Raw genomic sequence first — 230,686 nt, 5'->3', positions numbered from 1 at the left:
CGACGCTTCCACCAGGCTCCAGGAGGTGCGTCGGAACCGGGCAATCACGTTGTTAAACACCACCACCACGCAGAAGGTGGCGTGTCCAACCACGATGGTGAAAAACCCCGGCTCAAGATTGATCGTTTTGAAGGCCGTCAGCAGCGCCAGGCCGGTGATGATCCCCGGTAACGCAATCGGTAACAGCAGCAGCAAAGAGATCGCATTCTTGCCAAAAAACTCGCTTCGCCACAGCGCCGCTGCAGCAAGCGTGCCAAGCACTATGGCAATGGCGGTGGAGAACGCGGCAATTTGAAGTGACAACGTCACGGATTCAATGATATCGCCGCGCCCCGCCGCCACGCTAAACCACTTCAGCGTTAGCCCCTGAGGCGGGAAGCTGAAGGCGGCGTCTTCGGTGTTGAAGGCATAGGTCGCGATAATCAGCAGCGGGAAGTGCAGAAAGATAACGCCTCCCCACGCTGCCACTTTCAGGAACAGCGGTGCGCGTTCAGAGTGCATCGAATGCTCCCAGACGTTTCACGAACGCCAGATAAAGTGAAATCAGCACGATGGGTACCAGCGTGAACGCGGCAGCCATCGGCATATTGCCGATAGCGCCCTGCTGGGAGTAGACCATGTTACCGATGAAATAGCCCGGCGGGCCGACCAGCTGAGGAACGATGAAGTCCCCCAGCGTCAGGGAAAACGTGAAAATGGACCCCGCCGCGATGCCCGGAATGGCCAGCGGCAGAACGACATAGCGGAACGTCTGACGGGGGCGCGCGCCGAGGTCGGCTGAGGCCTGAAGCAGCGAGGCCGGCAGGCGCTCCAGCGCCGCCTGGACGGGCAGGATCATAAACGGCAGCCAGATGTAGACGAACACCAGAAACCGTCCCAGCCCGGAGGTGGACAAGGTGTTGCCGCCGATCGCCGGGAGCGTAAGGAGTGAAGTCAGAATCGGCTCCAGCCCCATATGGCTGAGAAACCACTGCGCCACGCCGTCCTTCGCCAGCAGCAGCGTCCAGGCGTAGGCCTTGACGATGTAGCTCGCCCACATTGGCAGCATCACGGCGATATAGAAAAACGCTTTCCACTTGCCGCTGGTGTATCGCGCCATGTACCAGGCCATCGGAAATGCGAGGACGGCGCTGGCAATGGTCACCGCAATCGCCATCGTTAGCGTGCGCAGGATGATGTCGTAGTTTGCCGGGTTGAAGAGCGCCTGAATATTCGCCAGAGTCAGATCCGGCGTGACGGCCATGGTGAAATCGTCAAAGGTGTAAAACCCCTGCCACAGCAGCGTCAGCAGCGATCCTAAATAGACGATGCCAAACCACATCAGGGGCGCAAGCAGAAGCAGGAACAGGCCAAGCGACGGTTTTCGCCAGAACAGTGCGGTCATGCGGCTTAAGCGGCCGCGCGGGGCGGGAGGATGCGCGACACTCATATCCATTTCACCTCTCCTCATGCAGGCGGATCATCGCGTCGCGTGACCATGACGCCATGACCGCCTGCCCTGGCGCAATGCCGCTCAGCGGCGAGACGTCACTGAAGTTAGCCTGACTCACCAGCAGTTTGGCGCCATCGGCGAGCCTCAGCTCCAGACGCGTGGCGGCCCCCTGATACTGAACGGCCTGCACGACGCCCTGAACCTGAACGTCACCGTGTTCATTGAGGCGAATATGTTCCGGGCGCAGGGAAAAGGTGCCCTCCATCCCGCAAAGCGTCTGCGCAAGACCCGCGTCAAAAACGTTAGAGGTGCCAACAAAGCCGGCGACAAACGGCGTGCGCGGACGCATGTAGAGATCGCGCGGGGTATCAACCTGCTCGATGCGCCCGTTATTGAACACCGCCACCCGGTCTGACATAGAAAGGGCCTCGCCCTGATCGTGGGTGACAAAAATAAAGGTGATGCCGAGTTCCTGCTGAAGCTTCTTCAGCTCGAACTGCATCTGTTCCCGCAGCTTGAGATCGAGCGCCCCTAAAGGCTCGTCCAGCAGCAGGACGCGCGGTTCATTCACCAGCGCGCGGGCAATGGCGACACGCTGACGCTGGCCGCCGGAAAGTTGCGAAGGTTTGCGGGCGATGGCAAAGCTCAGGCCCACTTTTTCCAGGGCATCGCGGGCCTGCGCATGGCGTTTTTTCTTGTCGACGCCTTTGACCATCAGCCCGTAGGCAACGTTGTCGAGGATCGACATATGCGGGAACAGCGCGTAGTCCTGAAACACGGTGTTCACATCCCGCTCCCAGGGGGGCAGTTCGCTCGCCTCTTTACCGAAGATAGAGATCGTCCCGCCTGACAGCTGTTCAAAACCGGCGATCAGCCGCAGGCAGGTGGTTTTGCCGGAGCCCGAAGGCCCCAGCATGGAGAAAAACTCTCCGTCACGAATTGCAATGGTGACCCCATCCACCGCCCGGACGTCGCCGTACAGGCGGGAAACATTGTTAAACTCGACTGCGTACGTCATGTTCTGCTCCCGGGCAATTAACGACCGCCCATAATGGCGATGTAATCCTGCGTCCAGCGGCTGTAAGGGACAAATTTGCCGCCTTCGGCGATGGGGGTTTTCCAGAACATGATTTTGTCGAACTCGTTATAACCGTTTGTTTCGCAGCCTTTATCGCCCAATAGCGTGCTGGCTTTACACCCCTCCGGAACCACGGGCAGGGAGCCAAACCATGCAGCCAGATCGCCCTGCACTTTCGGCGTCAGCGACCAGTTCATCCATTTGTAGGCACACATGGGGTGTTTAGCCTGCGCGTGCAGCATGGTGGTGTCCGCCCAGCCGGTCACCCCCTCTTTCGGGAAGACGGTGGCAACGGGCTGGTTCTCAGCCTTCAGGGCATTCGCCTGATACGGCCAGGCGCTGGAGGCCACGACGCCTTCGTTTTTGAAGTCGCTCATCTGGACGGTGGTGTCGTGCCAATAGCGGTGGATCAGGGCATGCTGGTCGCGAAGCACCTTAAGCACGGCGGCATACTGTGCTTCGGTGAGCTGGTACGGGTCTTTAATACCCAGCTGCGGCTGCGTGGCTTTGACGAACAGCGCGGCATCGGCGATGTAAATCGGGCCGTCATACGCCTGCACGCGTCCCTGATTGGTTTTACCGTCCGGCAGATCCTGTTTAGTAAAGACCACGCTCCAGCTGTCCGGCGGCGTCGGGAAGGTTTTGGTGTTGTACATCAGCAGGTTCGGACCCCACTGGTACGGCGTGCCGTAGACCTTGCCTCCAACGTTAAACCATTCCCCTTTCACTATCCGTTCGTCGAGGGTTTTCCAGTTGGGGATGAGGTCGGGGTTAATCGGCTGGACGCGTTTGCCCATGATCAGCCGCAGGGAGGCATCACCCGAGGCGGTAACCAGGTCATATCCCCCTTTCGCCATCAGGCTGACCATTTCATCCGACGTGGCTGCCGTTTTGACGTTGACCGCACACCCGGTCTCTTTTTCAAACTGGGTGACCCAGTCGTAGTTTTTATCCGTCTGCCCCCTCTCGATGTAACCCGGCCAGGCGATAATATCCAGTCGACCTTCCCCGTCGCCAATGGCCTTTGGTGGTTCTGCGGCTTGCGCTGTCATGATAGTCATGCCGAGCGCGCACAGGCTGCTGCGGGCAAAATTTTTGCTCATAAGAGTTACTCCTGTCGCAATGAAATTTAGCGGCAGCCGTGCCGTAAAAATATCTCCCTTATTAAACGTAGACCGCGCAAATGCGCCGCACCGTACGGCTTCAGGAAATTTCATCAAGGTGTGACCGAGGGCGCATTCCCCGTTAACTGGATTATAGACAAGGAGTTAGGCGCGAGAGACGGTATGCAGATTTCCTATGACAGGGCACCGCGAAATATTCGCAGTGCCGTCATCAGGATAAGAATTGATTATTTAAATAACGGAGAAAAGTTTATTCCAGCATCGTGCTAATTAATTTTCCTAACTGAATGACCGCCTGCTCTTCCCGCTCTCCCCAGGCCCAGGAAGTATTAAACCGGAAGAACGGTGTCCATGCGTCGGAGGTGGAAAACATCTTTCCGGGAGCAATGCTGATGTGGTGCGTTAAGGCTTTTTCGCTGAGCAGCCCCGCGTCCAGCTGCGCCGGAAGCTCCAGCCATAAAAAGTAGCCGCTGTCGTTATGGTGGATTTTGACGCCGGCAGGCATATGGCGCAAAAGTGACTGCCAGGCCTGCTGCTTTCGCTCGGCGAGCGTACGCCGCAGGCGGCGCAGGTGGGCGTCGTAGCGTTTAGTCGCCAGGTAATCCACCAGCGCCAGCTGCACAGGAGAGCTGGTGGAGAGTGTGCTCATCAGCTGCAGCTGCTGAATGCGCCGCGCGTGTTTCCCTGCCGCGACCCAGCCGATGCGAAAACCGGCCACCAGACATTTTGAAAAGGACGAGCAGTGCAGCGTCATGTCCTGACGATCCCACGCTTTCACCGGGAGCGGCTTTTCGCGGCCAAAATAGAGCTCGCTGTAGACATCATCTTCAATCAGCGGGACGTTGTGCTGCGTTAACAGCGCGACTAGCTGCGCTTTTTTCTCCGCGCTCAGCGTGAAGCCGAGCGGGTTTTGGCTGTTGGTCATGATCCAGCAGGCTTTAACCGGGTACTCATTCAGCGCCTGTTCAAGGGCGTTGAGATCGATCCCCTCGCGGACGTCCGTCGCAATCGACAACGCTTTAAGTTTCAGGCGCTCCAGCGCCTGAAGCGCGCCGTAGAAACAGGGGTTTTCGACAATCACCCAGTCACCCGGCTCGGTCACCGCCTGAAGGCTGAGATTGAGCGCTTCGAGCGCGCCTGCGGTGATTACGATCTCTTCCGGAGAGATGTTCATCCCCTGCTGCGCGTAGCGGCGGGCAATGGCGTGGCGGAGATCGACGTTTCCCGGCGGCAGGTTCTCAATCACGCTCATCGCCGTCGCGGTTTTGCTGACGTTCGCCAGCGAACGGTTGAGCTGCTGAAGCGGGAAAAGCCGGGGGTCGGGAAACGCGGAAGCAAAGGGAACAACGGAGGGGTCGCGGCTGGCCTGTAAGACATCGAAGATATAGGTATTGATATCCACCGCTTCGTCACGCATCACCTGAGCGGGTGGCGCAGGCTGTTGTGCGGTCGGGCGCGAGGCAACGTAATAGCCCGACTGCGGTCTGGCGACAATGCGCCCCTGACTTTCCAGCATCTGATACGCGTGGCCAACGGTCATAAAGCTCATGCCGCTGCTTGCCACCTGCTCTCGCAGGGAAGGCAGCTTATCGCCCGGCAGCCATACGCCAAGCTCAATCTGCGAGATAATTTGTTGCGCCAGACGCTGGTATTTTTTCATCAAATTCTCCTTGTGACCGACAGTGTATATCAGCAGGAGAAAAAGAGAAGATTTAGCTAACTGTTATGGTTCGGGAAATGAATTACTTACGGTATTCGGTAACGTGGCTTTGCGCCTGACGCGCAGCGGCCAGGTGATCGAGCGTAATCATCGACGATTTGCAAAAGATGCATTTCGCGCCAAACGGGTTTTTCTCAGACACGTCAAAGGCTGAGGTACGGTACTGCGAACCATGGCAGCATGGGCAGCGAAAATGGATATAAGAAGTCATAGGATTCTCCTGAAACGTTAAAACGTAAATTACTAATGGGCCGATTGGGCATAATGGTTTTAAACAAAACGAATCGGAAAGTAGATAAAGACCCAAGAGAGGCTGCGGAGAGGCACAACGTGATGAGAACTGCTTTATAAAACTACGTCAGATATTTATTTGGACTCAAAACCAGAGGACCATTAACGCACGGCGCTGACGACAAGGCAAGCAGTTTTATGCACAAAATTCATAAAAATAGTGTTTTTATTCCTCATTGCGAGGTATATCAGATCGCTAAAGCATAAATTTTATGCCAACTGTTATGGTTAAAAATCACTTTTCTGCGTCTGATAGTCCGAACGTTGCCCCTATACCATAACAGCACACCGTTTGACATTGAGGCTGTGCATGTTTGGTTTAGATGCTTTTCACCTTGCACGGATACAGTTTGCCTTTACCGTATCCTTTCACATTATTTTCCCGGCCATCACCATTGGTCTCGCAAGCTACCTTGCCGTGCTCGAAGGGCTGTGGCTGAAAACAAAAAATCCGGTCTGGCGCTCGCTGTACCACTTCTGGTCGAAGATTTTTGCCGTTAACTTTGGCATGGGCGTGGTATCCGGGCTGGTGATGGCCTACCAGTTTGGCACCAACTGGAGCGGCTTTTCGCAGTTTGCGGGCAGTATTACCGGCCCGCTGCTGACCTATGAAGTGCTTACCGCCTTCTTCCTCGAAGCCGGGTTCCTCGGCGTGATGCTGTTCGGCTGGAACAAAGTCGGGCCTGGGCTGCACTTCTTCGCTACCTGCATGGTGGCGCTGGGCACCATTATCTCCACCTTCTGGATCCTCTCTTCAAACAGCTGGATGCAGACCCCGCAGGGTTATGAGATCGTCAACGGTCAGGTGGTACCGGTGGACTGGTTCGCGGTGGTGTTTAACCCCTCCTTCCCTTACCGCCTGCTGCATATGTCGATAGCCGCGTTCCTGAGCAGCGCCCTGTTTGTGGGCGCATCCGCGGCATGGCACCTGCTGCGCGGGAATAATACCCCCGCCATTCGGGCGATGTTTTCGATGGCGCTGTGGATGACGCTAATTGTCGCCCCCATCCAGGCCATGGTTGGCGATATGCACGGGTTAAACACTTTAAAGCACCAGCCCGCTAAGATTGCCGCCATTGAAGGCCACTGGGAGAACCCGCCGGGTGAGCCTACCCCGCTGCTGCTGTTTGGCTGGCCGGATATGGAACAAGAGCGCACCCGCTTTGGGCTGGAGATCCCGGCGCTGGGGAGTCTTATCCTGACGCACAGCCTGGATAAACAGGTTCCGGCGCTGAAAGAGTTTCCAAAGGAAGACCGTCCGAACTCCACCATCGTCTTCTGGTCGTTCCGAATTATGGCGGGCCTGGGCATGCTGATGCTGCTGCTTGGGGTGACGGCACTCTGGCTGCGCTACAAAAAACGCGTTTATTCGTCGCGCCCTTTCCTGTGGTTTGCGCTGCTGATGGGGCCAACCGGGCTGATTGCCATTCTGGCCGGGTGGATCACCACCGAAGTGGGCCGCCAGCCGTGGGTGGTCTATGGGCTCCAGCGAACGAAGGATGCGGTTTCTGCCCATGGCGATTTACATATGAGCGTAAGCCTGCTGGCCTTCTTCGTCGTCTATACCTCGGTATTCGGCGTGGGTTACAGCTATATGGTGCGCCTGATCCGAAAAGGTCCGCAGCCGCATGAGTCTTTCGCCACCGAGTCCGACGGACGTCCGGCGCGCCCGCTTTCTGCCGTCACAACTGAACATAAGGAGCAGCCATAATGGGGATCGATCTTTCCATTATCTGGTTTGTCATAATCGTCTTTGCCACGCTGATGTATATCGTGATGGACGGTTTTGATCTGGGAATCGGTATTCTTTTCCCGGCCACGCAGAACGCCGACGATCGCGACGTGATGGTCAACAGCGTCGCGCCGGTCTGGGACGGGAATGAAACCTGGCTGGTGCTGGGCGGTGCCGCCCTGTTTGGCGCATTCCCGCTGGCGTATGCGGTGATCGTTGATGCTCTCACCATTCCGCTGACGTTAATGCTGATCGGACTTATTTTCCGCGGGGTAGCATTTGAGTTTCGCTTTAAGGCCACTCCGGCCCACCGCCCCTTCTGGGATAAGGCGTTTATAGGCGGTTCCATTCTGGCGACGTTTACCCAGGGCGTGACGGTGGGCGCCGTCATTAACGGATTTACCGTCACCGGTCGGGCCTATACCGGCGGCCCCTTTGACTGGTTTACCGCGTTTAACCTGTTTTGCGGCGCGGGGCTGGTGGTGGCTTATGCGCTGTTAGGCTCGACCTGGCTGGTGATGAAAAGCGAAAACGCGCTGCAGCAGCGGATGCGTGAGGTGTCGAAAACGCTGTTAATCGTGCTGCTGGCGTTTATTGTCGCCATTAGCCTCTGGACGCCGCTGGCGCAACCGGCCATCGCCGCGCGCTGGTTTACGCTGCCGAACCTGTTTTATCTGCTGCCGGTTCCTGCTCTGGTGGTGATGTTTAGCCTGTACCAGTGGCGCTGCCTGAATAATCCAGCCAGCCATAGCCGTCCGTTTATCCTGACGCTGGGGCTGATCTTCCTCGGCTTTAGCGGGCTTGGGATCAGCATCTGGCCGCATATTATTCCACCGTCGATCACCTTGTGGCAGGCGGCCGCACCGACGCAAAGCCAGGGCTTTATGCTGGTGGGCGCGCTGTTGATCATTCCCGTTATTCTGGTCTACACCTTCTGGAGCTACTACGTGTTTCGCGGCAAAGTTCAGCATGGGGAGGGTTATCACTGATGCAACAACCGGTCTGGAAAAGAATACTGTGGCTGGTCATTATCTGGGGCGGCAGCGTACTGGCGCTGGCTGCGGTCAGTATGCTCTTCCGTATGCTAATGACAGCGGCAGGATTTAAATCGCATTAACTTCATCCCGGGCAACGGCAGCGTTGCCCGGGACCTCTCCCCGCACTTTCAGATAAACCCCATTAACGCACGGCAGAGTATCGTTACACTGGAAAAAGATTCACAGTGTTTATAGTTTGAGAAGAAAAATGAAAAAGCTCATTGCGTTAAGTGTTATCAGTCTTGTCCTTTCCGGGTGTGTTAATCCGGGTAAAGCCTCCGTACAGCCGGAGCAGCTTAAAAGCCACCGCTTTGTGCTTGAAAATGTGAACGGTAAGGCCGTTAAGACCGCGACTACGCAACCTGAGATCAGTTTTAGTACCCTGCCTGATATCAGCCTGGTGAATAACATCAGCGTTTCTGGCCAGATGTGTAACCGCTTCAACGGACAGGGGAAATTGTCCGAAGGCGAGCTTAAGGTGAAAACGCTGGCCATGACGCGCAAGCTTTGTACTGAACCGCAGCTGAATGAGCTGGATCGGGCCATCGGCGACATGCTGCGCACAGGGGCGCAGGTCGACCTGACTGAGGACCAGTTAACGCTGGCGACAGCCGATAAAACGCTGATGTTTAAGCGTGCAGAATAATCAGTAGTTACCGCAGCTTCCGACGGCAAGCGACTGTTCACTACAGCGTTTGCCGTTTGGCAAGGCGCACATCCCAATAGCAGAACCATCAAGCTGGCGGGCGACAGACAGCGAACCGCCAATCATGGCGCAGTTGGCCTGACCAGAGCTGGACATCGCCGCCTTCATTCCCGGCGCCACGTGGGCTGCCGTTGCCTGCTGGACTGGCTCACTGCTACATGCCGACAACAATAATGCGGCACACCCTACCCAAAATGCTGAGCGCATGCTCTCTCCCCCATGAATAATGCGAAACCTATGCATAATAGGCATCACATCCCGTGTCGTCGAGAGTGAAAGTGCGTATTTATGCGCTCCAGAAACAATTTCTCGCAATTTTTTTGCCAAAAGTTTGATCTACTCATTGATGGCGAGAATACCGAGGACACAAAAGCGAAAATCGTAAAATCCCCCATTTGCTAGAATACACAGATAATATTCAGGGTTTGTTGCCGTAATACAGACCCCTATTTTTTGCGCAATGTAAGGGTGTTGTCCTATGCAAACTATTGACGGTAATGGTGCGGTTGCCTCAGTCGCGTTTCGCACCAGTGAAGTTATCGCCATCTATCCGATTACGCCAAGTTCTACCATGGCTGAGCAGGCGGACGCCTGGGCGGGTAACGGTTTAAAAAACGTCTGGGGCGATGTCCCGAGAGTGGTTGAAATGCAGTCCGAAGCCGGTGCGATTGCCACGGTGCACGGCGCGCTTCAGACCGGCGCGCTTTCCACGTCGTTTACCTCTTCTCAGGGATTGTTGTTAATGATCCCGACGCTGTACAAACTCGCCGGTCAGCTGACCCCCTTCGTTCTGCACGTTGCGGCGCGTACCGTTGCCACCCACGCGCTCTCTATCTTTGGCGATCACTCAGACGTGATGGCCGTGCGCCAGACCGGCTGCGCGATGCTGTGCGCCAGCAGCGTTCAGGAAGCTCAGGACTTTGCCTTAATTTCTCATATCGCCACGCTCAAAAGCCGGGTGCCGTTTATTCATTTCTTTGATGGTTTCCGCACCTCTCACGAAATTAACAAAATCGTCCCGCTGGCTGACGATACCATCCTGAATCTGCTCCCGCAGGCGGATATTGACGCGCACCGAGCCCGCGCCCTTAACCCGGAACATCCGGTTATTCGCGGGACATCGGCGAACCCGGATACCTATTTCCAGTCCCGCGAGGCTACTAACCCTTGGTACAACGCGGTTTACGACCATGTTGAACAGGCGATGAATGACTTTGCCGCCGCGACCGGTCGTGAATACAAACCCTTTGAGTATTACGGCCATCCGCAGGCGGAACGGGTCATTGTGTTGATGGGCTCTGCCATTGGCACCTGCGAGGAAGTTGTTGACGAGCTACTGACGCGCGGCGAAAAAGTTGGCGTGCTTAAAGTGCGTCTCTATCGCCCGTTCTCGGCGAAACATCTGCTCTCTGCGCTGCCGGAGAGCGCGCGTACCGTTGCGGTGCTTGATCGCACCAAAGAGCCGGGCGCGCAGGCGGAACCGCTCTATCTGGATGTGATGACAGCCCTGGCAGAAGCCTTTAATCAGGGCGAACGTGAAACGCTGCCGCGCGTGATCGGGGGTCGCTATGGTTTGTCCTCCAAGGAGTTTGGGCCGGACTGCGTGCTGGCGGTATTCAATGAGTTAAGCGAGGCGAAACCTAAGCCACGCTTTACCGTCGGCATTTATGATGATGTGACGAATCTATCCCTGTCGCTGCCGGAAAATACCCTGACCTCTACCGCCAAACTTGAGGCGCTATTCTATGGTCTGGGCAGCGACGGCAGCGTCTCTGCGACCAAAAACAACATCAAAATTATCGGCAACTCAACGCCGTGGTATGCCCAGGGATACTTCGTCTACGACTCTAAAAAAGCAGGCGGTCTGACCGTTTCCCACCTGCGCGTGAGCGAACAGCCCATCCGCTCTGCGTATCTTATTTCTCAGGCTGATTTTGTTGGCTGTCACCAGCTGCAGTTTATCGATAAATACCAGATGGCCGAGCGCCTGAAGCCTGGCGGTATTTTCCTCCTCAATACGCCATACAGCGCAGATGAGGTCTGGTCGCGGCTACCGCAGGAAGTACAGGCGGTGCTGAACCAGAAAAAAGCCCGTTTCTTTGTGGTGAATGCGGCGAAAATTGCCCGCGAATGTGGCCTCGCCGCGCGTATCAATACCGTTATGCAGATGGCCTTCTTCCATCTGACGAATATCCTGCCGGGCGACAGCGCGCTGGCGGAACTGCAGGGTGCGATTGCCAGAAGCTATAGCAGCAAGGGCCAGGAGCTGGTCGAACGTAACTGGCAGGCGCTGGCGCTGGCACGCGAATCTCTGTTTGAGGTACCGCTGCAGCCGGTGAACGCGACAAGCCCGAACCGCCCTCCTGTAGTGTCCGATGCGGCGCCTGATTTCGTTAAGACCGTGACGGCGGCGATGCTGGCCGGGCTGGGCGATGCCCTGCCCGTTTCTGCGCTGCCGCCGGATGGCACCTGGCCGATGGGAACCACCCGCTGGGAAAAACGTAATATCGCCGAAGCGATCCCCATCTGGAAGGAAGAGCTTTGTACCCAGTGCAACCACTGCGTGGCGGCCTGTCCGCACTCTGCCATTCGCGCCAAAGTAGTGTCACCGGAAGATATGGAGGCCGCGCCGGCCAGCCTTCACTCTCTGGATGTGAAATCCCGCGATATGCGCGGACAGAAATACGTTCTGCAGGTCGCACCGGAAGATTGCACCGGCTGTAACCTGTGCGTCGAGGTGTGTCCGGCGAAAGACAGGCAGAACCCGGAGATCAAAGCCATCAATATGATGTCGCGCCTGGAGCATGTTGAAGAGGAGAAGGTCAATTATGACTTCTTCCTGAATCTGCCGGAAATCGATCGCAGCAAACTGGAACGCATTGATATTCGCACTTCACAGCTGATCACGCCGCTGTTTGAATACTCCGGCGCCTGCTCAGGCTGCGGTGAAACGCCGTACATCAAGCTGCTTACCCAGCTGTACGGTGACCGGATGCTGATTGCCAACGCAACCGGCTGTTCATCCATCTACGGGGGCAATTTGCCTTCTACGCCGTACACCACCGACGCGAACGGGCGCGGCCCGGCGTGGGCAAACTCGTTATTCGAGGACAACGCCGAATTCGGCCTGGGCTTCCGCCTCACCGTTGACCAGCACCGCGCGCGCGTGATGCGCCTGCTGGAGCAGTTTGCCGGGCAGATCCCTGCTGAACTCAATGACGCGCTTCATGCGGACGCATCGCCAGAAGAACGTCGTGAGCAGGTTGCTGAGCTGCGCCAGGCGCTTCAGGGCGTGGCGGGCGCTGAACAGCTGTTGACCGACGCTGACGCCCTGGTTGAAAAATCGATCTGGCTGATTGGCGGGGACGGCTGGGCTTACGATATCGGCTTTGGCGGACTGGATCACGTGTTGAGCCTGACCGAAAACGTCAACATCCTGGTTCTGGATACGCAGTGTTATTCCAACACCGGTGGCCAGGCGTCGAAAGCCACACCGTTAGGCGCCGTGACGAAATTCGGGGAACACGGTAAACGCAAGGCGCGCAAAGATCTCGGTGTGAGCATGATGATGTACGGTCACGTTTACGTCGCGCAAATCTCGCTGGGTGCCCAGCTTAACCAGACGGTAAAAGCCATCCAGGAGGCGGAAGCGTATCCTGGCCCGTCGCTGATCATTGCCTACAGCCCTTGCGAAGAGCACGGCTACGATCTGGCACTCAGCCACGACCAGATGCGTCAGCTGACAGCTACCGGCTTCTGGCCGCTGTACCGGTTCGACCCGCGTCGTGCTGACGAGGGTAAATTACCGCTGGCGCTGGATTCGCGTCCACCGTCAGATGCCCTGGCCGAGACGTTGATGCAGGAACAACGCTTCCGTCGCCTTAACGCGCAACAGCCGGAAGTGGCCGAACAGCTCTGGAAAGATGCCGCGGCCGATCTGCAAAAACGTTATGACTTCCTGGCGCAGCTGGCGGGTAAAGCCGAAAAATCGACCAGCGACTAGTTTCTCAGCCCGGCGTGTCCGGGCTTTTTTTTGGCATAAAAAAACCCGGCGTATTCACACCGGGCGAATCCAGATAACCAATGAATATCTATTAAATTATCTTAATAGCATTCATGTTAATTATGGATGAATCATCTTAAAGGCATATAACACCCGCAAGATTACATCAATTAATGCCAGATTAATAATTGCAATTTAATATGCTTACTTTTAAATCATTCATCAAACCAATGACTATTACCATTGATTTATTCGGTTTAGATTTTACTTAGTTCGTAACAATTATAATTTATTACTCTTACACAGGAGTGATTTAGCATGAGACAACTTTCTTATTCTGAAAGTTCAACAGGTAATTAAATAAAAACAACTGCAAAGGAATATCACAATGCAAAGAAAAGTACTGGCCCTGATGATTCCGGCTCTTTTAATGTCTGGCGCAACTCATGCAGCAGAGATTTATAATAAAGACGGCAACAAATTAGATCTGTACGGAAAAGTAGATGGTCTGCACTATTTCTCCGACGATAAAGGCGCTGACGGGGATCAAACCTATATGCGTCTGGGCTTCAAAGGCGAAACCCAGATCAACAACATGATGACCGGCTACGCACAGTGGGAATACAACATTCAGGCCAATAACACAGAAGGGTCTGATAATCAGTCCTGGACGCGTCTGGCCTTCGCCGGTGTGAAGGTGGGCGACTACGGTTCCTTTGATTACGGCCGTAACTATGGCGTGCTGTACGATGTGGAAGGCTGGACCGATATGCTGCCTGAGTTCGGCGGCGACTCCTACACCAAAGCCGACAACTTCATGACCGGCCGTGCCAACGGTGTGGCCACCTACCGTAATACCGACTTCTATGGTCTGGTGCAGGGTCTGAATTTTGCGCTGCAGTATCAGGGTAAAAATGAAGATGCCAGCAACAATCAGGAAGGCACCAACAACGGTCGCGACACGCGTCACGAGAACGGCGACGGCTTCGGTATCTCTACCACTTATGACTTCGGCATGGGCATTACTGCGGGTGCAGCCTACACCTCTTCTGACCGTACCAACGAGCAGGTGATGAATACCACAGCGGGCGGCGACAAAGCGGATGCATGGACTGCGGGTCTGAAATATGACGCCAATAACATCTATCTGGCGGCAATGTATTCTGAAACCCGCAATATGACCCCGTATGGTGATAACACCGACGCCGTGGCGAACAAAACCCAGAACTTCGAAGTGACCGCACAGTACCAGTTCGACTTCGGCCTGCGTCCGACCCTTTCCTACCTCCAGTCTAAAGGTAAGGACCTGGGCAACGGTCAGGGCGATCAGGATCTGGTTAAATACGCTGACATCGGCGCGACCTACTACTTCAATAAAAACATGTCCACCTACGTTGATTACAAGATCAACCTGCTGGATGAAGATGACAGCTTCTACAAAAACAACGGCATCGGCACCGATGATGTCGTAGCGTTAGGTCTGGTTTACCAGTTCTGATTGTCAGAGCCCGCATTATGATGCGGGCTCGTTTTTTTTGAACTCCGTCACAAAAGACAGTTTCAGAAAGGAGTTGGTTGAGGGTAAGTTGAAAGAAAGCTGGTTAAACTCAGGGGATAGCCCTTTCGTCACTAAGGATAACAGCGTTGTTTGGTCGTGTATCCCTTGCCGTACTTACCCTTTTAGCCGTGCTGTGGATGGCGTTAATTTTTGATTTTGGAGATATTGTCGGGCATCTCGGCGCGCTGTTAAACCATCTGGATGGCAATTAACCGCGTTCCCTGTAAACAAAAAGCCACCAGCAGTGCCGGTGGCGGGTAAACGCAAAGGTCGCGTTATTTTTTCACAGGCTGAGGCTTTTTATCCCCTGACTCAGGGGCCTCACGCGGATCGTCTTTTTCAACACAGAGCATAGTTTCTCCTGTTTCAGATAACCATTCTCCACTATAGCCAGGCTGATTAAAGAGTGGCCAGGCGGCAATCAAGCCTGCTCTTCCCCTTTCTCGCGAAAAGTGAGATAGCCAAATACTCCACTTTCCCCATCTGCGGGATGGTTGACACCGTCCATCACGGATACCTGAGGGAAATCAAACGGAGAAACACTTTCAAAACAGGCGACGTTCACGCCGTATTCATTAGGATTAGAACGCCTCTGATGGAACGTGTAAATTCCGCACACCGAGCAAAAGAAATGCCGTGCCGTACCCGTATTAAAGCGGTACTCGGTGAGCTTATCCTCACCTTTGGTTACCGTAATCCCCGACAGCGGCGCAGAAACGACGACCGCGCCTCGCATCCGACAAAAAGAACAGCTGCAGCGCCGCGCGGTGTTCAGGCCATCGGTAAGCTCAACGGTGAATGCCACCGCGCCGCAATGGCACTTCGCATTACGTCTTTCAGCCATGGGCTATACCCCTTTTCTCACCAGCTCGGCGGCTTTCACGAAAACCTCATCTTCTACACCGTCGCCTTTTTGCCTGCCAAGCCTGACCAGCTCATCGACAATACTGTTGCGATGGATCGGTTTTTGCGCTGAAACCAGCCCAATAACGGCGGCCCCAATCGCCAGCCCCACTAATCCGGTTTGTTCATCTTTGTTTTTCATATTCATGCTCCTGGTACAACAAACAAGGGTAGCAGGAATACGGTAAAACGGAATGCCGGACACATGCTCTGTGAATATTATTTAAACAGTTCAGACAGGTACGACTTCCAGAATCGACAGATACGAACGGGTGTCTATTATTTTGTTCAGCTTCAGATTGGTCTGTTCAAACAAGGCCTGATACTCAGACTCTGTTCGAGCCCGTCCTCCATCAAAGCTTGTTAACAGAAGAAGGTCAATTTCAAATCGTCCCTGTTCATTATTTTCTTTTTTAATAAGCGGCTCAAAAATTAATAGTCGGGAGTTTTCTTTCATTGCATTTCTGCAGCATTGAAGTATCTGAACGGCCTTCTCATCAGGCCAGTCCATCAAAATATACTTAAGCAGGTAAATGTCCGCTACAGGACAGGCTTCAAAAAAGCTCCCATTAACGGTCTCCCATCGACGATTATCATTTAACAGGTGCAGTCGATTTCGCTCAAGCACATCTTTTTGATCGAAAAGGATCCCCGTCAGGGACGGATTTCGACGTAAAACAGCCAGCAATAAGTTACCCAGCCCACCGGCGATATCGGCAACCACGGCGTTTTGCGGGAACGAATAGCTATCTGCGATGACTTCATTTTCCACGGATGACATAGAGGCCATACCCGCATGAAAGATGTTGCTGTCAGTCATCGTGTCGTCATGCTGCCAGTAGTCGTAAAAAGGCTTGCCAAACAAATCATTAAAAACAGGTTTTCCTTGCAATACCTCATCCATTTTAGCCGCTGGCTGCCAGAATGTTGGGTCTGTTAGCATGAGCACCGCCGCACGCAAGGAAAATTCATGATCAGAACAGAGGAATTGTGCTGAATGGCTAAGACTGTATTCAGCTTCAGATAATTCGTTGAAAACTCCACGAGAGGACAATAAGCGCATGATCCGATGAAGATAGTCGCCATCGACATTAAGCTCCTCCGCCAGTTGCGTAACAGATTTTTTTCCTTCAACCAGACGATCTGCGACCCCTAATACCGCGACCGCCCGAAGTGCTGCCTGCCAGACAAAACCCATGCTTTGCTCTAACAGACACATTCCTTCTTTACGGCTTAGTAAATCCAGACTATTACGTTGCGACATTTTCTGCTCCTTACCAGTAAAGATGTGCTGAACAACTAAAACGCCGCTAGCAAGCGTAAGTCTGGTAGTGAGCTTTATCCATAATTTCAGAAAGGATTATTTGTGCGGTTTTGTACCGTTTAGCATACAGTCCATTTAAATACGTAAAAAAACAGGGCCACTTACTTTTTATTTTGATTAATAACCCCACGACACTATTATTTCATAAATGATTGCCATAATAGAAAAAATGCCTGTCGTGAGACAGACATTTCATGGTTAGAATCTCGGTGCCAGTCCGTATTTGGGGGTTTTGATATTTGCCGCCCAAATTTTAATATCGTTTTGCAGCAGAATAGTGAAGTCAGATTTCAAATGCGTCACCATACCATTGACGCTGTCCGCATCTACCACTGAAAAATGTTCAATTCTGTTCCGCCCTATCTGGAAACAATCATATTTAGCGGGCAGCACTTTACCATTCACATTAAGCGGCAGGTTATTCTCACCACAGCGGCCTTCAGTAATATAGGACACCAGTAAGTTAGCGGATTTTCTCCCTGGCTGGGAGACACTCACCATGACAGGGAAACCTTCCGAGGTTTGTGTCATATCGTAAAGAACCGCATTTTTTATATACCAGGTATTATATTCCCGCTCCTGAAAAGCAGACCAGGAAGGCGCAGAAAAGAGCGCCAGCGCTGCCAGTAGAATAGATTTTATTTTCATGGATGTTGTCGTCCGTGTTGTTGCACGTATTATTCAGATTGTGCAAAAAACAGCAACCCCTTAAGAATAGTCCTACTACTATTGGCAGTGATGGATCGTTATTTAACGACGTGCGATGCGCCCTACTTCTTCGTTCCGGACGGTTACCTGCGCTATTTATCCCGATTCATCGTTCGAATCGCTTCCAGGCCTACGCGCTGCCCGAATGACAGCTCTAACGTATTTCCATCGGGATCGGCGAAAAAGACATAGTAGCCGACGGGATCGCCTAAATTCTCAGGCGCCTTCCTTAGCACACCTTCAGCGGTGGCCATCGCTGTTTTTCTGTCGATTTCGTCACGGGTCGCGCAGGCAATTCCCAGATGGCCAAAGCTACCCAGCGGCGTATCAGTCACGGTATCGGCCTGCACCAGGACCAGTGCAAAAGGACGAGTATGGTCGCTAAGCCATGCCACTTTTCTTGCATCAGGCATATCGGGTTCACGCGAATGAATGACCTCCATACCGGCATAGCGACGATAGAAGGCAATACTCTTTTCCAGGTCTCTGACCATAAACGCGACATGAGTGAAACCTACATCAATCTCTTTCATTTTAAGATGTTACTCCCTTTTCAACGTGGTGCAGGCATCTTAAAAGCTCAAGTTAACTTGATGTCAATACGTTCATAAAGAAGAAACAGGAGAGAAATGGTAAACCGCCGCCATCATGGCGATGCTGACCACGACGCTTAAGAAAAAGTAGGTTTTGAAGGGCTGCTTTTGGGTTTTATGGCGAAATAGCTGCTGGCCCGCAATGGCGCCAGGCCAACCTCCCGTCACGCCAAATACCAGCAACGTAGCTTCCGGTACCCGGCGCATCCCTTTACGCGCCGCCATTTTATCAGCGCCATACAGAGCCATCGTCAGCACATTGATTAGCAGAAACCACATCACCACAGGATTCGAGGCCAGAACGCTACCGATCGCAGCAAAGATCAGGAGTAAGTAACAAAAACGATTGAGGGTCATAGCACAAAGCCACTGGGTTGTTGGGCGGTTTTGGAAAAGGGATTATACGCTATCTTAGAAATGTTTCAGGGTGAAATGCGGATAGCGGGTTAAACCTCATTCCACCCTCACCTTAACTTTTGGCTTCGACAAGAGAACTTTGAGAAGCTCCTTGAAAGGAAGAGGTTTATAGAAGTAAAAACCCTGTAAAAAACGAATATGATTGCGCGTGAGGTAATCAAGCTGCTCTTCTGTTTCAACACCTTCCGCAACGATGCTAATTGAAAGTTTTTTTGCCAACTCCAGCACCGAATCCAGGATCAACGTTGAATCCTCATTTGCGTTAACCCTGGCAACAAAGCTTTGGTCGATTTTAATGTAATCAATATGCAGCGCTTGCAGATAGGATAGACCTGAGTACCCCGTACCAAAGTCATCCAGGGCAATAGCAAATCCGTTCTTATGCAGCTCATTCAGCGTCTTGACGAGATGTTCATCGATATGGAGCGGTTCGCGCTCGGTCACCTCAACGACAAGATTAAGATCCCGTTGAATAAAACTGTGTTTGTAGTGGAGACACTCCTCAACAAAGGTGGGCGCAACGATATGAGAAGCGCTGAAGTTAATCCCTACGTGGAACCCTTCTGGCAGCAATGTCGAAATAGAATTCATCTGCTTTGCAACCTGTCTCATTAAACTTTGAGTTAATGGAATAATTAACCCTGATTTTTCAGCGAGAGGAATGAAGGACGCGGGAGAAATAAACCCTGATTGCGGATGCTTCCATCTGGCCAGCACTTCTACACCTCGCAAGGTGCCCTCTTTGCCGCTCACGACGGGTTGGTAATAGGGAATAATTTCATTTCTGTAGATGGCGGTACGCAGCGATTCCTCAGGCGAAATATCCTTAGAGAGATATCGCTGCAAAAGATAAGCTGGAAGAAAGGAAATAAGCAACAGAAATAACAATACCCCACCGGCCTGGTCGAATAATCTCGTCAGGCTAAAAAGAGGCGGAGCGTTAAACTGAATCGCGAAGGGATAATCAGCGTCTTTTACCGTCAGTACATCTTTGTTCGAATGGGCTGCCGTCACCACATCGCCTGTTTGGCCCAGGATACGATCGCCGACGTTCAGTGAATATCCCACGCCACGTAATGGCATATTCAGTGCATCCCGGATATGGCTGTCGCTGATGCTCACCATGATTCGGCTTCCGGCATGATTTGTCTGGTATAAGAGAACCGGCAGGCCGTTGACCGTACTTTTCGCTGGAACGAGCAGTAATGATGCTTCGGGCAGCGCTGAGCCGTTAACCAACAACACGCGGTTTCCCGGTAAAGAGGAGCACCAGACTGCATCATTTTTCAGAATAACGATCGTTCTCAGGTGGGGCTGTAATGCCGCCTCGGTACCCAGCCGATATTGCCCTTCAGCATCACACTCATTCTCAGCAAGTTGCATTGCCAGTTGAGTTGCATGACGGGCTTCCTTAAGAATGACGTTCATGTTCCGCAAGACGTAGTGCGCCCCTGCAAGACTGTCCGCCCGTGCAGAATACCAAACCTGTAAATTGATGATAAAAACGCCCAGCAAAAACATTGTCGTGGCTGCAGCTACGGGGATAGATGCATGGCGCATTTAGGGTTCTCGTTTTAAGTGAAGTTGCCGCTTCAACGATGCTGAAGTGTTTGAATTGTCTTCATCTTAAGCATGGTTGATAACGTAATAATTACCATATCAGCCGTCAGAAATGTTCTCGCAAACCAAATTGAGGAAAAACAAAAGGCCGCCGAACGGCAGCCCCTGGTGGGTAAGTGTGTATTAATACCGCTTTATTGAATTTATCGGGGTTCTTTCTGACCAGTCAGGTCTTTCGCCAGCCATGATTGCACGCTGCTGTGATGGCGTCACAGACTGAGTTATTTCTGGCATAGCCTTGTATTCGGGTTGCTGAGGTGGATTGAGAACCAGATCTGAACTACAACCCGACAGCAGGAAAATGGCCAGTAGAGATGAATTAAGCTTGAACACGTAAAACCCTTCCAATGGGATAAAATTTTAAGAAAAAGCGTGGTGCTGCACGTACATAGCCTAATCAAAGTATATTCACAAGGTCAATGCGCGCAACCCTTTTTCATGCCCTGGATTCGCAAAGGAGAACACAAAGCAGACGACTTTTTATTTACATAACACAGACTAAAACCCAACTCTTCTTTTCATTAAAATTTTGCTCCTTGCAGGAACAAATGCAAAAGAAATGAGTCGAATGAAGACTCTTACCAGGAAAGATTATTTCATGACATCTTATATTATAGTAACCACTGTTGCCGTTGTGATGGGGTTGATTACGTTGAGTCTAATTAAAGTTTGGATCAGCACGTCGAACAACCCTGACAATCTGTGACCACATCGCAAGCCGCTCAACGTGAGGCCACTTCCGCTTCTGGTAAATCAATGATAACCAGTGTGCCAAAACTGCCTGTTTCTACAGTATGGGGAGTGCCAGCTTTGGCTACATAAAGCTGTCCAGGCGTGACAGAGATTTTTTTACCCTTCACGCTCAGCTCCAGACGTCCATCAATGACCAGTAATCCCTCGTCATACTCATGCACCTCTTCAATCACTGAACGTTCATCCATTCGTAAAACTTTGAGATTCGCAGTTCCAACGCGGCCCAATATATGAGAGTGCCAGGCCTCCGGTAATGCAAGTGCTTCGGTTTTGAGGTCATAAAGCGACATAACGTCATTCCTTTTGAAGTTCGTTTAACGCTCTTATGCCATATAAGCACCCTGCCGTCATATAACAAATATGGAAAACCAGGACGAGTAAGATGCTATAGGAGGTTTTGAAATCTCACCGCGTGCTGACGGCGTTACAACGCCAGATATGACCCCGCTGCAAAACGTGCTGGTATTCGCCGCCGGAATCCGTACCATACGCGGCATACAATTTTTGCCCCTGCTGGCTCCGAAGGTAGTACTCAATGCAAGAGAATCAAGAGATTAACAAAAAAGAGCAATACAACCTGAACAAACTGCAAAAGCGACTGCGCCGTAACGTGGGCGAAGCAATTGCGGACTTCAACATGATTGAAGAAGGCGACCGCATCATGGTCTGCCTGTCAGGGGGTAAAGACAGCTATACCATGCTGGAGATCCTGCGTAATCTTCAGCAAAGCGCACCGGTGAAATTTTCGCTGGTGGCGGTCAACCTTGACCAGAAACAGCCAGGTTTCCCGGAGCACATTCTGCCGGAATACCTCGAAAAGCTGGGCGTTGAATACAAAATCGTCGAAGAAAATACCTACGGTATTGTGAAAGAGAAGATCCCGGAAGGGAAGACCACCTGCTCTCTGTGCTCTCGTCTGCGCCGCGGCATTCTGTATCGTACCGCGACGGAGCTGGGCGCGACCAAAATTGCGCTGGGCCATCACCGCGACGATATCCTGCAAACGCTGTTCCTTAACATGTTCTACGGCGGCAAGATGAAAGGCATGCCGCCTAAACTGATGAGCGATGATGGTAAACACATTGTGATCCGCCCTCTTGCCTACTGTCGTGAAAAAGACATTGAGCGTTTTTCTCAGGCTAAAGGATTCCCGATCATTCCATGTAACCTTTGCGGCTCTCAGCCGAACCTGCAGCGTCAGGTGATTGGCGACATGCTGCGCGACTGGGATAAGCGTTATCCGGGTCGTATCGAAACCATGTTCAGCGCGATGCAGAACGTTGTTCCTTCCCATCTCGCGGATGTGGAACTGTTCGACTTTAAAGGCATCAACCATGACTCAGACGTGGTGAATGGCGGTGATCTGGCATTTGACCGGGAAGATATTCCGATGCAGCCAGCAGGCTGGCAGCCGGAAGAAGATGACAATCAGTTTGAAGAGTTGCGTCTCAACGTGCTTGAAGTGAAGTAAGCGATTAGCGTCTCAGAAAGCCCTTCTGAGACGCTTGATTCATTATTTCAGCAGACGTACGCGACAGGTTTTACCCTTAATTTTCCCGTTTTGCAGCTGCTTCCATGCCTTATGGGCCACCGCCTGGCGAACCGCGACATAGACATGCGCCGGATGAACCGCAATCTTACCGATATCTGCCCCGTCCAGCCCCACATCCCCGGTCAGCGCGCCTAATACGTCACCTGGACGCATCTTGGCTTTTTTACCGCCATCGATACACAGCGTCGCCATTTCGGCTTCCAGCGGCACCAGGCTGACGCCAGCAGGGGCATTCATCCAGTTCAGCTTAATCTGCAACATCTCAGACAGAATATTAGCGCGCTGCGCCTCTTCCGGAGCGCAGAAGCTGATGGCCAGACCGCTGTTTCCTGCGCGGGCGGTACGACCAATACGATGCACGTGTACTTCAGGATCCCACGCCAGCTCAAAGTTCACCACCAGCTCGAGAGATTTAATATCCAGACCGCGCGCAGCGACGTCAGTTGCAACAAGAACGCGGGCGCTGCCGTTTGCGAAACGGACCAGCGTCTGATCGCGATCGCGCTGTTCCAGATCGCCATGCAGCGACAGTGCGCTCTGGCCGGCGGCATTCAGGGCATCACAAACCGACTGACAGTCTTTTTTAGTGTTGCAGAACACCACGCAGGAGGCAGGCTGATGCTGGCTCAGCAGTTTCTGCAGTAGCGAGATTTTCCCCTGCTGCGAGGTTTCAAAGAACTGCTGTTCAATGGCGGGCAGAGCATCTACGCTGTCAATTTCAATAGTCAGTGGATTTTTCTGCACGCGTCCGCTGATGGCGGCGATGGCCTCCGGCCAGGTCGCGGAAAACAGCAGCGTCTGGCGATCGGCCGGGGCGAAACGGATCACCTCGTCAATGGCATCGCTGAAACCCATGTCCAGCATGCGATCGGCCTCATCCATCACCAGCGTTTGTAGCGCATCCAGCGAGACGGTGCCCTTCTGCAGATGATCGAGCAGACGGCCAGGCGTCGCGACAATAATGTGCGGGGCATGCTGGAGTGAATCACGCTGGGCACCGAACGGCTGTCCGCCGCAGAGGGTTAAAATCTTGGTATTGGGCAGAAAACGCGCCAGGCGACGCAGTTCACCCGCTACCTGGTCTGCCAGTTCGCGGGTCGGACACAGCACCAGAGACTGGGTCTGAAATAGCGCCGCATCAATGTGCTGCAACAGACCAAGGCCGAATGCCGCCGTTTTCCCGCTGCCCGTTTTCGCCTGTACGCGCACGTCACGGCCCTCGAGGATGGCGGGCAACGCGGCCGCCTGAACAGGCGTCATCGTGAGGTATCCCAACTCGTTGAGGTTATCGAGTTGGGCGGCGGGCAGAACATTCAGGGTAGAAAAAGCGGTCACTGTAGTCTCTCGTGGTCATCTTTGCAGTCAGATGGCGCGTATCCTCGCAGATCTCGCGGTTCGATGCGACAATTTAATCGGTTCTTCATCGGGCGGCGGGTCAGGCATCGGCTGCGGACGCGGGATGGGATCGGGCATTGGCACCGGATCGGTCGGGATAGGATCGGATTGACGCGATTGTGGCAGTAGCAGAGCGTTAAGGATGCTCATCATTCCCTCCAGAATTTGCTGTCGTCTCTTTTAGGGTAGACGCTGAGAATCAGGAGGCAAAAAAAAGCCGACTATGAAGTCGGCGTCGTACGAATCAATTGTGCTATGCAGTAATTCAAAAAAGGAAGTAAGACAATATGGAGCGCAACGCCCATCGCTTGACGTTGCATTCACCTGCGGGAGTAATATTGCACCTTACGGGGTAGATGTTTATTGACTTCGCTCAATTAAAAGAGCGTTTTAATCCCGGAAAAATATGATAAAAGCTTAAATTTACAGCCATTTACTACGATGCAACCACCATGCAACACCCCCAATCAAAACAACTAACATCACGCAAAAGGCCGTAAAGCCGTAGCGATAAGCGCCCCCCGGAATTCCGCCCAGGTTGACGCCAAACAGCCCGGTAAGAAACGTGCTGGGTAAAAACACCATCGCCATCAGGGACATCGTATAGGTTCTTCTCGCCAGCGACTCCTGCATTACCTGCGCGATTTCGTCCGCCATTACCGCCGTTCTGGCAATACAGGAATCAATCTCGTCCAGCCCGCGGCCCAGCCTGTCGGCAATATCCTGCATTCTGCGTCGATGGTCGTCATTCATCCAGGTAAGCCTTTCGCTGGCAAGGCGCGCATAAACGTCGCGCTGCGGCGTCATGTAGCGGCGCATCACAATCAACTGCTTACGCAATAAGGCCAAGAACCCGCGCGGCGGGATCTGCTGATCGAGAAGGTTATCTTCCAGGTCGATGATTTTGTCGTGCAGCTCTTCGATAAACTCGCTCGCGTGATCGGTAAGCGCGTCGCAGACGTCCACTAGCCAGCTGCCGCAGTCGACCGGCCCGGTGCCCTCTTTCAGATCGTTGACGATGTCATCCAGCGCGAGGACTTTTCGCTGCCGGGTCGACACAATGAGCCCATCGTCCATGTAGACACGCATCGCAACCAGCTGATCGGGGCGTTCATCCGTGCTGCCGTTAATGCAGCGCAGGGTGATCAGCGTCCCGTCACCCATTCGGCTCACGCGGGGCCTCAGGCTTTCACCCGCCAGCGCATCGCGCACGTTATTGGGCAAAAGCGGAGTCGAGGCCAGCCAGTCAGCGCTGTCCGGGTGGGTATAGTTCAGATGTAGCCAGCAGGGATGCGCACTATCGATCACATCATTGTCTTCCAGCGGTCGCGCACCGCCGCGACCGTCCAGCACCCACGCAAAAACTGCGTCAGGAACGTTAAGTTCAGATCCTTTAATGCTTTCCACAGCGCCTCCGCCTTTTTAGCTCTTTCGGTGTCAGTCTAGCTTTCATCAGGGGTTAAGCAACAACTATGTATCCCATCGCGCTGAAATCGCTCAGGAATTGTACACAGCGGCCAGAGGCGTAAAAAAAGCCTGGCATGCCAGGCTTTGAGGTAATGTCAAAGAGAGTGCTCGGGCCGCTGAAGGAAGGATGGTGAGCCGCCAGGTAATGAGGAAGAAGAGCCCTGGTCAAGTCTGAAATTACGCGTTCGGGCCTGCAGCTCAATCACCTGATTGCGCAGTACATCAGAGGAACCGTTGAGCTCTTCTGCCATCGCCACGTTACTTTGCGTGACCCGCTCCAGCTCCGATAGCGCGAGGGTAATCTGAGAAATGCCTTTCTCCTGCTCTGACGTAGACGAGGAAATTTCGTCCATCAAGCGGCTGACATTCCCCGAACCCGTCACGATTTCATGCATGTTTTTCTCAGCCTGTGACACAACGCCAACGCCCTGCGTGACGTTACTGCTGGTGACTTCAATCAGCGCTTTGATATTTTTCGCGGCCTCTGCGCTGCGGTGTGCCAGGTTTCTGACCTCTTCCGCGACTACAGAAAACCCCTTTCCATGATCGCCCGCCCTCGCCGCCTCTACGGCCGCGTTGAGCGCGAGAATATTCGTCTGGAACGCAATGCCGTCAATCAACGAAATAATCTCCGTCATCTGCTGGGCGCATTCGGTAATGGACTGCATATTGCTGGCGACCTGCCCCATGAGCTCACCGCCTTTGCGCGCCTGCAGCGTCGCCACATTTGCCTGCTCGCTCGCCAGGCGGGTGTTATCGGCATTGTTCTTGGTGCTCGCAGCCATTTGCTCCATGCTGGCTGCGGTTTGTACTAAAGACGCAGACTGCTGTTCGGTTTTCACCGAGAGCTGAGCGCTACGGGTCGAGAGCTGATCTGATAAGGTCATGGCGGTTTGCGACGACGCCCGGATCTCACGCACCAGCGTCGCAATGTTGCCGGACAGGCTATTGATCCCGGGAATAAGTCGACCCGCGCAGTTATTGCCAAACTCAGGGATAGAGACCCCAAGATTGCCAGCTGTCACCTCTTCAATACTTCTCTTTACCGTATTGATCGGCGTCACAAGATAGCGGGTCATGTAGACCCAAAGCAAAAATAGCGCAACGAAATTGATAACGTTTATGGAAATAAAGAGAGAGGACTTGCTGGAAATTAGAACAACGACACCTGCGTTTACCAAAAATAGCGATAAAAGGAACCCGACAATAAAGGTCCTGACACTAATATTTCTTAGCATGATGATACCCACGTTTTATATTTTGGTCGGCATCTAGACTTATAGCATTGGCCTGGCCGTTTTTCCTCGCAAACTTCACGGGTTTGTTTTTTCGCCGTTAGCAACCTGGGATTTGGCTTAAGTCAGATAAAAAGAGCGTATTAGTGAAAATGTTCTTCGCGGCATGCTGTGATACTGGTCTGCCGCCACGTTAAGCGATACCATCCGCTGCGGCGCATCGATACAATCGCCGTTATATTTAAGGAGCTTTGCTACTTTTATTCGATCTTGTTTAGCAATGCTTAATATATTAACAAGAGAATATATTTTATATTCTTAATGAGTTTTAGAGTATTAATATGACCGGTCATTTTTCACGATAAATAACTAATATGGTTTGAATGCGCATGTTCGTTGCCCGATAAAGATGTACCCGGCAGGCGAAATCGGTAACCCTCTCAGGCGTGGGATTGCATAATGCTCAATATATCGTGGGACCCTGTGTTAATCGCTATCTCTTATCTGGTGGCGTTTATCGCCTCCTTTGTGGCGCTGGACAGCGCCGGAAAGATCCCCCTTTCCAGCCGAAAGGCTGCCCTGTTCTGGCGTATGGCCGGAGGCATCTCGCTCGGCATCGGCATCTGGTCGATGCACTTTATCGGCATGCTTTCGATGCAAATGCCCATGATGATGAGCTACGACCTCTGGTTAACCCTTGCATCCCTCGGCGTCGCGGTGGTTGCTTCGGCCACGGCCCTTAATATTGCCGTCGCGGGAAAAAAACGCTCTCTCTTTCGACCGATCGTTGCCACCGCGATCCTGAGCGCGGGCGTGGTGTCCATGCACTATACCGGTATGGCTGCCCTGATGCTGGATGGAAGCATCATCTGGGATCGCCGTATTGTGGGGTTGTCCGTCGTCATTGCCGTGGTGGCTTCCGGCACTGCGCTGTGGCTGGCTTTCCGCCTGCGAGACAAAGGGGTTTTTATCGAGCGCCTTCTCGCGGCCCTGGTCATGGCCGCCGCCATTTGTGCGATGCACTATACCGGCATGAGTGCCGCGCATTACCCGGAAATGTCGCATACCCTCCCCGGCGGGATCGGCGAGCTCGGTTTATCCATCTGGGTTTCGGTCACCACGCTCTGCCTGCTTGGCGTGATGTTGATTATTTCCCTTGTTGATTCTCACCGGCGCACCGGCCGGCTGACCGACAATCTGCGGCAGCTCAACCGGCAGCTTGAGCTCCAGGCGCGCTTTGATGCGCTCACCGGACTCGCGAATCGCCATCAGATGGATATCCGCATGCAGGACTGCCTGCGCAGCGCGTTGCTGAGTAACAGGCAATTTGCCGTCATTTTCCTGAACGTCGATCATTTCAAACGCGTCAACGATACCTGGGGTCACAGCGTCGGCGATGAGTTATTGATAACCGTTGCGCAGCGCATCACGGCCCGACTCACGCGTGAGATGACCCTGGCAAGGCTGGGAGGAGACGCCTTTATCCTGCTGGTGCCGGAATGTGATGATGAAAAGCTCAACGCCCTGCTCACTTCACTGCTCGGGGATGTACGACGCCCCCTGTCTATTTGCGGACATACGTTGAGCACGACGATCAGCGCGGGCGTCAGCCTCTATCCTCAGGATGGCGAAACGCTGCACGAGCTCAAACTTAAGGCGGATGCAGCCTTACATCACGTCAAAGATGATGGGCGCAACGGCTGGGCGATTTACCGGGCCGAGATGTCAACAGCGATCCCGGCGAAACCCGGATTCCTGCAGGAGCTCTCTCAGGCGCTTGAACGCGATCAGTTTGAGCTGTGGTACCAGCCCACCTGGCATGCGGGAGAGAAAACCATTCACGGTTTTGAAGCCCTTCTGCGCTGGCGGTATCCTGAGCAAGGCGTTGTGCTGCCGGGTCTGTTTATCTCCTCGCTGGAACAAACCGGCTTAATTATTCCGGTGGGAAACTGGGCCATTGAAGCTGCATGCCGTCAGCTGCATTTCTGGACAGAGCAAGGGTTCAGCCAGTGGACGCTATCGCTCAACCTATCCCCCGTCCAGTTCGAGCAGCCGGACATTTTCCAGATCATCTCGACGATGCTGGAGAAATATAGCCTGTCTCCGTCGCGGCTGATCCTTGAGGTAACCGAGAGCACCGCGCTTAAAAATCTCGACCGCAGCATTGAGTTACTCAACGCGTTTAACCATGCGGGGATCACCGTCTCGATTGATGATTTTGGTACGGGCTACTCGAACCTGCTGATGCTGAGCGTGCTGCCGGCAAAAGAGCTCAAGATCGACAGAAGCTTTGTAACGTCGATGCTGGAAAATGAAAAAAGCTACAAGCTGGTTGAAACCATTATCAGTATCGCCAGAACCATGGAGATGAACGTTGTGGCAGAAGGGATTGAGACGGAAGCACAACAGGAGGTTCTCACCCGTCTCGGCTGCGACTACCTGCAGGGTTACCTTTTCTCCCGCCCCTTACCTGCCGAACAGGTGCCGTGGCTACTGCTGCAGATAAACTCTGACAAACAGATTATACCCATTAATAAAATTCAAACGGACCCCGCATTTATTTCTCAAAAAAATCATGCCTGACGGGGTTAAGTGGAGTATGTTTCAAGGGAGTGCACGCGAGTCAATTCTGTCATGATTGTCAGGCACATGTTGTCGATGACCAGGAAACGCCTATGTCGCAACCTTGTTTTGATGCGTTGAATGTAATTAAAACACCCGTGTGGCTCGTTTCACCCGTGTCGGAAAAGATCATTTTTGCGAATGTGGCCGCAACGCAGATCATGGGGGATAAAACGCTCGATGACCTGCGCAAAGGGATCTACTCTGCCAGGGCGCAAACCCTCCTGACGATGTATGTACCTGAACTGAAAATAGAGCAGGAGATCGTCGAAATCTGGACAACGAGCCGTGATGGACAGGATACACCGTTAAGCTGTCGCCTCTCGCTTGCCCACTACGCTCCCTGGGGAGAGGTCATTATCTTCGAGGGCATCTCCCAACAAATACTCTCGGGATTGAAGGCGAGCCGTTCCGCCACCTATCGGCGGAAAAAACAGGGTTTCTATGCGCGCTTTTTTCTGACCAACAGCGCCCCGATGCTGTTAATCGATCCGGCCCGCGACGGGCAAATCGTCGATGCGAATCTGGCCGCGCTCAATTTTTATGGTTATTCACACGATGACATGTGCAATAAGCATACCTGGGAAATCAATACGCTGGGGCGAGATGTGATGCCCATTATGACTGCGATTGCCGCGCTGCCCGGCGGACATAAGCCGCTCAATTTTATTCACCGCCTTGCCGATGGCTCAACCCGCCACGTTCAGACATATGCCGGGCCCATTGAAATCTACGGTGACAAGCTGATGCTGTGCATCATCCACGATATCACCGAGCAAAAAAGGCTGGAGCAGGAGCTGGAACATGCGGCGTTACGTGACTCCATGACGGGGTTACTCAACCGGCGCCAGTTCTACGCGATTACCGATCAAAGCAGCCAGAATAACCTTCCTTCCCGGCAGCAATTTAGCCTGCTGCTGGTGGATACCGATCATTTCAAAAACATTAATGACCTTTTCGGCCATCTGAAAGGCGATGAGGTACTTATCGCCCTTTCCCGGACTCTGGAAGCCTGTAGCCGGGAGGGCGATATGGTGTTCCGCTGGGGTGGCGAAGAGTTTGTTATCCTGCTGCCGCTTACCTCTCTCGATACCGCGATGCAGATTGCCGAGTCAGTCCGCGCGGCCGTTGCCCGCATTACGATCCCGGGCTTGCCGCGATTTACCGTCAGTATTGGCGTGGCGCGGCACAATCAGGGAGAGAGTATTGATGAGCTGTTCAAGCGTGTAGACGATGCGCTGTATCGCGCTAAAAATGACGGACGCAATAAAGTCCTTGCTGCATGAAACTGGAGTATCCGGGAAAGCCCCGCTACAATGCCCACCTCGAATCAATTAGCTTCAGGTGGGTAAAAGCCGCAATGGGAAAAACTGAAATAATACTCACCTTAATTATTTTACTCCTTATTATATTTGGCTTCTGGTTTATTTTTAGCGGTGAAATCTGGTATCTCGTCGAGTTTCTTGAAAATAGCCTTTACCCAACCTTCGACGCACCGTAACGCACGTTTAATCGCGTGTTTCGCCTACCGAATATGTCAGGTATCTGCCTCTCTTGCAGCCGCGTAAAATACGCAGCGTTATCCTCCAACAACGTTGATAACGAATCACTTATTCATTTGCTTATGTTGCCCGTGCTCTGACGGGCTTTTTTATTTCCGGCAATTCAGCCACGCCAGGCTATATCTTAATCATCTTTATTGATAAAGGTGAGGAACGATGAGCAAGAAGATCCTGATGCTGGTTGGCGATTACGCCGAAGATTATGAAACCATGGTGCCTTTTCAGGCTTTGCAGATGATTGGCCATCAGGTGGATGCGGTCTGTCCCGACAAACCGAAGGGCGACTACATCATGACGGCAATCCATGACTTTGACGGCGCCCAAACCTATAGCGAAAAACCCGGGCACAGGTTTACCCTCAACGCCGATTTTTCCACCGTCAAGGAGCAGGATTACGACGCGCTGCTCATCCCCGGCGGGAGAGCGCCCGAGTATCTGCGGCTAAATGAGGACGTGTTAAAGCTGGTGCAGGCTTTTGACGCCGCGCGTAAGCCGATTGCAGCGGTGTGCCACGGCCCACAGCTGCTCGCTGCCGCAGGAATCCTGAAAGGACGAACCTGTAGCGCCTACCCGGCCTGTGCGCCTGAGGTACGCCTCGCCGGTGGACACTACGCCACTATCGGCATCGATCAGGCCCATGTCGACGGCAACCTGGTGACGGCTCCCGCCTGGCCCGCCCATCCGCAGTGGCTGGCGAAGTTTAGTGCGTTATTAGCACAATAGCGCGCCGGTATCAGCCCGGGCGGAGCGGTGCCATGTTTTGCAGAACTGGCGCGAGAAAGCGTCAGTTCTCGTTCTGATCGTTGGCAACATCCCGCCTTCCCCACCGAAAAGCACTGTGATATCAGCCCGTCAACACCTGCATGGCATCCTGCCGATTGGCCTTGATAGAAAAAATACGATCCATTCTGGTCAGCTTAAAGAGATCGTGTGTATTGCTATTAAGCGAACACAGCACCAGCTCACCCTTGCCGTTTAAACTCTTGAGTATGGATACCAGCGCGCCGAGACAGCTGCTGTCAATAAAATCTACGTGGCTGAAATCCAGCAATATCTTTTTATTACTTCTTTCAATCACCTCCAGCACCTGCTGCTTAAAGGTCTGTTCGACAGAGGCATCCAGTCTGCGCACCAGCGGAACGACAATCTGTACGTCATTTTCACTCTGTATTTCAAAGTTCATAATCACCCCCGGCATTGGCTGAAGTAAGCTAGCTTTTCGAATCACCGACATCGCTTCTGAAAGAAGCCTGAAAACATAACCATCAGCAGTTTATGCCCCAAATATCCTTTGCATAGCCCTGAATGGTTCTGTCACTCGAAAACTCCCCCATTCGGCTAATATTTAGCAACGCTTTTCGATGCCACTGGCGGGGGTGTTCAAAATCCGCCATTGCCTGACGTTGGGTTTGGCTGTAGCTGTCAAAATCCAGAAGATGGCAATAATGATCGGCTGCTGTCAACATATGGTGTAGCGGTGCAAAGAGCTCGCGATCGGCGGTAAATACGCCGGAAATAAGCGTATTCACTATATGCATCATGCGAGGATCGCTCTGGTGAGTGAAACGATTATTATCGCCATTGGAACGGATTTCATTAATTTCTTCAGCCGTCGCGCCGAAAAGATAGAAATTTTCTGCTCCAATAGCATTAAGAATTTCAATGTTGGCACCATCGTACGTACCCATTGTTAACGCACCATTCAACGCGAACTTCATATTACTGGTTCCAGATGCCTCCGTACCTGCTGTGGATATTTGTTCAGACAGGTCTGTTGCCGGTATTATGCTTTCGGCCAACGAGACTTTGTAATCCTCAAGAAAAACGACTTTCAACTGTCCGGCAATACGCGCATCGCTGTTGACTTTATTCGCAACAGCATTGATTAACTGAATAATAAGCTTTGCCATTCGATAGCCGGGTGCCGCTTTACCAGCAAAAAGATGTACCTTAGGTGCTATGGTTCTCCCATTCTCTTTAATATCAATATAGAGAGAAATGACGTGCAGAATATTCAGGAGCTGGCGCTTATATTCGTGAATGCGTTTTACCTGGCAATCAAACATTGCCATCGGATCCAGCATAATCCCGTAACGTTGTGAAACAATCTGGCTCAGCGCGGATTTATTTTTGAATTTAATGTCGCGGATGCGATCGATTACCCCCGTATCATCCGCATGCTTCTCCAGCTGTCGAAGCATATGCAAATCCGTCGGCCATCGGGTACCCAGTTGCTGATTCAGAAACGCAGCAAGATTTGGGTTAGCCTGCTGCAACCATCTGCGCGGCGTAATGCCGTTGGTCTGATTTATGAATTTATCTGGCGTAATAAAGTAAAAATCGGGAACCAGGTGCGTTTTGATAAGCTCGGAATGGAGCATCGCCACCCCATTGACACAGTGACTCCCGACGATGGCCAAATTTGCCATCCTGATACTTTTCTCGTTGTCCCCCGAAAACAGAGACAAGGAGGTCAACAAGTGCGGTTTGTCTGGCCATCGGGAGGCGACATCCGCAAGAAAACGGTGGTTAATCTCAAAAATAATCTGCAAGTGTCGCGGCAACAGTTTTTCGAACAACGCCACTGGCCAGGTTTCCAGAGCCTCGGGCATCAACGTATGGTTCGTGTATGCACAGGTTCTTTGGGTGATATCCCAGGCCTGGTGCCAGGGAAGGCTGTATTCATCGACAAGTATTCGCATCAACTCAACAACAGCCAGCGCGGGATGCGTATCATTTAGCTGGATGGCGACATGCCGCGGCAGTAACGAAATGTCTGTTTCAATCTCAGCGTATTCGCGGAAAATATCGCGCAAGGTACATGCTACAAGAAAATACTCCTGAGTAAGTCTGAGCTCCTTACCTGAAAGAATTTCATCAGAGGGATAGAGTATTTTTGAAATATTTTCAGAAGCTATTTTTTCACTGACTGCTTTTATATAATCGCCATGATTAAAAATATGAATATTAAAAGAGTTAGAAGCTACGGCACTGTATAAACGAAGTTTATTCGTGGTGCTGCCTCTGTAACCCGAAACGAAATAATCATTAGGAATGCCGACGATGGTATTCCACCCCATCCACATTGGATTATAATTCCCGTCAGCATCATCTGCATGTTCAATAAAACCACCAATAGGGATCAGCATTGCCTGACTATGATGTTCAACCAGCCATGGGGAGTGCATGGAATGCCAGTCATCCGGATGTTCGACTTGCTGACCATTCTCAAACGTCTGCCTGAATAAACCATATTCGTATTTTATACCATGCCCTGATGCAGCAATATCTAACGTAGCCATAGAATCGATGAAACAGGCGGCCAGGCGCCCTAGCCCACCATTCCCAAGTGCCGCATCGGGTTCTTCATCAAAAATATTATCGAAATCGAATCCAAGCTCATTGACAACCTGACGCATATCATCTAGCAAATTCATATTCGTCAGGTTATTACGCAATGACTGTCCGAGTAAAAACTCCATTGAGAGATAATAAACGCGCTTTTTCTTTTCCGCACGCTGCCGGGTCTGACTATCGAGATAGCGATCTTGCTGAAAATACCGCACTGCCAGCGCCACAGCATTGAATATATCGCCGTTGGTAGCCTTGTCCAGGCTAACGCATAACGTATATTTTAATTGTGTTTCGACAAGTTCACGCAACTCTCTGTTAGTGAAAGACATGTTGACCTCACTGGAGTTACTGCATGTTTTTAATATGCAGAACACAAGATATTATTTTGTTCAAGTGTAGACGGCGATATTCAACTCATGCAATTTTTACCCACAATTGCATATTGCGTTGTTTTTGAATCGTCTGAGAAATATCAGCAGTGTGTATCGTCAGGAAAATCCCGCTTTCTGCGGTGGCGAGAGAGGATCAGAGGAGCAACTGGCGCTGAACTCAGCGCCAGTTCTGGATTGGTCGTTTTAATCCCTACACATCAGTGCTTCTCAATATACATTGTCCGGCTATACGCCACGTCTTCCGGGTTATTGATGGGATAACCTTTCACCCATGGCTTAATCAGGCGACCATTGGTGTACTGGTAAATTGGCGCGATGGGCGCTTTCTCCATGAGGATTTTCTCCGCCATGTTGTAGTCCGTATTACGCGCTTTGGCCGTGGTCTCGAGCGTAGCCTGGTGGATAATTTTATCGTAAGCCGGTTCGTTGAAACGCGAGATATTGCCGCTGTGGGTTGAGGTCAGCAGGGACAGGAAGGTCGATGGCTCGTTGTAATCCCCCACCCATGACGCGCGGATCACGTCAAAATTGCCGGTATTGCGGCTGTCGATATAGGTTTTCCACTCCTGATTTTGAAGTTTGACATCCACACCGAGATTTTTCTTCCACATGGACGCCACCGCAATGGCGATTTTCTGGTGGTTTTCCGAGGTATTGTACAGCAGGGTCAGCTTCAGCGGACGCTGGGGGCCGTAGCCTGCGGCCTGGAGCAAGGTTTTGGCCTGAGCGTTCAGCTCCTGCTGGGACATCTGCTCGAACGGCGAAGGTTCAGGCGTGAAGCCCGCCGTCACGTCAGGGGTGAAATGCCAGGCCGGTTTCTCGCCGGTGCCCAGTACCTTTTCCGCCATAATGCGGCGATCGATAGTCATGCTCAGGGCAAGACGAACCCGGGCATCGGCCGTCGGGCCCTTTTGCGTGTTAAACGCGTAGTAGTAGGTCCCGAGCTGTGGCGGCGTATATACCTGTCCTGGAATGTCCTTCAGCAGCTTCTGATACATGTTTTTCGGGAACGATTCGGTAATATCAATATCCCCTGCCAGATAGCGTTTGGTGGCGGACGATTCCTGATTAATCGGAATGAAGGTCACTTTTTGCAGGACAGTTTTCGCATTGTCCCAATAGTGGGTATTCGGCACGACAACCAGTTTTTCATTCACCACGCGCGCGTTCAGGACGTACGCGCCATTGCCCACCAGAGCGCCCGGACGAGTCCACTCTTTCCCGCTTTCAACGTTCGCTTTTTGCACCGGATAGAAGGCGAAGTTTGCCGTCAGGTTGCTAAACCACGGTAGCGGTTTGTCCAGCTGGACGCGTAATGTTCTGGCATCCACCGCCGTCACGCCCAGGGTATCTGGTGCCGCTTTGCCATCGATAATAGCCTGGGCGTTGTTGATACCCGCCAGCGCCGCAAACCAGGCAAACGGAGAGGTTGTTTTTGGGTCAACCAGACGCTGCCAGCTGTAGACAAAATCCTGCGCGGTGACCGGCGTACCGTCAGACCATTTTGCGTTATCGCGCAGGGTGAACGTCCAGGTACGGTTATCGTTACTCTGCCAGCGCGTCGCCACGCCCGGGGTCAGTTCCCCTTTCTCATTCTGATTCACCAGCCCTTCAAAAAGATCGCGAATCACCTGAATCTCTGGCAACCCCACCGCTTTTGCCGGATCGAGCGAAGCCGGTTCGTCTTTAATATGTCTGACCAACTCCTGTTTTTGCGCCAGTACCGTGCCCTTCGGCACATCAGCGGCGAACGAGAGTGTAGAGAGCCCGCACAGGCACAGTGCGGTGAAAAGACGCGAAACAGGATGCTTCATAAGATCCCCTTTGATGAATTCAGGTAACAAGCAGATGCGTAATTATTTGTTTCGACAATAAGAAATGCAAATAACTTACGCCTGAATAGTGATTTAAGGCAATTCTCAGCCGTTACGGAAACTATTTGATTAACAGCGGCTTTTGCACAACACTGCCAGTAGAGACTTCTTTATCAGGATTTCGTATGGCAACCACCCGACCACGCGCGGAGCGCGGCGCCTTTCCTCCGGGCGCTGAACAATATGGCCGCTCATTTTTAGGCGCATCGCTGATCTGGTTCCCGGCGCCCGATGCCGATCGCGACAGCGGTTTGATTATTGCCGGCACGCACGGTGATGAAAACTCGTCTGTCGTCACGCTCTCTTGCGCGCTGCGGACATTGACCCCTTCATTACGACGTCATCACGTGATTCTTGCCGTCAATCCGGATGGCTGTCAGCTGGGATTGCGGGCGAATGCGCGGGGAGTCGACCTGAACCGTAATTTCCCGGCGGCAAACTGGCGCGCCGGCGAAACGGTTTATCGCTGGAACAGCTCCGCCGAGGAGCGGGACGTGGTGTTGCTAACGGGAGACAACCCTGGCTCAGAGCCGGAAACGCAGGCGCTGTGCCAGCTTATCCATAAGATCCACCCCGCCTGGGTTGTCTCCTTCCACGACCCGCTGGCCTGCATTGAAGATCCGCGCCACTCTGAACTGGGCGCATGGCTGGCCCGGGCGTTCGACCTGCCGCTCGTCACCAGCGTGGGTTATGAAACACCCGGATCATTCGGAAGCTGGTGCGCCGACTTAAGCCTGCCCTGCATCACCGCTGAGTTCCCGGCGATTTCCTCCGACGAAGCCAGCGAAAAATACTTAAAAGCCATGATGGAGCTTCTGCGCTGGCAGCCTCAGAGATGAAGCACGCCGCTGGTAAATTTAAGGGCCGGTGAAACGTCAACCGCCAGCCACGTCGGGCCATCCAGATCGGCGAAACGCACCTGATTGACCAGCGGCAGCGCCGCGCCGATCGCCCGGGAGGTGCATAGCATGCATCCCAGCATCAGGGCGAAGCCCTGCGCCCGGGCGTCCGCCGCCAGGGCCAGGGCTTCTGTCAGTCCACCTGCCTTATCGAGCTTGATATTGACCATGTCATAGCGGCCCTTAAGCTCGCTTAAATTCTCGCGGGTGTGGCAGCTTTCATCCGCGCACACGGGCAACGGATGGATAAAATTCTTCAGCGCCGCATCATCTTTTACCGGCAGAGGCTGCTCCAGCATCGCCACGCCCAGATCGGCCAGCAGCTGGCATCGCGCGGCGAGCCCTTCGGGGTGCCACGACTCGTTGGCGTCCACAATCAGCGTGGCTGAGGGGACCGCCGAGCGAATAGCGACCATCCGCTCGCTGATCAGACGATCGTCTAGCTTCACTTTTAACAGCGTGGCTCCGGCGTCGTAGAGCGCTTTCGCACTGGCGGCCATCTGCTCCGGCTCACCAATCACGACGGTTTGCGCGGTCACGATCGATTCCGGCATGACCACGCCCAGCAATGACGTCAGCGATTTTTGCTGCTGAGCGCCTTCAAGGCTCCAGAGCGCACAGTCGATGGCGTTGCGCGCCGCCCCGGCGGGTAACCGCTGCTGTAATGCCTCGCGCGTGAGCCCTTTTTGCAGGTCTGGCACCAGGGTTATGATCTGCGCCATTACAGATGCAAGGCTTTCCCCATAGCGAGGATAAGGCGTACATTCCCCGACGCCTTTCACACCCTCTTCTTCGATTTCAACCACGACCACGCTGGCTTCACTTCGGCTGCCGCGAGATATCACAAACGGGGTATGCAATGGCCAGGCTTCTTCATAGACCTTAACGCTTCTCATCACTGACTCCTTGCGGCCCGGTAAGGCGAAAAATTTGGTTTGCCGTGTTATCCGCTGATGGCATACACTAGCCACGACGTTAACTATATGTAAACAGGAAGATATCTATGTCACAACTCGTTCATTTCCAGGGCAACCCGGTTGCTGTAGCAGGTTCCATTCCGCAGGCTGGCAGCAAAGCGCAGGCTTTTACTCTGGTGGCTAAAGATCTGTCTGACGTCACACTGGCTCAGTTTGCGGGCAAACGCAAAGTACTGAACATTTTCCCAAGCATTGATACCGGCGTTTGTGCCGCATCCGTGCGTAAATTCAACCAGCTGGCGACTGAAATGGACAACACCGTTGTGCTGTGCATTTCCGCTGACCTGCCGTTTGCCCAGTCCCGTTTCTGCGGTGCCGAAGGCCTGAGCAACGTTATCACCCTCTCCACCCTGCGCAGCGCAGATTTCCTCGAGAAATACGGCGTTAGCATTGCGGAAGGCCCACTGAAAGGTCTGGCAGCACGTGCTGTACTGGTTCTGGATGAAAACGACACCGTTGTCTTCAGCGAACTGGTTAACGAAATCACCACCGAGCCGGACTACACTGCCGCGCTGGACGTGCTGAAAGCATAATAAGTCCTTAGCATTCTATACAACTTATTCTCAACCTCGCTACGGCGGGGTTTTTTATTACTTCCAGGCTGAATCGTTAAAGCACAAATGCGCACAAGTCACATTAATCATGCAATAACTAAGGCAATATGTAACATGAGCGTGATCAATTACGCATAATAATCGTTAAAATCCCCTATTTTCACCCCGAGTGAAGCCCATCACATTTCCCTTTTTGTCTAAACATTAGATTTGCTTACGAAAGAAAATAATCGTTTCAGCAAAAAGGATAATATATGAAGATTAAATTCGCTTTTACGCTCCTTGCGGTCATGATTTCTGGCCATGCCGCAGCTAAAACCTGGGTGCTGACAAGCGCTGAAAGCAGCGTAGAGAAAGGAAACTGGAAGATTTCCAGTGACGAGCTGAAAGTTAAGGATCAAACGTTCAGCATTGAGCAAAAAGTCTTACACGGCGGTAAGCAGGAAGGCAGCAAAGTCATCATTATTAGCAGCAAAGATGGCCTCTCCATCACCCTGAGCCCGACCCGCGGGATGAACCTTCTGCATGTAGAAGGTTTTGGCACCCGGCTGGGATGGAATTCACCCGTCAAAGAGGTCGTTAATCCGGCTTATATCAACCTTGAAAGCCGAAACGGTCTCGGCTGGCTGGATGGTTTCAACGAGATGATGGTGCGCTGTGGCTACGAGTGGACAGGTCATCCGGTCACCGCGGATGGGCAAATTTATACCCTTCATGGCAGGGCCGGTAATACCCCTGTATCGCAGGTAGAGGTCGAGGTTGCGGATGCCGCCCCGCATGAGATCCGCGTTCGGGGTTTGATCAAAGAGAGCACGTTCAAAAAAGCGGATCTGCAGACCATGACCGAACTGCGCTACGTGCCAGGGACCAACCAGTTCAGCCTGCATGACGTTCTGACCAACCATGCCGATTACCCTCATGATTACCAAATCATCTATCACAGCAACTTCGGGACGCCGATCCTCGAAGAAGGCGCCCGTTTCCTTGCGCCGGCGGCAAGCGTAAGCCCATTCAATGACTACGCCAAAGCGGGCGTTAACGACTGGCAAACCTACGCCGGGCCGACAAAAGGCTTTGATGAGATGGTCTTTAACATTCAGCCACTCGCAGACAATAACCACGAAACGCTCGCGGCAGTGGTCAATAAAGCCGGAGATAAAGGCGCATCAATCCAGTTTGATACGCGCCAGCTACCCGTGCTGACCTTATGGAAAAACACCGACACGCTGAAGCAGGGCTACGTCACGGGCATTGAACCGGGCACCAGCTACGCCTACCCCGTCACGATTGAACGCGAACAGAAGCGGGTTAAGCAGCTGGAGCCCGGCGCCAGCGCGCAGTTTGATCTGACCTATACCCTGCTGCACAGCCCGCAGCAGGTGAAAGACGTCGAAAGCAGGATTGCGTCGATTCAGGGCGAGACAAAAACAGAAATCGTTAACACGCCGATGGCGAAGGAATAAACCTGAAATAAAAAGCCTCTTTGCAGAGGCTTTTTTGTTATTCGTCACCTTTCTTATGATTCAAACCATATTCACGAAGCTTATTTGCGATTGCGGTGTGCGACACGCCCAGGCGTTTTGCCAGCTTGCGGGTGCTGGGATAGCTGCGGTACAGCTGCGTCAGCACAGAGCGCTCGAAACGGCTGGTGATATCATCCAGCGACCCTTCCATCGCCTCTTCGCCTACCGATACCGTTCCGGCGTCGTAATCCGGCAACAGGATGTCCTGCGGGCGCAGCTCATACCCTTCAAGCTGGGTCAGCGCGCGATAAACGGCGTTTTTAAGCTGGCGAATGTTGCCCGGCCAGCCGTAGCGCATCAGCACCGTGCCAAGATCGGCAGACAGCTTCGGACGCGGCACTCCCTGCTCGTCGGCAAAGCGGGCGACGAACAGCTCCGTGAGCGGCATGATGTCCTGCGGACAGTCGCGCAGCGGTGGAATGTTCAGCGTCAGGACGTTAAGGCGGTAATAGAGATCCTCGCGGAAGATCCCCTTTTGCACCAGTTCAACCAGGTTTTTCTGGGTGGCGCAAATAACGCGCACGTCCACATGCACTTCGTGATCCTCACCGACGCGGCGGAACGTGCCGTCGTTCAGGAAACGCAGCAGCTTAGCCTGCATACGCGGCGACATTTCGCCGATTTCGTCCAGCAGCACCGAGCCGCCGTTAGCCTGCTCGAAGAACCCTTTCTTGCCCTCCGGCGCGTGACCAAACAGCTCGCTTTCAACGGCATCTTCCGGAATAGATGCGCAGTTGAGTGCCAGATAAGGCTTAGCCGCACGCGGACTCGCCAGATGCACGGCGTGAGCCAGCAGGTCTTTCCCAGTGCCGGTATCCCCGGTAATCAGCAGCGGCGCGGTCAGGCTTGCGAGCTTGCGCGCCTGATCAACCACATGACGCATTTTCGGGCTGACGGCAATAATCTGGCTGAATGCGCCAACGTCCTGACTGGAGAGGTTTTGCAGCTGGCGCCCCATGCGTAGCGTCGAGCGCAGCATGATCACCGCCCCGGTCAACACGCGGGTATTCCCTTCCCCTTTCAGATAGACCGGCGTGATCTCCATCAGGAAATTCTGCCCGTTAATCACCACATGCTCGCTAAGCGTGTTCTGCGGATTGCTGTCCAGCCAGCGCTGGAAGTTAAAGCCGGGGATCAGCTGCGCGGCGTTATGATTGCTGAGCTTCTCCTGACTCTGCGCGAAAAGCTGGCAGCTCGCGTGGTTAACGCGCTCAACTTTGCTTTTCAAATCAAGGGAGAGGAACGGCTCAGGCATGGCTTCCAGCAGCGCGCTCAGCGCCAGGTGCTCGCGCTCAGAGGGCATCCAGGGAATGGTGCGTACATCCGTAACGCCAGCGATACGGCGGATTTCCGCCATCAGGCTGCTGAAGGTGTTAAATTCAATTTCGGCAAAATTGAGGTAAATTCGCCCGACAGGATCGATCTCAATGCCACGTAAATCAATGCTACGTAAAACAAGAAGATCGAGTAATTCGCGGGTCAGACCGAGACGGTCTTCACAGAAGACTTCAAGACGCATGGGAAATTCACCGTTCTAAGCCAATAACACTAAAATGATATGTCAGAACACGGTGATCCGGAAGATGGCTGTCAACAAATATTGACAGCCAGCACGATTAGTGAACAAAACCTCACGGAGTCGGTTTTTTATTGAGCGTCTCTTTGAGCTGACCGATCAGTTCACGCCTGAAATCCCCCAGACGGGGCTTATCGCCATCGATCCACGGCAGCGGACGGCAGACTTCCATCGCTTTAATCCCCAAGCGCGCGGTTAATAATCCCGCACCGATACCCTGAGCCGCGCGGGCAGAGAGACGCGCCGCCAGATCCTGCGACATCCAGTCCATTCCCACTTCGCGCACCAGCTCACTCGCCCCGGCAAACGCGATATTGAGCAGGACCAGCTTAAACAGCCTGAGTCGACTGTAGTAACCCAGCTCTATGCCGTAAAGGTTCGCGATACGGTTGATCAGGCGCAGGTTACGCCAGGCGATAAAGGCCATATCGACCAGCGCCAGCGGGCTGACGGCAATCATAAGGGTGGATTCCGCCGCAGAACGGCTTATCTCGCGCCGTGCCTGGGCATCCAGTACCGGCTGAACCATATGGGAGTAGAGCGTCACCACTTCCCGGTCATTCTGGGTTTCATGGATGGCGGCATACCAGCGCTGAAGCGCCGGATGCGACTGATCGATTCCGGCCTGGCTGGCCAGCTTTTCACAGAATGCGCGCCCTTTCCCGGTGCCGTGGCTGTGGAGCAGATCCCGCGCTTCATCACGCTCGTGCGCGCGCTGGCGCAGACGCCAGAGCCGACGCCACTCGGTGGCAACCGACCCGATGCCCGCCCCCACAATCAGCGCGCCCGCGGCGCATCCGCCCAGCGCGACCCAGTCCTGAGTATGCCAGGCATTCATCGTCCACTGCACGCCCTGACCCACCACGCTTACGCCAAACAGCGCCAGACCGGCGGTAACCATCCTGCGCCACAGGCTGCGTTTTGGACGCAGAGCGGCTTCCACAACCGCCTCCGCCGGACCTTCCTCGACGCCCGGCTCCTCAGTCAGGGCCGGGGCAAAGTTATCAGCCTGCGTGCCGCTGAACGTCTGTGCGGTTTTGAACGCCTCCTGAGGGTCCTGCTCAAGCGTTCCGGTAAAGTCTATGCGCGGTTTTAACGGTTCCGTCATCGCAATTTATCTCCAATCAAAAACTCCAGCGCCGCATCCAGACGGATGTGCGGTAATGGCCTGTCGACGCTCATTGCCTGCGGGCGGAAGGCTTCAAACTGGAAGCCCTGGTTCTGCCAGAAGGCCTGCCCCGGCAGCCGAGCAGGCACTTCGCCGGGATAGACGGTAAGGGGTTCACCGTCGCTGAGCCGGTTCCCGCGTAATGCCGGTATTTTCTCGCCGTTAAGGTCAATCAGCCCGCTTTGCGTTGCCTGCACCGACGCGAGCCCAAGGCAATCCATGCCGATCCCTTCGAAGGCGGCGTTTTGCCAGGCGTCCTGAACCAGCTGCTGCAGCAGCGATACCATATTGGCATGCTGGTCGACCGTGACGTGATCGGCCTTCGTGGCCGCAAAGAGCAGTTTGTCGATCACCGGCGAAAACAGACGGCGGAACAGCGTCCGCTGCCCGTAGTGAAAACTTTGCATCAGCTGCGTCAGCGCAAGGCGCATATCGTTGAAGGCCTGTGGCCCGCTGTTGAGCGGCTGCAGACAATCCACCAGCACAATCTGACGGTCAAATCGCAAAAAGTGGTTTTTATAGAATCCCTTGACCACTTTTTCACAGTAGTAATTGTAACGCTCGCGCAGCATCCCGGCGTTAGTGTGCCTGTCGGCCTGCGCCAGCTTTGACTCGCCCACCCCATCAACATCCGGCCAGGGGAAGAACTGAAGCGCAGGGGCGCCCGCTAAATCACCCGGCAGGACAAAACGACCCGGCTGAATGAAGTGCAACCCTTCCTGCTTGCACTGATGCAGATACGCCGTCCAGGCGTCGGCAATGACCGCCAGACGATTTTCATCGGCCGGGGCAAGCGGGTCTAAGCCTTCGCACAGCTGCCGCCATTTTGCCGACCACCCGGCGCGCTGCCCCTGCAGCAATCCCGTCATCTGACGGGACCAGCTGAGGTAGTCCTGCGCCAGCATCGGCAGGTCCAGCAACCATTCACCGGGGTAATCGACGATTTCCAGGTACAGCGTGGAGGTATCCTTGAAGTGGCGCATCAGGGATTCATTCGAGCGAAAGCGCAGCGCGAGGCGGATTTCACTGACTCCTCGCGTCGGCGTCGGCCACGTGGGCGGATCGCCGTAGAGCTGTGCCAGCCCTTCGTCATAGGTAAAGCGTGGAATACCAAAATCACGCTGAGGGACGCGCTTCACGCCCAGCAGGCGTTCTTCACGCACCGCGCTAAGCAACGGCAGACGCGCCCCGGCGTGCAGGTTCAGGAGCTGGTTTACCATCGCGGTGATAAATGCCGTCTTACCGCTGCGGCTCAGCCCCGTCACGGCCAGACGCAGGTGACGGTCAACGCCACGGTTCACCAGTGAATTGATTTCGTTTTTAAGTCGCTTCATCGCCGTCCTTCGTTGCCTGGAAGCCTTGAATGCATGGCTTCAGAATACAATAAATGGGGGCAGATCGTTGATTATCAATTCTTATTTATTGCTATTGCCGTTTTCTCTCCAGTAAGATGAACGACATTGCTGTCAGTCCGGAGTGAGTAAGGTGTATGTCACCCACCATCTATGATATCGCACGGGTTGCGGGCGTATCGAAATCAACCGTTTCCCGCGTTTTGAATAAACAAACGAATATTTCTCCCGAAGCGCGGGACAAAGTGCTGAAGGCGATTGACGAATTAAATTATCAGCCCAACAAACTGGCTCGCGCCCTGACCTCTTCAGGCTTCGATGCCATTATGGTTATTTCGACCCGATCAACCAAAACCACCGCCGGCAATCCTTTTTTCTCCGATGTCCTTCATGCCATTACGGCAAAAGCGGAAGAAGAAGGCTTTGATGTTATTTTACAAACGTCAAAAAGCAGCGAAGACGATCTGCTGAAATGCGTGAGTAAAATAAAACAGAAAATGATCAAAGGGATCATTATGCTGAGTTCACCGGCAAATGAATCCTTTTTCACCACGCTGGATGCGTATGGCGTACCGGTAGTGGTTATCGGTAAAGTGGAAGGTGTGTATCAGAATATTTATTCCGTCGACACGGATAATTTCCATGACAGCGCCACGCTGACGGAAACCTTTATTAAAAACAGCCGCCGAAAAATTGCCTGCCTGCATGCGCCGCTTGATTATCATGTTTCGATCGATCGCCTGGCGGGCTATAAAGCCAGCCTGGAAAAGCACCACATTGCCATTAATCCGGACTGGATCAGGGATGGCGGTTATACCCATGAGAGCGCGCTCGCGGCGGCTCTGGAATTGCTCTCTTCACCCACGCCGCCTGATGCGGTATTTGCGACCGACAGCATGAAGTTGCTCAGCCTCTATCGTGCGGCGGATGAACTGAACCTGATGATCCCGGAGCAGGTGGTGATAGCCGGATACAGTGACCCGATGCTGTCTCTCATTTTAACGCCCGCTCCTGGCGGCTTTGATATCCCCACCCGAAAACTGGGGGAAGAGAGCTGCGATCTTCTTTTCAGGCGTATTGCGGGTCAGCCCGCCCCGCAAAAAGTGCTGGTTGATACCCACTTTTTGCTGGCCGCTTCCCTTCGCTAAAACCAGGGGCATACTGCCCCTGGCATGCCATCGGTCAGAACGCGTAGTTAACCCCAACGCCCGCATAGTGGAAGCGGTCGTTTTCACCCTCGTCATGGTTTTCCCATTCATAGGCGTATTCAAGCGTCATGGATAAACCGTTGGTGAAGTCATAGGCGTACTGCGTACCCAGTCGGTTGAAATTATGCCCTTCACGCTCAGGATCGTCCTGCCAGTCCCAGTTCGTCCAGCGATCGAGCCCCAGTCGGGTGTAAGGCGTTAAGGTCGTCTGGCCCAATGAAATAGGCAGATAGGCGCGGATTTCCTGGGTAGAAAACTCGCCGTTATTACGGGAACTATCCATATTGAAACCGCGCTCTAAATAGTAATTCACTTTAGCCGCAAAGGTTTCGTTAATGGTCCAGGTAAAGCCCGTTTCGGTTTCGACGCGGCTGTCAGCATAACCGGTTTTTTCCAGATCGTTGGCAAACTGATACATGGCAAACCATCCGCCAAAACGCCAGTCATCGGTTAATTTAATATTCCAGTCAGGCTGAACTTTATAGCGTTGCATATTAGCGCTGCCGTCTCTGGCGCCGTGTTCATCCTTAAAATGATAGCTATAATTACGGAAACCGCCGGTCAGACCGAACGTAAAATCATCGGTTCCGATAAAGCGATAGCGTAATTCAAATTCAGGCCGATCAAAATAGGTTCCACGGGTCATGCTGCTGTAATCAACCGGCCCCTCCTGATACATCGCCAGCGAAATAGTCCACGCATCCCAGGTAGCATTAAACCACACGGAGGGTTCATATAATCCATCTTTATCCTCCGCCTGGCCTTCGACGTTTTCTATTTCATACATCGCGCCAATATTAAACTCCCACTTTTTAGCCGTTTCTGTTGCATGTGCACAGCTAATCCCTGCGCACAGCACGAGCGCAGCACTTTTTAGTAGAGTACTCATCAAATATTCCCTTTATAAGTAACAAACAAAAAAACCGGAAATTTGCATTTCCGGCGAACACCTTTCTTATCTAATAGCCGCTTCGGTTTCAGCGTCGAAGAAATGGCACTTATTCATATCGAACTGGATATCAATATTATCCCCAGCGGCATAATCATTCGCGGCGCCAGCGCGAACAACCAGTTCATGGCCCCCAACGGTGGCGTAGAGCATGAACTCCGCGCCAGTCAGTTCGGCTACGCTGACTTTCGCCGCGATATTTTCACCTCGGCTCTGCAGCGTGAAAATATCTTCCGGGCGGATCCCAAAGACCACGGCTTTGCGCTGATACCCTCTGGCATTCAGTGACGCGAGCTTGTCTTCCGGGATCTCAAGACGCAGCGTTTCCGTGACGAAGTAGCGGTCGTCGATAGCGCCGCGAATGAAATTCATGGCAGGCGATCCAATAAACCCCGCGACAAACATGTTTGCCGGCTCGTTGTATACCTGCTTCGGTGCACCAACCTGCTGAATAATGCCGTCTTTTAAGATCACGATGCGGGTCGCCATCGTCATGGCTTCCGTCTGATCGTGGGTCACATAAATCATCGTGGTGTTGAGCTTCTGGTGCAGCTTGCTGATTTCAGCCCTCATCTGCACGCGAAGCTTGGCATCGAGGTTGGAGAGCGGTTCATCCATCAGGAAGACGCCCGCTTCGCGCACGATCGCCCTGCCCAACGCCACGCGCTGACGCTGGCCGCCGGACAGCGCGCCGGGTTTACGCTTGAGGTACTCCCGTAAGCCGAGGATCTGTGCCGCCCAGTTAACGCGCTCTTCGATAACCGCCGGGGCGATTTTCTGCATCTTCAGGCCAAAGGCCATGTTGTCGTAGACCGTCATATGCGGGTAAAGCGCATAGTTCTGGAACACCATAGCGATGTCGCGCGACTTGGCGGGCACGTCGTTCATGCAAACGCCGTCGATGACCAACTCGCCGGCGGAGATCTCCTCCAGCCCGGCAATCATGCGCAGCGTTGTCGATTTACCGCAGCCAGACGGGCCAACAAAAACGATAAACTCCTTGTCCTCGATTTCGAGATTAAAATCCTTCACCACGTGGACCTGGTTATCGTAAATTTTCTGAATATGTTTCAGTGACAGTTGTGCCATTTTTAATTCCTTATCAATACGCCCGGGAGGCCCAGAAATCGGTCAGGCATTTCCAGGTCAGTTCCTGCGTTGAATGAAGCTGTAATCCCGCATGGGTCAGGCCAGCGCCAATCCCGACCGACAGCATGCCCGCCGCGTTGATCGCCGCCACGCCTGCGGGTGCATCTTCAACTCCGATGGTCGTATCGGGACGGACGTTCAGGCCAGCACACGCGGCGAGAAAGATCTCCGGATCCGGTTTGGAACAAACAATGCGGGAGGCGTCGGCGCAAAAATCAAAGGCGCGATGAATACCCAGGGCATGCAGTATTCCAGGTGCATTGAGGGAAACGGAGGCGAGCCCAATTTTGACCTCTGCCGCCCGAATGTCCGCAAGCACCTCCCGGATGCCCGGCAGCAGCGACGCCTCGGTCAATGACGACAGCGATGCGACGTAGAGCGCATTTTTCTTCCCCGCCAGCGCCAGGCACTGTTTGTCGTCAAACGCCCCCTCTTTCCCACCGTGTCGCAGGATCCGCTGCAGGGATTCCATGCGGCTAATCCCCTTAAGCTCCTCGTTAAACACCTCATCGATAGTGATGCCGATCTCCTGCGCGACCGAACGCCAGGCGAGAAAATGCAGATGCGCGGTATCGGTGATAACCCCATCAAGATCGAATACAACGGCTTCAGGCTTCATGGCTGGCCTCCGTGGTAGCGGTCCCATTAAAAGATGAAAGAAATTCCCTACGAGACAGTGCCTGCCGCTCCGATACGCAAACCGTTTTTCCCCACAGGGTTAACGTGACGGGTGCGGAGGTATCGATGGTTAAAACGTCATTTTCAAACGTGAAGCGCAGGCGTGCGTTCTGCCAGCGAAGCGGGAAGGTAAGTTTTCGCCAGCGGGCGGGTAGCTTCGGCGCAAGATGCAGCTCGCCCTCAACAATCTGCATGCCGGCAAACCCCTGAATGACGCCGGACCAGATGGCGCCCGTGGCCGCGGCATGAATGCCGTCGTCGCTGCTGTGCGGATCGTCGCCAAGATCGATAGCCACGCCAGCGCGCCAGAAGGCGTAGGCCCCTTCCGTATCGCCACAGCGGGCGGCCACAATGCCGTGAATAGCCTTGCTCAGCGAAGAGTCATGGATCGTCCGCGGCTCGTAAAACGCCAGGTTGGCCGCACACTGGGCTGGGGTAAATTTCTCCGGCAACAGGTAGTTAAGCATCACCACGTCGGCCTGCTTGAGGATTTGCATCTCGTTAACTTCCGCGCGAGAGTAATCCAGCAGGATGGTCTGCTTGCCCGCTTTGGCTTTATAGCGGCTTAAATCGATCGCGGGTTTCGCCATGAATGAATCGTCCTGCGGGATCACTCCCCCGTCGTCGGCTTCCGGCAGCCACAAGCGGGCCAGGAAGGTGGTCGCCTTCTCCATGAAGCAGGCCTCTTCAAGCTCAAACATCGACATGAAACGGCATGCGCTAGCCACGTTGTGCCAGGCCAGATAGTTGGTGTAGGCGTTGTTATTCACATGCTCGGTGTATTCGTCCGGCCCAATCACATCATGAATTTCCAGGCGCCCGTTGACCTCCGTGGCGCGGCCCATCCAGAACGTTGCCGTCTCCACCAGCAGGGTCAGTCCTTCATTACGCATAAACGCGTCATCGCGCGTGGCCTGCCAGTAGGCCACAACGGCCCAGGCAATGTCCGCCACGATGTGGTGTTCGGCCAGGGCGGAGGCCACTTTCTGCCGCATGCCTGTACGGATGTTGATAGCCGCAAACTCCGGCGTTTCCTCTTTGCCGCTCGCGGCGCTCTCCCATGGGAACAGTGCGCCCGGCCAGCCGTTGCGGCGCGCTTTTTCCCGGGCCCCGGCCAGGTTCAGCCAGCGATAGCGCAGCAGACTGCGGGCCACCTGCGGCCGAGTGAAAAGATGGAAAGGCAGCAGGAATATTTCAGTATCCCAGAAGACGTGACCTTTATATCCTTCACCGGTCAAGCCCTTAGCGGCAATGCTGCTCCGCTCATCATGGGCTGGCGTCATGGTGGTCAGATGCCAGACGGCATAGTCCAGCGCCATCTGATCGTCAGGAGCTGCAGAAGCCACTTCCACCCGGGCGTCACGCCATACGTCTTCCCATGCGCAGGCTGAACTTTCCAGCAGCGAGGCATAACCCCTTGCCGCACAAACCTTGAGATCCGCCAGGGTTCTGCGCGCGAACGACTCCTGCGACAGGGCTTTATCATTGCGATGGGCCACCCAGACAAACTTATCCAGCGTGACAGTGTCACCCTGCGGTATCGTCAGGGAATAGTGGGCAGAGACACGACGATTTTTAGCGGTAAAGCAGCTTTCGCTGTCGGCTGATAGCTGACAAAAGGCTGAGATAACTACATCAGCGGCCCGGTCCTGCGTTTCATACACACCCTGCATATAGTGCTGGTCAAACACCCTGACGGAAATTTCATCCAGATGCTGCCGGCCCGTATTGGTTTGGGTCGCATCAATGCCGGTTTTCATCACTACCTGCGAGGCATCATCAAGCGGGGTGATCGCAAGCTGCATGGCCACGAGCGGCAGCTGATCCAGAGAGACAAAACGACGACTCTCCAGGCGATAGCGCTTTCCGTTGGGCGAACGCCAGACGACGCGGCGATGCAGTTCGCCGTTGGCAAACGCCAGCTCGCGCTGCCATTCGAGAATGTCCCCGGCCAGAAGAGTAAAATTCACCCCATCCAGCTCAACCTCGATACCGGTGATATCGGGCAAATTGATCAGCTCAGTGGTCTCGTTACGCCCCGCCTGATGATAGAGGCCCGCAAGATACATCCCTCGGGTTTGGTGGGTGTAATCTTCTTCGTGCGCAGCGCGAATGCCCATGTAGCCGTTACCGCATGCCATTATGGATGCGTACTTATTCAGACTGTGCGGACAAAAGCCCGGATCGGTTAATACAGACACGCTCAGCATAATGTTACGCTTTCCCCTGTTTCTGCCGATTGATAAAGCGCCGCGACAAGCTGCTGAATCACCAGCCCCTGTTCAGCATCTGCAATCATTACGGGCTCTCCCTGCACGTGACGGACAAAGGCCTCCATGCTGCGTAAATGTCGCTGGTCGTCAGCCTCTTCACGCTGAACCAGGGTTTGTAACGCCCCGGCGTCATCCTGATAAACGTGGGCCGGGAAAAGCGTCGCCCCCGCCTTTTCTCCGCAAAAGGCGACATTCATGATCGACTGCTCGCGAATATTCAGCGCGAACGAGGTATCCAGACGCAAAATGCCGCCGTTGCAGAATTCGATGGTGCCAAACAGGGCATCTTCCACCGTAAACTGTGCGGGATCCCACGCGCCGAACTGGCCGCTGCTTTTTTGGGTTCCCAGCCTCTGGAAGCCGTGCGCGTTGACCCTTTTGACCGCCGGGAAACCCAGCACGTACATCGCGGCATCCAGCATGTGAATGCCAATGTCAATCAGCGGCCCACCGCCCTGCAGCGCTTTGTTGGTGAAGACGCCCCAGCCCGGCACGCCGCAGCGCCGTAACGCCTGCGCCGAGGTGAAGTAGATTTCGCCCAGCGTTCCGTTCATCACGGCCTCGCGCAGCAGCTGCGTGTCGAGCGCGAAGCGGTGATGAAAATCATATGCCAGCACTTTCCCCGCCTTGCGGGCAGCCATCCGCATCTCATCGGCCTCTTGCGGCGTCATGGCGGGCGGTTTTTCGCACATCACGTGACAACCAGCCTCCAGCGCCGCCATCACATGCTCAAAATGAAATCGGTTTGGCGAACAAACGCTCACCACGTCCGGCGTAACCGCCTCCAGCATGGCGCACGCGTCCTGCCACGCCGACGGTATGGCATGCCGCTCCGCAAAAGCCTGTGCCTGTTCGAGGCGGCTGTCCATGACAGCCACCATCTGAACATCACTGCGCGTGGCGTAATACGAGGCATGCACTTTGTCCGCAACCTGCCCGGCGCCAATGATGGCGACGCGCAGTGGCGACGTTGTTGAAGCACTCATCACGCTCGTCATCCTTAGCATTCGCGTAAATAAGTGAGTGAGTCCCGATAAGCCTGAGCGGGATCTTCAGCACGTACGCGGCACTCGTAAACCACATAGCCCTGGTAATTATCCTCACGCAGCTGATCGAACAGGCTGGCAAAATCGAGGCTACCGCTTCCCGGCTGGTAACGGTGGTTATCAGCGATGTGCACATGGCCCAGCAGATCGCGATGCTGATGCAGCGCCTCCGTTAGCGAATCTTCTTCAATGTTCATATGATAGAAATCACCGATGATCTGCACGTGCTTGAGGCCGTTCTCTTCGATATAGCGTCGTGCGTCAGCCAGGGTGTTGATCATGTGATCCTGATAGCGGTTCAGCGGCTCCAGGTAGACGGTGGTTCCGGTGCGCGCTGCCACCTCATCCAGCCAGCGCAGCGAAGCACTCACCGCTTTACGGTCGCCTTCGAGGCTGCGTGGTGAGGTCATTGGCGGTAAACGGAAGGTGAACATTCCCCAGGCTGCAGGCACGATAATGCCCTTGCCGCCCACTTCGGCCAGCGCTTCCAGAATGCGTTCAATCTGCGCTAAGCCGTTCAGACGACGCTCTTCGATAAAGTCACCAATCCAGCCATCGTATCCGCCGCAGGCGGTCGTGACCGGCAGGCCGGTGGCCTTAATCGCCGCTTTCACCTCAGCGAGGTTTTCTACCAGCAGCTTGCCATCAATTTCATAGCCATCAAAACCCATCGCTTTGATGTACTTGAATTTCTCCAGGATATTGCCCGGGAAAAAGGCCTGATTTTGTGTTGCGATTTTCATGAGTTGCTTTCCTTAGCTTAAAAAGTGACGCCCATTTTGATGCTCAGTTCCGGATGCTGATCCACATATTTCATGTAGCTTTCAGCGCTGGTGGTGAAGGTCACAACCGGGTCGATCAGATCTTCACAATTCAGATAACCGTTCATCAGCAGTTCCCAGCAGGTCTCTTCAATACGCTTGCGGCTCCAGCGCGGGTAGTCCGGGTTTGGCTCACTGCAGGCGCGGGAGAGGACAATCTTCGCGTTGTTGAAGTGGGCTTCACGCCCCAGATTGAAGCCTGCAGCGAACGGTTTAGCGAACGCAACGTAGGAAATGGTGCCGCCGTAGGCGAGGCCGCGCAGCGCGGACTGCAGAGCATCTGCAAAGCCGCTGGTCTCAATAATCACGTCTGCGCCCTGCTTCCCGGTCAGCTTTTTAATTTCCAGACCGACATCTGTGCCGATTGGGTTCAGGCAGTAGTCCGCGCCATGACGGCGGGCAATGTCGCAACGGTGTTCGATAGGATCCACGCCGATGACGACTGACGCGCCGGCTTTTTTCGCCAGTTGGATAGCAATCTGCCCAATCGCGCCGAGGCCTACCACCACGACAAAATCCCCGACCCGCACGTTGGCATCACGCACGCCGCTCATGGCAAACTGTGCCGGATCGTAGCAAACGGCGTTCTTCCAGGAGGCCCCCTGCGGCATTTTACGCAGCTTGTAGTTGTTGACGGCATTCACGATGACCGTCTCCTGGAGCGGCCCGTAACAGCAGACGCGATCGCCACTCCGGTATTCCGTGACGTCAGCGCCGCATTCGATAATGTCGCCAACAATCATATTGCCCAGCTGGAACTTACCGAATTCGATCCCGCGGGCCGCCCCCTCTTCACGCGGGGTAAACATCTGCCACTCCGCATTGAACTCTTCATCGATAAATGGACTGGCCGCGCGAAAATCCACCACTTCCGTACCGTGTTTCGGTGCGCCAAAGCAGGCACGAATTTTCACTTCATGTCCAGCAACCGGGCGATCTTCATACTCTACGAGCGCCGCCACGCGTGGCGCTGTCGCAACTAATTTTTTCATGATTGACTCCTTGTTAAAATTGGCCGCCTCAGCCCTTCACGCCACCGGCGGTCAAACCACTTTTAATAAAACGTTCAGACAGGGCATACATGATGACCACCGGAAGTGCCGTCACCAGCGATGCCGCCATCATGCGACCCCAGATATAATCGGGTGTGCTAAAGAGTGTGTTCAGCCCGACCGGCAAGGTGAAGTTGCTGGCGCTGGACAGGAAAATGGACGCAAACAGATAGTCGTTCCACGCCACCATGAAGCAGTAGACAAACACCGATACGAGCCCGGATATCGCTAGCGGCACGGTAATACGGAAGATGATTTGCAGGCGGTTAAGGCCGTCCATCATTGCGGCTTCTTCAATTTCGTCCGGGATGGTGTCGAAGTAGCTGCGAAGCATGAACACCGCCGTCGGTAATGTCTGCGTCACCATGGTGATAATCAGCGCCAGCTCGGTGTCGTAGATCCCAAGGGCAGTGATGATTTTGAACAGCGGAACCACCAGCAAGATGCCGGAGAACATGTAGACGGTGTAAAAACTCGCATTGATCGTCGTGCGGCCCTTAAAACGCAGTTTGGACAAGGCGTAAGCGCCCAGCGTACCGAGAAACACGGCAATCACCGAGGAGGTCAGCGACACCACCATGCTGTTTCTGAAGTAATCCACAAACGGGAAGATCAGCGGGTTAAAGATGTCGATGTAATGCTGCAGCGTCCACGCCTGCGGCAGAATGGTCGGATGGAGCGAGATCACCTCTTTGGCACTCTTGAATGACGTCATCAGCATCACGAAGAACGGGAAAAGCGTGATGATCAGAAATACCGCCAGCCCGAGATAAAAACCAATACGGCTCAGTACGCGTTTATTTGTTGCCATTGAGGTTCACCCTTTTTCTGGTCAGCAGAATCACCGCGAAGATGATCACGAACAGCACCACAGAGATCGCCGCTGCTTTACCTAAATCGTTGAAAGCGAATGCGGTTTTGTAGAGATAGACGCCCAAAATATCGACCTTCGTGGTCAGCAGGTAGACGTCAGCAAACATGTAGAACATCCAGATGGTGCGAAGCGTGACCACCGTGGCCAGCACCGGCATAATCGCGGGCAGCGTGACGATACGAAAACGCTGCCAGGCATTTGCGCCGTCCATTTCCGCCGCTTCATACAGGGATTTATCAATGGTCTGTAAAATCGCCAGGAATGAGATAAACGCGTACGGGAAGTAACGCCAGATAGCGAACAGCACCACCAGCACGAAGCTGCTGCCCGGGTTGTCAAACCACAGCGGAGCCTGGTCATACAGGTGCAACAGGTCTACGCCCAGATAGTTCACGATGCCGTAGCCGTTGTTGAACATGTATTTCCAGGCAAACACCAGCGAAATAGACGGCGTGACGTAGGATAAAATCACCAGTGAACGTGCCGTTTTGCGCAGGCGAAATTCGCGATTAAAGAAGAGGGCGACGGCAAGACCCAGCACCGTGCTGCCAATCACTACCAGCGCCGTGTACCAGAATGTCATCCACAGCGAGTGCCAGAAAGCGGCATCGCTGAGAATGCGAATGTAATTGTCCAGTCCGACAAACACGGCGCTAATGCGCGGATTGAGCGGCAAGCGTAAAAAACTGATTTCAATATTGGAAATCATTGGCCAGGCCACCAGGCCCCCCAGCAGAATCAGGCTGGGGGCCAACAGCAGCATGGCGAAAGGCATATCTGAACGACCAGAAAACAACGTCTTCATAATTTCCTTCCGCAGAGCGCTCCTATCGTTGTGTAATGAGATCAGTCAGTCGCTTCTGGCTGCTGCTTAACGTTGTGTTAAGGTCCTTCTGCCCCACCGTAACGTTATGCACCATGGAACTGATGATGCCGGAGCCCGTCACGTCGCCCATGCGTGTGAAGTTTTTATCCCCCACAGCGCCAAACACCTGCACGTTCGGGAACTGCGCAATCAGCTCATAAGGCAACTGCCCAAACGCTTTGATCACGTCGTTGTTTTTCCAGGTATCCGTGCCCACCACCAGTTTATTCACCGGCAGCGCCGCGCCCGGCGACATCATGACCCAGTCCGTCGCGTTTTGAGCCTGTTCCATCCAGGTAACAAACTTCTCGGCCGCTTTGGTCTCCTCTTCGGTTTGCCCGGTGGTGATAGTCAGAGAGGTGATCATGCCGTACACCGCCGATGACGTTTCAGTCGGGACAACGAAGCCCAGATTAGAAGGCTTTCCGTCCTTGTAGACGGCAGGCAGGATGTAGGTTGAGTAAACCGCCATCGGCGCAGAACCGTTCATGAAGGCGTCTTTGATCTCCATGACATCGTTCGAACCCGGCATGGTGGTCGCAGCCAGCGCTTTATAAAACGCCAGCGCTTTTGCCATTTCCGGGGTATCAATATCGACATTGCCTTTTGCATCAAACACGTTCGCGCCACCGGAAAGGGCAAACTGGGAGAATGACTGCTCGGTCATCACGCTTTCCGCCGTCGGCAGCGCGATGCCGTAATGCTTTTTAGCCGGGTCGTTCAGGCGCTGGGTGGCTTGCAGAAGCTGTTCCCAGTTATGCGGCTCCTCAATGCCCGCCGCGGCCAGCACATCTTTGTGATACCAGACGCCGGAAAGCCAGGCGCTGACCGGCACGCCCGTCCAGGCTGCGCCATCTTCCGTTCGGACTACGCGTAAGATTCCGTCATAGAAGGTGTTTTCCCCCACCGCTTTAACGGCTTCAGCAATAGCGTCACGATCCAGAAGCTGTTCTTTATCCATTACTTTTGCGTAGTCATGGCTGACCTCAATCACTTCAGGCAGCGCGCCGGTTCTCGCCAGCGTAATCACCTTGGTGTTGTAGGCATCCTCTTCCACCGGTACCTGTTTTACCGTGATGCCAGGGTTCTCTTTCTCGAATTTTTCGATCAGTTTCGTAATAACGGCCTGACGCTCCTGCTCTACCGACGAGTGCATAAACTCAATGGTGACAGAGGACGCTTTGTCATCCTTACAGCCTGATAACAGGGCGCACGAAACCAGTGCTGATATCAGCACAATTCTGGGTGTTTTCATGTTTAAGGTCCTTTTTAGTTTTCTTTAATCCACAAAACCTGCCATGGATTTAGGGTCAGAGTCGTGTCGGTAATATCTTCTCCGCTAATCAATTCCCGTCCGGAGTGAATATCAGATTCAACCGTTTGAGGAGAATCACTGAAATTAAATAGCCCTGTTATTTTTTCACCACAATCCGCCACGCGAACAATTTTTAAAACATGCTTCCCTGACATGCTGAAATAAGTCTCGCCGTCAGGATGGAATGCTTTTTCCGCCCGGCGCAATACGATTAACTGACTTAACGCACTGTAAACCTGATAACGAAGGCTATTTTTATCTTCAAGCGCACAATCAATTTGACCCGCGGCATATTTCTCACGATTTATCGCACGGTTATACCCCAGGCGCTCTACGCCATCATAATCATTGCGGGATCCGAGAATACTCTGGATATAAATCGCAGGAACACCGGGGAAGCTTAAAAGGACGGCATGAGCCAGAATAAATCGGGCAATGCGATCGCTATCATGACTTTCTCGCGTACTTAATGCATCCAGATAGGTCACATTAATTTCATAAGGGCTTCTTGTGCCATCCGGGTTATTTTTCCAGTTAACCAACGCGCCTTCGGACTGAAGCTTCTCTACAAGCGAGATGATCTCCGACTCAGGTAATATTCCGCGTAATGGGTTAAGACCGATGCCATCATGCGAGGCCAGGAAGTTGAACCAGGTCGTTTTTGTGGAAGGCAACGTAAGCGACGCAGCCCACTGGCTTAGCATGCGCACATCCTGACAATGCACCGCATGCAGTACAAGCGGGGGTAAAGAGAACTGATAAACCATCTGCGCTTCATTTTCGCCGTCACCGAAGTAAGAGACGTTATCTTTATGCGGAACGTTCGTCTCGGTGATAATCACCGTGCCGGGTGCAACCGCCTCGGTAATGGCGCGGAAAAGCTGGATGAGCTGGTGGGTTTGCTCAAGGTGAATGCAGCTCGTTCCAGGTATTTTCCACATGAACCCAACGGCATCCAGTCGAATATATCGCGCCCCTTCAATAAGGTAACGCAGCAGCACGTCGACCATCGCAATCAGCACCTGCGGAGAGGCGAAGTTGAGATCAACCTGATCCTCACTGAAGGTGGTCCACAGGTATCGTACGCTGCCATCATGAAGTGTGAAAGGCGTAAGAAGCGGTAAGGCACGCGGACGCGTCACCGCGGATAAATCTGTTTCAGGATCGACAGAAATAAAGAAATCATCATACCCTGGCATTTGCTTCAGGTAATTAGCAAACCAGGCACTTTTGGCCGACATATGATTGCAGACGAAATCAAACATCAAGCTGGCTGACTGTTTTAATTCAGCAACATCTCGCCACGTTCCCGTTTCAGGCGCAACTTCATGATAATCAATGACAGAAAATCCGTCATCCGAAGACCACGGATAAAAAGGCAAAAGATGGACATGAGAAAAAGAATGCGACCCATTTGTTATAAAAACGTGTAAAAACCGGGAGTGCTCCTCCCCCTTTCGCTGAAATCTGGTCGGCATAGGTTATCAAAACGACATCTTTTTCATCCCAGCCCATTTTACGCCTTTCCGTAATAACAGAGGCGGCCTTTCCAATATTTTCCAGCAACACATGAAGATGTGCTTCAGAAAACGTTTTCCCATAAATAAGATTAATGAGTGCTTTAATTTTTTCGTTCACTTGATTTTCCATGGTAGCGGTCCCACGAAGTGGCAATCTACTCCCATGAAAAATATCTGTCAACGGACCGGGCAGGAGAAAACACGATTGCAAAGCAGCTCAGAACAATATTGTGAGCTGCCGCAAAGAAAGCAGGGGAAACGAGGAAGTGCGGTTAATCGTCGCCAGCCCCTCTCCCGGAAGAGTAAGGGCTAACGCGTGCGGGAATTACTGGGATAAGTAGCGGCGCGACAGGCGTTTTGCCACTTTTTGCAACAGCGGTTCGAGCGCCACGGCCAGTACCATTCTGACCGGCTTGCGGGCAACGGATTTTATCGCCCAACCCGCCACGCCTGCCGGGCCGAAACGTAACGCGGTCAGCAGGACCAGTTTACCTGCGATTTTGAGGCCGGGTTTAACCTTCTGACCGGCCTGTTGCCAGTGTTGTTTCATCTCTTCTCTCTCTTAAAGCTGACGAAAACGACTTCTCAGCGTAAAGGTATCCGACGTGACATAGCGTTCCATTTCCCGTAACCGCTTCTCCCCGGAAGCGAGTTGTTCATCAACCGCATTAAGGAGATCGCTGCTGGTGGGGGCGCCTTCCGCTGCCAGTTCTCCTTCCGGCATCGGGTCAAGAACAAACGACAGCACGATGTACGCAACCAGGGTAATAAATGCCAGACCAAAGAAGATCGACAGCACCGTCACCACGCGCACCAGCTTAACCGGGACGTCAAGATAATGAGCCAGCCCGGCACAGACGCCGCGCACCATGCCCTGCTGTGGAATTCGCCACAGCTTTTTGTTCAGATTCAGTCCAGACATTAACGGTCCCTCCAGTTTGGATGTTCAGCATCCAGGATGGCTTCCAGCGCCTGAATGCGTTCGCGCATTTTGTTCGCTTCATCGGAGAGCTGAACCAGACGCTGTTGTTCACTCTGGGAAAGTTCGCCCCGTGAAGAACGGTTGCTGTAGTGCAGCCATAGCCAAATCGGCAAAACAAACAGCACGAAAATTGTCAGGGGAATGGCCAGAAAAAGCGCGCTCATGTGTACTCCTTGTCTTACGATGCGGCACGCTCAGGTGCCGCAGGAATTATTATTGGTTGTCTTGCTTCATTTTGGCTTTCAGTGCCGCGAGCTGTTCGCTGATTTCATCATCAGCCTTCAGATCGGCGAACTGTTGATCCAGCGACTTTTGCTTGCCGATGCCGTGGCTTTCGGCTTCCGCTTCCATGTGGTCGATACGACGTTCAAACGATTCAAAACGCGCCATCGCTTCATCAAGCTTACCGCTGTCCAGCTGACGACGCACGTCGCGGGAGGAGCTTGCCGCCTGGTGACGCAGGGTCAGCGCCTGCTGACGCGCGCGGGTTTCGTTCAGTTTGTTTTCAAGCTCACCAATTTCTTTCTTCATACGGGTGAGCGTGTCATCCACCAGCGTTACTTCATGCTCGAGCGTAGCGACCATATCAGCCAGCTTCTGTTTTTCGATCAGCGCCGCACGGGCCAGATCCTCTTTGTCTTTGCGCAGCGCAAGTTCAGCTTTTTCCTGCCATTCGTTCAGCTGAGCGGTAGCTTGTTCAATACGACGCGTAAGCTGTTTTTTCTCCGCCAGCGCGCGGGCGGAGGTAGAGCGCACTTCAACCAGCGTGTCTTCCATCTCCTGAATCATCAGACGCACCAGCTTCTGCGGATCTTCCGCTTTCTCCAGCAGTGAGTTGATGTTGGCGTTCACGATGTCGGCAAAACGAGAAAAAATACCCATAATCTAATCCTCATAGTTCTGTTATCGGGCTATGCCCTGCTGTACAGATAATACAAACATCATGCCAACTTTTTATCTTATTGATTTAAAAAGCCATGGTTGATTTTCATGCAGTGAAGAACTATTCTTCCCTGGTGAATATCGCTAAGGAGTGGTTAATTTCATCATGCCTGGATACAAAGACAATTTACTCGGCGAAGCAAACAGTTTTCTGGAAGTGCTGGAACAGGTTTCTCGCCTGGCGCCGCTCAACAAACCGGTGCTAATCATCGGCGAGCGCGGTACGGGTAAGGAACTTATCGCCAATCGTCTGCACTATTTATCCGGGCGCTGGGACGGCCCCTTTATCTCCCTTAACTGCGCGGCGCTGAATGAAAACCTGCTTGATACCGAGCTCTTCGGCCATGAAGCGGGCGCTTTTACCGGCGCCCAGAAACGCCATCCCGGACGCTTTGAGCGCGCCGACGGCGGTACGCTGTTTCTTGATGAGCTAGCCACCGCGCCCATGCTGGTGCAGGAGAAACTGCTGCGTGTGATCGAATACGGCGAGCTGGAGCGCGTCGGCGGTAGCCAGCCGCTGCAGGTCAATGTGCGCCTGGTGTGCGCCACTAACGCCAACCTGCCGGAGATGGTGGCACAGGAGAAATTCCGTGCCGACCTGCTCGACCGCCTGGCCTTCGACGTCGTTCAGCTTCCTCCCCTGCGCGAGCGCAGAAGCGACATCATGCTGCTTGCAGACCAGTTTGCGATTCAGATGTGCCGCGAGCTTGGTCTGCCGCTGTTCCCCGGCTTCAGCGATTATGCGCAGGAGACGCTGCTTGCTTACCACTGGCCGGGAAATATCCGCGAACTGAAAAACGTCGTGGAACGTTCCGTCTATCGCCACGGCAGCAGCGAGACCGAGCTGGACAACATCATTATCGATCCTTTTCAGCGCAGCGCGCCGCCGCTGTCCGCGCTAACGTCTTCTGGCGATGTCCCTGCTCTCCCCCTTGATTTACGCCAGTTCCAGCACGACCAGGAGAAACGGCTGCTTGAGCAAAGCCTTCAGACGGCGAAATATAACCAGAAACGGGCGGCTGAACTGCTGGGTCTGACCTACCATCAATTAAGGGCATTGCTCAAAAAGCATCAAATGCGCTGACAATATCAGCACTTACCTGCAGACATTTTTACGAAGCAGGCGTAAGTGCGATACACTTTGCAGATCGAACCTAAAAACCTTAAAAATTATGCGTCTGGTTTTATCGTCCTTTTTTGCACTCGGTCTGTTTAGCAGCCTGGCCTTTGCCGCGCCCGGGCAAACGCCGCAGCCTGACATTCGTGACAGCGGCTTCGTCTATTGCGTAAGCGGCCAGGTGGATACCTTCAACCCGCAAAAAGCGGGCAGCGGCCTGATTGTGGATACCCTTGCCGCGCAGCTTTATGACCGTCTCCTTGACGTTGACCCGTACACCTACCGTCTTGTGCCCGAGCTTGCGGAAAGCTGGGAAGTGCTGGATAACGGCGCAACCTACCGTTTTCACCTGCGCGATGACGTCGCATTTCAGCGCACACCGTGGTTTACCCCCACGCGCAAGCTGAATGCAGATGACGTGGTCTTCACCTTCCAGCGCATTTTTAACCGCAACCATCCGTGGCATAACGTTAACGGCGGTAACTTCCCCTATTTTGACAGCCTGCAGTTTGCCGACACCGTCAAAAGCGTGCGCAAGCTGGATAACCGCACGGTCGAATTTACGCTGACGCGCCCGGATGCCTCCTTCCTCTGGCACCTGGCGACCCACTATGCGTCGGTCATGTCCGCTGAATACGCGGCGAACCTGACGAAAAAAGATCGTCAGGAGCTGCTCGATCGTCAGCCGGTCGGCACCGGTCCGTTCCAGCTGGCCGAATACCGTGCCGGGCAGTACATTCGTCTGCAGCGCCACGAGCATTTCTGGCGCGGCACGCCGCTGATGCCGCAGGTGGTGGTCGATCTCGGTTCTGGCGGGACCGGACGTCTGTCGAAATTGCTCACCGGGGAATGTGACGTCCTTGCCTGGCCCGCGGCCAGCCAGCTCACCATATTGCGCGACGATCCGCGCCTGCGCCTGACGTTACGCCCCGGCATGAATATCGCTTATCTGGCCTTTAACACGGATAAGCCGCCGCTGAATAACCCTGCCGTGCGTCACGCTCTGGCGCTGGCGATTAACAACCAGCGCCTGATGCAGTCGATCTACTATGGCACGGCGGAAACCGCTGCCTCAATTTTACCGCGCGCCTCGTGGGCCTATGACGGTGAAGCTAAAATTACGGAATACAATCCGGCAAAAGCGCGTGAACAGCTGAAGGCGCTGGGGGCGGAAAACCTCACGCTGCAGCTTTGGGTGCCCACCAGCTCCCAGGCGTGGAACCCGAGCCCGCTCAAGACCGCCGAACTGCTGCAGGCGGATATGGCGCAGGTGGGCGTGAAAGTGATCATCGTACCGGTTGAGGGCCGTTTCCAGGAGGCGCGCCTGATGGACATGAATCATGATTTAACCCTGACCGGCTGGGCGACCGACAGTAACGATCCGGACAGCTTCTTCCGGCCGCTTCTGAGCTGCGCGGCGATAAACTCGCAGACCAACTATGCCCACTGGTGCAACCGGGAGTTTGACGCCGTGCTGCAAAAAGCGCTGGCTTCCCAGCAGCTGGCCTCACGCATCGATGCCTATGATGAAGCGCAGAAGATCCTTGCCCAGGAACTGCCGGTGCTGCCGCTGGCCTCTTCCCTGCGTCTTCAGGCCTATCGTTATGATATTAAAGGTCTGGTGCTGAGTCCGTTCGGCAACGCCTCGTTCGCCGGCGTGTCGCGTGAAAAAGAACAAGAGGTGAAAAAACCATGATTATTTTTACCTTACGTCGGCTCCTTTTACTGCTGGTGACGCTCTTTTTCCTGAACTTTGTTGGCTTCAGCCTGAGCTATTTTACGCCCCACGCCCCGCTCCAGGGGTCGTCGCTGTGGGATGCCTGGCTGTTCTGGTTTAACGGGCTGCTGCACTGGGATTTCGGCGTATCCAGCATTAACGGGCAGCTTATTTCCGATCAGTTGAAAGAGGTTTTCCCGGCCACAATGGAACTGTGCATTCTGGCCTTCGGCTTTGCCCTGATGGTTGGCATTCCCGTAGGCATGCTGGCCGGGATCTATCGCAATAAATGGCAGGATAAGTTTATCAGCGCCCTCGCCCTGCTCGGCTTCTCCATTCCGGTATTCTGGCTGGCGCTGCTGCTGACGCTTTTCTTCTCGCTGACGATGGGCTGGCTGCCGGTTTCGGGTCGTTTCGACCTGCTCTATAAGGTTAAAACGGTGACCGGTTTTGCCATCATTGACGCGTGGCTGTCCGATTCGGTGTGGCGCCACGAGATGATCGTCAGCGCCCTGCGCCATATGGTATTGCCGGTGCTGACGCTGGCGGTTGCGCCAACAACCGAAGTGATTCGCCTGATGCGCCTGAGCACCATCGAGGTGTTTGACCAGAACTATGTCAAAGCCGCCGCCACGCGCGGACTGTCGCGCCTGACCATCCTGCGCCGCAACGTGCTGCACAACGCGCTGCCGCCGGTTATTCCGCGTCTGGGATTACAGTTTTCCACCATGCTCACGCTGGCCATGATCACCGAGATGGTCTTTAGCTGGCCAGGCCTTGGGCGATGGCTGATTAACGCTATCCGCCAGCAGGACTACGCCGCTATTTCCGCAGGCGTGATGGTGATTGGTTCGCTGGTAATTATTGTTAACGTGTTGTCCGATATTCTGGGTGCCATGGCTAACCCATTGAAGCATAAGGAATGGTATGCCTTACGATAGCGTATACAGTGAAAAGCGCACTCCCGGCGTGCTGCGTACCGTGTGGCGTAAATTCTATGGTGACACCACGGCAATGATCGGCCTTTATGGCTGCGCAGGCCTGGTGTTGCTGTGCGTCTTTGGCTCGTGGTTTGCGCCGTATGGCATCGATCAGCAGTTCCTAGGCTATCAGCTGCTGCCGCCGTCCTGGTCGCGCTACGGTGAAGTCTCCTTCTTCCTGGGAACGGACGACCTCGGACGTGACGTGTTGAGCCGCCTGCTGAGCGGTGCAGCCCCGACGGTGGGCGGCGCATTCGTGGTGACGCTCGCGGCCACGATCTGTGGACTGGCGCTGGGTATTTTTGCGGGATCCACGCATGGCCTGCGCTCGGCGGTGCTTAACCACATTCTGGATACGCTGCTGTCGATTCCGTCCCTGCTGCTGGCAATCATTGTGGTTGCCTTTGCCGGTCCGCACCTGTCGCATGCCATGTTCGCCGTCTGGCTCGCTATCCTGCCCCGCATCGTACGCTCGGTTTACAGCATGGTGCATGATGAGCTGGAAAAAGAGTATGTCGTCGCCGCGCGTCTGGACGGCGCGACGACCTTCAACATTCTGTGGTTTGCCGTGCTGCCTAACATCGCCTCCGGGCTGGTCACCGAGATCACCCGCGCCCTGTCGATGGCGATTCTGGACATCGCGGCGCTCGGCTTCCTTGACCTCGGCGCGCAGCTACCGTCGCCCGAATGGGGCGCGATGCTCGGTGACGCGCTGGAGTTAATTTACGTGGCGCCGTGGACGGTTATGCTGCCGGGTGCGGCCATTATGGTGAGCGTGCTGCTGATCAACCTGCTGGGCGACGGTATTCGCCGTGCAATTAACGCGGGGGTGCAATAATGCCGCTTCTTGATATTCGCAACCTCACCATTGAATTCAAAACCGGTGAAGGCTGGGTTAAAGCCGTCGATCGCATCAGCATCACCCTCGCGGAGGGTGAAATTCGCGGTCTGGTGGGGGAATCCGGCTCAGGCAAAAGCCTGATCGCCAAAGCCATCTGCGGCGTGGCGAAAGATAACTGGCGCGTGACCGCAGACCGTATGCGGTTTGATGATATCGACCTGCTGCGCCTCTCTCCCCGCGAGCGGCGTAAGCTTGTCGGACATAACGTCTCAATGATTTTCCAGGAGCCGCAGTCCTGTCTCGACCCGTCCGAACGCGTGGGCAAACAGCTGATGCAGAACATCCCCGGCTGGACCTATAAAGGCCGCTGGTGGCAGCGCGTTGGCTGGCGCAAGCGTCGCGCCATTGAGCTTTTACACCGCGTCGGGATTAAAGATCACAAAGATGCGATGCGCAGCTTCCCTTATGAGCTAACCGACGGCGAATGTCAGAAAGTGATGATTGCCATCGCGCTGGCCAATCAGCCGCGCCTGTTGATTGCGGATGAACCGACAAACGCGATGGAACCCACCACGCAGGCGCAAATCTTCCGCCTGCTGTCGCGTCTTAACCAGAACAATAACACCACCATTTTGCTGATCAGCCATGACCTGCAAATGCTCAGCAAATGGGCGGATAAAATTGACGTCATGTACTGCGGACAAACGGTCGAAACCGCGCCGAGTGAAGACCTGATCACCGCGCCGCATCACCCGTATACGCAGGCGCTAATCCGCGCTATTCCCGATTTTGGCAGCGCCATGCCGCATAAGAGCCGCCTGAACACCCTGCCGGGGGCGATTCCGCTGCTGGAATCGTTGCCGATCGGCTGTCGTCTGGGTCCGCGGTGCCCCTATGCTCAGCGTAAATGTATCGAGACGCCACGCCTGACCGGTGCCAAAAATCATCTTTACGCCTGTCATTTCCCGCTGAACATGGAGAGAGAGTGAAATGGTCGAAACCTTACTGGAAGTCCGTAACCTGAGTAAGACCTTTCGCTACCGCACGGGGCTGTTTCATCGCCAAACTGTCGACGCGGTGAAGCCGCTGAGCTTTACGCTGCGTGAAAAACAGACTCTGGCGATCATCGGCGAGAACGGTTCCGGGAAATCCACCCTGGCAAAAATGCTTGCCGGCATGGTTGAACCGACGGCAGGCGAAGTGTTGATTGACGATCATCCTCTGACGTTCGGGGATTACTCTTTCCGCAGCCAGCGCATCCGTATGATCTTCCAGGATCCGTCTACCTCGCTTAATCCGCGCCAGCGCATTTCGCAGATCCTAGATTTCCCGCTGCGTCTGAACACCGACCTGGAGCCAGAGGCGCGCCGTAAGCGCGTGTTTGAAACCCTGCGTATGGTTGGGCTGTTACCGGATCACGAAAGCTACTACCCGCATATGTTGGCCCCCGGCCAGAAACAGCGTCTGGGTCTGGCGCGCGCGTTGATTTTGCGCCCGAAAGTGATCATTGCTGATGAAGCGCTTGCCTCGCTGGATATGTCGATGCGTTCGCAGCTGATTAACCTGATGCTGGAATTGCAGGAAAAGCAGGGGATCTCGTATATCTACGTCACCCAGCATCTGGGAATGATGAAACACATCAGCGATCAGGTGATGGTTATGCACCAGGGGGAAGTGGTCGAGCGCGGCAGCACGGCGGACGTGATGGCCTCTCCGCTTCACGAGCTGACAAAACGGCTGATTGCCGGTCATTTCGGTGAAGCACTGACAGCTGATGCGTGGCGCAAAGACCGGTAAACAAACGTTGCACCGCTTAATAAGGATTAAATAGCCTTTACACGCTGTTTAATCCTTAACTTTTTCATCTCCATTGCGGCTCCATATTCTAAGCAAAATACATCAACAGTTCTTCTCCAGAATATCCGGACATTACGGAGGAGAAGAAATGAACAACGCCACTTACGTTCTCAAATATACCGAGTATCTCATCAGAAAATGCCGTTCATTTTTAATGACGGACCTGCACTTTCATACTATGAGGCTTAAGAAAACAACCGGAAAAAAACCTGACATTAACTCGCCCACGACGTTGACTGAAAAAATATGTCATCGCCTGGTCTATGACCATAATAACTTCTATACGATGCTTGCCGATAAACTCGCCGTTCGGGCATACGTTTCATCCAGAACAGCGCGCGTGAAAACGGTGCCATTAATTGGTGTTTATACCAGAGCGTCGCAGATTGATTTTTCAGTACTCCCTGAAAAATTCGTCCTTAAGTGCAACCATGACAGCGGCAGCACAATAATATGTACAAACAAAGCGCAATTTAACGTCAGGGAAGCGTGTAAAAAACTCAGTCTCGCGTTAAAGAAAAATCTGTACTACACCACGCGCGAATGGCAGTACAAAAACATTACGCCCAGTATACTCTGCGAGCCGTTTGTCGATCTCTTCGATGATGCCGACAGAAACACAACGCCGGAAATGCTGAGGATCCACTGTTTTCATGGCGTTGCCCACTATGTTGAAGCAGATTTTACGGATGATAACGGCAAAGGGTTTATCAACGTTTACGACAGGCACTGGAGCTTACAACCCTTCCGGATGGAATATCCGAATACTCCCGTAGAACCAGGCGAACCGCTCTTGTTCCGACAGGCATTGTTGGCATCCCAGGAGCTGGCGCATGGAATTGACTACTGCCGCGTTGACCTCATGCTAAAAAAAGATGAAATCTATTTCAGCGAAATAACCTTAAGCCCGAGACGCGGCAAACTGACGATTACCCCGCAGGAATGGGATGCTAAGCTAGGAAAAATATGGCATTTATCGCCGGCAGGCACATTTGACCTGCCGCTGAAGCTCACGAGTCGGGCCAGGTGAGTTTAAACATCGAGTGGTTTTGCGTAGATAAGGTATAGGTAACATCGCCACCATGCGCGAGCATGATGGCTTTTACCACCGACAAGCCCAAACCACAGCCTTCCGGGTTCAACTGCCTGGCGCCATTATCGCGCTGAAAGGGCTGAAACAGGAAGTCATGAAACTCCCTGGGGATACCCGGTCCCCCATCCTGAATAAGGATATAATTGCCTTTATCCGAAACACCATTTTTTACCGTGAGCTTCCGCGAGGTTGAATAGTGTAAGGCATTGTCAAATAAAACGGTCAGACACTGATTAATGCGTAAGGGATCGAATACGCACTGCTGCTTCCTTAATTCAGTATTGACGGTAAATGCCTTACGGTTGAACTCGGGCATGAAAGTATCGAGCGCGTCCTGGATTGTCCCTTTTAGATCCGTTCTGGCCCGGTATAACGTGTATCCTGCCCCGCCATCCGAACTGATAACCCGCAGATCTTCAATCAGACGGGTTAATCCTTCCGTCTGTTTGAGGAGGTTATTAAACAGCACCGGATCCGGCGTAAACACACCGTCAACCAGTCCCTGAAGCCGTCCGCGTAAAATGGTGACCGGGGTTCTGAGTTCATGCGCAATCGCGGCATTCCAGGATTTCCGCTGGATATCCAGCGTTTGCAGCTTTTCTGCCATTTCATTGAAATCCGTAACCAGGTGATTGATCTCTCCCAGCCGGGAACTGGCGCAGAATGCCCTGGCGTCCAGATCGCCCTGAGAAATCTTTTTCAGGCTGGACGCGACCGCGTTTAGCGGGGTGAGTATTCGCGATGACAATTTGACCGTGAAAAAGAGTGCAATAATCAGGCTGATCGTAGTTGCGGTCCCAATCCATGCCCAGTCCCACATCGTCATCTGCTCATCATCGCCCGCAGCAGTGCCGCCCGGGAGGTGATCCAGAATAAAGGAGTAAAAAAACCAGGAGCCCAGGATGGCGATGGCAATTATCGTAAACGTCAGCAACAGCATATACGTTAAGATCTGACGACTCAGGACAGACTCTTTATTCATTTCTTTTCCCCAAGCCGGTAGCCCATGCCCCTGATGCTCTCGGGAACGCCGTAAAGACCGGCAAGCTCCAGTTTTTTACGCAGCTTGCTCATATGGCTGTCGACGGTTCTGTCAAGCGTATCGCCTTCCGGCAAACACGCGTTGAGCAACTCTTCGCGGGAGCAGACCTTTCGCGGATATCTCACCAGCCAGGTGAGCAATTTAAACTCGGTCGTCGTTAATACCGGGGAGACAACCTCTGCGCCCACGGTGACTTCCACGTAGAAGTCATCCGGATAGACCGTAATAAATGGCGTTCTGAGCGGCAGGGAACCCGCCTGCTGAAGCGCGGGTTTTGTCCTGCGCAGCACCGCCTCAACTCTTGCGACAACTTCAGCCGGGTTAAAGGGTTTGATTACGTAATCATCCGCGCCGAGCCTCAGGCCCATAAGTTTATCGACGTCCTGATCGAGAGCGGAAACCATAATGACGGGGACTGCACTTTCATGGCGAAGCGTGGTAAGCACGCTCCAGCCGTCACATACGGGCAGGTGAATGTCCAGCAAGATGAGATCCGGTTTATGGAGGCGATTGAGCGTTATCGCCTGCTCGCCCTGCCTGGCCCTCAGCGTTTTCATTCCCGAACGCTCTAAGTAGCTCATCAGTATATCGGCGATTTCGTCTTCATCTTCAACAACAAGGATCAGCGTATTTTTGTTCATATTATCTCCGCGGGTGAAATCCCTTTAAGCACGCTATCAGATATCTTTAGCACAATAAGACACAGCCTCCGGGAAAAAGTGCCGTAATCACGAAAATTTCCCGGTTAATTTAAATGCCCGGTTATTTCTCCACACAGCCTACACATTCAGTCAATAAAGACTCGACAATGTCCGTTCAAAATCGTTATTGAGGCATAACCCGTTGTGCATTGCGCGCTGCAAATTACCACTGTTTCTTAAAGATTTTATGAAGTTGGCTGAAATAATGAACATGGAACTTTCAAAATATTTCTCTCCTAAAAAACTGGGCATATATTCCCTGTTTCTCCTGCTGTCGTGGGGATTACTTTATACCTGGCTGGTGCTGGTACACAGAGTGGATGAAAAAGTCGCCTCGACGCTGCTCTCTTCCCCTATTATCTATGGCTGCATCGCGTTGTCGGTGGTCTCACTGATCATCCAAAATAAAGCTGGTGCGCTAACTGAGCTATTTGTCGTCGCCTTCTGGCTGATGGTGATTTTTGTTTATCTCATTATTACGTTCACCGTGCTGTTAAACGCGATGCCCGATATCGAGGATCTGGTCTTTTATTACGAATGTTATTTGATCATTTTTTTTGGCGGATCACCGCTGTACCTCATTATGAGAATGATTTGAGCCCTTGATCCACATGGCCTCCATAAACCGCCCACTTCCGCTAAACAGATGCGCGGTAGAGTCTCTACCTCACTCTTTTGCACAAAAATAACTCAATGCCTCATTTTTTTATCGAACGTCCCATTTTCGCCTGGGTAGTAGCGCTGTTTATCGTCCTGACGGGTCTCCTGTCTATTCCCCGTTTGCCGGTTGCGCAGTATCCGGCGGTGGCACCGCCAGGAATCATTATTTCCGTCAGTTACCCGGGGGCCAGCCCCGATATCATGAATACGTCGGTGGTGTCGTTAATCGAGCGAGAAATCTCTGGAGTCGATAACCTGCTCTATTTCGAATCATCCAGTGACACAACCGGTTCGGCATCAATTACCGTCACGTTTAAACCCGGCACGGACATCAAGCTGGCGCAGGTGGACCTGCAGAATCAGATTAAGATCGTCGAGCCTCGTCTTCCTCAGGCGGTAAGACAAAATGGCATTAACGTCGAGGCCGCTAATTCTGGATTTTTAATGATGGTGGGGCTGAAGTCTACCAACGGTCAATTCGAGGAAGCCGACTTAAGCGACTATTTTGCCCGAAACGTCAGTGACGAGCTTCGTCGCGTGCCCGGCGTAGGGAAAGTTCAGCTGTTTGGCGGCGAAAAAGCGCTGCGCATCTGGCTGGATCCAATGAAGCTCCACAGCTACGGCCTTTCGGTGAGCGATGTGCTTACTGCTGTTGGCCAGCAAAATGCCCTGGTTTCGCCCGGTAAAACGGGAGATGAGCCCGCATCTGAAGGACAAGGGGTAACGTATCCCATCACCGTAAAGGGACAGCTCTCCTCGGTCGAGGCGTTCAGGAATATCACCCTGAAATCTGACGCATCCGGCGCCCGCCTGAAATTATCCGACATTGCGCGGATTGAATCCGGCCTGCAAAGCTACGCTTTTGGTATCCGTGAAAATGGCGTGCCCTCGACGGCGGCGGCAATCCAGCTGTCGCCAGGCGCCAACGCAATGAGTACGGCTTCAGGCGTGCGTGCGCGCATCGACGAGCTTTCCCGGGTGTTACCCGACGGAATGGTGTTTACGGTTCCTTTCGATACCGCGCCGTTTGTGAAACTTTCTATCGTGAAGGTTGTTCAGACATTCGTGGAAGCGATGGTCCTGGTCTTCCTGGTTATGCTGCTGTTTCTGCACAAGATACGCTGTACGCTTATCCCGGCGATTGTTGCTCCCGTCGCACTTCTTGGCACCTTCACGGTGATGTTGTTGAGCGGATACTCCATCAATATTCTGACGATGTTCGGCATGGTGCTGGCGATAGGGATTATCGTTGATGATGCCATTGTGGTTGTGGAGAACGTTGAACGACTGATGGAGGAAAAAAGTCTGTCCCCACGGGACGCTACCCGGCAAGCCATGCAGGAGATTACCCCGGCGATTATCGGGATCACGCTAGTGCTCACCGCCGTCTTTATCCCCATGGGGTTTGCTGAAGGATCCGTCGGGATTATCTACCGACAATTTTGTATTTCAATGGCGGTCTCCATACTGCTGTCGGCGTTTCTTGCCCTGACGCTGACGCCTGCCCTGTGTGCAACGTTACTCAAGCCGCACAAGGCAGGAAAGAGCGGAGGTGGACGGTTCGCGGCCAGGTTTAACGCGCGCTTCCGTTCGCTCACCGCCTGTTACGAAGCCGGTCTGGGTGCCGTTCTGAGGCGAACCGGACGTATGCTGCTCCTGTACGCTGCGCTTTGTGCTGCCCTGTTTTTGGGAATGTCTTCGTTACCGTCGTCCTTTCTGCCGGACGAAGATCAGGGCTACTTTATGTCCTCAATCCAGCTGCCTTCTGATGCCACGATGCAGCGCACCCTCAAGGTGGTTAAAAAGTTTGAAGAGGAAATTTCGGCCCGGCCGGATATTGAAAGCAACATTATGATCCTGGGGTTTGGGTTTTCAGGTTCAGGACCAAATTCGGCTATGGCCTTCACCACGCTGAAGGACTGGAAAAACAGGCAGGGCTCGACGGCACAGGATGAAGCCGACCATATACAGGCAAGCATGATTAACGTCTCTGATGCCGTTACGATGAGCCTGCTCCCGCCGGCCATTTCAGATATGGGCACCTCCTCGGGCTTCACCTGGTACGTGCAGGACAGAGCGGGACTGGGCTACGAGGCGCTAAAGCGCGCTGCCGACGCGCTGGTCCTGCAGGCCAATCAGAGCCCTGAGCTGAGTGACGTGTACATAGACGGTCTTCCGGAAGGAACAAGCCTTGCGCTCCAGGTTGACCGGGAAAAGGCGGAAGCGATGGGCGTCTCATTTGATGAAATCAACCAGACGCTCTCCGTCTCCCTGGGCTCAAATTACGTCAATGACTATACGAATAGCGGCCGCGTTCAGCAGGTGATTATTCAGGCCGATGCGCCCTACCGAATGCAGCCCGAGCAGATACTGAAACTATCAGTGAAAAACCGGATGGGTGAGATGGTGCCGATATCAACGTTCGTGACGATCTCCTGGAACGTTGCGCCGCAGCAGTTGACGCGCTATCAGGGTTATTCTGCTCTTCGCATTACCGGAAATGCGGCCTCGGGAAAGTCCAGCGGCACCGCAATGAAGGTTATGGAGAGTTTGTCCAGAGATTTACCTCAGGGTATGGCGGGCGAGTGGGCCGGGAGTTCATTGCAGGAGCGAAAATCGGAGTCTCAGCTTCCGGGCCTTATCGTCCTGTCGATACTTGTCGTGTTTATGGTGCTCGCCGCCCTGTATGAGAGCTGGTCTATTCCATTCGCGGTCATGCTGGTCGTTCCGTTAGGTCTTATCGGCGCGGTGATAGCGGTGTTTGTTGCCGGCATGACGAATGACGTTTTCTTTAAGGTCGGCCTGATTACGCTTATCGGCCTGTCGGCCAAGAACGCCATTCTGATTGTTGAATTTGCCAGGCAGCTCCATCGCGAAGGACAGCCCCTGCTGGCGGCAACCGTTCATGCTGCCAGCCAGCGCCTGCGCCCCATTCTGATGACCTCGTTAGCCTTCACCTTAGGGGTTGTTCCCTTGATGCTGGCCAGTGGTGCAAGCGACAGTACGCAGCATGCCATCGGTACCGGCGTATTTGGTGGCATGATTAGCGGTACGCTTCTCGCGATATTCTTCGTACCGGTTTTCTTTATCGTCATTGCGCGTTTCGTCGACAACATCAGGAAAGCGTGAACACCCTTGCGGGATCGCGCCTCCTCGCTGGTTGGATGAGGCGAAGCTGTTGCCGGGTGATATACTGGACGAATGCTGAAATTTTGCGCCCCCGCGAGTCCACGGCGCATTCTTCGGGGCATGCGACTTCGGAGAAGTGCGAGAAATATCGTGACACAAGGGGCTGTGAGTGGGCTATAATTTCGAGCTAATTTCGAATGATTTTGAAATACTGCCTGTAACGCTATGAATTACAAGGCAAAATAAGCAATGAATATAAGGATTAAAGCTATGGGTTTTCTTTCCGGTAAGCGCATTCTGGTGACTGGCGTTGCCAGCAAACTGTCCATCGCATACGGCATCGCACAGGCAATGCATCGCGAAGGCGCTGAGCTGGCGTTCACCTACCAGAACGACAAGCTGAAAGGCCGTGTTGAAGAGTTTGCCGCGCAGCTGGGTTCCAGCATTGTTCTGGAATGTGACGTTGCACAAGACGAAAGCATCGACGGCATGTTTGCTGAACTGGCAAAAGCATGGCCAAAATTCGACGGTTTCGTTCACTCCATCGGCTTCGCTCCTGGCGATCAGCTGGACGGCGACTACGTGAACGCGGTTACCCGTGATGGCTTCAAAATCGCGCACGACATCAGCTCCTACAGCTTCGTTGCGATGGCGAAATCCTGCCGCGCGATGCTGAACCCGGGCGCAGCCCTGCTGACCCTGTCCTACCTGGGCGCAGAGCGTGCTATCCCTAACTATAACGTTATGGGTCTGGCTAAGGCATCTCTGGAAGCCAACGTACGCTACATGGCGAACGCAATGGGTCCTGAAGGCGTGCGCGTTAACGCCATCTCTGCAGGTCCTATCCGCACCCTGGCCGCTTCCGGTATTAAAGATTTCCGTAAAATGCTGGCACACTGCGAAGCGGTTACCCCGATTCGTCGTACTGTTACCATTGAAGATGTGGGTAACTCTGCAGCATTCCTGTGCTCTGACCTTTCCGCTGGTATCTCCGGCGAAGTGGTTCACGTTGACGGCGGCTTCAACATTGCTGCAATGAACGAGCTGGAAATTAAATAAGCTGTGACTCTCTTCCCGCCCGGGAAGAGAGTTTTCCCCCCGCATCACCCCTTCGTTATTCCGTTCTGCTATTTGTTATCACCTAACAATATTTTTCCCTTTATCTGCCTTACGCCAGGATATTGATCGCCATTTTGAGATCAAGGAACGCACATGGAACAACGCCGTTTTTCCGGCAAAGGCCACTGGTATCACGAGACCCAGTCGAACCACGCGCAGACGGATGTTCTGCCTCTGGTGCCCGAAGCCGCTAACGTCGACGATCGTTTTTTGCTCGATTTAGCCCTGCCTGATGAGATTGTCGCCGCCTGTTCTGGCTGGCTTGCTCCTGCCAGAGCCTTATGCCACCAGCTGTTTCCGCTCTCGATTCCCGTGAACCGACTGCATACGCTCAGCGCTTACGATCGGCTCAGTACCGCGCTAACGGTCGCACAGGCCTGTGGCGTTCAGCGGCTCTGTAACCATTACGCCGCCCTCCTCGCCCCGCTTCCCGGCCCGGACTCCTCACGCGAAAGTAACCGGCGTCTGGCGCAAATCACGCAGTATGCCCGCCAGCTCGCCAGCTCCCCTGATGTCATTGATGATAAAGCGCAGAACCAGCTTGATGAGGTTGGCCTGTCAACATATGACATTGTGGTAATTAACCAGATTATCGGGTTTATCGGTTTTCAGGCGCGCGTGGTCGCGATTTTTCAGGCGCTGTTGGGACACCCCGTTCGCTGGTTGCCAGGCCATCATATTCAGCCGCACACTCTGCCTACACGCCACGCCGCGTGGACGCCGCTTTTGCCCGTCGTCGAGCTGCGCTATGCGAGTGCGCATCAGCTTGAGTCGCTGTCTCGCTGGCAGGCTGAACCCGCGCTAGAGGCGCTGACGCCGGTCCTTTGTCATGAGCCGTCGCTGCTCGACCTGACCGGAGAAATCCTGTTAAACACCCGCGAAGAGATCCCGCTGACGTCCCCCGCACTTTCGGCGGCGGTCGAACTGTTGACCCGCTCTCCGGACCGCTTTAGCGCCGCGCAGTTTACCCCTCTCACGGATCAAGGGCTCTCCGGCGAACATGCCATCACGCTGCTTACCCAAAGCGCGTTTGATGGCTGGCTCAATCGTCTGAAAGTCGCGTTTGGTAAAGAGGAATAACCATACTAATTACCCAAAGACCGCTTGCTGAGACAGTGAGAATCGCGTAAAACTGTCAGCCGCTCAATGGCTACGAAAATAGAACATTATGTTTCAGGACAACCCGCTGCTAGCGCAGCTTAAACAGCAACTGCATTCCCAGACGCCGCGTGCAGAAGGGGTCGTAAAAGCCACGGAAAAGGGCTTTGGCTTCCTTGAAGTTGACGCGCAGAAAAGCTACTTCATTCCGCCTCCGCAGATGAAGAAAGTGATGCATGGCGATCGCGTCATGGCCGTCATTCATACCGAGAAGGATCGCGAGTCTGCCGAGCCGGAAGAACTGATCGAACCGTTCCTGACCCGTTTTGTGGGTAAAGTGCAGAGAAAAGACGATCGTCTTTCTATCGTGCCGGATCATCCCCTGCTGAAAGATGCCATTCCCTGCCGCGCCGCCCGTGGCGTTGAGCATGATTTTAAAGAAGGTGACTGGGCCGTAGCAGAAATGCGCCGTCATCCTCTGAAAGGCGATCGCGGTTTTTATGCTGAGCTGACCCAGTTCATCACCTTTGGCGCCGACCATTTCGTTCCATGGTGGGTCACGCTGGCACGCCACAATCTTGAAAAAGAAGCGCCGAACGGCGTAGCGACCGAGATGCAGGACGAAGGTCTGACGCGCCGCGATCTCACCGCGCTGGAGTTTGTCACCATCGACAGCGCCAGCACAGAAGATATGGATGACGCGCTGTACGCTGAAGAGAGCGCAGACGGCAAACTGCATCTGACCGTGGCCATTGCCGATCCAACCGCCTGGATTGCCGAAGGCAGCAAGCTGGATGACGCGGCGAAAATCCGTGCGTTCACCAACTACCTGCCGGGCTTCAACATTCCGATGCTGCCGCGCGAATTGTCAGACGATCTCTGCTCGCTGCGTCCAAATGAAGTGCGCCCGGTTCTTGCCTGCCGCATGACCATTGCCGCAGATGGCGCGATTGAAGACGATATCGAGTTCTTTGCCGCCACCATCGAGTCTAAAGCCAAGCTGGCCTACGACAATGTCTCCGACTGGCTGGATAATACCGGTAGCTGGAAACCTGAGTCAGACGCCGTTGCCGCGCAAATTCGTCTGCTGCATCGCATCTGTCTCAACCGCGGCGAGTGGCGTAAAACTCACGCGCTGGTGTTCAAAGACCGCCCGGATTATCGCTTTGTTCTGGGCGAGAAAGGCGAAGTGCTGGACATCGTGGCCGAACCGCGACGCATTGCAAACCGCATCGTTGAAGAGGCGATGATTTCCGCCAACATCTGCGCCGCACGCGTGCTGCGCGACAAGCTGGGCTTTGGCATTTACAACGTCCATACCGGCTTTGATCCGGCGAATACCGAAGCCCTGGCGGCCCTGCTGAAGAATCACGACGTGCACGTTGATCCGGAAGAAGTGCTCACGCTGCCGGGCTTCTGCAAGCTTCGCCGCGAACTGGACGCGCAGCCGTCGGGCTTCCTGGACAGCCGCATTCGTCGCTTCCAGTCCTTCGCGGAAATCAGCACCGAGCCTGGCCCGCACTTTGGTCTTGGCCTCGAAGCTTACGCCACCTGGACATCGCCGATCCGTAAGTATGGCGATATGGTTAACCACCGTCTGCTGAAAGCGATTATCAAAGGTGAAACCATTGCTCGTCCTCAGGAGGACACCACGCTGCAGATGGCCGAGCGCCGCCGTCTGAACCGTATGGCGGAACGTGACGTTGGCGACTGGCTGTACGCGCGCTTCCTGCAGGATAAAGCCGGGACGGATACCCGTTTCGCCGCAGAGATCATCGATATCAGCCGCGGGGGTATGCGCGTCCGCCTGGTCGATAACGGTGCTGTCGCGTTTATTCCTGCGCCGTTCCTGCATGCGGTTCGTGACGAAATGGTCTGCAGTCAGGAAAACGGTACCGTGCAAATTAAAGGTGAAACAGTTTACAAAGTCACCGACGTGATTGACGTCACTATCGCCGAAGTTCGCATGGAAACCCGCAGTATTATCGCGCGTCCTGTCGCCTGATAACCGGTTCAATTGTCGGTCATTTCCTTTCCGGAAGGGCCGACAATTTTTCTTTTTATCCCCGCCACAAAATCATTATTTTTCCTTACTATTTTCAGTATCCCTTCACCCAAAACCGCCATAATTATCTACAGTAAAAGAGTGTTGTTATATTCGGTTACGTGAATTTCTATACGCTCAGTATCCTTTTTCACCTGACTCGTTTTAATATAAGAAAGCAGGGAAAAACAACAGGTTCACTTCGGTTTTGCCGCTATTTCTCAACGGAAAAGTCGACAACAAATGAATAATTTGTGCGCTAATGAACAGCTGCGGGAGAAAACATAATGGACGATCTGGAGCAGAATTTGCTGTTTCGCTACATGGGGACTCACAGCCCGTGGTGGCGCTTGTCAGCTGACAGCAATGCTCTGCACCTTGCCGCCAGTGAAAATGCCGATGTCACTCAGGTAATTTCGCTGGACGACGATCAGGCCGATCTCATCCGTCACTTAACCGTTATTACCTCCAGTATTTCCATGACGCTCTCGCTATTCGGGGAAGATCTCCCGGTTCACCTTGTTGGGCGGAAAATTACGCGTAACGAGTGGGCCGGTACCGCTTCCGCCTGGAACGATACGCCCTCCGTGGCGCGCGACCTGGCTCATGGGCTCTCTTTCGCGGAACAGGTTGTCTCAGAGGCAAACTCCGTCATTGTTATTCTCGATCAGAACGGCAATATTCAGCGTTTTAACCGGCTTAGCGAAGAGTACACCGGTCTGAAAGAGCAAGAAGTCATTGGTCAGAACGTATTTAAGCTGTTTATGAGCCGCAGCGAAGCGGCAGCCTCAAAGCGCAATATTACCGGTTTTTTTCGCAACGGCAGCTCCTATGAAGTTGAACGCTGGATCAAAACGCGTAAAGGGCAGCGGCTGTTTCTGTTCAGAAACAAATTCGTTCACAGCGGCAGCGGTAAAAATGAAATTTTCCTTATCTGTTCCGGGACAGATATTACCGAGGAGCGCCGCGCTCAGGAGCGGCTGCGCGTACTGGCCAATACCGATACCATCACCGGCTTGCCAAACCGCAATGCGATCCACGATCTGATTTCTGACGCCATCGACAACCGCGGCGACACGCAGGTAGGCGTGGTGTATCTCGATCTGGATAACTTTAAAAAGGTCAACGACGCTTACGGGCATATGTTTGGCGATCAGCTGTTACAGGCTGTCGCCCTCGCCATTTTGAGCTGTCTGGATGAAGAGCAGGTGCTGGCGCGACTTGGCGGTGATGAGTTTATCGTCATGGCCACGAATACCTCTCAGGGCTCTCTGGAGGCGATGGCGTCGCGCATTTTAACCCGCCTGCGCCAGCCGTTCCGCATCGGTCTGATTGAGGTTTATACCGGCTGCTCTCTGGGGATCGCCCTCGCCCCGCAGCATGGGAACGACCGGGAAAGCGTCATTCGTAACGCCGATACCGCCATGTACACCGCCAAAGAGAACGGCCGGGGCAAGTTCTGCGTCTTCTCACCCGAGATGAACCAGCGCGTGTTTGAGTATCTCTGGCTGGATACCAACCTGCGTAAGGCCCTGGATAACGATCAGCTTTTGATCCACTATCAGCCGAAATTAACCTGGCGCGGAGAAGTCAGAAGCCTTGAAGCGCTGGTCCGCTGGCAATCACCAGAACGCGGCTTGATCCCGCCGCTGGAGTTTATCTCTTATGCCGAGGAGTCGGGGTTGATAGTGCCGCTGGGCCGCTGGGTGATGCTTGATGTGGTTCGCCAGGTGGCGAAATGGCGTGATAAGGGAATAAACCTGCGCGTGGCGGTGAACGTCTCTGCGCGACAGCTGGCCGACCAGACTATCTTCAGCGACTTAAAGCAGGCGCTGAAGGATCTGAATTTTGAATACTGCCCTGTCGACGTCGAATTAACCGAAAGCTGCCTTATCGAGAACGAAGAGCTGGCGCTGTCCGTGATCCAGCAGTTCAGCCGGCTCGGGGCGCAAATTCATCTGGATGATTTTGGCACCGGCTACTCTTCTCTTTCGCAGCTCGCCCGCTTCCCGATCGACGCCATTAAACTCGATCAATCTTTTGTCAGGGATATCCATAAGCAGTCTATTTCCCAGTCACTGGTGCGCGCTATCGTCGCGGTGGCGCAGGCGTTAAATCTGCAGGTGATTGCCGAAGGTGTGGAAAGTGCAAAAGAAGACGCCTTTCTGACCAAGAACGGCGTCAACGAACGGCAGGGTTTTCTGTTTGCTAAGCCGATGCCCGCTGCCGCATTCGAGCGATGGCTAAAACGATATCAAGCGCGAAATCAACGTTAACTGGCTTTACGCAGGCCCGCCGCGTGATGGCGGTTTTGCAGCGTGACCAGACGCTCCATGTAGGCGATATCTTTCTGCTCCAGGCAAAAAGCGGCATCAACCCAGTCTTCCGTGATATCCATCAGTTCACTGCGAGGCAATTGCAGAACGCGCGTACGGGCGCGCAGCATTGCCCTTATGCCATTCAGTTTTGGCCGCAGCGTATCGATGAAGGTTCGGGTGGAGACATAGCTTTGTCCGGGTTCAAACAGGACATCCACCAGCCCGTGCTGTTCGTACCATTCAGCCGTATGGGATTCACCTTTGTAGATGAGCTCCTCCGCCAGCCTCATGCCTGAACGGCGTGCAACCAGGGAATATCCTCCCATGCCCGGAAACAGGTTGAACGCAATCTCGGGGAAACCTAAGCGGGCATCGCGCTGCGCCAGAACGAAATGGTGCGCCAGAGCGGCCTCAAACCCGCCCCCTAACGCGCTGCCTTCGACCATGGCCAGAGAGATTGCCCCCGTATCAAACCCCCGTGAGGCCGCATGGACGCTATCAACGCAGGCGCGCGCATAGGCCCGTAGCGCTTCACGTCGACCATGCTGAATGCACTCAACGAAGAACTGCAGATCGCCGCCCACGTTATACATCTCGGGAACCAGCGATCCGGTTACCCAAAAATCAACCGCAAAACCAGACTGGCGAACCAGCCATGAAAAGTTCATGATCTCTTCAATTAACGCATGGTTAAAGCAAGGACGTGGCTGAGCCCGCAGCATCATCCATACCGTGTGACGCTCCGCCTCGTAATACCCTGACAGCTGCGTGAACCGTTCAGTATCGGTAAACAGTGTGCAGGTAGGCTGATTGATAACTGTCATAGTCTAATTCCTCCTATAAAAAAGCGCGTGGCGCGCAGTTTTAGACTAATCCACTCAATAAGCCCGCTGTATGAGGGGGAATAATTTTATCACTTCCGTTTAAGTAATTTAGTTATTGCATTTTTTCCCTTCTCTTTTGAACCTAATTTCTGCATCATTGAAAATATTAACTTTTCGCGCCTGGGGTGAGATTATGTCGACTATTGACGCACAAGCTGTAGCACAACGAATTGATACCGTGCTGGATATCCTGGTGGCGGGCGATTATCACTCTGCTATCCGTAATCTTGAGATCCTGAAGTCTGAACTTCTTGCTCAGCATGGTGCTGACAATGCGCCAGAAAACGGACAGCCAAAAGCGCCGTGGGAAGTTTAACTCCCACCGTCTCCGACCTCGTTTCGCTTTATTAAATGGATGCTATGAATTCCCGACAACAACTCATTTTGCAGATGGTCATCGATCAGGGACGCGTAAGCGTAGTCGATCTCGCTAAAACCACCGGCGTTTCAGAAGTCACCATTCGTCAGGATCTTAATCTGCTGGAAAAACAGAGCTACCTGCGTCGCGCGCACGGCTATGCGGTCCCGCTGGACAGTGATGATGTTGAGACGCGCATGATGAACAACTACGCGCTCAAGCGTGAACTGGCGGAATTTGCTGCCTCCCTGGTGAACAACGGTGAGACCGTCTTTATTGAAAACGGCAGCAGTAATGCCCTTCTGGCGCGCACGCTTGCCGATCAAAAAGACGTTACCATCATCACCGTCAGCAGCTATATCGCGCATCTGCTTAAAGAGACGCGCTGCGAGGTGATTCTGCTCGGCGGTATTTATCAGAAAAAAAGCGAAAGCATGGTTGGCCCGCTGACCCGTCAGTACGTCCAGCAGGTTCATTTCAGTAAGGCCTTTATCGGGATTGACGGCTGGCAGCCGGAGACAGGTTTTACCGGCCGGGATATGATGCGCTCCGACGTCGTGAATGCCGTGCTGGAAAAAGAGTGTGAAGCCATTGTGCTCACCGATAGCTCTAAATTTGGCGCCGTTCACCCTTATACGATGGGCCCCATTTCACGCTTTAGCCGCGTGATTACCGACGAAAGATTGAGCGACGCGCACCGTAATAAACTGGAAGATGACGGGCTGATCGTCAATATTATTAAAACGACCGCCTGAGTCCCCTCCGCGCCCGAATTTCGGGCGCATATGCCCTTCTTTCTCTGAGATGATTCCTGGTACTTCTTTAAGAGTTTTTACCTGTTTAAGCTGCATTAAAGTCGTAAAATTAATGTTAGCGATATAACAGGAAGTGACTATCACCTGCGTGATTACGTAACGCCTGCGCGACCAGCTTTCACGGAGAACAGAATTAAGTATTCGATTCGTCTATACTTAACGTGTACATCTTTCCGTGAATCGATAATTCAGGAGAAAGTATTATGACCTTAACCAGCAAAAAATTAGCCGCCGCTGTTCTGGCAATCACTGTAGCAATGTCCCTGAGCGCATGCTCTAACTGGTCTAAACGTGACCGTAACACCGCTATTGGTGCCGGTGCCGGTGCTCTCGGTGGTGCAGTATTAACGGATGGTAGTACGCTGGGTACATTAGGTGGCGCTGCTGTCGGTGGTATTATCGGTCATCAGGTTGGCAAATAATAATTATCTAAGCCTTCCCCGGTAATGCGATATTTGAACGCATTTCAGGTCTGACATACGCACGTATATAACACGAGCCACGGCATTTGCCGTGGCTCATTTATTTTAGCCGCCTGCCAGTTTGACTTTCATGCCTTTGGCTTCCAGCAGTGATTTTATTAAATCGCGCTTATCGCCCTGGATTTCGATAATGCCGTCTTTCACTGCACCGCCGCAGCCACATTTCTTTTTCAGCTCGGCCGCCAGCGCAGTCAGTTCTGCATCATCCAGATCAATACCAGAGATAAGGCAAACGCCTTTCCCTTTTCGTCCACTGGTCTGGCGCTGGATACGAACGATGCCGTCCCCCTTCGGACGTTCCACTTTCGCTTTCGGTTCGTCTATACGCCCGGTATCGGTTGAATAGACCAGACGGCTGTTGGAATCGGTCATTACGCCCCCTTCTTCAGCGATGCGTTGATAGCCTTAAGCGTCTCAGCCGGGTTTGCAGACTGCGTTACTGGACGCCCGATGACCATGTAGTCAACGCCAGCATCAAGGGCCTGCTCAGGCGTCATGATGCGACGCTGATCGCCCACGTCGCTGCCTGCAGGACGGATACCTGGCGTAACCAGTTTAAAATCCTTACCCAGCGCTGATTTGAAACGTACCGCTTCCTGCGCGGAGCAGACGACGCCATCCAGGCCGCACTGCTGCGTGAGGCGCGCGAGACGTTCGGCATGTTCCGCAGGTGACAATGTCACTCCAAGGTCGCGTAAATCACTTTCGTCCATACTGGTCAGCACGGTGACGGCGATCAGCAGCGGCGCGTCTTTACCGAACGGCAGGAGCGCCTCACGGGCAGCGGTCATCATTCTTGCCCCACCCGATGCATGGACGTTGACCATCCATACGCCCAGCTCTGCGGCTGCGGCAACCGCGTGCGCCGTGGTATTCGGGATATCGTGGAATTTAAGGTCGAGGAAAACGTCAAAGCCGCGCTGCTGCAGATCGCGTACGATTTGCGGTCCAAACAGCGTGAACATCTCTTTGCCAACTTTCAGACGGCAGTCGCGAGGGTCGATGCCGTCGACAAACGCCAGTGCGGCGTCACGCTTATTGTAATCAAGCGCAACAACAACAGGAGAATCCGTAATTACGCGGGAAGTGGAGGATGTAACAGACGTCATGACCAGCCCTTTTCGTCTATGGGCGCGCAGCGGCGCGGAACAGATAAACGGCCTGCATTCTACCTGCCGACGCCGCAAATTGACAGGATCCATTTACGCGCCTGCCAGGCCGGCAAACCGCACGATGTTGAGACAGTGCTAAAAGCCTTAAGTATGTTGTAACTAAAATGAAGGCTTTTAAAAAATCACTGCCCGTCCAGGCCACGAATTGGCTTGATGGTGGACCAGGCGCGGCAGGAAGGACAGTGCCAGTAGAGCGTATATGCGGTAAAACCACACTTCTGGCAACGATAGCGCGGCTTGCTGCGCACCTGCTCGCCAACCATATCGCGCAGCACCATCAGGCTCTCTTTGGCGCGCCCTTCTTCAGCATCGTTAAGGTGGTAATCCATCAGCTTATGGAAGACGCGCATGGTCGGATGACGCTGCAGCTGGCGCGTAATATAAACCTGCGCGGTGTCGCTTCCCTCATACTGCTCAACAACGTCTGAGAGCATCAGTTCAGCGGTAGCGCCGGTATTTTCTTCCACACAGCGACGCAGGAATGCCACCCACTCTTCCTGCTTGTCCAGCTGTTGATAGCAGGTTTGCAGCATTTCCAGCGTTTCACTTACCAGCTCTTTGTCCTGGTCGATAACCCTCAGCAGGCTTTCAACGGCTTTGGCGTAGTCGCCATTCGCCATAAAGACGCGCCCCATCATGATGGAGATGCGCGCGCTGTTGCGGTCCGCGGCGGCGCCTTTCTTCAGCAGCGCCATGGCTTTGTCCATGTCGTCGTTGCCCATCTGCTGAAGCGCAAGCTCACAGTAGAAATGGGCTATCTCAACGCGCTGCTTATCTTTACCGAGCTTCACCAGACGTTCAGCCGTATCAATGGCTTTCTGCCAGTCGCTGGTGGCCTGATAAATCTGCAGGAGCTGCTGCAGCGCGCCGATGCGGAAATCTGTTTCATCCACCAGCTGCGCGAACATATCTTCAGCGCGATCGTATAACCCCGCAGCCATGTAATCCCGCCCAAGCTGTTGCACGGCAAGAAGACGTTGATCGTAGGTCAGCGAGGCGCTTTCCATCAGGGTCTGGTGAATACGAATGGCGCGGTCAACCTCGCCGCGCGAGCGGAACAGGTTTCCCAGGGTGAGATGCGCTTCAACCGTTCCCGTATCCTCTTTCAGCATATCGAGGAACAGGTCTACCGCTTTATCCTGCTGATTGCTCAGGAGGAAGTTCACCCCCGCAACGTAGTCGCGGGAGAGTCGGTTGGCCTCATCCTGTTTTGTTTGTTGCGCACTTCTGCGGCCCATATACCAGCCATAGGCTGCGGCTACAGGCAAAAGCAGAAACAACAACTCCAGCATAGTCGATTATTCCTTCACGACCGGCACACCAGAGCTTTCCGGGATGTCAGACGCAGGGGCAATGTTATTTTCGAGTCGCTTAATTTTACGTTCAGCGCGCGCAAGAGAAACACGGACTTTCAACCAGAACAGACCGCAAACCAGCCAGCCAATAGCAAAGCCGGCAGCAAATAAGACCGCCAGCAGGCTAGAGACGCGATACTCACCCTGAGCCAGCAGATAGTTAAACGTCACCTGCTGATCGTTTTGTGCACCCAACGTGACTGAAATGACAAAAATCGCCAATACCAGTAAGAAAATGAGTAAATATTTCACATTACTTCCCGTTATGTGGTTCAAGCGAATAAAGTGTGTTCAACTCACCGCAATCAGCCTTATAAACTATCATTTTAGCGACGGGCGCGAAACGGAAAAAGTGACGCGCCAGTCATCTATCTATGGGCAAAATACGGTTTATCAACCTTCAGGCGTCCGTTTGGTCCCTTTCGGCAATTTCTTCTTTCTCTTGCGGCGGTGGTGTGAGCGGGCCGCAGAATCGTTCAGTAAGCCAGGTCGCCAGCACGATCAGCAGCCATGAGATGAGCGTGGCGACGACCAGATCCCGCGGCCAGTGCATCCCCAGCAGCAAGCGGCTGCCCATGACTCCCGTCGCCCAAACCAGCAAAATCACGATAGTGATCGTTCGACGCCTTGGCCAAAGCAGCCCAACCCCCAGCAACGCCCAGCTGGCCGCAAACATGGTGTGACCGGAAGGAAACGCGAATCCGGTTTCTTTCTGCCAGTGTTTACGCAAGAATTTCGGGATATCCTGCTGTTCCGCAAGCTGTTCTTTCACCAGCGCGCCGCGATCTTTACGCTTTAAATTGTAGAACTCATCCACCGGAACATGATGCGTTTTTTCCAGCCAGACGACAAAAGGACGCGGTTCCTGAACGCGATCTTTAACCCAGGACTTCACGCCCTGACCGACAAGGATAGCGCCCCCGAGGATCGCAAAGAGCATCAGCGCCGCGCGAAGACGAAAGCGCAGGCACCACAGAAACCAGGCGCAGAGGAGCACATGGGTAATAATTCCCCACGGCTGGGTGACCGTTTCCGTTATCCAGTATAACGTTTTCAGCCACATGGCGTTCTGCCCGGGCTGCCACATCCAGCCTGAAAGCCATACGGCCAGGGGCATAATCAGTAAAATGGCCGCACCTGCTGCCGTACGTCTGGCGATTGAAAGCATGTCTTCTCCTTTTTCGCTAAGCATCACAATCATAACTGAAATTAATCCACCGGGTGGATATGTCGGATCGTGCGTTTAACGTTCATATAGCATGGCGGCCATTAGGCGAACCTGCTGAGCTTGTGGCAAAATGAACTGATACAGAAAGCAAAACAGGGCAAAGGCACGAAACGTGTCAGCCTACTCTGGAGAATCACATGCAGCTTAAACGTGTGGCAGAAGCCAAACTGCCAACCCCATGGGGCGATTTCCTGATGGTGGGTTTTGAAGAACTGGCAACCGGGCAGGATCATGTCGCGCTGGTGTATGGCGACATTTCAGGGCAGACGCCGGTGCTGTCCCGCGTCCATTCAGAGTGTCTTACCGGCGACGCGCTGTTCAGCCTGCGCTGTGATTGTGGTTTCCAGCTGGAAGCCGCCCTGTCTCATATTGCAGAAGAAGGCCGCGGTGTGCTGCTTTATCACCGTCAGGAAGGTCGTAATATTGGTCTGCTGAATAAAATCCGCGCTTACGCGCTTCAGGACCAGGGCTACGATACGGTTGAAGCAAATCATCAGCTTGGTTTTGCGGCTGACGAACGCGACTTCACCTTGTGCGCCGATATGTTCAAGCTGCTGGGCGTGGACGAAGTTCGCCTGCTGACCAATAATCCAAAAAAAGTGGAGATCCTGACCGAAGCGGGGATCAACATCGTCGAGCGTGTACCGCTGATTGTCGGCCGTAACCCGAAAAACGCCCATTACCTGGATACCAAAGCCGCCAAAATGGGCCATCTGCTGAAAGAGTGATGCTAAAAAGCCCGGCACGAGTGCCGGGCTCGTTTCATCAGTCCAGCATCTTACGAATCACATAATGTAAAATGCCGTCGTTCTGGTAATAGGTCAGCTCGGTTGCCGTATCAATACGGCACCGGCAATCCAGCACCTCGGTTTTCCCGTCTGCCCGCGTTAACTTCACCGGCACCGTTTTACCCGGCTGCAGGTTTTGCAGACCGCGAATCTCAATCTGCTCTTCCCCGGTCAGTCCCAGCGTTTTACGCGTCACGCCCTGCGGAAACTCGAGCGGCAGGATCCCCATACCGATCAGATTTGAGCGGTGAATACGTTCGAACGATTCGGCGATGACCACGCGAACGCCAAGCAGACGCGGACCTTTCGCCGCCCAGTCGCGGCTGGAGCCGGAACCGTACTCTTTACCGGCAATCACCGCCAGCGGCGTACCTTCCTGCTGATATTTGACCGCCGCATCATAAATCGACACGACTTCCGTTCCCGGCAGATGGCGCGTCATGCCCCCTTCCACGCCCGGCACCATTTCGTTCCGAATGCGGATGTTGGCAAACGTTCCGCGCATCATGACTTCATGGTTGCCGCGACGCGAGCCGTAGGAGTTAAAATCGCGGCGTTCGACGCCCCGGCTTTGCAGATAACGGCCTGCAGGGCTATCGGCTTTGATGCTCCCCGCCGGAGAGATATGGTCGGTCGTGACGGAATCTCCCAGCATCGCCAGGATGCGCGCGCCGTGGATATCCTTAAGCGGCGCAGGCTCGGCCAGCATCTCATCAAAGAACGGCGACAGACGAATATAGGTCGAGTCATCCTGCCAGTCATAGGTATCTGAGCCCACGACGTTAATGGTTTTCCATTCCGGCGTGCCTTCAAAGACCTCCGCATACTCTTTGCGGAACATCTCGGTTGAGACCTTTTCAACGGCCAGCGCAATTTCACGTGAAGATGGCCAGATATCTTTCAGGTAGACAGGGTCATTCTTGCGATCGTGGCCAATCGGGTCGGTCGCCAGGTTGATATTCATGTTCCCTGCAAGGGCATAAGCCACAACCAGCGGCGGCGAGGCGAGCCAGTTGGTTTTCACCAGCGGGTGAATACGCCCTTCAAAGTTTCGGTTACCGGACAGGACCGCGCCTACCGTCAGGTCACCCTGCTTAATCGCCGTTTCAATGGGTTCAGGCAATGGACCGGAGTTACCAATACAGGTCGTACAGCCGTAGCCCACGAGGTTAAAGCCCAGTTCATCAAGGTACGGCGTCAGTTTGGCCTGCGCCAGGTAATCCGATACCACTTTGGAACCCGGCGCCAGCGAGGCCTTGACCCATGGCTGAGGCTTTAGCCCAAGCTCTACCGCCTTTTTCGCCAACAAACCGGCCGCCATTAATACGCTGGGGTTCGAGGTGTTGGTGCAGGAGGTAATGGCGGCAATAACCACCGCGCCATCCGGGAGCTGATACTGATGTCCGTTCAGAACATAGTCGACTGGGCGATGGTCTTTCTGCGCCACGTTCACTTCCAGCGCATTGCTGGCGGCAAAGGCTTTTGGCACGTCACTCAGCGCAACCCGATCCTGCGGACGTTTCGGCCCGGCGAGGCTCGCCTCGACGCTTCCCATATCGAGTTCAAGCGTGCTGGTGAAGACCGGTTCATCGCCCGGGTTTCGCCACATGCCCTGCGCTTTCGTATACGCCTCTACCAGCGCGACCTGCTCTTCGCTGCGCCCGCTAAGGCGCATGTATTCCAGCGTGACATCATCAATGGGGAAAAATCCGCAGGTTGCACCGTACTCCGGCGCCATATTGGCAATGGTCGCGCGGTCGGCCAGCGGCAGCGAATCCAGACCATCACCGTAGAACTCTACAAACTTGCCCACCACACCATGCTTACGCAGCATCTGGGTGACGGTGAGCACCAGATCGGTGGCGGTAATGCCTTCAGACAGCTTGCCGGTGAGCTTGAAGCCCACCACGTCAGGGATAAGCATGGACACCGGCTGGCCGAGCATGGCCGCTTCCGCTTCGATTCCCCCGACGCCCCAGCCCAGCACGCCCAGACCGTTGATCATGGTGGTATGGGAGTCCGTGCCCACCAGCGTGTCCGGATAGGCGACCCACTCTTTATCCTGCAATTCACTCCAGACGGCTTTCCCCAGATATTCAAGGTTAACCTGGTGGCAAATACCGGTACCCGGCGGGACCACGCTAAACCGGCTGAACGCCTGCTGCCCCCACTTCAGGAAGACATAGCGCTCGTGGTTACGTTCCATCTCCAGGCGCACGTTCTCGCCAAAGGCGTCGTCATCGCCAAAGCGGTCAACGGTTACGGAGTGGTCAATGACGAGATCAACGGGGGAAAGCGGATTAACTTTTGCCGTATCTCCGCCGAGACGCTTAACGGCCTCGCGCATCGCGGCTAAATCAACGACGGCAGGGACACCGGTAAAGTCCTGCATCAGCACCCTGGCCGGGCGGTAGGCGATTTCTCTGTCGGCATGGGCATTTTCAAGCCACCCTGCCAGCGCCTGGATATCATCAAGGGTGACATAGTCACCGTCCTGCCAGCGCAATAGATTTTCCAGTAAAACTTTCAATGACTTGGGTAAACGCGAAATGTCCCCAAGCGTTCTGGCAGCCAGCGGCAGGCTGTAGTAATGCCAGGTTTTATTTTCTGCCTGTAATGTGTCCTTACTGGCTTCGCGTAGGGTTAACGACATAAGCTCCTCCTTAATCACAGAGATGCCCTGACAATCATCAGGGCCGTAATTAAAGATAACACAAAGATGTCGTAACGTTTTGATAACAACCCAAATTGATAAATTTAGGATTGGTCCAGAATGGGAAAACAAAAAACCCCGCCGTAGCGAGGTTTTACAATTTAGTGGAGGGCCAACCAGATGAGCTGACTCCAGAACAGAATCGACACGGTAAAAACGCCGATCCATGACCAGTATTTGTGAGACGTCATGTTATTCATCATAGGGACACCAGGCATTATTTATAAAAAAGTTCCGAGGTGAATCCTCAGTGCTATATTGCTGATGTGTATTTATTAAAGAGTACAAAAGTGCAGAGTCGATATTCAGACTATTTGCATCATTACGCAATTAACTAAATTATTGTTTTTTGGGTTCGTCTTCTGCGAACACATCAATAAACGCTTGCTGCTGCGGCGTCAGTTTCCAGGACGCGGGTACAACAGTCGCAGGTGCTTTACGCCCTCTGTGGCCGTTGTCACGATGCTGACACATCTGTTTTACCGAAGCTGTACGTACCGTCACTGCCATATTTAACCCCAATATTTCCAGGCCAGGAGAGCAACCACCACCCAAAACAGGGTAGAGACGAGAAAGACCGCCAGCCAGGCTTTACGCTTGAGCGCAGGATCCCTTTGCGGTTCTTCACTTCCTGAAGGCATTGCTAACCTCATACAATCGACATCGCTTATCATTTAGGACCAAACAATTGGTACAATTAATCATCTGTTGAGATAAATCCTAAAGAAACTTTAGCCGAAAAGCCAGTGAATTTACGCACCGGGAGGTATGAAATATTCAATCTTTTGACCAGAAATAAATAATTGAAAAGAAAAATTTGCGAAGGCGTAAATTAGTTTCTACTTTTGTCGCCAATTCACGACATTATAACCTTACGGATTAAATGGATAATGACATTATATGACAGGGGATGCGTAGATGATGATAATTCTAATTTAGCTTTGAGGCGTTATTTCGGTATCTTTCCCTGAGGGAAAGATACCGGGTGTGATTATTTTTCGGGGAGTTTGATGTCTTTAAACATCTCTTCAATATCTTCATTTGAGCGTAATGCAACGGCGGTATCAACCACGTCACGCGTTAAATGAGGGGCAAAGCGCTGAATAAAATCATACATATAGCTGCGCAGGAAGGTGCTGCGACGGAAGCCAATCTTTGTGGTGCTATGGCTGAAAACATCATGAGCATCAAGACGCACCAGGTCAGGATCTGACACCGGATCCACCGCCATGCTGGCAATGACGCCCACCCCCAGACCAAGCCGGACATAGGTCTTAATCACGTCCGCGTCCGTCGCGGTAAACACAATACGCGGCGTTAGCCCTGCCCGGTTAAAGGCCGTATCAAGCTCGGACCGACCGGTAAAGCCAAACGTATACGTCACCAACGGATATTGCGCCAGCTCTTCGATAGAGACCGACCCTTTGCCCGCCAGAGGGTGATCCGGGGTCACCACGATAGAACGGTTCCAGTGATAGCATGGAAGCATTACCAGATCGTCATACAGGTGAAGCGCTTCGGTGGCGATGGCAAAGTCTGCATTACCCTTAGAAACGGCTTCAGCAATTTGCGTTGGCGAGCCCTGGTGCATATGCAAAGAGACGCGTGGATAGCGCTCGATAAAGCCTTTGATTACACCGGGAAGCGCATAGCGCGCCTGGGTATGCGTCGTGGCAATATACAGCGAACCTTTATCCGGCCAGGTGTGTTCCCCTGCCACTGACTTAATCGCATCGACTTTAGAGAGGACTTCCCGCGCAATGCGGATGATTTCCTGCCCCGCGGGCGTCACCTGAGTGAGATGCTTACCGCTGCGGGCAAATATCTGGATACCTAACTCATCCTCCAGCATACGAACTTGTTTGCTGATGCCCGGTTGCGAGGTATATAACCCCTCGGCGGTTGAAGAGACGTTAAGGTTATGATTCACCACCTCAACGATATAACGAAGCTGCTGTAATTTCATGCCAGACCATCCGATTTAGCGCACGCGGTCAATCGCTTAAGACGATTTAATAATAAGAAACAGGTTAACTATAACCACTATATCATTTATAGCCTGACTGTATAGTACGGAACAAAAAATAATAACAAGGCAATAAAAAAGGGCCGGAAATCCGGCCCTTTTACAGGTAAGTTACGGTAAGGGAAGATTATTTCTTGCCTTCAACCCATTTGCCATCGACAAAGAAGGCTGACCATCCGGTCGCTTTACCCTCTTTCTCGGCCGCAACATACTGCTGCTTGGTTTTACGGCTAAACCGTACCACGGTTTTGTTGCCTTCCGGATCCTGCTGTGGGGCATCGGCCAGATAACGCAGTTTCTCAGGCAGACGATCGCGGAAGCGATGCAGCTCTTCCACCAGCGGCGCGCGCGTTTCACGCGATTTCGGGAAGGTGTTGGCGGCCAGGAAGACACCCGCAGCGCCATCACGCAGCACGAAGTACGCGTCCGATTTCTCGCACGGCAGTTCTGGCAGCGGAACCGGATCTTCCTTCGGCGGAGCAACTTCGCCGTTACGCAGAATTTTGCGCGTGTTTTTACACTCGTCGTTGGTACAGGCCATGTACTTACCGAAACGCCCCATTTTCAGGTGCATTTCAGAACCGCACTTCTCGCATTCCACAATCGGGCCGTCATAGCCTTTAATGCGGAACTCGCCTTCTTCGATTTCATACCCGTCACACGTTGGGTTATTACCGCAAACGTGCAGCTTACGTTTTGGATCGATCAGGTAGCTGTCCATTGCCGTGCCGCATTTTTTGCAGCGGCGTTTGGCACGCAGAGCGTTAGTCTCCGCATCATCACCTTCCAGCACGTTGAGAACTTCATTCTCCGGCACCAGGTTGATGGTGGTTTTGCAGCGCTCTTTTGGTGACAGTGCATAGCCGGAGCAGCCAAGGAACACGCCCGTAGTGGCAGTACGGATCCCCATCTTGCGACCACAGGTTGGGCAGTCGATGCTGGTCAGAACCATCTGGTTAGGCAGCATGCCGCCCTCTTCAGGATCCTTCTCCGCTTTTTCAAGCTGGTCGGTAAAGTCGCTGAAGAAGCTGTCGAGTACCTTTTTCCATTCCGCCTGATGGCTGGCAACCTGGTCGAGGCTGTCTTCCATTTGCGCGGTGAAATCGTAGTTCATCAGCTCGCGGAAGTTGGCTTCCAGACGATCGGTGACGATCTCGCCCATTTTTTCCGCATAGAAACGACGGTTTTCAACGCGTACGTAGCCACGGTCCTGAATCGTCGAGATGATGGACGCGTAGGTAGACGGACGGCCAATACCGCGTTTTTCAAGCTCTTTTACCAGGGATGCTTCACTGAAGCGCGCAGGCGGCTTGGTGAAGTGCTGGGCTGGCACAAGGTCAACCAGCGAAAGTTCATCCCCTTTGTTCACCGCCGGCAGCGTTCGGTCTTCATCACCTTTACGCAGCGCTGGCATCACTTTCGTCCAGCCGTCGAAACGCAGGATACGGCCGCGCGCTTTGAGACGGAAATCACCCGCGCCAACGGTCAGCGTGGTGGAGTCATACTGTGCCGGAGTCATCTGGCACGCCACGAACTGGCGCCAGATCAGCTGATACAGCTTCTGCGCGTCGGCTTCCATATCTTTCAGCGATTCCGCTAGCACCGAGACGTCAGAAGGACGAATCGCTTCGTGTGCTTCCTGAGAATTCTCTTTGCTGGCGAACTGGTTAGCGCTTTCTGGCAGGTATTTCTTACCGAAATTGTCGCTGATGTAGCCGCGCACCATGTTGACCGCGTCCTGGCTCAGGTTGGTTGAGTCGGTACGCATGTAGGTGATGTAGCCCGCTTCATACAGGCGCTGAGCCATCATCATGGTCTTCTTCACGCCGTAACCCAGACGCGTGCTTGCAGCCTGTTGCAGCGTTGAGGTAATAAACGGCGCACCCGGCTTGCTGCTGGTCGGTTTGTCTTCACGTTCCAGCACCTGGTAGCGTGCTTTTTCCAGCAGCGCTACGGCGGCCATGGTCTGGTCGCGGTTTTCTGGACGGAAAGGCTTATCGTTCTGATGGCTGACCTGCAGCGGCAGAGCGTCACCGCCCGGCGTGGTCACATTTGCGTCAACTTCCCAGAACTCTTCCGGCACGAAGGCTTTAATTTCGCGCTCACGCTCAACGACCAGACGCACGGCGACGGATTGCACACGCCCAGCGGACAGGCCACGGGCAATCTTCTTCCACAGCAGTGGAGAAACCATGTAACCCACGACGCGGTCCATAAAGCGACGCGCCTGCTGGGCGTTTACACGGTCGATATTCAGCTCGCCCGGCTTCTCAAACGCCTGACGAATCGCATTCTTCGTAATTTCGTTAAACACTACACGGCTGTAGCGTTTGTCATCACCCCCGATCACTTCCCGCAGGTGCCACGCAATGGCTTCCCCTTCGCGGTCAAGGTCGGTTGCGAGATAGATGTGGTCTGCTTTTTCAGCAAGCTGCTTCAGCTCGTTAACGACTTTTTCTTTCCCGGGCAGCACTTCATATTGTGCATCCCAGTTGTGCCATGGGTTCACACCCATGCGGTTGACAAGCGCGCTACGTTCATCCTTTTTAGGCTTTTTAGCCCCTTTGGTGGAGGTAGAGTCTGCGCTCTTTTTGCTGGCTGAGCCACTGGTCGGCAAATCGCGGATATGACCCACGCTGGACTTAACCACGTAGTCATTACCCAGATACTTATTGATCGTTTTGGCTTTTGCCGGGGACTCAACGATGACGAGAGCTTTACCCATATTCACCTTTACCTAATTTAATTCTTCCAGGAATACGCCGCACATTGATTTCCCTTCCGCTGACGACGAGCCAATGATATTGCGACTGCGTCAGGAGATATCAACCCCTTTGTCTTACCGGGCGTTAAAGAAAACCCGCCCAGGTGATTGAGTTTTCGGGTATTTTTCTCACATCTCGTGTAATTCGTGACGAATTCCCGGTTGAATGTCAAGCAATTCTGTTGCCAGAATGACGAAAGCGCACACTCTACCTGATAAAATTCGTTACGCAACTTTATTAGCATGCAAAAGCAAATCCCGCCAGCCAGGCCCCTGCACCTTATCCCCTCACATTACAGGGAAAATTTGCCCCCAAAGCGCCCGCGGCGTAGACTATTGTCACTGTTTAAGGAGTGGATTATGCAGAATACGACCCAACCTATTGACCGAGCCTCTCTGCTTATCGAAGCAAACAAGCTTATCCGTGACCATGAAGATACGCTGGCGGGCATTGAAGCCACCGGCGTAGAGCAGCGTAATGGCGTGCTGATTTTCAGCGGAGAATACTTCCTTGACGAACAGGGGTTGCCGACCCCAAAAAGCACCGCCGTGTTTAACATGTTTAAATACCTGGCGCATACGCTTTCCGAGAAATATCACCTGGTCGATTAACGCAAAACGCGAGGCATAAGCCTCGCGTTTTTGTTTACAGCAGCGGTTTTTGTCCGCGCTGTAGCCAGCGCAGCAGCAGGCGGTCCGCGCTTTCTGCGGCACTGTTGGTAAAGCGGTCCATCAGTCGTTTGCGCTGTGTAAAGCGCACGCCTACCAGTTCCCGGCCTTTCATCAGGTTGAGCAGCAGATCGTCGCTGGTTCCGACTTCATCCACCAGCCCTTTTTCCTGCGCCTGGATGCCGTACCAGTGCTCACCGGTCGCCACCTGCTCAATATCCAGCGTCGGGCGCATACGGTGCACAAAATCTTTAAAGAGATGGTGAGTTTCATTCAGATCCTCACGGAATTTTTGGCGCCCTTCTTCCGTGTTTTCCCCCAGCAGCGTCAGGGTGCGTTTGTACTGACCCGCCGTGTGAAGTTCGATATCAATCTCTTTATTTTTCAGGAAGCGGTTAAAGTTCGGGATCTGCGCAACCACGCCGATCGAGCCAATAATTGAGAATGGTGCGGCCACAATTTTGTCCGCCACGCAGGCCATCATGTAGCCACCGCTAGCCGCCACTTTATCTACGGCCACGGTCAGCGGGATCTGTTTTTCACGCAGGCGCTGCAGCTGTGAGGCGGCCAGTCCGTAACCGTGAACCACCCCTCCCGGGCTCTCAAGACGCACGACAACCTGATCCTGCGGTGTCGCCACGGCCAGAACGGCAGTCACTTCCTCCCGCAGAGAGGAAACCTCATGCGCATCCATACTGCCTTTAAAATCGAGCACATAGACACGTGGCGTGGCCTTATCCTGCGGCGCATTGAGCTTTGCTTTTGCCTTTGCCGCTTTGGCTTCCTGTTTATGCTTTTTCTTCTGCGCTTTCAGCCAGAGTTTCTGTTGATGACTATCCAGCATCGCCAGAGACATCTCTTCCTGCATCTCTTTATACTGCTCGCTCAGGCGGGTGATGCGTAACTCCCCACGCTGACGCTTGCGCTGCGTCAGGTTGACAATCAGAACGGCAACCACCGCAATGGCAATCACCACCGTCGCGATTTTGGCCAAAAACAACCCATATTGAGAAAGTAATTCCACGCGTTCCACCTTGATTTAACCACGAATCTTTCACGGCAGTGTACAACAGCCCTGCCCATGCGTCTCGCTCGTGACATTACCTCTGCGAGCCGCCTTCAGGAATCCCCGAACTGGAGTTTAAATATTTGCAAATTGTTAATTTTACAGTAATGCGTCCTGTAGACTGATTGAATTATTAGGCTAATTCGGGCATAAAGCCGAAAAGTCATCATAAAGGCGTCACTGCGTTACCGGTCGCCTGAGGAGTCACCGTGCATTATCAACCGCAAAAAAACCTGCTGCAAAACCGGATCATTCTTGTCACCGGTGCCAGCGACGGGATTGGCCGCGAGGCGGCCCTGACATACGCCGAATACGGCGCGAACGTCATTCTGATCGGACGAAACGAAGAAAAACTGAAAAACGTCGCTCAGGAGATTGAGGCCGTATGCGGTACATCGACCCCGTGGTATACACTCGATTTACTGACCTGCACGCCCGCGGTGTGCCAGGAATTAGCCCGGCGCATCAGTGCTCACTATCCGAGACTCGACGGCGTACTTCATAACGCCGGCTTGTTAGGCGAAGTGCGTCCGATGGATGAACAGGATCCTGATATCTGGCAGCAGGTGATGCAGGTTAACGTCAACGGCACGTTTTTCCTTACGCAGGCATTGCTTCCTTTATTACTGAAATCCGAGTCGGGGTCCCTGGTCTTTACCTCTTCCAGCGTTGGCCGCGAGGGACGCGCAAACTGGGGAGCCTATGCCGTATCAAAATTCGCGACCGAAGGCATGATGCAGGTACTGGCGGAGGAGTATCAGAGCCGCCATCTGCGCGTCAACTGCATTAACCCTGGCGGTACGCGCACCAAAATGCGCGCCAGCGCCTTCCCAACGGAAGATCCGCAGAAGCTGAAAACCCCGGCAGACATTATGCCGCTCTATCTCTGGCTGATGGGCGACGACAGCCGCCGCAAAACCGGGATGACCTTTGACGCCCAGCCGGGCCGTAAACCAGGAATCTCGCAATGAGTGAAGAACGTCACCAGCAGCGCCAGCAGCGGCTGAAAGAACAGGTCGATGCGCGCGTCGCGGCCGCTCAGGACGAGCGCGGGATCGTCATCGTTTTTACCGGCAACGGCAAAGGGAAAACCACTGCGGCATTCGGCACGGCGACGCGTGCGGTCGGCCACGGGCAGAAAGTTGGCGTTATCCAGTTTATTAAAGGCGAATGGCCCAACGGCGAGCGTAATCTGCTTGAGCCTCACGGCGTTGAGTTTCAGGTAATGGCGACCGGGTTTACGTGGGACACCCAGAACCGCGAAACCGATACCGCAGCCTGTCTGGCCGTCTGGGAGCACGCTAAAAGAATGCTGGCCGATCCCTCGCTGAATATGGTTCTGCTGGATGAGATAACCTATATGGTCGCCTACGACTATTTACCGCTGGACGCCGTGCTTAATGCACTGAAAAACCGTCCCGCCCATCAGACGGTCATCATCACGGGCCGCGGGTGTCATCGGGATCTTCTGGAGCTGGCAGATACCGTCAGCGAGCTGCGTCCGGTTAAACATGCGTTTGATGCGGGCATCAAAGCGCAAATAGGGATTGATTACTAAAAAAAAAGCCCGGTGCTCACCGGGCTTTTACGTTAACCGTTGTTATTACGGCTACCAGAGCGGCGGTTGCTGCTCACCTGGCTGTGACGCTTCACCGCACGGCGAATCTGGTTTGCCTTCATGCGGCGACGATCTTTTTCCACCGCCACTTTAGAGGTGGTTTCCGGCGTCAGGCCGACCAGCTCGCGCAGGTAGTTGGTCTGGGTCAGATCCAGTTCGGTATACCCCCCACGCGGCAGGCCTTTCGGCAGCAGGATGTCGCCGTAACGGACACGGATCAGGCGGCTAACCTGCACGCCTACCGCTTCCCAGAGACGACGCACCTCACGGTTGCGGCCTTCGGTCAGGGTCACGTTGTACCACTGGTTGATGCCTTCCCCACCGGTAAATTTGATGGTTTTGAACGCCGCAGGACCGTCTTCCAGCTGAACGCCACGCGACAGGTCGCGCAGTTTATTCTCATCAACCTGGCCAAACACGCGCACCGCGTATTCACGTTCCACTTCACGGCTTGGGTGCATCAGACGGTTTGCCAGTTCACCATCGGTGGTAAACAGCAGCAGACCGCAGGTATTCACGTCCAGACGACCAACGGCAATCCAGCGAGCGCCACGCAGTTTAGGCAGACGGTCAAACACCGTCGGGCGACCTTCCGGGTCGTTGCGGGTACACAGCTCGCCTTCAGGCTTGTAGTAAGCCAGCACGCGACAGATTTGTTCAGCGGACTCTTTCACGGAGATAAGATGACCGTCGATGCGGATCTTCAGCCCCGGTACGATTTCAACGCGGTCACCCAGCGTGGCGATTTTACCGTCCACACTCACGCGGCCCGCTTCAATAATGGCTTCGATTTCACGGCGTGAACCGTGGCCGGCACGCGCCAGCACTTTCTGTAACTTCTCGCTCATTGAGCTTCCTCAGGTGTCGCCTTCACAGGCGTCGAATCAGGTCAAAAGAGGGCTGAGCCCTGCTTTGATGGCCGCGTAGTATATCTGCTTATACCATTACAAGAAAGGCTTTACGTCACCCACCCCTTCTCGAATCACTTCCGGTGCATCTTCGGTTAAGTCGACCACGGTAGTGGGCTGCTGGCCGAGATAGCCGCCGTGAATAATCAGCTCGACCACCTTCTCCAGACGATCTTTGATCTCTTCCGGATCGGACTCGGTAAACTCGCTGCCCGGCAGCATCAGCGAGGTAGACAGCATCGGCTCGCCGAGGGTTTCCAGCAGCGCCTGTGCAATTGGGTTAGAAGGCACGCGCATCCCAATGGTTTTACGCTTTTCCTGCAGCAGACGACGCGGCACCTCTTTCGTCCCTTTCAGGATAAAAGTGTAGTTACCCGGCGTGTTGTTCTTAATCAGACGAAACGCCACGTTATCGACATACGCATAGGTCGACAGCTCAGAGAGATCGCGGCACATCAGGGTAAAGTTATGGCCGTCCGGCAGCTGGCGAATACGGCAAATGCGTTCCATTGCCCCTTTGTCTTCAATTTTGCAGCCCAGCGCGTAGCCTGAATCGGTCGGGTAGACAATCACGCCGCCTTTGCGGACGATCTCCACGGCCTGGTTGATCAGACGTGGCTGCGGGTTATCCGGATGGATATAGAAAAACTGACTCATACTTCCCTCTCTTCAATTTGCTGCGGCTGTTCCCAGAGCTGCCAGACCGGCTCAACGCCAGCGGGCAACCAGAGCTTGCGCCCCAGTTCGATCCACGCGCAGGGCTGATGGAAATCAGAACCCTGTGAGCCAAGCAGGCCGAACTGGCTGGCATAGGTCGCGAGCTGCGCGCGCTCGTTGGGGGCCTGCTGGCACTGGGCGACTTCCATCGCCTCGCCACCGCTTTCGGCAAAGTGCGCCAGCAGCCTTTTCAGCCATTTAGCAGAAAGATTATACCGTCCCGGATGGGCCAGCACGGCCTTACCGCCAGAATGATGAATCACATCAATAGCTTGTTTTATTGTACACCACTGTGGCGGAACGTATCCGGTTTTCCCGCGGGCCAGATACTTTTTAAAGACGTCAGCCATGGTCGTCGCTTTACCCGCCTCTACGAGAAAACGGGCGAAATGACCGCGCGTAACCGCCCCGCCGTTCGCCAGCTTTTGCGCGCCTTCCAGCGCGCCCGGAATATGCGCCTTTTCCAGACGCTCGCCGATCATCTCTGCGCGCTGGTTGCGGCGCGTTTTTTGTTCTTGCAAAAAGGCAATAAGTGCCGGATGGTCTATATCGATATTCAGCCCAACGATATGAATCTCATGGTTTTCCCAGACGGTCGAAATTTCGACACCGGACACCAGATCAAGCGCCAGCCCGCTGCGGGCAATCTCGGCGCGGGCCGCAGGAATGGCATCCGTCGTATCGTGATCGGTTATCGCAAGCGTACCGACGCGCATTTCAACGGCACGATGAACCAGGGCTTCGGGTGTCAGCAGGCCATCAGAGGCCTGAGTGTGGCTGTGTAAATCATAAATAATAGCGTAGGTGGTATCGCTCAAAGCACTTCCCATAACAGGTTAGAGACATCCGAAACCATCATGATACCGACTTATATCGAAATTCTGAAATCAAGGGTTGACAACTTGCCATCGAACTAGTTAACTAGTACGCAAGTTCACACGAGAAAGGTATCTGAAAATGACAGCACATTTCACTCTGCACGGTTGGTGGCGTACTTCCTGATCTTCGGGCAGTGTCACGCGTCTGCGAAATGCAAACAGATACCCAGCCCGCTTCCAAGCGGGCTTTTTTTTGAACAGAAAATGAGAACAATATAATGCAAACAGCCAAACCACACCTCGAACTGCTGACCTGCGAGGCGGCCTATCGCCACAACCCCACCGCGCTGTTTCATCAGGTCTGCGGTGCACGTCCGGCGACGCTGCTGCTGGAATCTGCGGACATCGACAGCAAGGACGATCTCAAGAGCCTGCTGCTGGTCGACAGCGCGCTGCGCATTACCGCTTTAGGTGACACCGTCACAATCAAGGCGCTGTCAGACAATGGCGCATCGCTGCTGCCGCTGCTGGATGCAGCCCTGCCTTCAGGCATTGAAAACGAACGTCATCCAGAAATGCGTATTCTACATTTCCCGCCGGTGAGCCAGCTGCTGGACGAAGACGCGCGCCTGTGCTCCCTTTCCGTCTTTGATGCCTTCCGCCTGCTGCAGAACCTGGTCACCGTGCCGGAAGACGAGCGTGAGGCGATGTTCTTTGGCGGGCTGTTTGCCTACGATCTGGTCGCCGGATTTGAAGATTTACCGGAAACCGAGCAGGGCAATCGCTGCCCGGACTACTGTTTCTATCTGGCAGAAACCCTGCTGGTGATCGACCATCAGAAACAATACACCCGTATCCAGGCCAGCCTGTTCACGCCTTCGACCGCTGAGAAAAACCGTCTTGAGCACCGCATCGCGCAGCTTCAGCAGCAGATGACGGAAGCGCCGCCTGCGCTTCCGGTACAGCGCGTGGAAAAAATGACCTGCGATGTGAACCAGACCGACGACCAGTACGGTGCAGTGGTTCGCCAGATGCAAAAAGCGATTCGCGCCGGGGAAATTTTCCAGGTGGTACCGTCCCGTCGCTTCTCTCTGCCCTGCCCGTCTCCGCTGGCCGCTTACGACGTACTGAAAAAGAGCAACCCAAGCCCGTACATGTTCTTCATGCAGGACAACGAATTCACGCTGTTCGGCGCCTCGCCGGAAAGCTCGCTGAAATATGACGCCACCAGCCGCCAGATTGAGATCTACCCGATCGCCGGAACCCGTCCGCGCGGGCGTCGCGCAGACGGCTCGCTGGATCGCGATCTCGACAGCCGCATCGAACTGGAAATGCGTACCGACCATAAAGAGCTCTCCGAGCACCTGATGCTGGTTGACCTGGCGCGTAACGATCTGGCCCGTATTTGCACCCCGGGCAGCCGCTACGTGGCGGACCTGACTAAAGTCGACCGCTATTCGTTCGTGATGCACCTGGTCTCCCGCGTGGTGGGCGAGCTGCGTCATGACCTCGACGTGCTGCACGCCTACCGCGCCTGCATGAACATGGGCACCCTGAGCGGCGCGCCGAAAGTTCGCGCCATGCAGCTGATTGCCGCCGCCGAAGGGCGTCGTCGCGGCAGCTACGGCGGCGCCGTGGGTTACTTCACCGCCCATGGCGACCTCGATACCTGCATCGTGATCCGCTCCGCCTATGTCGAAGACGGGATTGCCACCGTCCAGGCGGGTGCAGGGATTGTTCTTGATTCTGTTCCGCAGTCTGAAGCTGACGAAACGCGCAGCAAAGCCCGTGCGGTCCTTCGCGCCATTGCTACCGCACACCATGCACAGGAGATTTTCTGATGGCTGACATTCTGCTGCTCGATAATATCGACTCCTTTACCTATAACCTGGCAGATCAGCTGCGTGCGAATGGCCACAACGTCGTTATCTACCGCAACCACGTCCCGGCCCAGACCCTGATTGACCGTCTGGCAACCATGCAAAACCCGGTGCTGATGCTTTCCCCAGGGCCAGGGGCACCGAGCGAAGCGGGCTGTATGCCGGAGCTGCTGACCCGCATGCGCGGCAAGCTGCCGATTATCGGCATTTGCCTGGGCCATCAGGCGATTGTGGAAGCCTACGGCGGCTACGTCGGCCAGGCGGGTGAGATCCTTCACGGTAAAGCGTCCAGCATCGAACATGACGGCCAGGCGATGTTTGCCGGGCTGCCGAATCCGCTCCCGGTCGCGCGCTACCACTCGCTGGTTGGCAGCAATATTCCCGCCGGGCTGACCATCAACGCCTCGTTTGAAGGGATGGTGATGGCGGTACGTCACGACGCGGATCGCGTCTGTGGGATGCAGTTCCATCCGGAATCGATCCTGACTTCCCACGGTGCTCGCCTGCTGGAGCAGACGCTCGACTGGGCGTTACAGAAGCTAGAGCAGACCAACACCCTGCAGCCGATTCTGGAAAAACTGTATCAGGCGCAAACCCTGAGCCAGCAGGAGAGCCACCAGCTCTTCTCCGCCGTGGTTCGCGGCGAACTGAAGCCTGAGCAGCTGGCGGCCGCGCTGGTGAGCATGAAGGTCCGCGGCGAAAGCCCGCAGGAGATCGCCGGTGCCGCTACGGCCCTGCTGGAAAATGCCGCCCCGTTCCCGCGCCCGGACTATCAGTTTGCCGATATCGTTGGCACCGGGGGAGACGGCAGTAACAGCATCAATATCTCCACCGCCAGCGCCTTCGTGGCGGCGGCGTGTGGTTTAAAGGTCGCGAAACACGGTAACCGCAGCGTGTCCAGCCGTTCAGGCTCGTCCGATTTGCTCGCCGCATTCGGCATTAATCTCGATATGAACGCAGAGCGTTCCCGTGAAGCGCTGGATGACCTGGGCGTCTGCTTCCTGTTTGCGCCGAAGTATCACACCGGTTTCCGCCACGCGATGCCGGTTCGTCAGCAGCTTAAAACCCGCACGCTGTTTAACGTGCTCGGCCCGCTGATCAACCCGGCGCACCCGCCGCTGGCGCTGATCGGTGTCTACAGCCCGGAGCTGGTCCTGCCGATTGCCGAGACGCTGCGCGTGCTGGGTTACCAGCGTGCCGCCGTGGTGCACAGCGGCGGAATGGACGAAGTGTCACTGCATGCGCCGACGCTGGTAGCCGAACTGCGCGACGGAGAAATACTCAGCTATCAGCTGGACGCTGCCGACTTCGGCCTCGCGCCTTATCACCAGGAAGCGCTGGCTGGCGGGACGCCGGAAGAAAACCGTGACATTCTGACGCGCTTATTACAAGGTAAGGGAGAGGTCGCTCATGAGGCCGCCGTTGCTGCCAACGTCGCCATGCTGATGCGTTTGCACGGTGAGGAAGACCTGAAGGCCAACGTTCAAAAAGTTCTGGATGTACTGCGCTCCGGTGCAGCTTACGATCGCGTTACCGCACTTGCGGCAAGAGGGTAAAGAATGCAGACCGTTTTAGCGAAAATCGTTGCCGATAAGGCCATCTGGGTGGAAGCCCGCAAGCAACAGCAGCCGCTTGCCAGTTTCCAGAATGACGTCGTCCCGAGCAGCCGTCGTTTCTATGATGCCCTGCAGGGTGCGCGCACCGCGTTTATTCTTGAGTGCAAAAAAGCGTCCCCGTCTAAAGGCGTTATTCGTGACGATTTCGACCCGGCACGTATTGCCGGCATTTATAAGCATCATGCGTCCGCCATCTCCGTGCTGACGGATGAGAAATATTTTCAGGGCAGCTTCGATTTTCTGCCGATCGTCAGCGGCATCGCGCCGCAGCCGATCCTGTGCAAAGACTTCATTATCGACCCGTATCAGATCTGGCTGGCGCGCTTTTACCAGGCCGACGCCTGCCTGCTGATGCTCTCGGTGCTTGACGACGAGCAGTACCGCCAGCTCTCTGCCGTCGCGCACAGCCTGAACATGGGCGTACTGACCGAAGTAAGTAACGAAGAGGAGCTGGAACGCGCGATTGCGCTGGAAGCCAAAGTGGTTGGCATCAACAACCGCGATCTGCGTGACCTGTCTATTGACCTGAACCGCACGCGCCAGCTGGCGCCGCGTCTGGGCGCTGGCGTCACGGTGATCAGCGAATCCGGCATTAACAGCTACGCTCAGGTGCGAGAGCTCAGCCACTTCGCCAACGGTTTCCTGATTGGCTCCGCCATGATGGAACATGACGATCTCAATGCGGCAGTACGCCGCGTGCTGCTGGGTGAAAACAAAGTCTGCGGCTTAACCCGCGAACAGGACGCCCAGACCGCATATGAAGCCGGAGCGATTTATGGCGGGCTGATTTTTGTGGATTCGTCTCCTCGCGCGGTGAGCGAAGAGCTGGCGCGTAAGGTCATCGCCGCAGCACCACTCAGCTATGTTGGCGTGTTCCGCAATACGGATATCGCAGAGGTGGTTGAAAAAGCCGACGCGTTATCCCTTAGCGCGGTGCAGCTTCACGGCGAAGAAGATCAGGCCTATATCGATGCCCTGCGCGCCACGCTGGCACCGCAGGTACAGATCTGGAAAGCGCAACGCGTTGACGATACGTTACCCCCGCGTAACCTGAACCACGTGGATAAATACGTCCTCGATAACGGCCAGGGCGGAACCGGCCAGCGTTTTGACTGGTCTCTGCTGAACGGCGAAAAGCTGGACAACGTCCTGCTGGCGGGCGGATTAAGCCCGGACAACTGTGTAGAAGCCGCGAAAACCGGCTGCGCAGGCCTCGATTTCAATTCAGGCGTAGAGTCTCAGCCGGGTATTAAAGATGCCAGCAAACTGGCCTCGGTTTTTAAAACTCTGCGTGCATATTAAGGAAGAGAAGATGACGACATTACTTAACCCGTATTTTGGCGAGTTCGGCGGGATGTACGTCCCGCAAATCCTGATGCCCGCGCTGCGCCAGCTGGAAGAAGCGTTTGTCAGCGCGCAGAAGGATCCGGCGTTTCAGGCTGAATTTACCGACCTGCTGAAAAACTATGCAGGCCGCCCAACGGCCCTGACCAAATGCCGCAACCTGACGGAAGGCACCAAAACCACGCTGTATCTGAAGCGCGAAGACCTGCTGCACGGCGGCGCGCATAAGACTAACCAGGTGCTGGGCCAGGCGCTGCTCGCCAAGCGTATGGGCAAAACCGAAATCATCGCCGAAACCGGCGCGGGCCAGCACGGCGTGGCCTCTGCGCTCGCCAGCGCCCTGCTCGGCCTCAAGTGCCGCATCTATATGGGGGCGAAAGACGTTGAGCGTCAGTCTCCGAACGTCTTCCGTATGCGTCTGATGGGTGCGGAAGTGATCCCGGTGCACAGCGGCTCCGCGACGCTGAAGGATGCCTGTAACGAAGCGTTGCGCGACTGGTCTGGCAGCTACGAAACCGCGCACTATATGCTCGGTACCGCGGCGGGCCCTCACCCGTTCCCGACCATCGTGCGTGAATACCAGCGCATGATCGGGGAAGAGACCAAGGCGCAAATCCTCGAAAAAGAGGGTCGCCTGCCGGATGCGGTGATCGCCTGCGTCGGCGGTGGATCTAACGCCATCGGCATGTTTGCTGACTTCATCGACGACACCAGCGTGGGTCTGATTGGCGTCGAGCCTGCGGGTCACGGCATTGAATCGGGTGAACACGGCGCGCCGCTGAAGCATGGCCGCGTAGGGATCTACTTCGGCATGAAGTCCCCGATGATGCAGACCGATGAAGGCCAGATTGAAGAGTCTTACTCTATCTCTGCCGGCCTCGACTTCCCGTCCGTCGGGCCGCAGCACGCCTATCTGAACAGCACCGGTCGTGCGGACTATGTCTCCATTACCGATGACGAAGCGCTGGAAGCGTTCAAAACGCTGTGCCGCAGCGAAGGGATCATCCCGGCGCTGGAGTCTTCACACGCTCTGGCCCATGCGCTGAAAATGATGAAAGACAATCCGGAAAAAGAGCAGCTGCTGGTAGTTAACCTTTCCGGACGCGGTGACAAAGATATCTTCACCGTCCACGATATTCTGAAAGCACGAGGGGAAATCTGATGGAACGCTACGATAACGTATTTGCAGAACTGAAATCCCGCCAGGAAGGCGCGTTCGTTCCCTTCGTCACCCTTGGCGATCCTGGCCCTGAACAGTCGCTGAAGATCATCGACACCCTGATTGAAGCCGGTGCCGACGCGCTGGAGCTGGGGATCCCGTTTTCTGACCCGCTGGCGGATGGCCCGACCATCCAGAATGCGACGCTGCGCGCGTTTGCCTCAGGCGTAACGCCTACCCAGTGCTTCGAGATGCTGGCGGCGATCCGTCAGAAGCACCCGACCATTCCGATTGGCCTACTGATGTACGCCAACCTGGTGTTCAACCGCGGTATCGATGAGTTTTACGCCGAGTGCGCGCGCGTGGGCGTCGACTCCGTTCTGGTCGCCGACGTGCCGGTTGAAGAGTCCGCGCCGTTCCGCCAGGCTGCGATGCGTCACAATGTCGCCCCGATTTTCATCTGCCCACCGAACGCTGATGACGAACTGCTGCGCCAGATTGCCTCTTACGGGCGCGGTTACACCTACCTGCTCTCCCGCGCAGGCGTGACCGGTGCCGAAAATAAAGCGGCCCTGCCGCTGCATCATCTGGTGGAAAAGCTGGCCGAGTACCATGCCGCACCGCCGCTGCAGGGCTTCGGGATCTCCTCTCCGGATCAGGTCACCGCGGCGATTGACGCGAAGGCTGCGGGTGGTATTTCCGGCTCTGCGATTGTGAAGATCATCGAGAAGAACGTGGACAAGCCCGAGCAGATGCTGACCGAGCTGAAGGCGTTTGTAACCGCCATGAAGGCGGCGACGCGTAAAGCCTGACCCCCTCCACCGTCTGGCATCCCTGCCAGACGGTTAGCCTTTATTCCCCGCCATCAACAAAGGATGACGTTAAAATTGATCCTTTCGATATTTTCGGTGTGAATGGCTTTTCAAACAGTCATGTAAGCGTATGATCTGGACTCTTTTTTATCTTTAATCCTTCTGAGTTCAGAGGCTTATTCATGTCATGGCAATCCTTCAAACAGGCTTACCTGGTTAAGTTCTGGTCACCCGTTCCGGCCGTTATCGCGGCAGGCATTCTCTCTACTTATTATTTTGGCATTACCGGTACCTTCTGGGCCGTGACCGGCGAGTTTACCCGCTGGGGTGGACAGCTGCTGCAGCTCGCAGGCGTGCACGCCGAAGAGTGGGGATACTTTAAGCTCATCCACCTCGACGGTACGCCGCTCACCCGTATTGACGGGATGATGATCATCGGCATGTTCGGCGGCTGCTTCGCTGCCGCGCTGTGGGCAAACAACGTTAAGTTGCGTATGCCCAAAAGCCGGATCCGCATTGTGCAGGCGGTTGTCGGCGGCATGATTGCCGGATTCGGCGCGCGTCTGGCGATGGGGTGTAACCTTGCCGCCTTCTTTACCGGGATCCCGCAGTTTTCGCTTCACGCCTGGTTCTTTGCCGTCGCCACGGCCATCGGCTCTTACTTTGGCGCAAAATTCACCCTGCTGCCGCTGTTTCGTATTCCAGTGAAAATGACAAAAGTCAGCGCAGCATCTCCGTTAACCCAGAAGCCCTCTCAGGCCCGCCGCCGTTTCCGCCTCGGGATGCTGGTCTTTTTCGCCATGGTGGCATGGGCGCTCTGCACCGCCCTGAACCAACCTAAGCTCGGTCTGGCGATGCTGTTCGGTGTGGGTTTTGGTCTGCTCATTGAACGCGCGCAGATCTGCTTTACCTCCGCGTTTCGCGATATGTGGATCACCGGGCGCACGATGATGGCGAAGGCGATTATCGCCGGGATGGCGGTCAGCGCCATCGGCATCTTCAGCTATGTTCAACTGGGCGTCGAACCAAAAATCATGTGGGCCGGTCCTAACGCGGTCATTGGCGGCCTGCTGTTCGGCTTCGGGATCGTGCTGGCTGGCGGGTGTGAAACCGGCTGGATGTATCGCGCCGTCGAAGGCCAGGTGCACTACTGGTGGGTGGGTCTGGGAAATGTGATTGGCTCGACGATCCTGGCGTACTACTGGGATGACGTGTCTCCCGTCCTGGCCACCAACTGGGATAAGGTCAACCTGCTGAAAACCTTCGGGCCTCTCGGCGGACTGCTCGTCACCTACGCCCTGCTGTTGGTCGCTTTTTTACTGGTCGTCGCACAGGAGAGACGTTTCTTCCGCCGTGCGAGCGTTAAAACAGAAACGCAGGAGAATGTAGCATGAAAGAGATTGTGCCTGATTATCGTCTGGATATGGTTGGCGAGCCCTGTCCATATCCGGCGGTGGCTACGCTTGAAGCGCTGCCGCAGCTTAAGAAAGGTGAAATTCTGGAGGTAGTCAGCGACTGCCCGCAGTCCATCAACAACATACCGCTGGATGCGAAAAACCACGGTTATACGGTGCTGGATATCCAGCAGGATGGCCCAACCATTCGCTATCTGATTCAAAAATGATCGTAAAGGGCCTCGTCAGAGGCCTTTATCGTATTGAATTATAAGACATCTTGATCCACGGCAAAAACGTAATTTCTGACTTAAGTAAAATCTCATTTCCCTTTTGAAGGAGGTTTTCGCGGTTTGATGTATTTACGAGCTTTACTGGTTTTCGCTTTATTGATTCCCTTCCATGCGCTGTCCCTGAATTTCTCTTCTACCTTCCTGCGCCTTAATTGTCCGCAAAGAGGACTTGTCGAGGTTATTCTTCACGTTTATGACCACACCCAGGAACGGTGGCACGGTCATTTTGAAACCGGCGCGGGACATAAACGTGCGGGTGATACTGAAATTATCCCGTTTGCCAACGGCGATATTCTCTTCCATTCCCTGTCCAGCGACGCTTTCAGCTATTTATATGATGGGGAAACGATCCTGAGGCACTGCGTAAAGCTTGATGAGCGACCAGTTTATCCGTCGTTTTGATGTGAGCAAAGCAAACTGGCCACCCTGTGGCCAGTTTGACGGGGGATCAGAAACGATAACCCGCAGAGAACATAAACACCCACGGATCCAGGCGAGTATTGATACTTTGCTGCTGGCCGCCCGCCTTGAAGCGTACGTCCGTATCAATATCCATATACCAGACCGAGGCGTTGATCAGCCAGTCACGGTTAATCAGGTAATCCAGACCGACCTGTCCCGCCATGCCCCACGAATCTTTCAGGCTGAGGTCCGTCAGACCCGCCTCTTTACCGGTATCGTTGAATTTCTCATCAAAGAAGGTGGTGTAGTTTACACCGGCGCCAATATAAGGACGCACCTTGCTGCTTGAGTCGCCAAAGTACCATTGCGCCATCAGCGTTGGCGGTAAATGGTGGACCGTGGCGATATCACCGGTTGGTCCTAAACCGACGCGATGACGGAACGGCGTTGCGGCCAGAAGCTCAACGCCCACGTTATCCGTCGCCATCCAGGTAAAGGTTAAACCTAACTGGGTGTTATTACTGACGTTAAAACCGCCCATTCCCAGCACGTTATCCGATCCTTCAGTTGGGCGAACCGTAGCCGAACCGGCACGAATAAAGAATTCGCCTGCTTCATGCGCATACGCGCCGCCAGAGAGACTGCTTAATACAAGGGCTGCCACCGCTAATTTTTTCATATCCGCTCCATCGTTGTGGTTTTAATCGCGGATGAGAATATACTCACAAAAGGGTAATAAGTGATCTGCCACAGATCACATTAAAACCAGTAACTTAACATTCATTGATCTGGATTAATTTTTTGTTACGCATCCAAAACCAATAAGTTGTTTCCATGTCAATTTTTGGCATTTCACGGTTACAAAATTTTCCCTTTTCCCCCTCTTGCTCTTCCTCTGGCGGCTGGATAATTTATCGCTCTCACAAGTTGATTTGATGCGTTCTTCTTTTGCAGGTGTGCCATGAGTGATATTAACCCGTGCATGACGTGCGGAGCCTGTTGTGCGTATTTTCGAGTCTCTTTCTACTGGGCCGAAGCCAGCGATGGCGGCGGTACCGTTCCGGTTCATCTTACCGAGCCGTTAACACCCTTTCTGCGCTGCATGAGCGGCACGAACCAAAAGCAGGCCCGCTGTGTGGCGCTACAGGGTGAGCCTGGGGTCGCGACCCGCTGTTCCATCTATGAGGATCGCCCCAGCCCGTGCCGGGAATTTGCCATGTCGGGGGAAGATGGGCAGGTCAACGAAGCCTGTAACCGCGCCCGCGCCCGCGTTGGATTACCGCCGCTTTACAAAGATATGCTTTTCCATACAAGCCTTGATGCTGCCACAGCAGGTGCATCCGGTGTACAATTGCCGGCTAATTAACACCTGCAATACTCAAGGAGAGTGCATGTCTATCACGGCGAAGTCTGTCTACCGTGACACGGGAAACTTTTTCCGCAATCAGTTCATTACCTTTTTACTGATCGCGTTGCTTTGCGCCTTTATCACGGTGGTGCTGGGTCATGCGTTCTCACCGAGTGAAGAACAGATTGCCAGCCTGAGCCAGGGCGACCATCTTGCGGGTAGCGTGGGGTTGTTTGAGTTGGTGCAAAACATGACGCCGGAGCAGCAGCAAATTCTGCTGCGCGCTTCTGCCGCGTCCACGTTCTCAGGCCTGATTGGTAATGCGGTTCTGGCGGGCGGCGTTTTGCTGATGATTCAGCTGGTATCGGCGGGTCACCGGGTCAGCGCCTTACGGGCGATTGGTGCCAGCGCGCCGGTCTTACCTAAGCTGTTTATCCTGATCTTTTTGACCACCCTGCTGGTGCAGATGGGGATTATGCTGGTCGTGGTGCCGGGGGTATTACTGGCTATCGTGCTCTCATTTGCCCCGGTGATGGTCGTGCAGGATAAGATGGGTATTTTTACCGCGATGCGCAGCAGCATCAGACTGACATGGGCTAATATGCGTCTGGTGGCGCCCGCCGTGATCGGCTGGCTGCTGGCCAAAACGCTGCTGTTATTGTTTGCGCCGAATTTTGCGGTTTTAACGCCTAATGTTGGCGCCGTGGTGGCGAATACGCTGAGCAATCTCATTTCAGCGGTACTGCTCGTCTATCTGTTCCGCCTGTATATGTTAATTCGTCAGTAATCCCGAGGCGGGGGGCATCGGTGTCTCCCGCCCCGCCTAGAAGATGGAATCACAGAATGAAGCAGTTTCTTGATTTTTTACCGCTCGCGGTGTTTTTCGCTGTCTATAAGTTGTACGACATTTTTGCTGCAACAAAAGCATTAATCGTTGTGACCGCCGTTGTGCTGATCTATAGCTGGATTCGCTATCGCAAAGTCGAAAAAATGGCGCTTATTACGTTCATCCTAGTGGCGGTGTTCGGTGGATTGACCATTGCCTTGCATGATGTTGAATTTATTAAGTGGAAGGTGACTGTTATTTATGCATTGTTTGCAGCAGCATTACTGTTCAGCCAATGGTTCATGAAAAAGCCCCTTATCCAGAGCATGTTAGGTAAAGAACTCACGCTGCCGCAGGTAGTCTGGTCGCGTCTGAATACAGCCTGGGCAATCTTCTTTATTCTTTGCGGTCTCGCTAATATCTATATCGCCTTCTGGCTGCCGCAGGATATCTGGGTCAACTTTAAGGTCTTTGGTCTGACTGCGCTGACGCTTATCTTCACGCTGTTAAGCGGTGTATACATCTATCGTCATATGCCGCAGGACGACAACCACTGATTACTGACTGACCAGAACGTCAACGACGGGCGTTCTGGTCTATTCTCTCCGCACGCGAATCATAGTAGCATCCCGCCTGAAGTCTTCCGTTACGAGTTAAAACAATGACAACAACTAACGCCCCTCAGGGCGAACTGGTTTTACGCACACTGGCAATGCCCGCTGACACCAATGCCAATGGCGATATTTTTGGCGGCTGGCTGATGTCGCAGATGGATATGGGCGGCGCAATTCTGGCAAAAGAGATTGCCCACGGGCGCGTGGTCACCGTGAGAGTGGACGGCATGACCTTCCTGCGCCCGGTTGCGGTGGGTGATGTGGTTTGCTGCTACGCGCGCTGCGTGAAACGCGGTAATACCTCCATTTCCATCAACATCGAAGTCTGGGTGAAGAAAGTCTCTTCTGAGCCGATTGGGCAACGTTATAAGGCCACTGAAGCGCTGTTTATTTATGTCGCCGTGGACAGCGAGGGTAAACCTCGTCAACTTCCACAAGCCTGATCGACAGGCAAAAAAAAGCCTCCTTTCGGAGGCTTTTTTTATTCCATCTGCGCCCCGCCGTTCAGGCGGAAAACAATATTGACGATCAATCCGCTACCCGGCTTGCCTGGCTCATAGCGCCATCTGCGCATGGCAGATTTCACTTCGCGCTCAAACATATTAGAAGGTTGCGCAGATAAGATTTCCACGTTATCCACGCGGCCATCCGCAGTGACATCAAATTTCACCCGTACACGGCCTTCAATACGCAAGGCCTGAGCTCGCGCCGGATACTGAGGCTGATTGCGGCTTACGGCTCGCGGGCCCGCTGGCGCGGTAACCGTTGGCTTTGACGTCGTTGCCGTATTGTTCATCACCGGACGTGAAGGCGCTGCATTTTCGACCGGCTGGGTCGCGCGCGGTTCAACCGGACGTTCCTCGCGTTTCGGACGCTCCTCAACCTTCTTCACCGGCTTTGGCTTCGGCTTAGGTTTTGGCTTCGGTTCAGGTTTGTGAATCACCACCGGGGCTTCCTTCGGTGGCTCCGGAACGGGTTCGGGTTCTGGCTCCGGTTCAGCCACCGGCTGTGGCGGCGGAGGGGCAACCTGCGGCGGTTCAAGATCCGCTGGCGATACCATCGTCACGGAAATCGGCTGCGCGGGCGCGGGCATTTCAATAACCTGATGAACCGAGGTATACAGCAGACCCGCCACAACGGCACCGTGAATCACGACAGAAAGCAGCGTCGGCCAGGGAAAGCGGCGAGGTAAATCAAGGGTCATCGAAGTCATAGTCATCAACGTTAAAAAACCGAACCCTGATTTTAAATGCAAATAGCAATCATATTCAATAAGACACTTTGCTCTGGCGCAACTTTAGCGCCTGAGAGGCCAAAAAAGGCGCATTCAGATCAGGGTATTAACATTGTTTTTATTTTACATTGCAGTCGATTGCCCTTTCACATAACGTAACTGACACTTTTACCGGTTAAGGAGCTTCGCCGTGTTTTACGTGATTTACTCTGAAGATGTTGCTGATTCGCTCGATAAACGCCAGTCTGTGCGCCCTGCGCATCTGGCACGCTTGCAGTTGCTTCAGGATGAAGGCCGATTACTGACCGCTGGCCCTATGCCTGCAGTAGACAGCAACGATCCGGGTGCTGCCGGTTTTGCCGGCTCCACGGTTATTGCTGAATTTGAATCCCAGGAAGCCGCTCAGGCCTGGGCTGATGCAGACCCGTACGTTGCAGCGGGTGTGTATGCAAAAGTGACGGTCAGACCGTACAAGAAAGTTTTTTAAATCAGTAATGTAAATGTAGGGCGGCAAACTAACATTGCATTGCCCTACTACCTTTTTGAATGAAAAAAGATATAATCCCCCCCATCTCTTTTACTTAGAAAGTTGCGTTATGGATTATATCTTCTTAGTATTATTGCTGGTCGTTTGTTTTTCTAATTCTGCATTTATCAGAATTAAATCAATTATTGTGGTTATTGCATTGCTTACATTTTCTTTTTGGTTCATATCAGATATGTTTACCGGGAATGGTGTAAATGATGCAGTTTACTATCACCTGAAAAGCAATATTCATGGAACATCTATCGATGATATATTGCCTAAGATTTTTGTGGCCACTATTTTTATTTCAATATCAATAGCAATATTATTTATTTCATTCAAATGCCAAAGCAAACTACCGCGACGCAACACCCCATTATTTACCTTATTATACGCCTTATTTGTTTCACTTTTTATTTTTAAGTCGAACGCAACCCAAAACATATATAACTCTCTTCAAAATCTATCATATGGGAATGGGATGGAAGTGGCTAAGCAATATAATAGCATTAATTACGACATGAAAAGAAAGTATAATTATGTCTTTATATATGCTGAGAGCCTTGAGCGTTCACTGAGAAACATTGATGGTATTAATTATATTCCAAACATAAGTAAGCTCGCAGATCAATACCTTGAATTTACGGACATACAACAAATTCCTGGTATGGGATGGACAATGGCAGGTATAGTCAATACGCAATGTGCTGTCCCATTAGTTCTCCCGCAGGGAAATTCAGCGAATAATATGTCTCATTTCCTGACTGGAGCCGACTGTATTGCCACGCATTTGAAAAATAGTGGGTACACTACTGAATTTATACGTGGGAGTGATAAAGAGTTTGCTGGAGGGGATAAGTTTTTTTCTCAACATGGCTGGCTTTATCAACATGATAAACAATATTTACTTAACCATCATGTTGTAGATGAAAATAAAATAAGTGGATGGGGTGTTCATGATGATTCGCTCATTGACCATGTATATAATGAATTTGAGAAATTATCAGCCACAAAAAGTAATTTCCTGCTCTCATTCTTAACCGTCAACACTCACCCCCCAGCAGGCACCTATTTATCTGCTTGTGATGGACATATTAATGCCACCATCAATAATCCGATGCTTAAATCAGCGAGTTGCTCTGATTATCTTGTAAGTACATTTATAAAAAAAATCATCAATTCAGACCATTTTGACAATACAATCATTGTTCTTGTGTCAGACCATTTGATGATGGCTAACGCAGCCAGTAAAGAACTTGACAGCATTCAGGATAAGCGTAGAAACAACTTTATTGTTATTAAAAAAGGTATCAAACCCGCTAAAATCGCCAAACCAGGAACATTATTGGATGTCTGGCCGACTATACTTGATATCTCTTAGGCTGATAAACCTGATTTTGGATTTGGTCACAGTTTACTTCGCAATGAGAAAAGCCAGATATTACAATCATGGGAAACATCTAAAAATATCAGCGATTATCTAGGTTTTTCGTCTTCACTATGGAATTACCCTTCCCTGAATGACAAATTCTCATTCAAAGATGGCACACTGACAATTGGTCAACAAGAATATAAATGGCCTCTCTTCGGCTCCGCTGACAAGAATAAAAATATCAAAAACATTTATTTTGAAGCCTTTGCCTTAAATGCGCAAAAAATAACTGCGGAGGATAATATTCTTTTTTATATAAATGATTGCTCAATAACATCCAACAATAAAAAAGGCTTATGTGGTTATGAGTTAACACGTAATAGTACTGTTCAGTACCAAATAAATGAAGCAGGTCTTTACAATCGCAAAGAAATCAACGTTGCATCTCCTTTATTTACTGAGAAACTTATCGGCATTTCGTCTGGACCACTTAATGTCCAGACAGGAATTAATGATAATTTCCAGGAGCAAATCATGCCCCATGGAGTTAATTTTTATAAGCTGGAAGGAGAAAGTAAAAAGCTAAAACTCTTGGTCAATTTTAATACATGCAATAATGTTCCCGTTGATATTAACACAGTAAAAAATTTGATTGACAAAGACAATTCGCCTCTCATCATTGCTTCGAATGAGTCTATTTTTTGTATCCCTTATGAAACCAGACCATCAATCAATGAATTATTGCGATCTGATGCGGCTACTCAGTTGGCATCCAGACAGCAAATAATAGGCACTTATACTATGAGCGATACAAAATTCATTTTAGGGAAACCTGAAATCCCATTAGATGTGTTTATAAACAAAGAAAATTATAACTTGAACGAATTATGTACCATTCTCAACGACTGTAGGTAATTTGTTCTAATCTCTTAAAAAGGCTCCGAAAGGAGCCTTTTTTATGGCGGCGATTACGCGCCTCTGTACCGGGTAAACTGCTGCTCTGTAATAAGGCTCCCCCACTGGTCGCCTTCCCACTCCTTTACCAGCGTAAACCCAAACGACTCGTACAGACACCGGGCGGCGGTCAGCTTATTGAATGTCCAGAGATGCACGAATGAAAAACCGGCACTGTCGCAAAACCGCATCGCTTCATTCAGAAGTTTTTTCCCCACGCCATGTCCCCGGCAGCCATCATCAAGAATAAACCAGCGAAGATGGGCTTCACCCGGCGCCAGATCCTCGCCATCTATCGCCACCGAGCCGACAATTTTGTCGTTGAGTACTGCCAGCCAAATCTGGTTACAGGGCTTCTCCAGTCTTTCACTAAACTCGGCAAGCCCTGAAGCCACTTTGGCCTCGAAGAAGCGACCAAAGTTATGCTCCCGCGAATAATAGCTGCCATGCATCTCCGCGATACGGCCAATCATGCCGGGTATATACCCCTGCACTATCTTCAGCTCGTCGGGGTGCATATCGTTGCCCGTTTCACGACATGCCAGCAGCGCGTTGGCATAAAGGGAGAGCCCCTCAGAGATGGTCTGCTGCTGGGCAGGAGCAAGACGCTTTATTGCTGTAACCACGCGCTCATTGCTGAAGGCATTAATTTTGCTGACCGTCTCGTGACCTTTCGCGGTCAGCCTGAGGCTCTTTGCTCTCGCATCCTCAGTAGAAATGACTTCCTCGAGTTCGCCTGCGGCGATCAGGCGCGCCAGCATCCGGCTGACGCTGGACTTTTCCAGACCCAGCAGTTGCACCAGCTGGCTCGCCGTCATCTCCTTACGTAGAGCAATTTCGACCAGTGTATGGACGGCCGAAGGCGAGTAATTCGTTGAGGCCAGGGTAGAACCCATAAAACCTAACTCTCGCACCATGAGGCGCGAGGAACGTCGAATAACACTGACTACCGGGGTTTCGCTGTGCATGTTGTGTCCTCATTATTTAGTTGTACTATACAACTAAATAATGAGAGATTGTCAAACAGAATTGAAATGACTCCCCCAGTAGCCTTGTGCCTGATGATTATCAAAACCCGGAACGTCTGGCATTTGCTCAGCTTCACGGCAGTGTTGGGCACGGACCTTCGCCTCACAGTGTACGCTTCACTATAAATCGCCGCTGTCAAAAACTGCGTTAAATCGTCTGCAAGTATTGCGCGACAACAATGATGGCTTCGTGATTGCAAAGAAGGATCTGGAAATCCGTGGTCCGGGCGGATTGTTCGGCACAAGGCAAACTGATAATGCGGAATGTAAGTTGTCGACTTATTACGCGATCGGGTAATTAACTGTGATGTTTAACGGCTCTAGCTCTCATAAAGCTCTTGATACCGGAAACTAAAAATAGTCTAATGCATAAGTGCTTTTATTTTTCCCAATGACATTTATTTTTTAATATATCATTTCAGAAAGAAACAAATTGTAAGAAACATAATTAACACTGTTCAACCTGGATATACCAGACGAGGGTTATTAACATTTCACTGCCCTTTTAGTGGCCATCCTGCTTCCCATAAAATATTTGCAAATTTTATTGTCCCATATTGGACTACAATAAAATGGAGCAATTCGATTAACTTCCCTATTCTTTTTCCTGAAGGTTAAAGGACTGATTCGTATAACGTTAAAATAACGATAACACAACCAAATGTTGGCTTTATATTAATTGACGTTACTTATTAGTAATATTGATTATTTGGATATCAAAACCATGAAAAAGTCAGTCGTTGTTTCTGCTTTTAATAGTCTTTTGCTCGTCGGTATAGCAAAAGCAGAACCTGATGATGTAGCAGCAACACTTGCTGTTTCAGGTACAGTTGAATCATCCACCAACGGATGCAATGTTAGTCTTGATAAATCAGCCATGGAGTTAGGTAGTTGGGATATTAACACCTTACCTCTGCAGGGTATCTTCAACCAAAAGACATCATCCAATGAAAACATCGCCCGTCTTGAGGGAGATAACTGTACAAGTAATAATGGCGCCTTTATTGGACTTAAATTTATGGGCCCCGCTGACCAGACGGCAGGAAATTCCTTTTTAAACACGGCCCAAGGCCAGAATGCAGCGACGGGTGTTGCAGTTTCAGTTTACGGCTACAACGATCATACTGCGATTAACCCTAACACAAGCACAAGATTAGTTTATAGCGGCGATACGTTCAGATTTTACGTCGGCATGGTAAGGCTGGTTAATACATCCCTGACGCCAGGAAATGTTGAATCTGCAATGACGCTGGAAGTCGATCGACTGTAGTTCCTTTGAATACCAGCCAGACGCGGCACATACTCTATTATATCTAGCTCATATGGAATTGAGATGAAACACTCTGCTTTAGCTTCACTTTTTTCTCTGTTTTTGATGTCTGGTTTTGCTCAGGCTACATTAACACTTAACGCTGACCGTCTAATTTATAACGAAAAAGAAGGTGATGCCTCAGTCACCATTCGTAGCAATGAAGACCGTGCATATCTTGTGCAGTCATGGCTAGATGCAGGTGATAGCAGTGCTACCAAAAAACTGCCATTCGTGGTAACGCCTCCGTTATTCCGCCTGGCACCTAAAAGTGATAACGTAATCCGGGTAGTTTATCTGGGTCAGGGTTTACCTGCCGATCGAGAAACGCTTTTATGGCTTGATGTTAAAGGTGTTCCTGCCCTAAACGATGAAGAAGCAAAAGTCGAAAACCGGATGGTTCTGGCTCTCAATAATCGTATTAAATTTTTCTTCCGGCCTGCAGGTGTTAAGGGCGATCCTGGGGAAGCAGTAAAAAATCTAACCTGGAAAGCGTCAGGAAACACGGTAACAGTTAAAAACACATCGCCATTCAATCTTGTATTGAGCAAAATTGTTGTCGATAAAGAAAGCATCCCTGTTTCAGTTGTTGATAACAACACTGTCATCCCGCCATTCTCTGATAAAACTTATCATCTTAAGCATTCCATTCATGGCGGTGCTGTCGTTGAATGGGATGCACTAAACGATTTTGGTGTAACCTCGAAAACTTATTCTAAGAATTTATAAATAAAAGTACGTTATGTATTCATTTAGAACATCGTGGTTAACGCCTGTCGCTGCATCATTATTACTCACCCGTGTAGCTTTCGCGGGAGAGTATTTTGATCCAGGCTTATTGCAATCGGTAAATGGAAGTAATCCTATTGGTGATACAAGTGCGTTAAGCCAAGGACACCAGCCTCCCGGTATTTACCGTGTAAAAATTAATGTTAATGGAAGAGCTATTCTTATTAATGACGTTCGGTTCGAGCAGAACAAAGATAAGGTATTAGTTCCTTGCCTCTCATTTAGCACATTACAAAAATTAGGCGTGGATATGGACAACGTTGAATCCGGCATGAAAGACAACGACAAGGATGAAACTTGTACACCAGCAGAAACACTGTTTCCTGGTCTCAAGGTCGACTTCGACTTTTCCAAGCTGGAATTGAATATTGCTATTCCACAAACATTACTACGTGATGAAAGTCTTCAAGGTGTTCCGGTAGAAGAGTGGGACGATGGTATCCCTGCACTTTTAAACAACTATCAACTCTCCGGTCAGCAATATATTGATCGCAATAATGATACGACAGATACCGTATTCGTTAATTTAACAAATGGATTCAACTTTGGTCGCTGGCGCTACCGAAATAACTCCATACTCAGTAACGAGGACGGTTGGCACTCAACGGCAAATTATGTGGAAACGGCTCTACGTTCTCTGAAAGGTGAGCTAACAGTTGGAGATGCCAGTACCTCTGGCGATGTCTTTGACAGCTTGTTGATTCGCGGCATACAGCTAAGTTCCGATCAGGATATGGTGCCAGACCAGCTAACTGGGTTTGCTCCGATCATTCGCGGCATAGCAAAGAGTAATGCTCAGGTCACGATACGGGATAATGGTCGTATTGTCTATCAACGCTCTGTGCCGCAAGGCCCGTTCGTGATTAGCGATCTGGCCTCTGTGTCGAGCGGTGGAAAATTAGACGTCACCGTGACAGAAGCCGATGGATCCGAAACACACTCGACGGTTGCCTATTCCAGTGTCCCTCAGTTGCTCCGAGACGGCCAGATAAAATATAACGTGACTGCAGGCCGTTATCTGACGAATCCAACATCACTTGAACATGATCCTCAAATGATGCAAGCCTTGTTGGCTAAGGGATTACCGTTGAATATCACTGGCTACGGTGGTCTTCAGCTACAGGAACGTTATAAGGCGTTAAGCATCGGTGTTGGTGTTGATCTTCATCGGTTAGGGGGCATTGCGGTTGATACAACTCGAAGCAACAGCAGCCATGAAGGCTCCTCTGATGAAAGGGGCAGAATGCTACGCCTGACGTATCACAACAGTATCCCGGAAACGAATACACAGGCTCAGCTGGATAGCCGCTATTACTGGCGAGATTATCAGTCATTCAGTAATTGGGCTGACGCCGATTCGTTCACAGATGATGCACGTGAACGTCGTGAATTTAACCTGACCATTAATCAGGCGCTAAACAGTGATAACAGCTTTTACACCACACTGAGCCGTATCCAGAATGTGGATAACTCCGTCTCCCGCTCACTCCAATTAGGCTGGAATAGCTCAATCAACATCGTCAGTTTTTCGTTGATGTGGAATATGGTGAAAAATGAAGGTACCTCTGCGTGGGACAAGCAATTGGCCTTAACATTATCCGTGCCGCTGAGCAGTTTTTATCCGTCTGCTCAACCGATGTTGAACTATACCGCCACTTCTGGATTGAAAGGCGATCTTTCAAATCAAGTAGGGATTACCGGGAAAGTCGGCGATAACCAGGATTTAAACTGGAATACGCAAGTGTCGTATGGCCAAAGTGATACTAAAAGCGGATCGGCTGGTCTTGATTATCAAGGAAACTATGGGGACCTGAATGCAACACTCACTACGGATGAGCATCAGTACCTAAGTTGGAATGCTTCAGGAAGTCTGATCGCTCACCAGCACGGCGTGACATTTGGACGTTTTAGTAACGGCAGCCAGGCGCTCGTCGCTATCCCAGACGTTAAAGATGTAAGTATGCAGAGCAGTAGAAATGTAGTAACAAATTCAAGAGGCTATGCCATTGCTACGGACCTGCAATCCTACCACCGCAATACATTGCAGGTGGATCCCCGCGCGAATAAGGATGTCGATTTTGTCAGCACCTCTGCGGAGGTTATACCCACTAAAGATGCGGTCGTATTGGCCAAATTTGACGCTATCAGCGGACGTAAAGTTGTCATGGAAGTTAAACATAACGGTAGCTTCCTGCCCTTCGGTGCACGGGCCCGCATTGATGGCATAAGCGATGTCTGGTACGTCGGAGATGAAGGCCAGGTCTATTTGAATGCTGCGCCAGAGGAGGGCGTGGTCAAGTTTAGCTGGGGTGAACAGGCGCATTGCTCAACACCGTTCAAACTACCAGACCAAGATAAAACCATATCCCGGATGGTCGTTTTACCTGTCGAGTGTAAATAAGGAACTGAAGATGCCGATTCGCTTACTTAAACTGGTCTCGTTAAGCATGGGTTTGTATTGCCTGGCATATCAGGCCAACGCCAAGGAATGCATAAAGTCAGATAGCACTGACCCTTTGAACTTGACGATCCCCGTCATCGCCACATTGCCAGTGCGAGCAGCGACGGCACCGACAGGTACGACTCTTTATGTTAAGGAAGCGTCTTTAGCTCAACTGACCGGAGTTCATCGCCCCATTTCAGGGGACTGTATGGAGAAATTAAGTCAGGCATTGAACGGACGAATTATGGCATCTCAGAGCGGTTTCAATACGTTTGCAACTTCGTTGCCGGGAATCGGTATACGAATGACCGCTATCTATGACAACCACTCCGGTAAGCATAAAGAATGGGTTTTACCGTTTAATGCATCACTGTACGATCTGTCCCAAACATCAGTCACCACCGATGAACTGAAATTACGTCTTGAGACAATTAAGACCGGGGATATATCAGGTGGCACGGCCACTTTCCGGCTGCCTTCGTTTCTCAATACAACAGATAACAAGCTGGTCGTGAATTTGCAGTTGACGTTATTAATGGATCCTGCACATTGCGATATTTTACTGGCGCAGCCACAGATTGAATTACCTGCGATTAACGCTAAGGATTTGGCAAACAATGCAGAAAATACGGCTTACCCTATTAACGTCAATTTGAAATGTTTAAACACACGTAAAGCCAGCCTTACCGTCGAGGGTTTACCTTCCGATAATAAGAGCAGCATTTTTAAGAATGTTACCACCGATAACCCAGCGTCAGGGGTCGGTATTGAGATGCTTTATAACAACAGCATACTATACCCGGGTCGCCCAATAGACATTACTCTCAACCAGGAAGAAAATGGTATGGCCCTTCCATTAACAACGCGCTATGCAAAGACGAATGAAGAAATAACAGGAGGAAATGTAAAAGCACAAATTACGCTAAGAATTAATTACCTTTAACGTTTGTGGTTCAGAAAATATGGAAAGAATTTTTGCCTGTTCAGGTAAGAATCTTTCGCCTATTTTCAATTTAAATATAAGGATATTTTGTGATGAAAAAGTCAATTTTAGGTTTAGCGGTTTCTGCATTCTTCATGGTTGGTGCTGCTCAGGCTGCAGTTAGCCCTTACGATGTCAGCGCGACGCTGTCTGTGGTGGGTACCGTAACCCCAGCTGAATCCGGCTGCGCAGTAAATACAAGCGTTAACAACGTGGTTCTGAATACCGACGTGACCAAATTAAAAGATCAGCAATCAATTCAAACAGCAAACGATTTGACTACTGTTGATCTGACCGTTGTTGGTGACACCTGTAGCGACCAGGTTCAGCAAGGTAAAATTGCTTACGTATTTAAAGGCGCCGCTGATGGCAGCGTGGGCATGTCCCTGGCAAACACCGCTACAGGTGAAGGGGCCGCAACGGGTGTCGCTATCGGTCTTTTTGACGTAATGGGAAAACCTATCAATATCAACTCACAAACTGTTGTTGCACATGAGGGTATTACTTATTTGGGGTTAAACCTGGTTAAGATGACCAATGCTGAAGAAACCACAACAGGTAACGTTCAGGGCTCTCTGACTATCCAGATCGAACGCCTGTAATCTATTCCCCCCTCACATAAAGTGAGGGGGGTTTATGTTTTATGGTGTATGTATAAAAAGCCTCATAACATCTATTTATCCTCCTCCCAGATGACAGATCCATATTTTTCATATCACATCTGGGATGTTGCGAGTCTTCAAACCCTCACCATAAATATTATTCAAGTAAAGTTAACCTCAAGGGGTCAACCACAATGAAAAAAGTGGCGTTATTTTTCTCCGCAGGTTGTGCGCTTTTCATGGCAACATCTGTGACTGCTGCAGCGGCGTCTCCACATGGGCTTTCAATTTACGGCAAGCTTCAGGAGCAGCCTATTAGCTGTACCGTATTGATGAGCAAATATGTCGTTCAGCTTAGCGCTGAAACCACTCGGCTGCCTGAACAGGACAATACGCATCCAACACTCACAAAAGACGATGTTATTCATATTCGCCTCGGGGGTGATAACTGCGATGCCAATGAGAGTTATAAGAATATTGGCCTTAAGTTCCTCGGTACTGCAGACGAAGCTTACGGCACCGTACTGGCGAACAAAACGGGTGACAGCTCTGGTGCAACAGGTGTAGGGGTCCAACTGATGGATGGCAGTAATAATACACGCATCATCCCTAACTCTACCGTTGGAATGTTCCCGCCTTCCACCAACGGCACGCTTACCGACTTTACCCTCAATTTGTCGCTCGTCAAATTGAAGGGCCAGACGGCAACGACGGGGAGTGTCAAGAGTGACATGACCGTGCAGATTGAGCGTCTATAAGGAGAATGTAATGAAAAAGAATGCATTGAGCCTGTTAAGCGCAGGGTTGCTGTTGTCCTGTACGGGACTCGCCCACGCGGAGGATCAGGCCGCGAATATCTCTGTTTCTGGCCTTGTAACGCCAGGCTATAGTTGCTTCGTCAACATGAGCCAGAGCTCTGTTTCTATTGTCGAAACCCCAGACAAGTTGATTAAGCAGGGAAACAACGCAACAAATCCTGTCATTATTCATCTATCTGTTAAAAGTAATACTGTTAACCATCAGCAGCAATGTGACTCGTTGCTCGCTGAAGGTAAACTCGTTTATCGCATCAGCGGCACGGCGGATAATGCCGATGGCACCGTCCTGGCTAATCAGCTTAAGGATTCAACTGCCGCGAGCGGTCTGGGAATTGGTCTGTTTGACGCCAGCAACACCCCTATCAATGTGAATACTGGGCGGCTAGCTGCGACAGCAGACACCATCCTGGGCTTGCAGCTCGTGCAATTGAGCAATCAGGAGGCTGTGTCAGGCAACATCAATGCACTGGCCTCCATTGATGTTGAACATCTGTAATCACTCCCGCCCATTCTGACCGAATGGGCTTTTTTTTAGAAGGCAGGAATATTTCACCACAAAAGCGCAGGATATCTTGTCATGAAGTGGTCACTATTTGGTTTGGCTTCTTTCTGCATTTTTCATTATTGGTGCCGCTCAAGCCACAACAGATCCTTCTAACGTAAACCCGACTCCTTCTGTTACCGGTACGGTAATGCTGACCTTGTTGACAGCAGATCGAACGTTTGTAAGCCTCTACCGCCCATCTCTTCCAGAACGAGATGGGCGTTTCGTCCTCAAGCAGGGGCCTTCTAATCAATCAATGCAGTGACGCCAGCCTCGCCGCAAACCCGACAAACAGTAGCCCTATCAGCCCGTTCCCCAGCTTTGCCAGTTTCTTTTTCGTTTTAAGATAACGAGTCACAAACGCACCAGAGAAGATCAGAAAGCTCATGTACATAAAGCTTATTAACTCCAGCGTCGTCGCGAGGATCAGGAAAGAAGTGCCGGTACTTTGTGCATTCACGTCAATGAACTGAACAAAGAACGATACGTAGAACAGAATCGCTTTGGGATTGGTCAGACTTAACACCAGCGAACGTTTCATGATCATACTGGCAGGTTCGGGGCCGCTCTCATGGGCGTTTTTTTGACGATTCACCACCGACCAGAGCATTTTGCCCCCCAGCCAGAGCAGATAGAAGGCCCCGAGATAGCGCACGATATTAAACAGTACCGGCGTGGTCTGAATTAATGCCGCGACGCCCGCCCAGGCCAGAAACATCAGTACCGCATCACCGATAAATACGCCTGACGCGGCAAGATATCCTTTTTTAACGCCGTGTCCAATTCCGGTTTTGAGCACAAACAGGGTATTCGGCCCCGGTACCAGCACGATAAAGAACGCGCCAACAACATACGTCCAGAAATTCAATACGCCAAACTCCGCAAACACTTCTTCTCCCTCCTTTTGCTCAATACAGCATGAATAGCGCTGCAAATACGCTACTCCTAAAAATCAGACTCTATAAAATCAGCGGGCACCATTACGGTGCCCTCATGGTACTCAGATATCCTGGACTGCGAACAGCAACGCGTTGCGGTGCCGGGTCATTCCACATTTTCTGATGGCGTGAATACGCATATTGCGGCGGGATTGTGCTTCCAGCCAACGAGCCTTGCGACGACTCACCTGTCGCAACATGCGCCAGCGCCCTACTTCTGTTCTACTGCGCTTCATGTCTACAACTCTTTCTCTAACACTTTTTCTCTAAAAGAAAGGCCATTATAAACCCAACCCGGCAGCAAACCAGCGCTTTTACCTGGCGTTTTTATTTGCCAGATGAATCCTGATGCGTACACTCATAACAATACGCTTTCAAAAGGATTTTTTTACTATGACAACCTTCTACACCGTGGTGAGTTGGCTGGTCATTTTAGGATACTGGCTGTTAATCGCGGGTGTGACATTACGCATCCTGATGAAGCGCAGAGCCGTACCCTCTGCCATGGCCTGGCTTCTGATCATCTACATCCTGCCGCTGGTGGGAATTATTGCCTATCTCTCTTTCGGTGAGCTTCATCTCGGTAAACGCCGCGCCGAGCGGGCCCGCGCCATGTGGCCCTCAACCGCAAAGTGGCTGAACGATCTTAAGGCCTGCAAGCATATCTTCGCCGAGGAGAACAGTAGCGTCGCATCGTCACTGTTTAAGCTGTGCGAGCGCCGTCAGGGGATTGGTGGCGTTAAGGGCAATCAACTTCAGCTGCTGACCTCGTCCGACGACGTCATGCAGGCGTTAATTCGCGATATTCAGCTGGCGCGTCATAATATCGAGATGGTTTTTTATATCTGGCAGCCCGGCGGAATGGCTGACCAGGTCGCTGAATCGCTGATGGCCGCGGCGCGACGCGGCATTCACTGCCGCCTGATGCTTGACTCTGCGGGTAGCGTGGCTTTTTTCCGTAGCCCCTGGGCGGGCATGATGCGCAATGCCGGTATCGAAGTGGTTGAGGCGCTGAAGGTCAATCTCCTGCGCGTGTTTCTGCGCCGGATGGATCTCCGCCAGCATCGCAAAATGATCATGATAGATAACTATATAGCCTACACCGGCAGCATGAACATGGTTGACCCGCGCTTCTTCAAGCAGGACTCGGGCGTGGGCCAGTGGGTGGATTTGATGGCGCGAATGGAGGGGCCGATTGCCACCTCGATGGGCATCGTTTACTCCTGCGACTGGGAGATAGAAACCGGCAAACGCATTCTGCCGCCACCGCCGGACGGCAATATTATGCCGTTTGAAGAGGCCAGCGGTCACACCATTCATACCATTGCTTCCGGGCCCGGCTTCCCGGAGGATTTGATTCATCAGGCGCTGCTGACGGCGACGTACTCCGCGCGTGAATACCTGATCATGACGACGCCCTACTTTGTCCCCAGCGATGACCTCCTGCACGCGATCTGTACCGCGGCGCAGCGCGGCGTCGATGTGAGCATTATTTTGCCGCGCAAAAATGACTCCCTTCTGGTGGGCTGGGCCAGCCGGGCATTCTTCAGCGAACTGCTGGCCGCCGGGGTGAAGATCTACCAGTTCGAAGGCGGATTACTCCACACCAAGAGCGTTCTTGTCGACGGTGAACTGAGCCTGGTGGGAACGGTCAACCTGGATATGCGCAGCCTGTGGCTCAACTTTGAAATCACGTTGGTCATTGATGATGCAGGCTTTGGCGGCGATCTCGCGGCGGTGCAGGATGATTATATCTCCCGCTCGCGGCTGCTGGATGCCAGACTGTGGGTAAAACGTCCATTGTGGCAGAGAATTGCCGAACGACTGTTTTACTTCTTTAGTCCGTTGCTGTAAAACGTGCCCAACGATGTTAAACAGGTAGTCATCATGGAAATGGATCTGAACAATCGCCTGACCGAAGACGAAACGCTCGAGCAGGCCTATGACATTTTTCTCGAACTGGCGGTTGATAACCTCGATCCCGCAGACGTGATCCTCTTTAATCTGCAGTTCGAAGAGCGCGGCGGTGCCGAACTGTTCGACCCTTCAGAAGACTGGGCTGAGCATGTGGATTTCGATCTGAATCCTGACTTCTTTGCCGAAGTGGTCATCGGGCTGGCCGATGAAGACGGCGGCGAGATTAACGATATTTTCGCCCGCGTCCTGCTCTGTCGAGAGAAAGACCATAAGCTGTGCCATATTCTCTGGCGCGAATAATAAAAAAGGCTGCGATTGCAGCCTTTTTTATTTACTCCGGTAATTCACTGCCGCAGCGGTTACAAAACCGCGCGTTGAGGTCATGTTCACCCTGATGACATGCCGGACATTTGCGCTGCTGCTTGCGGCTCTGAAATGCGCTGCTCATGTGCGTGGTAATAAGCCCGGTCGGGATCGCAATCACCGAATAGCCAATCAAAATCAGCACCGACGCCACGATGCGACCCAATGGCGTATGGGGCGTAATATCACCGTACCCCACGGTCGTCACGGTCACAATGGCCCAGTAGACGGACGCATTGAGCGTCGTAAAGCCATATTTTGGCCCTTCTATTAAATACATCAGCGCGCCAAAAACAATCATGACGATGGCAATAAACGAGTAGAACAAAATAAGCTGATGCCGGGCGCTGACGATCGCACTCCAGAACACGCGCAATGACGGCATAAAGCGCAGTAATTTCAGAATACGTAATACCCGAATAACGCGCATCGCCCGCCAGGCAAAGACATAGCTCAGGCTGATTTCCGGCCACAGCCACATGACGTAGAGCGGCAGAATGGTGGCTAAATCAATAAATCCCCAGAAGCTGAAAACATATCTGGCCGGGTTGGGCCAGGCTATTACCCGGAGAAGATATTCAGCGGTAAAAACCAGGGTAATCGCCAGCTCGAGCCAGACAAAGATATGCCATTCGTCAAACGTCAGGTGGTATTGCGTCCCGGCACCCGATTCAATAAAGATGACCACCACGCTGAGAAGCGCAAATAAGCCGCAAAGACCTTCGAATCGTCGTCCGGAAACCGTTTCAGGATCGAATAAAACATGATATAGCCGCCGACGGGCTGACGTGAATAAACGCGACACAGTGACCTCGCAAAAAATAAGGGCTGACATCATGTCAGCCCTTGCGATTATAACGGGTCTACTTTCAGGCAGGAAACCGCATGTCGGAAACTGCCTTCCAGAACCGGTCGCGTTTTTGCACATTCCGGCCCGGCCATTGGGCAGCGCGTGCGGAAAACGCAGCCCGACGGCGGATTAATCGGTGAAGGCAATTCCCCTTCCAGAAGCTGGATGGTTTTATTTTTCTCCAGATCGGGATCGGGAATCGGCACCGCCGACATCAGCGCTTTGGTGTAAGGGTGCAGCGGATTGTGGTACACCTCGTCATAGGTGCCCAGCTCAACGGCGTGCCCCAGATACATCACCAGCACGCGGTCAGAGATGTGTTTCACCACGGCCAGGTCATGCGCGATGAAGATCAGCGACAGCCCCATTTCGCGCTGCAGTTTCTGCAGCAGGTTAACCACCTGCGCCTGAATGGAGACGTCGAGCGCGGAAACCGGTTCATCACAGATAATCAGCTTTGGTTCGAGGATCAGCGCACGCGCTATGCCAATACGCTGACACTGGCCGCCGGAGAACTCGTGAGGATAGCGGTTGATGAGATTAGGCAGCAGCCCGACTTTCAGCATCATCGCCTTAACGCGATCGCGCACTTCCTGACGGGACATCTTCGGATGATAGGTACGCAGCGGCTCGGCAATAATCTCACCGATGGTCATGCGCGGGTTTAATGACGCCAGCGGATCCTGGAAAATCATCTGGATATCGCTGCGCACGTCGCGCCACTCGTCGGGTTTCATGCCAAGCAGATCTTTACCCAGCCAGGCCACTTTGCCGTCGGTGGCTTTCACCAGACCGATAATGGCGCGCGCAAAGGTCGATTTACCGCAGCCGGACTCGCCCACCACGCCCAGGGTTTCCCCTTCATAGAGGCGCAGCGTGACGCCGTCCACCGCTTTCAGGGTCTTCGACGGCTGCCAGAACCACTGTTTGCCGTCTTTGATGTCGAAATGCACCTTGAGGTCAGCAATCTCGAGCAGCACATTGCGTTTTTCATCTAATGCGTTCATACCAGCTCCTCCTGCGGCTTAAAGCAGGCGCGCAGACGGCCTGGTGCAAACTCTTCCAGCGGCGGTGCGCTGTTGCAGATTTCCATCGCGTGCGGGCAGCGCGGCTGGAACGGACAGCCTTTCGGCAGGCGCAGCAGGTTTGGCGGGTTGCCCGGAATGGTGAGCAGGGATTCCCCTTCCGCATCGAGGCGCGGCACCGCGTTCAGCAGGCCAATCGAGTAAGGATGAGCTGGCTGATAGAATACGTCACGCGCTTTGCCGTATTCCATGGTACGACCGGCATACATCACCAGCACTTTGTCACAGATGCCCGCCACCACGCCCAGATCGTGGGTGATCATGATAATCGCCGTGTTGAACTCACGCTTGAGCTCGTTCAGCAGGGTCATGATTTGTGCCTGAACGGTAACGTCCAGCGCGGTGGTCGGTTCGTCGGCAATCAGCAGTTTTGGCCGGCACAGGAGCGCCATCGCAATCATCACGCGCTGACGCATACCGCCAGAGAACTCGTGCGGGAACATACGCATGCGCTTGCGCGCTTCCGGCATTTTCACCGCATCGAGCATTTTGACCGACTCTTCAAAGGCTTCGGCTTTGCCCAGACCTTTGTGCAGCATCAGGACTTCCATCAGCTGCTCACCGACGCGCATGTACGGGTTCAGAGAGGTCATCGGATCCTGGAAAATCATCGAGATCTGCTCGGCACGCAGCTTGTTCAGCTCGTGCTCCGGCAGGTTGAGGATTTCGCGACCGTTGAATTTCGCGGAACCGCCAATCACACCGTTAGCGGCCAGCAGGCCCATTAGCGCAAAGGCGGTCTGGGATTTCCCGGATCCGGATTCACCCACGATGCCGAGCGTTTCTCCCGCGCGCAGGTTGAAGTTGAGATCGTTCACGGCGGTCACATCCCCGTCCGGGGTCTTAAAGGTGACGCGAAGATCTTTTACGTCCAGCAGAAGGTCGCTCCGCTGCTGCGCCTGTGGCGCGGTTGCCGTTTCAATAATTGTCATGACGGCGCTCCTTAACGGTCTTTCGGGTCGAGGGCATCACGCAGGCCATCGCCGATAAAGTTAAAACAAAACAGGGTAACGACCAGGAAACCCGCCGGGTATAACAGCAGCCACGGTGACACTTCCATTGAGTTTGCACCGTCACTCAACAGCGCGCCCCAGCTGCTCAACGGTTCTTGCGTACCCAGACCGAGGAAGCTCAGGAAGGATTCAAACAGGATCATGCTTGGCACCAGCAGTGAGGCATAGACCACCACCACGCCCAGCACGTTAGGAACGATATGGCGAACCACGATATTCCCGGTAGAGACACCGCCGACCTGCGCGGCTTCGATAAACTCTTTGCGTTTAAGGCTCAGCGTCTGGCCGCGGACAATACGCGCCATATCCAGCCAGGAAACCATCCCGATGGCCACGAAGATCAACAGGATATTCTGACCGAAGAAGGTCACCAGCAGGATGACGAAGAACATGAACGGGAAGGAGTTCAGGATTTCCAGCAGACGCATCATTACCGAGTCGATTTTACCGCCAAGATAGCCGGAAAGTGAGCCGTAGAGCGTACCCACGATCACGGCCACCAGCGCGGCAGCAATACCGACCATCAGCGAGATACGGCCACCGATAGCGACACGCACCAGCAGATCGCGTCCGGAAGAGTCCGTGCCAAAATAGTGGCCAGATTCCATATCCGGCGCGCTGGACATCATGCCCCAGTCGGTGTCGAAATAGGTAAATTGCGACAGCATCGGCGCAAGGGTCACAAACAGCGCAATGATCACCAGAACAACCAGACTGGCAACCGCAGCACGGTTGTGCATAAAGCGACGGCGCGCGTCCTGCCAGAGGCTACGACCTTCTACTTCCAGTTTTTCACTGAAGTTTTCCAGCGCCTCGCTGTTTTTCTTACTCAACATCATGGCGTGCTCCAGCGTTAGTAACGAATTTTCGGGTCGATGACGGCATACAGCACATCGACGATAGCGTTGAAGAGAATGGTCAGCGCACCGACGAGAATCGTCAGGCTAAGAACCAGCGAATAGTCGCGGTTAAGCGCGCCGTTAACGAACAGCTGACCAATGCCAGGCAGGCCGTAGATTGTTTCGATAACCATTGAGCCGGTGATGATCCCGACAAATGCCGGCCCCATGTAGGAGAGCACGGGTAACAGCGCCGGTTTGAGCGCGTGGCGGAAGATAATCCGACGCATCGGCAGCCCTTTAGCGCGCGCGGTACGAATGAAGTTCGAGTGCAGCACTTCGATCATTGAACCACGGGTGATACGCGCGATACTGGCGATGTACGCCAGAGATAATGCCACCATCGGCAAAATCATGAACTTTAATGCCCCGCCGTTCCAGCCGCCGCCCGGCAGCCACTTCAGCGTGATGGCAAATATCATCACCAGTAATGGCGCGACAACGAAGCTGGGTATCACTACCCCGGTCATTGCCACACCCATTACGGCATAATCCCATTTGGTATTTTGTCTGAGCGCGGCGATAACGCCCGCGGTGACGCCGAAAACGATGGCCAGAATGAATGCCGCAGCACCCAACTTAGCCGAAACCGGGAAGCTGGACGCCACCAGGTCGTTAACGGAATAGTCTTTATATTTAAATGACGGTCCAAAATCGCCGTGGGCCAGCTGCTTCAGGTAATTGAAGTACTGGGTGGAGATAGGATCGTTCAAGTGGTATTTCGCTTCGATATTCGCCATGACTTCTGGCGGCAGCGTACGTTCACCGGTAAATGGACTTCCCGGCGCAAGGCGCATCATGAAGAAGGAAATCGTGATGAGAATAAATAGCGTTGGAATCGCTTCAAGACAGCGACGTAGGATAAATTTCAACATTGCCCGTACCTTCTGGCGTGTGCCTATATTATGTGACGTTGGTTAGACACCGTGGGGCGAGCACGCCCGCCCCACTCATTGCCATTAATGCTTGATAATATACAAGTTTTTAACGTAGATATTATCCATCGGGTCTTTACCGGTATACCCACCTACCCACGGTTTCACCAGACGGGCGTTAACGTAGTAGTAAACCGGAACGATCGCGGAATCTTTATCCAGCTGCTGCTCGGCCTTAGAGTACAGTTCTGTACGCTGTGCTTCGTCAGTGGTTTTCAGCGTGTCGCCAATCAGCTTGTCGAACGCCGGGCTCTTATAGTGCGCGGTGTTGTTCGAGCTGTCGCTCAGCATGGTGTTCAGGAAGGAGGTCGGTTCGTTATAGTCCGCACACCAGCCTGCACGTGCCACATCAAAGGTGCCCTGATGACGGCTGTCGAGGAAGGTTTTCCACTCCTGGTTCTCCAGCTTCACGTTCGCGCCCAGGTTCTTTTTCCAGATCGAGGCGACGGCGATAGCCAGTTTTTTATGCAGATCGGAGGTGTTGTACAGCAGGCTGAAGGTCAGCGGCTTATCTGCGGTGTAGCCCGCTTCGGCCAGCAGTTTCTTCGCTTCTGCGTTACGCTGTTCCTGAGTCTGTTTGAACCAGTCTGGCTCGGTCAGTTTTGCGCCATCGGTGTATGGAGGGGTATAGCTATACGCCGGCAAATCGCCCTGGTTTTTCACTTTGTTCACGATGATATCGCGATCCAGTGCCAGCTTCAGCGCGGTACGAACGCGTACGTCGGTGAACGGTGCCTTCTGGTTGTTGATTTCATAGTAATAGGTGCACAGGTACGGATCGACGTGAACTTCTTTAGGGATCTCTTTTTTCAGTTTCTGGAACAGTTCAATCGGCATGTTGTTATAGGTCATGTCGATTTCACCGCTGCGATAGCGGTTAACGTCAGTCACTTCGGAAGAAATTGGCAGGTAGGTCACCTGATTAATAACGGTTTTCGCGTTGTCCCAGTATTGCGGGTTACGCTCAAGCACCATACGCTCGTTGACCACCCAGTCTTTCAGCTTGTAGGCACCGTTGGTCACGATATTGGCAGGCTGGGTCCATTTTTCACCAAATTTTTCCACGGCGGATTTTGGTACCGGGGAGACGGACGGGTGAACCAGCAGCTTATAGAAGTACGGAACAGGTTCGCTCAACGTTACTTCAAAGGTATTAGCATCGATCGCTTTTACGCCCAGGTCGGTAATAGGTTTTTTACCCGCGATGATGTCATCAATATTGGCGATATGGCCATATTGCAGGTAGCTCGCATACGGAGAGGCGGTTGTTGGGTTCGCCAGACGCTGCCAGCTATAAACGAAATCTTCGGCCGTGACCGGTGTACCGTCGGACCATTTCGCATCTTTACGCAGATGGAAGGTCCAGACTTTGAAATCTTTGTTTTCCCATTTTTCGGCTACACCCGGCGCCGGGTGGCCGTCTACGTCCGTTACCAGCAGGCCTTCGAACAGGTCGCGGTTAACGTTAGACTCAGGAACACCTTCAATTTTGTGCGGGTCGAGAGACTGAACTTCCGCACCGTTGTTACGCACCAGCGTCTGTTTCTCAGCCAGTTGAACACCTGCAGGAACGTCCGCAGCCATTGCAGCGTTGCCCGCGATTAGCGCAGTTAAAATCCCCGCCGCTACCAGATTTTTTTTTGTGATGATGGACATTGTGTTGGTACTCCACTCATTATAATGACTGGCCTTCGCCAGCTGTGTAATCCCCTGTTGGGGCCTGTACAGCGCAGGAGTTTTTTTTGCTGCTGTCAGGTTCTTCTTTTACTGCTTGCTATCACCGACTTTTTTATTACTGACCGCTCGTATGGCCGTCTTGCGTCGATTCTTAACAGGCCTCCCCTGTTTGAGGCCTGCGCTGGATATCTGAGAAGAAAACTATATGAAAATAATTCTCATCTGCTTGTTTTATGCTGCAAAATATTAGGCCGGAAAGTATCAAATGGCGTAAACGCGCGCCAATACATTTTGCAAATTTGTTAAGCAATTCTCTTTTACGGTGAGTACCGCATCGTTGAGGGCAGCCCTGCCGGACATCGAACATCACGTAAAAAACATAATATTCAAAAAGATAGAGAATTTTTTCTCTACAAGCGCGTCGCTGCGCTATCATCGAGTGATTTTGTACAAAAATTTAACAACTGGTTATTATTTAGCACATTCATCTAGGGGAATGTTGAAATTACTAATATCATTTCGGTTATCTCTCAGCAAGCCCCAGAGTATCATGTGAGTAAAATAACAGATCGATCGAAGGTTTTCTGCGCAGGCGGGTTTGGCGGGATTTAATAACTTGTTGAAATACAAGCAATGAACATTATTAGTAGAATTTATTATGATATGTAAGCATTTCAACTTTAGTTATAGGATTTACTGATAATGACGTAAAAAAACGGAGCCGTTGCTCCGTTCTTTCATACGAAATATCAGTGCAGCAAACCGGGGAAAATGCTTTTAATTCCCGTAACGATGAATTCAATCCCTAACGCCATCAACAGCAGACCCATAATACGCGTTATAACGTTAATGCCCGTCTGCCCCAACAGGCGCACCAGCCAGGGTGCCATGCGGAATACGCCCCAGCAGCAGAGCGCGAAAAGCGCAATGGCGACGGAAAATCCAACCAGATGCATCAGGCTATGGTAACGCGTGCCCCAGACAATGGTTGAGCTGATGGCACCGGGGCCAGCCATGAGCGGTAAGGCCAGAGGCACTACGCCAATACTTTCGCGGATGGCGGTTTCTGACTTCTCCTGCTTGTTCTGTTTATCCTCGCCCAGCTTACCGCTGATCATGGACATGGCGATGGTCACGACCAGGATCCCACCCGCTATGCGGAAAGAGTCGATCGAAATCCCGAAGAGCTGGAGAATGGCGTCACCCAGAAAAAGGGAGGTGAGTAATATGATAGCGACTGACAGGTTAGCGGTCAGGTTGGTCTTATTCCTGGCCGCCGCCGTCTGGTAACTCGTCATACTAATGAAGACAGGAATGATCCCCACCGGGTTGACCAGGGCAAACAAACCAATAAAAAATTTAAAATACGTTGGAAAATCAAAGAGCGTTTGGATCACGTTTTGCTCCGCTTATGCACATGCCCGGGACTGACAATTTGTCGTGAGAAATCGCGCTGAAGATACCCTTTTTATCAGCATACTTCACTCGAAATCTGTGGCAAAACGTTATCATTTCAGGATGTTAAACATATGTATAATTCATGATAGCGCCACTTCCAATACTTACGTAATTATTTAACACTGGAAAAATCTCAAAGAAATAACCCTGCTGAAAGGTATCAGCTTGGGGGAAAATTGACGTAGATCATGATTTCCGTACTCAGAAGTGAGTAATCTTGGCTACGCCCCCAGGGAGATCGCCTGACAAAAAGGGATGATGCTAAGGTAAGGCTCTTTTAGTAAATTAGTGTGCTGACGCAGAAAGTAACTCTTTGTTTTACTTTGTGTTACGCAAGTCGTATCGGCTCTGTCTATACTGTGTGACGTATCGAGCGCTGGTTTACTAAAAGAGTTTAAACATTATCAGGAGAGCATTATGGCTGTTACTAATATCGCTGAACTGAACGCCCTCGTCGAGCGCGTTAAAAAAGCCCAGCGTGAATATGCCAATTTCACCCAAGAACAGGTTGATAAAATCTTCCGCGCGGCCGCACTGGCTGCTGCAGATGCTCGAATCCCTCTCGCTAAAATGGCCGTTGCCGAATCCGGCATGGGTATCGTGGAAGATAAAGTGATTAAAAACCACTTCGCTTCCGAGTATATCTACAACGCCTATAAAGATGAGAAAACCTGTGGCGTGCTGTCCGAAGACGACACCTTCGGTACCATCACCATCGCTGAACCTATCGGCATTATCTGCGGTATTGTTCCAACCACTAACCCAACGTCTACTGCAATCTTCAAATCACTGATTAGCCTGAAGACCCGTAACGCAATCATCTTCTCTCCACACCCACGTGCGAAAGATGCCACCAACAAAGCTGCAGACATCGTCCTGCAGGCGGCGATCGCTGCTGGCGCACCAAAAGATCTGATTGGCTGGATCGACCAACCTTCCGTCGAGCTCTCCAATGCGCTGATGCATCACCCGGACATTAACCTGATCCTGGCGACCGGTGGTCCTGGCATGGTTAAAGCCGCATACAGCTCCGGTAAACCAGCGATAGGTGTGGGCGCCGGTAACACCCCGGTTGTTATCGACGAAACCGCTGACATCAAACGTGCCGTTGCGTCTGTACTGATGTCTAAAACCTTCGATAACGGCGTGATCTGTGCATCTGAACAGTCTGTTGTTGTTGTCGATTCCGTATACGACGCTGTTCGTGAACGTTTCGCCAGCCACGGCGGCTACCTGCTGCAGGGCAAAGAGCTGAAAGCGGTTCAGGACATTATCCTGAAAAATGGCGCACTGAACGCTGCTATCGTGGGTCAGCCAGCTTACAAAATTGCTGAGCTCGCAGGCTTTACCGTTCCGGCAACGACCAAGATCCTGATCGGTGAAGTGAAAGTTGTTGACGAAAGCGAGCCGTTTGCTCACGAAAAACTGTCTCCTACGCTTGCCATGTACCGTGCGAAAGATTTCGAAGACGCGGTAGAGAAAGCAGAGAAGCTGGTTGCCATGGGCGGTATCGGTCACACCTCTTGTCTGTACACTGACCAGGACAACCAGCCAGAGCGCGTTGCTCACTTCGGTCAGATGATGAAAACTGCGCGTATCCTGATCAACACCCCTGCTTCTCAGGGTGGTATCGGTGACCTGTACAACTTTAAACTCGCACCTTCCCTGACTCTGGGTTGTGGTTCCTGGGGTGGTAACTCCATCTCTGAAAACGTTGGTCCAAAACACCTGATCAACAAGAAAACCGTTGCTAAGCGAGCTGAAAACATGTTGTGGCATAAACTTCCGAAATCTATCTACTTCCGCCGTGGCTCTCTGCCAATCGCGCTGGATGAAGTGATTACTGATGGCCACAAACGTGCGCTCATCGTGACTGACCGTTTCCTGTTCAACAACGGCTACGCTGACCAGATCACCTCCGTGCTGAAAGCGTCTGGCGTTGAGACTGAAGTGTTCTTTGAAGTTGAAGCTGACCCTACCCTGAGCGTTGTGCGTAAAGGTGCTGAGCTGGCTAACTCCTTCAAACCAGATGTGATTATTGCGCTGGGTGGTGGTTCCCCAATGGACGCCGCGAAAATCATGTGGGTCATGTACGAACATCCAGAAACTCACTTCGAAGAGCTGGCGCTGCGCTTTATGGATATCCGTAAACGTATCTACAAGTTCCCGAAAATGGGCGTAAAAGCGAAAATGATTGCGGTCACCACCACTTCCGGTACCGGTTCAGAAGTTACGCCATTCGCGGTAGTAACGGACGATGCAACAGGTCAGAAATACCCACTGGCTGACTATGCACTGACCCCAGACATGGCTATCGTTGATGCGAACCTGGTTATGGAGATGCCGAAGTCACTGTGTGCATTCGGTGGTCTTGATGCGGTAACTCACGCCCTGGAAGCTTACGTTTCTGTGCTGGCATCTGAGTTCTCTGACGGTCAGGCTCTGCAGGCTCTGAAACTGCTGAAGGAAAACCTGCCAGCGTCCTACAACGAAGGGTCTAAAAACCCTGTAGCACGTGAACGTGTCCACAGTGCAGCAACCATCGCCGGTATCGCGTTTGCCAACGCCTTCCTGGGTGTTTGCCACTCAATGGCGCACAAACTGGGCTCACAGTTCCACATTCCTCACGGTCTGGCGAACGCCCTGTTGATCAGCAACGTTATCCGTTATAACGCTAACGACAACCCAACCAAGCAGACGGCTTTCAGCCAGTACGACCGTCCACAGGCACGTCGTCGCTATGCTGAAATCGCTGACCACCTTGGTCTGAGCGCACCGGGCGATCGCACTGCAGCGAAGATTGAGAAACTGCTGGCATGGCTGGAAAGCCTGAAGGCTGAACTGGGTATTCCTAAATCAATCCGTGAAGCGGGCGTACAGGAAGCTGACTTCCTTGCTCACGTAGACAAGCTGTCTGAAGATGCATTCGATGACCAGTGTACTGGTGCCAACCCGCGCTACCCACTGATCTCCGAGCTGAAACAGATTCTGCTGGATACCTACTACGGTCGTGAGTTCAAAGAAGGTGACGTTGCCGCTGTGAAAACAGAAGCCCCTGTCATCAAAGCTGACAAGAAAGCGAAGAAAACCGCTTAATTGACAGCAGCAGATGAAAAACCCGCCTTAACGGCGGGTTTTTTTATGTCTGAAAAATAAGACTGAGGTTATTTTCTGTTGTCGTGCTGAATCGCCGTCAGCGAGCCTACAGACAGCGCTTCTTTATAATGCTTACGGCAGACCGAAACATAGCGTTCATTGCCGCCTATCACCACCTGCTCGCCATCTGCATAAGGTTTCCCGGCCTGGTCGAGACGAAGTACCATGCTGGCTTTACGACCGCAGAAGCAGATCGTTTTCAGTTCGACAAGTTTATCCGACCAGGCGAGCAAATATTGGCTCCCTTCAAAAAGCTCCCCGCGGAAATCAGTACGCAGGCCGTAACAGAGCACGGGGATATCAAGCTCATCAACTACCTCTGACAGGGCATGGACCTGTTCACGCGTCAGAAACTGGCTCTCATCGACCAGAACACAGTGAATGGGCTGTGCCGCATGTTCTGCACGAATGTCTTCAAACAGATCGGTTTTCGGGTTATACAGCCTGGCAGGCGACGAGAGCCCTATTCTGGAGCTCACCTTCCCTGCGCCAAAGCGATCGTCAATTTCAGCCGTGTAAACAACGGTACGCATCCCGCGTTCCTGGTAATTGTACGAAGATTGCAGCAACGCGGTGGATTTCCCTGCATTCATTGCCGAATAGTAGAAATAAAGTTGTGCCATTGGCCGTAAAACCCTAATCAATGTGTAATATTCCCGATGAGTCATTGTACCATATTTTGTCTGGTCATCAGCGATGCAGCGCACAGAGGATGCGGTTCTGTGCCGCATTCAGTCCCTTCTGTTTATGAAAATAACCCGTTAAAACATGAAGTAAACCCATTCAGCCCCGCCAATATGTTATAAGTTAAGCCAAACATAACACTTCTTTTTATAGTGGAATCTCGGCCCTTTAAAATTCACTATTTATTAACTATTTCAGGCTTAACACCAGGGGTGAGAACTAATACAAAAGGCTGATATTTCTCCGCCGCAACTATAATTCCTGCGGGAAATGTCACAAAAAAAAGACGCAATCGACCGGGTTAAGCAGGTTCCGGTGATAACAACCGAGACAGTTGGATGCTGGAATTTAAGTTAGCGTAATTAATAATAGCGGCATTATTTAGTATTTTTTGAATTCCTTACATTCCTGGCTATTGCACATCTGAATTTATGGCTCTATTATTAGGTCAACAAACCACCCCCCATTATAAGTTTGAGATTACTACAATGAGCGAAGCACTTAAAATTCTGAACAACATCCGTACTCTTCGTGCGCAGGCAAGAGAATGCACCCTCGAAACGCTTGAAGAAATGCTGGAAAAATTAGAAGTTGTAGTTAATGAACGTCGTGAAGAAGAAAGCGCTGCTGCAGCGGAAATCGAAGAACGTACTCGTAAACTGCAGCAATATCGTGAAATGCTGATTGCTGATGGTATCGATCCAAATGAATTGCTGAACAGCATGGCTGCCGCTAAAACCGGTACTAAAGCCAAGCGTGCTGCACGTCCTGCTAAATATAGCTACGTTGATGAGAACGGCGAAACTAAAACCTGGACTGGCCAGGGTCGTACTCCTGCTGTTATCAAGAAAGCGATGGATGAGCAGGGTAAACAGCTGGACGACTTCCTGATCAAGGATTAATCGAGCCTCATTCAGAAAATCCCGCATATTGCGGGATTTTTTTTAACCTAAATTTGTCGCAAACATCCTCTTACACTCTGTCATAAAGCATTATTTGGCAATTTCATCGACTGTACTTTCAGACAGGTTTTGGGAGTGTTATAGGCATAAAAAAACCGGTGGGCGGCGCCTCACCGGTTTCGAACATTTACAACCGTGGCTTATTTCTTAATACCAGTACTCTCTTTGAGCCAAGTTTTAAATTCTTCGCCAAGGGTATTATGGCGGATACCATATTCAACAAACGCCTGCATATAACCGAGCTTATTACCGCAGTCATGGCTCTTACCTTTCATATGGTAGGCCTCAACGGTCTCTTTCTCGATCAGCATATCGATGGCATCCGTCAGCTGGATCTCATCACCCGCTCCTGGAGGCGTTTTAGCCAGCAGAGGCCAGATTTCAGCACTCAGGACATAGCGACCTACAACGGCAAGGTTTGAAGGCGCTACGTCGGCTTTAGGCTTCTCTACGACGCCAACCATTGGCACGCTTTCGCCCGGCTCAAGGTTAACGCCTTTGCAGTCAACCACACCGTATGCCGTCACGTCTTCAACAGGCTCAACCATGATCTGGCTGCTGCCGGTTTCGTCGAAACGTTTGATCATTTCAGCCAGGTTATCCTGAGAAAGATCGGATTCGTATTCGTCCAGAATAACGTCAGGCAGAATTACCGCTACAGGCTCATCACCCACAACAGGATGCGCGCACATAACAGCGTGACCCAGACCTTTAGCCAGCCCCTGACGAACCTGCATAATGGTGACGTGTGGAGGGCAAATAGACTGAACTTCTTCTAACAGCTGGCGCTTAACACGCTTTTCCAGCATGGCTTCAAGTTCAAAGCTTGTATCGAAATGGTTTTCGATAGAGTTTTTAGATGAATGCGTAACCAGCACAATTTCAGTGATGCCGGCTGCAATACATTCATTAACGACATACTGGATTAATGGCTTATCAACCAGAGGCAACATCTCTTTAGGAATCGCCTTAGTTGCTGGTAACATCCTGGTCCCCAATCCCGCTACCGGGATAACGGCCTTTCTGACTTTCGAATTTAGGGCAGCCATTCAAATTCTCCTGAGCTGTTCAAGTTTTGAACTTTTATGCAATAAATAACGCGTTGAGTATATCAGCCTCGCCCCGCAGTTCGGGTCTGAAAAGAACGCGTTGCCGATCAATTAGGATAAATACGCATGAAACTGGGCAGCGATAGTAGCACTCCCCGCAAAACACAGGTAAAGCAATCTTAAAATTACGATCCAATTGCTTATTCCGTGGACAACATTAAGCGTAGCCGTCCTCCGGCGCCCCAAATTTGGCACTGCCAGGAGGAACAGCGGTGGCTAATTTGATTAAGATACGCCGTTCCCAACGTCCCAAGCGGTACACCGTTACTCACCTGAATATGATGTTCACCGGTATTCAGTGATGCATTGAGACCAGCTGAAACGAGGATCAGATTTTTTAAACCGCTATGGTAATAGCCGACCAATAGCGGGAACTGTCCAGGCAGATTGGCCTGACGAAAAAGCTGGTTTACCTGTTTGAGTAAACTGCCTAACTCCGGCAACCGTTGTCCCTGATGGGATAACTGTTCCTGCAACAAACCATTAAATAGCGCACGAAGAAGTAACGCCGCTAATACACCGTTATCCCCCGCCCGGGTGACATCCAGAGAATAAAACGCAAGGTCGGAATCTGACAGTGGCGCAATATCCAGCACCAGTCCTGGCTGGTCAGCGGCCACCAGCTGTCGATAATTTACGCGACAGTGGGAAATAGTTTGCTGAACGGGCGGCTGGAGTTCTTGCAATAGCTTCGCCGCGGCAGGCGGATCGCTCACCAGAGCGTCCCAGTCCTGGAAAAGACGCTCCTCTTCCTCTACCCGGGAATTAAACATATTCGGATAAAGGCACGCTAACACCGTTTCTCGCAGCCGGTGCAAATCTTTGACCGGCTTAAGCAGAATATCCTGTACCCCGAGACGTAATGCTTTTGCGATATCCGCCATGTTCTCGGTGGCAGAGATCACAAGAATTGGCGTCTGATTGCCTTCGTTACGCAGATGTTCAACCAGCTTCAGCCCATTCATGCGCGGCATCGCAATGTCGCAAATCATCAAATCGGGCGTAATGCTGTTCATTTTTTCCAGGGCGTCGATGCCATCTTCAGCCAGTGACGTCATTGCGCCCAGCGAGGATAACCACGAATCCAGTAGCGATCGGAAAACGGGCTCGTCTTCAACAATCAAAATGTGTTTTCCGGCCAATGGCTGCGTCATGGTTCCTCCCCTGGCTGACAGTAACTAAATAGTGGCATGCGATCGGCACTATCGCCTGTCAGATTTTGCTGAAGTAGTCAAAAAAAGGTGCTTAACGTGCGGTCTGCACAAAAGGCAACAATTCGTCCATTTTCTTTTCGACGGCTAACGAGCCCGCTGCGATGGCGGCCTCAGCCCGATGGAAATCAAGGGTAGAGATTTGCGGACAGTACGGCTGAATAAGAATATCCGGAGGGTCGCCTGCCATACGGTTACGTTTAAGGCGATTCTCGAGTACCTGAATTGAGGTGGTCATGATTTCCATCGCCGTCGGCGCGGCAACCGAACGACGCGCGGCCATACGCCCTATTCTTCCGCGCAGGCGTTCATGCCAGGCCAGTTTCTCGCTCTCAGCATCTTCGCTCTGGAGATTGACCGGCATGAGATCCTGCTGCATCAGGTGGGCATCGTGCTGCAGGTCGACGGCAATCACGATGTCCGCCCCCATTGCGCGCGTCAGAGAGATGGGAACCGGGTTAACGACGCCACCATCGACAAGCCAGTAACCGTTGTGTGGGACAGGCGCCATGAGCCCCGGCATGCTGCAGGAGGCGCGCACGGCAAGATGGAGATCGCCTTCGGTGAGCCAGAGTTCGCGTCCTGTACTGAGGTTCGTCGCGACGGCGCCGAAAGGCATCTGACAATCAGTGAAGTCTTCGAGAGGCATAACCTGGCGGAACTGGTTAAAGACGCGTTCGCCGCGCAACAGCCCACCACGCTGCCATGAGAGGTCCATCAGACGCAGCACGTCCCAGTAGCTAAAGGAGCGCACCCACGTCTCGAGTTCCGGAAGCTTCCCGCACGCGTAAGCCGAGCCGACAAGCGATCCGATTGAACACCCTGCAACAATATCGACAGTAATGCCCATCTGATTTAGGGCATTAATCACGCCGATGTGCGACCATCCCCGGGCGGCACCTGAACCCAGCGCCAGCCCAATTTTAACCTTTCTCATTAGTTCTGTTTTACTTCCCCTGGATTCCTGACATAGCGTCAACGCAACGCCTCAGTTAACATAGTGCTACCCGAAGCGTTTTACGCCTTTATATTTTGTTCCAGGAAGAGAATCGTGTCTCAACTCTGCCCTTGTGGTAGCGCTCTGGAGTATAGCCTATGTTGCCAGCGATATCTGTCTGGCGATCAGGTTGCACCAGACCCGTCACACCTTATGCGTTCACGGTACACTGCTTTTGTGATCAAAGACGCAGACTACCTGATTAAAACCTGGCATCCATCCTGCCGCGCGGCCGATTTCAAACAGGACATCGAAGCCGGGTTTGCGAATACGCAGTGGCTCGGCCTCACCGTCTATGAATCCTCTCCAGGCAGCCATATTGATGAAGGTTACGTCAGCTTTGTTGCCCGTTTTACCGAGAATAATAAACCTGGTGCCATTATCGAGCGTTCCCGGTTCTTAAAGGAAAGCGGGCAATGGTATTATATTGACGGAACGCGCCCACAGTTTGGTCGTAACGATCCCTGCCCGTGTGGTTCAGGTAAAAAATTTAAAAAGTGTTGCGGGCAGTAATGCCTGACAACCCAGACTTCGCAAATACAAACAGGATTTCCCGGCGATGCAATCATTACAACGTAAAGTTCTGCGCACCATCTGTCCCGATCAAAAAGGGCTGATCGCACGAATTACCAACATTTGCTACAAACATGAACTGAATATCGTGCAGAACAACGAGTTCGTTGACCACCGTACCGGCCGCTTCTTTATGCGTACCGAACTCGAAGGTATTTTCAACGACACCACCCTGCTGGCCGATCTGGACAGCGCGCTTCCGGAAGGTTCCGTACGCGAGCTGACCCCAGCCGGTCGACGCCGCATCGTGATCCTGGTGACCAAAGAAGCACATTGTCTGGGCGACCTGCTGATGAAAGCCAACTACGGCGGTCTGGACGTTGAAATCGCTGCCGTTATTGGCAACCACGAGACGCTGCGTACGCTGGTCGAGCGCTTTGACATTCCGTTTGAGCTGGTGAGCCATGAAGGCCATACCCGTGAAGAACACGACGATCTGATGGCCCAGGCCATTGAAGCGCATAACCCGGACTACGTGGTGCTGGCGAAATACATGCGCGTATTAACGCCATCCTTCGTGGCGCGCTTCCCGAACAAGATCATCAACATTCACCACTCGTTCCTGCCGGCCTTTATTGGCGCGCGTCCATACCACCAGGCGTACGAGCGTGGGGTGAAGATCATCGGTGCGACCGCGCACTACGTGAATGACAACCTGGACGAAGGTCCAATCATCATGCAGGACGTGATTCATGTGGATCACACTTATACTGCCGAGGACATGATGCGCGCGGGGCGTGACGTTGAGAAGAACGTACTGAGTCGTGCGCTGTATCAGGTGCTGGCGCAGCGGGTCTTCGTGTATGGCAACAGAACCATCATCCTTTAATCTTTCGGAAAATGAATTGATTAGCTTTGCGCCTTTACGGATAAAAAGCAAGCAAACAGCTTCGTTTCCCTAAAGGAATGCTTTACAGGGGCGTCTCATTTGATATGATGCGCCCCGCTTCCAGCAGGAAGCTGGCCAGTAAAAAGCATTACCCCGTGGTGGGGTTCCCGAGCGGCCAAAGGGAGCAGACTGTAAATCTGCCGTCATCGACTTCGAAGGTTCGAATCCTTCCCCCACCACCATCTCTCAGCACGACCTCAAAATTTGAATTGCCCCTGGTGGGGTTCCCGAGCGGCCAAAGGGAGCAGACTGTAAATCTGCCGTCATCGACTTCGAAGGTTCGAATCCTTCCCCCACCACCATCACTTTCAAACGATTCCAAACCTTCCGTTCGCACCAGGCATCATGAATTTCCGTAACGGGGAAGGATGAGAAGCTTCGACCAAGGTTCGATTCGAGCGCAGCGAGAAAGCGTTGCCGCAGGCAACGACCCGAAGGGCGAGGCGCAACGCGCCGAGTAATCCTTCCCCCACCACCATCACTTTCAACGATTCCAAACCTTCCGTTCGCACCAGGCATCATGAATTTCCGTAACGGGGAAGGATGAGAAGCTTCGACTAAGGTTCGATTCGAGCGCAGCGAGAAAGCGTTGCCGCAGGCAACGACCCGAAGGGCGAGGCGCAACGCGCCGAGTAATCCTTCCCCCACCACCATCACTTCTCCAATATAAAAAACCGAGTCCGCCTTTGTAGGCCGGGTAAGGCGCAGCCACCACCCGGCGACAGAAGCCTACATCGGCGGCAAACGGCGCTTCACCGGCGAACTCTTTACAATCGACGTATTACACTGGGCATGCTCCGCCAGGCCGTCCAGCAACGCATCCAGTTGCTCTATCGAGCGCACCACCAGCCTAATCACAAAGCAATCTTCCCCGGTGACTTTGTCGCTCTCAATACACTCCGGCATCGCCTGAATGTACTTATCCACCTTATGCAACAACCCAGGCAAAGGCCGCACGCGCACCAGCGCCTGAAGCGTATACCCCAGCGCCGCCAGATTCACACGCGCACCATAACCCTGAATCACACCGCGCTCTTCCAGCCTCTTCAGGCGTTCTGCCGTGCTGGGGGATGTCAGACCGATGCGTCCGCTGAGCACCTTCAAAGACATGCGCGCATCCTCAACGAGGCAGGCTAAAATTTGTCGGTCGATATCATCAAGAAGGCATTCCATTCTTTTCACCTAATTTTAAAAAGTCTTTCACCTCTTTAACCTTATATCACCCCTGTAATACCCGACAGCAATTTTCGACAATAGCGTCATCAATCAGGAGGTGGATGATGCGTGATTTACATAAAGGCGTCTGGCAAATGAGCCTGGCGATGTTAATTTCCGGCTCTATCGGCGCGTTTGTTTTGCTCTCCGGTCTACCGGTGACGGAAGTGGTGTTCTGGCGCTGTCTTATCGGAGCAGTGGCGCTTTTTATTTTTATCCGGGTAAATCAAAAGCCCTTTAGTCCCCTCACCCCCACCACGCTGCTGCTGGCTATTCTCGGCGGCGTGGCATTAGTGGTGAACTGGCTGCTGCTCTTCGCCGCCTATGAGCGGATCTCGATTGGCCTTTCGACCGTGGTCTATAACACCCAGCCGTTTATGCTGGTCCTGATGGGGATGTTTTTTGGTGAACGCGTCAGCCTCGTGAAATGGGGCTGGCTGTTCCTCGCCTTTGGCGGCGTGGTGATACTGCTCTCCAGCGAGCTGACCGGCGCGCATGGCGGTGAATGGCTCGCCGGAATCGGCCTGGCGATGGCCGCGGCTTTCTTCTACGCGGTCACGGCCATTATTGCCCGCAAACTCAGATCCGTTGCGCCGCAGCATATTGCCTTTATCCAGGTGCTGACGGGCGTCGTGATGCTTTTGCCGTTTGCCAGCATGCCGTCATTTTCCGGTGATTTCCCCTGGCCGATCCTGCTGACGCTGGGCATCGTCCATACCGGCATTATGTACCAGCTGCTCTACAGCGCAATTCAGAAGCTGCCGACGCCTATAACCGGCTCCCTGTCGTTTATCTATCCGGTGGTGGCGATCGTTGTCGATAATCTGGTATTTGGACACGCGCTGAACCTGACGCAGCTGGCGGGCGGCGCGCTGATTCTGTTTGCTGCCGCGGGCAATAACCTGGGCTGGGGCGAAAAAAAACCCCGCGAGTGCGGGGTTGGCATCAAAACGGCGAATTAGCGACGGGCGCGCACAATCTGGTATTTGCGCGTCAGGTACTCTACCGGCGCGCTCCAGATATGCACCAGACGAGAGAACGGGAACAGCACAAACAGCGTCATCCCCAGCACCAGGTGAACGCGGAAGATAAACGCCACGCCGTCCAGGTGCGCGGACGCTCCGCCGTGGAAGGTCACCACGGACTGCGCCCATCCGACCAGCTTCATCATTTCGCTCCCGTCCATATGCTGCGCCGAGAACGGAATGGTCAGCAGGCCCAGCGCGCACTGCACCATCAGCAGGGAGAGGATCAGGATATCCGCTGCGGTCGTGGTCGCACGCACGCGCGGGCTGAACAGGCGACGTTTCAGCAGCAGCAGGCCACCTACTAAGGTCATCACCCCGCAGGCACCGCCGGCGATCATCGCCATCTTCTGCTTCACCTCAATCGGTAGCCACGCTTCATACATCCAGTGCGGCGTCAGCATTCCGAGGAAGTGACCGGCAAAAATGCCCAGAATACCGATGTGGAACAGGTTAGAGCCCACATGCATCCCTTTACGATCCAGCATCTGGCTGGAGGCGGCACGCCAGGTGTACTGGCCGTAGTCGTAACGCAGCCAGCTTCCCACCAGGAACACGGTGCCCGCGATATACGGGTAAATGTCAAAGAAGAACATATTCAGGAAGTGCATTAGTGCCGTCCTCCGTTAGAGATATTCAAATATTGCGGGGCAACCGCGCCGGCAAAGCGACGCTGGTGAGCGGAGATTTCAGACTCGCCGCAGTTCTGGTCAGCAAAGAATTTCACCTGCTCTTCTTCCCAGACCGCATCCAGCGCTTGTGGCGTATCATCGCGGGCTTCATCCGCGATTTTCTCCGCCACTTTTTCACTGTCGACCGCGGCGTTAGCCAGCTTCACCAGCAGATCGAACAGCACCGCATAGCGGCTCTCCCGCTGCTGAAGACGCGCGCCGAGCAGCGCCAGGATCGGCGCGATGTCCTGCAGACCGCCCAGCGCCTCCTCTTTCGGCAGCTGCGCCAGATACTCCAGATAGAGCGGCAGATGGTCAGGCAGTTCGCGGCTGTCGAGCTGCAGGCCGTGCTGTTCGTACTGGGCCATCAGATCCACCATCGCCTGACCGCGGTCACGGGATTCACCGTGAACGTGTTCAAATAGCAGCAGGGACGTTGCACGTCCGCGGTCAAACAGCTGGCTGTAGTCCGCCTGCGCGTCCAGAAGGTCGCGCGCTAACAGGTCCCGGAGGAAAACGCCAAGCTTCTGGGCATCCTCTTTATCCAGGTTTTCAGAAGACGCGAGTGCATCAAAGAGTTCCTGCTGATGCTGCGCAAGCGCAGCATCCGGGTACTCGAGCAGACGCGAAACAATGACGAGTTCAATCATGAGTGCGGCTCCGTTTTACTGGTCACATCCATGGCGTCGATGCGGCGGCTGTTGAACAGGTTGAATTTGCTGTCTGACCCGTGGCAACCGTCGCCAAAGCTAAAACCACAGCCATTTTTTTCCGGGAAGGCTTCGCGGGCCAGTTCACGATGGCTGCTCGGCACCACGAAACGGTCTTCGTAGTTGGCAATCGCCAGATAGCGGTACATCTCCTGCGCCTGCGCTTCGGTCAGACCGACCTCTTCCAGCGCGCGGGTATCGGTTACGCCGTCCACGGTTTCGGCACGCTTGAAGTGACGCATCGCCAGCATACGCTTCAGCGCCAGCAGTACCGGCTGGGTGTCCCCTGCGGTCAGCAGGTTAGCCAGGTACTGAACCGGAATACGCAGGCTCTCCACGTCAGGCAGGATACCGTTGCTGCCCAGCTCACCCGCGTCAGCGGCAGACTGAATCGGCGACAGCGGCGGCACGTACCAGACCATCGGCAGCGTGCGGTATTCCGGATGCAGCGGCAGGGCCAGCTTCCAGTCCATCGCCATTTTGTACACCGGCGACTGCTGCGCGGCGTCAATCACGCTCTGCGGAATGCCGTCCTTCAGCGCCTGCTCAATCACCTTCGGATCGTTCGGATCGAGGAACACGTCCAGCTGACGCTGATACAGATCTTTCTCGTTCTCGGTGCTGGCGGCGTTTTCAATCGCGTCCGCGTCGTACAGCAGCACGCCGAGGTAGCGAATACGGCCTACGCAGCTTTCGGAACAGACGGTTGGCATCCCGGCTTCAATACGCGGGTAGCAGAAGATGCACTTCTCGGATTTGCCGCTCTTCCAGTTGAAGTAGATCTTTTTGTACGGGCAGCCGGTGATGCACATACGCCAGCCGCGGCACTTGTCCTGGTCGATCAGCACGATGCCGTCTTCTTCACGCTTGTAGATGGCGCCGCTCGGGCAGGTCGCCACGCACGCCGGGTTAAGGCAGTGCTCGCACAGGCGCGGCAGATACATCATGAAGGTATTTTCGAACTGGCCGTACATCGCCTTCTGCATGTTTTCGAAGTTCTGGTCTTTGGCGCGTTTCTCGAACTCGCCGCCCAGAATCTCTTCCCAGTTTGGACCGCTGGTAATTTTGTCCATGCGCTGACCGGTGATCAGCGAGCGAGGACGGGCGATCGGCTGGTGTTTACCTTCCGGCGCGTTGTGCAGGTTCTGGTAGTCGTAGTCAAACGGCTCGTAGTAATCGTCGATGCCCGGCAGGTGCGGGTTAGCGAAGATTTTTCCCAGAAGCCAAGCGCGGTTACCCATGCGCGGCTGCAGCTTGCCGTTGATTTTACGGATCCAGCCGCCCTTCCACTTCTCCTGGTTTTCCCAGTCGGTCGGGAAGCCGGTGCCCGGCTTGCTTTCGACGTTGTTGAACCAGGCGTACTCCATACCTTCACGGCTGGTCCAGACGTTTTTACAGGTGACCGAGCAGGTATGACAGCCGATGCATTTATCCAGATTCAGCACCATGCCGACTTGTGAACGAATTTTCATTTTACGCTCTCCTGTACCTGGTCATTACCTTCGCCGTCTAACCAGTTAATGTTCTTCATCTTACGTACCACCACGAACTCATCGCGGTTCGATCCTACGGTGCCGTAGTAGTTAAAGCCGTAGGCCAGCTGCGCATAGCCACCGATCATGTGGGTCGGCTTCGGCGTAATGCGGGTCACGGAGTTGTGGATCCCGCCGCGCTGCTCGGTAATTTCTGACCCCGGCAGGTTAACGATACGTTCCTGCGCGTGATACATCATGGTCATCCCGGCCGGTACGCGCTGGCTCACCACCGCACGCGCCGTCAGGGCACCGTTGCTGTTGAACACTTCGATCCAGTCGTTATCTTCAATACCCAGATCTTTGGCGTCCGATTCGCTCATCCAGACAATCGGACCGCCGCGCGACAGGGTCAGCATCAGCAGGTTGTCGCTGTAGGTGGAGTGAATACCCCACTTCTGGTGCGGCGTCAGGAAGTTCAGCGCCTTCTCCGGGTTACCGTTCGATTTCGCGCCCATCACCGCTTTCACGGAGCGGGTGTCGATTGGCGGACGGTAAACCAGCAGGCTTTCACCGAAGTCGCGCATCCACTGGTGATCCTGATACAGCGACTGACGGCCTGACAGGGTGCGCCATGGGATCAGCTCGTGAACGTTGGTGTAGCCCGCGTTATAAGACACATGCTCGTCTTCCAGGCCTGACCAGGTCGGGCTGGAGATAATCTTGCGCGGCTGGGCCTGAATATCGCGGAAGCGGATTTTCTCTTCCTCTTTATTCGTCGCCAGGTGCGTATGGTCGCGACCGGTGAACTCGCTCAGTGCCGCCCAGGCTTTCACGGCAACGTGACCGTTGGTTTCCGGGGCCAGGGTCAGGATCATCTCTGCCGCATCAATCGCCGTGTTCAGCATTGGCTGGCCTTTCGCCGGGCCGTCCGCTTTGGTGTAGTTGAGCTTGCGCAGCAGATCCATTTCGCTCTGGGTGTTCCAGGCGATCCCCTTCCCGCCGTTACCGATTTTCTCCATCAGCGGGCCGATAGAGGTAAAGCGCTCGTAGGTTGCCGGGTAGTCGCGTTCAACCGGAATAATATGCGGTGCGGTCACGCCCGGGATCAGGTCGCATTCGCCTTTTTTCCAGTCCTTCACGTCCAGCGGCTGCGCCAGTTCAGCGGCGGAGTCGTGCTGGATTGGCAGCGTCACCACGTCGGTCTCTTTGCCCAGGTGCCCTACGCAGACTTCGGAGAACTTCTTCGCGATGTCTTTGTAAATATCCCAGTCGCTTTTCGATTCCCACGCCGGGTCAACGGCCGCAGACAGCGGATGAATAAACGGATGCATATCCGAGGTATTCATGTCGTCTTTTTCGTACCAGGTCGCGGTTGGCAGCACGATGTCGGAGTACAGGCAGGTGCTGGACAGACGGAAATCGAACGTCACCACTAGATCCAGCTTGCCGTCGAGACCGTTATCTTTCCACTCCACCTCTTCCGGCTTCACGCCGCCCTGCTTGCCGAGATCTTTCCCCTGGATACCGTTTTCGGTACCGAGCAGGTATTTCAGCATGTACTCGTGGCCTTTACCGGACGAGCCCAGCAGGTTGGAGCGCCAGATGAACAGGTTACGCGGGTGGTTTTTACCGTTTTCCGGCTGTTCCGCCGCGAAGCGGATTGAGCCATCCTTCAGGGATTTCACGGTGTAATCCACCGGTGACATGCCCGCTTTCTTCGCCGCTTCAGCAATGCGCAGCGGGTTCGTGCCCAGCTGCGGCGCCGACGGCAGCCAGCCCATGCGCTCGGCGCGCACGTTGAAGTCAATCAGGTGCCCACTGTAGCGGGATTTATCCGCCATCGGTGACAGCAGCTCCTGCGCGGTCACCGTTTCGTAGCGCCACTGGCTGGAGTGGTTATAGAAGTAAGAGGTACTGTTCATGTGGCGTGCCGGACGCTGCCAGTCGAGGGCAAACGCCAGCGGCTGCCAGCCGGTCTGCGGACGCAGTTTTTCCTGGCCCACGTAGTGCGCCCAGCCGCCGCCGCTCTGGCCTACGCAGCCGCAGAAGATCAGCATGTTGATCAGGCCACGGTAGTTCATATCGAGGTGATACCAGTGGTTCAGACCCGCACCGACGATGATCATGGAACGACCGTGCGTTTTGTCGGCGTTTTCCGCGAACTCACGTGCGATACGGGTAATGTGCGCGCGCGGTACGCCGGTGATCTGTTCCGCCCATGCCGGGGTGTAGGCTTTCACGTCGTCATAGCCGGTGGCGCAGTTTTCATCGCCCAGACCGCGTTCCAGGCCGTAGTTCGCCATGGTCAGGTCATAGACGGTGGTAACCAGCGCGGTAGAGCCGTCGGCCAGCTGCAGGCGTTTAACCGGCAGCTTGTGCATCAGTACGTTTTTCAGTTCAACCTTGTTGAAATGCTCGGAACCTTCGCCGCCGAAGTACGGGAACCCAACTTCAGCGATCTCGTCCTGGCTACCCAGCATGCTCAGGCGCAGCTCCGTCTCTTCGCCGGTAGTGCCGTTACGTTGCTCAAGGTTCCACTTGCCCTTCTCGCCCCAGCGGAAGCCGATAGAGCCGTTTGGCGCCACCAGCTCGCCGTTGCTGTTGTACGCAACGGTTTTCCATTCAGGGTTATTTTCCTGACCCAGCGAATCCACCAGATCGGCAGCACGCAGCGTACGGCCTGCGGCATAGTACCCGTCACGCTCTTCCAGCATGACCAGCATCGGCATGTCGGTATAGCGGCGGACGTAGTCGGTGAAGTACTGGCTTGGCTTATCCAGATGGAACTCACGCAGCATGACGTGGCCCATCGCCATCGCCATCGCGGCATCGGTACCCTGTTTAGGTGCCAGCCATAGATCGCACAGCTTGGCGATTTCCGCGTAGTCAGGGGTTACCGCCACGGTTTTGGTGCCTTTGTAACGGACTTCGGTAAAGAAGTGCGCGTCCGGCGTACGCGTCTGCGGCACGTTAGAGCCCCAGGCGATAATGTAGCTGGAGTTATACCAGTCCGCGGATTCCGGCACGTCGGTCTGCTCGCCCCAGGTCTGCGGAGACGCTGGCGGCAGGTCGCAGTACCAGTCGTAGAAGCTCAGGCAGGTACCGCCGATTAAGGAGAGATAGCGCGCGCCGGAGGCATAAGAGACCATCGACATCGCCGGGATCGGCGAGAAGCCCGCCACGCGGTCAGGACCGTAGGTTTTGACGGTGTAGACGTTGGAGGCGGCAATCAGCTCGTTCACCTCTTTCCATGAGGAACGCACAAAGCCGCCGCGGCCGCGAGCCTGCTTGAAGCTTTTCGCCTTATCAGCGTCTTCGATGATGGACGCCCAGGCATCCACCGGATCGCTGTGCTGCACTTTCGCTTCACGCCACATTTTCATCAGGCGCTTGCGCATCAGAGGGTATTTCAAACGGTTCGCGCTGTAGAGATACCAGGAGTAGCTGGCGCCACGCGGGCAGCCGCGCGGCTCGTGGTTTGGCATATCCGGGCGGGTGCGCGGGTAGTCGGTCTGCTGCATCTCCCAGGTCACCAGACCATTTTTAACGAAAATCTTCCAGCTGCATGAGCCAGTACAGTTCACGCCGTGGGTCGAACGGACGACTTTGTCATGCTGCCAGCGCTGACGGTAACCGTCTTCCCAGTCCCGGTTGGTATCCAGAACCTGGCCGTGCCCATCGGCAAAAGTTTCACCCTTCTGTTTGAAGTAGCGAAACCGGTCCAAAAATTTGCTCATCGGGTATCTCCTGTATGGAGCCTGTGGCTCTCTAAATCGACATTGCTGATTTGCAGCGAAGGTAACGCCCTGAAAGAGGGGGAGAATTGATAACGATCAAGACGACGAGGGACTTTCAGGCGAGGGGTTACACCGAATACCACCAAAGCGGTATCTTCTTAAAAACCATATCAATATGAAATATAAAGTTATTTTTATTTCATCGTACAAAAAGCCAGTCAGAATTTAACATCTCAGGTATTAAGGGGTAGAGCGCCCTGCAAAGCGATGGCGATCACAGTGTTACCTGCGGACTTTCTCTACGTGACCTTCAGTATGTTGTAACTATTTTTGACGCAAAAAAAACGCGGCCCGAAGGCCGCGTAAACGGATAATCATACTTACTTATTTTTCTTGGTATTACGGCCATATACCAGCCACGTAATCACGACGCAGGCGATATAGAAAACGAGGAAGACTTTCATGGCACCGGCCGGAGAGCCGGTCAGGTCGAGTGAAATACCGAACGCTTTCGGGATAAAGAAGCCGCCAATTGCGCCGATGGCGGAGATGAAGCCCAGCGCCGCTGCGGTATCCGTCGCCGCTTCGCGCATCGCCTGCTCTTCGCTACCGCCCTGCGCTTTTACGCGATCCATCGTCAGCTTACGGAAGATCACGGAGATCATCTGGAAGGTTGACGCGCTCCCCAGACCGGCCGTCAGGAACAGCACCATAAACACGCCGAAGAAGGCGATGAAGTTACCGCCCTGTCCGTCGGCCGGCAGCGTGAGGAACAGCAGCGCGCAGAATACCGCCATCACGACGAAGTTAACCAGCGTCACGCGGGTACCGCCCAGACGGTCAGACACCATGCCGCCCAGCGAGCGAGCAAGAGCACCAATAAACGGGCCGAAGAAGGCGAATTGCAGGATCTGCACGTCCGGGAACTGCGTTTTCGACAGCATCGCGAAGCCCGCAGAGAAACCAATAAACGAACCGAAGGTGGCCAGATACAGCAGCGCCATCACCCAGAGGTGTCCACGCTTCAGCACCGGCAGCTGTTCGCTCAGCGACGCCTTCGACGCGGACAGGTCATTCATAAAGAACCAGGCTGCAAGGGTGAAGACCACCAGGAAAGGTACCCAGATCCAGGCGGCGTTCTGCAGATAGAGGGAAGAACCATCCGCCTGCTCAACGCCAGCGCCGCCAAAGGCTGCAAAAATGGAGACCGAAATCGCCAGCGGAGCAATCAGCTGCATCACGCTCACGCCCATATTCCCCAGACCGCCGTTAATGCCCAGCGCGCCGCCCTGCTTCGCTTTCGGGAAGAAGAAGCTGATGTTGGCCATGCTGGAGGCGAAGTTCGCGCCCGCAAAACCGCACAGCAGGGAGATAATCACGAATACACTAAACGGCGTAGAGGTATCCTGCACCGCGAAGCCGAGCCAGACGCAGGGAACAATCATGATGCCCGTACTGAACGCCGTCCAGCGACGTCCGCCAAAAACCGGCACCATAAACGCGTAAGGGACGCGCAGCAGCGCGCCCGACAGTGACGGCAGCGCGGTTAGCATGAACAGCTGATCGGTCGTAAACGTAAAACCCACTTTCGGCAGGTTGACCGCCACCGCGCTAAACAACATCCATACGCAAAACGCTAATAACAAACAGGGCACGGAAATCCATAGATTCCGGCTTGCTACACGATGGCCGCGCTGTTGCCAGAACGCCGGATCCTCTGGACGCCAGTCTGTAATAACGGCACCATTTTCCCTTTCGGGAGCGGATGAGTGACTCATAGACACCTCTGATTCTCGAATGATGCTGCAAACATTAGGGTTTTAGGGCGGCGGTAAGTTGATATAAATCAAAGGAAAAGTGGGAGGATTTGCGGCGCAAAATAAGGCCTCACCCTTAGTGAGTAGGCTAATTCGGTAAAAAAGACGTGGTTTTTCACGGTGCTGACGGTTCCTGGCTACCCCCACCTCCTTCCCCCTACTCCGTTGGCAATTTAGGGGTAATCCTTTATTGGTATGGGTATACTCCAGGGTATGCACCAGAATAGCGCCATTCCTGCAAGCAGGCCACGTCAGGAGCACGCCACCTCTATGTTAAAAAGATGTTTATCTCCGCTGACGCTCGTGAATCAGCTCGCTCTGATCGTTTTGCTGTCCACTGCCATCGGCGTGACCGGCATGGCGATCTCCGGCTGGCTGGTACAGGGAGTACAGGGTAATGCGCATGCCATCAACGAGGCAGGCTCGCTGCGCATGCAGAGCTATCGCCTGCTGGCATCGGTTCCCCTGACGCAGGACGATCGGCCCCTGATTGATGAAATGGAGCGCACGGTTTTCAGCCCCGAACTGGAAAACGCCGCCATCCGCGCCGGTCAGCAATCCCAGCTTAACGCCCTTCAGGGCTACTGGCACGCCCAGCTGCAGCCAGGGCTGAAACAGGCGCGCAGCACGGAAACCGTCGCACAGGACGTGGCGGCGTTCGTCTCACGCATTGATGCGCTGGTCTCCTCCTTCGACCAAACCACCGAATTACGCATCGACCGGGTGGTGATGGTGCACCGGGCCATGGCGCTGTTTATGGGTCTGCTGCTGATCTTCACCATCGTCTGGCTTCGCGCGCGGCTGCTGAACCCGTGGAAACAGCTGCTGGCAATGGCCCGCGCGGTCACCGCACGCGATTTTACCCAGCGCACGCACATCAGCGGGCGCAACGAGATGGCCATGCTCGGCCAGGCGCTTAATACCATGTCGGCAGAGCTCTCCGAGAGCTACGCGGTGCTTGAACAGCGCGTTCAGGAAAAAACGGCCGGGCTGGAGCAGAAAAACGAGATCCTCTCCTTCCTGTGGCAGGCCAACCGTCGTCTGCACATGCAGGTGCCGCTATGTGAACGTCTCTCGCCGGTGCTGAACGGTCTGCAAAATCTGACCCTGCTTCACGACCTAGAGCTGCGGGTCTACGATGTGGAAGACGAAGATAACCATCAGGAATTTACCTGCCAGTCGGATATGTCCTGCGATGACAAAGGCTGCCATCTTTGCCCTCGCGGCCTGCCGCCGCTGACGACCGGCGGCACCACCCTGAAGTGGCGTCTGACCGACAGCCACACCCAGTACGGTATTCTGCTGGCAACGCTGCCAGCCGGGCGTCACCTGAGCCACGACCAGCAGCAGCTGGTGGATACGCTGGTCGAACAGCTAACGGCCACGCTGGCGCTCGACAGGCATCAGGAAAAGCAACAGCAGCTGATCGTCATGGAAGAGCGCGCGACGATTGCCCGCGAGCTTCACGACTCTATCGCCCAGTCGCTGTCCTGTATGAAAATGCAGGTGAGCTGCCTGCAGATGCAGGATGCGGAGATGCCCGAAAGCAATAAGCAGCTGCTCAGCCAGATCCGCAACGAGCTGAACACCTCCTGGGTGCAGCTGCGCGAGCTGCTGACCACCTTCCGCCTGCAGCTGACCGAGCCGGGCCTGCGCCCGGCGCTGGAAGCCAGCTGTCGCGAATTTAGCGCCCGGCTGGGGTTCCCGGTGAAGCTGGATTACCAGCTGCCGCCGCGGTTTGTCCCCTCCCATCAGGCCATACATCTACTGCAGATCGCCCGCGAAGCGCTAAGCAACGTGCTTAAACACGCCGAAGCGACGGCGGTCACAGTCACCGTCAGCCAGCACGACAATCAGGTGAAACTGACGGTTCACGACAACGGCCGCGGCGTGCCGGAAAATGCCGAACGCACTAACCACTATGGTTTAATCATTATGCGAGACCGCGCCCAAAGCCTGCGCGGTGATTGCCAGGTTCGCCGGAGAGAAACGGGCGGCACGGAAGTTGTCGTCACCTTTATTCCCGAGAAACCGCTCACAACTGCTCAAGGAGAAACCCATGACTAATCAGGAACCGGCATCCATCCTGTTGATCGACGACCATCCGATGCTGCGTACTGGCGTGAAACAGCTGGTCAGCATGGCACCCGATATCACCGTGGTGGGCGAAGCCAGCAACGGCGAACAGGGCATTGAGCTTGCCGAATCCCTCGATCCCGATCTGATCCTGCTCGATCTGAATATGCCCGGCATGAACGGTCTGGAGACCCTCGACAAGCTGCGGGAAAAATCGCTTTCCGGCCGCATCGTCGTCTTTAGCGTGTCGAACCATGAAGAGGACGTGGTCACGGCGCTTAAGCGCGGCGCGGACGGCTATCTGCTGAAAGACATGGAGCCGGAAGATCTGCTTAAGGCGCTGCAGCAGGCGGCGGCTGGCGAGATGGTGCTCAGCGAAGCCTTAACGCCGGTCCTGGCCGCCAGCCTGCGGGCAAACCGCGCCACCTCTGACCGTGACGTCAGCCAGCTCACGCCGCGCGAGCGCGATATTCTCAAACTGATTGCCCAGGGTCTGCCGAACAAAATGATCGCCCGTCGTCTGGACATCACCGAAAGCACGGTGAAAGTGCACGTGAAGCATATGCTGAAGAAAATGAAGCTAAAATCCCGCGTTGAAGCCGCCGTGTGGGTGCATCAGGAACGCATTTTTTAAGGGCTACTCATCCGGCAGCAGCTTCCAGCGCGGATCGTCGTCAGGTAATGCGACCAGCGGCTGCACCACAGCAAGCGTGATCTCATTGGACGAGACGCGCTGGCCTTTCTCATCTTCTACCACAGCCGACAGGTGCCAGCGGTTTGTCGCGCCTTCACGGTCATCCCAGGCAGGCATAATCACACTCCAGCCGTCGGTGCTGTTGCTTTTCGCCGGTGACGTCAGGCTCAATGCCTGCGCATCCCCCTGCCAGTGGATCTGACGAATACCGTTCGTGCTGCGAACCTGAAGCTTCAGCATAACGGTCTCGCCTCCTTTCAGATCCCACGGCGGCGTTGCCAGCCAGACGGACAGCGTTTTGCGCTGGCGGAACTCCATCACCGGCAGGCCGTTGCGCTCCGGCGAATCATAGCGGCTTCCGCGCAGGGAGCGCGTGGCGGCGACCTCACCGGCGGAAAGCTGCTTCACCAGCGGCACGCCGAAGCGATAGTTGAGCTTCAGCCCGAGGTTATTCTGGCTCTCGCCACTTTCGCCCTGCTTGTGCCCGGCGGTCAAGGTGACCAGCGGAACGGGGGTATAGTTTAGCCCCAGATTCACGGCCACCGGATTGTGGTAGCCGGTTCCGCTGTTGAAGAGATCGACGTTATCGCCAAAGTATTGCTCGAAGCTAACGCTGGTATTCAGATGATGGAACCACGGCAGCCAGGCTTTAGCGGTGACGTCATATCCGCGCGCCATGCGCTGCTCCTGGACGTCGGAGCGCTCGCGCCAGCCGCTAAAGGGCTGATAATAGTTGGCTGAGAGGCGCAGATTTTCCCCCCACGCTTCCGCGCCCAGCCCGGCACGCTGCAGATTTTGATCCAGGAGATTATCGTAAAAGGTGTTGTAACCCAGCAGCCATTTCCCCGCCACCCAGCGCTGGCCTATACCGGCGTTACTGACCAGACCATCCGTTTGCTGGGTCAGGCCAAGCTGGCTCCAGCTCAGGTAACGGTTGTTATCGTTCCATGGAATAAACCAGCTCCCGCTACTGCCGTTAAATTTGCCATCGTTATCGACCAGTAAGTTCACGCTGGCGTTCCCCCAGGGCGAAAGCCAGGATTCAATCTGCTGGTTTACTTCGCCGCTTACCGCGTCGCGCACCTGACCAAAAGCAAACTGACGCGCCTGCTCGCCGGTCGTCAGGCCATTGTCGGTCATGCTGGCTTCACCAAAGGCTTTCGCCATTTCGGCCAGATGCTTCTCCCCCTCGCCCGTTGGCGCCGCCATGCCGAGGTCGGGCAGACTGTCCCCGTTATTATCAAAGGGGTGCTGGGCCTGATGCATAAAGGAATTCGGCGCACCGTGAACGGCTCCGGCCGACAGAAGGGAGAGTAATAACAGAAAACGAATGCGAGACGATACAGCCATCAACGTCGGATTTAGCGCCTGGATTTTTATAAAAGACTTCTTACCATAACGCTATTAAGAAAGAATTGCAGCCTTACGGGAAATTTCAGGAATATCCTGAAGTTTATTGACAGCAGCAGGCAGCGTAAACTCGGTAAACCCTATATTATTCGTGCCTTTATATGTAAAGGAGTCAACATGCAAAAGATTGTTATCGTCGCCAACGGTGCGGCCTACGGAAGTGAATCCCTTTTTAACAGCCTGCGCCTGGCCATTGCGCTGCGTGAAAAAGAGAGCGACATGGCGTTACGCCTCTTTTTAATGTCGGACGCGGTAACTGCGGGGCTGAAAGGTCAAAAACCGGCAGAGGGCTATAACATCCAGCAGATGCTGGAGATCCTCACCGCGCAAAACGTGCCGGTGAAGCTGTGCAAAACCTGCACCGACGGGCGCGGCATTACCGGACTGCCGCTGATTGATGGCGTTGAAATTGGTACGCTGGTTGAGCTGGCCGAGTGGACGCTGTCCGCTGATAAAGTATTAACTTTTTAATAATAAACCCGTAAAAATATTATTTTCTTATGGACGCGGTTTCAGCATCAAGTTTACCTGCGGGGTTGCCGATAGGCATGGAAACAACACAGCAGGTATTTCACTTATGTTCAGATCGATTCGTGCACGCGTCATCGCTGCGACGGCAGGCTGTCTGGTCGTCGCCCTTCTCCTCAACACCGTTATTAACTTCCAGGTCACCCGTCAGGATAACCAGCAGTCGCAGCGCGATATCCTGACCAGCACCAGCGCCAGCCATAACATGGCGATTGCCGACTGGGTCAAAAGCAAGATGACGGTGATTGCCTCTGCCCAGACCGTTGCGCTGAGTGACGATCCGGTTCCGGTGTTTAAACAGCTTGCGCAGGCGGGTGGGTTCACTAACGTTTATGTCGGCTACGCCAGCAAAACGGCGAAATTCTCTGAACCGGCGGGCGTTCCGGCTGATTATGACCCGACCATTCGCCCCTGGTATCAGCAGGTGGTCAGTACGGACGGTCCGGTCGTCACCGCGCCCTACGTTGATGCAGGTACCGGTAAACTGGTGGTGACCTTCGCCGTGCCGGTGAAAGAGAATGGCACCCTGAAAGCGGTGGTGGCTGGCGATGTGGCCATGGACAGCGTGGTGGCGAACGTTCGCGGGATCCATCCAACCCCGTCCAGCAGCGGGTTGCTTCTGAACAGTGACGGCAGCGTAATTGCCGCTAACGATCCGGCTCTGACGCTTAAACCGTTCGCTGAGACCATCAAAGGCATCGATTTTGCCGCGCTGAAAAGCGGTAACCTTGTCAACGGCACGCTTAACGACGCGGAAAAAACCTTCGTGGCAACAGCCGTGCCGGGCACAAACTGGCTGTTAGTCGTCGCGCTCGACAACGGTGATGCCACCTCCGGCATGCGTTCCATGCTCAAGGCATCAGCGATTTCGCTGGTGATCCTGGCGCTGCTGAGCGCGGCCATTGTTCACTTCCTGATTGCCCGTCTGCTGAAGCGCCTGTCTGACATTCGCGACGCGATGCACAACATTGCCAACGGGACTAACGATCTGTCGCAGCGTCTGCCGGACAGCGGCGAGGACGAGGTGGCGCAGATTGCTCAGGCCTTTAACGCCTTCAGCGATAAGCTGTCGGTGGTGATGGTACAGCTCCGTGATGCCAGCGAGTCGGTGAAAAACGCCGCCCAGGAGATTGCCGCGGGTAACCAGGATCTTTCCGGACGTACCGAGCAGGCGGCATCCAGCCTGCGCGAGACGGCCAGCGCCGTGGAGCAGATCACCGCCTCCGTGACGCAGTCGAACGAGTCGGCGGCAGAAGCAAACGATCAGGCGAGCAAGGCCTCTGCGGCCGCTGCGCGCGGCGGCGAGGTAGTCTCCCAGGCGATCAGCACCATGCAGTCCATTGAAGTCGCGTCGGCAAAAATTGGCGATATCACCAGCGTGATTGACGGCATTGCTTTCCAGACCAACATTCTGGCGCTGAACGCTTCCGTCGAGGCGGCGCGTGCCGGCGAGCAGGGCCGCGGGTTTGCAGTCGTAGCAGGCGAAGTGCGTAACCTGGCGAGCCGAAGCGCTCAGGCGGCGAAAGAGATCAAATCCCTGATCGATTCCACCACCGACAGCGTGGCAACCGGCTCCCGCTACGTGCATCTGGCCGGGGAAAGCATGGACGAGATCCGCTCCAGCATCGGCAGCGTCTCCGGCATCATGCGCGAAATCTCCATCGCCACCAGCGAGCAGATGAAAGGTATTCACGAGATCAACCACGCGGTGACCCATCTCGACCGCATGGTTCAGCAGAATGCCGAGCTGGTCGTGCAATCCGCCGCCGCTGCGGGCGCCCTGCAGAGCCAGGCGGGCGACCTTGCTGAAACAGCCGGCCATTTCCGCATTTAATTTTATTCCGGCGCGGGTTTATGGGTAAAACCCGCGCCAGCTGAATGCTTTCAGGAATTTTGTCATTTTTGTTTAAACGTTATGCCATTTTTTGATCAAAATCAGCATCCCACCCCCTTCCCTTTGGTGTTATGCCATGAGTGAATTGTGAACAACATCACGCTCGGATATGGCTGCAGGAAGAGCGTTGCTTAAGACTACGGGGGAAAAAATGGCACTGGTAAAAACAAGTTTGAAACTGTTTGGCGGGGATACGGTAGTGGTGCGTTGCTCAGAGCGCTGTCGTATTCATCTCATGAGTGCGAAAGCGCAAAAACAATCCCAGGCGGATATTCTGACCGTGCAGGATGATAACGCCTGGCTTACCGTGCCGTATACCGGCACGTGGGATGTGCTGATCGACAGCCACAGCCAGTCGCTGGAGCATTCCGTCAGCTACGTGGCCGCATAACGTCAAACGCCCGGCAAGCCGGGCGTATTATCAGGCAAAACCCGGTCGCAGCGTGCCGTTGAGCGGGTTCCCTTCCAGCAGCGCCTTCACCTTCGCCACCAGCTCATTCAGACAATCGTCCTGCATGCCGAGGCGGGTCAATTCCTGATCGAGGGAGAAGAGATACTGCGCGTTGGTGCCCAACGGCCCGCTCGCGGCGGCAATCAACGGGGCAATCACCTGCGTGCGGGTATCCGCTTCATACAGCGGATGGCGCGGGTCCATAATAAACACCAGCGCATTAACGGTACGACCGTCATCCAGTTCCAGCTTGCACCAGCTCGGCATGTAGCAGCCGGTGATCATCTCACGCTTCCAGAGCAGCGTAAGCTCCTCTTCCAGCGTGGCATCCGGAAGGCGATACGCCACGCCCGTGGTGCGTCCGCCCTCTTTCAGTGCAAGCATACGTCCTGGCTGGCACGCGCTGCCGCGTCCGGCCGTCAGGCGCAGGCAAAATGCGCGATGCCAGCCAGGCAGCGTTCCCGTTGCCGATTCGACAAATTCCAGAGCCGGGTTCCACATCAGGGAACCGTAGCCAAAAATCCATACCGGGCCATCATCCGGGCGGCAGGCAAGCGTGGCAGCAAGTGACGCCGCACGTTGTTCAGCTGACCAGAGAAGCGATTCCTCAATAGCACCAAATGCCGTCTTACAATCTGCCTTCATTAAGAAATCACGCGTTAACACTTTACACCTCCGCCACTGCATGCTTCCTTGCGACATCTGTAATTCGCCTTCCCGGCATTATGTGCTGGTCATTTTGCCAGCAGTTAAATAACGATAAGCAATTAGCGGACCAGTTGCAATACAACGGCAGTTCAACCGCCTGAAAAGTCAAAATGAAGGCAGCGAATTATTTCACGACTATTTCTTTTTATGCCATTTATCGTCGTCTCCTTTTTCATATTCATGTTTTACGGCGGCCCAGGCGACTCTGTGTGCCGTCTCTTCACGGCTGGCATCATCCCGGCGATCGTCCTTATCTTTGTATTGATCCCAGGCACTGTTAAACGCCTCTTTGTAGATATCCTGCGCGTGAGCGGGCAGCACGTTTTGCACGTTATCGGGTAATTCGCGTTTCGTTTTATATGGCATCACTCACCTCTCTTTTGCTTAAAGAGATAAGTGTGGACGACGATATGGCATGGTGCCACTCCGTGATAATTTATGAATAAATATCATTTCTAATTCATTGTTATTTAATGAATAACAAATAAAGACAGCACATTATAGACATCAAAAAAGAAAAATCATGATAAAGGGTAAAATTAAGTAAAAGATAAATGGTATTTAACAGATATCTGTTAGTTTAATGCCCTCAAAAATCTATCTATAATTACAAGCACCTGCATTGATGGAGAAGCACATGACAGCAACACACGAGGCGGTAAAGACCCGCCACAAGGAGACGTCACTCATTTTCCCGGTTCTGGCACTGGCTGTGCTGCTCTTCTGGGGAAGCAGTCAGTCACTGCCAGTGGTGGTTGGTATCAATATTCTTGCCCTGGTCGGCATCTTGACCAGCGCATTTAGCGTTGTTCGCCATGCGGACGTCCTGGCCCACCGTCTGGGCGAGCCCTACGGATCGTTAATTCTCAGCCTTTCCGTCGTTATTCTCGAAGTCAGCCTGATTTCCGCGCTCATGGCGACCGGCGATGCCGCGCCGACGCTGATGCGCGACACCCTTTACTCGATCATTATGATTGTGACGGGCGGCCTGGTGGGCTTCTCTCTGCTGCTGGGCGGCCGCAAGTTCGCGACCCAGTATATGAACCTGTTCGGCATTAAACAGTATCTGATTGCCCTCTTCCCGCTGGCGATTATCGTGCTGGTCTTCCCGATGGCGCTGCCGGGTGCAAATTTCTCCACCGGTCAGGCGCTGCTGGTCGCGCTGATTTCCGCCGCCATGTACGGCGTGTTCCTGTTGATTCAGACCAAAACGCACCAGAGCCTGTTTGTGTACGAGCATGAAGACGACGGCGACGACGATGACCCGCACCACGGCAAGCCTTCGGCCCACAGCAGCGCGTGGCATACGGTTTGGCTGATCGTGCATCTGATTGCGGTGATTGCCGTCACCAAGATGAACGCCAACCCGCTTGAGACGCTGTTAACCGAGCTGAACGCGCCGGTCGCGTTTACCGGCTTCCTGGTAGCGCTGCTGATCCTGTCTCCTGAAGGACTGGGCGCACTGAAAGCGGTGTTGAATAATCAGGTACAGCGCGCAATGAACCTGTTCTTTGGCTCCGTGCTGGCGACCATTTCACTCACCGTGCCGGTGGTGACGCTGATTGCCTTTATGACCGGTAACGAGCTGCAGTTTGCGCTGGGCGCGCCGGAGATGATTGTGATGGTTGCCTCGTTGCTGCTGTGCCAGATTTCGTTCTCCACCGGGCGTACCAACGTGCTGAACGGGGCGGCACATATGGCGTTGTTTATTGCGTACTTGATGACGATTTTTGCGTAGCCTTTTTGCCCAACGGCGCTTCGCTTGCAGGGCCTACGGGTTTCGTAGGCCGGGTAAGCGCAGCGCCACCCGGCAATATGCCCCATAAAAAAACCCGCCGAAGCGGGTTTTTTTGATTAGTTGCTGGTATCCAGCTCGTCGAAGCTCTTCACCAGATCGTCAATCGCTTTGATCTGTTTCAGGAACGGCTCCAGCTTGTCCAGCGGCAGCGCGGATGGGCCGTCGCATTTCGCGTTAGCCGGGTCCGGGTGCGCTTCAATGAACAGGCCAGCCAGACCGGTCGCCATGCCGGCACGCGCCAGTTCGGTCACCTGCGCACGACGGCCACCGGACGCGGCGCCGAACGGGTCGCGGCACTGCAGGGCGTGGGTCACGTCGAAAATCACCGGAGACTGGTTAGAGACGTTCTTCATCACGCTGAAGCCCAGCATGTCCACCACCAGGTTGTCGTAACCGAAGTTAGCGCCACGGTCGCACAGGATCACCCGATCGTTACCACCTTCGATAAACTTATCGACGATGTTGCCCATCTGACCTGGGCTGACGAACTGTGGTTTTTTCACGTTGATCACGGCACCGGTTTTCGCCATCGCAGCGACCAGGTCGGTCTGACGAGCCAGGAATGCCGGGAGCTGAATCACGTCAACCACGTCTGCCACCGGCTGCGCCTGGGAGGCTTCATGCACGTCGGTGATCACTTTCACGCCAAAGGTCTGCTTCAGCTCCTGGAAAATTTTCATACCCTCTTCCAGGCCCGGGCCACGGTAAGAGTTGATAGAGGAGCGGTTGGCTTTGTCAAAAGAGGCTTTAAACACGTACGGGATACCCAGCTTCTGGGTCACGGTCACGTAGTGCTCGCAGATACGCATGGCGAGGTCGCGGGATTCCAGCACGTTCATGCCGCCAAACAGCACGAACGGCAGGTCGTTTGCTACCTTGATATCACCAATGCTAACCACTTTTTGTTTCATAGGATCGCCTTATTCAGGTGTGAATCGGAATTAAGATTAATGCAGTGTAATTTGCTTGTGCGAGATCGCGTTGATCTGCGCACGAATCATTTCGCTAATGGGGTCTTCCGGACACTGCTCGACGAAATAGCTCAGATCGTTCAGCGCCACGTGCTCGCAGTCGAGCTGGGCGTAGATCAACCCGCGATCGCGAATTTCGTACGGGTCTTCCGGATTAAACTGCAGCAGCACTTCGCTGGCGCGCAGGGCCAGCTCCATCTGACGCTCTTCCATTAACGCTGACTTCAGCGTATCGAGCAGCTTGCGGATCACTTCTGCGTTATCCGCCTCGTCGAGATCTTCGTTGAAGAGCTCAGCCACCGGGCTGATGTTGCCTTTCAGCCACACGTCCAGCGTATGTTCATCCAGCGTGTCGCCGTTGAAGGGATTGATGAGCCACATCTCGCCGTCCAGCCACTCCGCACGCAGGATCATCTGCGTCGGGAAGATGACCGGCACCAGCGGAATATCGAGGCGGTGCGCGACCCACAGCAAAATAGAGCCCAGCGCAACGGCGCTGCCCTGACGATTTTTTAAGACCTGGTCCAGCCATAATGCGTCAGACAGGCGATACACGCCCCGCGTGTCGCAGAAACCCCATTCGCCGTAGAAAAGCTCCAGCAGCTTCTCTAATTGCCAGTCTTGCGGGCGAGCCTGATTAATCTCTTCACGCGCCAGGCTGACCAGATTCTCCAGCTCATCGTAGACAAACTGCGACGTAAAATCGTCGCGAATCATCTCAGAAATCAGGATCATGCCATCGCAAAGCGGCACTTTATTAAATTCGAAATCGGCTAAGGACCTCATGACTTACCCCAGTAACGGTATTCTTGTGGTGGCGAGTTTAATGATGATGTACAGCACCACCAGACCCAGCAGAAAGGCGATAAACCCAACCTGCTGGCTGCGCGGACGACGCCGTCCAAGCGCGATAAAACCCAAAACGATGTAGATGATAACGCCAAACAGCTTTTCAGTCAGCCATGCGCCTTTATCAGTAAATGGCAGATAGCCTGTCTTCCACATGAGCCCGGCACCGGAAAGGAGCAACAGCGTGTCGATACAGTGCGGCGCGATACGCACCCAGCGGGCATCCATCAGGGGATTGTTGCTGTAGCGCCACCAGTAACGGACGATGAAAAAGCTGATGGTCAGCGCAACGGAAATCAGGTGGACGGTAAAGAGCGCGGTAAACAGGCTCATAGCCACTGCCCCAGCGTCAGGCGTTCGTTGCCGCCGTAGTCGCGGCAGGTTTCGACAGCGGCGTAGCCTGCTTCGGTAAACAGTGCCCGCACGGCTTCTCCCTGCGTCCAGCCATGTTCCACAAGCAGCCAGCCGCCGGGAAGTAAATGTTTCCGTGACGTTGTAACAATGTGATCGAGATCGGCTAATCCCGCGTTGGCAGCAACCAGCGCCGTGAGCGGTTCGAAGCGAACATCTCCCTGCGCAAGGTGCGGGTCATATTCGTCGATGTAGGGAGGATTGCTGACAATCAGCGCAAATGAACGATTCTCAAGTGCAGCAAACCAGCTGCTCTGCAGCACCGTCACGTTGCTGAGCCCGAGACGTTCCACGTTACGCTGCGCCAGCGCCACCGCGTCGGGTATTACATCCACCGCCGTCACCGTACAGTCGGGCCGCTCGCTGGCCAGGGCCAGCGCGATGGCACCAGTACCGGTACCGAGATCGAGTATGCTGCAGGGTGCCGCCGGTAATCGCGCCAGCGCCTGCTCAACCAGACACTCGGTGTCCGGACGCGGGATCAGCGTCGCCGCCGAGACGAACAGCGGTAACGACCAGAACTCACGCTCACCAACAAGATGCGCCACCGGCTCGCCGGTTTTACGACGGGCAAGCAGCGCGGCGAGCTGCGCTTCCTGCTCCGCGGTCAGTTTGGTTTCGCCAAAAGCCAGCAGATACGTGCGGGCTTTACCCGTCACATGCTCAAGCAAAATTTCGGCATCGCGTTTCGGGCTTTCGCTTTCTGAAAGCTCCCCGACCGCCTCACGTAACCAGCGCTGAAAATCCATTATTCCTGCTCGGACAGTGCCGCCAGCTGGTCGGCCTGGTATTCCTGCACGATAGGCTCGATCAGCATATCCAGCTTCCCTTCCATCACCTCGTCCAGACGGTACAGCGTCAGGTTGATGCGGTGGTCGGTTACGCGGCCCTGCGGGAAGTTATAGGTGCGATTACGGTCGCTGCGATCGCCGCTGCCCAGCAGGTTACGACGCGTAGACGCTTCCGCCTGCTGGCGTTTCGCCATTTCGGCCGCGTGGATACGCGCGCCCAGCACGGACAACGCTTTGGCTTTGTTTTTGTGCTGTGAACGCTCGTCCTGACATTCGACGACGATGCCGGTTGGCAGGTGGGTAATACGGATGGCGGAGTCGGTGGTGTTAACGTGCTGACCACCCGCCCCGGAGGAGCGGAAGGTATCAATACGCAGGTCCGCCGGATTAATGTCCGGCAGTTCTGCTTCCGGCAGCTCCGGCATTACCGCTACCGTACAGGCAGAGGTGTGGATACGGCCCTGAGATTCGGTAGCCGGTACGCGCTGCACGCGGTGACCGCCGGATTCAAACTTGAGACGACCGTATACGCCGTCGCCGCTGATCTTGGCGATAACCTCTTTGTAGCCACCGTGCTCGCCTTCGTTGGCGCTCATGATCTCCACGCGCCAGCGACGCGATTCGGCGTAGCGGCTGTACATGCGGAACAGATCCCCGGCAAACAGCGCCGCTTCGTCACCGCCGGTCCCGGCGCGAACTTCCACGAACGCGTTACGCTCATCGTCAGGGTCTTTTGGCAGCAGAAGCACCTGGAGCTGCTGCTCCATCTCCTCAGAACGCGCTTTTGCATCCTGCAACTCTTCCTGTGCCATCTCGCGCATTTCAGGATCGTCGAGCATCATCTGCGCGGTTTCGATATCTTCCTGGACCTGTCGCCAGTCGGTAAAGCATTTGGAAACATCGCTTAACTGCGCGTATTCACGCGAGAGCGCGCGAAAACGTTCCTGGTCCGCAATGGTCCCGGCATCGCCGAGCAGCGCCTGGACTTCTTCATGGCGCTCGTGCAGAGCTTCCAGTTTAGCGACGATAGAAGGCTTCATAGGCGTAAGTGCACCTTGTCTTAGAAAATGGGTATAGGGCGCTATTCCAGCCCGAGGCTGTTGCGCAGAATAGTCAGGCGTTCATCATCCCCGTCACGGGCAGCCTGTTGAAGAGATTTGGTTGGTGCATGGATCAGGCGGTTGGTCAGTTTCCACGCCAGATCCTGCATAATAGCATGTGCGTCGCCGCCCTGTTCAAGGGCCGCTAACGCTTTGGCAGTCAGGTCATCACGCACCTGCTCCGCCTGTCCGCGATACTCGCGGATGGTCTCGCTGACGCTTTGCGCGCGCAGCCAGGCCATAAACTCACTGGTTTCCTGCTCAACGATGGTTTCCGCCTGAACCGCCGCCGCTTTACGCTGGGCAAGGTTGTGCGAAATGATGCTTTGCAGGTCATCCACGCTGTAGAGATAGGCGTTAGGCAGCTTGCCTACTTCCGGCTCAACATCGCGCGGGACGGCGATATCCACCAGCAGCATCGGCTGATTACGGCGGGACTTCAGCGCACGCTCCACCATACCTTTGCCGATAATCGGCAGCGGACTGGCGGTAGAGCTGATGATAATGTCCGCCTCCTTCAGGCGTTCATCGATGTCGCTCAGGGCAACCACCTCTGCACCCACTTCATCCGCCAGGACCTGCGCGCGTTCGCGGGTGCGGTTTGCGATAATCATCTTTTTCACTTTATGCTCGCGCAGATGGCGCGCCACAAGTTCGATGGTTTCGCCCGCGCCCACCAGCATCACGGTGACGGTGGAGAGGGATTCAAAGATTTGGCGCGCAAGGGTGCAGGCCGCAAAAGCAACGGAAACCGCACTGGCACCAATGTCGGTTTCGGTTCGCACACGCTTCGCCACGGAGAACGACTTCTGGAACATGCGCTCCAGCTCGCTGGCCTTCAGATGTCCTTTTTGCGAATCCGCAAACGCCTTTTTCACCTGACCCAGAATTTGCGGCTCGCCCAGCACCAGCGAATCCAGCCCGCTGGCGACGCGCATCAGATGGCTGACGGCATCATTGTCCTGATGCCAGTACAGGCTATTGCGCAGTTCGTCTTCGTTGAGATTGTGGTAGTCGCATAGCCAGCGGATAAGCGCTTCGTGCAGGTTGTCCTGCTCTTCCACGCTTAAATAGAGCTCGGTACGGTTGCACGTCGAGAGCACCACGCCACCCTGCACCATCGGCTGTGCAAGCAGGCTGTCCAGCGCCAGGTCAAGCGTATCCGGCGAAAACGTTACGCGTTCTCGCAGCGAAACCGGGGCGGTTTTGTGGTTGATGCCGAGTGCTAATAGGGTCATGTTGAGCGGGAGTAGTACCAGCGTTAATAAGGTTAGCAGAACGCATCATACAGGATGCGCGAGATCAATAAAAGGGACTGCCCCCTTTCGGAGTAATAGGTTACACAACGCTTTGAGATAATTTGAACGTAGACGGTAGCCCCCTTCGACGCTAGCATTAACAGTTATAACTGCAACGTATCTCAAGGATTTGTCCTCATTATGACCCGACTGATTCGCCTGCTGCCGCTGGCAGCACTGGTTCTGACCGCCTGTACCGTCACCCAACCAAAAGGCCCGGGCAAAAGCCCTGACTCACCGCAGTGGCGTCAGCACCAGCAGGACGTCCTAAATTTGAAGCAGTACCAGACCCGCGGCGCGTTTGCTTATCTTTCTGACGAGCAAAAGGTTTATGCTCGCTTCTTCTGGCAGCAAACCGGTCAGGACAACTACCGCCTGCTGCTGCTGAACCCGCTGGGCAGCACCGAGCTGGAGCTTATCGCTAAACCGGGCGAAGCGCAGATCACCGATAACAAAGGCCAGCACTACACCGCGACCGATGCCGAAGAGATGATTGGCAAGCTGACCGGAATGCCTATCCCGCTCAACAGCCTGCGCCAGTGGATCCTGGGCCTGCCGGGTGAGGCAACTGACTATACCCTTGACGATCAGTATCGTCTGAGCCAGGTGAACTACACCCAAAACGGCAAAACCTGGAAAGTGGTGTACAGCGCCTATGACAGTAAGAGTAAACCGTCGCTGCCATCGAATATGGAACTGACCCAGGGCAGCCAGCGTATCAAGCTGAAAATGGACAACTGGATCGTTAAATGATGACCCACTGGCCCTCTCCGGCAAAACTGAATCTGTTCTTATACATTACCGGCCAGCGTGCTGACGGTTATCACACCCTGCAGACGCTGTTTCAGTTTATTGACTATGGCGACACGATCTCCATTGAACTGCGCCAGGACGGGCAGATTTGCCTGCTGACACCGGTCGACGGCGTGGCGCATGAGGACAACCTCATCGTGCGCGCCGCGCGCCTGCTGATGAAAGCCGCAGCGGAATCAGGCCGTCTGCCCGCAGGAAGCGGTGCGGATATCCGTATCGAGAAGCGGCTGCCGATGGGCGGTGGTCTGGGCGGTGGCTCATCCAACGCCGCCACCGTGCTGGTTGCGCTAAACCACCTCTGGGGCTGCGGGCTGTCTAAGGACGAACTGGCCGCTCTGGGTTTGACGCTGGGTGCGGATGTACCGGTGTTTGTTCGCGGTCATGCGGCCTTTGCCGAGGGCGTGGGGGAAATCCTCTCCCCGGCCGAACCGCCGGAGAAATGGTATCTGGTTGCCCACCCTGGCGTGAGCATTCCAACCCCGGTCATCTTTAAAGATCCTGACCTGAAAAGGAATACCCCGGTTCGGTCAATAGAAACGTTATTAAATTGTGAATTCAGCAACGATTGCGAGGATATCGCAAGAAAACGTTTTCGTGAGGTTGATGCGGTGCTTTCCTGGCTGTTAGAATACGCGCCGTCGCGCCTGACTGGTACAGGAGCCTGTGTCTTTGCTGAATTTGACACCGAATCCGCCGCTCGTCAGGTGCTTGAGCAAGCGCCGGTTTGGCTGCATGGTTTTGTAGCGCGTGGGATGAACACCTCCCCCCTACAGCAGGCCATTCTGGCGCAGACTGAGTTTCGGTGACAACGTCACCCTGTTCCAGACGTTGCATCGCGCTCTTTAATACACCGCCTGGATAGCATTTGCCTGGCCCGCACAGTTTGCGGCGAACGCTATCCACCACTGGACGCATGCCTGAGGTTCTTCTCGTGCCTGATATGAAGCTTTTTGCTGGTAACGCCACCCCGGAACTAGCACAACGTATTGCCAACCGCCTGTACACTTCCCTCGGCGACGCCGCCGTAGGTCGCTTTAGCGACGGCGAAGTCAGCGTACAAATTAACGAAAATGTACGCGGTGGTGATATTTTCATCATCCAGTCCACCTGTGCTCCAACGAACGACAACCTGATGGAACTGGTTGTTATGGTCGACGCCCTGCGTCGCGCTTCAGCAGGCCGTATCACTGCTGTAATCCCTTACTTCGGCTATGCCCGTCAGGACCGTCGCGTCCGTTCCGCACGTGTGCCAATTACCGCTAAAGTTGTCGCTGACTTCCTGTCCAGCGTCGGCGTTGACCGCGTACTGACCGTTGACCTGCACGCAGAGCAGATCCAGGGCTTCTTCGACGTCCCGGTTGATAACGTATTCGGCAGCCCAATTCTGCTGGAAGACATGCTGCAGCTGAACCTGGACAACCCAATCGTGGTTTCTCCGGACATCGGCGGCGTGGTACGTGCCCGTGCTATCGCTAAGCTGCTCAACGATACCGACATGGCGATCATCGACAAACGCCGTCCGCGCGCTAACGTTTCTCAGGTGATGCACATCATCGGTGACGTTGCTGGTCGCGACTGCGTGCTGGTTGACGACATGATCGATACCGGCGGTACGCTGTGTAAAGCAGCTGAAGCGCTGAAAGAGCGCGGTGCCAAGCGCGTGTTCGCTTACGCGACCCACCCGATCTTCTCCGGTAATGCGGTAAACAACCTGCGCAACTCCGTCATTGACGAAGTGGTGGTATGCGATACCATCCCACTGAGCGACGAGATCAAAGCACTGCCAAACGTGCGTACGTTGACCCTGTCCGGGATGCTGGCCGAAGCGATTCGTCGTATCAGCAACGAAGAATCCATCTCAGCAATGTTCGAACACTAATCGAACACGGCCGAAAAACCCGCTGCGGCGGGTTTTTTTGTCTCCGGGTTTTATTTGTATGATTAATGCCTCCTTCACCTGCCATTCATATGACAGATGATGCGCATACGGATGATAGATAATTGTGAAAAACGTAGCCTCCTCACATGTTCTGCCCTTTCGCGCCCTCATCGACGCCTGCTGGAAAGAGAAGTACACCTCGTCACGCTTTGTCCGTGACCTGATTGCCGGGATCACCGTCGGCATTATCGCCATCCCGCTGGCGATGGCGCTGGCGATTGGCAGCGGCGTTGCGCCGCAGTACGGCCTGTACACCTCGGCCGTTGCCGGGATTGTCATTGCTCTGACCGGCGGTTCGCGCTTCAGCGTCTCCGGCCCGACCGCCGCCTTCGTGGTGATCCTCTACCCGGTTTCGCAGCAGTTTGGTCTGGCAGGCCTGCTGGTCGCCACCCTGATGTCCGGCGTCTTTTTGATTCTGTTTGGCCTGGCCCGCTTTGGGCGTCTGATTGAGTACATTCCCCTTTCCGTGACGCTGGGGTTCACCTCGGGGATTGGTATTACCATCGGAACCATGCAGATTAAGGATTTCCTCGGCCTGCAGATGCCCCACGTACCGGAGCACTACCTGCAAAAAGTAGGGGCGCTGTTTATGGCGCTGCCGACGGCCAACCTGGGCGACGCCGCCATCGGGATTGTGACGCTGGGCACGCTGATCCTCTGGCCTCGTCTGGGCATTCGACTGCCGGGCCATCTGCCCGCGCTGCTGCTGGGCTGCGCGGTAATGGCTATCGTTAATATGTTCGGTGGTCACGTCGCGACTATAGGCTCGCAGTTCCACTATGTTCTGGCGGACGGTTCGCAGGGCAGCGGCATTCCGCAGCTGTTGCCGCAGCTGGTGCTGCCGTGGGACATGCCCGGCTCCAGCTTTACCCTTAGCTGGGATTCCCTGCGTGCCCTGCTTCCCGCCGCGTTCTCTATGGCGATGCTGGGGGCGATTGAATCTCTGCTCTGTGCCGTCGTTCTGGACGGTATGACCGGCACCAAACACAAAGCCAACAGCGAGCTGGTCGGTCAGGGATTAGGCAACCTCGTCGCGCCGTTCTTCGGCGGCATTACCGCAACGGCAGCCATCGCCCGTTCAGCTGCAAACGTGCGCGCGGGGGCAACCTCACCCGTTTCGGCGGTTATCCACTCCGTGCTGGTGATCCTCGCCCTGCTGATCCTCGCCCCGCTGCTCTCCTGGCTACCGCTTTCCGCCATGGCTGCCCTGCTGCTGATGGTGGCCTGGAACATGAGTGAGGCGCACAAGGTGGTGAACCTGCTGCGTCGTGCGCCGAAAGACGACATCATTGTGATGCTGATTTGTATGTCGCTGACCGTGCTGTTCGATATGGTCATCGCCATCAGCGTCGGGATCGTGCTGGCTTCCCTGCTGTTTATGCGCCGCATTGCGCAAATGACGCGCCTCTCCCCGGTCAATGTGGAGGTGCCTGACGATGTTCTGGTGCTGCGCGTGATTGGCCCGCTGTTTTTCGCTGCGGCTGAAGGATTGTTCAGCGATCTGGAGTCCCGGATCGCGGGCAAGCGGGTTGTGGTGCTGAAGTGGGATGCCGTGCCGGTGCTGGATGCTGGCGGCCTGGATGCCTTTCAGCGCTTTGTTGCACGTCTGCCGGAAGGCTGCGAGCTGCGGGTGAGTAACCTGGAGTTTCAGCCGCTGCGCACCATGGCGCGCGCGGGCGTGCAGCCGATCCCTGGCCGCCTTGCCTTTTATCCTAACCGTGAAGCCGCGTTAGCGGATCTGTGAGCCGCCTGATGCAGAGAAACGTCTCTGCATCATCACCCCAATCGCCTGCTGAAGCCACTCAAGCACGGCAGGCGTCATCCATGTTCCTTTCATCAGATGCGGCTCCTGCTGCATGGCGGTGCGAAACTTTTGCTGGGTCTCCGGACTGGTGCCCGCGTACGACTGGAATAACGCCAGCCAGTTTTCAGCCAGCTTTTGCGCCGCCTCAGAGGCAGGATCGATATTTTCCCGCTGCGCCTGATGCAGTTTCGCCACCAGCGGCGGCCACTCCATCATGCGGTCAAAGTAATGTGCCCGGGTAAAGGCCATCTCTTCGGCAGTGAGATACTTCTCCCATATTTTTAGCTTTGATTCCGCAAACGCGCGCGTGATGTAATCCGTCATCTCCGGCGTGATACCGGTCTGCGCCTGCATCTGCGGTTCAACGCTGTGCATTTCGTTCAGCCGGGTGAGAAACTCCGGCTTGCCCGCCGTGTCCTGCTCCAGGCGTTCCATCCAGCGTGCCGCCAGGTCCATCGCCCGCGGGTCCGTAACGGGTATATGTTGCTCCAGAAGCGTGTTGGCCTCTGCAACCAGCCCTGACCAGATAGCCGCCAGCGCATCCTTCTGCACCGCAAACGGCAGCTGCTGTAACTCTTCTTTGCTAAACCAGCGATCGTACATATTCATTAACTCCAGAGTCTTTAGCCAGGATTCCAGATCCGGCGTCGCATCGTTGAGCAGCCCGGTGCGCAGTTCGACCAGCCGGTCGCGCAGCGTATGTATGCTGCGCAGCTGTTTATCCAGCAGCGTGATTTGCGCATCGAGTAACTCGGTTAACGACAGCGACTCCTGTTCCAGGAAATCCCTGATTTCAGCAAGTTCCAGCCCCGCTTTTGCCAGCGCCTGGATCATGTGCAGACGCTGGACATCCGCTAGGTTGTAAAGCCGATAACCTGCCGCGCTTCTGGCAGAAGGCAGCAACAACCCTGTTTGCTCATAGTGGTGCAATGTCCGCACGGTGAGCCCGGCACGTTTCGCCAGCTCACCCACCTGAATCAACATAACTGCTCCTTTTTCTTTGCCAGTGTCGCCACTCTGGAGCCTTACGTTACGTGAGGGTCAACCTTTGATGCAAAAAAAAACGACTCCCTCGGGAGCCGTTTCGGTATTCTTTATCGTAGCACTAGCTGTGCTTATGCTGGTCGCGACGACAGCGTTTATCGTAGTGGCGCACCCACCAGTATTTGTCACACACTTCCTCATGGCCGCTCACGCGAGCCCCTGCCAGCCACAATACCGCACCCACAAAGATGCTCAATATTGCGCCATGCGCAAAGTATTGCGGGAGGTCAAGCTGCGGCAACTGGTTTAAAATTGAATAACCCACGCCGGCTACCATCACGAACAGCCCTAATCCCATCAGCACGTTACCGAGTAACGAAGCGTTTTTGCGTTTCATGTGTCACCTCCGGAACTTTGGGTTGTCAGGGGAAAAGTCCCTAATCCTTGTGTGTAAAGTATAGACAACGCCCCTTTTATGAGTTGCGTGAATGATCACAATTACAGATAACTCCCAAACAAAAATTTACAAATAAGACTTTGAACAGCTTGAAATTCTAATTGTTCAAATGAGTAATTATTCGTATTTCACCGTCAAGAGCGCAGAATTTTGTCAAGCGGCGCGCCAGACAGTAAACTACGCGCCAGATCTGGAACCCATTAGGAATTGAATCGTGACGATTAAACTGATTGTCGGCCTCGCCAACCCGGGCGCAGAATATGCGGCCACCCGCCACAACGCCGGGGCATGGTATGTCGATCTGCTGGCCGAGCGGTTACGTGCTCCCCTGCGTGAAGAACCTAAATTCTTCGGGTATACCTCACGTATCAACCTTGCTGGCGCGGATGTTCGCTTACTGGTGCCTACCACCTTTATGAACCTGAGCGGTAAAGCCGTGGCGGCAATGGCAACGTTTTATCGCATCAATCCGGATGAAATTCTGGTGGCTCACGATGAGCTGGATCTCCCGCCTGGCGTAGCAAAATTCAAACTGGGCGGCGGGCACGGCGGCCACAACGGTCTTAAAGACATTATCAGCAAGCTGGGCAATAACCCGAATTTCCACCGTTTGCGCGTAGGAATCGGCCATCCGGGCGATAAAAACAAAGTTGTCGGTTTCGTACTCGGTAAGCCCCCGGTTTCTGAGCAGAAACTGATTGACGAGGCGGTAGACGAAGCGGCGCGCTGCACCGAAATCTGGCTGAAAGACGGGTTAACCAAAGCGACAAACCGCCTGCACGCATTCAAAGCGCAATAATCCGCCCGATCCGGCTTTTTTACCGCGCGTCATGCGGGTTACGTGTATAATAGGCGTAGTTATTTACTTTTCATCAATCGGTTATCGTTAACGGATTGATTATCAAGATATTAAGGTGATTTAGAAATGGGATTCAAATGCGGTATCGTCGGTCTGCCAAACGTGGGCAAATCCACCCTGTTTAACGCGCTTACCAAAGCGGGTATCGAAGCGGCGAACTTCCCGTTCTGTACCATCGAACCTAACACCGGCGTTGTGCCAATGCCGGACCCGCGTCTGGACCAGCTCGCGGAAATCGTGAAGCCGCAGCGCATTCTGCCGACCACCATGGAATTCGTGGACATCGCGGGCCTGGTAAAAGGCGCATCAAAAGGTGAAGGTCTGGGCAACCAGTTCCTGACCAACATCCGTGAAACCGAAGCGATCGGTCACGTTGTGCGCTGCTTCGAGAACGACAACATCATCCACGTCAACAACAAAGTGGATCCGGCCGACGACATCGACGTCATCAACACCGAGCTGGCGCTCTCTGACCTCGACACCTGCGAACGCGCGATTCACCGCGTGCAGAAGAAAGCCAAAGGCGGCGACAAAGACGCGAAAGCGGAACTGGCTGCGCTGGAAAAATGTCTGCCACAGCTGGAAAACGCCGGCATGCTGCGCGCGCTGAAAAACCTGACTGAAGAAGACAAAGCGGCAATCAAATACCTGAGCTTCCTGACCCTGAAGCCAACCATGTACATCGCCAACGTTAACGAAGACGGTTTCGAGAACAACCCGTACCTCGACAAAGTGCGTGAAATCGCCGCGGCTGAAGGTTCTGTGGTTGTTGCCGTGTGCGCGGCCGTTGAATCCGATATCGCCGAGCTGGACGATGCCGACCGTGAAGAGTTCATGGCCGAGCTGGGTCTGGAAGAGCCGGGCCTGAACCGCGTGATCCGCGCAGGCTATGAGCTGCTGAACCTGCAGACCTACTTCACCGCTGGCGTGAAAGAAGTGCGTGCGTGGACCATCCCTGTGGGTGCAACTGCACCTCAGGCTGCTGGTAAAATTCACACCGACTTCGAGAAAGGCTTTATTCGTGCGCAGACTATCGCGTTTGAGGACTTCATCACCTACAAGGGTGAGCAAGGCGCGAAAGAAGCAGGCAAGATGCGTGCGGAAGGGAAAGATTACATCGTTAAAGATGGCGACGTGATGAACTTCTTGTTTAACGTTTGATTTGTTTTGAATGAAAAAAAATCCACGCCATGGCGTGGATTTTTTTTCGAGATTAACTCCCCGGTTAGTATTAAATTTAAAAAACCCCTTCTTTGAGAGGATGATCTTTTATTCCTCCCCAAGGGTCATCAAGCAAAAACTTAGCAGCAATAGCTTCTTTTGCCGGTACAAGAGTGAAATTATAGTAAATTTCATCGCCTTCACAAATCTCATAAAAGAGTGAATAAACCTTATCGTTCACATCTATATTTAAATCGAATTTCTCAGTTGCAGAAGCGATTTGCAGCTTATCTTTATCCGTAATGAAAAATGGCACAACAATACAGCGCTGAGCATTTTCATCCATTTTAAAAGCATTCTCTATTTTGATATTGACGTTTGCTCCAAACGCGTCCTCTGGTAATGGATCGAATATAACATAATCCTTGTGTAGAACAGCACCTTGAGAAACATTGCCTTTTCCCCACTGACTCAGCTTTTCATCATAGTCTCGGGATCGTAACACTATTTGACTATGTGAAATAAGCAGGTCAACTATTTGTATTTTTTTATCATTCATTACATTACCTCGATTTTTATTCTCGTTCTACCGATAATGTGAGGTCAGGCCATCTTTTCAAGATGTTAATAAGTGGCTCTAATACGAAAGCTGACAGGGGAAGCACCCTTCCCCTGATGCTCAGATATTGGTCAGAATGTTATCGACAAGCTCAAACCCTGATACCCCCATTGTTGTGTAATTAGGGTATTCGGCAACAGACAACCTCCTAATTTCTTCCTCTCCATTATACAAACCACCTGCATAATTAAATATTTTCAGTTGTTTTTTTTCTTCTGTGAGATCAGCGTAACCAATAATTTTCCAAACGCCTTTGCTGATATTTTGGTTGCCAGTAAAGATAACTTTCGTCTCTTTACCAAACTTTTCAAAAACTAAAGGTGTTAATGAATCGCTATCCATAAGTTCTTCAGTATGCTGTATTGATAATATGCAGAAGCCTATGGCTTGCTTAAATTTTTTGCTTGGAGCAAAAACAATATGACAAATCGCATATTTCCCAGTGCTCAATGGAATGACAAAAATGTCACCCTCTTTGTATTTTACTTTCATAAACCATTACCTTTAAGAATTGATAAAGCATCTTTCAATACTTTCCCACCCCAATCACTGCTATGACCCGCAATATCATATGTGCTAGCATTTGGGTTATTAGGACTATATGATCTGATTTTATTGAGGAGATTTGTTAAGGAATTCGTTGACTTAGCTCCACCATTAAGATCCATAATTCTTTGTTCCAAGTATTTAGCTTCAGCCTTGGTCAAATTATTATCAAATATAGTCAGCTGTTCCAAATGAGATTTACCCGGTGTATTCGCATGGCTATTCAAACGCGTTGGTGCATCCCCACGTCCTACATAGATAATATTCTTTCCATCGTGTAGCACATACAACCCTTGTCCATTTACAGGATCATAATGTTTGCCTGTCCCCCCAGCCCTACGTGTAGAAGGTAAACCCTTACAAGGTGTTAGACCTAAAGGATCTGTCCAGATTATAGGATTAGGAGCATAGCTGTAAAGATTTAACCCGCCATTTAACCCTATTGGGTCCTGCTGCGTAAACCGTCCGCAGTCCGGGTCGTAATACCGGAACAGATTGTAGTGCAGCCCTGTCTCACGGTCCAGGTATTGCCCCTGCATGCGCAGGTTCTGAGAATATCCTGATATCTGCGTCTCGCTTTCACGCAGCAGCTTGCCCCAGGCGCTGTTCACGCCTTCCCAGCGCACCTGCCCTTCGATATCCGTCATCCGCTCCGGCGTGCCGTTGGGCTGGCAGTGGAACCAGAAAATCTCCGGCGCTTCCACGCCGTCAATACGCGCCAGCGGATCGTAGCTGTCCTGATCGCTGTAGACGTAGGTCAGCGGCACATCCCCGTGAACTTCCTGCAGCAGGCGGAACCCTTCCCAGACAAACCGGGTGGTGACCGGCTTGCCGGTTGGCTGTCCGCCCAGCATCTGGCGGCGCGTTTTGCTGATGCGGCGCCCGAGCGGATCGTAGCGGAAGCTGACCTGCGTCTGCGGCCTGTTGCGATCCCGCGGCTGGCTGATAACCTCCGTCAGGCGGTGTTCACCGTCGTAGCGGTAGTGCCAGCTGATCTGGCCGTTATCCTTCTCCACGGTGCGGCCGTGGAGGTCATAACGCCAGCGAATGCCGTTCAGCTGCGTCAGGCGGTTGTGCGTGACCTTCTCGGCAGCTCCTTCGAGCGGGTTACCGGCAGCGTCCCAGCGCCACTGCTCCTGTCCGGGCAGCGTACCGTCCTGAACGAGCAGACGCCCGGCGCTGTCGTACTGCCAGCGGTACCAGCTGAACGGGTTATCGTCCCGCTCTTCGCGCACCAGATTATTGCGGTAGTCGTAGTCCCAGCGGCGGGACCAGCGGCGCGGCGACGGGCGCTGGGCATTGCCGCTAAAGACGTCCCGGCGATGCAGTCGGCCGAGGCGGTCGTACTCGCTGCGGGTGGTCAGCAGCCCCTGAGTGCGGCTGGTCTCGCGGTGAAGTTCGTCGCGGGTAAAGTCGGAGACCGACAGCTTATCGAGCGCAATGCTGAGCAGATGTCCGCTGCCGTAGTAAAACTGCTTCAGCTCGCGGCCATCGGGCAGCGTGATAGAGGTGCGGTTGCCCAGCGCATCATACTCCCACGCCAGCTCGCCGTGCTCACCCGCCTCGCGCGTGACGCGACCAAGCGCGTCGTACTCAAAGGCAAGCTCCTGCTCTGCCTCGGTGGTCCACGCGTCGGCTGAAAGCGCAGGATGCAGCCCAATCCGGCTTAACAGCCCGGACGGCGTGTAGTGGTAGCGGGTCTGCCCTTCCGGCGTGGTGCGGGCGACCAGCTGGCCGCTCGCGCTCCATGCGAAGGCGTGGGTGATTGCCTCCGGATGACCGGCGGCGAAGGTGCGCGCAATCGTGCGCCCGCAGGCGTCGTAGCGATACTGCGAGGCCACGCCATCGAGTCCCACCTCTTCGAGCAGCAGCGAGTCCGCGCCCCAGCGGAACTGATACGCTTCGCCGTTTTCGTTTTCCAGGGCAATCAGACGCCCGCGGCTGTCCCAGCGGCGACGGACCTCTTCGCCCTGAGTATTACGGGTGGCGGTTAAGCGCCCCGCCTCATCGTATCTGAACTCGCTTTCTTTCCCGTCGGCGCCCGCATGCTTCACCGGCAGGCCACGCTCGTTCCATTTTAGCGATTCCGTCCAGCCTTCCGGGCGGTCAAGCTGCACTGGACGCCCTGCGGCGTCGTAGCGGTAGCGTGTCTCTTCGCCGTCGGCGCCGGTCTCGGCCACCAGCCAGCCCAGCGGATGATAGCGGTAGCGGGTAATACGCCCGGAACAGTCCGTCGCACGAACGATCTGCCCGGCCTCGTTGTACTCCTGGTAGCGGCTGTTGCCTGCGGCATCGACCTCTTCAACGACCTGGCCGAACTCGTCCCGGCGCAGCTGCGTAGTCTGCCCCATCGGATCCACCACGCGCTTCAGCCCGTGATGTTCGTCGTACCAGAACCGGGTAGCGCTGCCGTCTGCTTCGATAATGGCCGCAGGAAGCGCGCGGTGCTCCAGCCATGTGGTGGTGCGGGTATTACCGTCGGCATCGGTCTCCTGCACCCGGTTGCCCATTTCGTCGTAGACGAAGGTGACGGCGTTTCCGAGCGGATCGATGCGACGCGTCAGAAGCTCGTTGTCATTCCACTCGTAGCGCCAGTTTTCACCGCGCTCGTCAACGTAGCGGACAATCAGATTTTGCGCGTTCCAGTAGTGGCGGCGCGTTTGACCATCGTAGTGCTCGACGGTCGTCAGCCCGGCGGCTAAATCGTAGATAAAGCGGCAGCCGTCGCCGGTGCTGGTACGGTTTTCCACAACGCGCCAGTGGTCGAATTTTTTCCAGCGATATTCACTCTCCAGACCGCCCGGCATCCGGTGCCAGACCATCAGGCCATGGTCGTTGTAACGGTATTCACGCGTCACCACGCCGGAGGCATCCGTCGCGCTCGCCAGCTGGCCGCGCGCGTCGTAGCCCCACTGCATCAGCGGCCATGTCTGGCTGCCGTCGAAATGGCTGGCTGCGGTAACGCGATGCGGGAAGCGCTTATCTTCATAGCGCAGGGTAACGTCTATTGCCCGCGGCTCGTCATGAAGACCAACCAGCCTGCCCTGCTCGTCCCACTCCGTCAGCAGCGCGTTGCCGTATTCGTCGCTGAGGGAGGCCAGACGCAGGATGGATGGATTAGCGCGAGTCGGTTTGTAAAGACGCCACACCGCACCGTCATCGTCGGCAATCGCCACGTCGCCGCCCTCATTGCGGCGGATAATGATGCCCTCGCTGATGCTGTAAAACGCGCGATCGACCGGCGGTAGCTCAAAGCTCAGCTCGCGCCCGGTTTCATCGAACCAGGTCGCATTGTTATCTTCCAGCGTCAGATAGCTGTCAAAAGTTGTTGCCCAGCCCAGACCAAACAGCCCTTCGCGGGTGGTCAGGCTGTTGTAGCTGCGCTGCCAGCGGAGCGGGAAGCGCCCCGGCAGCGAGAAGTCGAGCTCGTCGTCGTCGTTCAGCACCTTCACGCCGGTGGCGGCGTGAACCGGGTGCGAGGAGCCAAACACGGCATTGACCGCCATATCCGCCAGCATCCCGCCGCCGGCCGCCGCCAGCGCGCAGGGCATGTTTTTCAGGATCTTGCCCGGACGCCCGCGCAGCAGGGAGAGCGCAATCATCCCCAGCGCCAGACCCGGCGTTTTACCGCTTTTGATATCGCGGACCGTTAGCGTGTCCCCGCCGATGATCACGTTCGGGGAGACGTCGTCGGAAACGGTGCCTTCGCAGGTGGTGCGATCTTTCGCACGTACCGCGGGCTGTCCGTTGATGAAGACGCTTTTGGAGCCTTCCGCCAGATACTGCGGCCCGGAGTGCTTTTCGCACGCCACCTTGTCTTCTTCCAGCGGCGAGGTTCCCGCGGCGGCCGAGGCGACACTCGGCTGCCACATTTCGCTGCCAAACTGTCCGGCGGCGGAAAGCAGCATGCCCGCATAATCGGCAAAGCTGCCCGGCGACTGCGGCTCAGGGGACGGTGTATCGGCAGGCGTCAGCGTTCCTGCCGCACGTGCGGCGGGGAGTGCGTTGGTCAGTACGTTGTTCGAACCGGTGGTAATTTTACCCGCAGGCGACGGCGGAAAAAGCGCATTGCCTAGCCCTTCCGCGGCGTTGCTGATATCGTCGGTGATACCCGCGACGTTTGCCAGCACGCCGCCAATGATGCCGCTTAACAGACAGCTGGATCCAATTGCGGCCACACCTGCAGCTGCTGCACCTGCCCCCAGCAATGGCGCCGCTACGGTTGCTGCTGCGCCTACCGCCGCACCGATCACCGCATAGGCGGCACCTTCCGCCACAATGCTGGTGATGTCAGCAAAAATGCTGGAGTGAATAATCTCGTCGCCCTTACGGGCCGCGTTGTTATCGCTCATGCCTTACACATTCCGGTTGTCGTTTAGCGTCAGACTCTGCTTAAGCGCGCTCCAGCGCACCTCATCCTCTTCGGTAAAGGCTCTGATTGCCGAGAGGGTAAAAATCATCAATACCGGTTTGCCCGGCGTCTGAACGGCGAGCTGTTTTTGCCACAGCCGCTGCCCGTTACGGTCAAACGTGGTTTCAACTTCCAGCCCGTTAATTTTTCCGTCAGGCCCGGCTTTTACGCTCCGGAATTCACTCTGGGCAATTTCGCCCATCTGAGGACGCAGCACGTCCCACTGGCGGTGAAACTCTTGTTCGTAGTCGCTACCATCGGGAATCACGCCGCGGCTGACCACCACGGACAGCCCGCTTTCGTCATCGCGAATAATGTTCATGCTGTTATCCTGCCAGGCAGCAGGAAAAAGGGAAAACGAACCTTCCTGGAGGGTGTATTTCATAAGTGAACTCGGGATGATTAATATTCAGAGAAACAAGAAGGCCAATCCATGCAGGCCTTTTGGCTGGCTGTTTTATTTAAGCCATTGCCCTGACTGATCGACTAAAACATGGCTACCTTTGCTGACAGTCAATTTCATGGGGGCATACGTCACGGTGTAAACGGTCTCGCCATTCTTATACGTTGAGCCGATTATTTTACCTGCAGAGTCGTGCAACGTGTTTCCCCTTAAGGAGATCGTACTGTTATCGCTTTTGCGCACGCCGAGATAAACCATCTCGTCACATTCACTCTCAAAATGGCCGCAGGTGTTCATCAGCGAAATAGCGAACTTTTCGGTGTCGAGCTTTCTGGTTTCCGCGTTTTGAACCGAAGCGGCTTTATGTAACGTATAACGCAGCGGAGCATAATAATTTCCTTTTTGTGGAGGAGTAACTAAGCGCCATTCCATTTCACTCCCCTTTATTTCCAAAACAGCCCGTCCGCCTACGCCGCCAAACGATGAGTTGAACTCTACGTTGGCATGATTGCTTGCTATCGTACCGCTAAGATTACGCTCATCATCTTCCGGGCAATCTATGCGGTTTCCTCTTTGGGAGATATAACAATAAGACCCGGTGATACGGTTGCCTGATTCAGCTAACCGCAGGGTTAACGTTGAGTCGTTCTCGTATTCGCCAGCCCATTCTCCGTCAAACGCGAGGCCAGATGAGCTGTTCGTTGCAAAATGCATCGCATTGAATCTGGCGGCCCATTGCTGAATATCGGCATGAATAACCGAGCTATTATCAGAAGACTGGTAATGAATAACGTCCGACTCTGGAACAACCCAGGCCGCAAAGATTTTGCCGTCAGGATTGATGACCAGCGCTGACGCATTCTCCAGATAGAGATCTTTTAACCAGCCTTCGACAAACAATCCGCCACCTTTGGTGGTATGTGGTTCACCAAATACATCAAAGTTATCAATAAAGGTCTGGTAATGATTGCCCAGTGTCTTCCTGAGATTGTCTGTCACTTCGCTATCGTTAACGATGCGATTTACCGTATCGAGCTTATTGTATTGCGATAATTCAAGCGCAGATGACGTTTCAACGACGCCTGTCAATAAAGCGGTGAACAATACGACTGACTGATATTTTTCGGTCATAAATTACTCTGAAGAACCATTTTCGTAATTCATTGTTATTTTTACAACCTTATTGTCTTTAACCTCAAAAGAAAGCAATTTCTTACCCAATTCATAGGAAATCCACTGCTCTCCGGAATCATTTTCGACCTGGCCACTACCGTAAGCTTTATTAAGTTCATTTATTGTTGAACCAATATGGATCCCACGAGGTGTTTTGCCATCCGCAGCAGTTAGCGTAATCTGTGAGACAATATAATCATCAATACTTCTCTCGGCCTTATCCCACCAAAGGTTGGAACTGAATATTTCTAGCCCAGAGTTTTGATGCTGAAAGAATTTATAATTTGTTCCGTCGAAAGGAACCTCCCCGACAAAACGGCCTTCAACCGGCAACTCAACTTTACGTGCAACGTCATTAGTCCATCTGTCGCCCAATGCGACAGTCTGTTTATTTATTTGTACAGAAAAATCGGGAATGGCTAAAAGAGTATGTGATGAATTTCCAATTTCTTTATTGATTGGAGCAGTCGCCGCATAACTGTTCAAACTGCAGAGCACCAGAACAGAACAGAAAACACTCAGAATTTTCTTACTCATAAGTTGATCCATTACTTAAATTTTGGAATATCATATGATAGGTTTGCTCCAGGGAAATTATCAAACATTTTCTTCATGTTTGATGTTTGGGCTACAGCCCAGTTGACATCAGTTGCATACTGATGCGTCCCTGGCGAAGCTGGGTTCCATCGCATCTTATAAAGATTGTTTTGGGCATAATCCGCATTATTAATGTATTTTTCGGAAATCCATTTCGCACCACCGTCTATCGCTTTTTCTGGCGAAGTCCATCCCATTTTATATGCGTAATTGGAACCTGTTTTAACGGCATTACCATCTAAAGCGCCAATACCGTACATATTATAAACTTTTACACCGTTGACCTCGACACCTTTTGCCAGTTCACTCGCTCCATTACCTGTTTCTAGAGCAGAATGCGAGGCGAGATAAACTTCACTGACATTGTATTTCTTTGCTGCGTCAAGATATGTTTTTTCTTGACCTTCAAGTACGCCTTTCCCTTTCAGGAAGGAAGCCATATCAGTTTCAGAAACACCTGATGAAGATGAGAGATCCAGGAACTGATATTTATCAGTTCCTGTATTGAAGTTATCCGGGTTTGCATATTTCTTAATATCATCTTCAGAGGCGTTAACAAAGCCGCGTCGCGTCCACTTTTGAGGTTTAGCCTTTAAATTCTTTTGCTTATCCACCATGTCCTGCAACGAATAATCATATTCACTGGTTTTGTCTGTGCCGGTTGATGCAGCTGAATTGTTTTGCGCAGGTACCGCTTTACCTGATCCTCCGGCAACTCCAGCACCGGCAGATTTTTTAGCCTGATCCGGAGAGAAATACGCCTGCACTGCCGCATCAATATCCCCTTTATGCCCCGATCCCGGTGCCGTTGTGCCAGGTTTTGTGCCAGAGGTATTCAGATGCAGCTTACCGCCCGTCGTGATATGACCATCCCCTTCCACAAAGAAGTTAAACTCTTTGCCGATGAGGTTAATCTTGCCGTTAGCATTCAGCTCAATGGCGCTTTCACCTGAGACCAGCCGCAGCTTCGTCCCGGAAGCAATCACATACTGCTCCACCGCCGCATCCAGCTTGCCTTTCCCCGTCAGGATCTCGGTTCCACCTTTCACGGCCTGAGTCTGATTCGCTTCCACGCGATGCAGCTCGTTTTTCTTCACGTAATGGCTGCGCGCCCCGCCGACGCTGTGCGTTTCATCATTTTTAACGCTGGTGTCCATGTTGCGTTCGGCCTGGATCCACACCTGCTCTGCACCCGCTTTATCCTCAAAGCGCAGGGCGTTGGCATTATCGACGGAACCGTCTTTCGTGCGGCTCATAAAGCCCATCTGCGTCGCCGCAGCCGGCAGCGCCCACGGCGGCATGCTTGCGTCGTTGTACACGCGCCCGGTAATGATCGGACGGTCCGGGTCGCCGTTGATAAAGTCCACCACCACCTCATCGCCGACGCGCGGGATTTGTACCCCGCCGTAGCCCTGGCCCGCCCACGCGCTCGACACGCGCACCCAGCAGGAGCTGGTGTCATCGCCCTTCGCCAGACGGTCCCAGTGGAACTTCACCTTCACGCGGCCGTATTTGTCCGTCCAGATACTCTCGCCGTTCGGCCCCACCACCTTCGCGGTCTGCGGGCCGTAGGTGCGCGGCCACGCCGTGGTCTGCGCCGGACGGTACGCCACCGACGCCGGGATGACCGTGAAATCGGTACGGTGTATGGTCTCCCCCTCGCCGCTGGCATAGCGGTTCTCTTCGAGGTGGTAACCCGCCGCCGTGACCAGATACTCACCGTTGTCGCTGAAGAACGGCGCGTTGGTTAACGTGAAGGTGTGCCCCGGCGCAATCCCCGCCGCCGTTGCCGTGGCCTGAATCTGCTGATGCTCTACCTGCCAGCGCTCCTGACGGATGCGGGCATAGAACTCCCCGTGCCCCTTGTCCACAAAGCGTCCCGGCCAGTCGTACACGTCAATGCTGCCCGGCTTCGGCGACGCCGGGTTCTGCTGGGCCTGGAACAGCCACGCGTTCGGCTTGCGGAAGTCATAGTCGTCGAGGCTGTAAATCCCCGGCGTCACGCTGTCCTCCAGCGCCCACTGGCTGATGCCCTCTTCGTCCGTACTGCCGCCCGACGGCGTCTGGTGGTAAGGGATGACCTCATAGCCGCTGAACGGCTGGTGCTGCGTGGCGGCGTCGGTGAGCACCAGGGTATGTTTGTCCGCCTCGTGGCGGAAGTAATACGCAATCCCCTCCAGCTCCATCAGGCGGCTGATGAAGTCCAGGCTCGACTCCTGATACTGCACGCAGTAGTCCCACACCCGGTAGCTGCCGGTGAGTTTGTCCTCAACGTTGACCTGATGCTCGCCGAGCAGGGTTTTCACAATCTGCGGCACCGTCTGGCCCTGGAAGATACGCAGGTTTCGGTCGCGCTTCATCGGCCACAGATCCGGCTCCACCGTCAGCTGGTAGACCGCATAGCGGGTGCCCGTCAGCTCAACGGCGCTGACCGCCACGCGGGTAATCTTGCCGTTAACATAGCGGGACGTCAGCAGATTCTGCGTCGGGATGGTCACCGTGACCGGCTGGCCCAGCAGCCTGCTGCGGTCGATGCGCGCGTCCGTGCCGAGCACGGTCAGCGTCAGCGCGAACGACTCGGACATCGCCTCGCGGCCCGTCAGTTTCCAGAACAGAAGCCCCTCCACCGGGAGCTGAACGGTAATTCGGTTGAGCATAATCTTCATTCCATATTGCTTATGCGATTCAGAAAAGAGGTTCGCATCTATGCATGAGCGTCATTTATATATCAAAGTGAATGAGTTTTTTCTCTTTTGCCCATTAAGTAAATAAGAGAATATACTTTCAGCAGTTCCGAGATAACAAACAATCCTAAATTCACCCAGACACTTGAAATACCAAAAACACTTACCAGAAGTGGGAAAATAGAAACCGAACATCTGAACGAAATCAGGCGAAAAAATTCCTGAACAAGGGCGAATTTAATCGCAACGTCTTTTCTCTTAAAAAATAGCCAGACAGAAACAAAAAGTGAAAGCAGCAAGAGCAAATCAAATATAAAAAAGAGTGTTACGATAAAGCTGTAACCGCCTCCTGAAGCTACATCTGAGGTTCTTGTGAACGTGATTATATCTGAAATGAAGGGGATTCTGTCCTGGCGAAATGAATTTACAGAATAAAGAAAAAGAGCCAGTACATCCATGCATCCCCAGAAATACCATAATTTACTTTTTAAATTCATAATCCTCTTCTCTGACTCCAGGTATCCATTGCCATGATTTACCACTTACTGCCCAGGCATCGTCGCTCTCAAGGTATTTCTGATAAATGGATCGTTGTTCTCCGTATCGTCTGATGACAGATTTTGCAGATATAAACGCGCGCGAATCACCGTCCAGTTCTGCGGGTAGTGCTGTCCAGCGCTGGATTTTATCGCGCGAGGTATTCATGTAGTCCTTACCGTCCGATCCAAACACCCGTCCCTCGTCCCCCATGCTCGTCAGCCGATTAATCGCCATAATCACAACATTTTTTGTGCCATGATAATCATCTTCAACAGTTTTCCAGTAACCCGGTCCGTAGTGAGCGGTCGATGGAATAAATGAATCACGCGTTGGGGTTGGTTTTCCAAACAGAGCGACATTATTTCGGTAACGTTCGAGGATGTAATTCACAAAAGCTGGGCTGTACATCGTCTCATCAACACAAAACAGCTCCCCTGACTCAGAGATGAAAAAGGGATACAGAGCTTTTGTCCGTTGACGGCGATCGATTAAGACCACCTCTCCTGAGTCAATTAACCGTTCAATTTTACTAAGATTTTGTGCGTAGAGAGGATCAAACACGGCATTAGGATTAAATTCGAAGCGACGTCGCAACGTTAAACCATCAATGCTGTGAAATGGATTTAAAGCACCGCGCACCACAACAAATTCACGTCCTACATCGCTCCGTGCATAAACAGGAGAGACAATCTTTTCGAATTCCTTTGGATGAAGCCTTTGGCTTCGAAGATCGTACACTTCCATAGTTTCTCCTGTTTATATTTCTACGGATTCACCAGCCAGGTGCCCGGTTTGGTGATATCCAGCGTCTGACCACGCGTTCTTCCGTTGCCCTGAAGCTCAATCTTCGCCTTACCGGCCGGCAGCTTGAGCGATGCATAGCCGTTGGTTCCTGGACGCAGCGCTTTTGGCTCACCGTTCACTTTCAACGTTTCGCCGTCGAGGATGCGGATATAGACCAACGCAACAGGGCTCTCGACAGGCGGTGGCGTCTGCTGTGCCGTCGCCTGCTCGCTCACCTTCGCCGTTTCTGGCTTCACGTCTGGCGCGTTCGCGGCGGTTTCGGTTGGACGCGTCTCTACCGGTGCCTGCGCAGCCTGCTCTGGCGCATCTTTGCCGCCGCTAAACAGCATCGCGCCAGCGATAACGCCGACCAGCACGCCTGCGGCTACCATGCCCGGGATCCTGTAGCGGCGCCAGTCGAGCAGCGACGCCGGTTTTTCGTCTTCCACCGGAACCAGCATCGTGCCGGGCTTTTTCGCGGTCAGCACATCGTTGATACCGGCGACCGGCATCTCAATCAGCGCGGCGAACTCGTCGATGGACTGCGGACGGTCCTCCATGTGCAGCGCCAGCGCGCGGTCAATGGCCTGCAGCAGCGGAATGGAATAGTCCTGCGGCATGATTTCCACCAGCGGTTTGCAGGTATCCTGAATAGAACGCACCACGCTGACCGGCGGCGGAGAGCCCACAATCAGGGTACGCAGCACGGCGCCGAGGGCGTAGATATCCGTCCACGGGCCCTGCTCGCTTTCGTTGTCGTCGGTGTACTGCTCAATCGGCGCAAAGCCCGGACGCAGCATGGTTTCCGTTTCGTCGGAGAGGTTACCAATCGTGCGGCGCGCGGAGCCGAAATCGAGCAGCACCGGCAGGCCGTTATCCTGGATCTGGATGTTATCCAGAGAGATATCGCGGTGCAGGTAGCCTTCGTCGTGGATGGTCTTGATCGCACCGAACAGCATCGGCAGCGTGCGGCGGATCCAGGCTTCGTTGATCAGCTCCGGCTTTTCTTCACGCAGGCGTGAGAGCGTCGTGCCGCTGTAAAACAGCGTCCCCATGTAGGCCGTGTCGTTTTGCACCCAGAAACGCAGAACGTGCAGCAGGTTCGGGTGGTTAAAGCGCGCCAGCAGACGCGCTTCCTGAATAAAGCTGTTCAGGCCCGCGGAGAACGCTTTGCCAAAGCGCTCGCTGCGCAGCACCAGGGTCATGTCGTCGCCGCGTACGGCGAGCGAAGAAGGCATAAATTCTTTGATAGCGATAGTGCGTTCGAGCTGGTGATCCCACGCGCGATAGACGATGCCAAAACCGCCGCCGCCGATCACCTCTTTGATTTCAAACTCGTTGAAGCGGTACCCGACCGGGAGCGCGTTTGGGACAGTCCGATTGTTATCATTATCCGTCATCTTTTACAGTTCTCTTGATGATTATTACGCGGCAAACTGACAGTGAAACTCGCCCTGCTCGCAGGTGACGTGCAGACGTCGGTACTGCTCGTCGCTGCGGCTGGCGGTAAGTAAGATCTGGCTCATCTGAGGCAGCAGGGTGTTGGTCAGAATAGCATCCACCATGCGGCCGCCGGACTCCACCTCGGTACAGCGCTGAACAATCTGTTCCACCACGCTGTCGTCAAACTCAGAAATAATGCTGTGATTCTCTTCCAGACGGCGCTGAATGCGCTTGAGCTGCAGGCGAACGATCTGCCCCAGCATCTCGTCGCTGAGCGGGTAGTACGGCACCACCAGCAGGCGGCCCAGCAGCGCCGGCGGGAATACCTCCAGCAGCGGCTGGCGCAGGGCGCCGCTTAACGCCTCAGGCTCCGGCACCAGCTCCGGATCGGCGCACATGGCGCTAATCAGGTCGGTACCGACATTGGAGGTCAGAATAATGATGGTGTTACGGAAATCAATGTGGCGCCCCTCGCCATCCTCCATCCAGCCCTTATCAAAGACCTGGAAGAAGATTTCGTGGACGTCCGGGTGCGCTTTTTCTATTTCGTCCAGCAGCACCACGCTGTACGGGCGGCGGCGCACGGCCTCGGTTAGTACCCCGCCTTCACCATACCCTACGTACCCCGGAGGCGCACCTTTTAAGGTGGAAACCGTGTGCGCTTCCTGGAACTCGCTCATATTGATGGTGATAACGTTCTGCTCGCCGCCGTACAGGGATTCGGCGAGCGCCAGCGCGGTTTCGGTTTTACCGACGCCGGACGGGCCGCACAGCATAAAGACGCCCACCGGTTTGTTCGGATCGTCCAGCTTCGCCCGCGAGGTTTTCACGCGGCGGGCAATGAGATCCAGACCGTGACGCTGGCCAATAACGCGCTGGTTGAGCGTGTCGGCGAGGTTGAGTACCGCATCGATCTCGTTTTTCACCATCCGGCCCAGCGGGATCCCGGTCCAGTCAGAGACCACCGCGGCAACCACGTTTTCATCCACCGCCGCAAACAGCAGCGGCTCGTCACCCTGTAAGGCGTTCAGCGCCTGCTGCTGTTCCGCCAGCTGGCCGCGCAGCTCAGCGGTGTCTTCATCTCCCGCCGCGAACAGCGCCGCGCGCAGGCGAATAATCTCCTGCACCAGGCTGCGCTCTTCTTCCCAGCGCTCGGCCAGGGCTTCGCGTTTTGTTTCATACGCGTCGCGTTCGGCGCGTAACGTTGCTTCGCGCTCGGCGTCACCGGCCCCCACGCGCGCTTCGCGTTCAGCAATCTCAATCTCAACGTCCAGCGCGGCAAGATGGCGCAGGCAGTCTTCAAGCTGCGCAGGCGGCGCGCTCTGGCTGACCGCCACGCGGGCGCAGGCGGTGTCGAGCAGCGCAACGGCTTTGTCCGGCAGCTGACGCGCCGGAATGTAGCGATGAGACAGCTTCACCGCCGCGCTGACCGCTTCGTCGAGCAGCAACACCTGGTGGTGCGTCTCCAGCGGCGACACGGTGCTGCGCAGCATCAGAATGGCTTTCGCTTCGTCCGGCTCGTGAACCTGAACCGTCTGGAAACGACGGGTCAGCGCCGGGTCTTTCTCGATGTACTTTTTGTATTCCGCCCAGGTGGTGGCGCCGATGGTGCGCAGCTGACCGCGCGCCAGGGCGGGCTTCAGCAGGTTCGCCGCATCGCCGGTCCCCTGCTGGCCGCCTGCGCCAATCAGGGTGTGGATCTCATCGATAAACAGAATGATTGGCGTGGCGCTGGACTGGACTTCATTAATGAGCGCCTGCAGACGGGCCTCGAACTCGCCTTTCATGCCTGCGCCTGCCTGCAGCATGCCGATATCCAGCAGCCAAAGCTGAATGTTCTGCAGGGGCTCCGGCACGTCGCCGTCGGCGATACGCAGCGCCAGCCCTTCCACTACCGCCGTTTTCCCGACCCCGGCTTCCCCGGTCAGCAGAGGATTGTTCTGACGACGGCGCATCAGGATATCGACCATCTGGCGGATCTCCTCGTCGCGTCCGACAACCGGGTCAATCTTCCCTTCCCGGGCGCGGGCGGTCAGGTCCTGACCGTACTGGGCCAGCGTCCCCTGGGCTGCCGGTACCGCACCCGCCGGTGCATCGACGGCGGCAGCGGCCTGCTGCGTCTCTTTGCTGTTGGCGCAGATGGTATCGAACTGCTCAATCAATACCTCGACGTTAAGACGGGTGAACTGCGCCGAAATGCTTTTCAGCACGTTGGCCAGATTCCAGGTTTTGAGCATGCCGATCAGCAAATGGCCGCCGCGAATACGGCTGACGCCAAACTTCAGCGAGCCGAAGACCCAGGCGCGCTCCACTGCGCTGTCGATATGCTCGGAGAGATCGGAAACGGAACTCGCCCCGCGCGGAAGCACATCCAGCGCGGCAACGATATCGCGCGTCAGCTGCTGTTCATCAAGGGCAAAGTGGCGGATGACCTGCTGCAGATCGCCATCCTGCTGCTGCATCAGCTGATGCAGCCAGTGCACCAGCTCAACATAGGGGTTGCCGCGCAGCTTGCAGAACGCAGTCGCGCTTTCCAGAGAGGTAAATAACAACGTATCCAGTTTGCCGAAAAGCACGGCACGGCTAATTTCTGACATGTTAGTTTCCATTAACAATGATTCGGTATACGGAAGGATTACCGCTCTGCGCGATACACCAGATCGCCGCGCGGGGCAGGCTGCGGCTGAAGGCCCAGCCAGGTGTTATAGCCCAATCGCGCATGACTGCCGAGCGTGGCGCCCTGCACCGCGTCTTCGCGCAGGATCACCCGCGTTTCCCATTCAAACTCCACTCCGGCGTACTGACGCACCCAGTCGCGCAGCTCGGTGACCCACGCTTCACCCGGGAGAAAGCGGTTGTACTCCTCCGCGCTCAGCGGGCCAATCTCGATGCGAAACTTATGCTGCACGTCGCGGACGGCGACGCCGAGAAACGCGGATTCACCCATGCGCGGCATGCGGCGTCCTGTACCCAGCTGCGCCTGCTCGCGCGTGGTGAGCGGCATCCACTGCGGCACGTTGCTGACCAGCTTGACCGGCGCCTTAAAATAGCTGCGCAGGATCTTCTCCAGCCCTTCCGGATCCCGCCCGTGACGGGTCAGGTGCCCGGCGTGGGTAAAGCGGGCGTGCGAGCTCAGGCTGCCTTTGTTTATCTGACCCGGCTGGCCCATACCAATCAGCGACGCCAGGTAGCCCTCAAAGCGTTTGTTATCGGCGCGGTCCAGCGAGACGGTGGGCTGAGCATCCGCCCAGGCGCGGTAAAACAGCAGCGCCAGACGATGATGGAACAGATCGGCAAACGCGCTCAGGCTGGTGTCCTGATGATGATAAATACGCTCGCGGGCGTACTCGGTCATGTGGACCGGCAGCGGGCCGTTCGGGCCAAACAGGCCGAAGCTGAGGATAGATACCTCATGCAGCCCGCTCTCTTCCCGCTGACGCACCTGGGCCAGCGTCGACGGGGCAAAACTCATCGACGGCTGCTGGCCGATGCGCAGCGGTTCAAATTTTGGCAGCGGCGCGCGGCCCAGCGGGTAGCGCTCGCCGCCCTGGGCATCAATGCGCCTTAAGAGCTGAAACAGATCGTAGCGCCAGGGCGTCTCGCGGACTCCGTGCCAGAACGCATCCGGCAGCTTCGTCAGGCGATGCACGCGCAGCGGTGCAGTGGCGGCGTCACTCATATCAGCGCCCTTTTACCCATGCGCGGCGCCCAGTAGCCAATCTCGCCGCGCTGCTGGCTTTTCAGGGAGAACTCAGTAAAGCTGTTGATGGAGACCAGGCGTGCAAAAAGACGCTCCATCACGCTGCCGAAGAGCCACGGGCTGGCCCCCGAAAAGGCTCGCTCATCCACCGTCAGGGTAATGCCGATCCCGCGGGCGAACACGACCGGGCCGGGTTCAGGCACGCGGCGGTGAACCGGCTCCAGCACGCAATTACGTACCCCCTCCACCTGACGCGCCACGGGCGTTTCGGCCAGGTTGGCGTACAGCCCTAACAGCTGGCGCAGCGCGGCAGCCCCCTCCTCATTGTCACTGTCCATCAGGCTGAGGTAGTTCATCTGCAGCTGGCTGATGAGCCGCCAGGTGCTGAACCCTTCAGCCAGCGCCGGACGCGGCGGCGTCGGGCCTTTACGCAGGGTGAGGGATTTCACCGGCATGGAATCGGCCATAATGAATTGACCGAGCTCCTGCTGCAGCATCAGCGGCAGGTCGCGGCTGGTGCAGAGCACCTCGGCAGAAATATAGCGCAGGTTTTCCTGCCAGGGGGCGTGCTGTTCATCCACCAGCGAGACGAAGACCTCCGAGCCGATATAGCCGGTACGGGTGCCGTAGCGCAGGGCATGCTCGGACAGCACGCGCTGTTCACGACGCAGGGAAAAATAGGCCCCGTAGTTGCCCGCATCGCCGCTCCAGGTACTCCAGAACGGACGAAACGTCTGGTCATCGCGCTGACCATCCGCGCTGCCATAGATTTTATTGACCGCGTAAATTTCATAATCCAGCGGACGGATGTTATCCACCACCAGATGGTATTCATGCTGGCCTTCATTCAGCTTCTGACGCGCCGCGACCTTTGGGAACAGGTTGATGACCGGCGTACAGTGCAGCGCCAGATGGCTGGCATCGACCACGCGCTCCAGTTGTTCATCCGACTTATCCAGCAGGATAAAGATATCGAAGGCTTTTTCGTCTTCACAGCGCTGGATAAGCTCGCTCAGACCGCTCAGGCTAATGAAGCGGAAACGGGCCGGAAACGCGAAATACTCCTGCAGCAGACGATAGCCGTCAAAGTTGCGCAGATCGTCCGGAAGCAGCGCCTGATCGGGCTCAAAGCCCTCCTGGCGCAGCGCATCCGACGCCAGCAGCTGTCGCTGCGGCTGCGGGCTGACCGTCTGGCAGACGATCCCGGCGTGGTGCTCCATCACCAGCTCCAGCAGCTTGAGCGCTTCAATATCCGGACCGGCGAGGAAAAATTCCAGACGGTCGAAATCCAGATGGCCAAGATTCTGTGGGCCGTCGCAGGCGATGCGGATCCGTAAGGCGCTGCCGATCCCCCGCTGGCTCAGCCCCAGCTGCGCGAGCGGCAGATCGGCGGGCACGCCGCCCAGCTCGACCTTGTCAATTTTTAGCGGCAGCAGGTTAACCTCGTGCGCCGTGGTATAGCTGCAGGTCACGCCGGTTTTTTTCAGCGCCAGGCTGTCCATCATGGTACCGCGCGGCACAATGAAGCCCTTGCTCAGGTCGCCCCGGCTGCTGTCGGGCTGAATCTCCGCGATCGTCATCGACGGCGTGGGCGCGAGATAGTTAGGCGCAATCATCTCCAGCAGACGCTGGGAAAAGCGCGGAAACTCCGCGTCCATTTTCATCTGCACGCGTGAGGTCAGGAAGGCGAAGCCCTCCATCAGACGTTCGGTATACGGGTCCGCCACTTCGATGCCGCGCATGCCCAGCCGTCCGGCGACTTTAGGGTACCGTTCGGCAAACTCGGCCCCCATTTCGCGCAGGTAGGCCAGCTCACGGTTATAGTATTCGAGCAGTTTACTTTCCACGATTACCCCGCATCTTTCAGTTCAAAATGGCCGTTTTCCAGATCGACATCGGTACGAAACAGAAACTCCAGCGGGTACGGCACGCACCATAAGCGCCCTTTGATCTCGATGGAGAGCACGTTGTGCAGATCCAGCGAGGAGGTATCCGACACGCAGCGAACCTGCAGCCCCTGCGGCAAAATGCGTGGTTCAAAATTGATGATGGCTTCAGTGAGCTTGCGCTGAATGTCGTGCCATTCGATGTCCGACATTCTTTTCCCGGCCAGCGGCGCGACGCCGAAGTTAACCACCGAGCGGCTGACGTGCGGTAGCGCGCTCAGATCGCCGGAGGCATCCTGGTTGATGGTGTTAAACAGCCACTGCAGATCCCGCAGGACATTGCGGCGCAGGGCGGCGTGGGTGATCAGATTGCTGTTGGCCGACTCGCGCTTTTTTTCCGGATCGTTATCGGTGAGGCGATCGAGCAGCGAGGGCTGCATTTTGTCGCGCGCCCCCACCTTTTCCTGCTTGCTGCGGGCTTGCCAGCCGCTGCGCAGCAGATCGCCTTCGCCAGCGGGATTACTCATCGGCTCCATCCGTTGCAAACGTCACGAGGCTTAGCGACAGCAGCGGGCTTTCGCTTTGCTCGCTCAGCCAGGCTTTCTGACCCGTGCCTTCGTAAAGGGTGCCGTCTTCGTCGAGCGGCTGCCAGTCGGTGGTGCGCCCCAGCTTGACCGCATCAGAGGCATCTGCTGCAAACGGATAACGCGCCGGGATCTGACACACCTGTTCCGTTCCGTCGGTCAGGCGCACCAGCGCGTGACGCCAGACCAGATCGGTGACGCTGGCAGGCGCCTGGAAACGGATCTCCGCGATAGCGTTAAACGGCAGCCAGAAATAGCGGCCGTTGACGATGGTTTCGCACACCGGGCCGAGACGGGCATCGCCGTCCATCAGCCAGTCAAAGGCCTGCGTCTCCTCGTTTTCGAGAGTAATGTTGCCAGGAGTGGCCTGCGCCTGTTTGAGAGCCTCCAGACGCAGCGCCTGCGCGCGCTCGCCCTCCTCGCTCAGCGCCGCGGCAAGGGTGGTAAGCCACGGCCACTGGGTTTCAGGCATGGCCGGACGCGCCTGTCCCGTCATCACCTGCGCGCGCTGCAGCTCGCCCTGAATGGACTGCTCCAGCAGCGTGACGGTGGGCTTCGCCTGCGGCTTCAGCGCCAGCCAGCTTTTCAGCTGGGTCAGAGCACGCGTCCAGTTGCCGCTGAGGGTTAAAAACTGCACGAACGCGGCGCGGAGATCGGCATCCGCAGGACGGGCTTTGATTTCTGCTTCAAGGCGCGCGAGCGCGTCGTTGAGCGACTCACCCGCCAGGTGTTGATAGAGCGTATTCATCGCTATTCCTTAATTTGCCGCGCGCCATGCGCCGACGGCCGGATCGCGCAGCTGAGGACGCAGGGTGTCAATCAGAACGATATTCAGCGGGGTGCCGGGTGTCACCCAGGCGCTCCAGGTCTTTTTCACCGCCGCGATACGCGCCTGCAGTTTTGCATCATCGCTGGCGGTTTCACGGGAGATCTCCACCGCGACGGTGCCGTTGCTCTTCCAGCTGTTCAGGGCGTTGTCGTAAGGCAGGATCATCCAGCTCTGGTCGCTGTCTGGGGTGCTGAATACCATGCGCTCTTTGTTGACGGAGGTGATCAGCGCGTTTTCAGGGTCGGCGCTTTGATTCAGTCCGGTCACCGGGAAGCCGTGGATGTAAGTCACCGCCATCTCTTTCTGTCCGCCGTTGCGGGACTGCGACACAACGGTGTGTCCGCTCAGCCAGCTGCCGTTGCCGCAGCGGGTGGTGTCAGAATCCGGAATAAAGAGCGCCGGTGCAGAAGCGCCCCCTTCCCAGAAGGTGCGCAGGTGGCAGCCGTCCTGAAGCGTAAACTCCTGCCACGGCGTACGGTCGGCGGCAACGGTGCGGGAAGCCACGTTCTGATCTGGCGGCAGTAACGCGCCGCTGGCTGGGGTTGCGGCGACGGTCGCGGCAGGCGCGGCCTGCTCCTGTTTCACCACCAGCGCCCAGTCCTGCGCTTTGCCGGCCGTGCCCTGCGCCAGCGTAGTACCCGCCGGATCGTTGAGCGTCCAGCTGAGTTTATTCACTTTGCTGCACTGGTGTTCCAGCAGTGAGCCAAGACGCGGCACAAAGTTCTCCAGCACGGAGACGTCTTTCTTGCCGTTTGCCACAATGCGCAGCGCCACCTCAGGCTTACACCAGCTCTGCGGCGTGTTGTCTTTGATGTTGTCGATCCAGATATCCAGCTTCTGCGCAGGAGACTGCACGATGCGGAAATTTTCAGCCTGTGCGGTGGAGGTCGCCGCCAGAAGTGCCAAACCCGATAGCCAAAGTTTCATATCGTTCCTTGTGTGTCTAATCAGTTCCGCAGGGAAGAAATTGTGCTGCGTCAGAGAGGGTGTGCAGCAAAGTGGTGTCCTGAGGGTTGCCCATCCATACAGCCAGGGCGGTATAGTTATCCTGAGCATTCCCCTCCTGTTCGCCATTCTTTTGAATGATTTGGTTCATTAAGGTCAGCCACTCCTGCGGCGTATTGACCATATGCAGCGACTGCTTCATTTGCTCTTCGCTGACGCCGTGCCAGAACCCGTCGGTGCAGAGTAAGAATGCATCGCCGTCTTCAACCTGCACCACGTCGCTGTAGCTCGCTTCCGGCCCGCCGTTTTCAATCCCGAGCGCCAGATAGAGCAGATTGCTGTTCAGGTTGTCGGTCTGGTGTCCGGCATCTTTCATCTGCTGCACCAGGCTGTGGTCGGTGGTCACATGCCACAGCCATCCGCGGCGGAACAGGTACAGGCGGCTGTCACCGGCATGCGCCCAGTAGGCCAGCCCGTAATCACGGTCAATGAACAGGCTGACCAGCGTCGTGCCCATCCGGCGATAGTCCTGAACGGCCTGCTGTTCGCTGAGAATAGTGCGATTCGCCGTCTGCACGTAGTCGCGGATGTGCTGCGCATTAAGATGTTTGTCGCCATCGAAGCGGGAGATAATGCTGTTGCGGGCCAGCTCTGCAGCCACCTCACCGCCCGGCAGGCCCGCGATGCCGTCGCAGACGACGAAGCAGGCTGAACGTTCCCCTATGGTTTCTCCCGTCTGATCCTGGTTGCTGGCGCGCGTCCCCTGGCGGGAGAGAGAAGCCGTTGCGATATTCATTTGTCTTCCGATCCGCTCTGTGAGTCTTTGTACTGATTCACCTCCATGTCATACGCATGAAGGAAGGCCTCGCCGAACAGGGTATGGAAGTCGTCCTCAATCTCGCCCGCCGTCTCGCCATAGCTGCGAACAAAATAGTCCCACAGGGCGGCTTTGCGGCTGCCCGGCAGCGCCAGACGCGAGGTCATACCGTTCTGCTTCGCCTGCTCTTCCAGCTGCTCCGGGTTAAAGGACTGCAGCATCGCGGCAATAATGGCGCGGATGCCGGAGATCATACCCAGCTGGTGCGCCTGCAGATCGATCAGCGCGTCGCGCACGGATTTGGTTGGCGGCATAAAGCCCGGCATCGGGGTGCCAAACATTTGGATCAGGACGGTTTTGCCGGTTGGCAACAGCTTGAACGGGTTGTTGGCATCGTCCAGCACCATGGTCATGTCGGCTTTCACGCCGCGCTTGAGGATAGAGCGCGAGGAGAGCAGCGCCACGGTCCCCTGAGAGAACATACCGAGGATCTGCCCCAGCTGACGCATATTTTCACGGTCAAACTGCGGAACGGGCTGCATTTCGCTGAGCCCCATCCCCTCCAGCAGCGCTTCCAGCAGCTCGCCCTGCAGCACTTCGCCCTTCTCACCGCTGTTTGCCGTGGCGGTTGGCGAGGCGGCGTTATTGACCGGGTCGATGCGCAGGCGCCCCTTCGGCGCCTGAGCGCTGCTGCGCGCAACGGCCTGTGGCGTTGGCATGGTGAAGCCTGCGTAATCCGGTCGCGCGGGTTCCTCTTCAGCACGCGGTTCTTCCTGCGGCTCAGGGGCGAACAGCGGAGAATCGGCCAGCGCGTCCTCTTCCTGCTCAGGTTCCGTCACTTGGGCAGGCTTTTCGTCAATAATGTCATCCGGATGGGTTAACGGCGCGCCGCCCATCAGCCCGAGCGGGTCGTCATTGCGCGCGGCTGGCGCGCTGGCCTTGCCGCCGAACAGGGCCAGCGGATCGAGCTCATCCGTTGCCTCTTCTTCAGGCTTAACGGGGTTCATCTCGCCCGGCGGCACCAGCGTTGACGGGGTGACGTCGTCAAAAATACTCTCTTTTTTGAACAGCGCTTCGTCGCTGAACAGCGTGTCCGGATCGACATGCTTACGCTCGAGCGTCGGATCGCTGTCGTTGAACATCGCCAGCGGATCTTCGGCGTTACGCTCCGGCGCCGCAGGCTGGGAGAACGGATCGTGCGATGCCGCAGGCTGCGGTTTTGTACGGTTGCTGGAGATGCTGTCGGAGATGGAGAACTCCTGCATCAGGCTATCCCAGATCTCCGTTGGCACGGCGGTCGGCTCGGTTTTCCCGCGGGGTGCGGCGCTCGCCGGTTTCGGCTGCTGCGCAGGCGCAGGGGCGACCGTCGGACGCGCCTGCTGGTGCAGGCTGGCCGCCATGCGGCTCACGGGCTGCGTGTCGTGGATCAGTTCGGTCACTTCGATGCGGTAGTCATCAATACCGAGAATGTCGCCATCCTGCAGTTCAACCTGACGTCCTCGCTCCAGCGGAATGTCATTTAATACCACGCGGGTGACGCTGCCACGGTTGGTCACGCGGCATTCGCCCTGAGCGTCAACGTGAACAATGGCCTGCAGACGAGAGATGGTGCGGTCATTGTCCGGCAACACCAGATTGTTATCCGTACCGCGCCCAATGGTGCCGCCCGGGGCGTAAAAATCACAGCTGCTTTGCGGCGGCTGATGACCGGGTTTCGTAGAAATAATCGTGAATCGCATGGCGTATTCCTGCTGGTATGATTAGCGCTCAAACGCTGCCGCTCTCGAGGCGAGAACGGCGGCGTTTGAGAAATTGAATATCAAAAACTATTTAATGAAGGTAATAAAATATAATCCAACAATGAGCCATAGAGTGAATATTAACGCCTGCAACTTATAACGGCGATGTAACTTTAGCATCCAACCAATTCTTTCTTCAGGTAACGACTGTACATATTTATAAGCATCTTCCTGAACAAGCCTTTCACGCGTGAATTTCATTTTAACGCCTTTATAAAGGCGAACAAACCAGATTATTTTTTGATAATTGGCCAGTGAACCAAAAAAAGAAGCATAGTCGGTTACAAGATCCAGATCATATCCCTTGCGCCGATAGTCTGAAAGTAACTGATTATAATCAGCCTCGTGTTTTTTGAAATAACGAGAACTGAACAGATCCATAACTACAACAACCAGCAATAAAACCACGATAAGAAATAATGATAAATTCTCTATATTCACCATATTTTATCCATCATATACTCAGTTGCTCCGCCCGCTATCTCGCCACCAACGTATCCACCTGCAGCAGCCCCAACAATGGAGCAGGCGAGCAGTCCTACGCCCCCCGTCGCAACACCAAGCGCAACGCATACACCAGCACCTGCCATTGCTCCGTATTTACCACCGTAAATACCCCCTGCCAGGCTTGCACCAAAGCTGCTGTATTTTTTCACAGCAACTTTAGAGCAACTCTGCTCTCGTCCCGCGGTGCAGGCATTGTAAACTTCATTAGTGGTATTTGCACCTGCAAAACCTATTGCAAGCCACCCTCCCGCTTTAAGAAAACGAGCGGCCTTAGAGGCATTATCGATATAAGTTGAATAACCACGAATAGAGGCGACCCCGGCTGTACTCCATTCATGTACAATGGATCTGCTTGACAAGCCTAATGCATGCTTCAATTCGTTATAGGGTTTCATCTTTAAGGTCAGTCGGGACAATTTGTTTAATAAACCATCCAACTCAGAAAAGAGGCGCTGACGCTCAACAAAAAACTGTTGGCTTATCAATGTCCCTTGTGCTCTGTACTGATTCTGGTAAGCCAATTCAATGGATTTAAGTTTTTTTTCTATTTCACTAAAATATTTTTCACCTGCATCCGCAACGACACCAAGGGACTTATCCATAAAATTAGTGACTGCAGCTATGGTACTAAAATGTTGATTAAAGAAATTCGCTTCACCAGAGTTAAGATCGGCCAGAGCACCGTTGACTTTCTTTTTAGCGAGCTGTAATTGCTTAAGCTGCACAGAATTATTACTTCCCGGTGCATCAAGAATCAACATCTGCCCAGGTTTTGACCACTGTGCATCGCTATTAACCTGCATGAAATAACGAGCAGCATCGCTGTTTGGATTGTTGAATAAGAGCCTTGCCTGGAAATCCAGGGTTCCGGGTTGCTGAACAATGCAATAACCAGGATTAACTAATAATTGACTAGCCATATTCATTCCCTTTGCTCTTAACAAATAAGCACTCACATTCAGATGAAATGGAGTTTGACGAGTATCCAAACGTAGACACTTTCTTAAAAACGGCAACGTTTGAAAACTTACCTATTCTGTTTAATACACACCGGATAGTTAACCATTCATAATGACCGGGGAAAACTCCCCGGCCACATAAGCAATTACGCTTCTTTGTTCTCTTTGATGTTCCAGCCAGCGCTGCTTTCAGCACCTTTACCACCAGAAGTGGTCTGCTCCCAGTACTGCTGTTTCACTTTCGCTGCCTGGAATGCGTAGGTCACACCAACGGTATCGCCGTTGTCTGCACCGGTGTACTGAACAGAGGTGACCAGCACATCTTCCAGGGTGATGCGGGAGTATTCCACCTGCTGGCCACCGGCTTTACAGACGGACAGCTCAACTTTGGTCAGGTGTTTACCGCTGGCGCAGTGTTTCAGGATAGCGGTGGTGGATTTGTCGATCAAGGCGTTAACGTGCAGATCGTTAAAGTTAACTTTACCGGCACCGCCGCCACCGCCAACGCTCATATTACCAGGCTGGGAAGCGCCCCAGGAGAAGGAGGTAATATCAGTCCAGCCGGTGTGGTTAGAATCTTTTGATTCGCCCGTAACACCCTCGACCTTCAGAAACATATCAATAGCCATAATATCTACTCTTCGTGGATGAACAATATTGCTTTCGAAAAAGCACTTATATGGCAAACAGGAAAGCATGGGGCTGAATAAAACCGTCCATATTTTACCTCTGCCTCACATCAAATGACCCGTGTCATTTGACAGTCTTACATTCCCCCGCAATAACGGAATGAATGTGAAGTCATTATTACCGTGCGTTATTCTGAAACCTGTTAAGGACGGCATTAACAATTTAGCCGTCTTTCTTGTCGGGTGACGCTGTGCTTACCCGGCCTACATCAAGCAACAATATCAATAGGTTGCACGTTTCATTGTAGGCCCGTGCAAGCGTAGCGCCGCCGGGCGAAACTCACAAAACGCACGTTGCTCTTACGCGTCTTTCGTCTTCAGCGACGGCAGCTTAGAAACCAGACGCAGGGAAACGGTCAGACCTTCCAGCTGGTAGTGCGGACGCAGGAAGAACTTCGCGGCGTAGTAGCCCGGGTTGTCTTCAATCTCCTGCACCTGCACTTCCGCAGCGGCCAGCGGTTTGCGGGACTTGGTCTCCTGAGAGGAGTTCGCCGGGTCACCGTCGACGTAGTTCATCACCCAGTCGTTCAGCCAGCGTTCCATCTCTTCGCGCTCGCGGAAGGAGCCGATTTTGTCGCGCACGATGCACTTCAGGTAGTGGGCAAAGCGGCAGCAGGCGAACAGGTACGGCAGGCGCGATGCCAGACGCGCGTTGGCGGTCGCATCCGGATCGTGGTACTCCGCCGGTTTTTGCAGCGACTGCGCGCCAATGAAGGCGGCAAAGTCGGAGTTTTTGCGGTGAACCAGCGGCATAAAGCCGTTTTTCGCCAGCTCGGCTTCACGACGATCGCTGATGGCGATCTCGGTCGGGCACTTCATGTCCACGCCGCCGTCATCGCTCGGGAAGGTGTGGCACGGCAGGTTTTCCACCGCCCCGCCGGACTCCACGCCGCGAATCGAGGTGCACCAGCCGTACTCTTTGAAGGAGCGGTTGATGTTGGCGGCCATCGCGTACGCGGCGTTCGCCCAGGAGTAGCTGTTGTGGTTCGCGCCGTCGGTCTGCTCTTCAAAGTCAAAGCTGTCGACCGGGTTGGTGCGAATGCCGTACGGCAGGCGCGACAGGAAGCGCGGCATCACCAGGCCCAGATAGCGGGCATCTTCGGATTCACGCAGCGAACGCCAGGCCGCGTATTCGGTGTTCTGGAAGATCTTGGTCAGGTCGCGCGGGTTGGCCAGCTCCTGCCAGGATTCCATCTGCATCACGCCCGGTGCGGTACCGGTAATGAACGGACAGTGCGCCGCAGAACCGATGCGCGCCATTTCGCCCAGCAGCTCAACGTCCTGCGGGCTGTGGTCGAAGTAGTAGTCGCCCACGATGCAGCCAAACGGCTCGCCGCCGAACTGACCGTACTCCTGCTCGTAGATTTTTTTGAAGATCGGGCTCTGATCCCAGCCCACGCCCTTGTAGCGCTTCAGGGTACGGCCCAGCTCCTGCTTGGAGATGCTCATAAAGCGGATCTTCAGCATCTCGTCAGTTTCGGTGTTGTTCACCAGGTAGCTCAGACCGCGCCAGGCGCTCTCCAGCTTCTGAAACTCTTCGTGGTGAATGATCTGGTTTACCTGCTGCGACAGCTGCTCGTCGATACCCGCAATCAGGTTCTGAATGGTACGGTAGGTATCGTTCGAGAAGGTGACGGTATTTTCCAGCGCCTGCTGCGCCAGGGTTTTGACCGCGCTTTCTACGGCGGAGCGGGCCTGATCGGTTTTCGGGCGGAACTCTTTATTCAGCAGCGCGCTGAATTCATCCTGGCTGAACGCCTGACCCGCCTGCTGCTCGTGTTGTTGAGTCTGGTTGCTCATCGATTATTCCTCGCTACCTTTCGCGCTTTCGTCATTTTTCGGCAACTGGCTCAGGGATTTGAGCAGCGTCGGATCCTGCAGAATTTTTGCGATCAGCTCTTCCGCTCCGTTTTTACCGTCCATATAGGTCAGCAGGTTAGAGAGCTGGGTACGCGCCTCCAGCAGCTTGTTCAGCGGCTCAACCTTGCGGGCCACCGCGTCCGGCAGGAAGTCGTCCATGCTGTCGAAGGTCAGATCCACGTTGAGCTTACCTTCGCCGGTCAGGGTGTTATCCACCTGGAACGCCACGCGCGGCTTCAGCGCCTTCATGCGTTCGTCAAAGTTGTCGATGTCGATTTCGAGGAATTTACGCTCGTCAACGGCCGGCAGGTTTTCCACCGGTTTGCCGACCAGATCGGCCATGACGCCCATCACAAACGGCAGCTGAATTTTACGTTCTGCACCGTAGATCTCTACGTCGTACTCGATCTGCACGCGGGGGGCACGGTTACGTGCGATGAATTTCTGCCCACTGTTACTCATTGCCATGATGTTCTCCATCAAAGATGCGCGGTGAAGGTGAAACGGCAGGCTCCATGCCTGTCGTCATAATGCCTGGACGCGTTATTCGCGGCGCCCAAAGATGTTTTCAAGTTGGTTAACGCCGTCTGGCGCCAGGTCGCGAATAATGTCCATAAAGTTAAGTTCTGACAGCCGCTGCACCCGTTCAATCATCAGCGGTGCGGGGTGGCTCGGTTCGTACTGCGCAAAATACTGCTTCGCTTTTTCCAGCATCAGCTGCGCGTCGGCACGGCTGGTGATCTGCACGCTTCGCCAGTCGGTGACCGGCTGAGCGGGCTGCGTTGCCCCCGATTGCTGTTCAGCCTGGGGTTCCGCCTGCGCCTCACGGTTCGGCAGGAGCTTGCTGATATCGGTTACCTGACACGCGCTGGCAACCAGCCCCACGGTTTTAAGCAGCTGCTCCATCTCGGGCACGCCGCTCTCACCGAGATGCCCGGTGAGCAGCTCTCGAATCGCCAGCAGCCGTTCGTTAATGACGATAACCGCTGCGGTCCCCGGCTGGTCGCCGCGGGAAAGCTCATCAATCAGCCGTGGACGACCGCCGGGATAGTCGGGACACTCCGTTTTACTGCCGTCCAGCAGCGCCTGGGCATCCCGGAGCGAAATTTCATCGCCGTTTGAACGCAGAAGCGAGGCGTTTCGCACGGCGATGGTGAGGTCAGACTTATCGCTCAGCCCTGCCAGGGCGTTAATGCGGTAGAACGGATCGGTTTCGCCATACTCTTCCAGCAGCGGATAGAGCGTCTGCCAGTAACGGGCGATCGCCTCCTGCACCAGCAATAATCCGTCCGCGTAGCCCGCCAGACCGCGACGACGCGTCCAGGCATGGGTTAACGCCAGCAGGACGCGAAGATCTTTGGTGCGGGTCAGCAGGCTGGTGGCATATTTTTCGACCGTGTTCCAGTCAGCCGGCTCTGCCGGGATAATGGTGTCGCCAAACTGCTGCTCTGCTTTCCCAAGACTTGCCTGATTCATGATCTGGAAGTCGGCGTCGTACTCCAGGTTTTCGCCGCAGGGCTTTTCAGAGCTTATTGGCGCGAGAAATTCTTCGATATTCATGAGATCCCTGCTTATTCAAACATAGGCGGATAGAGACCGTGGCGGCCCGGACGGGCGCCCCCTGCCGGGTCGAACAGCAGGGTGAAAAGCTGCCCGGTAAAGTTACCGCTGTGCACGTGGGTGTACAGCGGGTAACCGTCGCAGCGGTTGGTCCACCAGTAGCTGGTCTGACGCAGCGGATCAAAACACTCGGCCGCCTGCGGCCAGCCCAGCGTGCTCTGGCCGTCCTCGTCATAGCCAATCACATCCAGGATGTCGGAACGCTTTTGCGGCTCGACGGGCTGCGGCGCCGGAATGGTCATCAGCATCTCATCCAGCTGCGAGGCGGAAAAACTGTTGCGCACCGCGTGCAGCCCCAGGCGCCCAACCTGCTGGTACCAGCTTTCGGCCTGGCTGAGCAGGCTGGTCGACCATTCGGACGGCGCGAAGCTCAGCTGAAGGCAAACCGGGTATTGTCGGCCAACGCTGTCGCGGCCGGGCAGCAGACAGCCCATCTGGATCATCTGGCTGCCCAGCATGGGCGGTACCACAAAATTCCAGACTGGCGCTTTCTGGAACGGGCGCTCGCCGCTGCGCTGCTCTTCCTGCTGCCAGGCCAGCAGACCGACCTGGAACCAGTGCGACCACTGGCGCTGTAGAGTGTCCGGAAAGCGACGCTGCAAAAAATCTCCGGCGCTGGGTAACTTGCCATACCAGCTGTAGCGGTTCATCGCAGGGGTATTCGTCATACGGCTGTCCTTGCGGTTATGGGCATGAGAAACGAGGAAGCTGGAACGGGTTACGAATGCTGTTCGGCGCAAACTCCAGCGTGACCTGATGTCCGTCGACGCTGAAGGTGGCCTGACGGCTGAGGCTGCCCGCGCCCGGACTGGTGCTCGCTTTATCGAAGAAGCGGTTGAGCGCCCAGGCGCCGTTGGTGACCAGCGTCGCCGTGCTGCCGTTCGCCAGCCCCAACTGCATGCGGACCTGGTTGGTGCCGCCCGGCCCCGGCCAGTTCATGATCTGCACGGCCTGCGGGCCGTGGCTGTATCGCAGCAGCTGACCGTCAACGTCCAGGGTCAGGTTCAGAATGGTGTTATCCATTCGCACGGTGCGAACCGTCACCTTGAAAGACGGCGTGGTTGCGCCGTTAGCAAAGAAGGCGTCGCGAATCGACTGGGCCTGCTGGAACGGCCTCAGTAGCCCTTCACTTCCCGGCAGCGTTTTCCCGTCAATGCCCGGCATAAAGCGCCAGTTGGCCTGCGTGGTATCCACCTTATTGGTCAGATTGTCGCGGAAGAAGGCGTCCATAAGCCCGGTTCCCGGCGCAAACATGCGCGCGAGATCGTCAGGGGTGACCTCGGTGCTGGCGCTGCGCACCAGCGGGTAGCGACCGGCAATTGCCTGGCGGCAGAACCCGCCCACCTCAACGTTAATCCGCTTACGTACGTTCTCGAGGTCGCGGCGCTGGGTATCGCTGCTGGCACCCACCGCCATATTGCTGAACATGGTTTGCAGCCCGCCCGGCAGACGACCGGCGCTGGCCTGCAGGCGGCTGATCGCCTCCCCGCCCGGCGCAGGCATGCCGCTGTTGGCCGCATCCTGCACGGCGGTCAGGTAGCGATAGAGTTCATCCACCTGCTTGAGAAAATCGTCAAACACGATGGTCTTCCCGCCCTTCTCCAGCGGCTGCGCCAGCTCAATCATCGGCGCGTAGTGGTCGGTCACCAGCTGTTCCGGTGCCTGCGTAACAACGGCGGCCTGGGTCGGCGCAGCGTCATTGTTGCTGAACAGGGCTTCCAGCGTACGGGTGGCGCGGTTGCTTTGATCCTGCGCTTTACCCGCATCTTCTGGCGCTGGTGCGTTGCGTGACAGCGTCAGAACCTGGCTCAGGTTCTGCACCAGACGGCGCAGCGGCGAGTTGGCGCCGGAGAGCAGGCGCGCGGTGTTGATGCGCTGGGAAAGGTCGGCGCTGTTATTGAGCTGAATGTCGGCGAGGAAGCGATCCCAGTTGGCGATAAAGTCGCGCATGTAGAGCTGGCGCACGGCGTTATCGATCTGCTGTTTATCCTCCTGAGCCGTCGCGGCCCCCAGCACCCAGGCGTCGTCCTCGTGCAGGGCGGTGGTGACGCTGTCAATCTGGGCGTTAAAGCTTTTCCAGTAGCCGTCCGGCGTAAAGAGACCCGGCACGCCTTCGCTCACCGGCTTGCCGCTTTTACGAGAAAACACCAGCTCGCTCTGCGGTCCGCCCAGGTCGGAAAGGGAGACCGGCTTGAGGTTGTCATCATGTTCCAGCAGGCGCTTGAGGCGGCCGTACACGCGCGTTGAAAGCGGCTGCTGGCCGATCATCGCTCTTTCGCGCGCGACCAGGGATTCGTCCTGCGCGTACGGCGAGGCCTGAATTTTCGGCTCCAGCAGCTGCGTCAGGTGCCATTCAAGCTGCTGCAGCTGCGCTTTTGTGACGTTCTGCGGCAGGTTACGCTGCAGGTTGAGCATCACCCATGAATGCAGGAATTTGCCGTCATAGTGTTTCGGCTGATACAGCATCTGATAGGCTTTCAGCGCTTCATAGCTGTATTCCACATCGCTGCCGTTGTCGTTGCGAAGCCAGGTGGTGATGTGCATGGCGACGGCAGGGAGCAGCATCTGATCCAGCGCTTTCTGATACAGGGACTGGGAGGCGTCGCTGACGTCATCCCCGCGATAGAGTCCCATACGGCGGGAGAGCGGCGGATCGTTCACATCAAACGCGTCGCTTTTCGGCAGATCCACCAGGCTATTCAGCAGCGGCAGCAGTTCGAACAGGTCACGCTGAGTCTGGTTCTGTAAGGCTTTGCTCTGCTGGTCAAGCAGAGGCACCTTCGCATCAACCTCTTCCAGGTAGGCCTTGTTTTTGGCATAGCTGGTGAGCCACAGTCCGCCCAGAATCGCGAGCAGCGCCAGCAGCGCCGCATAGCCGGACCAGATCACCGCCCGGTTGCGCAGCTCCCACCAGCGGTTTTCCCCGGCGATCCCGGCTTCCTGGAAGATGACGTTTTGCAGCAGGTTCTTGATGAAGAAACTCTGACCTTTTGCGCCCGGGATTGGCGCTTCTTTGCTGACCGAATCCCAGTTATCCGCCTCGCCCCCTTCCGGCAGCGACAGGGCGCGGTTCAGTTCGCCCATCACCCGGTCGAATGGCATGCCTTCCTGAGTCCCGCTGGCGAAGTAGATCCCGCGCGGGGAGAACTCGGTTTCGAAGTTCGAGCGGGCGAAGACCGTGCTCAGGTAGTCCGCCAGCAGCGGACGCAGCGCGGCGAACTCCTGCGGGAAGAGATACGCTTCTGCGCGGGTTTTCGCGTCATGCTCTTTGAGCATAGTTTCCGGCAGCCCGGCGTCGAGGCGCTGCTGCAGCAGAGAAAACTCCTGCTGGAAGTTGCCCATCAGGTCGTAATCGGCGTGTTTGGTTTGTTCCCACGGCAGCGTAAAGCCCCAGATCTGGTCGCGCTGCGCTTTGTCGTAGTCGGCAAACCAGGCGCGGAAGCCTTTAAGCAGGTCGGCCTTGGTCACCATCACGTAGACCGGGAAGCGGATACCCAGCTGTTCATGCAGCTCGGACAGACGCTGGCGCAGATTCACCGCCTGCTGGCGTGACGCCTCGGCTGACTGGGTGAGCAGATCGGAAATGCTGATGGTGACGATCACGCCGTTGATCGGCTGGCGGCGGCGATACTTACGCAGTAACCCCATAAACTGCAGCCATTCCCCGGCGTCCTGCACCTGCTCGCTCTCCTGGGTGGTATAGCGACCCGCGGTGTCCAGCAGCACGGCCTCGTTGGTGAACCACCAGTCGCAGTTACGCGTGCCGCCAATGCCCCGCAGGGCGGTTTTACCGAAACGATCGGCCAGCGGGAACTGCAGCCCGGAGTTGACCAGCGCCGTGGTTTTACCGGACCCCGGCGCGCCGATAATGACGTACCACGGCAGCTGGTAGAGGTACTGCGTGCTGAAGCGCTGCGTCCACTGGGTGCCCTGTCCCGCCTTGCTGAAGTGCGCTTTTTTCAGCATCTGCGCGGCTTCATCAAAACGGCTGGCGAGGATCTGCTCCTCGTTGTTCAGTCGCTTCTGCGGATCCGCCGCTTCCGGGCTGGCGGTGTTCTCTTTGAGCTTGTCCATCAGCTTGCGGTTCAGCCAGGCGTTGTACAGGCGCGGCAGAATGTGGCCCTGCGCCCAGAGCAGGTAGACCACGGCGATGCTGATGATGCGGTTCTGTTCAGATTCAAGCGGTCGGGTGTCCACGATGGACAGCAGAGGTCCAATCATCCAGATCACCGCCGCCAGCGCCGTGACGCCGAGGAAGCTCCACAGAATGCGGTTAGTCAGTATGGAAAGAAGAGTCGTCAGCATTCCTTAGTTTCCTTGCGGCAATCCGTTCAGCTCGGCCTGAGTGTTTTCAGGCGACACCAGCAGAGTAATTTCCACACGGCGGTTACGGGCGCGGTTTTCAGGCGTCGTGTTCGGCGCCACCGGGTTAATCTCGCCCCGCCCTTCCGCTTTCACGCGGCCAGGCTGAGAGAGGCTTCCCTGCAGCATTTTTTGTACCGAGCGGGCGCGTTCCAGAGAGAGTTCATAGTTAGAGGCAAAGCGCGCGCTGCGGATCGGCACGTTGTCGCTGTAGCCCACCACCAGAATTTTGCCGCTGACGTTATTCATCGCCTGCGCGATGCGGTTGATGACCGGTTCATAACGGTCGCGCACAACGGTCGAGGCAGAGGCAAACAGCCCGTCGCCTTTCAGGATAACGACGCTGCGATCCGCTTCGTCTTTCACTGCGACCAGGCCAGCTTCGATTTCAGGCTTCAGGAAGCCGCGCAGGTTCAGAACAGCCGGAAGCTGACGCGCCGGCTGCTGAATAGTGGTTTCCGGCAACTGGGACTGATAAATCTTCGCCAGCACCGGGCTGGTGCTGTCGCCAAGACGCCAGTTGAGCACGATATAAAACAGGCAGGCGATAAACCCGGCCAGCGCCACGCATGCCCACAGGGGAACCATCGGCCGCCAGAGCTTGCGCAGCACCGGACGATCTTCCGGATGGGGAGAAAGCGGTGGCGGATAGCTTCCGCGCACGCCGCGGATCATCTGCCACAGCCGCTGCTTGATGGTTTCAAGCTGGGTGCGGCCATTATCCAGCACCCGATAGCGCCCTTCGAAGCCGAGCAGCAGGCAGTAGTTGATCATCTCCAGCAGCAGGATATGCTCGCGCGGGTTTTGCGACAGGCGCGCCAGCAGCTGGAAGAACTTCTCCCCACCCCAGGTTTCGTTATGGAACGTCACCAGCAGACCGTTGCTTGACCAGACCCCGCTGCTGCCCCAGGGGGTGAGCGCGGCGGCCTCATCGAGCGCCGTACACAGGCAGTAGCGTGCCCCGACGATCACTTCGTAGGGCAGCCCCGCCTGCTGGCAGCGGACTTCGAAACGGCGAATCTCATCGATCAGGCGCTGGCGTAACGCCACCTGATCGTCATGGGAAACCGAATGACGGATCTGCGGAATCGCATTGAGCAGCGGATTGGCGGCCGCCACAAGCTGATTGTTGCTACTGGCCCCGGTAAACGCGGCATCACTGCCGGTGTCCTGTCGTTCCTGCATATTAAGCGCTCGCTTTATTATTCTGTCGGGCTACGGATGGCCCAAAACTCCATATCCAGCCCCGGGAATTCCCCTGCAAGATGCAGGGCGAATGCGCCGGACTTATCCATCTCGTGCCACAGCTCGCTGCCCTTCTCCAGTTCAAAGTAGCTGTAGCCGGCATGCCACGGGATCTGCGGCGGCGCGACCGGCATGGCGCGCAGCATAATGCCCGGCAGCTGAAGCTGAACCAGATCGCGAATTTTCGAGACCGGCGCGACCTTCATCTGCGCCGGGAAATGGGTTTGCAGGTGTTCGCCCGGCACGTTGGCTTTAACCGCCAGCACGAAGCCGAACTCACGCACCATGCTGGTTTCAGGCACCGTGGCAATGTTCAGACCGTGAGAGCGTTCGTTAAGAGGCAGCTGAATCGCGTGGTCTTCCATCACCAGCGACAGCCCCTGACGCAGCATCAGCATCAGCTTGCTGAAGCAATTAGCCAGATCGTCATGATCGTAAATCGGCAGCACGCTTTCGGCGGTCCGCTGCGACGTCCAGGTGGTGAGCTCTGTCGCGAACGGCAGCCAGCTGCGCCAGAGCGTTTCCGGATGCAGCAGCGGGAGGGTTTTTAAATGAGACACCTCGCCCAGGTGGCGGTTAACCAGCGACAGCAGCGTGAACTCAATCAGTTCAGAGGTATTAAAGCGGCCGGGCTGGCGCAAACGACCGCCAATCTGCTGGCTGCGCTGCACCAGCAAGCCGTGCAGATCGTTGATCATGCTGTAGATCTGCGGACTGTTATTGGCGTTGAGCATCGGCGGGATGTAGCTGTTGTCGAGCCGCACGTGGTTGTCGTTACGTTTCTCGGTCACAAAGGCCACGCCGATGGCGGTCCACTCTGCCGTGAGGTCTTTTTCGAGCATCAGGGTCAGACGCAGGCGGCCAAACTGGACGGTGGCATCTCCCACCGACATGGCGTTATCGTCTTCCACCTCTTGCTCAAACGCGATGAAGCGCGCCAGCGAGGCCGGCTCTTCGCTAAAGATCACCTCTTCTCTCTCGCCACGACGAACCGGCAGCGCGAGCACCACCTTTTCGTTGGTGAGATTGTCTGGAATTTTCAGCGGCACAGGACCGTTGCGCCCGTTACGGACCTGGAAAAAAGTGCCGTCCGGCAGCAGTCCGCTACAGTAGCTTAGGGCAATGCATCCCTGACGAAGCATCGCTTCATCCAGTTCAACGTCAAGAAAGCCCCAGAGATACGATCGCTGTAGCGCGCCCCATTCACGAACATGGTTGAGCAGATAGCTTTCAGTCCGCTGAAAATGGTGTGGACGCAGGAACATGCCTTCGGTCCAGACGACCTTTTCTGCTTTCGTCATGATGATGTGTTTCCTGTTTTGAAGCGCGTTACTGGCTGATGACCCGAATGCCGTTCACGTCGAGAAAAACGTTGGCCTGAAGCTCATCTGCGGACCATTTCCAGAACTGGTAGATATGATTTTCGCCAGGCACGGGCAGAGGAAGTGAAACGCGCCATTTTTTGCCATCCAGCACCTGATACTCCGCCATAACGCCGATGTAGCGGGCCTCCGGAGAGCTTTGCCCGCTGAGGGTTTTGGACAGCTGTCCCGGCATCAGGAAGAACACGTCGCTGTTCAGCAGATTCGCGCCAAGCGTGGCCGACGCGTTGTTCTGCAGGGAGTAGAAGTCGCTGGACATGAAATCCGCATCGGATTTCAGCAACAATACCCGGACCTTAAGCGGCGCAGATTCATTGATTTGTGGATGAGCCTGAAACTGCAGATTGTAGCGGGAGGGGTCGCTGTGTGAAGACGACGTACAACCACTGACCAGGGCGAAAATCACCGCGTAAAAGAATAACCACAGCTTATGAAAATTTTTATTATTCATAAAAATGCGCTCATGAAAGCCGTTTAGTTCAGGATCCAGGTACCGTTAGCGCTGTCTTTACAGGCTTTGCTGTTGCCGTCGACATCAACACAGGTCGCTTTTTTACGCGCCTTTGGACGAATAGCCTGTTTACGCACGGCGGCGTCGTACAGGTCGGCCTTGATCACGGCGCGCATCGGGACGTAACCAATCAGCTGTTCGTTACCTTCATCGGCAAGCGCCATCCAGTAGTGTTCAACCTGCCCCAGCACCACGTAAGTTTTGCCGGTCTCGAGATTACGGATAACTTTGCCGCCGAAGTCAGGACGGCTCATCAGAGAGGCCGGATACATAGCACGATACGGCTCGTTCACCGGCGTGAACTCCGTCGGCGGCGTAACAGCGTGACGGTGAGTTAAGGTGACGCCGTTGACCTGACTGGTCTCGATCGTATCGTCGTTGATCACAGGTTTCTGCGGCGCTTTACAGCCCGCCACCGCCATTACAAACAGAAGTGAAAACAGTACGCGCATTTTCATATGCTTTTCCGTAGCGATATTTCGATGGTGAAGATAAGGGGGTGAAGTTTGACTTAAGTGCTATTGTTAAAATAGCCAGGATATTTTCAGGGCGTTACTATTTTAAGGGCATAGCTACCGCACGAGCCCTTCAGAATAAGGCCCAGTATCTTCCTGACATATTTTGACAAACGGTAAGCAAGTTTACATGAGCTTCGCATCAATTCAATATTTACCGCCCCGTAACTGTTGGTAAATGAAGCAGTCGGAAAATTATAGGATTAATCCTATGAAAAAAAACGACCTGGCCGATCTTTTCTAATTTCATCAACGCATAACAACATAACTTTATGTTTTATATGTTAAAAAATACAAAAGAGAACCACTTTTATTAACGCAATAACGCTATTATCGCCACTACCATAATTAGTAGAATTCACGTTTTTTTGATGTCAAAGGAATATATCGCAGATGAATTATTTGTTGCATTAACAGAGTACATTTAATATTGAACACGCTTCATCGCATGGGTGAGAATATTTCACTTATGCACCCAGACGTTAATTTTACGCCGCAAAAAAACTGTATATTCACGCGGTGATATTTCCACTATAAGGGATACCTTATATCTATTATTCATTAAGCCTGGGTAAACCTTCCTGCCATTTCCTCAAATGAAAAATGCCTCCAGTAGCCCGCCAGTCGTGAATCGCGGCTATATCTCTCGCTCATTAGCTTCACTCGAAATTTTACTGTCGCTACATCCTTTCCTGCTCACCGCCATCTATCTCGCCTACCGGACGATAGATAAGATTTATTATTAAAATGATAAAAATTCGTTATAATTTCTTTAAATATTTAAACACCAGACCATACAAATCACTGTAATAAAAAGAGTTTTGGTTAAGGCATTTTCACACCCCGTATGTGCGCCGCCATCCGGTGGTCATTGCTTTCACCTATTGCTCCCGTCAGTGATATTTTGAGCTCAGGCGTTGTGTGATCGAACAAATCAGGAGTGGGTATGAACAAGAAAAGACGCTCGGTGCCAGGTATCAGACACTATGATGGCCCTGCCGGCGGCTGGGGGGCATTAAAAGCAACGGCCATTGCGGTACGAACCCAAATGGATACCCTTGACGCCCCCGCGACGCTGCTGCGCACCAACCAGCCTGACGGCTTTGACTGCCCGGGCTGCGCGTGGCCGGATAAAGAACACAAGTCGACGTTCCAGTTCTGCGAGAACGGCGCCAAAGCGGTGACCTGGGAAGCGACCAGCAAGCGCGTTACCCCCGCGTTTCTGGCCGAAAACAGCGTCTCCACGCTGCTGGCAAAATCGGACTTTGAGCTGGAAGGCTACGGTCGACTCACGCACCCCCTGCGCTATGATCGGGCAAGCGATACCTTCCGCCCCGTCGACTGGGACGAGGCGTTTGAACGCATCGGCGATGTATTGCGCGGGCTCGAGCCGGACCAGGTCGAGTTCTATACCTCCGGACGCGCCTCTAACGAAGCGGCTTATCTGTTCCAGCTGTTCGCTCGCGAATACGGCACCAATAACTTCCCCGACTGCTCGAATATGTGTCACGAGGCCACCAGCGTCGGTTTGCCGCGCTCGATTGGCATCGGGAAAGGGACCGTCTCGCTGGACGACTTCGACAAGACGGAGCTGGTGATCTCCATCGGCCATAACCCCGGCACCAACCATCCGCGAATGATGGGGACCCTCCACGAGCTGGCCCGCCGCGGCGTGCCGATTATCGTCTTTAACCCGCTGCGCGAGCGTGCGCTGGAACGTTTTGCGGACCCGCAAAGCGTGATTGAGATGGCGACCTACAGCTCCACGGATATCGCCTCGACCTATTTCCAGGTGAAGGCCGGAGGCGATGCCGCCGCGCTGAAAGGCATTGCCAAACACCTTCTCGAAATGGAGGCCGAGCGCGGTGGCGTGCTGGATCATGCATTTATTGCCGAACACACCCAGGGCATTGAGGACTTCGCCGCCGATATCGCGCAAACCCGCTGGGACGAGATCGAACGCGAGTCAGGTCTCAGCCAGGCGGCGCTCAAAAAGGTAGCCGAGGCCTATGCGAAATCGAATGCCACCATCATTACCTACGGGATGGGCATTACCCAGCACAATAAAGGCACGGCGAACGTCCGCCTGATTGCCGACCTGCTGCTGCTGCGCGGGAATATCGGCAAGCCCGGCGCGGGAATATGCCCGCTGCGCGGCCACTCAAACGTGCAGGGAAACCGTACCGTCGGGATTAGCGAGAAACCCACGCCGGCCTTCCTGAACAGTCTCAAAGACGTGTTCGGCTTTGAGCCTCCGTCGCACCACGGACACGACGCGGTGCAGGCCACGCAGGCGATGATCGACGGCCGCGCGAAAGCGCTCATCTGCCTCGGGGGTAATTTTGCCGTCGCAATGCCCGATCACGAGCGCGGTTTTCCGGCGATGGGTAACCTGGATTTGAGCGTTCACGTCGGGACCAAGCTGAACCGTACCCATCTGCTGGTGGGCAAAGAGACCTTTATTTTCCCGTGTCTTGGCCGTACCGAGCTGGATGTTCAGGCCACCGGCCGCCAGTCCATTACCGTCGAAGACTCAATGTCGATGGTCCATGCCTCATCCGGCAAGCTGAAACCCGCCTCGCCGCTGCTTCGGTCAGAACCCGCTATCGTCGCGGGCATGGCGAAAGCCACCCTGCCGGATACCCGCGTGGACTGGATGACGCTGGTTGAGGATTACGACCGCATACGCGATCTGATCGAGGAGACCATTCCGGGCTTTGAGAACTACAATGCGCGGATCCGCGTTCCCGGCGGCTTCCGTATGCCGCTGCCGCCAACGCAACGCATCTGGCCAACGGCGACGGGAAAAGCGATGTTCTCGGTCTTCGACGGCGTACACGAGAACGCCAGTGGTGAAGGTGACCACGTTCTGCGCCTGATCACGCTTCGCAGCCACGACCAGTACAACACCACCATTTACGCGCTGGACGACCGCTACCGTGGCGTGTTTGGCCGTCGCGACGTGCTGTTTATGAACGAAGACGATATGGCGCAGTCAGGGCTGGAACACGGCGACCGCGTGGATATCGAAACCGCCCTGCCCGGCAACGGACAGCGTCTGGAAGATATTACCGTGGTGGCGTACAACATCGCGCCGGGGACCGTCGGCGCCTATTATCCGGAGGCCAACGTGCTGGTACCGCTTGATTATCTGGATAAGGACAGCGGTACGCCGTCGTATAAATCCGTTCCGGTTCGCATCACCCTGCGCTCAAAAGAGATCCGCATGCTGTAAGGCTGTTCGCGCAGAGAAAAAGATGGATATTAAACAGTTAAAATATTTAATCGCGCTTGACGAGACCCGGCACTTTGGTAAAGCGGCCTTGCAGTGCAACGTCACCCAGCCGACCCTCTCCATGCGCATCCGCAGTCTGGAAGAGGAGCTGGGGCTGGTGCTGATTGTGCGCGGGCAGCGCTTTGAAGGGTTTACGCCGGAGGGTGAACGCATCCTCGCGTGGGCCCGCGCGCTGCTGGCCGCGCACGACGGGTTACAGGCGGAAGCCGCGCTGTGCAAAGGCCAGGTGGTGGGCGAACTCCGTCTGGGGATGGTGCCGCTGGCGAGCGTGGATCCGATGATCTTTATTCGCCTGCTGACGCAAAAATACCCGGAGCTGACCTATAGCCTCTATTCCATGTCCTCCGCGCAAATAGCCGACGGCGTCAGCCGCAATCAGCTTGAGCTGGGGATTTGCTATCTCAACAGCATCGACACCAGCCTGTTCGATATTATCCAGCTTCCCAAAACGAAGATGGGCCTGCTGCACGATGTCCGCCATTTCCAGCTCGGCCAGGAGACATTAACCTGGCGCGATCTGACGGATTTTCCGCTGGGGTTCCTGACCAAAGGGATGCATTACCGGGCGCATATGGAGGCCAGCTTTAAGTCTGTCGGCATTGAACCGACGTCAGTCTTCGAGAGCGACTCGACGTTCCAGATCATTCAGGCTGTTCAGAGCGGCGTATGCTGCGCCGTCATGCCGCTGAACAACGGGCTGGAAGCACTGAACAGTAATTTCAGGATTGTCCCCATCGCCGATGCGAACATTGAAGCCCCTGTCGGCCTGATTATGCGCAGGCAAAAACCGGTCTCTTCGCTGGCGCTGCGCTGCTTTACCGACGCACAGGAGATTTATCACGCCAGCAATGAGGCGTAGGCCTGACGCGTCACGACGCTAAACCCCCCAATCAACACCGCGTCGCAAACGGCCCGGTGTTCCGGCAAACTCACCAGCGCCTGGAGCGCATCGCGAAGGGCGTCAAGGGTGTCAGGCGAGGTGTGGTGCGAGGTTATAAGCGGCAGCCCCGGCGTCAGAGGGGTACGGTCAATGACCGCCAGACCCGTCAGGCTTTCCGGTTCGTGACGCTGCAGCAGTGCCCAGGTGACACAGTCGATGGCCGCGATATCCCCTGCTCCGCGTTTGACATCGTTCAGCGACTGGCGATGGCTGCCGCTAAAGGACGTTTGCGCGAAAAACGGAACGTCAACCGCCAGAGGTGCCACTTTTTTTCGCAGCGCATTGTAGCCGGACTGGGAATCCGCAGAGTTACAGACCGCCCGTCGTCCGCGAAAATCCGCCAGCGTGAGATGCCGATCCTCCTCGCGTACCACCAGAAAGCTGCGGTACTGGAACCCTGCGCAGCCCGGGGCCGCGTAGTGAAAACAGCCGACAACCTGCACGTCCGGAAGCTGGGTGACCAGCGGATAACCGCAGGTCTGGCTGAGGACAAGCCCGGGCTGTCGCCAGTGGGTTAGCAGATCGGACTCCGGCCAGCCGGGATCGCGATCGACGGGCACACCGCGTGCGGCCAGCAATCCCTTAACCGCCAGCCAGAGCGCGCGGGTATCGGCGCGATCCACCGCATACATGGGAAACGCCAGCAGGTTACTCATCCCCTTCCCCCTGTTGCTTTCCGGGGTGAACGGTGACGTCGACGGGACTGACCCAGAACCGGCGCAGCCATTCACCGTAGCCTCTGACGAGAAAACCGCGGTTTCGCTCCCGGTACGCCTCCCGGTTCTGCTGGTAGATCGCCTTCAGCCCGTACCACGGCACGCCCGGTAAATCATGATGTACTGAATGATAGTTGAGATTCAAAAACAGTAGCCGCCAGAACAGCCCGGCCTCGTTAATGACGGAGCGCGCCAGCGGATCATCCGCCGCGCGATGTTCGAAAAACGATCGCACCTTGGTCAGCGCCAGCGCCGGATAACTGACCGCCAGCACGAACCAGACGGGTGAAAAACCGACGTGCGTCATCCAGGCGAAGAGTGCCGCAAGCAGCGTGATGTGAACCAGCCACATCGTCATCGCCCGCAGATGAAGATGACGAAACGCCGCCAGGGCGCTGCCAAGCGTCTGCAGGATATCCAGCAGCGGCGCCAGCAGAAGCCGCCCGGTAAAGGTATTTCGGGCCCGGATCAGGCGCTTCTGCCAGGGGGAAAAGCGCGCCCAGCTCGCCTCGGTAAAATAGTACGACTCCGGGTCATCCACCGGATGGGTCAGGCTATCGTACCGATGGTGGGCCAGATGGGAATCCCGGTACAGGCCATACGGGTACCAGACCGCCAGCGGGAGCGTGCCAAACAGCTGGTTAAGCCAGGCAAAACGCGTGGGATGCCCGTGGATCAGCTCATGCTGCAGGGACATGTACCAGGCGGTAAACCAGATGAGCAGCAGTGTGGCGGGCAGCAGGCCGAGCGTTTGCCAGAACGCCAGCGTGGCAAACCAGCCCGCATAAATCGTGAACATTAACAGCCAGGTGGGCAGTTCGCTTCGCCATATAAAACCCGATGCAAGATGACGGATTTGTTCGCGTTGTTGCGGATGTAAATAGAGGGAGCTTCGTTTACCCATTCCTTCAGACGCCGTTTCGCCAGAGACAGAGCCCTGAAGATCGGGGATTAGGCCTGAAATAACAAAGAACTTAAATCGCTTTGCTTTGCCAGAAATACAGAGCGCACGCGTCGCTTGACATATTCTGTAATAAAGGTACTTTTCAGGACATGAAAAAGATCCTGATTATCGTTCCCGACGGCGGCATGCTGTTTGAAGCCGCCGGTATCGCCGACATTCTGATGCAGGCCAACCGGCTGCATCCGGAAGGGCTTGAGCAGCCCCGCTACCGGATTATCATCGCCACCACGCAGCCTCACCAGGTGATCCACGGCCAGTCCGGTCTGAACCTGCTGGCGGACTATCGCCTGCCGGAGCTCGATCCGCGCGAGCCGCTGGACACCATTATCATTACCGGACGCGGTATGAACGAGCAGGAGAGCACGGCCGTAGTCGACTGGCTGCACCTCGCTGCGCCGCACGCCAGACGGGTAGCTTCTATCTGCGGCGGCGCGATGCTGCTGGCACAGACCGGCCTGCTGGACGGTCGTCGCGCCACCACCCACTGGCGGCTGCTGGAGACCATGCAAGCCCAGTATCCGACTATCACCGTCGAAGGCGGTCCGCTGTATATTCAGGATGGCCCCATCTGGACCTCCGGCGGCGTGAGCTCCGGGTTCGATCTGACCCTGGCGCTGGTGGAGGACGACTACGGATTTACCCTCGCCCGCGACGTGGCGCAGGATATGGTGATGTATCTGCGACGTCCCGGCGGACAGCTGCAGTTCAGCCGCTACAGCCTGCAGCAGCCAGGCACAGCAGGGCCGATAGGCGAGCTGCAACGCTGGATCCTGCAGAACCTCACCGCCGATCTGTGCGTGGAGAAGCTTGCCGAGAAAGCGGCGATGAGCCCGCGAAACTTCACCCGCGTGTTTACCCGCGAGGCCGGGGTCTCGCCTGCCCGCTACGTGACCGAAGCGCGTCTGGCCGCCGCACGGCAGCTGCTTGAACAGACCCGCGATCCCCTTGAGCACATTGCTGAGCAAAGCGGCTTTGGTACCAGCATTAACTTGCGCCGCATCTTTGAGAAACAGCTTCACCTCACGCCCGGCGAGTACCGCCAGCGATTTCACTGCCGCAAGATGGCCTAATCTGATCCTTTTTTGTCGTTTACGCCAACCCGCCCGACGCCTACAGTGACTCCAGACAACAGAGATAAGGAGTGCACCATGGTTAAGGTCGGTATTAACGGTTTCGGCCGTATCGGACGTAATTTCCTGCGCGCGGCGCTGGGCAACCCGGCGCTTCAGATTGTGGCCATCAACGATCTGACGGACAGTAAAACTCTCGCCCATCTGCTAAAACATGATTCCCTTCTGGGCAAGCTGCCCGCGCCCGTTGAAGCGGCTGACGGCGCGCTGCAGGTAGACGGACAGCGGATCGCCGTATTTAGCGAACGCGATCCGGCGAATATCCCGTGGCGTGATGCTGGGGTAGACGTTGTGATTGAGGCTACCGGCTTCTTTACCGAGCGGGAGAAAGCGGCGGTGCATATCACCCACGGCGGCGCTAAGCGCGTCATCATTTCCGCTCCCGGTAAGAACGACGACCTGACGATTGTGATGGGCGTCAACCATGACCAGTACGATCCCGCCCGGCACGCGGTGGTAAGCAACGGGAGTTGCACCACGAATGGTCTGGCGCCGGCAGCTCAGGTGCTGCACCAGCAGTTCGGGATTGAGCATGGCCTGATGAACACGACGCACGCCTACACCAACAGCCAGGCGCTGCACGATCAGCCGGAGAAAGATCTGCGCGGCGCGCGCGCGGCGGCGCTGTCGATTGTGCCTTATTCAAGCGGCGCGGCGAAAGCGCTGGGGAAAGTGATCCCTTCTCTTGACGGTAAACTGACCGGGTACTCCCTGCGCGTGCCGGTGCCGGTGGTGTCGATTGTCGATTTAACGGTAACGCTGAGCCGTAACGTGACCGCCGAAGAGGTGAATGACGCGTTTCGCAACGCGGCCGCCAGCGGGCCTCTTAAAGGCATTCTGGGCTATAGCGATGAACCGCTGGTTTCCAGCGATTACCAGGGCGACCCACGCTCCTCAATTATCGACGGGCTCTCCACGCTGGTGATTGGCGGGAACATGGTGAAGATCCTTGCGTGGTATGACAACGAGTGGGGCTTCTCCAACCGCCTGGTGGACCTGGCGGTGTGGATGGATAAGAAAGGGCTGTAAGCCTGGAGCCGGGTGGCGTTCGCGCTCACCCGGCAAATAATTCACTCCGCTTTCACTTTCACACCCATAAACACAATCACCATTGCCGTTACCAGCAGGAAACCGCTTCCCGCGAATACGCCGCTGGCGCCGTTGAGGTCAAATACCGCCCCGCCCCCTGCCGCACCGGCACTGATTGCCAGCTGGATTGAGGCCACCAGCAGCCCTCCTGCACTTTCGGCTTCATCCGGGACCGTAGTGGCAAGCCAGGTTGACCAGCCCACCGGAACCAGACCAAATGCAAAGCCCCACAGCGCGACCAGCAGCCCGTCCAGCACGGCCAGATGACCAAACGCAACCATCATCAGCGCGAGAACGCCCATCGCAAACGGCACCAGCGCCAACGTCATGCGCAGATTACGTGCCAGCAGATGCCCGGCCACGGAGGTACCCACAAAGTTGGCGATACCAAAGCCCAGCAGGATCAGGGAAATGGTCTCCACGCTCGCCTGGCCCACCGTCTCCAGGAACGGACGCAGGTAGGTAAAGAAAGCGAAATGGCCGCTGAAGATCAGAATGGTCGCCAGCATGCCGCCGATCATCCCCGGGCGACGCAGCACGCGGAACAGCGTACTCAGGCTGCCGCTGCTCTCCGGCTTCATGGACGGCAGCACCCAGAGCTGCCACAGCAGCGCCAGCATGCTCGGCAGAATGCAGAGCACAAAGACGTTGCGCCAGCCGATCAGGCTGCCCAGATAGCTGCCCAGCGGCGCCGCGACTACCGTGGCAATCGACACGCTGGAGAAGATCACCGCCAGCGCTTTCGGCACTTTATCTGCCGGAACCAGACGCATCGTCGTAGCCGTCGACATCGCCCAGAATCCCCCGATCGCGACCCCCAGCAGCAGGCGCCCCATCAGCAGGACGTGCAGATTAGGCGCAAAGGCCACCAGCAGGCTGGAGATAATTTGCAGCACCGAGAAAAACATCAGTACCCAGCGGCGGTCGATACTCTTGGTTGCCGGGGTAATCAGCAATCCGGTGACCAGCGCCACCAGCGCGGTGGCGGTGACGGCCTGTCCAGCCATCCCCTCGGTAACGCCCAGGCTCGCGGCCATGGGTGTTAACAAACTGGCGGGCAGAAATTCTGCCGTAATCAAACCAAATACCCCCAGCCCCAGTGAATAGACGGCCCGCCAGGCGGGTTTTGCAGGCGCTACCGCCTCGCTCGCCGCGACACATGAACTCATCTGTTGATCTCCCGTTATAAAAATGTGACTACTGTCGCAAAAGAATAGAAGGTTCACCCTGGACGATCTATGACATATAATCTCCACTTATTGATTATTCGTCCGGAGTTGCGCCATGACCGTACAGTCACCCGATTTGATCAGCGAACTTTTACGCGGCATGCGCCTCTCAGGCGTGAAATACCGGCGGATTGAAGCCAGTGCGCCATTTGGCGTCGCGTTTCATCAGGCTCCCGGCAGGGCGCAGTTTCATTTTGTGAGCCACGGTAGCGCCCTGTTGCGCATGGAGAGCGGTGCAACGTTCGAACTGAGCGGTGGTGACGCCCTCTTTATTCCCGGCGGAAATTCCCATGCTCTGCTCTCGGACGAGCAGGCCACCATTACCCCCGTCAACGCCTTTCCGAGCGAGCCTATCTGCAGCTCGGTCTGTGCTATCACCTGCGAGTCCTGCCCGGAGAGCGAGAACACCCTTATCTTTAGCGGGTGCATGGATTTTGAGCTGGGCGGAATGCAGCCGCTGATCAAGGCGATGCCGGAAGTGATGATGGTCAGCCGGCTGATGTCTACCTGGCCGGAAATTCATCCGCTGCTGGCGGCGATGGAGCGGGAATCCGCGGCGCGTCAGGCCGGGTATGCCGGGATCCTTGCGCGGCTGGCCGATGTGGTGGCGGCGTTAATCGTGCGGGGCTGGGTTGAAGGCGGCTGTGGTAAATCCACCGGCTGGGTGCAGGTTCTGCGCGACCCGCGCCTCAGCCGCGCCATTTACGCCATGCATCAGCAGCCAGGCCTGAACTGGAGCGTGGCGGATCTGGCAAAAGAAGCGGGCACGTCCCGTTCCGTGTTCGCGGAACGGTTTCTGGCCGCGACGGGAACCACCCCGGCAAAATATCTCAGCGAGCTGAGAATGCGGCTGGCCATCCAGTACATTCGCCACGAAAACCAGCCGATTGAAACCGTCGCGCTGCGGCTGGGGTACGGCTCTCTGGCGGCATTTAGCCGGGCATTTAAGCGTATTATTGGACATGCGCCGGGCACGCTGCGGGAAGCCAGCCAGACGACGGAAGAGGTCTGACGGACAAGCAATTATTAACGCGAAGCGGGCAATATTCGTCTAAGGTTTTCAGGTGATTGACAACAGCGGCCACGCTGTTTAGTGAAGACAGGAGACGAACGAATGATAAGACCTCGTACACTACGCCCCGCGTTTTTGCCCCTTGCGTTAGGAGGCGCGCTGCTCGGCGTAACGACTTTCGGTTATGCCGACGATACCCCCGCAGCCCAGACAACCTCACCCGATATTTTGCTGGGTCCTCTGTTTAATGATGTGCAAAGCGCGAAACTGTTTCCCGATCAGAAAACCTTCGCTGATGCCGTCCCCAAAAGCGACCCGCTGATGATTCTGGCGGATTATCGTATGCAGCACACGCAGTCCAGCTTTGACTTACGCCACTTTGTCGAGATGAACTTTACGCTCCCTGCGGAAGGGGAAAAATATGTTCCGCCTGCTGGACAAAGTTTACGTGAGCACATTGACGATCTCTGGCCCGTACTGACGCGCACCACGGATAAAGCCAGCAACAAATGGGATTCCCTTCTGCCGTTACCGAAGCCTTACGTTGTGCCCGGCGGTCGTTTCCGCGAGGTCTACTACTGGGACAGCTATTTCACCATGCTGGGCCTGGCTGAGAGCGATCATTGGGACAGAATCAGCGACATGGTGGATAACTTTGCGTATGAGATTGACACCTTCGGCCACATTCCCAACGGCAACCGCAGCTATTACCTGAGCCGATCCCAGCCGCCGTTCTTCTCGCTAATGGTGGAACTGCTGGCAACGCACGACAGCGATGCGCTGAAGAAGTATCGTCCGCAGATGGAGAAAGAGTATGCCTACTGGATGGACGGCGTCGATGCCCCTCAGCCGGGCCAGGCCAACAAGCGCGTGGTGAAACTGGATGACGGCGCGATCCTCAACCGCTACTGGGACGATCGCGACACCCCGCGCCCGGAGTCCTGGCTTGACGATGTGAATACCGCGAAAAGTAACCCTAACCGACCGGCAACCGAGATCTACCGTGATTTGCGTTCCGCCGCGGCCTCGGGATGGGACTTTAGCTCCCGCTGGATGGACGATCCGCAAAAACTCGGCACCATCCGGACCACCAGCATCGTGCCCGTGGACCTGAACGCCCTGATGTTCAAGATGGAAAAACTGCTGGCCCGGGCAAGCCAGGAGAGTGGCGATGCCGCCAGCGCAAACAAGTATGAGACGCTTGCCACCGCGCGCCAGAAAGCCATCGAGAGCCACCTGTGGAATGATAAAGAGGGCTGGTACGCGGATTACGATCTGAAGAGTAAGAAAGTACGCAATCAGCTCACGGCCGCAGCCCTGTTCCCGCTTTACGTGAAGGCGGCGGCGCAGGATCGTGCCGATAAAGTCGCCGCGGCAACCTCGTCGCGCCTGTTGAAACCGGGCGGTATTGCGACCACCACCGTAAACAGCGGCCAGCAGTGGGATGCGCCAAACGGCTGGGCTCCGCTGCAGTGGGTTGCGGCGGAAGGGTTGCAGAACTACGGGCAAGAGAAGGTCTCGATGGATGTGACCTGGCGCTTCCTGAAGAACGTTCAGCACACTTATGACCGGGAAAAGAAACTGGTCGAGAAGTATGACGTGTCGACAACCGGTACGGGCGGCGGCGGCGGAGAGTATCCGCTGCAGGACGGCTTTGGCTGGAGCAACGGCGTAACGCTGAAGATGCTGGATCGGGTCTGCCCGAAAGAGAAACCGTGCGACAGCGTGCCGGAGAATCGGCCTGCGGCGAATGATGAGTCTGCACCGGTGAAAGCTGCGGCGCAGTAAGGGAGTATTGCCGGGTGGCGGCTACGCCTTACCCGGCCTACTTTTTGAAATAACAGGGCTTTGCTTAGAAACTGTAACTCGCCCCTAGCTGATACGTTCTGTCACGCCCAATCCAGCAGTTGATCGCGTCATAGCAGGTCAGCGTCTCTTTATTGGTGATATTCTGCGCGCTGGCCTTAAGCGTTAGTCCTGCCAGCGAGGGCAGGATTTCACCCATCCGGTAGGAAGCCGCCAGATCGTACTGCGTAGTGCCGCCCAGTTTACCCGCATCGTTTGCCGGAGAGATTTCCATCGGGCCGGTATAGCGCGCCCCCGCCCCCAGCATCAACCCTTTCAGCGGCGTGTTCTCAAAGGTGTAATCCCCCCAGAGATTGAAGGCATTCTCCGGCACCTGCGTTGGACGTTTCCCTTTGTACTTGTCATCTTGCGTATTGATCGCGTGGGTGTAGGCATAGTTAGCAATCAGCGTCAGGTTGTCCGTCGGGCGGCTAATGGCGGAGAGTTCTGCCCCTTTAGACTCCACTTCCCCGGTCTGACGATAGTTCAGGAAGCCCGGATCGGAGGTGACGACATTTTTCTGACGGATGTTGAACACCGAGGCGGTAAAGGTGGTTGCGTAGTCGGCCAGCAGATATTTCACGCCGCCCTCCACCTGCTTGCTGGTGGTTGGCTTGACGTCTTTCGCCACGAGGGTTCCCTGCGGCGATACAGGAGCAAAGCCTTCGGAATAGCTAATAAACGGTGACAGACCATTATCAAAGGCGTAGAGCGCGCCCAGGCGTTTGGTGACCCGATCCTGAGAGACCCAGGCCTTATCACCATTTTGCAGATAATTGGTGGTGACGGAACGGTAATCGTCGTAGCGCAGGCTGCCCAGCAGATTGAGGCCACCCCACTCCACCTGATCCTGCAGGTAGTAGCCGTTCTGCTGATAGCTCAGACGGTTTTTCTGGGCTGTATACAGGCCCAGCGCGCTTTCGCCGATCTGCGAATAGTCAGGATTGCGCATGTCAATGCCCGGCGTGGCCGACGCGTAGCGGTAGTGGAAATGGGAGTTCAGCTTCTGATAGTCAAACCCGGCCAGCAGGTGGTGTTTCCAGTCGCCCAGCGCCACGGTTTTAGTCACCTGGTTATCGATATTGAAGCTCTTTAGATCTTCATCGGTGGTGTAGGCAAAGCGGTTGAGCTGATAGACCTCGCTTCCCGTCCCTGTTGCATAGACGCTGCGCTGATGGGTATCGACGTCGAAATAGCGAGCTTTCTGATTAAAGCCCCAGCCGCTGTCAAATTCATGTTCAAAGCTGTAGCCCAGCATCCACTGACGCTGCTTAAACCCGTTCCACTCGTCACCGGCGTAGTCGCGCTTGCCCGCGTATTTCGAGCGCAGGTAGGCGAGCGGCAGAGGGTTAGACGGCGTCAGGCTCGGTGTGTTTTGCGCCAGCGCGTCCAGGGTAAGGCGGGTTTTGCCGTCGGGTTGCCAGGTAACGGACGGGGCAACCAGGTAATTTTCATACCGGGTGGTGTGCGGCTGATCGTCATTTTCCGTCGCTTTGCCCAGCAGACGGTAGTTCCAGTCGCTGTCGGCAATCTGCCCTGTTGAGTCGAGATAGCCCTCTTTCAGGCTGCGGTTGCCGGTGTTAACGCCGATCTCCGTTCGGGCTTCTCGCTGCGGTTTTTTACTTTGAATATTCACCAGCCCGCCCGGCGAGCCGCCGCCGTAAAGGACCGATGAGGGGCCTTTCAGGATATCAACGCTGTCGATCAGCAGCGGATCGATGCGCGCTTTGGTATTGCCGGTGACGTTATAGGGCAGCTGCAGCCCGTTGTAGAACTCCTGGTCGACGGTAAAACCACGAATTTTATATTCGCTCATGTAGGAGGTATTCCCCCGCACCTCGGTTGAGACGCCTGGGGCATAGCGCAGAATTTCATTCACCGAATTCGCATGGCGCTTTTCAATTTCCGGCGCAGAGAGGGTCGTGATGACCTGCGGCGTTTTACTTTCAGCAACGGCCGATTTTGTGGCGCTGTTCGTCCAGGCCGGCAGCGCGCTGCCCTGCTCTGAGCCGGTGACGACGATGGTGGATTCTTCGGCGAATGCCGGGACCTGCAATGCCACCGTGACGGCGCCTGCCAGGGCGCAAAGCGTAAAGCGTGAGGTATTCATAATGTCGTCTTGTTGTTAGATGCA

At 54.5% G+C, this 230,686-nt stretch carries 211 protein-coding genes, 2 tRNA genes, 2 other RNA genes, 2 pseudogenes and 1 other annotated feature (1 of these 218 running past the window's edge); of the genes and pseudogenes, 90 read left to right on the top strand and 127 right to left on the bottom strand.

What is annotated here, in order from left to right:
* The 6 genes from RVY89_RS06800 to ymcF all read right to left on the bottom strand — a co-directional run.
* A protein-coding gene (locus tag RVY89_RS06800) for an ABC transporter permease (protein ID WP_484827275.1) crosses the window boundary here: on the bottom strand, positions 1 to 501 show its 5' portion. The gene continues 306 nt to the left of window position 1, outside the view; 501 of the gene's 807 nt are visible here — the first part of the coding sequence; the start codon lies at positions 499 to 501; the stop codon falls past the left edge of the window.
* Positions 491 to 1,435 carry an ABC transporter permease gene (locus tag RVY89_RS06795; RefSeq protein WP_484827274.1) on the bottom strand — a complete coding sequence of 315 codons (945 nt, stop codon included), beginning with the start codon at positions 1,433 to 1,435 and terminating at the stop codon, positions 491 to 493. Before RVY89_RS06795 ends, RVY89_RS06800 begins: the two co-directional genes overlap by 11 nt.
* A gap of 1 nt (position 1,436) precedes the next feature.
* Entirely contained in the window at positions 1,437 to 2,450 is a 1,014-nt protein-coding gene (locus tag RVY89_RS06790) for an ABC transporter ATP-binding protein (RefSeq protein ID WP_484827273.1), read from the bottom strand.
* A 17-nt stretch (positions 2,451 to 2,467) separates the two neighbouring features.
* The gene (gene ydcS / locus RVY89_RS06785) at positions 2,468 to 3,613 is read right to left on the bottom strand and encodes a putative ABC transporter substrate-binding protein YdcS (RefSeq protein WP_484827272.1); all 1,146 of its coding nucleotides are present in this window, start codon (positions 3,611 to 3,613) and stop codon (positions 2,468 to 2,470) included.
* A gap of 271 nt (positions 3,614 to 3,884) precedes the next feature.
* Positions 3,885 to 5,294 carry an aminotransferase-like domain-containing protein gene (locus tag RVY89_RS06780; protein ID WP_484827271.1) on the bottom strand — a complete coding sequence of 470 codons (1,410 nt, stop codon included), beginning with the start codon at positions 5,292 to 5,294 and terminating at the stop codon, positions 3,885 to 3,887.
* 82 nt (positions 5,295 to 5,376) lie between these two features.
* Complete coding sequence (gene ymcF / locus RVY89_RS06775) at positions 5,377 to 5,565, bottom strand: cold shock small protein YmcF (protein WP_371898227.1); 189 nt, start codon at positions 5,563 to 5,565, stop codon at positions 5,377 to 5,379.
* Positions 5,566 to 5,955: 390 nt separating this feature from the next.
* Between ymcF and RVY89_RS06770 the strand changes: the two genes are divergently transcribed.
* From RVY89_RS06770 to hslJ, 4 genes are all read left to right on the top strand, one after another.
* Positions 5,956 to 7,356, top strand: coding sequence for a cytochrome ubiquinol oxidase subunit I (locus tag RVY89_RS06770; RefSeq protein WP_032647488.1), 1,401 nt, complete (start codon positions 5,956 to 5,958; stop codon positions 7,354 to 7,356).
* Complete coding sequence (gene cydB, locus RVY89_RS06765; RefSeq protein ID WP_484827270.1) at positions 7,356 to 8,366, top strand: cytochrome d ubiquinol oxidase subunit II; 1,011 nt, start codon at positions 7,356 to 7,358, stop codon at positions 8,364 to 8,366. The genes RVY89_RS06770 and cydB overlap by 1 nt, the downstream gene beginning before the upstream one ends.
* The gene (locus RVY89_RS06760; protein ID WP_371898230.1) at positions 8,366 to 8,494 is read left to right on the top strand and encodes a DUF2474 domain-containing protein; all 129 of its coding nucleotides are present in this window, start codon (positions 8,366 to 8,368) and stop codon (positions 8,492 to 8,494) included. Before cydB ends, RVY89_RS06760 begins: the two co-directional genes overlap by 1 nt.
* 128 nt (positions 8,495 to 8,622) lie before the next feature.
* On the top strand, positions 8,623 to 9,060 hold the full coding sequence (gene hslJ / locus RVY89_RS06755; protein ID WP_484827269.1) for a heat shock protein HslJ: 438 nt from the start codon (positions 8,623 to 8,625) through the stop codon (positions 9,058 to 9,060).
* On the opposite strand, the gene RVY89_RS06750 is transcribed toward hslJ, so the two are convergent.
* A complete protein-coding gene (locus RVY89_RS06750) occupies positions 9,061 to 9,327 on the bottom strand; it encodes a putative hemolysin (RefSeq protein ID WP_023312003.1) in 267 nt (88 codons plus the stop codon).
* 271 nt (positions 9,328 to 9,598) lie between these two features.
* Between RVY89_RS06750 and nifJ the strand changes: the two genes are divergently transcribed.
* The 3 genes from nifJ to RVY89_RS06735 all read left to right on the top strand — a co-directional run bounded on the left by nifJ (position 9,599) and on the right by RVY89_RS06735 (position 14,893).
* Complete coding sequence (nifJ, locus tag RVY89_RS06745) at positions 9,599 to 13,123, top strand: pyruvate:ferredoxin (flavodoxin) oxidoreductase (RefSeq protein WP_484827268.1); 3,525 nt, start codon at positions 9,599 to 9,601, stop codon at positions 13,121 to 13,123.
* Positions 13,124 to 13,511: 388 nt separating this feature from the next.
* Entirely contained in the window at positions 13,512 to 14,621 is a 1,110-nt protein-coding gene (ompC, locus tag RVY89_RS06740; protein WP_484827267.1) for a porin OmpC, read from the top strand.
* Positions 14,622 to 14,767: 146 nt separating this feature from the next.
* On the top strand, positions 14,768 to 14,893 hold the full coding sequence (locus RVY89_RS06735; protein WP_371898234.1) for a hypothetical protein: 126 nt from the start codon (positions 14,768 to 14,770) through the stop codon (positions 14,891 to 14,893).
* A 63-nt stretch (positions 14,894 to 14,956) separates the two neighbouring features.
* Here RVY89_RS06735 and RVY89_RS06730 read toward each other — a convergent pair whose 3' ends face one another.
* The 8 genes from RVY89_RS06730 to RVY89_RS06695 all read right to left on the bottom strand — a co-directional run bounded on the left by RVY89_RS06730 (position 14,957) and on the right by RVY89_RS06695 (position 20,186).
* A complete protein-coding gene (locus RVY89_RS06730) occupies positions 14,957 to 15,034 on the bottom strand; it encodes a hypothetical protein (RefSeq protein ID WP_223239581.1) in 78 nt (25 codons plus the stop codon).
* A 68-nt stretch (positions 15,035 to 15,102) separates the two neighbouring features.
* Positions 15,103 to 15,525 (bottom strand): GFA family protein, encoded by a 423-nt coding sequence (locus RVY89_RS06725; RefSeq protein ID WP_484827266.1) that lies wholly within the window; start codon positions 15,523 to 15,525, stop codon positions 15,103 to 15,105.
* 3 nt (positions 15,526 to 15,528) lie between these two features.
* Positions 15,529 to 15,726 (bottom strand): hypothetical protein, encoded by a 198-nt coding sequence (locus tag RVY89_RS06720; RefSeq protein ID WP_023312007.1) that lies wholly within the window; start codon positions 15,724 to 15,726, stop codon positions 15,529 to 15,531.
* 90 nt (positions 15,727 to 15,816) lie between these two features.
* A complete protein-coding gene (locus tag RVY89_RS06715; RefSeq protein ID WP_484827265.1) occupies positions 15,817 to 16,848 on the bottom strand; it encodes a methyltransferase in 1,032 nt (343 codons plus the stop codon).
* A 258-nt stretch (positions 16,849 to 17,106) separates the two neighbouring features.
* Positions 17,107 to 17,556 carry a hypothetical protein gene (locus tag RVY89_RS06710; protein WP_484827264.1) on the bottom strand — a complete coding sequence of 150 codons (450 nt, stop codon included), beginning with the start codon at positions 17,554 to 17,556 and terminating at the stop codon, positions 17,107 to 17,109.
* Positions 17,557 to 17,708: 152 nt separating this feature from the next.
* The gene (locus RVY89_RS06705; RefSeq protein ID WP_484827263.1) at positions 17,709 to 18,149 is read right to left on the bottom strand and encodes a VOC family protein; all 441 of its coding nucleotides are present in this window, start codon (positions 18,147 to 18,149) and stop codon (positions 17,709 to 17,711) included.
* A 72-nt stretch (positions 18,150 to 18,221) separates the two neighbouring features.
* Complete coding sequence (locus RVY89_RS06700) at positions 18,222 to 18,566, bottom strand: DUF1294 domain-containing protein (RefSeq protein WP_484827262.1); 345 nt, start codon at positions 18,564 to 18,566, stop codon at positions 18,222 to 18,224.
* Between the two features lie 96 nt (positions 18,567 to 18,662).
* Positions 18,663 to 20,186 (bottom strand): EAL domain-containing protein, encoded by a 1,524-nt coding sequence (locus RVY89_RS06695; RefSeq protein ID WP_484827261.1) that lies wholly within the window; start codon positions 20,184 to 20,186, stop codon positions 18,663 to 18,665.
* 619 nt (positions 20,187 to 20,805) lie between these two features.
* Here RVY89_RS06695 and RVY89_RS06690 point away from each other — a divergent pair.
* A complete protein-coding gene (locus tag RVY89_RS06690; protein ID WP_484827260.1) occupies positions 20,806 to 20,952 on the top strand; it encodes a YnaM/YnfT family protein in 147 nt (48 codons plus the stop codon).
* Positions 20,953 to 20,968: 16 nt separating this feature from the next.
* Here the strand turns inward: RVY89_RS06690 and RVY89_RS06685 are convergent, their stop codons facing one another.
* Positions 20,969 to 21,289, bottom strand: coding sequence for a cupin domain-containing protein (locus RVY89_RS06685; RefSeq protein WP_484827259.1), 321 nt, complete (start codon positions 21,287 to 21,289; stop codon positions 20,969 to 20,971).
* Positions 21,290 to 21,534: 245 nt separating this feature from the next.
* On the opposite strand from RVY89_RS06685, the gene ttcA reads away from it, so the two are divergent.
* Positions 21,535 to 22,470: a tRNA 2-thiocytidine(32) synthetase TtcA gene (gene ttcA / locus RVY89_RS06680; protein ID WP_061715008.1), complete on the top strand. Its 936-nt coding sequence runs from the start codon at positions 21,535 to 21,537 to the stop codon at positions 22,468 to 22,470.
* A 42-nt stretch (positions 22,471 to 22,512) separates the two neighbouring features.
* Here the strand turns inward: ttcA and dbpA are convergent, their stop codons facing one another.
* The 4 genes from dbpA to RVY89_RS06660 all read right to left on the bottom strand — a co-directional run bounded on the left by dbpA (position 22,513) and on the right by RVY89_RS06660 (position 26,651).
* Entirely contained in the window at positions 22,513 to 23,886 is a 1,374-nt protein-coding gene (dbpA, locus tag RVY89_RS06675) for an ATP-dependent RNA helicase DbpA (protein WP_202771326.1), read from the bottom strand.
* 27 nt (positions 23,887 to 23,913) lie between these two features.
* On the bottom strand, positions 23,914 to 24,096 hold the full coding sequence (gene ynaL / locus RVY89_RS06670; RefSeq protein WP_484827905.1) for a proline-rich small protein YnaL: 183 nt from the start codon (positions 24,094 to 24,096) through the stop codon (positions 23,914 to 23,916).
* Between the two features lie 273 nt (positions 24,097 to 24,369).
* A complete protein-coding gene (gene zntB, locus RVY89_RS06665) occupies positions 24,370 to 25,353 on the bottom strand; it encodes a zinc transporter ZntB (RefSeq protein ID WP_484827258.1) in 984 nt (327 codons plus the stop codon).
* A gap of 155 nt (positions 25,354 to 25,508) precedes the next feature.
* The gene (locus RVY89_RS06660) at positions 25,509 to 26,651 is read right to left on the bottom strand and encodes a methyl-accepting chemotaxis protein (protein ID WP_484827257.1); all 1,143 of its coding nucleotides are present in this window, start codon (positions 26,649 to 26,651) and stop codon (positions 25,509 to 25,511) included.
* 456 nt (positions 26,652 to 27,107) lie between these two features.
* On the opposite strand from RVY89_RS06660, the gene RVY89_RS06655 reads away from it, so the two are divergent.
* The 4 genes from RVY89_RS06655 (at position 27,108) to RVY89_RS06640 (ending at position 31,555) form a co-directional block, all read left to right on the top strand.
* Positions 27,108 to 29,231: a putative bifunctional diguanylate cyclase/phosphodiesterase gene (locus RVY89_RS06655; protein ID WP_484827256.1), complete on the top strand. Its 2,124-nt coding sequence runs from the start codon at positions 27,108 to 27,110 to the stop codon at positions 29,229 to 29,231.
* A 92-nt stretch (positions 29,232 to 29,323) separates the two neighbouring features.
* Positions 29,324 to 30,556, top strand: coding sequence for a sensor domain-containing diguanylate cyclase (locus RVY89_RS06650; protein ID WP_484827255.1), 1,233 nt, complete (start codon positions 29,324 to 29,326; stop codon positions 30,554 to 30,556).
* Positions 30,557 to 30,630: 74 nt separating this feature from the next.
* Positions 30,631 to 30,771: an Ecr family regulatory small membrane protein gene (locus RVY89_RS06645; protein ID WP_021240268.1), complete on the top strand. Its 141-nt coding sequence runs from the start codon at positions 30,631 to 30,633 to the stop codon at positions 30,769 to 30,771.
* Positions 30,772 to 30,988: 217 nt separating this feature from the next.
* A complete protein-coding gene (locus RVY89_RS06640; RefSeq protein ID WP_032647513.1) occupies positions 30,989 to 31,555 on the top strand; it encodes a DJ-1/PfpI family protein in 567 nt (188 codons plus the stop codon).
* Positions 31,556 to 31,676: 121 nt separating this feature from the next.
* Here RVY89_RS06640 and RVY89_RS06635 read toward each other — a convergent pair whose 3' ends face one another.
* The 3 genes from RVY89_RS06635 to RVY89_RS06625 form a co-directional block, all read right to left on the bottom strand.
* A complete protein-coding gene (locus RVY89_RS06635) occupies positions 31,677 to 32,015 on the bottom strand; it encodes an STAS domain-containing protein (protein WP_484827254.1) in 339 nt (112 codons plus the stop codon).
* Positions 32,016 to 32,097: 82 nt separating this feature from the next.
* Positions 32,098 to 34,515, bottom strand: coding sequence for a glycogen/starch/alpha-glucan phosphorylase (locus RVY89_RS06630; protein WP_484827253.1), 2,418 nt, complete (start codon positions 34,513 to 34,515; stop codon positions 32,098 to 32,100).
* A gap of 260 nt (positions 34,516 to 34,775) precedes the next feature.
* On the bottom strand, positions 34,776 to 36,392 hold the full coding sequence (locus RVY89_RS06625; protein ID WP_484827252.1) for a peptide ABC transporter substrate-binding protein: 1,617 nt from the start codon (positions 36,390 to 36,392) through the stop codon (positions 34,776 to 34,778).
* Positions 36,393 to 36,577: 185 nt separating this feature from the next.
* Between RVY89_RS06625 and mpaA the strand changes: the two genes are divergently transcribed.
* Positions 36,578 to 37,291, top strand: a complete 714-nt coding sequence (gene mpaA, locus RVY89_RS06620; RefSeq protein ID WP_484827251.1) for a murein tripeptide amidase MpaA — start codon at positions 36,578 to 36,580, stop codon at positions 37,289 to 37,291.
* Here mpaA and ycjG read toward each other — a convergent pair.
* Entirely contained in the window at positions 37,282 to 38,247 is a 966-nt protein-coding gene (ycjG, locus tag RVY89_RS06615; RefSeq protein WP_484827250.1) for an L-Ala-D/L-Glu epimerase, read from the bottom strand. The two genes, mpaA and ycjG, sit on opposite strands and share 10 nt — an antisense overlap.
* A 107-nt stretch (positions 38,248 to 38,354) precedes the next feature.
* On the opposite strand from ycjG, the gene tpx reads away from it, so the two are divergent.
* A complete protein-coding gene (gene tpx / locus RVY89_RS06610; protein WP_023335907.1) occupies positions 38,355 to 38,861 on the top strand; it encodes a thiol peroxidase in 507 nt (168 codons plus the stop codon).
* Between the two features lie 275 nt (positions 38,862 to 39,136).
* A complete protein-coding gene (locus RVY89_RS06605; protein ID WP_484827249.1) occupies positions 39,137 to 40,345 on the top strand; it encodes an aldose 1-epimerase family protein in 1,209 nt (402 codons plus the stop codon).
* A gap of 37 nt (positions 40,346 to 40,382) precedes the next feature.
* Here the strand turns inward: RVY89_RS06605 and tyrR are convergent, their stop codons facing one another.
* The 3 genes from tyrR to RVY89_RS06590 all read right to left on the bottom strand — a co-directional run bounded on the left by tyrR (position 40,383) and on the right by RVY89_RS06590 (position 44,483).
* A complete protein-coding gene (gene tyrR / locus RVY89_RS06600; RefSeq protein WP_023312028.1) occupies positions 40,383 to 41,924 on the bottom strand; it encodes a transcriptional regulator TyrR in 1,542 nt (513 codons plus the stop codon).
* 112 nt (positions 41,925 to 42,036) lie between these two features.
* Positions 42,037 to 43,089, bottom strand: a complete 1,053-nt coding sequence (locus RVY89_RS06595) for a TIGR01620 family protein (protein WP_484827248.1) — start codon at positions 43,087 to 43,089, stop codon at positions 42,037 to 42,039.
* Positions 43,086 to 44,483 (bottom strand): YcjX family GTP-binding protein, encoded by a 1,398-nt coding sequence (locus RVY89_RS06590; RefSeq protein ID WP_371898301.1) that lies wholly within the window; start codon positions 44,481 to 44,483, stop codon positions 43,086 to 43,088. The genes RVY89_RS06595 and RVY89_RS06590 overlap by 4 nt, the downstream gene beginning before the upstream one ends.
* A gap of 155 nt (positions 44,484 to 44,638) precedes the next feature.
* Here RVY89_RS06590 and RVY89_RS06585 point away from each other — a divergent pair, with 155 nt between their 5' ends.
* Positions 44,639 to 45,649: a LacI family DNA-binding transcriptional regulator gene (locus RVY89_RS06585; RefSeq protein WP_484827247.1), complete on the top strand. Its 1,011-nt coding sequence runs from the start codon at positions 44,639 to 44,641 to the stop codon at positions 45,647 to 45,649.
* 34 nt (positions 45,650 to 45,683) lie between these two features.
* On the opposite strand, the gene RVY89_RS06580 is transcribed toward RVY89_RS06585, so the two are convergent.
* From RVY89_RS06580 to pspA, 15 genes and pseudogenes are all read right to left on the bottom strand, one after another.
* Positions 45,684 to 46,598, bottom strand: coding sequence for an OmpG family monomeric porin (locus RVY89_RS06580; RefSeq protein WP_484827246.1), 915 nt, complete (start codon positions 46,596 to 46,598; stop codon positions 45,684 to 45,686).
* 66 nt (positions 46,599 to 46,664) lie between these two features.
* On the bottom strand, positions 46,665 to 47,747 hold the full coding sequence (locus RVY89_RS06575) for an ABC transporter ATP-binding protein (RefSeq protein WP_371898304.1): 1,083 nt from the start codon (positions 47,745 to 47,747) through the stop codon (positions 46,665 to 46,667).
* Positions 47,748 to 47,760: 13 nt separating this feature from the next.
* The gene (gene pgmB / locus RVY89_RS06570; protein WP_484827245.1) at positions 47,761 to 48,426 is read right to left on the bottom strand and encodes a beta-phosphoglucomutase; all 666 of its coding nucleotides are present in this window, start codon (positions 48,424 to 48,426) and stop codon (positions 47,761 to 47,763) included.
* Positions 48,416 to 50,695, bottom strand: coding sequence for a glycoside hydrolase family 65 protein (locus RVY89_RS06565; protein ID WP_484827244.1), 2,280 nt, complete (start codon positions 50,693 to 50,695; stop codon positions 48,416 to 48,418). Before RVY89_RS06565 ends, pgmB begins: the two co-directional genes overlap by 11 nt.
* The gene (ycjS, locus tag RVY89_RS06560; protein ID WP_484827243.1) at positions 50,689 to 51,747 is read right to left on the bottom strand and encodes a D-glucoside 3-dehydrogenase; all 1,059 of its coding nucleotides are present in this window, start codon (positions 51,745 to 51,747) and stop codon (positions 50,689 to 50,691) included. The genes RVY89_RS06565 and ycjS overlap by 7 nt, the downstream gene beginning before the upstream one ends.
* An 11-nt stretch (positions 51,748 to 51,758) precedes the next feature.
* Positions 51,759 to 52,547, bottom strand: coding sequence for a 3-dehydro-D-guloside 4-epimerase (gene ycjR, locus RVY89_RS06555; protein ID WP_484827242.1), 789 nt, complete (start codon positions 52,545 to 52,547; stop codon positions 51,759 to 51,761).
* Positions 52,548 to 52,564: 17 nt separating this feature from the next.
* Positions 52,565 to 53,617: a D-guloside 3-dehydrogenase gene (gene ycjQ / locus RVY89_RS06550; RefSeq protein WP_484827241.1), complete on the bottom strand. Its 1,053-nt coding sequence runs from the start codon at positions 53,615 to 53,617 to the stop codon at positions 52,565 to 52,567.
* A gap of 28 nt (positions 53,618 to 53,645) precedes the next feature.
* The gene (locus tag RVY89_RS06545) at positions 53,646 to 54,488 is read right to left on the bottom strand and encodes a carbohydrate ABC transporter permease (RefSeq protein ID WP_484827240.1); all 843 of its coding nucleotides are present in this window, start codon (positions 54,486 to 54,488) and stop codon (positions 53,646 to 53,648) included.
* Positions 54,475 to 55,356 (bottom strand): carbohydrate ABC transporter permease, encoded by an 882-nt coding sequence (locus RVY89_RS06540; protein ID WP_436438435.1) that lies wholly within the window; start codon positions 55,354 to 55,356, stop codon positions 54,475 to 54,477. Before RVY89_RS06540 ends, RVY89_RS06545 begins: the two co-directional genes overlap by 14 nt.
* Positions 55,357 to 55,378: 22 nt before the next feature.
* Positions 55,379 to 56,671 (bottom strand): ABC transporter substrate-binding protein, encoded by a 1,293-nt coding sequence (locus RVY89_RS06535; protein ID WP_484827239.1) that lies wholly within the window; start codon positions 56,669 to 56,671, stop codon positions 55,379 to 55,381.
* A gap of 14 nt (positions 56,672 to 56,685) precedes the next feature.
* A pseudogene (locus RVY89_RS06530) lies at positions 56,686 to 58,381 on the bottom strand (sugar phosphorylase).
* A 195-nt stretch (positions 58,382 to 58,576) separates the two neighbouring features.
* Complete coding sequence (gene pspD / locus RVY89_RS06525; protein ID WP_023312043.1) at positions 58,577 to 58,801, bottom strand: phage shock protein PspD; 225 nt, start codon at positions 58,799 to 58,801, stop codon at positions 58,577 to 58,579.
* 12 nt (positions 58,802 to 58,813) lie between these two features.
* Complete coding sequence (gene pspC / locus RVY89_RS06520; RefSeq protein ID WP_484827238.1) at positions 58,814 to 59,173, bottom strand: envelope stress response membrane protein PspC; 360 nt, start codon at positions 59,171 to 59,173, stop codon at positions 58,814 to 58,816.
* The gene (pspB, locus tag RVY89_RS06515; protein ID WP_023312045.1) at positions 59,173 to 59,397 is read right to left on the bottom strand and encodes an envelope stress response membrane protein PspB; all 225 of its coding nucleotides are present in this window, start codon (positions 59,395 to 59,397) and stop codon (positions 59,173 to 59,175) included. Before pspB ends, pspC begins: the two co-directional genes overlap by 1 nt.
* A 49-nt stretch (positions 59,398 to 59,446) precedes the next feature.
* Positions 59,447 to 60,115 carry a phage shock protein PspA gene (gene pspA / locus RVY89_RS06510; protein WP_033145729.1) on the bottom strand — a complete coding sequence of 223 codons (669 nt, stop codon included), beginning with the start codon at positions 60,113 to 60,115 and terminating at the stop codon, positions 59,447 to 59,449.
* Positions 60,116 to 60,281: 166 nt separating this feature from the next.
* Here pspA and pspF point away from each other — a divergent pair, with 166 nt between their 5' ends.
* The 7 genes from pspF to RVY89_RS06475 all read left to right on the top strand — a co-directional run bounded on the left by pspF (position 60,282) and on the right by RVY89_RS06475 (position 67,717).
* A complete protein-coding gene (gene pspF, locus RVY89_RS06505; protein ID WP_484827237.1) occupies positions 60,282 to 61,259 on the top strand; it encodes a phage shock protein operon transcriptional activator in 978 nt (325 codons plus the stop codon).
* Between the two features lie 88 nt (positions 61,260 to 61,347).
* Complete coding sequence (gene sapA / locus RVY89_RS06500; protein ID WP_484827236.1) at positions 61,348 to 62,988, top strand: ABC transporter substrate-binding protein SapA; 1,641 nt, start codon at positions 61,348 to 61,350, stop codon at positions 62,986 to 62,988.
* Positions 62,985 to 63,950 carry a putrescine export ABC transporter permease SapB gene (gene sapB / locus RVY89_RS06495; RefSeq protein ID WP_484827235.1) on the top strand — a complete coding sequence of 322 codons (966 nt, stop codon included), beginning with the start codon at positions 62,985 to 62,987 and terminating at the stop codon, positions 63,948 to 63,950. Before sapA ends, sapB begins: the two co-directional genes overlap by 4 nt.
* A complete protein-coding gene (gene sapC, locus RVY89_RS06490; protein WP_045908876.1) occupies positions 63,937 to 64,827 on the top strand; it encodes a putrescine export ABC transporter permease SapC in 891 nt (296 codons plus the stop codon). The genes sapB and sapC overlap by 14 nt, the downstream gene beginning before the upstream one ends.
* Positions 64,827 to 65,819: a putrescine export ABC transporter ATP-binding protein SapD gene (sapD, locus tag RVY89_RS06485; protein WP_008501228.1), complete on the top strand. Its 993-nt coding sequence runs from the start codon at positions 64,827 to 64,829 to the stop codon at positions 65,817 to 65,819. The genes sapC and sapD overlap by 1 nt, the downstream gene beginning before the upstream one ends.
* 1 nt (position 65,820) lies before the next feature.
* Positions 65,821 to 66,627, top strand: a complete 807-nt coding sequence (sapF, locus tag RVY89_RS06480) for a putrescine export ABC transporter ATP-binding protein SapF (protein ID WP_023312051.1) — start codon at positions 65,821 to 65,823, stop codon at positions 66,625 to 66,627.
* A 148-nt stretch (positions 66,628 to 66,775) separates the two neighbouring features.
* Positions 66,776 to 67,717, top strand: coding sequence for an ATP-grasp fold amidoligase family protein (locus RVY89_RS06475; protein ID WP_484827234.1), 942 nt, complete (start codon positions 66,776 to 66,778; stop codon positions 67,715 to 67,717).
* Here the strand turns inward: RVY89_RS06475 and RVY89_RS06470 are convergent.
* Both RVY89_RS06470 and RVY89_RS06465 read right to left on the bottom strand, forming a co-directional pair.
* The gene (locus tag RVY89_RS06470) at positions 67,698 to 68,762 is read right to left on the bottom strand and encodes an ATP-binding protein (RefSeq protein WP_484827233.1); all 1,065 of its coding nucleotides are present in this window, start codon (positions 68,760 to 68,762) and stop codon (positions 67,698 to 67,700) included. The genes RVY89_RS06475 and RVY89_RS06470 overlap by 20 nt on opposite strands.
* Entirely contained in the window at positions 68,759 to 69,463 is a 705-nt protein-coding gene (locus RVY89_RS06465; protein WP_484827232.1) for a response regulator, read from the bottom strand. Before RVY89_RS06465 ends, RVY89_RS06470 begins: the two co-directional genes overlap by 4 nt.
* A gap of 247 nt (positions 69,464 to 69,710) precedes the next feature.
* Here RVY89_RS06465 and crrC point away from each other — a divergent pair, with 247 nt between their 5' ends.
* The 6 genes from crrC (at position 69,711) to pdeR (ending at position 79,849) form a co-directional block, all read left to right on the top strand.
* Positions 69,711 to 70,121, top strand: coding sequence for a colistin resistant protein CrrC (crrC, locus tag RVY89_RS06460; protein WP_473723530.1), 411 nt, complete (start codon positions 69,711 to 69,713; stop codon positions 70,119 to 70,121).
* Between the two features lie 95 nt (positions 70,122 to 70,216).
* The gene (locus RVY89_RS06455) at positions 70,217 to 73,312 is read left to right on the top strand and encodes a multidrug efflux RND transporter permease subunit (RefSeq protein ID WP_484827231.1); all 3,096 of its coding nucleotides are present in this window, start codon (positions 70,217 to 70,219) and stop codon (positions 73,310 to 73,312) included.
* A 270-nt stretch (positions 73,313 to 73,582) separates the two neighbouring features.
* Entirely contained in the window at positions 73,583 to 74,371 is a 789-nt protein-coding gene (gene fabI, locus RVY89_RS06450; protein WP_003856831.1) for an enoyl-ACP reductase FabI, read from the top strand.
* A gap of 153 nt (positions 74,372 to 74,524) precedes the next feature.
* Positions 74,525 to 75,511, top strand: a complete 987-nt coding sequence (locus RVY89_RS06445) for a CMD domain-containing protein (protein WP_484827230.1) — start codon at positions 74,525 to 74,527, stop codon at positions 75,509 to 75,511.
* 88 nt (positions 75,512 to 75,599) lie between these two features.
* Positions 75,600 to 77,534: an exoribonuclease II gene (locus tag RVY89_RS06440; RefSeq protein ID WP_484827229.1), complete on the top strand. Its 1,935-nt coding sequence runs from the start codon at positions 75,600 to 75,602 to the stop codon at positions 77,532 to 77,534.
* A 323-nt stretch (positions 77,535 to 77,857) separates the two neighbouring features.
* Entirely contained in the window at positions 77,858 to 79,849 is a 1,992-nt protein-coding gene (gene pdeR, locus RVY89_RS06435; RefSeq protein WP_484827904.1) for a cyclic di-GMP phosphodiesterase, read from the top strand.
* Here pdeR and RVY89_RS06430 read toward each other — a convergent pair.
* Positions 79,846 to 80,715, bottom strand: coding sequence for a crotonase/enoyl-CoA hydratase family protein (locus tag RVY89_RS06430; RefSeq protein ID WP_484827228.1), 870 nt, complete (start codon positions 80,713 to 80,715; stop codon positions 79,846 to 79,848). The two genes, pdeR and RVY89_RS06430, sit on opposite strands and share 4 nt — an antisense overlap.
* 193 nt (positions 80,716 to 80,908) lie before the next feature.
* Between RVY89_RS06430 and RVY89_RS06425 the strand changes: the two genes are divergently transcribed.
* The 3 genes from RVY89_RS06425 to osmB all read left to right on the top strand — a co-directional run bounded on the left by RVY89_RS06425 (position 80,909) and on the right by osmB (position 82,370).
* Positions 80,909 to 81,091: a YciZ family protein gene (locus RVY89_RS06425; protein ID WP_371898561.1), complete on the top strand. Its 183-nt coding sequence runs from the start codon at positions 80,909 to 80,911 to the stop codon at positions 81,089 to 81,091.
* Between the two features lie 44 nt (positions 81,092 to 81,135).
* Entirely contained in the window at positions 81,136 to 81,888 is a 753-nt protein-coding gene (gene yciT, locus RVY89_RS06420; protein WP_248162436.1) for a DNA-binding transcriptional regulator YciT, read from the top strand.
* Between the two features lie 263 nt (positions 81,889 to 82,151).
* Positions 82,152 to 82,370, top strand: a complete 219-nt coding sequence (gene osmB, locus RVY89_RS06415) for an osmotically-inducible lipoprotein OsmB (RefSeq protein WP_008501216.1) — start codon at positions 82,152 to 82,154, stop codon at positions 82,368 to 82,370.
* 105 nt (positions 82,371 to 82,475) lie between these two features.
* Here osmB and yciH read toward each other — a convergent pair whose 3' ends face one another.
* The 5 genes from yciH to pgpB all read right to left on the bottom strand — a co-directional run bounded on the left by yciH (position 82,476) and on the right by pgpB (position 86,125).
* The gene (gene yciH, locus RVY89_RS06410; protein WP_484827227.1) at positions 82,476 to 82,802 is read right to left on the bottom strand and encodes a stress response translation initiation inhibitor YciH; all 327 of its coding nucleotides are present in this window, start codon (positions 82,800 to 82,802) and stop codon (positions 82,476 to 82,478) included.
* Positions 82,802 to 83,539, bottom strand: a complete 738-nt coding sequence (pyrF, locus tag RVY89_RS06405; RefSeq protein WP_484827226.1) for an orotidine-5'-phosphate decarboxylase — start codon at positions 83,537 to 83,539, stop codon at positions 82,802 to 82,804. The genes yciH and pyrF overlap by 1 nt, the downstream gene beginning before the upstream one ends.
* Positions 83,540 to 83,724: 185 nt before the next feature.
* Positions 83,725 to 84,894 carry a lipopolysaccharide assembly protein LapB gene (lapB, locus tag RVY89_RS06400; RefSeq protein ID WP_023335944.1) on the bottom strand — a complete coding sequence of 390 codons (1,170 nt, stop codon included), beginning with the start codon at positions 84,892 to 84,894 and terminating at the stop codon, positions 83,725 to 83,727.
* A gap of 6 nt (positions 84,895 to 84,900) precedes the next feature.
* Positions 84,901 to 85,209 (bottom strand): LapA family protein, encoded by a 309-nt coding sequence (locus tag RVY89_RS06395; RefSeq protein WP_023312067.1) that lies wholly within the window; start codon positions 85,207 to 85,209, stop codon positions 84,901 to 84,903.
* 148 nt (positions 85,210 to 85,357) lie between these two features.
* Positions 85,358 to 86,125, bottom strand: a complete 768-nt coding sequence (gene pgpB, locus RVY89_RS06390) for a phosphatidylglycerophosphatase B (RefSeq protein ID WP_484827225.1) — start codon at positions 86,123 to 86,125, stop codon at positions 85,358 to 85,360.
* Between the two features lie 197 nt (positions 86,126 to 86,322).
* Here pgpB and ribA point away from each other — a divergent pair, with 197 nt between their 5' ends.
* The gene (ribA, locus tag RVY89_RS06385; protein WP_008501210.1) at positions 86,323 to 86,913 is read left to right on the top strand and encodes a GTP cyclohydrolase II; all 591 of its coding nucleotides are present in this window, start codon (positions 86,323 to 86,325) and stop codon (positions 86,911 to 86,913) included.
* Between the two features lie 37 nt (positions 86,914 to 86,950).
* On the opposite strand, the gene acnA is transcribed toward ribA, so the two are convergent.
* The 6 genes from acnA to topA form a co-directional block, all read right to left on the bottom strand.
* On the bottom strand, positions 86,951 to 89,626 hold the full coding sequence (gene acnA / locus RVY89_RS06380; RefSeq protein WP_484827224.1) for an aconitate hydratase AcnA: 2,676 nt from the start codon (positions 89,624 to 89,626) through the stop codon (positions 86,951 to 86,953).
* A gap of 161 nt (positions 89,627 to 89,787) precedes the next feature.
* A complete protein-coding gene (gene ymiC, locus RVY89_RS06375) occupies positions 89,788 to 89,886 on the bottom strand; it encodes a small membrane protein YmiC (protein WP_032623144.1) in 99 nt (32 codons plus the stop codon).
* A 139-nt stretch (positions 89,887 to 90,025) separates the two neighbouring features.
* The gene (locus RVY89_RS06370) at positions 90,026 to 90,196 is read right to left on the bottom strand and encodes a hypothetical protein (RefSeq protein WP_021240301.1); all 171 of its coding nucleotides are present in this window, start codon (positions 90,194 to 90,196) and stop codon (positions 90,026 to 90,028) included.
* A gap of 2 nt (positions 90,197 to 90,198) precedes the next feature.
* Entirely contained in the window at positions 90,199 to 90,339 is a 141-nt protein-coding gene (locus RVY89_RS06365) for a YmiA family putative membrane protein (protein WP_213327741.1), read from the bottom strand.
* 338 nt (positions 90,340 to 90,677) lie between these two features.
* Positions 90,678 to 91,652 carry an HTH-type transcriptional regulator CysB gene (gene cysB / locus RVY89_RS06360; protein WP_024907120.1) on the bottom strand — a complete coding sequence of 325 codons (975 nt, stop codon included), beginning with the start codon at positions 91,650 to 91,652 and terminating at the stop codon, positions 90,678 to 90,680.
* A 187-nt stretch (positions 91,653 to 91,839) separates the two neighbouring features.
* On the bottom strand, positions 91,840 to 94,437 hold the full coding sequence (gene topA, locus RVY89_RS06355; protein ID WP_234649576.1) for a type I DNA topoisomerase: 2,598 nt from the start codon (positions 94,435 to 94,437) through the stop codon (positions 91,840 to 91,842).
* A 399-nt stretch (positions 94,438 to 94,836) separates the two neighbouring features.
* Between topA and RVY89_RS06350 the strand changes: the two genes are divergently transcribed.
* Positions 94,837 to 95,088 carry a YciN family protein gene (locus RVY89_RS06350; RefSeq protein WP_023312072.1) on the top strand — a complete coding sequence of 84 codons (252 nt, stop codon included), beginning with the start codon at positions 94,837 to 94,839 and terminating at the stop codon, positions 95,086 to 95,088.
* 34 nt (positions 95,089 to 95,122) lie between these two features.
* Here RVY89_RS06350 and sohB read toward each other — a convergent pair whose 3' ends face one another.
* Positions 95,123 to 96,169, bottom strand: coding sequence for a protease SohB (gene sohB, locus RVY89_RS06345; protein WP_484827223.1), 1,047 nt, complete (start codon positions 96,167 to 96,169; stop codon positions 95,123 to 95,125).
* Between the two features lie 251 nt (positions 96,170 to 96,420).
* On the opposite strand from sohB, the gene RVY89_RS06340 reads away from it, so the two are divergent.
* Entirely contained in the window at positions 96,421 to 97,182 is a 762-nt protein-coding gene (locus RVY89_RS06340) for a YciK family oxidoreductase (protein ID WP_484827222.1), read from the top strand.
* Positions 97,179 to 97,769: a cob(I)yrinic acid a,c-diamide adenosyltransferase gene (cobO, locus tag RVY89_RS06335; protein ID WP_484827221.1), complete on the top strand. Its 591-nt coding sequence runs from the start codon at positions 97,179 to 97,181 to the stop codon at positions 97,767 to 97,769. Before RVY89_RS06340 ends, cobO begins: the two co-directional genes overlap by 4 nt.
* A 32-nt stretch (positions 97,770 to 97,801) precedes the next feature.
* On the opposite strand, the gene rluB is transcribed toward cobO, so the two are convergent.
* The 3 genes from rluB to rnm form a co-directional block, all read right to left on the bottom strand.
* Positions 97,802 to 98,677, bottom strand: coding sequence for a 23S rRNA pseudouridine(2605) synthase RluB (gene rluB / locus RVY89_RS06330; protein WP_008502809.1), 876 nt, complete (start codon positions 98,675 to 98,677; stop codon positions 97,802 to 97,804).
* Positions 98,678 to 98,773: 96 nt separating this feature from the next.
* Complete coding sequence (locus RVY89_RS06325) at positions 98,774 to 99,394, bottom strand: L-threonylcarbamoyladenylate synthase (protein WP_003856793.1); 621 nt, start codon at positions 99,392 to 99,394, stop codon at positions 98,774 to 98,776.
* The gene (rnm, locus tag RVY89_RS06320; protein WP_484827220.1) at positions 99,391 to 100,272 is read right to left on the bottom strand and encodes an RNase RNM; all 882 of its coding nucleotides are present in this window, start codon (positions 100,270 to 100,272) and stop codon (positions 99,391 to 99,393) included. Before rnm ends, RVY89_RS06325 begins: the two co-directional genes overlap by 4 nt.
* Positions 100,273 to 100,411: 139 nt before the next feature.
* Between rnm and trpL the strand changes: the two genes are divergently transcribed.
* The 9 genes from trpL (at position 100,412) to RVY89_RS06275 (ending at position 109,172) form a co-directional block, all read left to right on the top strand.
* Positions 100,412 to 100,456, top strand: a complete 45-nt coding sequence (gene trpL, locus RVY89_RS06315; protein ID WP_106993556.1) for a trp operon leader peptide — start codon at positions 100,412 to 100,414, stop codon at positions 100,454 to 100,456.
* Positions 100,433 to 100,527, top strand: a sequence feature (Trp leader region). (Overlaps the previous gene by 24 nt.)
* Positions 100,528 to 100,550: 23 nt before the next feature.
* Complete coding sequence (locus tag RVY89_RS06310) at positions 100,551 to 102,113, top strand: anthranilate synthase component 1 (protein ID WP_335246508.1); 1,563 nt, start codon at positions 100,551 to 100,553, stop codon at positions 102,111 to 102,113.
* Positions 102,113 to 103,708: a bifunctional anthranilate synthase glutamate amidotransferase component TrpG/anthranilate phosphoribosyltransferase TrpD gene (gene trpD / locus RVY89_RS06305; RefSeq protein ID WP_047348257.1), complete on the top strand. Its 1,596-nt coding sequence runs from the start codon at positions 102,113 to 102,115 to the stop codon at positions 103,706 to 103,708. Before RVY89_RS06310 ends, trpD begins: the two co-directional genes overlap by 1 nt.
* A 3-nt stretch (positions 103,709 to 103,711) precedes the next feature.
* Positions 103,712 to 105,070, top strand: coding sequence for a bifunctional indole-3-glycerol-phosphate synthase TrpC/phosphoribosylanthranilate isomerase TrpF (trpCF, locus tag RVY89_RS06300; RefSeq protein WP_484827219.1), 1,359 nt, complete (start codon positions 103,712 to 103,714; stop codon positions 105,068 to 105,070).
* Between the two features lie 10 nt (positions 105,071 to 105,080).
* A complete protein-coding gene (trpB, locus tag RVY89_RS06295; RefSeq protein WP_484827218.1) occupies positions 105,081 to 106,274 on the top strand; it encodes a tryptophan synthase subunit beta in 1,194 nt (397 codons plus the stop codon).
* A complete protein-coding gene (trpA, locus tag RVY89_RS06290) occupies positions 106,274 to 107,083 on the top strand; it encodes a tryptophan synthase subunit alpha (protein ID WP_484827217.1) in 810 nt (269 codons plus the stop codon). Before trpB ends, trpA begins: the two co-directional genes overlap by 1 nt.
* 182 nt (positions 107,084 to 107,265) lie before the next feature.
* The gene (yedE, locus tag RVY89_RS06285) at positions 107,266 to 108,477 is read left to right on the top strand and encodes a selenium metabolism membrane protein YedE/FdhT (protein WP_262820855.1); all 1,212 of its coding nucleotides are present in this window, start codon (positions 107,266 to 107,268) and stop codon (positions 108,475 to 108,477) included.
* A complete protein-coding gene (gene yedF, locus RVY89_RS06280; protein WP_003856774.1) occupies positions 108,474 to 108,707 on the top strand; it encodes a sulfurtransferase-like selenium metabolism protein YedF in 234 nt (77 codons plus the stop codon). The genes yedE and yedF overlap by 4 nt, the downstream gene beginning before the upstream one ends.
* 126 nt (positions 108,708 to 108,833) lie before the next feature.
* Positions 108,834 to 109,172, top strand: a complete 339-nt coding sequence (locus RVY89_RS06275; RefSeq protein WP_063621876.1) for a hypothetical protein — start codon at positions 108,834 to 108,836, stop codon at positions 109,170 to 109,172.
* A 46-nt stretch (positions 109,173 to 109,218) separates the two neighbouring features.
* On the opposite strand, the gene ompW is transcribed toward RVY89_RS06275, so the two are convergent.
* Positions 109,219 to 109,851 carry an outer membrane protein OmpW gene (gene ompW / locus RVY89_RS06270; RefSeq protein ID WP_032674934.1) on the bottom strand — a complete coding sequence of 211 codons (633 nt, stop codon included), beginning with the start codon at positions 109,849 to 109,851 and terminating at the stop codon, positions 109,219 to 109,221.
* Positions 109,852 to 110,133: 282 nt separating this feature from the next.
* Between ompW and RVY89_RS06265 the strand changes: the two genes are divergently transcribed.
* From RVY89_RS06265 to yciA, 4 genes are all read left to right on the top strand, one after another.
* A complete protein-coding gene (locus RVY89_RS06265; RefSeq protein ID WP_032674935.1) occupies positions 110,134 to 110,538 on the top strand; it encodes a YkgJ family cysteine cluster protein in 405 nt (134 codons plus the stop codon).
* 25 nt (positions 110,539 to 110,563) lie between these two features.
* A complete protein-coding gene (locus RVY89_RS06260) occupies positions 110,564 to 111,307 on the top strand; it encodes a YciC family protein (RefSeq protein WP_032674936.1) in 744 nt (247 codons plus the stop codon).
* A 56-nt stretch (positions 111,308 to 111,363) separates the two neighbouring features.
* Positions 111,364 to 111,903, top strand: coding sequence for a septation protein A (locus RVY89_RS06255; RefSeq protein WP_028018783.1), 540 nt, complete (start codon positions 111,364 to 111,366; stop codon positions 111,901 to 111,903).
* Positions 111,904 to 112,007: 104 nt separating this feature from the next.
* Entirely contained in the window at positions 112,008 to 112,403 is a 396-nt protein-coding gene (gene yciA, locus RVY89_RS06250) for an acyl-CoA thioester hydrolase YciA (RefSeq protein ID WP_008502796.1), read from the top strand.
* 38 nt (positions 112,404 to 112,441) lie between these two features.
* Here yciA and tonB read toward each other — a convergent pair whose 3' ends face one another.
* On the bottom strand, positions 112,442 to 113,164 hold the full coding sequence (gene tonB, locus RVY89_RS06245) for a TonB system transport protein TonB (RefSeq protein ID WP_023617069.1): 723 nt from the start codon (positions 113,162 to 113,164) through the stop codon (positions 112,442 to 112,444).
* Positions 113,165 to 113,384: 220 nt separating this feature from the next.
* On the opposite strand from tonB, the gene RVY89_RS06240 reads away from it, so the two are divergent.
* The 3 genes from RVY89_RS06240 (at position 113,385) to RVY89_RS06230 (ending at position 116,007) form a co-directional block, all read left to right on the top strand.
* Positions 113,385 to 113,681: a YciI family protein gene (locus RVY89_RS06240; protein WP_484827216.1), complete on the top strand. Its 297-nt coding sequence runs from the start codon at positions 113,385 to 113,387 to the stop codon at positions 113,679 to 113,681.
* Positions 113,682 to 113,790: 109 nt separating this feature from the next.
* Entirely contained in the window at positions 113,791 to 115,101 is a 1,311-nt protein-coding gene (locus RVY89_RS06235; protein WP_484827215.1) for a phosphoglycerol transferase I, read from the top strand.
* 525 nt (positions 115,102 to 115,626) lie between these two features.
* A complete protein-coding gene (locus tag RVY89_RS06230; RefSeq protein WP_484827214.1) occupies positions 115,627 to 116,007 on the top strand; it encodes a hypothetical protein in 381 nt (126 codons plus the stop codon).
* A gap of 53 nt (positions 116,008 to 116,060) precedes the next feature.
* Here the strand turns inward: RVY89_RS06230 and RVY89_RS06225 are convergent, their stop codons facing one another.
* Positions 116,061 to 117,014 (bottom strand): bifunctional helix-turn-helix transcriptional regulator/GNAT family N-acetyltransferase, encoded by a 954-nt coding sequence (locus tag RVY89_RS06225; protein ID WP_484827213.1) that lies wholly within the window; start codon positions 117,012 to 117,014, stop codon positions 116,061 to 116,063.
* Between the two features lie 101 nt (positions 117,015 to 117,115).
* On the opposite strand from RVY89_RS06225, the pseudogene RVY89_RS06220 reads away from it, so the two are divergent.
* The 8 genes and pseudogenes from RVY89_RS06220 to RVY89_RS06185 form a co-directional block, all read left to right on the top strand.
* Positions 117,116 to 117,374: pseudogene (locus RVY89_RS06220) on the top strand (ATP-dependent DNA helicase RecG); the annotation flags it as partial.
* A 424-nt stretch (positions 117,375 to 117,798) separates the two neighbouring features.
* Entirely contained in the window at positions 117,799 to 118,344 is a 546-nt protein-coding gene (locus tag RVY89_RS06215; RefSeq protein ID WP_484827212.1) for a fimbrial protein, read from the top strand.
* A gap of 63 nt (positions 118,345 to 118,407) precedes the next feature.
* On the top strand, positions 118,408 to 119,112 hold the full coding sequence (locus RVY89_RS06210; RefSeq protein WP_484827211.1) for a fimbrial biogenesis chaperone: 705 nt from the start codon (positions 118,408 to 118,410) through the stop codon (positions 119,110 to 119,112).
* A gap of 13 nt (positions 119,113 to 119,125) precedes the next feature.
* Entirely contained in the window at positions 119,126 to 121,573 is a 2,448-nt protein-coding gene (locus RVY89_RS06205; RefSeq protein WP_484827210.1) for a fimbria/pilus outer membrane usher protein, read from the top strand.
* Between the two features lie 10 nt (positions 121,574 to 121,583).
* Positions 121,584 to 122,558 (top strand): fimbrial protein, encoded by a 975-nt coding sequence (locus RVY89_RS06200; protein WP_484827209.1) that lies wholly within the window; start codon positions 121,584 to 121,586, stop codon positions 122,556 to 122,558.
* A gap of 92 nt (positions 122,559 to 122,650) precedes the next feature.
* The gene (locus tag RVY89_RS06195; protein ID WP_484827208.1) at positions 122,651 to 123,199 is read left to right on the top strand and encodes a fimbrial protein; all 549 of its coding nucleotides are present in this window, start codon (positions 122,651 to 122,653) and stop codon (positions 123,197 to 123,199) included.
* 194 nt (positions 123,200 to 123,393) lie between these two features.
* Entirely contained in the window at positions 123,394 to 123,957 is a 564-nt protein-coding gene (locus tag RVY89_RS06190) for a fimbrial protein (RefSeq protein ID WP_484827207.1), read from the top strand.
* 10 nt (positions 123,958 to 123,967) lie between these two features.
* Positions 123,968 to 124,513: a fimbrial protein gene (locus RVY89_RS06185; RefSeq protein WP_484827206.1), complete on the top strand. Its 546-nt coding sequence runs from the start codon at positions 123,968 to 123,970 to the stop codon at positions 124,511 to 124,513.
* Positions 124,514 to 124,814: 301 nt separating this feature from the next.
* On the opposite strand, the gene leuE is transcribed toward RVY89_RS06185, so the two are convergent.
* Positions 124,815 to 125,450, bottom strand: coding sequence for a leucine efflux protein LeuE (leuE, locus tag RVY89_RS06180; RefSeq protein WP_069719050.1), 636 nt, complete (start codon positions 125,448 to 125,450; stop codon positions 124,815 to 124,817).
* A gap of 111 nt (positions 125,451 to 125,561) precedes the next feature.
* Positions 125,562 to 125,735: a YciY family protein gene (locus RVY89_RS06175; RefSeq protein WP_021240326.1), complete on the bottom strand. Its 174-nt coding sequence runs from the start codon at positions 125,733 to 125,735 to the stop codon at positions 125,562 to 125,564.
* 157 nt (positions 125,736 to 125,892) lie between these two features.
* Between RVY89_RS06175 and cls the strand changes: the two genes are divergently transcribed.
* Together cls and RVY89_RS06165 are read left to right on the top strand one after the other, a co-directional pair.
* A complete protein-coding gene (cls, locus tag RVY89_RS06170; protein WP_008502791.1) occupies positions 125,893 to 127,353 on the top strand; it encodes a cardiolipin synthase in 1,461 nt (486 codons plus the stop codon).
* A gap of 33 nt (positions 127,354 to 127,386) precedes the next feature.
* Positions 127,387 to 127,716 carry an HI1450 family dsDNA-mimic protein gene (locus RVY89_RS06165; protein WP_006810881.1) on the top strand — a complete coding sequence of 110 codons (330 nt, stop codon included), beginning with the start codon at positions 127,387 to 127,389 and terminating at the stop codon, positions 127,714 to 127,716.
* Positions 127,717 to 127,747: 31 nt separating this feature from the next.
* On the opposite strand, the gene RVY89_RS06160 is transcribed toward RVY89_RS06165, so the two are convergent.
* From RVY89_RS06160 to RVY89_RS06130, 7 genes are all read right to left on the bottom strand, one after another.
* Complete coding sequence (locus RVY89_RS06160) at positions 127,748 to 128,617, bottom strand: ion transporter (protein WP_484827205.1); 870 nt, start codon at positions 128,615 to 128,617, stop codon at positions 127,748 to 127,750.
* 14 nt (positions 128,618 to 128,631) lie between these two features.
* The gene (gene oppF / locus RVY89_RS06155; protein ID WP_008502789.1) at positions 128,632 to 129,636 is read right to left on the bottom strand and encodes a murein tripeptide/oligopeptide ABC transporter ATP-binding protein OppF; all 1,005 of its coding nucleotides are present in this window, start codon (positions 129,634 to 129,636) and stop codon (positions 128,632 to 128,634) included.
* A complete protein-coding gene (gene oppD, locus RVY89_RS06150; protein WP_045404931.1) occupies positions 129,633 to 130,646 on the bottom strand; it encodes an ABC transporter ATP-binding protein in 1,014 nt (337 codons plus the stop codon). Before oppD ends, oppF begins: the two co-directional genes overlap by 4 nt.
* An 11-nt stretch (positions 130,647 to 130,657) precedes the next feature.
* Positions 130,658 to 131,566 carry an oligopeptide ABC transporter permease OppC gene (gene oppC, locus RVY89_RS06145; RefSeq protein ID WP_023312096.1) on the bottom strand — a complete coding sequence of 303 codons (909 nt, stop codon included), beginning with the start codon at positions 131,564 to 131,566 and terminating at the stop codon, positions 130,658 to 130,660.
* Positions 131,567 to 131,580: 14 nt separating this feature from the next.
* Positions 131,581 to 132,501: an oligopeptide ABC transporter permease OppB gene (gene oppB / locus RVY89_RS06140; protein ID WP_008502786.1), complete on the bottom strand. Its 921-nt coding sequence runs from the start codon at positions 132,499 to 132,501 to the stop codon at positions 131,581 to 131,583.
* An 84-nt stretch (positions 132,502 to 132,585) separates the two neighbouring features.
* Positions 132,586 to 134,217: an oligopeptide ABC transporter substrate-binding protein OppA gene (gene oppA / locus RVY89_RS06135; protein ID WP_271368167.1), complete on the bottom strand. Its 1,632-nt coding sequence runs from the start codon at positions 134,215 to 134,217 to the stop codon at positions 132,586 to 132,588.
* Positions 134,218 to 134,987: 770 nt separating this feature from the next.
* A complete protein-coding gene (locus tag RVY89_RS06130; protein ID WP_234649645.1) occupies positions 134,988 to 135,635 on the bottom strand; it encodes a YchE family NAAT transporter in 648 nt (215 codons plus the stop codon).
* A 478-nt stretch (positions 135,636 to 136,113) separates the two neighbouring features.
* Between RVY89_RS06130 and adhE the strand changes: the two genes are divergently transcribed.
* Complete coding sequence (gene adhE, locus RVY89_RS06125) at positions 136,114 to 138,792, top strand: bifunctional acetaldehyde-CoA/alcohol dehydrogenase (protein ID WP_484827204.1); 2,679 nt, start codon at positions 136,114 to 136,116, stop codon at positions 138,790 to 138,792.
* 68 nt (positions 138,793 to 138,860) lie between these two features.
* Here the strand turns inward: adhE and tdk are convergent, their stop codons facing one another.
* Entirely contained in the window at positions 138,861 to 139,475 is a 615-nt protein-coding gene (tdk, locus tag RVY89_RS06120; RefSeq protein ID WP_484827203.1) for a thymidine kinase, read from the bottom strand.
* 549 nt (positions 139,476 to 140,024) lie between these two features.
* On the opposite strand from tdk, the gene hns reads away from it, so the two are divergent.
* The gene (hns, locus tag RVY89_RS06115) at positions 140,025 to 140,438 is read left to right on the top strand and encodes a histone-like nucleoid-structuring protein H-NS (protein WP_008502781.1); all 414 of its coding nucleotides are present in this window, start codon (positions 140,025 to 140,027) and stop codon (positions 140,436 to 140,438) included.
* 200 nt (positions 140,439 to 140,638) lie between these two features.
* Here the strand turns inward: hns and galU are convergent, their stop codons facing one another.
* The 3 genes from galU to rssA all read right to left on the bottom strand — a co-directional run bounded on the left by galU (position 140,639) and on the right by rssA (position 143,755).
* Positions 140,639 to 141,547, bottom strand: a complete 909-nt coding sequence (galU, locus tag RVY89_RS06110; RefSeq protein WP_371898584.1) for a UTP--glucose-1-phosphate uridylyltransferase GalU — start codon at positions 141,545 to 141,547, stop codon at positions 140,639 to 140,641.
* Between the two features lie 200 nt (positions 141,548 to 141,747).
* Positions 141,748 to 142,761, bottom strand: coding sequence for a two-component system response regulator RssB (gene rssB / locus RVY89_RS06105; protein WP_484827202.1), 1,014 nt, complete (start codon positions 142,759 to 142,761; stop codon positions 141,748 to 141,750).
* A 91-nt stretch (positions 142,762 to 142,852) separates the two neighbouring features.
* Entirely contained in the window at positions 142,853 to 143,755 is a 903-nt protein-coding gene (rssA, locus tag RVY89_RS06100; RefSeq protein ID WP_484827201.1) for a patatin-like phospholipase RssA, read from the bottom strand.
* Between the two features lie 114 nt (positions 143,756 to 143,869).
* On the opposite strand from rssA, the gene RVY89_RS06095 reads away from it, so the two are divergent.
* The 6 genes from RVY89_RS06095 to RVY89_RS06070 all read left to right on the top strand — a co-directional run bounded on the left by RVY89_RS06095 (position 143,870) and on the right by RVY89_RS06070 (position 145,930).
* Entirely contained in the window at positions 143,870 to 144,328 is a 459-nt protein-coding gene (locus tag RVY89_RS06095; RefSeq protein WP_484827200.1) for a YchJ family protein, read from the top strand.
* A 46-nt stretch (positions 144,329 to 144,374) separates the two neighbouring features.
* A complete protein-coding gene (purU, locus tag RVY89_RS06090; RefSeq protein WP_023312104.1) occupies positions 144,375 to 145,217 on the top strand; it encodes a formyltetrahydrofolate deformylase in 843 nt (280 codons plus the stop codon).
* A 157-nt stretch (positions 145,218 to 145,374) separates the two neighbouring features.
* A tRNA-Tyr gene (locus RVY89_RS06085) sits at positions 145,375 to 145,459 on the top strand.
* A 35-nt stretch (positions 145,460 to 145,494) separates the two neighbouring features.
* Positions 145,495 to 145,579: transfer RNA gene (locus tag RVY89_RS06080), tRNA-Tyr, on the top strand.
* A gap of 45 nt (positions 145,580 to 145,624) precedes the next feature.
* Positions 145,625 to 145,755: non-coding RNA, RtT sRNA (locus tag RVY89_RS06075), on the top strand.
* Positions 145,756 to 145,799: 44 nt separating this feature from the next.
* Positions 145,800 to 145,930: non-coding RNA, RtT sRNA (locus RVY89_RS06070), on the top strand.
* A 76-nt stretch (positions 145,931 to 146,006) separates the two neighbouring features.
* On the opposite strand, the gene RVY89_RS06065 is transcribed toward RVY89_RS06070, so the two are convergent.
* Positions 146,007 to 146,450, bottom strand: a complete 444-nt coding sequence (locus tag RVY89_RS06065; protein ID WP_371898589.1) for an Lrp/AsnC family transcriptional regulator — start codon at positions 146,448 to 146,450, stop codon at positions 146,007 to 146,009.
* A 107-nt stretch (positions 146,451 to 146,557) separates the two neighbouring features.
* Between RVY89_RS06065 and RVY89_RS06060 the strand changes: the two genes are divergently transcribed.
* Entirely contained in the window at positions 146,558 to 147,454 is an 897-nt protein-coding gene (locus RVY89_RS06060) for a DMT family transporter (protein ID WP_484827903.1), read from the top strand.
* Here the strand turns inward: RVY89_RS06060 and narI are convergent.
* The 5 genes from narI to RVY89_RS06035 all read right to left on the bottom strand — a co-directional run bounded on the left by narI (position 147,451) and on the right by RVY89_RS06035 (position 155,888).
* Positions 147,451 to 148,128: a respiratory nitrate reductase subunit gamma gene (narI, locus tag RVY89_RS06055; protein WP_023312107.1), complete on the bottom strand. Its 678-nt coding sequence runs from the start codon at positions 148,126 to 148,128 to the stop codon at positions 147,451 to 147,453. The two genes, RVY89_RS06060 and narI, sit on opposite strands and share 4 nt — an antisense overlap.
* Positions 148,128 to 148,838: a nitrate reductase molybdenum cofactor assembly chaperone gene (gene narJ / locus RVY89_RS06050; RefSeq protein WP_045908972.1), complete on the bottom strand. Its 711-nt coding sequence runs from the start codon at positions 148,836 to 148,838 to the stop codon at positions 148,128 to 148,130. The genes narI and narJ overlap by 1 nt, the downstream gene beginning before the upstream one ends.
* The gene (narH, locus tag RVY89_RS06045) at positions 148,835 to 150,370 is read right to left on the bottom strand and encodes a nitrate reductase subunit beta (RefSeq protein ID WP_111966460.1); all 1,536 of its coding nucleotides are present in this window, start codon (positions 150,368 to 150,370) and stop codon (positions 148,835 to 148,837) included. The genes narJ and narH overlap by 4 nt, the downstream gene beginning before the upstream one ends.
* Entirely contained in the window at positions 150,367 to 154,110 is a 3,744-nt protein-coding gene (locus tag RVY89_RS06040; protein ID WP_484827199.1) for a nitrate reductase subunit alpha, read from the bottom strand. Before RVY89_RS06040 ends, narH begins: the two co-directional genes overlap by 4 nt.
* 380 nt (positions 154,111 to 154,490) lie before the next feature.
* Positions 154,491 to 155,888: a NarK family nitrate/nitrite MFS transporter gene (locus tag RVY89_RS06035; RefSeq protein WP_196352995.1), complete on the bottom strand. Its 1,398-nt coding sequence runs from the start codon at positions 155,886 to 155,888 to the stop codon at positions 154,491 to 154,493.
* A gap of 309 nt (positions 155,889 to 156,197) precedes the next feature.
* Between RVY89_RS06035 and narX the strand changes: the two genes are divergently transcribed.
* Both narX and narL read left to right on the top strand, forming a co-directional pair.
* Positions 156,198 to 157,994: a nitrate/nitrite two-component system sensor histidine kinase NarX gene (narX, locus tag RVY89_RS06030; RefSeq protein ID WP_484827198.1), complete on the top strand. Its 1,797-nt coding sequence runs from the start codon at positions 156,198 to 156,200 to the stop codon at positions 157,992 to 157,994.
* Positions 157,987 to 158,637, top strand: coding sequence for a two-component system response regulator NarL (gene narL / locus RVY89_RS06025; protein ID WP_008499531.1), 651 nt, complete (start codon positions 157,987 to 157,989; stop codon positions 158,635 to 158,637). The genes narX and narL overlap by 8 nt, the downstream gene beginning before the upstream one ends.
* Before the next feature lie 3 nt (positions 158,638 to 158,640).
* On the opposite strand, the gene RVY89_RS06020 is transcribed toward narL, so the two are convergent.
* The gene (locus RVY89_RS06020) at positions 158,641 to 160,047 is read right to left on the bottom strand and encodes a YchO/YchP family invasin (protein ID WP_484827197.1); all 1,407 of its coding nucleotides are present in this window, start codon (positions 160,045 to 160,047) and stop codon (positions 158,641 to 158,643) included.
* 177 nt (positions 160,048 to 160,224) lie between these two features.
* On the opposite strand from RVY89_RS06020, the gene RVY89_RS06015 reads away from it, so the two are divergent.
* The 3 genes from RVY89_RS06015 (at position 160,225) to RVY89_RS06005 (ending at position 162,920) form a co-directional block, all read left to right on the top strand.
* On the top strand, positions 160,225 to 160,578 hold the full coding sequence (locus RVY89_RS06015) for a DsrE/DsrF/TusD sulfur relay family protein (protein ID WP_484827196.1): 354 nt from the start codon (positions 160,225 to 160,227) through the stop codon (positions 160,576 to 160,578).
* Positions 160,579 to 160,684: 106 nt separating this feature from the next.
* The gene (locus tag RVY89_RS06010; protein ID WP_484827195.1) at positions 160,685 to 162,469 is read left to right on the top strand and encodes a methyl-accepting chemotaxis protein; all 1,785 of its coding nucleotides are present in this window, start codon (positions 160,685 to 160,687) and stop codon (positions 162,467 to 162,469) included.
* Between the two features lie 211 nt (positions 162,470 to 162,680).
* The gene (locus tag RVY89_RS06005; RefSeq protein WP_008499520.1) at positions 162,681 to 162,920 is read left to right on the top strand and encodes a DUF1883 domain-containing protein; all 240 of its coding nucleotides are present in this window, start codon (positions 162,681 to 162,683) and stop codon (positions 162,918 to 162,920) included.
* A gap of 30 nt (positions 162,921 to 162,950) precedes the next feature.
* Here the strand turns inward: RVY89_RS06005 and RVY89_RS06000 are convergent, their stop codons facing one another.
* Together RVY89_RS06000 and chaB are read right to left on the bottom strand one after the other, a co-directional pair.
* Positions 162,951 to 163,646 carry a gamma-glutamylcyclotransferase gene (locus tag RVY89_RS06000; RefSeq protein ID WP_023618421.1) on the bottom strand — a complete coding sequence of 232 codons (696 nt, stop codon included), beginning with the start codon at positions 163,644 to 163,646 and terminating at the stop codon, positions 162,951 to 162,953.
* A gap of 177 nt (positions 163,647 to 163,823) precedes the next feature.
* Positions 163,824 to 164,054 (bottom strand): putative cation transport regulator ChaB, encoded by a 231-nt coding sequence (gene chaB / locus RVY89_RS05995; protein ID WP_484827194.1) that lies wholly within the window; start codon positions 164,052 to 164,054, stop codon positions 163,824 to 163,826.
* A 271-nt stretch (positions 164,055 to 164,325) separates the two neighbouring features.
* Between chaB and chaA the strand changes: the two genes are divergently transcribed.
* Entirely contained in the window at positions 164,326 to 165,426 is a 1,101-nt protein-coding gene (chaA, locus tag RVY89_RS05990) for a sodium-potassium/proton antiporter ChaA (RefSeq protein WP_023312122.1), read from the top strand.
* Between the two features lie 116 nt (positions 165,427 to 165,542).
* On the opposite strand, the gene kdsA is transcribed toward chaA, so the two are convergent.
* Genes kdsA through hemA form a run of 6 tightly spaced genes read right to left on the bottom strand, consistent with a single transcriptional unit; the run spans position 165,543 to position 170,846 of the window.
* Positions 165,543 to 166,397 carry a 3-deoxy-8-phosphooctulonate synthase gene (gene kdsA, locus RVY89_RS05985; RefSeq protein WP_484827193.1) on the bottom strand — a complete coding sequence of 285 codons (855 nt, stop codon included), beginning with the start codon at positions 166,395 to 166,397 and terminating at the stop codon, positions 165,543 to 165,545.
* 36 nt (positions 166,398 to 166,433) lie between these two features.
* Entirely contained in the window at positions 166,434 to 167,243 is an 810-nt protein-coding gene (gene sirB1 / locus RVY89_RS05980; protein WP_024907069.1) for an invasion regulator SirB1, read from the bottom strand.
* A gap of 3 nt (positions 167,244 to 167,246) precedes the next feature.
* Positions 167,247 to 167,639, bottom strand: a complete 393-nt coding sequence (gene sirB2 / locus RVY89_RS05975) for an invasion regulator SirB2 (protein WP_484827192.1) — start codon at positions 167,637 to 167,639, stop codon at positions 167,247 to 167,249.
* On the bottom strand, positions 167,636 to 168,466 hold the full coding sequence (gene prmC, locus RVY89_RS05970; protein WP_484827191.1) for a peptide chain release factor N(5)-glutamine methyltransferase: 831 nt from the start codon (positions 168,464 to 168,466) through the stop codon (positions 167,636 to 167,638). Before prmC ends, sirB2 begins: the two co-directional genes overlap by 4 nt.
* Complete coding sequence (gene prfA, locus RVY89_RS05965; RefSeq protein ID WP_021240360.1) at positions 168,466 to 169,548, bottom strand: peptide chain release factor 1; 1,083 nt, start codon at positions 169,546 to 169,548, stop codon at positions 168,466 to 168,468. The genes prmC and prfA overlap by 1 nt, the downstream gene beginning before the upstream one ends.
* A 41-nt stretch (positions 169,549 to 169,589) precedes the next feature.
* On the bottom strand, positions 169,590 to 170,846 hold the full coding sequence (gene hemA / locus RVY89_RS05960; protein ID WP_024907067.1) for a glutamyl-tRNA reductase: 1,257 nt from the start codon (positions 170,844 to 170,846) through the stop codon (positions 169,590 to 169,592).
* Between the two features lie 201 nt (positions 170,847 to 171,047).
* On the opposite strand from hemA, the gene lolB reads away from it, so the two are divergent.
* The 4 genes from lolB to dauA all read left to right on the top strand — a co-directional run bounded on the left by lolB (position 171,048) and on the right by dauA (position 175,402).
* Complete coding sequence (gene lolB, locus RVY89_RS05955) at positions 171,048 to 171,659, top strand: lipoprotein insertase outer membrane protein LolB (protein WP_028013462.1); 612 nt, start codon at positions 171,048 to 171,050, stop codon at positions 171,657 to 171,659.
* Complete coding sequence (gene ispE / locus RVY89_RS05950; protein ID WP_219322994.1) at positions 171,656 to 172,525, top strand: 4-(cytidine 5'-diphospho)-2-C-methyl-D-erythritol kinase; 870 nt, start codon at positions 171,656 to 171,658, stop codon at positions 172,523 to 172,525. Before lolB ends, ispE begins: the two co-directional genes overlap by 4 nt.
* Positions 172,526 to 172,650: 125 nt before the next feature.
* Complete coding sequence (gene prs, locus RVY89_RS05945) at positions 172,651 to 173,598, top strand: ribose-phosphate diphosphokinase (RefSeq protein WP_003856663.1); 948 nt, start codon at positions 172,651 to 172,653, stop codon at positions 173,596 to 173,598.
* 124 nt (positions 173,599 to 173,722) lie between these two features.
* Entirely contained in the window at positions 173,723 to 175,402 is a 1,680-nt protein-coding gene (gene dauA / locus RVY89_RS05940; RefSeq protein WP_484827190.1) for a C4-dicarboxylic acid transporter DauA, read from the top strand.
* Here the strand turns inward: dauA and RVY89_RS05935 are convergent.
* Together RVY89_RS05935 and ychH are read right to left on the bottom strand one after the other, a co-directional pair.
* Positions 175,388 to 176,446: a MerR family transcriptional regulator gene (locus tag RVY89_RS05935; RefSeq protein WP_484827189.1), complete on the bottom strand. Its 1,059-nt coding sequence runs from the start codon at positions 176,444 to 176,446 to the stop codon at positions 175,388 to 175,390. The genes dauA and RVY89_RS05935 overlap by 15 nt on opposite strands.
* A gap of 121 nt (positions 176,447 to 176,567) precedes the next feature.
* Positions 176,568 to 176,843 carry a stress-induced protein YchH gene (gene ychH, locus RVY89_RS05930; protein WP_032656663.1) on the bottom strand — a complete coding sequence of 92 codons (276 nt, stop codon included), beginning with the start codon at positions 176,841 to 176,843 and terminating at the stop codon, positions 176,568 to 176,570.
* 274 nt (positions 176,844 to 177,117) lie between these two features.
* Here ychH and pth point away from each other — a divergent pair, with 274 nt between their 5' ends.
* A complete protein-coding gene (gene pth, locus RVY89_RS05925) occupies positions 177,118 to 177,702 on the top strand; it encodes an aminoacyl-tRNA hydrolase (protein ID WP_023336005.1) in 585 nt (194 codons plus the stop codon).
* A 126-nt stretch (positions 177,703 to 177,828) separates the two neighbouring features.
* A complete protein-coding gene (ychF, locus tag RVY89_RS05920) occupies positions 177,829 to 178,923 on the top strand; it encodes a redox-regulated ATPase YchF (protein ID WP_010432886.1) in 1,095 nt (364 codons plus the stop codon).
* Positions 178,924 to 178,999: 76 nt separating this feature from the next.
* Here the strand turns inward: ychF and comJ are convergent, their stop codons facing one another.
* The 30 genes from comJ to RVY89_RS05770 all read right to left on the bottom strand — a co-directional run bounded on the left by comJ (position 179,000) and on the right by RVY89_RS05770 (position 216,275).
* Complete coding sequence (comJ, locus tag RVY89_RS05915; RefSeq protein ID WP_484827188.1) at positions 179,000 to 179,482, bottom strand: competence protein ComJ; 483 nt, start codon at positions 179,480 to 179,482, stop codon at positions 179,000 to 179,002.
* Between the two features lie 120 nt (positions 179,483 to 179,602).
* A complete protein-coding gene (locus RVY89_RS05910; protein WP_484827187.1) occupies positions 179,603 to 180,034 on the bottom strand; it encodes an immunity 26/phosphotriesterase HocA family protein in 432 nt (143 codons plus the stop codon).
* A complete protein-coding gene (locus RVY89_RS05905; RefSeq protein WP_484827186.1) occupies positions 180,031 to 184,440 on the bottom strand; it encodes an RHS repeat-associated core domain-containing protein in 4,410 nt (1,469 codons plus the stop codon). The genes RVY89_RS05910 and RVY89_RS05905 overlap by 4 nt, the downstream gene beginning before the upstream one ends.
* Positions 184,441 to 184,443: 3 nt before the next feature.
* Positions 184,444 to 184,884, bottom strand: a complete 441-nt coding sequence (locus RVY89_RS05900) for a DcrB-related protein (RefSeq protein WP_484827185.1) — start codon at positions 184,882 to 184,884, stop codon at positions 184,444 to 184,446.
* A 72-nt stretch (positions 184,885 to 184,956) separates the two neighbouring features.
* Positions 184,957 to 186,033 carry a hypothetical protein gene (locus tag RVY89_RS05895; RefSeq protein ID WP_484827184.1) on the bottom strand — a complete coding sequence of 359 codons (1,077 nt, stop codon included), beginning with the start codon at positions 186,031 to 186,033 and terminating at the stop codon, positions 184,957 to 184,959.
* A 3-nt stretch (positions 186,034 to 186,036) separates the two neighbouring features.
* On the bottom strand, positions 186,037 to 186,612 hold the full coding sequence (locus tag RVY89_RS05890; protein WP_484827183.1) for a hypothetical protein: 576 nt from the start codon (positions 186,610 to 186,612) through the stop codon (positions 186,037 to 186,039).
* An 11-nt stretch (positions 186,613 to 186,623) separates the two neighbouring features.
* Positions 186,624 to 189,329: a type VI secretion system tip protein TssI/VgrG gene (gene tssI / locus RVY89_RS05885; protein WP_484827182.1), complete on the bottom strand. Its 2,706-nt coding sequence runs from the start codon at positions 189,327 to 189,329 to the stop codon at positions 186,624 to 186,626.
* 71 nt (positions 189,330 to 189,400) lie between these two features.
* A complete protein-coding gene (locus tag RVY89_RS05880; RefSeq protein ID WP_484827181.1) occupies positions 189,401 to 189,853 on the bottom strand; it encodes a hypothetical protein in 453 nt (150 codons plus the stop codon).
* Positions 189,837 to 190,640: a DUF8093 domain-containing protein gene (locus RVY89_RS05875; RefSeq protein ID WP_484827180.1), complete on the bottom strand. Its 804-nt coding sequence runs from the start codon at positions 190,638 to 190,640 to the stop codon at positions 189,837 to 189,839. Before RVY89_RS05875 ends, RVY89_RS05880 begins: the two co-directional genes overlap by 17 nt.
* A 20-nt stretch (positions 190,641 to 190,660) precedes the next feature.
* Positions 190,661 to 192,079: a serine/threonine protein kinase gene (locus RVY89_RS05870; protein WP_484827179.1), complete on the bottom strand. Its 1,419-nt coding sequence runs from the start codon at positions 192,077 to 192,079 to the stop codon at positions 190,661 to 190,663.
* A gap of 24 nt (positions 192,080 to 192,103) precedes the next feature.
* Positions 192,104 to 194,719: a type VI secretion system ATPase TssH gene (gene tssH, locus RVY89_RS05865; RefSeq protein WP_484827177.1), complete on the bottom strand. Its 2,616-nt coding sequence runs from the start codon at positions 194,717 to 194,719 to the stop codon at positions 192,104 to 192,106.
* 38 nt (positions 194,720 to 194,757) lie between these two features.
* Positions 194,758 to 195,801: a type VI secretion system baseplate subunit TssG gene (tssG, locus tag RVY89_RS05860; RefSeq protein WP_484827176.1), complete on the bottom strand. Its 1,044-nt coding sequence runs from the start codon at positions 195,799 to 195,801 to the stop codon at positions 194,758 to 194,760.
* On the bottom strand, positions 195,798 to 197,669 hold the full coding sequence (tssF, locus tag RVY89_RS05855; protein WP_484827175.1) for a type VI secretion system baseplate subunit TssF: 1,872 nt from the start codon (positions 197,667 to 197,669) through the stop codon (positions 195,798 to 195,800). Before tssF ends, tssG begins: the two co-directional genes overlap by 4 nt.
* Before the next feature lie 2 nt (positions 197,670 to 197,671).
* Entirely contained in the window at positions 197,672 to 198,235 is a 564-nt protein-coding gene (tssE, locus tag RVY89_RS05850; RefSeq protein WP_484827174.1) for a type VI secretion system baseplate subunit TssE, read from the bottom strand.
* On the bottom strand, positions 198,228 to 199,040 hold the full coding sequence (locus RVY89_RS05845; RefSeq protein ID WP_484827173.1) for a type VI secretion system accessory protein TagJ: 813 nt from the start codon (positions 199,038 to 199,040) through the stop codon (positions 198,228 to 198,230). The genes tssE and RVY89_RS05845 overlap by 8 nt, the downstream gene beginning before the upstream one ends.
* A 9-nt stretch (positions 199,041 to 199,049) precedes the next feature.
* Positions 199,050 to 200,048, bottom strand: a complete 999-nt coding sequence (locus RVY89_RS05840) for a hypothetical protein (protein ID WP_484827172.1) — start codon at positions 200,046 to 200,048, stop codon at positions 199,050 to 199,052.
* Positions 200,049 to 200,064: 16 nt separating this feature from the next.
* Complete coding sequence (locus RVY89_RS05835; RefSeq protein ID WP_014884226.1) at positions 200,065 to 200,862, bottom strand: PP2C family protein-serine/threonine phosphatase; 798 nt, start codon at positions 200,860 to 200,862, stop codon at positions 200,065 to 200,067.
* Entirely contained in the window at positions 200,859 to 202,622 is a 1,764-nt protein-coding gene (tagH, locus tag RVY89_RS05830) for a type VI secretion system-associated FHA domain protein TagH (protein WP_484827171.1), read from the bottom strand. Before tagH ends, RVY89_RS05835 begins: the two co-directional genes overlap by 4 nt.
* Before the next feature lie 87 nt (positions 202,623 to 202,709).
* Complete coding sequence (locus RVY89_RS05825; RefSeq protein WP_484827170.1) at positions 202,710 to 203,126, bottom strand: hypothetical protein; 417 nt, start codon at positions 203,124 to 203,126, stop codon at positions 202,710 to 202,712.
* Complete coding sequence (locus RVY89_RS05820; RefSeq protein ID WP_484827169.1) at positions 203,120 to 204,109, bottom strand: hypothetical protein; 990 nt, start codon at positions 204,107 to 204,109, stop codon at positions 203,120 to 203,122. Before RVY89_RS05820 ends, RVY89_RS05825 begins: the two co-directional genes overlap by 7 nt.
* Before the next feature lie 185 nt (positions 204,110 to 204,294).
* Positions 204,295 to 204,777 carry an Hcp family type VI secretion system effector gene (locus RVY89_RS05815; protein WP_008502640.1) on the bottom strand — a complete coding sequence of 161 codons (483 nt, stop codon included), beginning with the start codon at positions 204,775 to 204,777 and terminating at the stop codon, positions 204,295 to 204,297.
* Between the two features lie 360 nt (positions 204,778 to 205,137).
* Positions 205,138 to 206,637: a type VI secretion system contractile sheath large subunit gene (gene tssC, locus RVY89_RS05810; RefSeq protein WP_021240385.1), complete on the bottom strand. Its 1,500-nt coding sequence runs from the start codon at positions 206,635 to 206,637 to the stop codon at positions 205,138 to 205,140.
* Between the two features lie 3 nt (positions 206,638 to 206,640).
* The gene (gene tssB / locus RVY89_RS05805) at positions 206,641 to 207,165 is read right to left on the bottom strand and encodes a type VI secretion system contractile sheath small subunit (protein ID WP_008502644.1); all 525 of its coding nucleotides are present in this window, start codon (positions 207,163 to 207,165) and stop codon (positions 206,641 to 206,643) included.
* Between the two features lie 75 nt (positions 207,166 to 207,240).
* On the bottom strand, positions 207,241 to 208,257 hold the full coding sequence (tssA, locus tag RVY89_RS05800) for a type VI secretion system protein TssA (RefSeq protein WP_484827168.1): 1,017 nt from the start codon (positions 208,255 to 208,257) through the stop codon (positions 207,241 to 207,243).
* 11 nt (positions 208,258 to 208,268) lie between these two features.
* Positions 208,269 to 208,985 carry a type VI secretion system-associated protein TagF gene (gene tagF / locus RVY89_RS05795; RefSeq protein ID WP_484827167.1) on the bottom strand — a complete coding sequence of 239 codons (717 nt, stop codon included), beginning with the start codon at positions 208,983 to 208,985 and terminating at the stop codon, positions 208,269 to 208,271.
* Positions 208,986 to 209,001: 16 nt separating this feature from the next.
* On the bottom strand, positions 209,002 to 212,622 hold the full coding sequence (tssM, locus tag RVY89_RS05790) for a type VI secretion system membrane subunit TssM (protein ID WP_484827166.1): 3,621 nt from the start codon (positions 212,620 to 212,622) through the stop codon (positions 209,002 to 209,004).
* Between the two features lie 3 nt (positions 212,623 to 212,625).
* On the bottom strand, positions 212,626 to 213,864 hold the full coding sequence (locus RVY89_RS05785; RefSeq protein WP_484827165.1) for a DotU family type VI secretion system protein: 1,239 nt from the start codon (positions 213,862 to 213,864) through the stop codon (positions 212,626 to 212,628).
* A gap of 17 nt (positions 213,865 to 213,881) precedes the next feature.
* Positions 213,882 to 215,225 (bottom strand): type VI secretion system baseplate subunit TssK, encoded by a 1,344-nt coding sequence (gene tssK / locus RVY89_RS05780; RefSeq protein ID WP_371898628.1) that lies wholly within the window; start codon positions 215,223 to 215,225, stop codon positions 213,882 to 213,884.
* Positions 215,226 to 215,253: 28 nt separating this feature from the next.
* Positions 215,254 to 215,757: a type VI secretion system lipoprotein TssJ gene (tssJ, locus tag RVY89_RS05775; RefSeq protein WP_047652274.1), complete on the bottom strand. Its 504-nt coding sequence runs from the start codon at positions 215,755 to 215,757 to the stop codon at positions 215,254 to 215,256.
* 23 nt (positions 215,758 to 215,780) lie between these two features.
* A complete protein-coding gene (locus RVY89_RS05770) occupies positions 215,781 to 216,275 on the bottom strand; it encodes an SH3 domain-containing protein (protein WP_484827164.1) in 495 nt (164 codons plus the stop codon).
* A 1,003-nt stretch (positions 216,276 to 217,278) separates the two neighbouring features.
* Between RVY89_RS05770 and RVY89_RS05765 the strand changes: the two genes are divergently transcribed.
* Both RVY89_RS05765 and RVY89_RS05760 read left to right on the top strand, forming a co-directional pair.
* Positions 217,279 to 219,567, top strand: coding sequence for an FdhF/YdeP family oxidoreductase (locus tag RVY89_RS05765; protein WP_484827163.1), 2,289 nt, complete (start codon positions 217,279 to 217,281; stop codon positions 219,565 to 219,567).
* A 22-nt stretch (positions 219,568 to 219,589) separates the two neighbouring features.
* Positions 219,590 to 220,486, top strand: coding sequence for a LysR family transcriptional regulator (locus tag RVY89_RS05760; RefSeq protein WP_484827162.1), 897 nt, complete (start codon positions 219,590 to 219,592; stop codon positions 220,484 to 220,486).
* Here RVY89_RS05760 and RVY89_RS05755 read toward each other — a convergent pair.
* Both RVY89_RS05755 and RVY89_RS05750 read right to left on the bottom strand, forming a co-directional pair.
* Positions 220,465 to 221,223: a phosphate/phosphite/phosphonate ABC transporter substrate-binding protein gene (locus tag RVY89_RS05755; protein ID WP_484827161.1), complete on the bottom strand. Its 759-nt coding sequence runs from the start codon at positions 221,221 to 221,223 to the stop codon at positions 220,465 to 220,467. The genes RVY89_RS05760 and RVY89_RS05755 overlap by 22 nt on opposite strands.
* On the bottom strand, positions 221,216 to 222,187 hold the full coding sequence (locus RVY89_RS05750; RefSeq protein WP_484827160.1) for a fatty acid desaturase: 972 nt from the start codon (positions 222,185 to 222,187) through the stop codon (positions 221,216 to 221,218). Before RVY89_RS05750 ends, RVY89_RS05755 begins: the two co-directional genes overlap by 8 nt.
* Positions 222,188 to 222,336: 149 nt before the next feature.
* Between RVY89_RS05750 and RVY89_RS05745 the strand changes: the two genes are divergently transcribed.
* Positions 222,337 to 223,317 (top strand): GlxA family transcriptional regulator, encoded by a 981-nt coding sequence (locus tag RVY89_RS05745; RefSeq protein WP_484827159.1) that lies wholly within the window; start codon positions 222,337 to 222,339, stop codon positions 223,315 to 223,317.
* A 78-nt stretch (positions 223,318 to 223,395) separates the two neighbouring features.
* On the top strand, positions 223,396 to 224,406 hold the full coding sequence (gene gap / locus RVY89_RS05740) for a type I glyceraldehyde-3-phosphate dehydrogenase (RefSeq protein ID WP_484827158.1): 1,011 nt from the start codon (positions 223,396 to 223,398) through the stop codon (positions 224,404 to 224,406).
* A 41-nt stretch (positions 224,407 to 224,447) separates the two neighbouring features.
* On the opposite strand, the gene RVY89_RS05735 is transcribed toward gap, so the two are convergent.
* Complete coding sequence (locus tag RVY89_RS05735) at positions 224,448 to 225,635, bottom strand: MFS transporter (RefSeq protein WP_484827157.1); 1,188 nt, start codon at positions 225,633 to 225,635, stop codon at positions 224,448 to 224,450.
* 115 nt (positions 225,636 to 225,750) lie between these two features.
* Between RVY89_RS05735 and RVY89_RS05730 the strand changes: the two genes are divergently transcribed.
* Both RVY89_RS05730 and RVY89_RS05725 read left to right on the top strand, forming a co-directional pair.
* Positions 225,751 to 226,707 (top strand): cupin domain-containing protein, encoded by a 957-nt coding sequence (locus tag RVY89_RS05730; RefSeq protein WP_484827156.1) that lies wholly within the window; start codon positions 225,751 to 225,753, stop codon positions 226,705 to 226,707.
* 102 nt (positions 226,708 to 226,809) lie between these two features.
* On the top strand, positions 226,810 to 228,495 hold the full coding sequence (locus RVY89_RS05725; RefSeq protein ID WP_484827155.1) for an alpha,alpha-trehalase: 1,686 nt from the start codon (positions 226,810 to 226,812) through the stop codon (positions 228,493 to 228,495).
* 64 nt (positions 228,496 to 228,559) lie between these two features.
* On the opposite strand, the gene RVY89_RS05720 is transcribed toward RVY89_RS05725, so the two are convergent.
* The gene (locus RVY89_RS05720; protein WP_484827154.1) at positions 228,560 to 230,662 is read right to left on the bottom strand and encodes a TonB-dependent siderophore receptor; all 2,103 of its coding nucleotides are present in this window, start codon (positions 230,660 to 230,662) and stop codon (positions 228,560 to 228,562) included.
* Positions 230,663 to 230,686 lie beyond the last annotated feature (24 nt).

The organism is Enterobacter sp. 3U4 (assembly GCF_057224565.1).
The sequence above is the reverse complement of the archived record's forward strand: the minus strand, read 5'-3'. Positions and strand labels throughout refer to the sequence as shown.

Excerpts from the sequence above, each read along its gene's own strand:
- oppB (WP_008502786.1), bottom strand. The coding sequence starts at position 132,501 with ATGTTGAAATTTATCCTACGTCGCTGTCTTGAAGCGATTCCAACGCTA.
- RVY89_RS06060 (WP_484827903.1), top strand. The coding sequence starts at position 146,558 with ATGCGTGATTTACATAAAGGCGTCTGGCAAATGAGCCTGGCGATGTTA.
- RVY89_RS06645 (WP_021240268.1), top strand. The coding sequence starts at position 30,631 with ATGGGAAAAACTGAAATAATACTCACCTTAATTATTTTACTCCTTATT.
- acnA (WP_484827224.1), bottom strand. The coding sequence starts at position 89,626 with ATGTCGTTAACCCTACGCGAAGCCAGTAAGGACACATTACAGGCAGAA.
- ycjR (WP_484827242.1), bottom strand. The coding sequence starts at position 52,547 with ATGAAAATCGCAACACAAAATCAGGCCTTTTTCCCGGGCAATATCCTG.
- RVY89_RS05760 (WP_484827162.1), top strand. The coding sequence starts at position 219,590 with ATGGATATTAAACAGTTAAAATATTTAATCGCGCTTGACGAGACCCGG.
- ompC (WP_484827267.1), top strand. The coding sequence starts at position 13,512 with ATGCAAAGAAAAGTACTGGCCCTGATGATTCCGGCTCTTTTAATGTCT.
- chaA (WP_023312122.1), top strand. The coding sequence starts at position 164,326 with ATGACAGCAACACACGAGGCGGTAAAGACCCGCCACAAGGAGACGTCA.
- RVY89_RS06475 (WP_484827234.1), top strand. The coding sequence starts at position 66,776 with ATGAACAACGCCACTTACGTTCTCAAATATACCGAGTATCTCATCAGA.
- lapB (WP_023335944.1), bottom strand. The coding sequence starts at position 84,894 with ATGCTGGAGTTGTTGTTTCTGCTTTTGCCTGTAGCCGCAGCCTATGGC.
- RVY89_RS06190 (WP_484827207.1), top strand. The coding sequence starts at position 123,394 with ATGAAAAAAGTGGCGTTATTTTTCTCCGCAGGTTGTGCGCTTTTCATG.
- sapB (WP_484827235.1), top strand. The coding sequence starts at position 62,985 with ATGATTATTTTTACCTTACGTCGGCTCCTTTTACTGCTGGTGACGCTC.
- pyrF (WP_484827226.1), bottom strand. The coding sequence starts at position 83,539 with ATGACGTCTGTTACATCCTCCACTTCCCGCGTAATTACGGATTCTCCT.
- narI (WP_023312107.1), bottom strand. The coding sequence starts at position 148,128 with ATGCACTTCCTGAATATGTTCTTCTTTGACATTTACCCGTATATCGCG.
- RVY89_RS05935 (WP_484827189.1), bottom strand. The coding sequence starts at position 176,446 with ATGTTGATTCAGGTGGGTGAGCTGGCGAAACGTGCCGGGCTCACCGTG.
- RVY89_RS06210 (WP_484827211.1), top strand. The coding sequence starts at position 118,408 with ATGAAACACTCTGCTTTAGCTTCACTTTTTTCTCTGTTTTTGATGTCT.
- purU (WP_023312104.1), top strand. The coding sequence starts at position 144,375 with ATGCAATCATTACAACGTAAAGTTCTGCGCACCATCTGTCCCGATCAA.
- hns (WP_008502781.1), top strand. The coding sequence starts at position 140,025 with ATGAGCGAAGCACTTAAAATTCTGAACAACATCCGTACTCTTCGTGCG.
- RVY89_RS05745 (WP_484827159.1), top strand. The coding sequence starts at position 222,337 with ATGAAAAAGATCCTGATTATCGTTCCCGACGGCGGCATGCTGTTTGAA.
- RVY89_RS05870 (WP_484827179.1), bottom strand. The coding sequence starts at position 192,079 with ATGACGGATAATGATAACAATCGGACTGTCCCAAACGCGCTCCCGGTC.
- osmB (WP_008501216.1), top strand. The coding sequence starts at position 82,152 with ATGACCTTAACCAGCAAAAAATTAGCCGCCGCTGTTCTGGCAATCACT.
- RVY89_RS06365 (WP_213327741.1), bottom strand. The coding sequence starts at position 90,339 with ATGAGGTTAGCAATGCCTTCAGGAAGTGAAGAACCGCAAAGGGATCCT.
- RVY89_RS05825 (WP_484827170.1), bottom strand. The coding sequence starts at position 203,126 with ATGGTGAATATAGAGAATTTATCATTATTTCTTATCGTGGTTTTATTG.
- RVY89_RS06165 (WP_006810881.1), top strand. The coding sequence starts at position 127,387 with ATGGAAATGGATCTGAACAATCGCCTGACCGAAGACGAAACGCTCGAG.
- pgpB (WP_484827225.1), bottom strand. The coding sequence starts at position 86,125 with ATGCTTTCAATCGCCAGACGTACGGCAGCAGGTGCGGCCATTTTACTG.
- RVY89_RS06260 (WP_032674936.1), top strand. The coding sequence starts at position 110,564 with ATGTCTATCACGGCGAAGTCTGTCTACCGTGACACGGGAAACTTTTTC.
- sapA (WP_484827236.1), top strand. The coding sequence starts at position 61,348 with ATGCGTCTGGTTTTATCGTCCTTTTTTGCACTCGGTCTGTTTAGCAGC.
- ychF (WP_010432886.1), top strand. The coding sequence starts at position 177,829 with ATGGGATTCAAATGCGGTATCGTCGGTCTGCCAAACGTGGGCAAATCC.
- mpaA (WP_484827251.1), top strand. The coding sequence starts at position 36,578 with ATGGCAACCACCCGACCACGCGCGGAGCGCGGCGCCTTTCCTCCGGGC.
- RVY89_RS05900 (WP_484827185.1), bottom strand. The coding sequence starts at position 184,884 with ATGAAATACACCCTCCAGGAAGGTTCGTTTTCCCTTTTTCCTGCTGCC.
- RVY89_RS06695 (WP_484827261.1), bottom strand. The coding sequence starts at position 20,186 with ATGCGCCATGCATCTATCCCCGTAGCTGCAGCCACGACAATGTTTTTG.
- RVY89_RS05895 (WP_484827184.1), bottom strand. The coding sequence starts at position 186,033 with ATGACCGAAAAATATCAGTCAGTCGTATTGTTCACCGCTTTATTGACA.
- RVY89_RS05890 (WP_484827183.1), bottom strand. The coding sequence starts at position 186,612 with ATGAGTAAGAAAATTCTGAGTGTTTTCTGTTCTGTTCTGGTGCTCTGC.
- RVY89_RS05820 (WP_484827169.1), bottom strand. The coding sequence starts at position 204,109 with ATGGCTAGTCAATTATTAGTTAATCCTGGTTATTGCATTGTTCAGCAA.
- RVY89_RS06565 (WP_484827244.1), bottom strand. The coding sequence starts at position 50,695 with ATGCTGAGCGTGTCTGTATTAACCGATCCGGGCTTTTGTCCGCACAGT.
- RVY89_RS06640 (WP_032647513.1), top strand. The coding sequence starts at position 30,989 with ATGAGCAAGAAGATCCTGATGCTGGTTGGCGATTACGCCGAAGATTAT.
- RVY89_RS05840 (WP_484827172.1), bottom strand. The coding sequence starts at position 200,048 with ATGAAACTTTGGCTATCGGGTTTGGCACTTCTGGCGGCGACCTCCACC.
- sapF (WP_023312051.1), top strand. The coding sequence starts at position 65,821 with ATGGTCGAAACCTTACTGGAAGTCCGTAACCTGAGTAAGACCTTTCGC.
- RVY89_RS06585 (WP_484827247.1), top strand. The coding sequence starts at position 44,639 with ATGTCACCCACCATCTATGATATCGCACGGGTTGCGGGCGTATCGAAA.
- RVY89_RS06200 (WP_484827209.1), top strand. The coding sequence starts at position 121,584 with ATGCCGATTCGCTTACTTAAACTGGTCTCGTTAAGCATGGGTTTGTAT.
- RVY89_RS06750 (WP_023312003.1), bottom strand. The coding sequence starts at position 9,327 with ATGCGCTCAGCATTTTGGGTAGGGTGTGCCGCATTATTGTTGTCGGCA.
- tssE (WP_484827174.1), bottom strand. The coding sequence starts at position 198,235 with ATGAGTAATCCCGCTGGCGAAGGCGATCTGCTGCGCAGCGGCTGGCAA.
- yciA (WP_008502796.1), top strand. The coding sequence starts at position 112,008 with ATGACAACAACTAACGCCCCTCAGGGCGAACTGGTTTTACGCACACTG.
- rssA (WP_484827201.1), bottom strand. The coding sequence starts at position 143,755 with ATGAGAAAGGTTAAAATTGGGCTGGCGCTGGGTTCAGGTGCCGCCCGG.
- hslJ (WP_484827269.1), top strand. The coding sequence starts at position 8,623 with ATGAAAAAGCTCATTGCGTTAAGTGTTATCAGTCTTGTCCTTTCCGGG.
- trpD (WP_047348257.1), top strand. The coding sequence starts at position 102,113 with ATGGCTGACATTCTGCTGCTCGATAATATCGACTCCTTTACCTATAAC.
- pspD (WP_023312043.1), bottom strand. The coding sequence starts at position 58,801 with ATGAAACAACACTGGCAACAGGCCGGTCAGAAGGTTAAACCCGGCCTC.
- RVY89_RS06685 (WP_484827259.1), bottom strand. The coding sequence starts at position 21,289 with ATGTCGCTTTATGACCTCAAAACCGAAGCACTTGCATTACCGGAGGCC.
- nifJ (WP_484827268.1), top strand. The coding sequence starts at position 9,599 with ATGCAAACTATTGACGGTAATGGTGCGGTTGCCTCAGTCGCGTTTCGC.
- RVY89_RS06630 (WP_484827253.1), bottom strand. The coding sequence starts at position 34,515 with ATGTCTTTCACTAACAGAGAGTTGCGTGAACTTGTCGAAACACAATTA.
- RVY89_RS06725 (WP_484827266.1), bottom strand. The coding sequence starts at position 15,525 with ATGGCTGAAAGACGTAATGCGAAGTGCCATTGCGGCGCGGTGGCATTC.
- fabI (WP_003856831.1), top strand. The coding sequence starts at position 73,583 with ATGGGTTTTCTTTCCGGTAAGCGCATTCTGGTGACTGGCGTTGCCAGC.
- cydB (WP_484827270.1), top strand. The coding sequence starts at position 7,356 with ATGGGGATCGATCTTTCCATTATCTGGTTTGTCATAATCGTCTTTGCC.
- RVY89_RS06575 (WP_371898304.1), bottom strand. The coding sequence starts at position 47,747 with ATGGCACAACTGTCACTGAAACATATTCAGAAAATTTACGATAACCAG.
- RVY89_RS06160 (WP_484827205.1), bottom strand. The coding sequence starts at position 128,617 with ATGATGTCAGCCCTTATTTTTTGCGAGGTCACTGTGTCGCGTTTATTC.
- ycjG (WP_484827250.1), bottom strand. The coding sequence starts at position 38,247 with ATGAGAAGCGTTAAGGTCTATGAAGAAGCCTGGCCATTGCATACCCCG.
- RVY89_RS05815 (WP_008502640.1), bottom strand. The coding sequence starts at position 204,777 with ATGGCTATTGATATGTTTCTGAAGGTCGAGGGTGTTACGGGCGAATCA.
- sirB1 (WP_024907069.1), bottom strand. The coding sequence starts at position 167,243 with ATGAGGTCCTTAGCCGATTTCGAATTTAATAAAGTGCCGCTTTGCGAT.
- RVY89_RS05845 (WP_484827173.1), bottom strand. The coding sequence starts at position 199,040 with ATGAATACGCTCTATCAACACCTGGCGGGTGAGTCGCTCAACGACGCG.
- adhE (WP_484827204.1), top strand. The coding sequence starts at position 136,114 with ATGGCTGTTACTAATATCGCTGAACTGAACGCCCTCGTCGAGCGCGTT.
- cls (WP_008502791.1), top strand. The coding sequence starts at position 125,893 with ATGACAACCTTCTACACCGTGGTGAGTTGGCTGGTCATTTTAGGATAC.
- yedE (WP_262820855.1), top strand. The coding sequence starts at position 107,266 with ATGTCATGGCAATCCTTCAAACAGGCTTACCTGGTTAAGTTCTGGTCA.
- RVY89_RS06715 (WP_484827265.1), bottom strand. The coding sequence starts at position 16,848 with ATGTCGCAACGTAATAGTCTGGATTTACTAAGCCGTAAAGAAGGAATG.
- yciH (WP_484827227.1), bottom strand. The coding sequence starts at position 82,802 with ATGACCGATTCCAACAGCCGTCTGGTCTATTCAACCGATACCGGGCGT.
- RVY89_RS06215 (WP_484827212.1), top strand. The coding sequence starts at position 117,799 with ATGAAAAAGTCAGTCGTTGTTTCTGCTTTTAATAGTCTTTTGCTCGTC.
- RVY89_RS06655 (WP_484827256.1), top strand. The coding sequence starts at position 27,108 with ATGCTCAATATATCGTGGGACCCTGTGTTAATCGCTATCTCTTATCTG.
- RVY89_RS06205 (WP_484827210.1), top strand. The coding sequence starts at position 119,126 with ATGTATTCATTTAGAACATCGTGGTTAACGCCTGTCGCTGCATCATTA.
- oppA (WP_271368167.1), bottom strand. The coding sequence starts at position 134,217 with ATGTCCATCATCACAAAAAAAAATCTGGTAGCGGCGGGGATTTTAACT.
- RVY89_RS06730 (WP_223239581.1), bottom strand. The coding sequence starts at position 15,034 with ATGCTCTGTGTTGAAAAAGACGATCCGCGTGAGGCCCCTGAGTCAGGG.
- narJ (WP_045908972.1), bottom strand. The coding sequence starts at position 148,838 with ATGATTGAACTCGTCATTGTTTCGCGTCTGCTCGAGTACCCGGATGCT.
- RVY89_RS05910 (WP_484827187.1), bottom strand. The coding sequence starts at position 180,034 with ATGAAAGTAAAATACAAAGAGGGTGACATTTTTGTCATTCCATTGAGC.
- RVY89_RS06040 (WP_484827199.1), bottom strand. The coding sequence starts at position 154,110 with ATGAGCAAATTTTTGGACCGGTTTCGCTACTTCAAACAGAAGGGTGAA.
- RVY89_RS06020 (WP_484827197.1), bottom strand. The coding sequence starts at position 160,047 with ATGGCTGTATCGTCTCGCATTCGTTTTCTGTTATTACTCTCCCTTCTG.
- RVY89_RS05735 (WP_484827157.1), bottom strand. The coding sequence starts at position 225,635 with ATGAGTTCATGTGTCGCGGCGAGCGAGGCGGTAGCGCCTGCAAAACCC.
- topA (WP_234649576.1), bottom strand. The coding sequence starts at position 94,437 with ATGGGTAAAGCTCTCGTCATCGTTGAGTCCCCGGCAAAAGCCAAAACG.
- tssK (WP_371898628.1), bottom strand. The coding sequence starts at position 215,225 with ATGACGAAAGCAGAAAAGGTCGTCTGGACCGAAGGCATGTTCCTGCGT.
- RVY89_RS06705 (WP_484827263.1), bottom strand. The coding sequence starts at position 18,149 with ATGAAAGAGATTGATGTAGGTTTCACTCATGTCGCGTTTATGGTCAGA.
- RVY89_RS06690 (WP_484827260.1), top strand. The coding sequence starts at position 20,806 with ATGAGTCGAATGAAGACTCTTACCAGGAAAGATTATTTCATGACATCT.
- RVY89_RS06700 (WP_484827262.1), bottom strand. The coding sequence starts at position 18,566 with ATGACCCTCAATCGTTTTTGTTACTTACTCCTGATCTTTGCTGCGATC.
- RVY89_RS06425 (WP_371898561.1), top strand. The coding sequence starts at position 80,909 with ATGTCGACTATTGACGCACAAGCTGTAGCACAACGAATTGATACCGTG.
- ompW (WP_032674934.1), bottom strand. The coding sequence starts at position 109,851 with ATGAAAAAATTAGCGGTGGCAGCCCTTGTATTAAGCAGTCTCTCTGGC.
- RVY89_RS06005 (WP_008499520.1), top strand. The coding sequence starts at position 162,681 with ATGGCACTGGTAAAAACAAGTTTGAAACTGTTTGGCGGGGATACGGTA.
- tagF (WP_484827167.1), bottom strand. The coding sequence starts at position 208,985 with ATGACGAATACCCCTGCGATGAACCGCTACAGCTGGTATGGCAAGTTA.
- tpx (WP_023335907.1), top strand. The coding sequence starts at position 38,355 with ATGTCACAACTCGTTCATTTCCAGGGCAACCCGGTTGCTGTAGCAGGT.
- RVY89_RS06440 (WP_484827229.1), top strand. The coding sequence starts at position 75,600 with ATGTTTCAGGACAACCCGCTGCTAGCGCAGCTTAAACAGCAACTGCAT.
- RVY89_RS06535 (WP_484827239.1), bottom strand. The coding sequence starts at position 56,671 with ATGAAAACACCCAGAATTGTGCTGATATCAGCACTGGTTTCGTGCGCC.
- RVY89_RS06265 (WP_032674935.1), top strand. The coding sequence starts at position 110,134 with ATGAGTGATATTAACCCGTGCATGACGTGCGGAGCCTGTTGTGCGTAT.
- RVY89_RS06185 (WP_484827206.1), top strand. The coding sequence starts at position 123,968 with ATGAAAAAGAATGCATTGAGCCTGTTAAGCGCAGGGTTGCTGTTGTCC.
- RVY89_RS06230 (WP_484827214.1), top strand. The coding sequence starts at position 115,627 with ATGCCCCATGGAGTTAATTTTTATAAGCTGGAAGGAGAAAGTAAAAAG.
- tssA (WP_484827168.1), bottom strand. The coding sequence starts at position 208,257 with ATGAATATCGAAGAATTTCTCGCGCCAATAAGCTCTGAAAAGCCCTGC.
- RVY89_RS06010 (WP_484827195.1), top strand. The coding sequence starts at position 160,685 with ATGTTCAGATCGATTCGTGCACGCGTCATCGCTGCGACGGCAGGCTGT.
- sapD (WP_008501228.1), top strand. The coding sequence starts at position 64,827 with ATGCCGCTTCTTGATATTCGCAACCTCACCATTGAATTCAAAACCGGT.
- RVY89_RS06255 (WP_028018783.1), top strand. The coding sequence starts at position 111,364 with ATGAAGCAGTTTCTTGATTTTTTACCGCTCGCGGTGTTTTTCGCTGTC.
- gap (WP_484827158.1), top strand. The coding sequence starts at position 223,396 with ATGGTTAAGGTCGGTATTAACGGTTTCGGCCGTATCGGACGTAATTTC.
- hemA (WP_024907067.1), bottom strand. The coding sequence starts at position 170,846 with ATGACCCTATTAGCACTCGGCATCAACCACAAAACCGCCCCGGTTTCG.
- RVY89_RS06015 (WP_484827196.1), top strand. The coding sequence starts at position 160,225 with ATGCAAAAGATTGTTATCGTCGCCAACGGTGCGGCCTACGGAAGTGAA.
- RVY89_RS06430 (WP_484827228.1), bottom strand. The coding sequence starts at position 80,715 with ATGACAGTTATCAATCAGCCTACCTGCACACTGTTTACCGATACTGAA.
- RVY89_RS06445 (WP_484827230.1), top strand. The coding sequence starts at position 74,525 with ATGGAACAACGCCGTTTTTCCGGCAAAGGCCACTGGTATCACGAGACC.
- narH (WP_111966460.1), bottom strand. The coding sequence starts at position 150,370 with ATGAAAATTCGTTCACAAGTCGGCATGGTGCTGAATCTGGATAAATGC.
- RVY89_RS06650 (WP_484827255.1), top strand. The coding sequence starts at position 29,324 with ATGTCGCAACCTTGTTTTGATGCGTTGAATGTAATTAAAACACCCGTG.
- tssG (WP_484827176.1), bottom strand. The coding sequence starts at position 195,801 with ATGAGTGACGCCGCCACTGCACCGCTGCGCGTGCATCGCCTGACGAAG.
- trpB (WP_484827218.1), top strand. The coding sequence starts at position 105,081 with ATGACGACATTACTTAACCCGTATTTTGGCGAGTTCGGCGGGATGTAC.
- cysB (WP_024907120.1), bottom strand. The coding sequence starts at position 91,652 with ATGAAATTACAGCAGCTTCGTTATATCGTTGAGGTGGTGAATCATAAC.
- RVY89_RS05875 (WP_484827180.1), bottom strand. The coding sequence starts at position 190,640 with ATGGAAGTGTACGATCTTCGAAGCCAAAGGCTTCATCCAAAGGAATTC.
- RVY89_RS06770 (WP_032647488.1), top strand. The coding sequence starts at position 5,956 with ATGTTTGGTTTAGATGCTTTTCACCTTGCACGGATACAGTTTGCCTTT.
- galU (WP_371898584.1), bottom strand. The coding sequence starts at position 141,547 with ATGGCTGCCCTAAATTCGAAAGTCAGAAAGGCCGTTATCCCGGTAGCG.
- RVY89_RS05770 (WP_484827164.1), bottom strand. The coding sequence starts at position 216,275 with ATGAAAATGCGCGTACTGTTTTCACTTCTGTTTGTAATGGCGGTGGCG.
- yciT (WP_248162436.1), top strand. The coding sequence starts at position 81,136 with ATGAATTCCCGACAACAACTCATTTTGCAGATGGTCATCGATCAGGGA.
- ydcS (WP_484827272.1), bottom strand. The coding sequence starts at position 3,613 with ATGAGCAAAAATTTTGCCCGCAGCAGCCTGTGCGCGCTCGGCATGACT.
- RVY89_RS06660 (WP_484827257.1), bottom strand. The coding sequence starts at position 26,651 with ATGCTAAGAAATATTAGTGTCAGGACCTTTATTGTCGGGTTCCTTTTA.
- RVY89_RS06470 (WP_484827233.1), bottom strand. The coding sequence starts at position 68,762 with ATGAATAAAGAGTCTGTCCTGAGTCGTCAGATCTTAACGTATATGCTG.
- pspC (WP_484827238.1), bottom strand. The coding sequence starts at position 59,173 with ATGTCTGGACTGAATCTGAACAAAAAGCTGTGGCGAATTCCACAGCAG.
- RVY89_RS06465 (WP_484827232.1), bottom strand. The coding sequence starts at position 69,463 with ATGAACAAAAATACGCTGATCCTTGTTGTTGAAGATGAAGACGAAATC.
- RVY89_RS06595 (WP_484827248.1), bottom strand. The coding sequence starts at position 43,089 with ATGACGGAACCGTTAAAACCGCGCATAGACTTTACCGGAACGCTTGAG.
- RVY89_RS06310 (WP_335246508.1), top strand. The coding sequence starts at position 100,551 with ATGCAAACAGCCAAACCACACCTCGAACTGCTGACCTGCGAGGCGGCC.
- RVY89_RS06065 (WP_371898589.1), bottom strand. The coding sequence starts at position 146,450 with ATGGAATGCCTTCTTGATGATATCGACCGACAAATTTTAGCCTGCCTC.
- RVY89_RS06350 (WP_023312072.1), top strand. The coding sequence starts at position 94,837 with ATGCAGAATACGACCCAACCTATTGACCGAGCCTCTCTGCTTATCGAA.
- tssH (WP_484827177.1), bottom strand. The coding sequence starts at position 194,719 with ATGTCAGAAATTAGCCGTGCCGTGCTTTTCGGCAAACTGGATACGTTG.
- prmC (WP_484827191.1), bottom strand. The coding sequence starts at position 168,466 with ATGGATTTTCAGCGCTGGTTACGTGAGGCGGTCGGGGAGCTTTCAGAA.
- RVY89_RS06795 (WP_484827274.1), bottom strand. The coding sequence starts at position 1,435 with ATGGATATGAGTGTCGCGCATCCTCCCGCCCCGCGCGGCCGCTTAAGC.
- kdsA (WP_484827193.1), bottom strand. The coding sequence starts at position 166,397 with ATGAAACAAAAAGTGGTTAGCATTGGTGATATCAAGGTAGCAAACGAC.
- rssB (WP_484827202.1), bottom strand. The coding sequence starts at position 142,761 with ATGACGCAGCCATTGGCCGGAAAACACATTTTGATTGTTGAAGACGAG.
- ycjQ (WP_484827241.1), bottom strand. The coding sequence starts at position 53,617 with ATGAAAAAATTAGTTGCGACAGCGCCACGCGTGGCGGCGCTCGTAGAG.
- tssM (WP_484827166.1), bottom strand. The coding sequence starts at position 212,622 with ATGCTGACGACTCTTCTTTCCATACTGACTAACCGCATTCTGTGGAGC.
- ttcA (WP_061715008.1), top strand. The coding sequence starts at position 21,535 with ATGCAAGAGAATCAAGAGATTAACAAAAAAGAGCAATACAACCTGAAC.
- ribA (WP_008501210.1), top strand. The coding sequence starts at position 86,323 with ATGCAGCTTAAACGTGTGGCAGAAGCCAAACTGCCAACCCCATGGGGC.
- tyrR (WP_023312028.1), bottom strand. The coding sequence starts at position 41,924 with ATGCGTCTTGAAGTCTTCTGTGAAGACCGTCTCGGTCTGACCCGCGAA.
- oppF (WP_008502789.1), bottom strand. The coding sequence starts at position 129,636 with ATGAACGCATTAGATGAAAAACGCAATGTGCTGCTCGAGATTGCTGAC.
- RVY89_RS05785 (WP_484827165.1), bottom strand. The coding sequence starts at position 213,864 with ATGCAGGAACGACAGGACACCGGCAGTGATGCCGCGTTTACCGGGGCC.
- chaB (WP_484827194.1), bottom strand. The coding sequence starts at position 164,054 with ATGCCATATAAAACGAAACGCGAATTACCCGATAACGTGCAAAACGTG.
- ychH (WP_032656663.1), bottom strand. The coding sequence starts at position 176,843 with ATGAAACGCAAAAACGCTTCGTTACTCGGTAACGTGCTGATGGGATTA.
- oppC (WP_023312096.1), bottom strand. The coding sequence starts at position 131,566 with ATGATGTTGAGTAAGAAAAACAGCGAGGCGCTGGAAAACTTCAGTGAA.
- RVY89_RS06580 (WP_484827246.1), bottom strand. The coding sequence starts at position 46,598 with ATGAGTACTCTACTAAAAAGTGCTGCGCTCGTGCTGTGCGCAGGGATT.
- RVY89_RS06590 (WP_371898301.1), bottom strand. The coding sequence starts at position 44,483 with ATGAAGCGACTTAAAAACGAAATCAATTCACTGGTGAACCGTGGCGTT.
- tagH (WP_484827171.1), bottom strand. The coding sequence starts at position 202,622 with ATGCGATTCACGATTATTTCTACGAAACCCGGTCATCAGCCGCCGCAA.
- cobO (WP_484827221.1), top strand. The coding sequence starts at position 97,179 with ATGAGTGAAGAACGTCACCAGCAGCGCCAGCAGCGGCTGAAAGAACAG.
- RVY89_RS06325 (WP_003856793.1), bottom strand. The coding sequence starts at position 99,394 with ATGAGTCAGTTTTTCTATATCCATCCGGATAACCCGCAGCCACGTCTG.
- trpCF (WP_484827219.1), top strand. The coding sequence starts at position 103,712 with ATGCAGACCGTTTTAGCGAAAATCGTTGCCGATAAGGCCATCTGGGTG.
- oppD (WP_045404931.1), bottom strand. The coding sequence starts at position 130,646 with ATGACAATTATTGAAACGGCAACCGCGCCACAGGCGCAGCAGCGGAGC.
- tssB (WP_008502644.1), bottom strand. The coding sequence starts at position 207,165 with ATGGCAATGAGTAACAGTGGGCAGAAATTCATCGCACGTAACCGTGCC.
- RVY89_RS05835 (WP_014884226.1), bottom strand. The coding sequence starts at position 200,862 with ATGAATATCGCAACGGCTTCTCTCTCCCGCCAGGGGACGCGCGCCAGC.
- RVY89_RS05905 (WP_484827186.1), bottom strand. The coding sequence starts at position 184,440 with ATGAGCGATAACAACGCGGCCCGTAAGGGCGACGAGATTATTCACTCC.
- pspA (WP_033145729.1), bottom strand. The coding sequence starts at position 60,115 with ATGGGTATTTTTTCTCGTTTTGCCGACATCGTGAACGCCAACATCAAC.
- RVY89_RS05755 (WP_484827161.1), bottom strand. The coding sequence starts at position 221,223 with ATGAGTAACCTGCTGGCGTTTCCCATGTATGCGGTGGATCGCGCCGAT.
- RVY89_RS06455 (WP_484827231.1), top strand. The coding sequence starts at position 70,217 with ATGCCTCATTTTTTTATCGAACGTCCCATTTTCGCCTGGGTAGTAGCG.
- RVY89_RS06370 (WP_021240301.1), bottom strand. The coding sequence starts at position 90,196 with ATGGCAGTGACGGTACGTACAGCTTCGGTAAAACAGATGTGTCAGCAT.
- RVY89_RS06275 (WP_063621876.1), top strand. The coding sequence starts at position 108,834 with ATGTATTTACGAGCTTTACTGGTTTTCGCTTTATTGATTCCCTTCCAT.
- RVY89_RS06720 (WP_023312007.1), bottom strand. The coding sequence starts at position 15,726 with ATGAAAAACAAAGATGAACAAACCGGATTAGTGGGGCTGGCGATTGGG.
- prfA (WP_021240360.1), bottom strand. The coding sequence starts at position 169,548 with ATGAAGCCTTCTATCGTCGCTAAACTGGAAGCTCTGCACGAGCGCCAT.
- sirB2 (WP_484827192.1), bottom strand. The coding sequence starts at position 167,639 with ATGAGCCTGTTTACCGCGCTCTTTACCGTCCACCTGATTTCCGTTGCG.
- RVY89_RS06625 (WP_484827252.1), bottom strand. The coding sequence starts at position 36,392 with ATGAAGCATCCTGTTTCGCGTCTTTTCACCGCACTGTGCCTGTGCGGG.
- RVY89_RS06225 (WP_484827213.1), bottom strand. The coding sequence starts at position 117,014 with ATGCACAGCGAAACCCCGGTAGTCAGTGTTATTCGACGTTCCTCGCGC.
- RVY89_RS05880 (WP_484827181.1), bottom strand. The coding sequence starts at position 189,853 with ATGAATTTAAAAAGTAAATTATGGTATTTCTGGGGATGCATGGATGTA.
- ispE (WP_219322994.1), top strand. The coding sequence starts at position 171,656 with ATGATGACCCACTGGCCCTCTCCGGCAAAACTGAATCTGTTCTTATAC.
- ynaL (WP_484827905.1), bottom strand. The coding sequence starts at position 24,096 with ATGAGCATCCTTAACGCTCTGCTACTGCCACAATCGCGTCAATCCGAT.
- comJ (WP_484827188.1), bottom strand. The coding sequence starts at position 179,482 with ATGAATGATAAAAAAATACAAATAGTTGACCTGCTTATTTCACATAGT.
- tssJ (WP_047652274.1), bottom strand. The coding sequence starts at position 215,757 with ATGAATAATAAAAATTTTCATAAGCTGTGGTTATTCTTTTACGCGGTG.
- tssI (WP_484827182.1), bottom strand. The coding sequence starts at position 189,329 with ATGCTCAACCGAATTACCGTTCAGCTCCCGGTGGAGGGGCTTCTGTTC.
- RVY89_RS06635 (WP_484827254.1), bottom strand. The coding sequence starts at position 32,015 with ATGAACTTTGAAATACAGAGTGAAAATGACGTACAGATTGTCGTTCCG.
- RVY89_RS05725 (WP_484827155.1), top strand. The coding sequence starts at position 226,810 with ATGATAAGACCTCGTACACTACGCCCCGCGTTTTTGCCCCTTGCGTTA.
- RVY89_RS06760 (WP_371898230.1), top strand. The coding sequence starts at position 8,366 with ATGCAACAACCGGTCTGGAAAAGAATACTGTGGCTGGTCATTATCTGG.
- RVY89_RS06235 (WP_484827215.1), top strand. The coding sequence starts at position 113,791 with ATGGATTATATCTTCTTAGTATTATTGCTGGTCGTTTGTTTTTCTAAT.
- RVY89_RS05765 (WP_484827163.1), top strand. The coding sequence starts at position 217,279 with ATGAACAAGAAAAGACGCTCGGTGCCAGGTATCAGACACTATGATGGC.
- trpA (WP_484827217.1), top strand. The coding sequence starts at position 106,274 with ATGGAACGCTACGATAACGTATTTGCAGAACTGAAATCCCGCCAGGAA.
- tdk (WP_484827203.1), bottom strand. The coding sequence starts at position 139,475 with ATGGCACAACTTTATTTCTACTATTCGGCAATGAATGCAGGGAAATCC.
- RVY89_RS05720 (WP_484827154.1), bottom strand. The coding sequence starts at position 230,662 with ATGAATACCTCACGCTTTACGCTTTGCGCCCTGGCAGGCGCCGTCACG.
- narX (WP_484827198.1), top strand. The coding sequence starts at position 156,198 with ATGTTAAAAAGATGTTTATCTCCGCTGACGCTCGTGAATCAGCTCGCT.
- RVY89_RS06035 (WP_196352995.1), bottom strand. The coding sequence starts at position 155,888 with ATGAGTCACTCATCCGCTCCCGAAAGGGAAAATGGTGCCGTTATTACA.
- sapC (WP_045908876.1), top strand. The coding sequence starts at position 63,937 with ATGCCTTACGATAGCGTATACAGTGAAAAGCGCACTCCCGGCGTGCTG.
- RVY89_RS05730 (WP_484827156.1), top strand. The coding sequence starts at position 225,751 with ATGACCGTACAGTCACCCGATTTGATCAGCGAACTTTTACGCGGCATG.
- RVY89_RS05750 (WP_484827160.1), bottom strand. The coding sequence starts at position 222,187 with ATGGGTAAACGAAGCTCCCTCTATTTACATCCGCAACAACGCGAACAA.
- ymcF (WP_371898227.1), bottom strand. The coding sequence starts at position 5,565 with ATGACTTCTTATATCCATTTTCGCTGCCCATGCTGCCATGGTTCGCAG.
- tonB (WP_023617069.1), bottom strand. The coding sequence starts at position 113,164 with ATGACCCTTGATTTACCTCGCCGCTTTCCCTGGCCGACGCTGCTTTCT.
- pspF (WP_484827237.1), top strand. The coding sequence starts at position 60,282 with ATGCCTGGATACAAAGACAATTTACTCGGCGAAGCAAACAGTTTTCTG.
- ymiC (WP_032623144.1), bottom strand. The coding sequence starts at position 89,886 with ATGAATAACATGACGTCTCACAAATACTGGTCATGGATCGGCGTTTTT.
- pgmB (WP_484827245.1), bottom strand. The coding sequence starts at position 48,426 with ATGAAGCCTGAAGCCGTTGTATTCGATCTTGATGGGGTTATCACCGAT.
- yedF (WP_003856774.1), top strand. The coding sequence starts at position 108,474 with ATGAAAGAGATTGTGCCTGATTATCGTCTGGATATGGTTGGCGAGCCC.
- crrC (WP_473723530.1), top strand. The coding sequence starts at position 69,711 with ATGAAGTTGGCTGAAATAATGAACATGGAACTTTCAAAATATTTCTCT.
- RVY89_RS06605 (WP_484827249.1), top strand. The coding sequence starts at position 39,137 with ATGAAGATTAAATTCGCTTTTACGCTCCTTGCGGTCATGATTTCTGGC.
- rluB (WP_008502809.1), bottom strand. The coding sequence starts at position 98,677 with ATGAGCGAGAAGTTACAGAAAGTGCTGGCGCGTGCCGGCCACGGTTCA.
- narL (WP_008499531.1), top strand. The coding sequence starts at position 157,987 with ATGACTAATCAGGAACCGGCATCCATCCTGTTGATCGACGACCATCCG.
- lolB (WP_028013462.1), top strand. The coding sequence starts at position 171,048 with ATGACCCGACTGATTCGCCTGCTGCCGCTGGCAGCACTGGTTCTGACC.
- RVY89_RS06545 (WP_484827240.1), bottom strand. The coding sequence starts at position 54,488 with ATGGCAACAAATAAACGCGTACTGAGCCGTATTGGTTTTTATCTCGGG.
- RVY89_RS06790 (WP_484827273.1), bottom strand. The coding sequence starts at position 2,450 with ATGACGTACGCAGTCGAGTTTAACAATGTTTCCCGCCTGTACGGCGAC.
- RVY89_RS06780 (WP_484827271.1), bottom strand. The coding sequence starts at position 5,294 with ATGAAAAAATACCAGCGTCTGGCGCAACAAATTATCTCGCAGATTGAG.
- pspB (WP_023312045.1), bottom strand. The coding sequence starts at position 59,397 with ATGAGCGCGCTTTTTCTGGCCATTCCCCTGACAATTTTCGTGCTGTTT.
- RVY89_RS06540 (WP_436438435.1), bottom strand. The coding sequence starts at position 55,356 with ATGAAGACGTTGTTTTCTGGTCGTTCAGATATGCCTTTCGCCATGCTG.
- RVY89_RS06195 (WP_484827208.1), top strand. The coding sequence starts at position 122,651 with ATGAAAAAGTCAATTTTAGGTTTAGCGGTTTCTGCATTCTTCATGGTT.
- RVY89_RS06710 (WP_484827264.1), bottom strand. The coding sequence starts at position 17,556 with ATGAAAATAAAATCTATTCTACTGGCAGCGCTGGCGCTCTTTTCTGCG.
- tssC (WP_021240385.1), bottom strand. The coding sequence starts at position 206,637 with ATGAGCAACCAGACTCAACAACACGAGCAGCAGGCGGGTCAGGCGTTC.
- RVY89_RS06175 (WP_021240326.1), bottom strand. The coding sequence starts at position 125,735 with ATGAAGCGCAGTAGAACAGAAGTAGGGCGCTGGCGCATGTTGCGACAG.